Consider the following 225,027-nt stretch of genomic DNA (forward strand, 5'->3'; position numbering starts at 1 on the left):
AGCGCCGGCGGGATCAAGTGATACAGCCGCACCAGGGATATCCGCCGGGACGTTTCCACCCCGCCGGGGCCGGACCGGTACCCGCGCCGGCGACCGGACCGGTACCCGCGCCGGCGACCGGACCGGTGCACAACCCGCCGTACGGCCAGGGGGTCCCGGCTCCCCGCCCCGTCCCGTACGCGGCCCAGGACGTCGCGAACCCCCGTCCGACCGCGGCGATCGAACCGCAGTCCCCGGCTGAGCCGATCCAGGCGGACTCGTTCGACCTGCCGCGCCCGGTCCTGGTTCCGGAGAAGGAGCCCGTCCGCGTCAGCGTGGACAACAACCGCTGCCACATCTACGGGATCTGCCAGCAGGAGGCGCCCGAGGTCTTCCGGATCTCACAGGGCGGTTCGCTCCACTACACCCGCAACGTCCCCGCCGAGTTCGCGGCCAAGGCACGGCAGGCCGTGCGCTGCTGCCCCATGCAGGCCATCGCGATCAACGGCGGCCAGAAAGCCGGCTCCCGCGTCACCGGCGACCGCCGTCCCGCACGTCCGCCGCGCAGCGGAACGGCCACCAGGAAAACCCAGAAGCGCATCGTCGTCGCCGGCGCCGGACTGGCCGGCCTGAGCGCGGCGACCCGGCTCAGGGAACGCGGATTCGACGGAGAACTCGTCCTGGTCGGGGAGGAGTCGCACCGTCCCTACAGCCGCCCCCCGCTGTCCAAGCAGTTCCTCGCCGGCGAGCTGAGCGAGGAACAGCTCACCTTCCGGGCGGACGAGGCACTGGAGGCCCACTGGGTGCTGGACACCGGGATCGTCGGCCTCGACCTTCACCAGTCGAGCCTCCAACTGCGTGGCGGCGAGCGGCTGCCCTTCGACGGGCTGGTCGTGGCCACCGGAGTGGACGCCAAACGCCTCCCCGAAGCGCCGGTCTTCAGCGAACGGGTGCGCACCATCCGCACGCTGCGCGATGCCGTCGCGGTGCAGCGGGCCATGCGCGCGGCCAAGGCCCACCGCGTGGTGATCCTGGGCGGCGGATTCGTCGGCTGTGAACTGGCCTGCACCGCCAGGGAGCACGGCATGGACGTGTCCTTGGTGGTGCACAGCGCGCCGCTGCTGCGCCGGGTCCTCGGCGAGCGTCTCGGTGGTGTGGTCGGCGCCATCCAGCGCCGGGCCGGCGTCGACGTACGGCTCAGTACGAAGATCACCGAGTGGCAGGACCACGGCGACATGCTGAGGCTGCGACTGGATGACGACGACGTGATCGACTGCGACTTCGTCGTCCTGGGCCTGGGCAGCGAGCCGCGCACCGAATGGCTGCGCGGCAGCGGACTGGACGTCTCCGACGGCGTGCTGTGCGGCCCCAGCACCCATGTGATCGACGAGTGGGGCCGCACGATGCCGCACATCGTCGCCGCCGGCGACGTGGCGCGCTGGCCGAACGCGCGCTTCGACTCCAAGCCGCGGCGGGTGGAACACCTCATCCACGCCGTGGAGATGGGCCAGCACGCCGCCGACGCGCTGCTGCGCGGCCCGCACCACGCCCCGCGGTTCGCGCCCGTCCCGCGTTTCTGGTCCGAGCAGCACGGAACCAGGATCCAGGCCGCGGGGATCCCGGCCCTCGGGACCGACGTCGAGATCGTCGAGGGGTCGCTGCGTGCCGAGCGCTTCGTTGCCCGCTATTCCCGCGAGACGCCCTACGGGCCGCAGGTCGTGGCCGCCGTCGCCTTCGACATGCCGCTGGAACTCCTCGAATACCGCGACCAGATAGGCCGGTCCCGTCCGCGTCGCAACGTGAGCAGAAGGAAGAGACGATGAGCCGAGCTGGAGGTCCCCGCCGCCGCCGTACCCGCCACGTGTCCGCCGGCGGACTGGTGCCCTGGGCGCTGAGCCTGCCCGCCCGACTGCACGTGCGCTGGCTGGTGATCCTGCTCGTGACGGTGGCCGTGATGGGTGTCTACGGCAGGGCCCTGGTCACCGCCGAGCCGATGCCGCCCAGCCAGGCACCCGCGGCCGAGCTGGAAAACGGCTCCGAACCGGGCTCCGCCCCCTCGGCGACCGCCAGTCCCACACCCGAGGTCCGCTGAGCCGAGCGCTCTGGCGGGAAAGCCTCGGAGCATTCCTGGGTACCCGGACCGCTCCAGCCGCCCGCAGAAGGGGCGGCGCTCGGAAGGGGCGGCGCTCGGGGCAAGGGCCAGAAGGGACAGCGCCATGGATTCTGACAGCCGGACCAGGACCGCGATCGAGGAGCACTGGCGGGCCTCGGAGCGTGGGGACACCGAGGCCGAGCACGCCGTCTACGCCGCGGACGCGATCCTCGACTACCCGCAATCGGGCGAACGGTTCCGGGGGCGCGCGACGATCTCGGCGCAGCGCGGCGGGCACCCCGCCGACCGGCACTTCACCGTTCACCGGATCGTCGGCGGCGGTGACTTGTGGGTGAGCGAGTGTGTCATCACGTACGACGGGGTGCCCACCCGCTCGGTGAGCATCATGGAGTTCGCCCACGGGCAGGTGGTGCACGAGACGCAGTACTTCGCGGACGCCTTCGGTGCGCCCGACTGGCGGGCGGCGCTCGCGGAGCCGATGCCGGGCAGGGAGATCTCCCGGGCCTGACCCCGCTCCGGACAGGCCCTCAGTGCTCGTCCGTCTCCGTCGGCAGGGCGGGGGCGGGGCCCTCGTCCGGCAGCATGACCAGGCGTACGGCCATGTGGCGGGAGCCGGAGGGCCGGTCGCCCGGTTCCGGCGCGTACTTGTGCAGCAAGGTCCGGTACTCCTCGACGAACGCCGCCGTCTGTTCCTTCGTCAGCCACAGGCCGGAGCGGTAGATCTGGTTCCAGCCCGTCGAAGTGTCGTAACCGGCGTACGCCTTGACGACCAGGTTCAGGTCGTGCGTCATCTTGAGCGCACCGATCTTCACCGCGGCCTCGCGCTCGTCTGCCGTCATCTCCAGCCCCGGGGGCGTGAGGATGTCCGTCATGAGCGACCTCCACCAGCGTTCCCGGCCGCTGGACCGCTCCTCGATCTCGCCGATCAGCTTGAGCTCGGCGAGCTTGCGCAGGTGGTAGCTGGTCGTGCCGGTGCTCTCGCCCAGCGCCTTGGCGACGCTGGTGGAGTTCGCCTCACCGTGCTCGCCGAGGTAGCTCAGGATGTCGCGGCGCACCGGGTTGGACAGTGCCTTGTAGAAGGCCTTGAGGTCCGGGCCGGTGAGAACCCTTGTCTCGGGACGCTCAGCCATGGGGCCACCCTACTGCAAAGGTTCTCTGCAATCATTGCAGAGAACCTTTGCAGAGAAGCTCTGCATTCGTTAGTTTGGGGGCGCGGCGGTCCACGGCGGGCCCGCCCGAACACCGGGGGCGAGATGCAGAGCGAAAAGATCAGGAACATGCCGGACTCACTGAGCGCCCGGATGCGCGACGAGATCGACGACCAGGTCGCCGAGGCCTTCGACGCGTACCTGGAGGACCGCCTCGCCGAGCCGGGCCCCCTGCGCGCCGCACTGGCCACCCGGCGCGGCGCGGGGGTGGTGCTGGGCTCGATCGGCCTCGGCGCGCTCGCCACGGCGGTGGCGCCGAGCGGGGTCACGGCCGTCTGCTGGATCTGGGCCGCGATCACCGCCGTCGACGTGACATGGCTGCTGACGGCCCGCCGCCGCTGACGTGCCGCGAGGTGCCGCCCCGGCCGTGAAGGCCGGGGCGGCCGCTTCGGTCGAGGCGGGGCGGTCAGTTCACGTTGACCGCGCTCCAGGCCGCCGCCACCGCGTTGTACTCGGTGCTGCCGGCGCCGTAGAGGTCCTTGGCGGCGTTCAGGGTCGCCGTCCTCGCGCCCGCGTACTTCGTGGAGGACGTCATGTAGACCGTCAGGGCCCGGTACCAGATCTGCCCGAGCTTGTCCCGGCCGATGCCCGTCACTGAGGAGTTGTTGCAGGTGGGGGAGTCGTAGCCGACGCCGTTGACGGTCCTGGCGCCGCTGCCCTCGGCGAGCAGGTAGGCGAAGTGGTTGGCGACGCCCGAGGAGTAGTGGACGTCGAGGTTGCCCACCGAGCTGCTCCAGCAGTCGGCCGAGCTGCCGTCCTTGGAGGGCTTGTCCATGTAGCGCAGGGCCGTGCCGCCGAAGCCGGAGCGGACGATCTTCTCGCCGATCAGGTAGTCACCGGGGTCGGCGGGGCTGTTCGCGTACCACTCGACCAGCGTGCCGAGGATGTCGGAGGTGGCCTCGTTCAGACCGCCGGACTCGCCCGAGTACGTCAGTGCCGCCGTCTTCGACGTGACGCCGTGGGTCATCTCGTGGCCGGCCACGTCCAGGGCCACCAGCGGACCGAAGGTCGTCCCGTCACCGTCGCCGTACGTCATGCAGAAGCAACTGTCGTCCCAGAAGGCGTTGTTGTAGTTGCTGCCGTAGTGGACGCGGTTGTAGGAGCCCTTGCCGTCGCCCGCGATGCCGTTGCGGCCGTGCACGTTCTTGTAGTAGTCCCAGGTCTCGTTGGTGCCGTACTGCGCGTCGACCGCCGCGGTCGCGCGGTCCGCGGTGGTGCCACTGCCCCAGTGGTTGTCGGCGTCCGTGAACAGCGTGGCGGGGGCGCGCTGGAAGCAGATGCCGAAGATGCACAGGTCGGTCTTGTTCTCCGCGTCGCCGGTGTACGTGTTGCCGCGCGTCGGGTCCTTGAGCTGGTACGTCGAGCCCGAGAGCGTGGTCTCCAGCGGCACCGTGCCGCTGTAGAGCGACTGGCCGTCGCCCGTCGCCGTCTCGATGCTGTCCCAGGCGTCGATCTGCGCGCCCGTGCGGGCGTCGGTCAGCACCGTACGGGCCACCGGGTTGCCGAGCGAGTCCAGCCCCACGGCGTTGGTGCGCCAGGCCAGGCGCGGGGTGCCGTGCAGGGCGTCGACGATCAACTCGGGCTTGGCCTTGACCTGTTGCAGCTTCGTACCCAGATTCCTCGCGCGCAGGGCGTTCACCGCGAGGTCGGCCGCCTTCGGGGCAGAGAGCTCGGGCGTGGTGCTCGGGAGGGACACCGTGCCCTTCGAGGCCCGGTCGGCGCCGCGGTAGGCCCCGTCCGGAGTGAGATGGACGATGAAGTCACCGCCCAGCACGGGCAGTTGGTGGTACGTACGGTCGTAGCGGACGTGCTGTGCGCCGTCCTTGTCGACGATCACGTCCCGTACGGTGGCGGCCTCGGCGGAGGTGAGGCCGAGGGCCGTGGAGTGGTGCGCGAGTGCCGAGGCCGCGTTGTGGATCGCGGTGGTCCGGTCGGGTCTGCCCTCCGCGTGTGCGGCGGGGGAGAGGGCGGCGGCCAGCAGGGTGGCGGTGGTGGCGGCCACACCGGCCGTGGCAAGGCGGGAACCTCGGATGTGCCGTGTCCGACTCATCGGTCTCCTTGAGCGCGGGCGCCCTGGGGCGCGCGGGGGGTGCGCTGATGTCGAACCTAGGATTTAAGTGCTCATGACATGTCATGTCCATAGCGCTGCAGGGTGGTGTGTGAGGCAGGGGCGGGTGAGAGGAGAGAATCGTTTCCGTGACGACTTCGAGCACGCCGACGCCGCCGCCCGCACCGCTTCCGTTCTTCGTCTACGGCACCCTGCGCCCCGGCGAGGGCAACCACGGCGAGTTCCTGCGCGGCCGCACCCGCTCCGAGGAGCCCGCCCGGCTGTCCGGCGCGGTGCTCTACGACGGGCCCGGCTATCCGTACGCCGTGGAGGAGCAGGACGGGCTGGTCCTGGGCGAACTGGTCGCCGCCCGCCCTGAGGACTACGGAGAGGTGCTCGCCGCCCTGGACCGGCTTGAGGGGTACGTGGCCGGCGACCCGCGCAGCCTGTACGAGCGCATCGAGCGCGAGGTGGTCCGCGAGACCGACGGGACGACCGTACGCGCCTGGGTCTACGTCGCCGGACCGTCCGTCACCCGGCACTTGCGCACCGAGGGCAAGCTGATCGAGGGCGGCGACTGGCGGACACGGCACCGCGTCTGACGGGGGGGCGACGCGACGGGGGCGAGGCCGGAGGGCGTCAGCGGGCGGCCGCCAGGGCCCGGGCCACGCCGTGCTCCGTGCGGCCCAGGAACTTCGGGTCCGGCCGGAACGCCGCCTCCAGGGCCGCCTTGCCGGCCGCGAAGACCTCGCGGGTGCCGCCGTAGTACCAGGTGGCGTCGTGCTTGGCGTCGACGCCGACCCCGTAGGAGTCGATGCCCGCCGCGTCGCACAGAGCGACCGCGCGCCGGACATGGAAGCCCTGGGTGACCAGGACCGCCCGGTCCACGCCGAAGATCCTCTTCGCGCGGACGCAGGAGTCCCAGGTGTCGAAGCCGGCGTAGTCGCTCACGATCCGGATGCCGGGCACGCCCCGCCGGGTCAGGTACGTGCGCATCGCGTCCGGCTCGTCGTAGTCCTCGCGGCTGTTGTCGCCGGTCACCAGGAGCACCTTGACCCGGCCCTCGTGGTACAGCTTCGCCGCCGCGTCCAGCCGGTGCGCCAGGTACGGCGACGGCTCCCCGTCCCACAGGCCCGCGCCGAAGACGACGGCCACGTCGGTGCGCGGCGCGTCCGCCGTGGTGCGCAGCCGGTCGCCGGCCGCGACGTACGTCCAGGTCGCCGGGGCCAGCGCCAGTACGCATACGGCCATCACCACCTGCACCAGCAGCCGCCGCCCGGCACGCGTGCGTGGCAGGCGCGGTCGTCCACGCGGCGGTCGGCGCGACGAGCGCGGCGCATGCGTCAGACGCATCGGTCAGTCCCCTCCCCAGGCGGCTCCAAGCCCCCTTGACCACCAAGGACGCGCCGCGCGCCGCCCCGGTTCACCACCGCCCCACTCCAGCGACGGTGATCGCCACACCGTGGCCCGGCAGGACCTGCCTGTGCCCGTGCTCCCCACCGCCCCCTGGGCGCGGTGGGGCGTGCGTACGGGTGGTGCGGGTCGGGGGTGGACGGTGGCAGCCCGATTGTCGGTGGCTGCGCTTACTGTCGAACCATGGAAGGGATCGCATCCGAGGCAGCCCGGTCGCGCGAGCACGCTCCGCAGCCGCCCGAGAACCACGTGCCGCCGGCCGGCTACGAGGACCCGGCCGTCGAGCGGTGGGCCGCCGAGCCGGACAAGCGGCCGGGGCGTACGGCGTTCCAGCGCGACCGCGCGCGCGTGCTGCACTCCGCGGCCCTCAGACGGCTGGCCGGCAAGACCCAGGTGGTCACGCCCGGCGAGCACAGTCAGGTGTGGGACGCCAGCCCCCGCACCCGGCTCACCCACTCGCTCGAATGCGCCCAGGTCGGCCGTGAGCTGGGCGCCGCCCTCGGCTGCGACCCCGACCTGGTGGAGGCGGCCTGCCTCTCCCACGACCTGGGCCACCCGCCCTTCGGGCACAACGGCGAACAGGCGCTGAACGAGTTCGCGCACGACTGCGGCGGCTTCGAGGGCAACGCCCAGTCCCTGCGCCTGCTCACCCGCATCGAACCCAAGCGGTTCGTCGTCGACGCCGAGACGGACGAACTCGTCAGCGTCGGCCTCAACCTCACCCGCGCCGCCCTCGACGCCGCCACCAAGTACCCCTGGCCGCGCGGCGCCCACCCCACCGACCCGGCCTCGCCCAAGTTCGGGGTCTACGAGGACGACCGGCCCGTCTTCGACTGGCTGCGCAAGGACGCGCCCGGCACCCGCACCTGCTTCGAGGCCCAGGTCATGGACTGGGCGGACGACGTGGCGTACTCGGTGCACGACGTCGAGGACGGGCTGCACGCCGGCCACATCGACCCGGGCTGCCTGCACGCCGAACCCGAGCGGCAGGAGGTGTTCGCGGTCGCCGTCGGCCGCTACGTCCCGGCCGGCACCGACCCCGAGGAGCTCGCCGAGGCCCTCGACCGCCTCCTGGACCAGGAGTGGTGGCCGCACGGATACGACGGCTCGGCGGTCGCCCAGGCCCGCCTGAAGGACGCCACCAGCCAGCTCATCGGCCGCTTCTGCCTGGCCGCCGAGGGCGCCACCCGGCAGCGGTGGGGAAGCGGGCGCCTCACGCGCTACAGCGCGGAGCTCGTCGTCCCCCGGACCACCCGAATGGAGTGCGCGGTCCTCAAAGCCGTCGCCGACCGGTACGTCATGCAGCGCGCCGAGCAGGAGCGGCTGCGCGCCGACCAGCGGATCGTGGTCGCCGAGCTGGCCGAGGCGCTGACCGCCCGCGCCCCCTACGGCCTCGACCCCCAGTTCCGCGCCCTGTTCGACCAGGCCGCCGACGACCGTGCGCGCAAGCGCGTGCTCGTCGACCAGATCGCCTCCCTCACCGACGCCTCGGCCCGTTCGCTCCACGCACGGCTGGGAGGGCACACATGACCTCGAGAGAGCACGCATGACATTGACAGCACGTTTGACAGCACGTTTATGGACACCCGTGGTACGGCTGGGACCCGAGTGAACCCAGTGGCCCCGACCGGCACTCCAGGTGACCCTCCGTGGCCTGATCGGGCCACTCCCTCTTCCCGCACCACGCTCCGTGCGGGACGCTCCCATGTGGCGGCACCCTTACGAGGAGGCATCAAGTGGTCGACGCGGATCAGACATTCGTCATCGTCGGAGGAGGCCTGGCCGGCGCGAAGGCGGCCGAGACCCTGCGCGCGGAGGGCTTCAGCGGCCGCGTGATCCTCGTGTGCGACGAGCGCGACCACCCCTACGAGCGGCCGCCGCTCTCCAAGGGCTACCTCCTCGGCAAGGAGGAACGCGACAGCGTCTTCGTGCACGAGCCCGCCTGGTACGCGCAGCACGACATCGAGCTGCACCTCGGACAGACGGTCGTCGCGATCGACCGCGCCGCCAAGACCGTCCACTACGGCGACGACGGCACCCATGTGCGCTACGACAAGCTGCTCCTTGCCACCGGCGCCGAACCGCGCCGCCTGGACATCCCCGGCACCGACCTCGCCGGCGTCCACCACCTGCGCCGCCTCGCCCACGCCGAGCGCCTCAAACACGTCCTGACCCACCTGGGCCGGGACAACGGCCACCTCGTGATCGCGGGCGCCGGCTGGATCGGCCTGGAGGTCGCCGCGGCGGCGCGCGAGTACGGCGCCGAGGTCACCGTCGTCGAACCGGCCCCCACCCCGCTGCACGGCGCGCTCGGCCCCGAGCTCGGCCAGCTCTTCGCCGACCTGCACCGCGAGCACGGCGTCCGCTTCCACTTCGGTGCGCAGCTCACCGAGATCGTCGGGCAGGACGGCATGGTGCTCGCCGTGCGGACCGACGACGGCGAGGAGCACCCCTGCCACGACGTGCTCGCCGCCATCGGCGCCGCCCCGCGCCTCGCCCTGGCGGAGTCGGCGGGCCTGGAGCTGGCCGACCGCGCCCACGGCGGCGGCGTCAAGGTGGACGAGCGGCTGCGCACCTCCGACCCGGACATCCACGCGGCCGGCGACGTGGCCTCCTTCCCGCTCGGGCTGTTCGACACCCGGCTGCGGGTGGAGCACTGGGCCAACGCGCTGAACGGCGGCCCGGCCGCGGCCCGCGCGATGCTCGGCCAGGAGGTCCGCTACGACCGCGTGCCCTACTTCTTCACCGACCAGTACGACCTGGGCATGGAGTACAGCGGCTGGGCGCCCCCCGGCTCGTACGACGAGGTGGTGATCCGCGGGGACGCCGGAAAGCGCGAGTTCATCGCGTTCTGGGTGAAGGAGGGCCGCGTCCTGGCCGGGATGAACGTCAACGTGTGGGACGTCACGGACCCGATCCAGCACCTGATCCGTACGAGGGCACGGGTGGACACGGAGGCGCTCGCGGACCCGCACGTGCCGCTGGAGAGCCTGACCCCGTAGCCGGGCGGGAGCCTCGCCGGACCACCGTAGACTTCTGGCGTGGCTGGACGGATCAACGACGAGGACGTGAAGGCGGTACGGGACGCGGTCCCGATCGACGCCGTGGTGTCCGAGTACCTCCAGCTGCGGAACGCGGGCGGGGGCAACCTCAAGGGCCTGTGCCCGTTCCACGACGAGAAGTCGCCGTCCTTCCAGGTCAGCCCGAGCAAGGGACTCTTTCACTGCTTCGGCTGCCAGGAGGGCGGCGACACCATCGCGTTCGTGATGAAGATCGACCACCTCTCCTTCTCGGAGACGGTCGAGCGACTGGCCGCCCAGGCCGGCATCACCCTGCGCTACGAGGAGGGCGGGTACAACCCCGCCCACCAGCGCGGCGAGCGCATCCGCCTGGTGGAGGCGCACAAGCTGGCCGCCGACTGGTACGCCGAACAGCTCGCGACCTCCGCCGAGGCCGAGACCGGCCGGGTCTTCCTCGCCGACCGCGGCTTCGACCAGTCCGCCGCCGTCCACTTCGGCGTCGGCTACAGCCCCCAGGGCTGGGACCACCTCACCCGCTTCCTGCGCGGCAAGGGCTTCTCCGACAAGGAGCTGGTCCTCTCCGGACTCTCCCAGGAGGGCCGCCGCGGCCCCATCGACCGCTTCCGGGGCCGGCTGATGTGGCCGATCCGCGACATCGGCGGCGAGGTGGTGGGCTTCGGCGCGCGCAAGCTGTACGAGGCGGACAACGGACCGAAGTACCTCAACACCCCCGAGACGGCGATCTACAAGAAGTCCCAGGTGCTGTACGGGATCGACCTGGCGAAGAAGGAGATCGCGAAGACCTCCCGGGCGGTGGTGGTCGAGGGCTACACCGACGTCATGGCCTGCCACCTGGCCGGCGTGCCCACCGCCATCGCCACCTGCGGCACCGCGTTCGGCGGCGACCACATCAGGATCCTGCGCCGGCTGCTGATGGACAACGGCTCGGCTCGCGTGATCTTCACCTTCGACGGCGACGCGGCGGGCCAGAAGGCGGCCCTGCGGGCCTTCGAGGACGACCAGAAGTTCGCCGCCGAGACGTACATCGCGATCGCCCCGGACGGCATGGACCCCTGTGACCTGCGCCTGGCCAAGGGCGACGAGGCGGTCGCCGACCTGGCCGAACCGCGCACCCCGCTGTTCGAGTTCGCGCTGCGCCAGATCGTGGCCCGCTACGACCTCGACACCCCCGCCGGCCGCGCCGGCGCCCTGGACGAGGCCGCGCCGGTTGTCGCCCGGATCAAGAACAGCGGCGCCCAGCACGAGGTCGCGGTGCAGCTCGCCGGGCTGCTCGGCATCCTCGACACCCAGTTCGTGGTCAAGCGGGTGGCCCAGCTGGCCCGCTGGGCACGCGAGCGCGGCGGCCGCGGCCCCGCGCCGGACCAGCGGCAGCGGGGCCCGCAGCAGGACCACGCGCCGACGCGTCCCGCGCCCCGGGGCCCGGCGCTCAACCTGCGCAACCCGGTCTTCGCCACCGAACGCGAACTGCTCAAACTCGCCCTGCAACGTCCGGAGCTGGTCTCGCCGGCCTTCGACGCCTACGGCATGGACGAGTTCACCGCCCCGCCCTACGCGGCCGTACGCCAGGCGATCCTGGACGCGGGCGGCGCCGAGTACGGCGTGGGCGACCCGCAGGAGTACCTGGCCCGCGTCCGCGAGGCCGCCCCGGACGACACGGTCCGCGCGACGGTCACCGAACTGGCGGTGGAGGCGATCCTGCTCCGCCGGGAGGTCGACGAGGCCTACGTGGGCGCCCAGCTGGTGACGGTCCGCCGCCGCGCGGTCGAACGCCGCATCCGCGACCTCCAGAGCACGGTCGCCCGTCTCGGCACCGGCGGCGACCCCGCCCAACTGGCATCCGCCCAGAACGAGTTGTGGATCCTCCAGCAGTACGACCAGGCTCTGCGGGAGCGTGGCGCGGCGGCGCTGTGAGCGCTGGTCCGGCCGGCGGACGGTCTGCGTAACCGGCCGGTCACGGACGGGACGCAAAAAGTCGTCGCACGCCCCTCGTGGCGGTGATGTGTCGTACCCCACACTGGGTCCGGTTGCCTGAGTCCCCGGAGCGCGGCCGCTCCGCCCCCCACGGGTCCCCCCTTCCTGCGGCTGTGCTCCTCGCGTACGGGACGGACGCCGGCGAGACCGCCGACTCCGCCCCCTCTCGTACCGCTGCCGCACGCCTCAGCAGCGATCATCCTGGAGGTCGCCCCCGTGCAGACCCAGACCCTCACCCAGACCGACGTCGCCACCGGCCACCCCGAGGCGGAGGCGGAGGCGGAGGCGCCGCCCGAGCTGCCCGAGCCGGTTCCCGCCCGCGCCGAGAGCGGCGGTCCCTCCTCCGACCTGTTCCGCCAGTACCTGCGGGAGATCGGCCGGATCCCGCTGCTCACCGCCGCCGAGGAGGTCGAACTGGCCCGGCGCGTGGAGGCCGGCCTGTTCGCGGAGGAGAAGCTGGCCGGCACCCCGGACCTGGACAGCCGGCTCGCTCTGGACCTGGACCGGATCGTCGTCCTGGGCCGGATGGCCAAGCGCCGGCTCATCGAGGCCAACCTGCGGCTCGTGGTGTCCGTGGCGAAGCGGTACGTCGGCCGGGGGCTCACCATGCTCGACCTGGTGCAGGAGGGCAACCTCGGGCTCATCCGGGCCGTGGAGAAGTTCGACTACGCCCGCGGCTACAAGTTCTCCACCTACGCCACCTGGTGGATCCGCCAGGCCATGTCCCGCGCCCTGGCCGACCAGGCCCGCACCATCCGGGTGCCCGTGCACGTCGTCGAGCTGATCAACCGGGTCGTACGGGTGCAGCGGCGGATGCTCCAGGAGCGGGGCCACGAGCCGGCCCCCGAGGAGGTCGCCGCCCACCTCGACCTGCCGCCCGAGCGGGTGAGCGAGGTCCTGCGGCTCGCCCAGGAGCCCGTCTCCCTGCACGCCCCGGTCGGCGAGGAGGACGAAGTCGCCCTCGGCGACCTGATCGAGGACGGCGACGCCGCCTCGCCCGTGGAGTCGGCGGCGTTCCTGCTGCTGCGCGAGCACCTGGAGGCGGTGCTGTCCACGCTGGGGGAGCGCGAGCGCAAGGTCGTGCAACTGCGGTACGGGCTCGTCGACGGGCGTCCGCGCACGCTGGAGGAGATAGGCCGCATCTTCGGCGTGACACGGGAGCGGATCCGCCAGATCGAGTCCAAGACCCTCGGCAAGCTGCGCGACCACGCCTTCGCCGACCAGCTCCGCGGCTACCTGGACTGACCCGGGGCCCGTCCGCCGGACAGGCCCCGGGGGCCGCTCACCCCGGGCGAGCGGCCCCCGGTACGAGCACCGCAGGTCAGTCGACCTCGGCGACCGCCTGCGCGAACTGCGCCTTGTACAGGCGCGCGTACGCCCCGTCGGCCTCCAGCAGCTCGTCGTGGGCACCCTGCTCGACGATGGAGCCGTTCTCCATGACGAGGATCGTGTCCGCGTCCCGGATCGTGGAGAGCCGGTGCGCGATGACGAACGACGTCCTGCCGTGCTGGAGTTTGGCCATCGCCTTCTGGATCAGCACCTCGGTACGGGTGTCGACCGAGCTGGTCGCCTCGTCCAGGACCAGGATCACCGGGTCGGACAGGAACGCCCGCGCGATGGTGATGAGCTGCTTCTCACCGGCGCTCACCCCGGAGCCCTCGTCGTCGATCACGGTGTCGTAGCCGTCGGGCAGCGTACGGACGAACCGGTCGGCGTGCGCGGCCCGCGCCGCCTCCTCGATCTCGCCGCGGGTGACCTCGCGGGAGGCGCCGTAGGCGATGTTCTCCGCGATGGTGCCGCCGAACAGCCAGGTGTCCTGGAGCACCATGCCGATCCCGGACCGCAGTTCGTCACGCGACATCTTCGCGATGTCGATGCCGTCGAGCGTGATGCGCCCGCCGGTGACGTCGTAGAACCGCATGAGCAGGTTGACCAGCGTGGTCTTGCCCGCGCCGGTCGGGCCGACGATCGCGACCTTGTGGCCCGGCTCCACCGTCAGCGACAGGTCCTCGATGAGCGGCTTGTCGGGGTCGTAGCGGAACGACACGTGCTCCAGCGCGACCTGCCCGCGCAGTTCCTCGGGCCGCACGCCCGGCACCGGGTCCGCCGTCTGCTCCTCGGCGTCCAGCAGTTCGAAGACGCGCTCGGCCGAGGCGACGCCGGACTGCACCAGGTTCGCCATCGACGCCACCTGGGTCAGCGGCATCGAGAACTGTCGCGAGTACTGGATGAAGGCCTGCACGTCACCGATGGACAGCGTGCCCGACGCGACGCGCAGACCGCCGACGACGGCCACCAGCACGTAGTTGATGTTCGAGACGAACATCATCAGCGGCTGCATGACGCCGCTGTTGAACTGCGCCTTGAACCCGGCCTCGTACAGCGCCTCGTTCTGCTCGGCGAACTGCTTCGCCGACTCCTCCTGCCGCCCGAACACCTTCACCAGGGTGTGCCCGGTGTACATCTCCTCGATGTGCGCGTTGAGCTGGCCCGTCGAGCGCCACTGCTGCACGAAGTGCGGCTGCGACCGCTTGCCCACGCGGGTGGCGACGACGAACGACAGCGGCACGGTCACCAGCGCGACCAGCGCCAGGATCCAGGAGACGTAGAACATCATGACGAGCACGCCGATGATGGTCAGCAGCGAGTTGATCAGCTGGCCCATCGACTGGTTCAGGGTCTGCCCGATGTTGTCGATGTCGTTGGTGGCCCGGGAGAGCACCTCGCCGCGCTGGCGCTTGTCGAAGTACGACAGCGGCAGCCGCGACAGCTTCGTCTGCACGTCCTCGCGCATCCGGAACATGGTCCGGTTCACCGACCGGTTCACCAGCCGGGTCGCCACCGCCATCAGCAGGCCGGCCACCAGGAACGTGCTCAGCGCGAACAGCAGGACCTCGCCGACGGCACCGAAGTCGATGCCCTTGCCGGGGGTGAAGTCGGTGCTCTTCAGCATGTCGGCGACCGAGCCCTCGCCGCGCTCCCGCATGGAGGCGAGGACCTCGTCCCGGGTCGCCCCGGACGGCATCTGCCGGCCGACGATCCCCCCGAAGACCAGGTCGGTGGCCCTGCCGAGGATCTTCGGTCCGATCACGCTCAGCGTGACGCTCACGACCACGCACAGCACCAGGGCGGCGACGGTGACCCGTTCGGGCTTGAACTGGGTGATGAGCCGTTTGCTCGACTCCTTGAAGTTCAGCGAGCGGTTGTCGGGCCCGGATCCGCCCATCATCCGCCCCATCGGCCCGGCCATCAGGCAGCCTCCGCTTCCGTCAGCTGGGAGAGCACGATCTCCCGGTAGGTCTCGTTGTCCGCCATCAGCTCGTGGTGGCGGCCGGTGCCGACGACCCGTCCCTCGTCCAGGACGACGATCCGGTCGGCGTCGCGGATGGTCGACACGCGCTGGGCGACGATGACGACGGTCGCCTCGGCGGTCTCCCGCCCCAGCGCCGCCCGCAGGGCCGCGTCGGTGGCGTAGTCGAGGGCCGAGAAGGAGTCGTCGAAGAGGTAGATCTCCGGGCGCTGCACCAGGGTGCGGGCGATGGCCAGGCGCTGGCGCTGGCCGCCGGAGACGTTGGTGCCGCCCTGGGCGATCGGCGCGTCCAGGCCGCCGTCCAGCCCGCCGACGAAGTCCTCGGCCTGCGCCACCTCCAGCGCGTGCCACAGCTCCTCGTCGGTGGCGTCCGGGTTGCCGTAGCGCAGGTTGGTCGCGACCGTGCCCGCGAACAGGTACGGCTTCTGCGGCACCAGGCCGACCGTCCTCGCGAGCAGGTCCGGGTCCACGGTGCGTACGTCCACGCCGTCGACGAGGACCTCCCCGTCGGTCGCGTCGAACAGCCGGGGCACCAGGCCGAGCAGGGTGGACTTGCCGCTGCCGGTGGAGCCGATGACGGCGGTCACCTCGCCGGGGCGGGCGATCACGTCGATGGCCCGCAGGACGGGCTCCTCGGCTCCCGGATAGCGGAAGCCGGCGCCGCGGATCTCCAGATGGCCGTGGCGGCGCAGCTCGGTCACGGGCGCGACGGGCGGCACGACGCTGGACTCGGTGTCCAGGACCTCCTGGATGCGCTCGGCGCACACCTCCGCGCGCGGCACCATCATGAACATGAAGGTGGCCATCATCACGGACATCACGATCTGCATCAGATAGGCCAGGAACGCGGTCAGGTCGCCGATCTGCATCCCGCCGCTGTCGATGCGGTGGGCGCCGAACCACACCACGGCGATGGACGACAGGTTCACCACCGTCATCACCATCGGGAACATCAGCGCGAGCAGCCGGCCGGTGGCCAGCTGCATCTCGGTCAGGTCCCCGTTGGCCCCGCGGAAGCGGCCCTTCTCGTACTCGTCGCGGACGAAGGCGCGGATCACGCGGTTGCCGGTGATCTGCTCGCGCAGCACCCGGTTCACCGTGTCCAGACGCTTCTGCATGGACCGGAACAGCGGACGCAGCCGGCGCACGATCAGGGTCACGCAGATGCCGAGCACGGGGACGACGGCGACCAGCACCGCGGACAGCGGCACGTCCAGGCCGAGGGCCAGGACGACACCGCCCACACACATGATGGGCGCCGACACCATCAGGGTGAACGTCATCAGGGCCAGCATCTGGATCTGCTGCACGTCGTTCGTCGTCCGCGTGATGAGGGAGGGCGCGCCGAAGCCGCCGACCTCGCGGGCCGAGAAGGACTGCACACGGTCGAACACGGCCGCCCGCACGTCCCGGCCGAGCGCCGAGGCGGTGCGAGCGCCGTAGTAGACGGCACCGATGTTGCAGACGACCTGCACCATGGAGATGCCGATCATCACGGCGCCGAACGTCAGGATGTAACCGGTGTCACCCTTCACCACACCGTTGTCGATGATGTGGGCGTTCAGCGTCGGCAGGTAGAGCGTGGCGCAGGTCTGCAGGAACTGCAGCAGCACCAGGAGGGCTATGGGTTTCTTGTAGGGCCTGAGATAGGTCCGCAGAAGTCGTAGGAGCACGCTGGGTCTCTCGGAGTCGGCGGTGGGGGCGGTCGATGTCCCCTGGCACCTATCGTCGAACACTCCACCCGCGTTACCTCAACCGATTAATCCGACTGCGGGCCAACGGTGGCGGCCCGGTCGGCCCCTGACCCCGCGTCGTCCATTCACCGCACGAGTGAACCGTTATGCCCCAAACACCCCTGTAGGGGTGGCTGTTATGGGTGATACGCGCGACCGGTATATCCTATAAGTCCGAAAATCCCTGTGGGGTGGAAGGACTGGGGGAGGGGCGGTCGTCACCCCCCGAAGGCCCCGGGGTGAACCTGCTCACGTACCGACACGTACTGCTGGCGCACCGCCTGGCCCACCGCCAGGTCCTCGCCGGGCTCCAGGATCTGGGCCACCGCGCCCTGCCAGGCCGGCGGGGTGCGCGGGTCGAGGGTGCCCTGGGAGGCGCCGAGCGCCCAGGCGGCCTGCCGGGCGGCGCCGAGCGCGGCGTAGTCGGCCGGCTGCGGCACGACGACCTGCGCGCCGAACACCGCCGGAGCGACGGCCTGCACGGCGGGCAGCTCGGCGGCGGGGCCGAGCAGGAAGACGCGGCGCACCTCCACGCCCCGGCCGCGCAGCACGTCCAGCGCGTCCGCGAGCCCGCACAGCATGCCCTCGAACGCGGCCCGCGCCACATGCTCCGGCTTCATCGACTCGCGCCGCAGCCCGGCGAGCATCCCGGCGGTGTGCGGCAGGCTGGGCGTCCGCTCGCCCTCCAGGTAGGGCAGCAGCACGAGTCCGTGCGAGCCCGGTGTCGACTTCATCGCCAGGTCCGACAGGTCCTCCAGACCGGGCGCGCCCAGCAGTTCGGCGGTGCCGCGCAGCGCCCGCACCGCGTTCAGCGTGGTCACGACCGGCAGGTGCATGCCGGTGGCGTCGGCGAGCGAGGTGATCATCCCCGTCTGGTCGACGAGCGCCTCGGGGTGAACGGCCATCACCGAACCGGAGGCGCCCAGGGAGACGACCGCGTCGCCCAGGCCCAGCCCCAGTCCGAGGGCGGCGGCCATGGTCTCCCCGGTCCCGGCCGAGATCAGCAGCCCCTCCGGGGTGGTGCCGGCCGCCTCGGCGGGACCGATCACCTCGGGCAGCACGACCTGCCGGCCGAGTGCCAGCTCGACCAGGTCGGGCCGGTAGGCGCCGCTGGCGGCGGACCAGTAGCCGGTGCCGGAGGCGCCGCCGCGGTCGGTGGTGCGGCGCGGCGGCCGGCCCAGCAGCTGCCACACCAGCCAGTCGTGGGCCTGGAGCAGGAGCGCGGTGCGCTGGGCGGCCTCCGGCTCGTTCTTGGCGAACCAGCGCAGCTTGGTCACCGGCAGCGGGGCCTGCGGCACGCAGCCGACCGCCTGTGCCCAGGCCTCGCGGCCGCCGAGCGCGTCGATCAGGTCGGCCGCGGCGACCTGCGCCCGCCGGTCGCCGCCGACCAGCGCAGGCCGCACCGTGGCGCCCTGGGCGTCGATCGGGATCAGCGCGTTCTGCTGCGCGGAGACGCCGATCGCCTGCACGCCCTCCAGGAGCCCACCGCCGGCGGCCTCCCCGAGGGACAGCAGCCAGGCCTGCGGATCGACGTCGGCGGAGCGTCCGCCCCCCTCCGGGGTCTCCACCGGATGTGGCGCATATCCCTGCCTGAGTACGGACCCCGTGTCCGCGTCACAAACGACGATACGAGTGAAATCGGGCGAACTGTCCAGCCCGGCGACTATCCCCATGACCGAAATTCTGCCGTACCGCCGGGCTTGCCCGGGCGGCGGGCGCCTCACGTGTTGCTGGTGCCCCAGTCGTCCTCGCCGCTGCCGTTGGCGTGGGCGCGCAGGGTGCGCACCCGCTGGGCGACCGCCTCGGGAATGCGGTCGCCGACCTTCCCGCTGACCGTGTGGTACGCCTTGTCGGCGAACTGCCGGCCCTGCTGCGCCGCGGTCTCGGCGGTGTTGCGCACGGCGGGGTTCTCGGCGATCCGGAGGGCGGACCTCTTCAGCTGCTCGTAGCGCTCACGCCCGGCCCTGGTGCCCAGTACGTAACCCACGGCGATCCCTGTGATGAACGTGAGCCGGTAACGCATGGCGGCCACCCTTCCCTTGCCTCGAGGTCACAGCAGGCGGGAACCGATTGGCGGAGCACCCCCCTGCTTGCGCTAATGTATGTGTCGCAGCGAGCACGCGCCCCCCGGCGGATACCCGGGTAGGTGCGTTCGATGCAACGAGGCATTCCTCCGTAGCTCAATTGGCAGAGCAGCCGGCTGTTAACCGGCAGGTTACTGGTTCGAGTCCAGTCGGGGGAGCTCGGTCCTCCGTAGCTCAATTGGCAGAGCAGCCGGCTGTTAACCGGCAGGTTACTGGTTCGAGTCCAGTCGGGGGAGCAGCTGAACGAGGACCCTCCGGGGTCCTTTTTCATGCCCGGTTCCATGCCCCGGGGAACCGCCGCGTCGGCGACGCGGTCCTCAAGGTCATGAACAGCCGCGGAAGACGACCACCCGAAGCAGGAGATCGTATGAGCGGCTATGCTGCGGCAGACGGCGCGCACACTTGTACGCGACACGCCGCAACGGGGCGGTAGCTCAGCCGGTTAGAGCAGCGGACTCATAATCCGTCGGCCGTGGGTTCGAGTCCCACCCGCCCCACCAGGCGCTACTCGCGCAGAAGCGATGTGACCAGCGGTGTCGCCGGTCGTTCCCAGCAAGTGTGCGGCCCCCGGAAATGGATCCGGGGGCCATCGGCGCGTGTTGGCCCGTTTTGCACTCGGCCGGAGCAACGGCTCGCGCGGACGGGCCACTCAGGAACGGTCGTCGGCGGGGTCGGCGGTCTCCGGCAGATCGTCGCGGTCGCCCTCGGCCTGGGAAGGGGTCGGGTACGGCGTGTCCGGCGGTCCTGCGGCGCGCTGCGTGTCCTCGTCGTCGCGTTCGCCCTCGGCCTGGGAAGGGGTGTGCTCTCTCATGATGGTGACTCCCGCGCAGTGATGACTCCTGCGGACGGGGCCGGTCCTCGTCCGCCCATCGGGTACCCCGGCAGCCGGGCCCGTCACCGCGCGTCTTGGCGGTGATCGCGGCGGCCACCGTGCGCGGCGGCCCGGTGTCGGACCGCTGGGAGGCGTTCCGGAGGATGCCCCAGGGCGCGGCGCGGCGTCTGGAGCCACGGAGCACCGGCTGGTGCTCCCCGGCGCCTGTCCGCTCCCCGCACGCCTGCACGCGCCCGGGAACGGGCCTTCCCGGGCGTACGGAGGGAGAGGCGCGCGGGAGAGGTCCGGCCCGCCGCGGTCGTCCCGCGTCCCGCGCCCGCATCCGGTGTCCGTGTCCGGTGTCCGTGTCCGGTGTCCGGTGGGAGGGGGCGTGGCCGGCCGGGCTCGAACGCGGCCTACCAGGGCCGCGAGGTCACCGTCCTGTGCCTGTGTTTGTACGACGCCGCCCGCCTCGACGAGCGGGTCCTCGCCGACGCGCACGCCGGCCGCCCCGCGATCGTCCCCGCCGGTGCCACCGGGCCCCGGGGGAGTTCCGCCCACGCCCCCGGCAGGTCGTCGCCCGCTGCGACGAGCCGCTGACGCACGGGTGCCGGCCGCGCTGTCGCTCTCGCATGCGACGCGGACGCCGTCGCAGGTCCGGCGCGGCGCCGTCGCCGAGCTGACCGCCAACAGAGCGGTGCGCGGAGGGGGTTGGGGCGAGCTGAAGGGCCGCCTGAGGGATCCGCCGGTCGGCCGTCGGCCGCCCCCCTCGCGATCAGCGTGGCGGACGCGGTCTGCTGCTGGTCAGCCTTGTCGCCGGCCCGGTCCGGGCGCGTTCGGGCGCGCTCGGGGGCGGAGGGCGCCACCGTCCGCTGCCGGTTCGCCGGCCGACCGTCACCAGGGGCCCGGCGCCCCGGGCGCTCAACACACCTACGCTCCCAGCGGGTTCAGCACCAGCGGCTCGATCTCGCCCTCCAGCATCGCGCCCAGCCCCTGGATCGCGCACACGTCGGGGCGTTCGGCGATGTGCACCGGCATGCCGGTCGCCTCGCGGAGCATCTGGTCCAGGCCCGGCAGCAGCGCGGAACCGCCGACCATCATGATCCCGCGGTCGGCGAGGTCGGCCACCAGATCCGGCGGGCACTCGCGCAGCACCTTGTAGATGCCGTCCAGCACGGCGGTCAGGGGTGTCTGGATGGCCTCCCGCACGGCGGCGGTGTCGATCCGCACGGACCGGGCCAGTCCGGTGGCCACGTCCCGCCCGTGGATCTCGGTGGACACCGGACCGGACGGGGTGATGCCGTTCCCCGACAGGGCGATCTGGAGCGGCCGCAGGGACTGGCTGGGCAGTGTCAACGCGTGTGTGTGGCGCAGGTGTTGCACGATGGCCTGGTCGACGGCCTCCCCGCCGACGGGAATGCGCTCGGCGGTGACGATCGAGCCGAGCGAGAGGACGGCCACCTGGGTGGCCGCGGCCCCGCACACCATGATCATGGTGGCCTCGGCCCGCTCCACGGGCAGCCCGCAGCCGACAGCGGCGGCGATGAGCGTGTCGACGAGTTCCACCCGGCGCGCGCCGAGCCCGACGAGCGTCTCGATCGTGGCCCGTTGGGCGAGCGGATCCGCGTCGTGCGGGGTGCAGGCGGCGGCCCGCAGCCGGGCCGCCTTGCGGCGCAGGGTGCGGCGCATCCCGTCGCCGAGCAGATGGCGCAGCATGCGCTGCGCCATCTCGATGTCGACGACCGTGCCGCCGGAGACCGGGCGGACGACCCGGATGTAGGCGGGGGTACGGCCCGTCATCCGCTCCGCGAACTCGCCGACCGCGATCAGGGCTCCGTTACGGGTGTTCACGGCCGCGACCGAGGGCTGGTCGACGACGAGCCCCGGGCCCTTGACGTAGACACGGGTCCGGGCCGCCCCCAGGTCGACGGCGAAGTGGCAGCGGCGCAACTGCTCCAGACTGGCGGACATGACGGAGCCTCCTGAGAGCGCGGACCGTGGCGGCCGCCGGGCGGCGGCCTCCCTGGCATCGTGCTGGGGTGGCCAGGCGGGCGCCTGTTCAAGGGGGCCGGGCGGGGCGCCGCTGGACGGGTGGAACCCGGCGCACCGCCCTGACGGGTGAGACACGCGGCCGGGCGGACGGCTCCCGCCACCGACCGGGCCGGGGCCTGATCCACTGGCGGGAACCCGCCAGGCGCGAACTCGTTGGCGTTTTCCAACTCCCCTGCCACAGAAGGCTTCTGCCACTCTCTCTTCGCGGCACCGAGGACTCAGCACCGAGGACGCGGCACCGCGGCCGTGCGGCGCGGAGAGGAGAGGCACGATGCGCGCAGGACCTCCCGGACGGAGAGCGGCCCTTGTGTCGGCCGGGCTCGTGCTCGCCCTGCTGCCGGCGGGACCGGCGGCGGCGCGGCAGCCGGCGCAGCCACCCGGTCCCCCGTCGGCGTCCCCGGGCGGCACCGGCACCGTCACCCTCGTCACCGGCGACAAGGTCACCGTCACCGACCTCGGCGGCGGGAGGAGGACCGTCACGGTGAGCCGGCCGCAGGGCGCCACGGGCGCCGTGCGCACGCAGATGGCGGACGGCGCCCTGACCGTCGTACCGGACGAGGCCCTGCCGTATCTGCGGGCGGGCCGGCTGGACCGGCGGCTGTTCGACGTGGACACGTTGTTGCGGCAGGGCCTCGCGGACTCCCGCACCGGCGAGCTGCCGCTGATCGTGACCTACGGCAGGGGCGTCCCGGTGGCGGCACCGCGCGGGACGGAGCGGACACGGAGTCTCGCCAGTGTGCGCGGTGCCGCGGTGGAGGCCGCCAAGGGGCGGGTGTTCTGGCGGGAGTTCACCGGCCGGGGCGCCCTGTCCGGCGGCGTCGACAAGGTGTGGCTCGACGGGCGGGTCACCGCCGACATGGCCGTGAGCAACGCGCAGATCGGCACCGGCGAGGCCTGGGCGTCCGGTCTGACCGGCAAGGGCGTCACCGTGGCCGTCCTCGACACCGGCGTCGACACGTCCCACCCCGACCTCGCCGGACGGGTCGCCGTCACCAGGAACTTCGTCGACGGCGAGGACGGCACCGACCGCAACGGCCACGGCACCCATGTGGCATCCACCCTCGGCGGCAGCGGCGCGGCCTCCGGCGGCGAGGAGAAGGGGGTCGCCCCGGACGCCGTCCTCGCCGTCGGCAAGGTGCTCGGCGACCAGGGGACGGGCAGCGAGTCGCAGATCATCGCCGGCATGGAGTGGGCCGCGCGGGACGTGCGCGCGCGGATCGTCTCCATGAGCCTCGGCTCCAGCGAGCCCAGCGACGGCACCGATCCCATGGCGCAGGCCGTCGACGCGCTCTCCGAGGAGACCGGCGCCCTCTTCGTGGTCGCCGCGGGCAACACCGGCGCCCCCTCCTCCCTCGACTCGCCCGGCGCCGCCGACGACGCCCTCACCGTCGGCGCGGTCGACCCGTCCGACCGGGCCGCCTACTTCACCAGCGCCGGGCCCCGCAGCGGCGACAACGCCCTCAAACCCGACCTCGCGGCACCCGGCGTCGACATCCTCGCCGCCCGCTCCCAGCTCGCCCCCGGCAGCGGCGCGTACACCTCCATGAGCGGCACGTCCATGGCGACGCCCCATGTCGCCGGTGCCGCCGCGCTGCTCGCCCAGGAGCATCCGGACTGGAGCGGGGCCCGGATCAAGGACGCGCTGATGTCGACGTCGAAGCAGCTCGACGAGTCCGCCTACGTGCTGGGGGCGGGCCGGGTGAGCGTCCCGGACGCCGTGCACGCGCGGATCACCGCCACCGGAAGCGCCGACCTTGGGTTCCACCGCTGGCCCCACGGCACGGACAAGCCGGTGACCAGGACGCTCACCTACGCCAACTCTTCCGACACCGACATCGAGTTGAGCCTCGCCGTCCAGGACGCCCCGGACGGCGTTGCCACGCTCGCCGACTCCACGCTCACCGTGCCCGCGCACGGTACCGCCGCCACCACCGTGACCTCGGACGCCGCCAGGGCGCCGGTGGGCCCGACCAGCGGGCGGATCGTGGCCTCGGCGGCCGGCACCCCGGTCGCGCACACCGCGTTCGGGCTGGTCAAGGAGGACGAGCGGTACACGCTCACCGTGCATGTCAAGGACCGCGACGGTGCCCCCGTGCCCGCCGACCTCACCGTGCGGCGGCTCGCCGCGGGCGCCGACCCCACCCCCGCGCACGTCGGCGACTCGGGCACCCTGAGCCTGCGGCTGGAGCCGGGCACGTACAGCCTGACCTCCTTCCTCGACGTACGCGGCGCCCACGGGGCCGACTCCCTCGGACTCGGCTTCCTCGCGGCGCCCGAGGTCACCCTGGACCGGGACCGCGAGGTCACCCTGGACGGGCGCCGGCTGCGGGAGATCAGGGCCGGGACCCGACGGCGGACGGAGGTCCGGCAACTGCTCATGGAGTACGACCGGGCGGCGGACGGCTCCGACCTGTTCGACGCCGTCCAGGTGCCCCTCGGCTACGACAGCGTCTTCGCCGCGCCGACCGAGCCGGTCACGCGGGGCACCTTCGAGTACCGGACCGTGTGGCGGCTGGCCAAGCCGCTGCTGGAGGTCGAGGGGATCGCCGAGGCGCTCGTCCAGCCCGGCGGCACGCTGATCGAGGGCCGCAGCAGGCTGCCGCTCGTCGACGTCGGCGACGGGGACTTCACCGGCAAGGACGTACGCGGCCGGGCGGTCCTGGCCCGGCTCACCGACTCCGCCGAACCGGCCGCGCTGGCCCAGGCGGCCCAGGACGCGGGCGCGAAGGCCCTGTTCGTGACGGACGACGCGCCCGGCCGGCTGAGCGCCTGGTGGGGCACCGACGACAACGCCGACCGCCCCCTCCAGATCGCCACGGTCGACGCGGCCGACGCGGCACGGCTGCGGAGGGCGGGTCGCGTCGACATGACGGGGACGCGGAACACCCCGTACGTCTACGACCTCGCGCAGAGCCATCGCGGAGGGATCCCCGACACGGAGCTGATGTACGCGCCCGGCCCTCGCCAACTGGCCGCGGTGCGCACCAGGTTCCACGCCGTGCGGCCGACCGGAGGCAGTGAGTTCCGGTACGCGGTCACCGACGCCTTCCCCGTCGGCATCGGCTTCCAGGAGCGGATCGACCTCCCGGCGGAGCGCACCGACTACGTCTCCACCGGGCCCGGCCTGCGCTGGCAGGAGTCGGTGACCGTCGGGGACGGCACGCTGGAGCAGCGCGGCGGCCCGGTCCGCTACGAGGGCGGAACGCGCCCCGCGCTCGACTGGTTCAAGCCGGTCTGGCACCCCTGGCTCGGCACCGGCCTCGACTGGGGCCAGCAACGGGCGGGCGACCGGCTCCAGTTCAACGTGCCCGGCTGGGGCGACTCCGGGCCCGACCACACCGGCTTCGGGGACGTGTGGAGCGCGGACAGCGGCATGTCCCAGACGACGGCCGTCTACCTGGACGGGCAGGTGGCCGGCCAGGGCACGGGCGCCACCGCGTACGTCGCGGACGCGCCCGCGGCCGAGCACACGTACCGGCTCGTCACGGACACCGCGCTGGACCCCGGCCGATGGCGGCTCGCCACGCGGGGGCACGCCGAGTGGACGTTCCGCTCGTCGGCCACCCCCGAGGACCACTGGACCACCCTGCCCCTGATCAACCTCGCCTTCGACGTCGGCACCGACCTCGCGGGCGACGTGCGGGGCGGCGTACGGGTGCCGGTCGGCGTGCGCGCGCGGTACGTGGCGGACGCGACCGGCACCGGGACCGTCCGCGACGGCGGCCTGGAGGTGTCCTACGACGAGGGCGTGACCTGGCGGCCGGTCCCGCTGACCGGCGGGCACGGCTCCTGGCGCGGCACCCTGTCGGTGCCGCGCGGCGCCGCCTTCGTCTCCCTGCGGGCCACCGCGGGCGACGACCGGGGCAGTTCGGTACGCCAGGAGGTCGTCCGGGCGGTGGGGGTCCGGGCAGCGGGGTCCGGGGCAGCGGGGGTCGGGCAGGAGGGCCGTCCCCCGGCCTGATCGGGCCGGGGGACGGCGGGCGGGCGCCGTTCAGCCCTGCGCCAGCGCCCGCTTCATGATCTTCCCCATGTCGTTGCGGGGCAGGGCGTCGAGGAGCCGGACGACCCGGGGCCGCTTGTGCGGGGCCAGCCGCCGGGCCACGTGGTCGGACAGCTCCTCGGCGCCCGGCGGGGACTGCGGATCGGCCGGGACGATCCAGGCGACGATCCGCTCACCGAGGTCGGCGTCCGGCTCCCCGGTGACGGCGGCCTCGCGGACCCCCGGGTGTTCCAGGAGCGCGTTCTCGATCTCACCCGCGCCGATCTTGTAACCGCCGCTCTTGATCAGGTCGGTGGCCTTGCGGCTGACGATGCGGACCTGGCCGTCGGGTTCGCGCACCGCCATGTCGCCGGTGCGGAAGAAGCCGTCGGCGGTGAACGCAGCGGCCGTCGCGTCGGGCCGGTTGAGGTACTCGGTGAACAGGTTCGGCCCGCGCACCTGGATCTCGCCGACCGTCGCCCCGTCGTACGCCGGGATCGCCGTACCGTCCTCCTCCACCAGCCGCAGCTCGACGCCCGGCAGCGGCACCCCGACCGTTCCCGGGCGGGCCTCGCCGTCGGCCCGCACGCTGGGCCGGGGGTCCGGGGGTGTCCACCGGGACGAGCACAGCATGAGCGTCTCGGTCATGCCGTACCGCTCGATCACCCGCCGCCCGGTCGCGGCCGTGATCCGCTCGTGGTCGTGCACGGGCAGCGCGGCCGACCCGGAGACCAGCAGCCGCGCCCCGCCGAGGGCCTTCGCCAGCTCCGGGTCGCCGGGCAGCGCCTCCGCGATCCGGTGGTACATGGTCGGGACCCCGAACAGCATGGTCGCCCCGCCGTTCAGCTCGCGCGCCACGCCGTCGGTCGTGAACCGCCCCAGGTGCCGTACCGTCCCGCCGCGCCGCAGCGGCCCGAGGACGCCCAGCACCAGCCCGTGCACATGGAACAGCGGCAGCCCGTGCACCAGCACGTCGTCACCCGTCCACTGCCAGGCGTCGGCCAGCGCGTCCAGGGTGGCGGCGAGCGCCCGGCGGGGGAGGACGGCGCCCTTGGGCGGGCCGGCGGTGCCGGAGGTGTAGACGACGAGCGCCGGGTCGCCGTCGCCGGCCCGGTCCTCGGGCACCGGCCCGGCCTCCCGCACCTCTACCTCCACCCGCTCCAACCCCGCGAGGGCGTCGGGCAGTTCGTCGCCGGGCGCGGCGAGCACCACGGGCGGCGCGCTGTCGGCCAGGATGTGCCCGAGCTCCTTCTCGCCCGACCTCGGGTTGAGCGGCACGGCGGCCGCCCCGGCCAGCAGCGTGCCCACGACCCCCACGGCCGTCTCCAGCCCCTCGGTCGCCCACACCGCGACGCGCGCCCTGCCGCGCACCCGGGCGGCGACGGCCCCGGCGGCCGCCGCGAGTTCCGCGTACGTCGACGACCGGTCGCCGAACCGCAGCGCGAGCCGCTCACCGGGATCCTTCGTCAGGGCGGGGAAGAGGGAGGACACGTGGGGACTCCTTGCGACGCTCGTACGAACCGACCGACCGGCCCGGGCCGGTGACTTCGTTCCTACACCCGGGGCGACCGTACGTGCCGGGGCGGGAGGTTGTTAGCCTGCGAGGCCCGTCACTGTTCGAAGCGTTGTACGAGGTTGTACGAAGAGGGAGTCCCGCCGTGCCCCGCATCGCGCTCGTCACCTACCGACCCGCGTCCGGTATCAGCGAGGACCGGGACCTTCCGGTGCTGATCGAGGCGCTGGAGGCGGCCGGGGCCGAGGCACGGGCCGTGGCCTGGGACGATCCCGGGGTCGACTGGGCCCGGTTCGATCTCGCCGTGATCCGGTCGACCTGGGACTACAGCTGGCGGGTCGGGGAGTTCACGGAGTGGGCCGAGCGGTGCGCGAAGGCCACACGGCTGGCCAATCCCGTCGAGGTCGTGCGGTGGAACGTCGACAAGCGGTACCTCGGGCAGCTCGGGGCGGCCGGTGTGCCCGTGGTGCCGACCCGGTACCTGGCTCCCGGGGACCCGGCCGACCTGCCCGACGACCACGAGTACGTGATCAAGCCGGCGTCCGGGGCCGGGGCGCGCTTCGCCGCCCGGTACACGCCCGACGAGCGCGACACCGCCGTACGGCAGCTCGCGCGGATGCACGCCGAAGGGCTCACGGCCCTGGTGCAGCCGTACATGCGGCGCATCGACGCCGGTGGGGAGCGGGCGCTCCAGTTCTTCGGCGGACGTCTGCTGCACGCCGGCCGCAAGGGTGCCGTCCTCGCCCCCGGCGTCGCCTACGACGCACGCAAGCTCGCCCACCCGGGCATCGCGCCCTGGACTCCGACCCCGGCCGAACTCTCCGTCGCCGAGCGTGCGCTGGCCGCCGTGCCCGGCGCTCCCGAGCTGCTCTGCGCCCGGGTCGACCTGGTGGACGGGGAGGACGGCGAACCCCGCCTCATGGAGCTGGAGCTGGTGGAGCCGAACCTGTTCCTGTGGCTGCATCCGGAGTCGGTGGGGGCCGTGACGGAGGCGATCCTCGCCGCGGCGGGCTGAGCCGCTGCCGCGCCGCCGTCCCCGCGCCGCCGTCCCCGCGCGGCTCCTCAGCCGTGCGGCTGCTCACTCGTCCGGGTCCGTTGCAGCAGGCCCCAGGTGAACTCGGCCACGACCTCCCGGTGGACGCCCTGACCGTCCGGGGCCCGGAACGCCAGGCCCCAGCGGGTCGGGGCGGTGCCCTCCAGGGGACGGACCGGGGCGAAGGCGCGGGCGGCCTCGTCGACCGTGCAGGACCAGGGGGTCAGGTCGGCCGTGGTCCGCAGGTCGGGCCCGGCGGCCCCCGGGGCGCGGACCAGCCACTCGTTCCAGACCCGGCCGTCCGGGCCGGCCAGCACCTCCAGGCGCAGGTCGGGCCAGAGCGGGACGGGCCAGCTGCGGGCCTCGCAGTCCAGGTCGCCGATGCGGCGGGCGGTCGTCGACTCGGGCTCGCCGAGGATGGAACGGATGGGGGCACCTCCCATGCCGCTTAGGCTATGGGGGAGGGAGGCGGCCGAGCGGGCTCGTGGTGAGCGGACCATCGCCTGCCAGCGCTTGTTGGCCTCGCGCATCCGCGCGCGGGAGACGCCCAGCGTACGGCGGGCGTCCTCCACCAGGTCCGGGTTGTGGTCGGCCATGCGGCGCAGCAGCACCAGCTGGAAGTCCAGCGGGGTGAAGGGGCCGGTGGGGCGCTCTCCGGAGGACGTGGTCATGGGATCCATCGTCGCCCACCCGGCCCCGCCCGGTGCTTTCCCGTCCGGCCCCTTCGCCGGGTCAGGTGTTCGTCCGGTCCAGTCCCTCAAGGATCTTGCGTTCGGCCGGGGTCAGCGGCGGCCCTGCCAGCGGCGGGAGCAGCGGGCCGTTGAGGACGTCGAGGAGAGTGTCGGGGCGCAGGAGGCGCTGTGGCCCGGTGCTGAGGCTGGTGACCTCCCAGAGGGCGGCCGCGGCGCGGTAGGAGCCGGTGGCCGCCTTCGTCAGCCGGCGGCTGTAGGAGGTGACCAGACGGTCGGCGGGTCCGGGCCGGGCGCCGCGGCTGTTCGGGTACCAGACGTCCTGACCGACCGCGGCAGCCCAGGCCGCGTCGACCGGACGGGCGGCGCCGCGCTGCACCCGGCGGGCCAGACCGGGCGCGTCCGGGCCGAAGCGGCGCAGCTCCTCGCTCAGCAGCCGGGCGCCGAGCGCGGCGACCGACATGCCCTGCCCGTAGGCCGGGTTGAAGGTGGCCACCGCGTCTCCGAGCGCCACGAAGCCCTCCGGCCACCGCGGCAGCTTCTCCAGGTAGCGGCGCGCGTTGCTGGTGCTGCGGCTGATGTGCACGTCGGTGAGGGGTTCGGCGCCGGAGACGAGCCGGCCGACGACGGGCGACGGCAGATCGAGGGCGTAGCGCAGGAACCCGTCGGGGTCCGCCGGCGGCTCACCGCCCCGCGTGCCGGCGAGGCTGACCATCCAGCGGTCGCCCTCGATCGGCAGCACCATGCCGCTGCGGCCCGGCCGGCCCGCGTACGGGTTCGCCTGCACCATCGTCAGCGGGAACTGCTCGGCCCCGGCGGGCGTGCGGTACACGCGGGTGGCGTTGACCAGCCCGGCGTCCACGCCGCGCTCCCGCACCCCGGAGATCCCGAGTTCCCCGAGCCAGGTCACCACCCGCGACCCGCGCCCGCTCGCGTCGACCACGAAGTCCGCGGCCAGCACCTCCTCCGCGGCGGGGGTGGCGACGCGCACCCCGCGCACGCGCCGCGCGTCGCCCACCAGGCCGACCGCCTGCGCCTTGCGGATCACCGTCCGGGTGTGGGCGAGGACGGTGGAGCGGACCGTGAAGTCCAGCAGGGCGCGGGTGCAGCTGAGCATCCGCGGCCCGTCGTGCCGCCAGCGCCGCAGCCAGCCCTCGGGGGTCAGGGCCACCATGCCGTGGCCCAGGGGTATCTCCCGGGCGTCCGCGGCCAGCAGCCGCCGCCGTATGCTCCCGCCTGGCATCAGCTCCTCCATGGCGGCCAGGCCACCGGCCATGAGCAGATGGGCGTGGCGCCCCTGCGGCAGGCCCCGGCGGTGCTCCGGCCCCTCGGGCAGGTCGTCGCGGTCGACCACGACCACGTCGTCCACGACGTCGGACAGCACCGCCGCGGCCAGCATGCCGGCCAGTCCGGCACCGATGACGACAGCTCTACGGGGCATGGGGCTCCTCGAAGTCGGCCATGGGCTCAGCCATGGGAGGTCCTCACCGTTCCTGCTTGTACGGCGGTTTCGGCGGCCGTGCGGACCAGCGCCTGCGCCAGTTCCACAAGACCGCTGGTTCCGGACACCTCCGTGGCGTGGAGGCGGTATCCGCTCGGCGCCGTGAGCGGCTCCTCGCGGGCGGCGGCGCGGTGCGCGGCGTCGGCGAGCATCGCCGCCTCCGCCGCGATCCGCGCCTCGTGCGCGCCGCGGCCCGCGCGCCGGGCGGCGGCCAGCGCCCGCTCACGGACCTCGTCGTCGAAGTACGGGGCGAGCCCGAGCAGCGCGTCGTGGATGGACACCTCGCGCCACTGAAGGCGCGCCAGCGGCAGCTGCCACCACGGGCTCGGCGGCTTGGGCGCGGTGGACACGAACCGCACCCGCGACCACAGCGGGCCCAGCCGCCGGTGGTCGCGCAGGCCGCGCGCCTGGGCGAGGACCGCGGGGAGCAGCCTGGGCAGCACGAGACCCGCGGAGCACAGCAGCGCGCCGAGCGAGGCCATCGGCGGGGCGACCTTCGTGGACAGCACGTCCAGGTCGTGGCCCGTCCAACGTGCCGTGATCGCCGTGTACTTGGACAGCTGGAAGCCCACCACGTCCAGCACCGAGCCAGCCAGGAACAGCCGCAGCCCGGCCCGCAGCAGTCCGGTGACCTCGCGGCTCCACTTGACGCACAGCGCGCACGCCGCGAGCGTCGCCGCGCTGTGCCCGAGCAGGTAGAGCAGGATCATCTCGCGCAGGTACGGAGTGTTGGCGTAGTAGGTGTCCAGGTCCGTGAGCCGCTCGGTGCGGGCGTCGCCCAGCGCGAACAGCACGACGATGACGACGATCAGCGAGGCGTAGGCGGCGATGCTGCGCAGCACCGTGCGCCGCACCCGCTCGCGCGGGCCGCCGCGCCAGTTGATCAGCAGGATGAGCAGCGAGCAGCTGTACGCGGAGAGCATCCCGTAGGTCAGCGGGGCACCGAAGTTGGGGATGCCGGTGAGCTCGTTGACGGAGGCCAGGGTCAGCGGCGCCGAGCAGACGAAGACCAGCGAGCCGAGGACGATCGCCGCGCAGGTGGACATGGTCAGCGGGTTGTGCACCGCGGTGCGCGGCCGCCGCAGCAGCACGGCGGCGGACAGCCCGAAGATTCCGGCCGCCAGATACACGACGAGACTCACCCCGACCACCTCCCACCGGCGAACCCGCGGCGGACGACTGCCCTCGTGGCCGTCGTGGCGGGCCTGCGGTGCGGGCGGTGTGCTGTGCGTAACGTGGTCATGGTGTGCTCGTGGGGGTCGTACCGCTGGGAACTCGGGCGGCCGTCACGGGGGCCGGTGCGGCCAGCGCGTCCGCCACGCGGACCAGGGCGGCCGGGCCCGGCACCCGGACGGGCAGCCGGCCCGCCTCGCCGGGCAGCGGCCCGCCGCTCTCCTCGCGCACGGCGGCGGCGATGACCGCCGCCCACGCGGCGGCCTCGGCGCGCTCGGCGTCACCGGTCGCCCCCAGCACCGCCTCGCGGGTCCGCTCGTACAGGGACCGGTCGAAGGACGCGTCCAGGTAGCTGAGCGCGTTGTGGATGCTGGTCTGACGCCACATCAGCCGTGTGGTGGGCGTGGCCCAGCGCGGCCGCGGCAGCCGCAGGCAGCGGCGGGTGAGCAGATCGTCCAGCTCGCGCTCCAGCGGTGCCAGCCGCGCGTACGCCCGCCCGGACCGCCGCCACTCGGTGAGGTGGGGCCCGGCCAGCGGCACCAGGATGCCCGCCGACGTCAGCAGGGCGCCCAGCCCGGCCACGGCCGGCGAGACGTCCGTGCTCAGCCCCGACCAGTCCCGCCCGCACCAGCGGGCGACCACGGCGACCAGCTTGGACACGCTGTACCCGGCGCCGCAGAGCGACCCAAGACCAAGGACCAGCAGCCCCGCGCGCAGCCAGCCGTCCACCTCGCGCGCCCACCGCACCGCGGACACCGCGGTGACGCTGACGGCGGCGAGGTGCCCCACCAGGTACAGCACGATCATCTCGGCGACGAACGGCGTCGTCGCGTAGTAGGTGTCCAGGTCGGTACGGCGCTCCACCGGCGTCTCGCCCAGCGCGAACGTGGCGGCGATGCCGACGAGTACCAGCGTGTAGGCCGCCATCCAGCGCCGGGCCACCCGGTGCACGTGCCCGCCGCCCCGCCAGTAGACGACCAGGACCTGGGAGGCCGCGCTGTAGGCGGTGATCGACCCGTACGTCAGCGGCGCGGCGAGGTTCGGCACACCGCTGAGCCGGTTGATCGCGCCGACCGTCGGCGGGGCCCCGAGCAGGAAGCAGAAGCCGCCCAGACCCAGCACCGCGCAGATCGCGCGCAGATAGGGATCGCTCCGGTGGCGGGCCAGTTCGGGGGCCTTCACCGCGAGTCCCAGCCACAGCACGCCGCAGCTGACGTAGTTGATCAGGCCGCTCATCTTCCCCGGTTCCCCCGGTAGTTGAGCGCGGCCCCGATACGTCCCGCGAGGTCCTGGCCGTGGTCGGGGCCGTCGTTGGGCGACGGTTCCGCCGACGCCTCCAGCCAGGTCCGCAGCCGACGGCCCATCAGCATGCCGAAGCGGTCCGCCTCCTGCTCGTCGGCCAGGCTGAAGTCGGTGCGCGCCGCGACCGGCCGGGGCGGGCCCGCGGCGGGAGCGGCGTCCGCGCCGGTCTGCCGCCGGCTCATGTGCCACACCTCGTGGCAGAAGATCACGATCTGGTGCCACACGGCGGCCCGCTGGTCGACGACGACCACGTCCTGGGTCTCGCCCTCCAGCCACAGCCCGCTGGCGGTGTGCGGCGGGAACACCTCCCGCCGGACGACGACCGGGCGGCCCCGCCAGGCGCTGACGGAGTCGACGAGCGCGGCCAGCAGCACCTCGGGGTCGGCGGGGACCGGAACCCGGATGGGGTCGACGAGCGCGTCGGCGAGCCGACGCATCTCCCTTCTCCTACGCACGATGTTCCCCCGTGGATCTCCCAGGCCTGCCCTCATCATCCCCGGGCCACCCGCGGTGGCGGAAGGTCCTTCCCCCCTCACCCGCGTCACTCATGAGCGGGCACGCTCCCGGCCGGTCCGGCGGCCCCGCGCTGAGCCCATCGGCGCACCCCTTCCGGCCCTCCGCCACGGAGGGCCGTCCGAGCCTACGCGGCCCGGGTTGCCCGCGTCATGCGATCCGATGCCCGTGCCACGGCCCCGAACGCGCGGTCACCGCCCCGGCGAGGGCAGCGGCGTCACCGGCACCCCGCCGGCCGCCGCGCCCAGCAGCGTCAGCCGCACCTGCCCCGGGCCGGACAGCGTGGTGAACTCCGACAACACCGCCAGGGCCAGGGTGTTGACGCCCCGGGTGCGCAGGATCCCGTTCGGCAGGACGAACGTGTGCTGCGGACCGACGCCGTTGACGTACTGGCCCAGGTTCCAGCCGTTGAGGAAGATCTGCGCGCGGTAGGAGCGGTACCGGTCGTCGTCCAGGGTGAGCCCGATCGAGGCGTCGACGCCCGGCTCGACGGCCGCCCGGAACGTGGTCCGGTACCAGGTCACCCCCTGCCGCCGCACCGCGCGCGGGAACGTCACCGGCTCCCAGTCGCGGTCCGGGAAGCCCGGCAGGTGCCAGCCCTCCCGCTCCCCGTACAGCCCGCCGTTGTTCAGCGGCCCGCGCACCGGGTCGGGAGCGGCCTCGCCCTGGATCCGCCACCGCACCTTCGGCGCGCCCCCGGCGAAGGTGACCGCCGTCAGGCCGCGCGCCGCCTTGTGGGTGTCGCGCGCCGCGTCGTCCTGGTCGTGCTGCATCCGCCGCACCAGGACCGACAGCACGTGCCGGCCGGGCCCGCGCAACGCTCCGCGCACCGGGAAGACCGCCGTGCCCGACCAGCTTCCCCGCCGCGGAGTGCCGCCGTCGGGCACCGGCAGCCGGTGGGTGCCCAGCGGCTCCCCGTCCAGCCAGGCCATCAGCAGCCCCTGCGTGCCCGCGCTGTAGGCGAGGGAGACCGATGCGATGCCGGTGGCGTCCGTGAACGTGCCGCGGTACCAGACGTCCCCGTAGTGGAAGCCGTAGTCGTCGGCGAACAGCACGGGCCCGCCCTTCGGCACGGGGGTCGTGCTGTGCGAGGACGTCCGGTCGGCGGCCCGCCACGCCGAGTCGTCGAAGGCCGGCCCGGCCTCGGGGTTCTCGGCGCGCATCCGCCAGCCGCCGAGCGCGGGCAGTGTCACCTCGGGCACGCCCGGCAGCGGCACGTCGGCCCGCAGGCTCTTCGAGCCGGTCGCCGACACCGGCACCGCGCGGCCGTTCCACGTCACACCGTCGACGCCGCGCGGGCCCCACACCTCCAGGCCGGTCTCCTCCACGGTGTCGCCGGTGAGGTGCACCGTGGAGTCGCGTACGGTGGCGGTGCGCAGCAGCGCCGGGCCGTGGACCAGCAGGGAGCCCGACGGGGTGTCGTACGGCCACAGGCGCGTCGAGGTCGCCTCGTCGGCGAAGAGCAGCATCAGCGGCCGGCCGTTCCCGTCGCCCTCCACCCGGACCCCGATCAGCCCGCCGGCGCCGAGCGGGACGGTCAGGCGCAGCAGGCCCCGGTCGTAGGCGTACGCGGCCTGCTGGCTCAGCCGGGTGACCCGCGGCTCCTGGGCGGACTCCAGCACCACGCGCGCCAGTTCGCCGTACCGGCCGCAGAACACGACGACGTCCTGCCCCCCGGCGGTGAGGAACAGCATCGGCTGCGCGGTGGCGTACCGCACGGTGCGCCGCCCCAGCGTCAGCCCGGTGACCATCAGCCGGGCGTCCCGGGCCGGCACGGTCACCGGCAGGTTCGCGCCGGCCGTGCGCAGCGTCGAGGAGACCTCCCGGTCGCCGTCGTTGCGCAGGACGTGGACGTGGGTGCCGGTGTCCGGGTTCCTCAGGTGGTACGTCGTCAGCCCGCGCACCTTCACGTCGGCCGCGCGGTCCAGCCTGGCGAAGTCGGGAAAGCGCTGGAGCATGTGCCCGATCTGGTGCATCGGCACCAGCTTGTCGGTGGGCCGGCGGCCCTCGTCGAGGGCCGCCCCGTAGTCGTACGACGTGTAGACGGCCGGCGAGGGCAGCCAGCCCCAGGAGGTGCCGCCGAAGGCCATGTACACGTTGTGGACGGTGATGCCGTTGGCGAGGTGGGTCAGGTAGCAGCGCCGCTCGTACGCCGCGTCCCGGGTGCGCCGCGACTCCGCGTACCCCGTGCCGTTCGACGAGGCACCGCCCCACGGATCGGGCCGGCCGCCGCCGGACTGCGGCATGAACCCGGGCGTGCGGGGACTGGCGCTCGCCCCGCCGGTCCTCCCGCCGGCGCCGAAGTGCCCCCAGTCGGGCGGGGTTCGGGACGGCGAGGGGGACCCGTCGAACCCGTACAGCCAACCTCGCTTCTCGCCACCGGTGTCGAACGACCCGGGCGTCCAGTGGCCGTTCCTGCCCGTGTCGTTGTGGAAGAGGGGGACGTCGATGCCGTCGGCGCGCACCTTCCGGTACAGGTGGGCCATGTAGGCGCGCCCGGTCGGCTCGTCCACGTGGGCGTCGTACTCGTTCTCGATCTGGTACAGCAGCACCGTGCCGGTGCCCCGGGTGAACAGGTGCCGGACGGCGATGGTGTTGACGTGCCCCAACCACTCGTCGACGTGCTTGAGGTAGGCCGGATCGGCGGTCCGCGCGGTGCCCTCGGTGGTGGTCAGCCAGCCGGGGAATCCGCCGCCGTCGACCTCGGCGCCGATGTGGGGGCCGGGGCGCAGGATGACGTACAGGCCGGTCTCGGCGGCCGTGCGCAGGAAGAGGTCCAGGTCGCGCACCCCGGTGAAGTCGTACCGTCCCGGGGCGGGGGAGTGGTAGTTCCAGGCCACGTGGATGCTGACGGCGTTGAAGCCGTACGCGCGCATCTTCTGGAGCACGTCCCGCCACAGGTCGGGGCTCGGCAGCCGGAAGGGGTGCATCTCGCCCGACCACAGCACCAGCCGCCGGCCGTCGACCAGCAGCGAGTAGCGGTCGTAACCGACGTTGTGCCGCCGTCCGTCGGCGCTCGGCGGGGGTGGCGGCGGGCCCGTGGGCGCGGAGCGCGCGGCGTAGGCCGACGGTGCCCCCGGTCCACCGCTGCCGCCCAGGGCCAGTCCGAGCGCGGCGGTGCCCGCGAGGGCGCTGAATGAACGTCTGCTGAGCGCCAAGGGTGTGCCTCCGGGGCGATCTTACGGGGCGCGGGTTCCGCTATTTTGCACGGCGGCCGTCCCGCGCCACGCACGCACACGGAACCGGTACGGGGCGTCCGACACAGCACGGGCGCCGCCGCAGCCCCACGGAGCAGGCGGGCCGCCCCTGGCCCCGCGCTACCCCGTCTGTCCCATGCCCGCCGCGTCCGGCCAGTTCTGGTGGCTGGGCCAGCCGGTCGCCGGGGCCGGGGCCAGGCCGTGGGCGTCCGGGGGCGGGGCGGTCATGCCGCGCACCTGGGCGGCGGTGAGGCCACCGCGGGCGGGGACGCCCGGCGGGGTGAGCGGGGGAGCGGACGCGGGAACGGGAGCGGGTGCCGGCGTGGGAGCCGGGGTGGGGAAGTGGGCCGGCGCCGGTATGGGGGCCGGTGCCGGTGCGGGGGCCTGTTGCGCCGCCGGTGCCAGGGGATGCATCGGGGCCGGTGCGGCGCCCGGCGGAGGGGTGGCCGCCGGCAAGGACGTGCGGGGGTCGGCGGGTTGGAAGGCGAGAGCCGCCGACGCCGCGACGGGGAGTGGCGTCGCGACGCCGACGGCTGGTCCGGGGACCGCGGCGGCCGGGACGGCCGTTCCCGGGATTGCGGCTGCCCCGGGAGCGGCGGCGACCGCGGGCGCGGCCATCCCCGGCAGTGCTGCTGCCGCTGGAGGGGCGGAAGCCGGCGAGGCGGCGACCGCGGGAGCGGCGGCGGCGACCGCGGGAAGGGCGGCGGCGACCGCGGGAGGGGCGGCGGCGATCGCCGGAGCGGCGGTGGCCGCGGCGGTCCGGGCGGTGGCCGCCATCCGCATCCCGCCCCCGTTGGTCTCACTCATCAGCCGGTCCACCGCGGCCGTACCCGAGCTGTAGTTGGTCCCTGTCCCCAGCTCGGGTACGGCCGCTTCCCTTTCGCTCCCGTAGAGCACCTGTTCCAAGGCGGACACGAGACGACGCACGTCGACCTCGGGGCGCACCACGAGCCGCAGGAAGCGGCTGGAGGAGCCGATCTTGTTGCCGCACTCGCGGACCAGGATCCGGTGCTCGGTGAGCAGCCGGTCCCGGACCACGGTGCCCTCGGCGCCCACGGGAAGGCGCACGAAGAGGAAGTTGCCCTGGGACGGGTAGACCGTCAGACCGGGCAGCGCCGAGAGGCGGGAGGCCATCTCCATCCGGTCGCGGCGCACCTGCTGAAGACTCAGCCGGTACTCGGTGCCGTGCTCCTTGAGCATGAACACCACGTGCTCGGCGAAGGAGTTGAGGTTCCACTTCGGCAGCATCGAACGGACCCTGCCCGCCAGCGCCGGGTTGGCGACCAGGTACCCGAAGCGGATGCCGTGCAGGCCGAAGTTCTTGCCCAGGCTGCGCAGCACGACCACGTTCGGGCGCAGCATCGCCTCCCGCACCACGCTCGGCTCGGCCTCGACGTCGGCGAACTCCAGGAACGACTCGTCGATCACCACCAGGTCCAGGTCGGCCAGGGAGTCCATGAACTGCACCAGGGCGTGCTTGGGCACGAAGCCGCCGTCGGGGTTGTTGGGGTTGCAGACCACGGCGACCCTGGTCCCCCGCGCCCGGATGAACTCGGCGTACCGCGCCGGGTCCAGGACGAAGCCGTCGGACTCCTGGAGCGGGAACATGTCGACCCGCTTGCCGGTCTCCATGGGCTGGTCGGTCCAGCGGCCGAAGGTGGGGACGGGAACGGCCAGGGACTCGCGCACCAGCAGGTGGTCGATCCAGGTGATCAGCTCGGTGGAGCCGTTGCCCATCGCCACGCACTGCGGCGGCAGCTGGAGCAGGCTGCACAGCTCGGCCGTGATCGTGTCGGCGCCGGACGGGTAGTACGTGATGATCTCGCGCAACCGCGTCGCCATGTCCTGGAACATGGCGGGCGTGGGGAAGTAGGGGTTGCACGGAATGCAGAAGTCCACCGGCCCGGCCCCGTCGCCGCCCTCCCGTGTCAGCGCCGCCATCGACGGGCTGTGCGCCGCGGCGCCGCGGAACAGCGAGGTGACGTTGTCGGCCATGGAACCTCCGTGTGTGGCGGGCCCGGTGGGGACGACCGGGCCCGTCGACCTGGGGTGGCCCGCGCGGGGGAGCACGGGCCGCCCATGGATACGGAGGCGGAGGCGGCGTTGTTCAACTCATGTGTGGGACGTGTGGTTTTCGGGTAGCCCGAGCCTCGGCGGGCGGAGTGGGTGCCGAAGAGTCCGACAGGCAACGGTTTCGGTGAATCTTTCGACAATTTTTTCGATCCCGCACAGAACCTTCACAGAGGTGCCTAGGAACCGAGCCCATCCGGAACTTACTCTTCCCGCGTCATGAACTACTGCCACCCGTGCCGACGGCACCTCAACGGCGCCCTCGCCTGTCCGGGGTGCGGCACCCCAGTGGAGACGCTCCCCGCGTACGCGGAGGATCCCGGGGTGGGCGCGGAGGCGGTGACCGCCCAGGTCCCGCAGGAGAGCGGGGAGTCGCGCCTCGCCCAGGACCACGGCGACGACGACGGTGGGCTTGACGAGGGCGGCGGCGACACCGAGGACGCGGAGGGCGCAGAGCCCGCGGAGACCGCTGGGCGCCGGGGCGCGAGCCGGCGGGACCGCAAGGCGGCGGCCCACCGCAGGCGCCGCCGCCGGATCCTGCTGATCACCGCCGGCTTCGTCCTGGCGGGCAGCGGTCTGAGCCTGGCCGAACTCGGCGTCGACGCACCGGCCCTGCCGGGCTTCTCCCACCCCGAACCGGCGGCGGTCGGCGACGACGCGGGGGAGGACGAGGCATCCCCCTCGGGCACCGGCGGTACGGCCGCGCCGGCCGGCGGCACGCCGGAGTCCGGCGCGGCAACGGCGGCACCGGACGCCTCGGCGTCGGCCTCGCCCTCCGCCTCCACGAAGGACGGGAAACCGAAACCGGACGCGAGCGACGCGAGCAGCCCCGGGCAGTCGCCCGAGGCGACGGCGCAGGACGGCACGGGCGCAGGCACGGACGGGCCCGGCGCGCCGGCCCCGGCGACCTCGGAGGCACCCCGGCCCGCGGACCCCCCGACGACCGCCCCCGCCCCGCCGGCCCCTCAACCGGACCCGACCCCCACCCCGACCCACAAGTGCGACCGCTTCCTGTGGTGGTGCACGTAGGGCGCGATCCACTGCCGCGGGCGGCGCGGGTGCCGCAGGTGTCGAGCGGCACTCGCCGGCGCTGGGCCGTACAGCCCCGTGACGCCGGCCGCGGTCAGCCCGGTCCCCCTTGGTCCGTCATCCGCCGCAGCAGGTCCCGCAGCGCCAGTCGCTCCTCCTCGGACAGGCCCGCCAGCGGCTCCCGGGCGAAGCGCAGCCCCTCCCGCAGTTCCCGGGCCACCCGCCGCCCCTCCTCCGTCGCCGCCGCCAGCTTCACCCGCCGGTCGCCCGGATCCGGCCGCCGCTCCACCAGTCCCCGTGTCTCCAGCCGGTCCACGATCCCGGTGACGTTCGACGGCTCGCACTTCAGCTTCTGCGCCAGCTTCCGCATCGGCAGCGGTTCCAGCGACAGCAGACTCAGCAGCCGCGCCTGCGCCCCGGTCAGCGCGTGCTCCCCGGCGGCTTCCTCGTAGTCCTCGTAGAACCGGGCCACGACGTCCCCGATCAGTTCGACGACCTCCAGGGTCAGCGCGTCGGGGCGGCGGGTGTTCGGTGCAGCGGCCATGCGACCAGCCTACCCGCTTACTTGACTTCATTAAATATTCAGGCGCATGGTTGTTTCAGGATCTGAAGTAATGGAAAGGCGCTTGTCGTGATCAACCGAGAATGGCACCTGCTCAGCCGCCCGGTCGGCTGGCCGAAGCCCGAGGACTTCGCCCTGGTCGAGACCGAGGTTCCGCGGCCGCGCGAGGGGCAGGTCCTCGTACGCAACGAGTACCTCTCCGTCGACCCTTATATGCGGGGCCGGATGAGTGCGGCCAAGTCGTACGCCGAGCCGTACGAACTGGGCAGGCCCATGCAGGGCGGCGCCGTCGGCGAGGTCGTCGCCTCCGAGGCCGAGGGGATCGCCGTCGGCGACCATGTCCTGCACTTCGGCGGCTGGCGCGAGTACGCCGCCGTGAACGGCCGCAGCGCCGTCAAGGTGGACCCCGCGGCCGCGCCCCTTCCGGCGTACCTCGGCGTCTTGGGCATGACCGGTCTGACCGCCTACGCCGGCCTGCTGCGCGCCGCCTCCTTCACGGCGGGCGACGCCGTCTTCGTCTCCGGGGCGGCCGGTGCGGTCGGCGGGCAGGTCGGGCAGATCGCCAGGCTCAAGGGCGCCTCGCGGGTGATCGGCTCCGCCGGCTCCGACGAGAAGGTCCGGCTGCTGACCGAGGAGTACGGCTTCGACGCCGCCTTCAACTACAAGAACGGTCCGGTGGCCGAGCAGTTGAGGGCCGCGGCCCCGGACGGCGTCGACGTCTACTTCGACAACGTCGGCGGCGAGCACCTGGAAGCCGCCATCGGCTCCCTCAACCTGGGCGGCCGCATCGCCGTCTGCGGGATGATCTCGGTCTACAACGACACCGAGCCCGCCCCCGGCCCGCGGAACCTCGCCCGGCTGATCCAGACCCGGGGCCGCATCCAGGGCTTCCTCGTCGGCGACCACTACGACCTCCAGCCCGAGTTCGTGCGGGAGGTCGGCGCCTGGGTGCGCTCGGGCGAACTGAAGTACCGCGAGACCGTCGTCGAGGGCATCGGGAACACACTCGAGGCCTTCCTCGGCGTGCTGCGCGGCGACAACACCGGAAAGATGATCGTCAGGCTGTGACCGCTCCCCGTGGCCGTTCCCCGGAGTTTCGGTATGCGGTAACTTCTTTCCGAAACCGCCGGGTGCGACCGTGGGCGCGAGTCGCGGCGGACGAAGGAAGGAACGCAACCTCATGTCCAGCCCCGCAATCCGACCCTCCGACGTCCTGTACACCGCCGTCGCCACCGCCGAGAACGGCCGCGACGGCCGGGTCGCCACCGACGACGGCAGGCTCGACGTCGTCGTCAACCCGCCCAAGGAGATGGGCGGCAGCGGCGCCGGCACCAACCCGGAGCAGCTGTTCGCCGCCGGCTACAGCGCCTGCTTCCAGGGTGCCCTCGGCGTCGTCGCCCGCCAGGAGGGCGCCGACATCTCCGGGTCGACCGTCACCGCGAAGGTCGGCATCGGCAAGAACGAGGACGGGTTCGGGATCATCGTGGAGATCTCCGCGGACATCCCGAACGTCGACGCCGCGACGGCCATGAGCCTGGTGGAGAAGGCCCACCAGGTGTGCCCCTACTCGAAGGCGACCCGGGGGAACATCACGGTGACCCTGGGCTGAGCCCGACGGCGCCCGCCCGGCCGGTGTTTGTGAAGGGTTCGTACGGGATCGCGGCGCCGTGCCCGATCACCGGCCGCTTCCTCCCCCCGGCGGTTAACGTCTGGTCCGGGCCGAGTCCGCCCACCTGCAGCCCCGGCCCGGGACCTGACCCCCGGGCCGGGGCTGGTGCGTTCAGCGGGCCGAGAAGCCGTACACCGTCCGCGAGCGGAAGACCTCGCCCGGCCTGAGCACGGTGCTCGGGAAGCCGGGGCGGTTGGGGGAGTCCGGGAAGTGCTGGGTCTCCAGGGCGATCCCGTCGCCGGGAGCGAAGGGCGCGGGAAGGTGGTCGCCGGTGTAGAGCTGGAGGCCCGGTTCGGTCGTCGCCACCGTCAGGACCCGGCCGGACGCCGGATCGTGCAGCTCGGCGACCTCCACCGGCACATCGGTGACGCCCTTGTCGAGGACCAGGTTGTGGTCGTAGCCGGAACCCACCTTGCGCGTCCGTCGGAAGTCGAAGCGGGTGTCCGCCACCTCGTCCAGAACGCCGGTCGGGATCAGCTGGGCGTCCACCGGGGTGTACCGGGAGGCGTCGAGCCGCAGTTCGTGGCCGCCCGCGTCGCCGGCGCCGCCGAGGTTCCAGTACGAGTGGCTGGTGAGGTTGACGACGGTCGGCGCGTCCGTGACCGCCGAGTAGGCGATGTCCAGGGCGCCCGCCTCGTCCAGGGTGTACGTCACCGAGACCTCCAGGCGGCCGGGGAAGCCCTCCTCACCGTGCGGGCTGACCCGGCTGAGCCGTACGCCGTGCCCGACCGGCGTCATCTCCCACATCCGCCGGTCGAAGCCGCCGTCACCGCCGTGCAGCGAGTTGTCGCCCTCGTTCTGCTCCAGCGCGTACGTCCGCCCGTTCAGCGGGAAGCGGCCCCGGGCGATCCGGTTGGCGTACCGCCCGATCAGCGCGCCGAGGAACGGCTCGGGGTGGGCCAGGTAACCGTCCAGGCCGGGGAAGCCCAGCGCCACGTCCGCCGTGCGTCCGTCCCGGTCCGGGACCTCGACGGACTGCACGATCCCGCCGTACGACAGCACCCGTACCCGCACCCCGGCCCGCTCCAGCGTCCAGCGGTGCACCTCGGTGCCGTCGGCCAGCGTGCCGAAGAGTTCGCTCATGGGGAAACCCTAAGTCCTGTCGGCAGGGGGCCGTTCGGGGGTTATTCAGGGGCCGTTCAGGGGATTTTCGCGGTGACGGTCCGGTAGGCGATCTCGGCGAGCCGGGCCTGGCCGTTCCGGCTCGGGTGGAACCAGTCCCAGGGACTCAGCTGCTTGGTGTCGAAGCGGTAGTCGAAGACCGCGTTGTTGTCGAAGCGGCAGCGGAGGTCCTTCGCACAGACCTCCTTCAGCACCTCGTTGTACGCCCGCACCCGGGCCTGCACCGTGTCGCGCCGCTTGGTGGCCGCGGCGTCCAGCGCGTCGGCGTCGCCCAGCATCGACGGGCAGAGGCCGAGCTTCCAGATCTGCTTGCCCAGGGCGTTCGTACGGCCCGCGGACCACAACCGCTTCAGATCCGGCACGCTGGCGACGTACACCTGCGTCTTGGGCAGCGCCTGACGCAGTGTGTTCATCGCGGTCTGGAACCCGGAGCGGAAGTCCGCCACCGTGGTCATCGTGTCCAGGGTGTCCCGGCAGGCGTCGTTGGCGCCCGCCATCACCGTGACCAGTTGCGGCTTCTTCGGCACGGCCTGCTTCATCTGGCCGTTCAGATCGGCCATCCGGGACCCGGTCACCGCGAAGTTCCAGCTGTGCTGGGCCGCCCCGGTCGCCCCGAGCAGCCGCACCGCCAGGCTGTTGACCGACGCGTCACTGCCCGTCGCCCAGGACGCCGCCGGGCAGTCCGTCAGCACCATGCAGGTGTCGAAGCCGCGGGTGATGGAGTCGCCGACCGCGGCGATCGATTCCGGGCTGGTGTTCCAGACGGGCGGCGCCGCCGCGGGCAGGCGGGAGGCACCGGAACCGGCTTCCACTCCGGCGGCGCTGCAGCCCGCGATGGTCAGTACGGCCGCCGCCACGACGGCGCAGGCGGCCCGGGTACGGTGACGTCGTTTCCGCATGCCGTGATCCCCTCGGTCGTCGTGAAGTGCTCCCCTCCATGAGAACGCGCGAGGGTTCCCACCCCCACTTGAGTGGGCGGCTCGCACCCGTACAAGCGTCCCCCTGGGTGAATGGAGGGCGTTTCCTGGCACCGGGACCGACGGTACGTCACACTCCTTGCCCCGTCTCACGGTAGCCTCGCCATCAGCGTGGCCTCACCCGCCACCGCTGTCCGCCCGCCCGCACCATGTCCCGCTCTGCCCGGAGGTCCAGGTGACGACACGTGGAGTTCTGTACGTGCACTCCGCGCCGCGCGCGCTGTGCCCGCACGTCGAGTGGGCCGTCGCCGGGGTGCTCGGTACGCGCGTCAGCCTGGACTGGATCCGGCAGCCCGCCGCGCCCGGCACCTGGCGCTCGGAGTTCTCCTGGCAGGGCCAGCCCGGCACCGCCTCCAAACTCGCCTCCGCGCTGCGCGGCTGGCAGTTGCTGCGCTTCGAGGTCACCTCCGAGCCCTGCCCCACCGCCGAGGGCGAGCGGTACAGCTGCACCCCCGACCTCGGCATCTTCCACGCCGTCACCGGCATCCACGGCGACATCCTCATCCCCGAGGACCGGCTGCGCGCCGCCCTGCTGCGCTCCCAGCGCGGCGAGAGCGACCTGGAGGCCGAACTCGCCAAGCTGCTGGGCAAGCCCTGGGACGACGAACTGGAGCCGTTCCGCTACGCGGGTGAAGGCGCCCCCGTGCGCTGGCTGCACCAGGTGGTCTGACGGCGTCGCCTCCGCGACGACCGCTCGCAGAACCCGACAGCAGAACCCGGAGGGCCCCACCGATCGGTGGGGCCCTCCGGGTTCTGCTGTCGGCGCTGTCCGGGGTGATCAGACCGTCCGGAACGCCAGCACCACGTTGTGCCCGCCGAAGCCGAACGAGTCGTTCAGCGCGGCGATACGGCCCTCGGTGGGCAGCTTGCGCGCCTCGCCGCGGACCACGTCCGCGTTCGCCTCGGCCTCGGGGTCGATGTTCTCGAGGTTGATGGTCGGCGGAGCCACCCGGTGGTACAGCGCCAGCACGGTCGCCACCGACTCCACACCGCCCGCGCCACCGAGCAGGTGGCCGATCATCGACTTGGTCGCGGAGACCGCGATGTGGTCGGCGTGGTCGCCGAAGACCTTGCGCAGCGCCTTCAGCTCGGCGATGTCACCGGCCGGCGTCGAGGTGGCGTGCGCGTTGACGTGCACGATCTCGGCCGGGTCCAGGTCGGTGCTGTCCAGCAGGTGCTGCAGGGCGTGCGAGATGCCGCGGCCCTCCGGCTCCGGCTGCACGATGTCGTGGGAGTCGGCGGAGATGCCCTGGCCGACCGCCTCCGCGTAGACGCGGGCACCGCGCTTGGCGGCGTGCTCGGCGGACTCCAGGACGAGCACACCGGCGCCCTCGCCGAGGACGAAGCCGTCCCGGGCGACGTCGTAGGGGCGCGAGGCGCCCTCGGGGTCCTCGTTGTTCTTGGACATCGCCATCATGTTGCCGAACGCGGCGATGGGCAGCGGGTGGATCGCCGCCTCCGTACCGCCGGCGACGACGACGTCGGCACGGCCGGTGCGAATCATCTCGATGGCGTAGCCGATGGCCTCGGCACCCGAGGCACACGCGGAGACCGGCGTGTGCACGCCCGCGCGGGCGCCCACGAGCAGGCCCACGTTGGCCGAGGGGCCGTTCGGCATCAGCATGGGGACGGTGTGCGGGGAGACGCGGCGGACGCCCTTCTCCTTCAGCACGTCGTACTGGTCCAGCAGGGTGGTCACACCGCCGATGCCGGAGGCGACGACCGTGCCGAGCCGGTCCGGGTCGACGGTGCCGTCCTCGCCGGCCTTGCCGGTGAACCCGGCGTCCTTCCAGGCCTCCTGGGCCGCGATCAGCGCGAACTGCGCGGAACGGTCCAGCCGGCGCGCCTGCGGCCGCGGGATGACCTCGGTCGGCTCCACGGCCACCGGAGCCGCGATACGGACGGCCTGGTCGGCAGCCCACTCCTGAGTCAGGGGCTTGACGCCGGACTTGCCGGCGACCAGGCCCTCCCAGGTGGAGGCCACGTCGCCACCCAGCGGTGTGGTTGCGCCGATACCGGTGACGACCACGGTGCGATTGGTCGAGCTCACGGGAATTCTTTCTCCAACGGAACGAGGATTCGTACGGCGCCACCGCCGGGTGGCGGGGCAGTCAGCCCAAGGCTGTGATCGGTCGATCAGCCCTGGTGCTTGAGGATGTAGCCGGTCGCGTCGCCGACCGTCTTGAGGTTCTTGACGTCCTCGTCGGGGATCTTGACGTCGAAGCGCTCTTCGGCGGCGACGACGACCTCGACCATGGACAGCGAGTCGACGTCCAGGTCGTCGGTGAAGGACTTGTCCAGCTGGACGTCCTCGACCGGGATCCCGGCGATCTCGTTCACGATCTCCGCGAGACCGGCGACGATCTCTTCCTGAGTGGCGGCCATGTCGGCGCTCCTTCGTAGATTTCCAGAGGGTGTGGCGCCCGCCGCGTCAGCGGCAGGGGTGTGCGGTCCCGCACCGGAAGCATGATCCGGCACGGAGTGCCTAGGGGAGGGTAACGACCGTCGCGGCGTACACGAGACCCGCCCCGAAGCCGATGACGAGCGCGGTGTCGCCGCTCTTCGCCTCGCCGGTCGCCAGAAGCCGCTCCATGGCGAGCGGGATCGAGGCGGCCGAGGTGTTGCCGGTGGTGCGGATGTCACGGGCGACCGTGACGTGCTCCGGCAGCTTGAGCGTCTTCACCATCGAGTCGATGATCCGCGCGTTGGCCTGGTGCGGGATGAAGACGTCCAGGTCGTCCGGCGAAAGCCCGGAGGCGTCCAGCGCCTCCTTGGCGACCTTCGCCATCTCGAACACGGCCCAGCGGAACACCGCCTGGCCTTCCTGTGTGATCGCGGGGAACTTGACGTTCCCCTCGCTGTCGACGGGCAGCGAGGACTCGTCACCGCTGTGGAAGCGGTCCCACGACACGGTCTGCTTGATGGTCTCGGACTTGTCGCCCTCCGAGCCCCACACGGTGGGGCCGATCCCGGGCTCCTGGGAGGGGCCGACCACGACCGCGCCGGCGCCGTCGCCGAACAGGAAGGCCGTGGCCCGGTCCTCCAGGTCGGTCAGGTCGGAGAGCCGCTCCACGCCGATGACCAGCACGTACTCCGCCGAGCCCTCGACGACCATGCCCTTGGCCAGGGTGAGGCCGTAGCCGAAGCCGGCGCAGCCCGCCGAGATGTCGAAGGCGGCCGCCTTGTCCGTGCCGAGCCGGTCCGCGATCTCGGTGGCGATGGCCGGGGTCTGGCTGAAGTGCGAGACCGTCGAGACGACCACGGCGCCGATCCGCGAGGCGTCGATCCCGGCGGCAGCGATCGCCTTGCCGGAGGCCTCGATCGACATGGCCGCGACGGTCTCCTCGGGCGACGCCCAGTGCCGGGTCTCGATGCCCGAGCGCGAGCGGATCCACTCGTCGGACGAGTCGATCCGCTCGAGGATCACCTCGTTGGGCACCACACGGGTGGGCCGGTAGCCGCCCACACCGAGGATGCGCGCGTACGGGGCACCCTTGCTCGGCTTGATCTTCGACATGCTCGTCGGCTCCTTAAGGCGTCAGGCGCTCGCGTGCTCGGTGATGAGCTCGCGGGCCGCGTCGAGGTCGTCGGGGGTCTTCAGCGCCAGCGTCTTCACGCCGGGCAGCGCGCGCCGGGCCAGACCGGTCAGGGTGCCGCCGGGACACACCTCGATCAGGGCGGTGGCGCCCAGCTCCTTGAAGGTCTCCATGCACAGGTCCCAGCGGACCGGGTTGGCGACCTGACCGACCAGCCGCTCGACGACCTCGTCGCCGCTGTGCACGGGACGGCCGTCCTTGTTGGAGACGTAGGTGATCTTCGGGTCGGCGGGCGAGAGCGCCTTGGCGGCCTCCGCCAGCTTCTCGACCGCGGGGGCCATGTGGCGCGTGTGGAAGGCGCCGGCCACCTTCAGCGGGATGACCTTGCGCACGCCCTCGGGCATGTCCTCGTTCAGCGCGGCGAGCTGCTCCATGGTGCCGGCGGCCACGATCTGGCCGGCCCCGTTGACGTTCGCCGGGGTCAGGCCCAGCTTGAGCAGGTGCGCCGTGGACACGTCCGGGTCGCCGCCCAGCAGCGCCGACATGCCGGTCTCGGTGATCGCGGCGGCCTCGGCCATGGCCAGGCCCCGCCGGCGGACCAGGGTCAGCGCGGAGAGGTCGTCCAGGACGCCCGCGAACGCGGCGGCGGTGATCTCGCCGACGCTGTGGCCCGCGACCGCGTCCGCGCCGGTGTCACCCAGTGCCGCGGCCGACAGGAGGCCGGCGGCGACCAGCAGCGGCTGCGCCACCGCGGTGTCGCGGATGGCGTCCGCGTCGGCCTGGGTGCCGTAGTGCACGAGGTCCAGGCCGATGGCGTCGGACCAGGCGGCCACGCGGTCGGCGGCACCGGGCAGTTCGAGCCAGGGAGTCAGGAAGCCGGGCGTCTGGGCGCCTTGGCCGGGAGCGACGAGTACGAGCACTCTCACACTCTCTCTTGGGGACGGCCGCGACCGCCCGTGGGGACAGGGACGAAGAACAGGAAGGGGTTTTGTGGACCCCCGACAAAAGCCTAGGCCTGGGTATCTCCATCGGCCAGACGCCCCAGGATCAGTGCGATCCGGAGGGTGAACGCGGATCGTACATCGGAGGGTGACCAACCGGTGACGTCAGTCACACGTCGGAGCCGGTAGCGCACGGTGTTCGGGTGAACGAAGAGCATTCTGGCCGCGCCTTCCAGACTGCTCGCCTGTTCCAGATAGACGCTGAGAGTTTCCAGCAGCGCGGAGCCGGCTTCCTCCAGCGGTCTGTAGATCTCCTCTACCAACTGCTCCCGCGCGCCCGGGTCTCCGGCGATGGCGCGCTCCGGCAGCAGGTCGTCCGCCAGCACCGGCCGCGGTGCGTCCTGCCAGGCGGAACACGCCTTCAGCCCGGCCGCGGCGGCCTGCGCGGACCGGGTCGCGGCCAGCAGGTCCGGCACGACAGGCCCAGCGACGACCGGCCCGGCGGCGTACGGCCCGATCAGCGACTTGGCCACCGCCAGCGGGTTGTCGCTTCCGCCCGCGATCACCACCAGCCGGTCCCCGAGCACCCCGGTGAGCACCTGGAGCTTGGCGTGCCGGGCGGCCCGCCGGATGGCCTCCACGGTCAGTTCCGAGTCCCCGTCGGGCGCGGTCCCGAGCACCACGCACACGTGTTCGGGGGAGTTCCAGCCCAGGGCGGCGGCCCGCGACACGGCCCCCTCGTCGGCCTCCCCGCTGAGCACCGCGTTGACGACCAGGGACTCCAGCCGCGCGTCCCAGGCACCGCGTGCCTCGGCGGCCTGCGCGTAGACCTGGGCGGTGGCGAAGGCGATCTCGCGGGCGTAGACGAGCAGCGCCTCCCGGAGCACGGCCTCGTCCCCCGGCGCCGCCACCTCGTCGATGGCCGACTCCATGACCTCGATCGTGGTGCGCACCATCTCCACGGTCTGCCGCAGCGTGATCGCCCGCGTCAGCTCGCGCGGCGCGGTCCCGAACACGTCGGTGGAGATCGCCTGGGGCGCGTCCGGGTGCCGGAACCATTCGGTGAAGGCGGCGATGCCCGCCTGGGCGACCAGCCCGATCCACGAACGGTTCTCCGGGGGCATCGCCCGGTACCACGGCAGCGTCTCGTCCATCCGCGCGATCGCCTGCGCGGCCAGCGACCCGGAGGACCTCTCCAGTCTCTTCAGGGTCGCGGAGTGCGGATGGAGGGAGTGGGCTGAGGCTTCGGCGGGGCGGGATTCGGGTTCGGGCACGGGGACAAGACTGCCTCATCCGGACGTGCGTGCGTGCCGCCGGGTCGGGGCGGAGACCTCACGGCAGGCGTTTACGGTGGTGTACGTGATCGACGTACGGCGCGCGGCAGAGCGCTACCCCGGCGGCGAGACGGCGGCCGGAATCACCACCCGGCACGCCTTCTCCTTCGGCCCGCACTACGACCCGGACAACCTCCGCTTCGGCGCGATGATCGCCTGTAACGAGGAACACCTGGTCCCCGGCGCCGGTTTCGACGAGCACCGGCACAGTCACACCGAGATCGTCACCTGGGTCGTCGAGGGCGAGCTGACCCACCGCGACTCCACGGGCCACGAGAGCGTGGTCCGCCCCGGCGACGTCCAGCGCCTCAGCTCGGCGGGCGGCGTCCACCACGTGGAACGCAACGCGGGCCCGGACCCGCTGACCTTCGTTCAGACCTGGCTGGCACCCCTGGAACCCGGCGGCACCCCCTGCTACGAACTCGTCCGCGGCATCGCCGACGCCACCCCGTACGCCATTCCGGAGGCCGGCGCCCTGCTCCACGTACGGCGTCTGAGAACGGGGGAGCGGACGGCGGTCCCGGACGCGGCGCACGTGTACGTCCACGTCGTACGCGGCGAGGTGCGGCTGGCCGGAGAGCGGCTGAGCGCGGGGGACGCGGCGCGCATCACGGATGCCGCCGGGGACCTGGAGGCGCTGGCGGCGACGGATGCGGAGCTACTGCTGTGGGAGATGGGAAACGGCGGATGATCGAGCGCTCCTGACCGCGGTCCACCCTGTATCCGTACCAGCGCCTGTTGCGACGTCAAGTCCGCCTCCAGACGCCCGGAGTGGACCCTGCGTCGCATTCGTCAGGGTCCCATCGGGGCGTCAGGCCGTGAGGGCTGCGGTGGTGGCGCGGGCGAAGGCCTCCGGGTTGTCCAGCGTGATGTTGTGCCCGTAGTCCGGGACCGGGACGACGGATACGCCGGATGCGGTGAGGGCCTCCGCGCCGTCGAGCGGCCCGTCGGATTCGGGAAGCAGGAAAGCGCGCGGGATGCGCAGGTGGAGAAGGAGTGCGCGCATCGTGGGGGTGGTGCCGCGGGTGAGGTGGACCGCGCTGCGGTGCAGGGCCACCCGACCGGCCAGGCGCATCGTGGACCACCAGTGCGCGCCGGCCGCGTCGCGGACGCGTTCCCAGCCGCCGTCCAGGAACTCGGACTCGGAGTAGGCGGCGATACCGCTGCTGCCGGGGGCGCCGGGGGAGGGCGTGACCGGATCCAGGTTGGCGTCGACCAGGACCAGCCGGGAGACCAGGTGGGGGTGGCGGCTCGCCAGAACGATGGCGACGGAACCGCCCATGCTGTGCGCGACCAGTTCCGCCCCCGCCACCCCTGCTGCGGTCAGAGCGGTGGCCAGTGCGTCGGCATGGGATTCCAGGGTGTAGTCGAAGTCCGTCGGCCGGTCGCTGATGCCGTGGCCCAGCAGGTCGACGAGCAGGGAGCGGTGCCCGGCGAGCAGAGGGTGGACGGCGACCTCGGTGAAGTAAGCGGGCGTGGTGGCGCCGAGGCCGTGCACATAGACGCGTGCCGCGTCCCGTCCCGGCAGCTCGACCCAACGGATCCGGTCGCCCCCGGGTGTCACGACGGCGTCACGCATTCTCTGGCGGCTCTACCTCGCCGGTTCCGGACTGGACGGTGTGGCCGGTGTCGCCGAGCCGGCGTTCACGGAGCTCGTCGCCAACGTCGTACGGCACGTGCCGGGCCGGCGCTGTCGTATCTGCTTCCTGCTCCAGTGCGGCGGGGTGCGGGTGGAGGTCGCCGATGGCTGCCCGGAACTGCCCGTGCGAGCGGTCGGCCATCCGCTCGCGGACGGTGGGCGCGGGCTGGTACTCGTGGCGGCCGTCACCGACAGGTGGGGTGTGACGGTCCGCCCTGACGGGCGGGGTAAGACGGTCTGGTTCGAGTGCCTGGCGGGCGGCGAGGGCGCAGCCGCGCCGACATCCCGTCCGTGAACGGTGACGACGCCTCGGGCCTCCTATCCCGTCGATGTCCGGTCGACGTGCTCGTCGTCCCACCGTGGGAGCGTGACGCGCCCGCTCAGCCAGTCGCGGCGCAGGATCGCGTAGCCGACCGCGTCGTGGAATGTTCCGTCCTGGGACGGCCAGGCGTCCCGGTAGTGCGCTTCCTTGGCGTAGCCGCAGTGCTGGAAGACGTGGCGCATCGGGCGGTTGTCCTGGCGGGTGTTTCCCTCGATGCGGTGCATGTGCGGGAACTCCTCGAACAGGTACCGCGTCAGCCAGGTCACGGCCGCGCGGCCGATGCCGAGGCCCCGGTGCCCGGCCCGTATCCGGAGGTCGAACAGGGGCGTGCCGTCCGTGAGGTCCATGAGCCGGACCAGGCCGACGGGGTGTTCGTCCTCGTCGGCGAAGATCCAGAAGCTCCTGTTCTCCTCACTCTCGAAGCGTCCCTCGGCGATCCACCGGCGCACCGTGTCGAGGTCCACCTCGCTGACGCCGTGGAACGGCCAGCTTTCGCCGGTCAGGAAGTGGATCAGCGGTTCGGGGTGCGACGGGGCGAGGCGCCGGAAAGTGATGTCCACGGTCGGCACTCTAGGGTGCAGGGCACAGCGACCGCGCCCGCTTTTCCGGTGGATCCGTGGGATGCCCTCAGGCGGCGCGCAGTTCCGCCAGCACCCCGTCCGTGAACGGCGGCCACGCCTCGATGGCCCAGGGGCCGAAGGCGCGGTCGGTCAGGGCGACGCAGGCCGCGCCCGCGGCCGGGTCGATCCACAGGAACGTGCCGGACTGGCCGAAGTGGCCGAAGGTGCGCGGGGAGGAGGAAGCGCCCGTCCAGTGGGGGGACTTGGCGTCGCGGATCTCGAAGCCGAGGCCCCAGTCGTTGGGGTTCTGGTGGCCGTAGCCCGGCAGGACGCCCTTCGTGCCCGGGTACTGGACGGTCATCGCCTCGGCGACCGTGCGCGGGTCCAGCAGGCGCGGTGCCTGGATCTCGGCGGCGAAGCGGAGCAGGTCGTCGACCGTCGAGACCGCGTCCTTGGCCGGAGAGCCGTCCAGGGTCGTCCGCGTCATGCCCAGCGGCTCCAGGACCGCCTGGCGCAGGTACTCGCCGAACGGGATGTCCGTGGCCTTGGTGACGTGGTCGCCGAGCTGCTCGAAGCCGGCGTTGGAGTACAGCCGCCGTTCGCCGGGACGGGAGGTCACCCGGTGTTCGTCGAAGGCCAGCCCCGAGGTGTGGGCGAGCAGGTGGCGGACGGTCGCGCCGGGCGGGCCGGCCGGCTCGTCCAGCTCGATCGCGCCCTCCTCGTAGGCGACCAGCGCGGCGTAGGCCGCCAGCGGCTTGGTGACCGAGGCCAGCGGGAAGGGCCGCGCGGCCGGGCCGTGCGTGCCCAGGACCGTGCCGTCCGCGCGGACCACGCCCGCCGCGGCGGTGGGGACCGGCCAGTTCTCGATCGACGCCAGGGAGTTCAACGACATGCCATCGAGCCTATGCGGCTCACAGACGCAGCCGCATCGAGGGGTCCGGCTTGCGCACGAAGCCCAGCTCGGCGTAGAGCGGCTCGGCCTCGGCGGACGCGGTGAGGTCGACCTGTGCCGCGCCCCGCTCACGGAACCAGTCCAGCAGCGCCTCCATGCACGCGCGCGCGTACCCGCGGCGCCGGGCGTCCGGATCGGTTGCCACGCTGAAGACGTATCCGACCCGTCCGTGCGGGTTGTCCGCCCGTCCGATCCGGTACTCCAGCGTCCCGGCCACCAGCGCGGCCAGGGCCCCCGGCCGCTCCGGGTGGTCCACGACGAACGCCGCGAAGTCCCCGTCCGGGTCGGCCAGCTTCGCGTGCACGGTGGGCAGGGACTGCGCGTGCCAGTCGGTGGAGGGGTCGGTGCCGTGGACCGAGTCGATCATCACCTGGCGCAGTCGCAGCACTTCCGCGGCGTCCTCGGGCTCGGCACGTCGTACGAGACTCATGCCCGGCACGCTAGCCATCGCGTCCGGCCCGCGTCGTGTGCTTTTCTCGCCGCCTTACCGGGTTCCGCTTGCTTGGAGCACACTCGAAGGCCATAGCGTTGGGGGCATGACGGTGACGCAGACCACGGCCGTGACCATCGAGGAGACCGAGGAAGCCCCCACCGGCGCCGACCTCTGCTCCGCCGCCCCCCGGCGGCACCCGCGCCCCGACGGACAGGACGGCTACACGATCAGCGAGGTCGTCGCCTTCACGGGGCTGACGGCCCACACCCTGCGCTGGTACGAGCGGATCGGCCTGATGCCGCACGTCGACCGCTCGCACACCGGCCAGCGCCGGTACACCAACCGCGACCTGGACTGGCTCGACCTGGTCGGCAAGCTCCGGCTGACCGGCATGCCGGTCGCCGACATGGTCAGGTATGCGGAGCTGGTGCGCGCGGGCGAGAGCACCTACGGCGACCGGCACGCGCTGCTGGAGGCGACCCGCCGGGACGTCCTGGCCCGGATCGCCGAACTCCGGGACACGCTCGCGGTACTGGACCGCAAGATCAGTTTCTACGCGGACGCCGGACGCCACTGAGCGGTCACTGAGTGGCCTCTGAGCGCCGGACGCCCCTGACCGGCGGACGCCGCCGAGAAGCCGGCCGCACGAGCGCCCCCGGCGGCGCCGCTAAAGCTCGGCCAGGAGTTCGGCCTTCTTCGAGGTGAACTCCTCGTCCGTCACCAGCCCCGCCTGGTGCAGCTCCCCGAGGTGGCGGATCCGCTCGGCGATGTCCGCGGGGTCGCGGCGCGGGGCCGGCACCGGCACCGGCGCCGCCGGGCCCGCCGCCCGCACCGCGGCCAGTACCGCCGCGGCGAACGGCAGCGACTCGTGCACCGGCCCGTACCCGAGCCCGAACACCACCGCGGCCGGATCCTGGTCCGGCTGCGGCGGCTGGGCGGCGGCGCCCGGATCGCGCGGCAGCAGCCGCAGATGCCCCTCGAGCACCTCGGGCGAGCGCCACTCCACCCCGCCCATGTCGGCGACGGGGAAGCTCTGGTCGCCGGCCTTCCACTTGGCCGAGGAGGCTCCCGTCCACGACCACCGGAACCGCACCGCCTTGCCGTCGAAGGACGCCTTCCCGTCGTACGCCTTGAACTGCCGGGGGGCCCGCGGCGCCGCCACCAGGTAACGGTCGGCCGGTCCGCTCGCGGGGAGCCGGGCGCGCACCTGCTCGGCGAAGTGCTCGGCCAGTGTCTCCCGCTCGGCGGGCAGCACGAGGCGATACGGGTCGCAGCCCTCCTTGAGCTGCCCGTCGGCCGCGTCCATCAGCGGATCGGCGCCCGGTCTGGGCTCGGCGCGCAGGACCACGGTGCCGCGCCGGCCCGCGGCGAGCGTCACGCCCGCGAGTGCCGCCAGCGGGATCCGGCGGACACCGAGGGCCTGGAAGAGTTTGGGTGTTCGAATCCCCCGTTCGTAGCGGATGAGCACGGAATCGGACTCGAACTCCCAGGCAGCATGAAATCCGGCCAGTACGTCACCCATGCGGCTCATCGTAGGGGGCCGGGGCGCCTTCGTCGCTCCCCGGGCGGACCGCAGTTCCTGCTGTCTCTACGCGCGTCCGGCCGGAGTCGCGCCGGACAAATCCGCCCGGCAACCGTTGTCGTCATGTGCGCACCGCACCGACTCGTACGCGCCGACCCCGATCTCGGCGAAGTTCGCCAGGCTGTCGGTGCCCGGCTCGAAGTAGCCGGCGTGGCCCTTGGCACCCTGTGCCGACAGCACCCGTGCCCCGAACGCCGGGGAGACCGGGTCGGCGCCGTGGCCGAGGCCGCCGAGTTCGAGGTAGGGCACGTCCTGGATCCAGTCGGTGGCGTCCCGCATCGCCCACACCCGGGCGGAGGTGTGCAGGTGGGAGGCGCTCGGCACGCGCATGCCGGGGCTGGCGGCCACCGCTATGTCGGACACCCGCGGCGGCAGGTCGCGCGCGGCGATGCCGCACACCACCGACCCGTAGCTGTGGCAGAACAGCGCGACCGACGCGTGGCCCGGCAGTCCCCGCAGCAGCCTGTTCAGCCGCACCGCGCCCTCCTCGGCGCGCATCGCCGTGGCGGCGTCCACGCCGAGCCCGCTGGGCGCGGTGTAGTCGGCCCAGGCGATCACGGCCGTACGGGTCGAGGGGTCCGCCCGGCGCTCGGCCTTGTACAGCGACTTCGCCATGCCGTACGGCGCGGAGTACGGGCGGTAGCTCTTGCGGAAGGTGATCAGGTCGGTGTCCACGCCGGGGACGACGACGGAGACCCGCTCGGCGGTGCGCAGATCGCCGAAGACCTCGGCGACCCGGCCCGTGCCCTCGGGATCGAAGGCCAGGATCTGCCGGCCCTTCGCCATGAGCGAGGTGTAGCGCTGCATGCGGTGGCCCGCGTCCTGCTGCCCGGCCGGGGAGAGCCGGCTGTCGTGCGTGCGGGCCAGCTCGGCCTTGCACGCCTGCTGGAGCGCGATGCGGTTGGCCTGGTAGCGCAGCCGGACCGGGGCGCCGTCCATGTTGCCGACGGCGAGCGGGAAGCGATGGACGAGCCGGTTGCGGTCCTGCGCGCCGAGCGAGGCGAAGAAGCGCCGCAGCAGGGTGGGGGAGGCGTCCGCGTCCGGCAGCCGGTGCCCGTGCAGGCGACCGTGGTCCCAGGCGGTCAGCGACGCCTGGAGGGCGGTGGTGCCGCGATGGCCGCGCACCGCGGTCCAGCCGGTGGTGGCCAGCATCACGAAGACCACGGCCAGCGCGAGCAGTGCGCGCCAGACGTTGAGTTGTGGGGAGGTGTCGAAGGAAGTCACTGGAAGGACACACTAGGAGAACGGGGCGGTCTCGCGTTAACCGAGTGACAGGTATCACGTTTCAGGCGGTGTGACGGTGACCTCAGTTCGCGAGTGTGTCCAAGATCGGTCAGGCGTACGGCAGTTCAGGACGGGTGGAATGTCCGGGCTCAAGCCCGGCGGCTCGTACGCCAGTTCCCGGTGAGCGCGGGTCCCACCTGGTCGAGGTACGCGGCGGTGAGTTCCCGCATGGCCTGCGGGCCGGCGCCCTCGCGCGTGCTCCACTGACGGCTCGTCACCCGCATCACCGCGCCGAACACGGCGACCGCCAGCCGCGGCCGCGGATCGGCGTCCACGTCGAGGCCCTCACGCTCGGCGAGCAGCCGCGCGATCTGCTCCTCGGTCTCCGCCGAGCGGCGCAGATGCTCGGCGAGCAGGGCCGGTGTCGACTCGATCACCCGGAACATGCGCAGGTACAGCTCCACGGGCACGACGCTGCCCACGGCGTCGCTGATCGTGTCCCAGCCTTCCAGCACCGCCCGGCGCAGCGCCTCCAGCGGGGCCTCCCCGGGCGGGCGGGCGCGCAGCGAGTCGACGAAGTGCGCCTCCACCATCTCCTGCACGGCGAAGGCGGCCTCCTCCTTGCCCGGGAAGTAGCGGAAGAAGGTGCGCTGGGAGACGTCGACGGCCTCGGCGATCTCGTCGACCGTCGTCCGTTCGTACCCCTGGGTGGTGAAGAGTTCCAGCGCCGCCCGCAGCAGCGCGCCGCGGGTGCGCCGCTTCTTGCGTTCGCGCAGTCCCGGCCGTGCCGCCGTCCGCGATTCCGGCCGCGACTCCGTCCGTGGCGCCGTCTCGGCGGCCCCCGCCGTCTTCATGGACCTCTCCGGATCTCTTTCCCGCACCCTGCCTCGAACGCGAACTGTTTCCCCTGTTCAGACTATAGGAGGGCGACATGTCAGTGACCGACTTGTGAATTGGTTTGTCGTTTGTCAGTGACTGTCATTAGCCTCGAACGTATGACTAGTCAGACCACCATCGACACGACGGGGCCGGGGGACAAAGCCCCAGCGGGCCCGCCGGACGCCACGCCGGCCAAGGGGCTGCGCGGGCACCCGTGGGTCACCCTGATCACCGTCGCCGTAGGGGTCATGATGGTGGCCCTCGACGGCACCATCGTGGCCATCGCCAACCCCGCCATCCGGGACGATCTGCACGCCACCCTCGCCGATGTGCAGTGGATCACCAACGCCTACTTCCTCGCCCTCGCGGTCTCCCTGATCACCGCGGGCAAGCTCGGTGACCGCTTCGGGCACCGGCAGACCTTCCTCATCGGTGTGACCGGCTTCGCCGCCGCCTCCGGGGCCATCGGGCTGTCTCACACCATCGCCATGGTCGTCACCTTCCGGGTTCTGCAGGGTCTGTTCGGCGCGCTGCTGATGCCGGCCGCGCTCGGCCTGCTGCGGGCCACCTTCCCGGCCGAGAAGCTGAACATGGCCATCGGCATCTGGGGCATGGTCATCGGCGCCTCCACCGCCGGCGGCCCGATCCTCGGCGGTGTGCTCGTCGAGCACGTCAACTGGCAGTCGGTGTTCTTCATCAACGTGCCCGTCGGCGCCCTCGCGCTGGTCCTGGGCCTGCTGATCCTGCTCGACCACCGCGCCGAGAACGCGCCGCGCTCCTTCGACATCCTCGGCATCGTCCTGCTCTCCGGCGCGATGTTCTGCCTGGTGTGGGCCCTGATCAAGGCCCCGGTCTGGGGCTGGGGCGACGGTACGACGTGGACGTTCATCGCCGTCTCCGTGGTCGGCTTCGCCGCCTTCGCCTTCTGGGAGACGAAGGTGAAGGAGCCGCTGATCCCGCTGGCGCTGTTCCGCTCGGTCCCGCTGTCCGCCGGCGTGGTCCTCATGGTGCTGATGGCCATCGCGTTCATGGGCGGCCTGTTCTTCGTCACCTTCTACCTCCAGAACGTGCACGGGATGAGCCCGATCGAGGCGGGTACGCACCTCCTCCCGCTCACCGGCATGATGATCGTCGGCTCCCCGCTCGCGGGCTTCCTGATCACCAAGGTGGGCCCGCGCATCCCGCTGGCGGGCGGCATGGCCGCCACCGCGCTCGCCATGTACGGCATGTCCACGCTCGAGACGGGCACCAGCGGCCTCACCATGTCGCTCTGGTTCGCCCTGCTCGGCCTCGGCCTCGCCCCCGTCATGGTCGGCGCCACCGAGGTCATCGTCGGCAACGCGCCCCTGGAGCTGTCCGGTGTGGCCGGCGGTCTCCAGCAGTCCGCCATGCAGATCGGCGGCAGCCTCGGTACGGCCGTGCTGGGCGCCGTGATGGCCTCCAAGGTCAACAGCGACCTGGCCGGCAACTGGAAGGACGCGGGGCTCCCGCCGCTCACCCCCGCCCAGCTGGGCCAGGCCTCCGAGGCGGTCCAGGTCGGCGTGCCGCCGGTGCAGGAGGGCACACCCGAGGCGATCGCCACGAAGATCACCTCCGTCGCGCACGAGACGTTCATCTCCGGGATGAGCCTCGCCTCCCTCGTGGCCGCCGGAATCGCGGCCGTCGCGGTCCTTGTGGCGCTGCTCACCAAGCGCGGGCAGAACGCGGAGGCGGGCGCGGGCGTCGGCCACATCTGAGGACGCCGGCCACGACGCGGCCTGCCCCGGCAGCGCGAAGGGGCGGGTGGCGGGGCACACGGCCCCGCCACCCGCCCCTTTTCGTCGCCCGTTGCCCGCTCTAGGCGTCGCCGCCCGCCGTGCCCGGGTCCGCCGCCGGTACCTCCAGGAGCCGGTAGCGGTCCAGGGCCTGCTTCAGCACCGACCGGTCGACCCTGCCCGCGCGGGCCAGCTCCGTCAGCACCGCCAGCACGATCGACTGGGCGTCGATGTGGAAGAACCGCCGGGCCGCCCCGCGGGTGTCGGCGAAGCCGAAGCCGTCGGCGCCCAGCGACTGGTACGGCCCCGGCACCCACCGCGCGATCTGGTCCGGCACCGAGCGCATCCAGTCGGAGACGGCCACGAACGGCCCCTCGGCCGCGCTCAGCCTCCGCGTCAGCCACGGCACCCGCTGCTCCTCCTCCGGGTGCAGCAGGTTGTACTCCTCGCACGCCACGGCCTCGCGCCGCAGCTCGTTCCAGGAGGTCGCCGACCAGACACCGGCCCGGACGTTCCACTCCTCGGCGAGGATCCGCTGCGCCTGAAGGGCCCAGGGGACCGCCACACCCGACGCCATGATCTGCGCCGGGATGTCGCCCGCCGTGCCCTTGTCGAGCCGGTGCAGGCCCTTGAGGATGCCCTCCACGTCCACGTCCGCGGGCTCGGCCGGCTGCTGGATCGGCTCGTTGTAGACGGTGAGGTAATAGAAGACGTCCTCGCCGTGCGGATGCCGCTCGTCGCCGCCGTACATGCGGCGCAGGCCGTCCTGCACGATGTGCGCGATCTCGTACCCGTAGGCCGGGTCGTAGGCCACGCACGCCGGGTTGGTGGAGGCCAGCAGCTGGGAGTGGCCGTCGGCGTGCTGGAGACCCTCACCGGTCAGGGTCGTGCGGCCGGCGGTCGCGCCCAGGACGAAACCGCGCGCCAACTGGTCGGCCATCTGCCAGAACTGGTCGCCGGTGCGCTGGAAACCGAACATCGAGTAGAAGACGTACACCGGGATCAGCGGCTCGCCGTGCGTGGCGTACGCCGAGCCCGCCGCGATCGCCGAGGCCGTGCAGCCCGCCTCGGAGATGCCGTCGTGCAGCATCTGCCCGGTCGGCGACTCCTTGTAGGCGAGCAGCAGGTCGCGGTCGACGGACTCGTACTGCTGGCCCAGCGGGTTGTAGATCTTCGCGCTCGGGAAGAACGAGTCCATGCCGAACGTGCGGTACTCGTCCGGCGCGATCAGCACGAACCGCCTGCCGATCTCGTTGTCCCGCATGAGGTCCTTCAGCAGCCGGACGAAGGCCATGGTGGTCGCGATGGACTGCTGGCCCGAGCCCTTCTTCACGGACGCGTACGTCCTGTCGCCCGGCAGCCGGAGCGGCTCGGAGCGCACGATCCGGGTCGGCACGTAGCCGCCGCAGCCCTTGCGGCGGTCGTGCATGTACTGGATCTCCTCGGTGTCCCGGCCCGGGTGGTAGTACGGCGGCGGGCCGGACTCCAGCTCCCGGTCGGAGATCGGCAGGTGCAGGCGGTCGCGGAAGTGCTTGAGGTCGTCGACCGTCAGCTTCTTCATCTGGTGGGTGGCGTTGCGGCCCTCGAAGTTCGGGCCCAGGGTCCAGCCCTTGACCGTCTTGGCCAGGATGACCGTCGGCTGGCCCTTGTGCTCCAGCGCCGCCTTGTACGCCGCGTAGATCTTGCGGTGGTCGTGACCGCCGCGGCCCAGGTGCAGGATCTGCTGGTCGGTCATGTTCTCGACCATCTTGCGCAGCCGGTGGTCGTCGCCGAAGAAGTGCTCGCGGATGTACGCGCCGGACTCGGTGGCGTAGGTCTGGAACTGGCCGTCCGGCGTGGTGTTCATCTTGTTGACCAGCACGCCGTCGCGGTCCTGCGCCAGCAGCGGGTCCCAGGTGCGGTCCCAGATGAGCTTGATCACGTTCCAGCCGGCGCCGCGGAAGACCGACTCCAGCTCCTGGATGATCTTGCCGTTGCCCCGCACCGGGCCGTCCAGGCGCTGGAGGTTGCAGTTGACCACGAAGGTCAGGTTGTCCAGCCCCTCACGGGCGGCGATGGACAACTGGCCGAGCGACTCCGGCTCGTCCATCTCGCCGTCGCCCAGGAAGGCCCACACGTGCGAGTCGGAGGTGTCCGCGATCCCGCGCGCGTGCATGTACCGGTTCATCCGGGCCTGGAAGATCGCGCCGATCGGGCCGAGGCCCATGGAGACCGTCGGGAACTCCCAGAAGTCCGGCATCGAGCGCGGGTGCGGATAGCTGGACAGGCCGTACGGCGCCTTGGACTTCTCCTGGCGGAAGCCGTCCAGGTGCTGTTCGGTGAGCCGGTCCAGCAGGTACGCGCGCGCGTAGATGCCCGGCGAGGCGTGCCCCTGGAAGAAGACCTGGTCACCGCCCCTCCCGTCGTCCTTGCCGCGGAAGAAGTGGTTGAAGCCGACGTCGTAGAGCGAGGCGGAGGAGGCGAAGGTGGCGATGTGGCCGCCGACGCCGATGCCCGGCCGCTGGGCGCGGGAGACCATCACCGCGGCGTTCCAGCGCGTGGCGTTGAGGATCCTGCGCTCGATCTCCTCGTTGCCGGGGAAGAACGGCTCGCTCTTGGTGGGGATCGTGTTGACGTAGTCCGTGCTGCGCATCTCGGGCACGGCCACGCGCCTCTCGCGGGCGCGCTCGATCAGGCGGAGCATGAGGTAGCGGGCCCGCTCCCGGCCTCGCTCGTCGACCGCCGCGTCGAGCGAGTCGAGCCACTCCTGGGTCTCCTCGGGATCGAAGTCAGGAACCTGACTCGGGAGGCCGCCAATGATGATCGGGTTTCGATCGGATCCGGAAGCCACGCTGTTCCTTACCTGTCAGAGGACTGACATATCTGGGACGTGTCTGGGTTCGTTCTGCTGGATTCCAGGGTTCCTGTAGGTTTGTCTGCCTGTGCCTGCACCGTTCCCCATCGTGTACCTCGCGCAAGCCGCACGTCATCTCTACCGCGGGGTAACCCTGGGGTCCTGTGGGCATCCCCTGCCCGGACGCGTGCCCCCAAACACGCGAACCGGGCGGACCAGACAGAACGGTGTGGTGTGTGTCACCCCTGATCGCGATACCGTGTCAGGAGTTGCGGCGACACAGCCGGGATCGTCACCGTTTCGGCGGTCTGGACCGCCGGGTACTTGCGCGATCCGGCCCGCCCGTGTGGACTACGGCCAATGCTTCGCGCACGCGCGTGGCTGAAGACCTAAATCGCAACATCATCAGGAGGCAACCCGTGAGCGCGACCGCGGACCACGCGGAGGAGCGGACTAACCCGGCCGCCAGGCTGGGATTCCAGCCCGGGCAGGTGGTCCAGGAGATCGGCTACGACGACGACGTCGACCAGGACCTCCGCGAGGCCATCGAGGAAGCGACCGGCAGCGAACTCGTGGACGAGGAGTACGACGACGTGGCCGACGCCGTGGTGCTGTGGTTCCGCGACGACGACGGCGACCTGACGGATTCGCTGGTGGACGCCACCACGTACATCGAAGAGGGTGGCGCGATCCTGCTCCTCACGCCGAAGACGGGCCGTTCCGGCTACGTGGAGCCGAGCGACATCTCGGAAGCCGCGACCACGGCGGGTCTGTCGGCGAGCAAGAGCGTCAGCGTCGGCAAGGACTGGAGCGGCAGCCGGCTCGCGACCCCCAAGGCGGCCAAGTCCAAGAAGTAGCTCCACCTCGTCCCCGGACGACGGACGGGCCGACTCGTGTCGGCCCGTCCGTCGGCCTGCGGTGATCACTGCGTAGGGTGGTATCACCCGAACAGTCCCACCGAAGGGAAGCACGACGATGGCGATCCAGGTCGGCGACAAGGCCCCCGACTTCGAGCTCAAGGACAACCACGGCCGGACCGTGAAGCTGTCCGACTTCCGCGGCGAGAAGAACGTGGTGCTGCTCTTCTACCCGTTCGCCTTCACCGGCGTGTGCACCGGCGAGCTGTGCGCCCTGCGCGACAACCTGCCGAAGTTCGTCAACGACGACACCCAGCTGCTCGCCGTCTCCAACGACTCCATCCACACCCTGCGCGTCTTCGCCGAGCAGGAGGACCTGGAGTACCCGCTGCTGAGCGATTTCTGGCCGCACGGCAACACTTCGCGCGCCTACGGCGTCTTCGACGAGGGGAAGGGCTGCGCGGTGCGCGGCACCTTCATCATCGACAAGGAGGGCGTCGTGCGCTGGACCGTGGTCAACGGCCTGCCGGACGCGCGCGACCTGAACGACTACGTGAAGGCGCTCGACACCCTGTGATCCGGTGCCCCCGACACCGGTGATTCTTCGGCTCCAGGGCCTGCGTGGCGCGGGAACCCGTCACTAGGATCGAGTCGTTGATCCCATATCCGATGCACGACGGGGCTCCCCGCCCCCGGAAACCAATGGAGGACTCGTGGGAGTCAGCCTCAGCAAGGGCGGCAACGTATCGCTGACGAAGGAGGCCCCGGGCCTGACCGCGGTCCTCGTCGGCCTGGGCTGGGACGCCCGCACCACGACCGGCAGCGACTTCGACCTCGACGCCAGCGCGCTGCTGCTGAACAACTCCGGCAAGGTGGCCAGCGACCAGCACTTCGTCTTCTTCAACAACCTCAAGAGCCCGGACGGCTCGGTGGAGCACACCGGTGACAACCTCACCGGTGAGGGCGAGGGCGACGACGAGACGATCAAGGTCAACCTCGCCGGTGTCCCGGGCGACGTCGACAAGATCGTCTTCCCGGTCTCGATCTACGACGCCGAGAACCGCCAGCAGTCCTTCGGGCAGGTGCGCAACGCGTACATCCGCGTGGTGAACCAGGCCGGCGGCCAGGAGATCGCGCGGTACGACCTGAGCGAGGACGCCTCCACCGAGACGGCCATGGTCTTCGGCGAGCTGTACCGCAACGGCGCGGAGTGGAAGTTCCGCGCCATCGGCCAGGGCTACGCCTCGGGCCTGCGCGGCATCGCGCAGGACTTCGGCGTGAACGTCTGAGCCCGGGCCCGCACGGCTCAACACCCATCCCGACCGTCCGGCGTCGCGCGTTTCAGCGCGGCGCCGGACGCGCAGGACAACCACACAGGCACCACCTCGGGGAGGACCAGCATCATGGGCGTCACGCTCGCCAAGGGAGGCAACGTCTCCCTCTCCAAGGCCGCACCGAACCTGACCAACGTCATGGTCGGACTCGGCTGGGAGGAACGCTCCACCACCGGAGCGCCCTTCGACCTCGACGCCAGCGCGCTGCTGTGCACCGGCGCCAACCGGGTGCTGGGCGACGAGTGGTTCGTGTTCTACAACCAGCTCACGAGCCCGGACGGCTCGGTGGAGCACACCGGCGACAACCTCACCGGTGAGGGCGAGGGCGACGACGAGACGATCCTGGTGGACCTCACCAAGGTGCCGCCGCAGTGCGAGAAGATCGTCTTCCCGGTCTCCATCCACATGGCCGACGAGCGCGGCCAGACCTTCGGCCAGGTCTCGGACGCCTTCATCCGCGTCGTCAACCAGGCCGACGGCACCGAACTCGCCCGCTACGACCTGAGCGAGGACGCCAGCACCGAAACCGCCATGATCTTCGGTGAGCTCTACCGCTACCAGGGCGAATGGAAGTTCCGTGCCGTGGGTCAGGGGTACGCGTCGGGGCTGCGCGGAATCGCCCTAGACTTCGGGGTCAACGTTTCGTAAAGCCACGTGCGGCACGGGGGAGACCCGTACCGGATACGGATGGGGTAGCCAGTGCTCGTGAAAACCTTCGGCTGGTCGTTCGCGGTGACCGCGGTCGGCCTGGCCGCGGCGGTCTTGTACGGGGGGTGGACCGCCTTCGGGATCGTGGCGATCCTGTCCATCCTCGAGATCTCGCTGTCCTTCGACAACGCGGTCGTCAACGCCGGAATCCTGAAGAAGATGAACGCCTTCTGGCAGAAGATCTTCCTCACGGTCGGCGTGCTCATCGCGGTCTTCGGCATGCGACTGCTCTTCCCGGTCGTGATCGTCGCGATCAGCGCCAAGATGGGCCCGGTCGAGGCCGTCGACCTCGCGCTCAACAACAAGGACCGGTACCAGCAACTGGTCACGGACGCCCACCCGGCGATCGCCGCGTTCGGTGGCATGTTCCTGCTGATGATCTTCCTGGACTTCATCTTCGAGGACCGGGACATCAAGTGGCTGCAATGGATCGAGCGGCCGCTCGCCAAGCTCGGCAGGATCGACATGCTGTCGGTCTGCATCGCCCTGGTCGTGCTGCTCATCACCTCCTTCACCTTCGCCACCCACGCCCACCAGCACGGCGGCGCGCACGTCGACAAGGCGCAGACGGTGCTGATCGCCGGCATCGCCGGTCTGATCACGTACATGGTCGTCGGCGGCCTGTCCGGCTACTTCGAGGACAAGCTGGAGGCAGAGGAGGAACACGAGCACGAGGAGGAGGAAGAGGCCGCGCGCACCGGCAGGAAGCGCTCGGCGATCGTCCTGGCCGGCAAGGCCGCGTTCTTCATGTTCCTCTACCTCGAGGTGCTCGACGCGTCCTTCTCCTTCGACGGCGTGATCGGCGCCTTCGCCATCACCAACGACATCGTCCTGATGGCCCTCGGCCTCGGCATCGGCGCCATGTACGTCCGCTCGCTCACGGTCTACCTGGTCCGCCAGGGCACCCTCGACGACTACGTCTACCTGGAGCACGGCGCGCACTACGCGATCGGCGCGCTGGCCGTGATCCTCATGGTCACCATCCGGTACCAGATCAACGAGGTGATCACCGGCCTGGTCGGCGTGGTCCTGATCGCCGCCTCCTTCTGGTCCTCGGTGCGCCGCAACCGCGCCCTGGCGGCGGCCGAGACGAACGCCGCGGGGACGGACGCGCAGAGCGAGGTCTCCTCAGGGGTGTGACACCCCTGAGGGTGAGGGAACGCTCTTGTGCGGGGCGGCCCACGAGGACCGGGTCGAATCGGTCCTTAGGGGCCGCCCCGACGCGTGGGTCCGGTGGGTGAACTGGGGGCGGAAAGGAACATGGGCTTCTTCGACGGTCTGCGGGGAGGACGCGCGGCCGACTTCGACTCGGGCAGCGCCTCGACCAACGCGATCGAGCTGACCAAACGGCACCACCATGTGTCGCTGACCAAGCAGGGCGCGGCCACCGGGCATCTGCGCATCAACCTGACCTGGCGGATGCGCACCTCGGACTTCGGCGGTCCGCGCCGGCAGAGCCTGCTGCGGCACCCCTTCAAGGCGCTCAAGCCGCCGGAGGTGCTCGGGCACAGCCAGAGCATGGTCAACGTCGACCTCGACCTCGGCTGCATGTACGAGCTGTCCGACGGCACCAAGGGCGTCGTACAGCCCCTCGGCGGCTTCCTCGGCGACGTGAACGCGCCGCCGTACGTCAAACTCAGCGGCGACGACCGGTTCGGCTCAGGGTCCGGCGAGACCATGTACATCAACCTCGACCACCGGGACGAGATCAAACGGCTGCTGGTCTTCGTCTACATCTACGACCAGACACCCGCCTTCGACCGCACCCACGCGATCGTCACGATGTACCCGAGCAACGGCCCGCGCATCGAGATCGGTCTCGACGAACGCCATCCGCAGGCGCGTTCGTGCGCGGTGGTCCTGATCGAGAACGTCAAGGGCGAACTGGTCGTCCGCCGCGAGGTCAAGTTCGTCTACGGCTTCCAGTCCGAACTGGACCGCCTGTACGGCTGGGGCCTCCAGTGGGGCAGGGGCTACAAGTCCAAGGCGGACCGGTAGCGCGAGCCGCCCCTCGGCCGGCTCCCTCCGCCGTACCGCCGCTCGGCCCTGTCCGCCGTACCGCCCTACCGCCCGATGAACTGCGGTCCCTGCGGCGGCAGCCGGAACTCCGGGTCGGGCGCGGCCGCCACCGGCTGGGGGTAGCCGTACCCCGACGCGGCCGGGGCCGCCACCTGCTGCTGCGGGTAGCCGTACGCCGGCTGCGGATACCCGTACGCCGGCTGGGCCGCCGAAGGCACCGCGACGGGCTGCTCCGGCGGCAGCGGCTGCGCGGCCGGAGCGGCGCCCTGCACGGCCTGCGCCTCCTCCGACTCGTCCACCGAGATGCCGAAGTCCGTGGCGAGGCCCTTCAGACCGTTCGAATAGCCCTCACCGAGCGCGCGGAACTTCCAGCCCTCGCCGCGCCGGTACAGCTCACCGCAGATCAGCGCCGTCTCCTGGCCGGTCTCCGGGGTGATGTCGAAGTAGGCCAACGGTTCCTCACCGGCGGCCGTCGCGTCGTACAGCAGGATGCGCAGCCCCTGTACGACGTCGAAGGCGACGCCGTCCGCCGAGGCGACCAGCAGGATCCGGGTCACATCCGGTTCGAGCCCGGCCAGGTCCGTCTGGACCGTGTCCGCCAGACCGTCGGCGACCCGCTTCTTGCCCAGCCGCCAGACCTTCCCGGACGGATGCCGCGGCTGGTTGTAGAAGACGAAGTCCTCGTCGGAGCGCACACGGCCGCCGGGACCCAGGATCAGCGCCGAGGCGTCGACGTCCGGGATCCCCTGCCCGGGAGTCCAACGCACCACCGCCCGCACCGTGGTGGCGTCCAGCGGGACGTTCGACCCCTTCAGCATCGCGTGCGTCATGCGGCCATCCTGCCTTCTCCGTCCTGGTCACGACAACGCGGGGCGTGGCCACGGCCACCGGACACGGGGCGTGGACACAGCCGGGTCACCTGAAATTCATGCCCCGCGGGAACCTCGGACATGGATTCGTACGTACTATTACCGGCCACCTTTTACCAGTCTTCGCAGGCCGCTCGACGCGCCACGGGGGGAGCTTCATGCGTCATTTCGGGCACCTCGCCGCCGAGGCACGGCAGCGTCTCTTCCACCGGGAGCCGGGCGAGTTCACCGCCGACTCCCCGGCCCGGACGCTCTCCGCGGCCCTGGGCGCCACCCTCTACAGCCCGGCCACCCGGCCGCGGCTCGCCGGCGACATCGTCAAGCAGGCGGCCCGTGGCGTGGTCTCGATGGTGCTGTGCCTGGAGGACTCGATCGACGACGCCGAGGTGGAACACGGCGAGGAGAACCTCGTCGCGCAGTTCGCCGAACTGGCAGCGCTCCCGCAGGCACCCGGCTCCGCGGAGCTTCCGCTGCTGTTCATCCGGGTCCGCACCCCCGAGCAGATCCCCGACCTGGTACGGCGTCTGGGGCCCGCCGTGCGGCTGCTGTCCGGGTTCGTGCTGCCGAAGTTCACCGCGGAGCGGGGCATCCCGTTCCTGGAGGCGGTCGAGACCGCCGAGACGGCCGGCGGACGACGGCTGTTCGCCATGCCGGTCCTCGAATCGCCCGAACTGCTCTACCGGGAGTCACGGGTGGAGACCCTGGAGGGGATCTTCCGCGCCGTCGACAAGCACCGCGACCGGGTACTCGCGCTGCGCCTCGGGGTGACGGACTTCTGCTCCTCCTACGGGCTGCGCAGGGCCCCCGACATGACGGCCTACGACCTCCAGGTCGTCGCCTCCGTGATCGCCGACGTGGTGAACATGCTGGGCCGGGCCGACGGCACCGGGTTCACGGTGACCGGGCCGGTCTGGGAGTACTTCCGGATGCAGGAGCGCATGTTCAAACCGCAGCTGCGGCAGAGCCCCTTCATGGAGGTGCAGGCGGTCGAGCTGCGCGAGAAGCTGATCGAGCACGCGATGGACGGGCTGCTGCGGGAGATCTCCCTGGACCACGCCAACGGGCTGCTCGGCAAGACCTGCATCCACCCCTCCCACGTCCTGCCCGTGCACGCGCTGTCGGTGGTCAGCCACGAGGAGTTCAGCGACGCGGCGGACATCCTGCGGCCCGAGCGCGGCGGCGGGGGCGTGCTGAGGTCGACGTACACGAACAAGATGAACGAGGTGAAGCCACACCGCGCCTGGGCCCAGCGGACCCTGCTGCGCGCCGAGGTCTTCGGCGTCGCGCGGGAGGACGTCGGCTTCGTGGAACTGTTGGCCGCCGCGGTCCTCGACTGACCGCACCACATCACCGCCGAAGGCACACAAGGAAGGCATGAACAAGCCAGTGAACGACGGGCTCTGGTCCGGCACCTGGGTCGCCGAGCGACTCGGCGTCGAACTCGTCGGCGACGACGGGCTGACGGACCTGCTGGGGCTCGCGCTGCGGCGCAACCCCAAGCGGGCGCACCTGCTCGTGTCCAACGTGCTCGGCAAGCACGTGCCGCAGTCCCCCTCGGTGGTGTACGGCCACGGGTTCGCCCTGGGCCGCCGGGTACGGGACCAACTGGGCGCGGAGCGGTCCGGCCGCGCGGTCGTCCTCGGCTACGCGGAGACCGCGACGGGCCTCGGCCACGCGGTCGCGGACGGCTTGGGCACCGCACCGTACCTGCACTCCACGCGCCGCCCGGTCCCCGGCATCGCCACGGCCGGCGGCTTCGAGGAGTCCCACTCGCACGCCACCTCCCACCTCCTGCTGCCCGAGGACCCCGCCCTGCTGGCCTCCGACGGCCCGCTGGTCCTGGTGGACGACGAGTTCTCCACCGGCAACACGGTCCTGAACACCCTTCAGGCCCTGCACGCCCGCTACCCGCGCAAGCGGTACGTCGTGGTCGCGCTGGTCGACATGCGGGCCCCGTCCGACGCGGACCGCCTGCGGCGGTTCGCCGACCGGATCGACGCCGAGGTGTCCCTGGTGACCACCGCCTCCGGCACGGTCCGCCTCCCCGCGGACGTCCTGGCCAGGGGCCAGGAACTCGTCGCCCGCCACGAAGCAGCCCAGCAGACGGAGCCGAAGCCGGAATCGGTCGCGTGCGGCGACCCGGAGGGGGCGATCCCGCCCGCGTCGGCGGAGTGCGGGCCGGAGCCTTCCCGGTCGGACTCGGTGGGTGTGCCCGACGGGTCGGAGTCGGTGGCCGGTGCGGGGGCCTCGGCCGCCTCCGCGGAGCCCTGCGGGGTCACGGCCGGGCGCGGGGCGGTGGGGGCCGTGTACCGCGGGGCGTCCGTCGTGCCGGGCCAGCGGGGTTCGGGGCGGGTCCGGCGGGTCGAGTTGCGGTGGCCGCGAGGGGTTCCCGACGGGGGGCGGCACGGATTCACGCCGGTGCACCGGAACCGGCTGGAGCGGGCGCTGCCCGCCATGGCCGCCCGGATCGCCGAGGCGCTGCCCCGGGGCGCGCGGCGGGTACTGGTCCTCGGCTGCGAGGAGCTGATGTACGCGCCGCTGCGACTGGCCCGGGAGGTGGAGCAGGTCGTGGAGGCCGAGGTGCGGTACTCCACCACCACCCGCTCGCCCGTCCTGGCCGTGGACGACCCCGGGTACGCGATCCGCACCCGGCTCGTCTTCCCGGCGCACGACGACCCGGCCGACGGCCCCGGCGAGCGCTACGCCTACAACGTGGCGGGCGGCGGCTTCGACGCCGTGGTCGCCGTCGTCGACTCCGCCGCCGACACCCCCGAACTGCACGCGCCCACCGGCCTGCTGGCCCGGCTCGCCGCGCACACCCCGCACGTCCTGCTCGCGGTCGTGCCCTCGCACCTCCCCGTGCCCCCGCACGCCCCCGAAAGGCCCCCGATGCTGCCCGAGCCACTGCGCGGCCCCGCCTTCTCCTCGTACGCGCCCGACGAGGTCGGCTGGCTGCTCCAGGACCTCTCGGACGCGACGCTGGAGGCACCCACGGAGGAGCGCGAGGAGGCGATCCAGAGCGGCGGCGCGCACTACGCCGAGTCGCTGCCGGTGGAGTACCAGCCCAGCGAGCAGTACCAGGAGCTGTTCCACGCCGCCCTGACGGCCTCCGCCGCGCGCATCGCCCAGGCCGTCGGCGTGGTCACCGAGACGATCCTCGCCGAACTCCCCCTGCGCCGGAGGAACCCCGCCGGGCCGGAGGACAACCCCGGCCCCGGCTCCGGCCCCGTGCTCGTCTCACTCGCCCGCGCCGGCAGCCCCGTCGGCGTACTGATGCGCCGCTGGGCCCGGTTCCGGCACGGCCGGGACCTGCCGCACTACGCCGTGTCCATCGTGCGCGGCCGCGGCATCGACACCAACGCGCTGCGCTGGCTCGCCGCCCACCACGACCCCCGCGACGTCGTCTTCGTCGACGGCTGGACCGGCAAGGGCGCCATCACCCGCGAACTGGCCCAGGCGGTCAGGACGTTCGAGGAGCGCGAAGGCGTCACCGGGTTCGACCCGGAGATCGCGGTGCTGGCCGACCCCGGCTCGTGCGTACGGACGTACGGCACCCGGGAGGACTTCCTCATACCCTCCGCCTGCCTCAACTCCACCGTGTCCGGGCTGATCTCGCGAACCGTGCTGCGCGCGGACCTGGTCGGCCCGCACGACTTCCACGGCGCGAAGTTCTACCGCGAACTGGCCGGCGCCGACGTGTCGAACGTCTTCCTCGACGCCGTCTCCCAGTACTTCCCCGAGGTCGCGGACCGCGTCGACTTGGCCGCCAAGGAACTCCTGTCCACCGAGCGCACCCCCACCTGGGAGGGCTGGGCGGCCGTCGAGCGCATCAGCGAGGAGTACGGCATCCACGACGTCAACCTGGTCAAGCCCGGCGTCGGCGAGACCACCCGCGTGCTGCTGCGCCGGGTGCCGTGGAGGATCCTGGCGCGGGCCGGCGCCGGCGCCGACCTGGACCACGTACGGCTGCTGGCCGAACAGCGCGGGGTCCCCGTCGAGGAGATCGACGAACTGCCGTACAGCTGCGTGGGGTTGATCCACCCCCGGTACACGCGCGGCGCGACTGGCGCCGACGGCAGGGCGGTGACCCACTGATGCCGGTCCTGGTGGCGAGCGATCTCGACCGTACGCTCATCTACTCCTCCGCCGCCCTGGCACTGACCATGCCCGACGTGCGGGCGCCCAGGCTGCTGTGCGTGGAGGTGTACGAGAGCAGGCCGTTGTCGTACCTGACCGAGACGGCCGCCCACCTGCTCACCGAACTCGCCGGCACCGCACTGTTCGTGCCCGCCACGACCCGCACCCGCGAGCAGTACCTGCGCGTCAACCTGCCGGGCCCGGCCCCGACGTACGCCGTCTGCGCGAACGGCGGCCACCTGCTGGTGGACGGCCTGCCGGACGACGACTGGCACCGGCACGTGGTCGGGCGGCTGGCCGACGAGTGCGCGCCGCTCGCGGAGATCCAGGAGCACCTGCTGCGCACCGCCGACCCGGCCTGGGTGCACAAGCACCGCGCCGCCGAGGACCTGTTCGCCTACCTCGTGGTGGAGCGCGCACTGCTGCCCGAGGGCTGGGTCGAGGAGCTGGCCGCGTGGGCGGCCGACCGCGGCTGGACGGTCTCCCTCCAGGGCCGCAAGCTCTACGCCGTACCCAAGCCGCTGACCAAGAGCGCCGCCGTCCGCGAGGTCGCCCGCCGCACCGGCGCCGACCTCGTCCTCGGCGCCGGCGACTCGCTGCTGGACGCCGACCTGCTGCACGCCGTGGACCGCGGCTGGCGGCCCGGACACGGTGAACTGGCCGACACCGGCTGGACGGCACCCGGTGTCGCCGCCCTGCCCGAGCGCGGGGTGCTCGCCGGGGAGCGAATCGTGCGGGAGTTCCTCGAGGCGGCCCGGGCGCCCCGGTAGGAACGTCAGCCGCAGCAGCCTCCGCCGCAGCACCCGCCGCCGCCCGAACCGGATCGCGGCGCGGGTGCCGGGGCGGCCGCCGAGCCGCCCACCGCGACCGTGGACAGCAGCTTGACCGTGTCGTCGTGGCCGGCGGGGCAGCTCGCCGGGGCGGACGACTCCGCCATCGGACGACTCAGTTCGAAGGTGTCGCCGCAGCTCCGGCAGCGGTATTCGTAGCGAGGCATACGCTCAGACTAACGGGCGTGACCGGACACACGACCCCTCGTGTTTCCCATGTCCCGGACTTCTGCCCGGTCCCTGCGCGGGGGCACCGCTTTTGCGCCGAGGCACCGCTCTCGCGCGGGGCACCGCACAACAGGTCGGTGCCCCCGGCGAGCGGGCAGCGGGCCGTCAGCGGCCGGCTCCCCGCTCCTCGCGGATCCCGGCCACCACCGCGGCCACCGCCTGCCGGACCGCCTCGGTCTCCGTCAGGAAGTGCCAGTAGTCGGGGTGGCGGCCCTCCAGCGTGGCCACCGCCCGCTCCAGCCGGCCCACCGAGTCGTCCAGCGGGCGGGCGTGCCGCGGATCCGGTGTCGTACGGCCCGACATCGCCAGCCGCTGCGCGTCCCGGATCGCGAACCGGGTCCGCTCGATCTCCGCCTGCGGGTCCTTCTGCACCTCGTTCAGCCGCCGCAGCCGGTCCCCGGCGGCCGACACCGCCTCGTCGGTGGTGTTCAGCAGCGCCCGCACCGTCGACAGCAGCGCGGTCGCCTCCGGCCAGCGCTGGGCGTCCCGCGCGGCCCGAGCCTCCCGGAGCTTCGCCTCCGCCTCCCGCACATTCCCGGCGGCCTGATCCGGCACCTGCTGCAGATCCTGCCAGCAGGCGGCCGTGAACCGCCGCCGCAGCTCGCTGAGCACCGGCTCCACCTGTCCGGCGCGCGTACTCAACGCCTGCGCCCGGGTGCGCAGCGACACCAGCCGATGATCGATCTCGGCGGCCTGTTCCGGCAGCCGCACCGCCTCCGCCCGGATCGCCTCCGCCTCCCGCGCCACCCGCTCGGCGCGCTCCAGCGTCGGCTGCACGCCGTGCTGCCCCGCGCCCTGGTTGAGCCTGGTCAGCTCGGGGGAGAGCGCCGCGAGCCGGGCGGCCAGGTCGTCCGCCCGGAGCCCGGAGCCGCGGGCGTCGTCCAGCGCGCCGGCGGCGGCGCTCAGGGCCTGCCGGGCGCGCTCCACCGCGGGCGCCACACGGGCCAGTTGGGTCTCGGCCTTCCCGAGCAACGGCCCCAGGCCACTGCCGAAACGGTCCAGCTCCCGTTTGACGTTGAGCAGTTCGTCCTTGGCGGAGGTCAGGTCCACGCGCGCCCGGGAGGCGACCGAGGCCTCCAGGTCGTCGCGGTCCAGGTCCTGGGCGTCGACGGCCTGGATGTAACGCTGACTGACCTCGTCGATACGCCGGCCGAGCGCCTCGAACTCGCCGATCGCGCGGCGGGCGTCGGGAGAGTCGTCGACGGCCGTGATCGTCTCGATCGAGATCCGCAGGTCCCGCTGAGCGGTGTCCAGCTCGTAGAAGGCGGCCGCGGCGGCGTCCTTGGCGGCCTGCGCCTCGGCCCGCTGGGTCTCGGCCCGACCGCCGAACCAGCGCCGGGTGCCGCCGCCCGCGAAGGCGGCCGGCAGCGCGAGCAGGGCGAGCACCGGCAGGCCCATCAGGACGAGCACGTCACGGACGTCACGCGCGGGCGCGCTGCGCGCCGGGCCCGGACAGGCGCTCCGAGGCCGGGGCCGTGCATACGGCGAATGCGGCTGTGCGGGGGTCGCCGGTGTCGCCGTCACGTCCCTCTCCCGTGCTGTGGTCCGCCATGCGTGCGGTCATTCTCCCATTCGCGGCGGACGAACACACGGGCCGGTCAGTCAACCGTACGAACTGTGATCCTTCCGTCGCCGGTGGTCGCGGACACCACGTGGGAGCTGGCGTCGTTCCGGGGCACGGAGACGTCCACCGAGCCGTCGTCGGTCTTCGTCGTCACCCGGTACGCGGCGCGCGGCAGCACCATGCTGATGGAGCCGTCCCCGGAGCCGGCCTCCACCCGGTCCGGCACGGCGTCCAACTCGAGGCGGACCGAGCCGTCGCCGGTGGTGGCCCGCACCCGGCGCGAGGAGACCTCCGCCCGTACGGACCCGTCGCCGGAGCGCAGCTCCAGGGGCCCGGTCGAGTCGGTGACGTGCACGGACCCGTCGCCGGTACGGATGCTGAGCGCGTCCTGGAACCCGCGCGCCCGCACGCTGCCGTCGCGGTCCTCGACCTTCACGGCGATCCCGCGCGGCACCTCGATCCGGTGCTTCGCCGAGCAGTCGGCGACGAACCCCGAGCACTTCATCCGCAGGACCAGCCGGTCGTCCTTCATGGACCAGGTCACCCTCGGATCGTCCCCGATCAGCACGGACCCCTGGAACCAGCGGGTGACCTCCACGGTCCCCGCCTTCGCCGAATCGGCCGCGACGATCTCCAGCGCCGAGTCGTCCGAGTCGACGGTCAGGGTGCTTCCGTGCAGGGCGAAGGAGCGCCGCTCGGGGCTGGTGTCGTCCTCGGCGGAGCCCCCGCAGGCCGTGGCCGTGGCGACCAGAGCCACGACGACACCGGCGACTGCGGCGACACGAGCGGACGCGGAACGGGACATGACGATCTCCCCCTGACAACGGACGACGAGCCCCCACGGCTCTGTAAGAACCGTAGAAAGAACCACCACCGCGGAGAATCCGGTGCGCCACCGGACCCGGGGTAGGGCTAGCACCCGTCGGTGTCCGGATGCTGACCTCCGGAGAGGTCAGGAGTTCTCGTGTCGAACAGGGTGACCTTTGCGGTCGGTGCTCGTTGAGTGCGAGGAAGGAGACTTCGGGACCGGCGGGGGTGGTGAGGTGGATGGACGGCGGAAGGCGACACCGCCGTTCGTGGTACCCGGGCCGGCCGGTGTGGCAATCCGGTCACGACTGCGGCTGTCGCCGACAGATGCCTTGGTACTGACCGAGGTGGGCATGTTTCTCGGCTCGCTGGCGTCGCGGGATCTCGCGGCGCGATCCCGGCAGGGGCTGAGCCACGACGCCTCCTCTTGGGCGGTGCGGAAACGAGGGCTGCCCCAGTCCTCGTCGGCGCGTTGGGCGGGGAGCATCACCAAGGCGACCCACGATCAGTGGGCGTTGGCGCGGCGCGGTCAGGCCGCCGAGATGGCATGGCTGCGGGGGCAGATCACACGGATCGAGGCCAGACTGGCCCGCCCGCTGGGCGCGAAGGCAGAGAAACGGACCGGAGCGGTGCGGGGCTATGCCACCCGAGCGGAGTGGCATGCCAAGTCCCGCCGTCTGCGTGTCCTCCAGGACCGGCTCACCGCTCTGCAGACGGAATGGTCGGCGGGCCGGGTGCACGTAGTGCGCGGCGGCAAGAGGCTCGCGCGGCTTCGCCACCATCTGGACGAGGCGGGGCTGAAGCACCAAGCCTGGCAGGAGCGATGGCGGACTGCCCGGATGTTCCTTGCCGCAGACGGGGAGTCCGGCAAGCGCTGCGGCAACGAGACCATCCGTGTCACCGAAAGCGGAGAAGTCTCGATCAGGCTCCCGGCCGACCTGGCCCACCTGGCGAATGCCCCGCACGGCCGGTACGTGCTCGATGTGGCAGTGGCGTTCACCCACCGGGCCGGGGAATGGCGGGACCGGATCGTTGCGGACCGGGCGGTGGCCTACCGCATTCACCTCGATGTCCTGCGCGGCCGCTGGTACGTGACGGCTTCCTGGCAGCGTGCCACGGCTCCGGTGGTGCCGTTGCAGGCTGCTCTGGCTCGCGGCGTGGTTGTGGTGGACATGAACAACGACCATCTTGCCGCCTGGCGCCTCGACGTGCACGGAAACCCGGTCGGCGCGCCCCGGCGGTTCTTCTACGACCTGTCGGGCAGCGCCCAGCACCGGGATGCCCAGATTCGGCATGCGTTGACGCGGCTGCTGCACCACACCCGGCGCACCGGGGCCTCCTCGATCGCGATCGAGGATCTCGACTTCACCGACGGCAGGACGCGAGAGAAGCACGGTCGCAACAAGCCGTTCCGTCGCCTCATTTCCCGCTTCCCTACTGCCAGGCTCAGGGCTCGACTGGTGTTGATGGCAGCGGAGTGGAACGTCGGCGTCGTCGCGGTGGACCCTGCCTACACCTCGCAGTGGGGTGCCCAGCACTGGCGGCAGCCGCTGACGACTCCGGCTCGCCAGGTGACTCGCCACGACGCGGCAGCCGTGGCGATCGGACGGCGCGCCCTCGGGTATCCGATCCGGCGACGGGCGGCACCGCCCCCGCACGACCAGGGAGATCGTGCGGGGCATCGGACCGTCCAGGCCGGACCGGAGACTCGTCGGCGTGAGGAGACCCGCCCCCGCTTTCCCGGACCACGGACACGATCCGTGCCGCCCGGGCGCGGAGCGAAAGCGGGCGACCAGCGTGCTCAACACCGCTCGGGGCACGCGGCTGGGCATACGCCCTGGCAACAGGACGTACTCCCGCCCAGTCTCCAGGAATGATGGCTGACCTCCTGTCTGTCCGTGTTACGGATTTGGAGGGGGACGCCCCGGACAATGTAGGCTGTCGACGGTCCCGGGTGCGTAGCTCAGCGGTAGAGCGCCTGCCTTACAAGCAGGATGTCGGCGGTTCGAAACCGTCCGCGCCCACCGGTTGGTTGATGTGAGCAGGGCCCAGGTCGGCGGGTTGGAACCCGGAGACCTGGGCCCTTGCCTTTTGTGGCTCGCTAGGCCTCGTCCTCGTCGTCCGGGGGCTTGTGGGCGTGTTTCAGGTGGCTGCGGGCGGTGATGCCGTCCGGGCCGGGAAGATCCGACCAGTAGCGGTGGGTGGTGACGAACACCGCGAGTTCGTGTTCGCGGCGGCGGAGCTTTTCGACGGCGGCCTGCTCGTCGGGCGTCCAACCCGGTGAGGCCGGCCGTTCCACCTTGCGCCAGCCGCTGTCGTCGCTGAACCCGTCCAGCGGCACGACCGACCAGGGCAGCCGCTTGAGCAGGGCCGCCAGCTCGGCCCGGACCTGGTGCAGCTCCTCCTGACCGGCGAGGAGGTCACTCGGGAAGTCATAGGGCGTAGCCACGAGGCAATGCTACGCCTGTTCGATTTTAGGGGGCGACCGCAATGTGGGGGGTTCATGTGTTCGAGTTCGCTCTGGGGGCGGGGGCGGCTTTGGAGCAGGGCTCTTGAGGAGCAACGGCGGATGCCGGGGTCGGGGCACGGTCCGTGCCGGGGGGACCGTCGGCGGCATGCCGCCTCCGCGCGGTGGCGTGCGGGTCGCCGCGATCGGGCGCCGTACCGTCTCAGGGCGGTACGGCGGGGCGCTTGCGCGGCGGGTGCGGGGCGTGCTGACACTGGGGGCATGTGCCGGAGCATCAAGACACTGCGCCCGCCCGTGCTGCCCGAGGAGGCGTCCGAGGAGGAGATCAGGGCGGCCGCGTTGCAGTTCGTGCGGAAGGTCTCGGGGTTCCGGGCGCCGGCCGCGCACAACCAGGAGGTCTTCGACCGGGCGGTCGACGTGATCGCGCAGGCCACGCAGGAGTTGCTGGCGGGGCTGGAAGTGCGGGGGCAGGCGGCGCGCAGGACCGGGTGACGGCCCGGCGGCGACTGGGGGACTGGGCGGCGGGGGAAGGGCGGCCGGGTGACTGGGCGGCGCCCGGGTGGCTGGGCTGCGGGGGGAAGGTGAGCGGCGGCTGTGGTGTCTGCCGGCGGGCTCTCCTACGACGCCTCCGCCGGCTTCGGTGGCCGCCGCATCAGGTACGCCGCTCCCGCGCCCGCCGCGAAGAGCGCCGCCACCGACACGCAGGTCGCCAGCCAGGCGGCGCCCAGCCAGCGGGTGCCGAAGTAGCCGAGGGCCACGCTGTAGGTGGCCCAGGACAGGCCGGCCAGCGCGGACCAGGGCAGGAACTCGCGGACCCGGCGGTGGGTCGCGCCGGCGCTGAAGGAGACCACCGAGCGGCCGGCCGGGGCGAAGCGGGCGAGGACCACCAGCGCGCCGCCTCCGCCGCGGGACAGGGCCGCGCCGAGCCGTTCCTGCGCCTTGCTCAGCCGCCGGGAGCGGGAGATCGCGCGGTCCAGGCGCTCGCCGCCGTGCCGGGCCAGACGGTAGGCGACGAGGTCGCCCAGTACGGACGCCGTCGCCGCGCACAGGGTCAGGGCCAGGATGTCGGGCACGTTCTGCGGGACGCGCCCGGCCGCCGCGCCGGTGCCCGCGGCCGCCGCCGTGGCGGCCGTCACTATCAGCACGCCGCTGGGCAGCACGGGCAGGAACACGTCCAGCAACACGGACGCGGCCACCATGACGTAGATCCATGGAGTGCCGGTGAGTGTCCCCACCCTCGCCACACTCTCCAGCACCGAGAACTCCCCCCGTCACCCCCGTGGACCGCGGACCGTGCCGCGGTGTCGCGCGGGAGCGGCAGGAGCGGCCTGTGCACAGCCATACAGCGTACGCCGGAAGTGTGACAGAAGTTTCATCGGGGGCTCATGCGGTTGCCGAGGCCCGTGTCGGTCCGGTCGTCCTCAGCCGCCCCGTACGGGGCGTACGGGGCGGCTGAGGACGGTGGGAAGGGCCCGGGGGATCAGCAGGCGGCGAGGTAGTTCTGGAGCGCGGTCTTCTCGGCCGTGTCGACGGAGAGGTTGTAGTAGTACTTCACCTGCACCCAGGCGCGGACGTAGGTGCAGCGGTACGACGTCTGGGTCGGCATCCACTGCGCCGGGTCCTTGTCGCCCTTGGACCGGTTGGAGCTGGCCGACACCGCGATCAGCTGGGGGCGGGTCAGGTCGTTGGCGAACGCCTGGCGCTGGGCGGTGGTCCACTTGCTCGCGCCGGAGTCCCAGGCCTCGGAGAGCGGGACGAGGTGGTCGATGTCGAAGCTGGAGGAGTTGGTGGTGGTGGCGCCGTCGTACGCGGAGGTCCAGTTGCCGCTGGTGGCGGCGCAGTTGGCGTCGGTGACGACGTTCGAGCCGTCCCGCTTGAGGACCGTCTCACGGGTGTCGCACTTGCCGCTGATGGTGATCCAGTGCGGGAAGAGGTTGCGGTCGTAGCCGGTGTGGTTCGGCGTCGCGACGGTGAGCGAGGCGAGGTAGGTGCGCGCGGTGGCGGCGGTGACCGGGGTGGGGAGGGCCGCGGAGGCGGTCGGGCCGTTCAACAGGCCTATGGCGGCGATGAGTCCGGTGATCGCCGCGACTATGCTGAGTCGTTGACGCGCGTAGAGCTTGAACCTGCGGGACATGCGAACTCCCTTGGGGGGTGTGGGGCGTTGGGGGTGAGTGGGGGGAGGCGAGGGAATGCTCGCCGCGCAGCGTTGCGAGCAGGTGAGTGTGCGGTGAGAAGTTAGTGACGTGTGCATGACAGGGCAAGAGGTGCGACGGGACTCGCTGCTCGCTGTGATGTGGATCTCGGCGCCGGCCGGGTCGCGCCGGCGGTCGCGTACGATGGGCGGCGCGGAAGGGGAGTAGCTCTTCGCCGGACCGTCGACATACTGCTCAGCTCGGCTGAGCCGGCGCCCGGAGGCGGGCCTCGTGAGCGAGGCCGGCCAGCGAGACCTTCGGTGAGCAGTGCACGCCCGTGCCCTACGGCAGGGGTGAACCCGTGTGCTGCCCTGCCGAGGCGTCTTGTCGCACCAGTCGCAGCACTCTCGGCGGGGTGGCCCCGACCGATTGAGGAACAGTGATCACCTTCAGCGTCCTGGCGCTCGTCTTCGGCGTCGTCTTCCTCGCGGAGCTGCCGGACAAGACGGCGCTCGCGGGGCTCGTCCTCGGTACGCGTTACCGGGCCTCGTACGTCTTCGCCGGCGTCGCCGCCGCGTTTCTGCTGCACGTCGTGCTGGCCGTGGCGGCCGGCAGCGTGCTGACACTTCTGCCGCAGCGGATCGTGCACGCGCTGACGGGCGTGCTGTTCCTCGGTGGCGCGGCCATGCTGCTGCTGAAGAAGGGCGACGGCGAGGAAGAGGTCCGGCGGCCCGAGGACCAGTCCTTCTGGAAGGTCGCGGGGACGGGGTTCATGCTCATCCTGGTCGCGGAGTTCGGTGACCTCACGCAGATCATGACGGCGAACCTCGCCGCCCGTTACGACGATCCGCTGTCGGTGGGGCTGGGGGCGGTGCTGGCGCTCTGGGCGGTGGCGGGGCTCGGGATCGTGGGGGGCAAGGCGTTGATGCGGCGGGTGCCGCTGGCGTTGATCACGAAGGTGGCGGCGTTGTTGATGGCGGGCCTGGGGGCGTGGAGCCTGTGGGAGGCGGTGGCGTAGCGCGCGGCGCCCCTGCGTTTCCTACTCGCCTGCCTGCCTGCCTGCCCGCCCGCCCGTCTCGGTGACGGAGGTGTGGTGGCGGGATGCCGAGATGTTTTGTACCGTGGGGGAACAAAGTGGCTCCCGTCCGCTTTCCCTGACCGGTGGACGGGGCCGCCTTGTTTCTTCGGGGAGGCGTGGTCCCACGCCCCCCTTCGCCGTGTCTTGGAGTCATCGATGACGGCCACCGCCGTGTTCACCGCCCGCGCCCTCCTGCTGGACATGGACGGCACCCTCGTCAATTCCGACGCCGTGGTCGAGCGGATCTGGCGTCGCTGGGCCGACCGCCACGGGCTGGACGGTGACGAGGTGATGAAGGTCGTTCACGGTCGTCAGGGGCACGCCTCGATGGCGCTGCTGCTGCCGGACCGGCCCGTGGAGCGCAACCTCGCCGAGAACGCGCGCATGCTCGCCGAGGAGACCTCGGACATGGACGGCGTGATCCCGGTCCCCGGGGCGGCGGAGTTCCTCGCGGGGCTGCGCGAGGTGCCGCACGCGCTCGTGACCTCGGCCGACGTGGCCCTGTCCACGGCCCGGATGGCCGCCGCCGGCCTGCCCCTGCCCGACGTGCGCGTCACCGCCGAGTCCGTCGGGGCGAGCAAGCCCGACCCCGAGGGCTTTCTGAAGGGTGCCGCCGAACTGGGCGTCGCGCCCGCCGACTGCGTCGTCTTCGAGGACTCCGGAGCGGGGATCGCGGCGGGCCGCGCCGCGGGCATGCGGGTGGTCGGCGTCGGCCCGCGGGCCGGGTTCCACCAGCCGGACGCGGTCGTGCCCGACCTGACCCGGGTGCGGGTCGAGGTCGTGGGCGACGGGAGCGTCCGGCTGCACATGGGGTAGCGGCCGGGCCGGGACGCTCCCCGGCTCAGGGCGCCGTCGTCTCCGACTCCAGACTCGCCCTCGTCGCCGGTCCGTACACCCCGGGTTCGTCGGCGCGGATGCCGCGGGCCCACTGGTACGCGCGCACGGACTTCTCCAGCCGGCGGTTGAAGTCGCCGTTCGCCCTCCCCGGGAAGAGGGACAACTGGCCGAGCCGCAGCTGGAGTTCGGTCACCTCGGAGCCCTGGTCGCCGATGCGCAGTACCGGGGCGGGGGCCGCCGGTGCGCCGGTGCGCATGGTCGTCGCGGTCTTCGTCGGACCGGGCGGCGCCGAACTCGGGCCGGGGGCGTTCCCCGCCTGCGATCCGGACGTCGACGGCTCCGCGGTCTCCGAGGCCGAGGCCGACGCGGACGGCGAGGTGTTCGCGTCGGGCGACGGCGACTCGCTCGCCGTCGCCGGGGCCGACGACGCGTACGACGGTGCGGCGTCCGTCGGCGCGGACGCCGTGGGTGTCTCCACCCGCGTGTCCGGCACGCTCTCCCGTACTTGACGGGAGGCATGGTCCCGTTCCGGCGACTGGTAGGAGAACAGCCCGCTCGCGAACCCGGCCCCCACCACGATCGTGACCACGACCGCGCACGCGGCGAGCAGGACGACGGGGCGGGCCCGCCTGCCGCGGTGCCGGCCGCCCGCCGGGCCCTCGGGGCGCCCGGGACCTCCGGCGCCGGCGGCCGACCCGGGGGCGGTAGCCGGGTCCGGCTCCGTCGCCGCGTCGAACAGGCTCACGTCGGCCGCGCTCGGTTCACCCGACGGCGGCGCGAACAGGCCGGGTGGGGTGGTGCGGGTCGGCGGCTGTGCGGGGATGGCGCGCAGCGCCATCGTGGACTCGGCGGGGGTGACGTCTCGTGCCGGCGGGGGCTGGGTGGGGATGCCGTGCTGCGTCTGCGTGGACTCGGCGGGGGTGTCCTGCCGTTCCGTCGAGGACTCGGCGGGGGCGCCCCGTAGCGACGACGTGGCCTCCGGTGGGAGCGCCCGCAGTGCCATCGTGGACTCCGCGGGGGAGGGGGGTCGTAGCTCCTCCCCGCCGGTTGTGGTGGTTCCGGTGGCCGGTGCGGTCGGGGTGGCTGCGGGAGGCACGCCGCCGGCGGTCGCTCCGGCGGCCGCGGTGCCGGGGGTCCCGCTGGTCGCGGTGGTTCCGCCGGCCCCGGCGGCTCCGGGGGCCTGGGTGGCTCCGTGGGTTCCGCCGACGTTGGTGGCCGTGGCGGCTCCGGCTGCCCCAGTGGCTGCTGCGGCCCGGGCGGCTTCGGCGGCACCGTTGACTCCAGAGGCTGCGCCGGCGGCCTCAGCGGCTTCGTTCATCCCGGCGACCTCGCCGGTCCCCGCGACTCCACCGTCCTGCGCCGGAACGCCGTCCCCTGCCGGGCTGCCTCCCGACGGGGCGCCGCCCGCCGGGGCACTCCCTACCGAGGTGCCCCCTGCCGCCGCGCCCCCGGGCGCCGGCGTCTCCCCGATGTCCACGTACGGCCGTATCCGCAGTGGAGTGAAGTCCTCCGCCGCCGCGGCCTCGGCCGTTCGGGCGTCGCGGAGAGCGTCGGACGCCCGGCTTCCGCAGGCGCAGGACGGGGTGTTGTCCGTGCCCCCGGGCACCCCGCATTCGGGGCAGACGTGCCCCTTCCGCTCTTCCACGCGTCGGTCCCCTCCCATGGCGAACTCCAAGGATTATGCAGATCCTCCACACAGCTTCTCCCTGAAGGGCCCCCGGAATGGCGGCGTCCGGAAGGACTCAACAGGCCATAACCGGACACACCGATGACGATGGGAGATGTCACGAGAGCGTCGGGAGGACTCCATGGCCGGCGATGGGCACGGCAGGACCGGCATGACCGGGACGACGGGCGACGTCCCGGACGACGTCCCGGTCGACGACCGGCCGTCGTCGGCCATGCCTGCGTCCCCGGAGCCCGTGCAGCCCTCGCAGCCGCCGCAGCCCGAGCAGTCGTCGCGGCCCGAGCGGCCCCAGCAACCCCCGCGGCCTCCGCAACCTCCGCGGCCCCCGCAACGCCCGCAGACCTCGCAGTCCTCCCAGACCTCGCCGCAGCCGCCGAGGCCCCCACAGCCCCCGCCCGGCGACCCGGGCGCTCCGCCCGTGCCGGTGCAGGGCAACGTTCTCGTCTCGATCGGGGCGCTGCTCCTCGGCATGCTGCTGGCCGCGCTCGACCAGACCATCGTGGCGACCGCGCTGCCCACCATCGTCAGCGACCTCGGCGGCCTGGAGCACCTGTCCTGGGTGGTCACGGCGTATCTGCTGGCGTCGACCGCCGCGACTCCGCTGTGGGGCAAGCTCGGCGACCAGTACGGGCGCAAGAAGCTCTTCCAGACCGCGATCGTGATCTTCCTGGTCGGTTCCGCGCTGTGCGGCATGGCGCGGAACATGCCCGAGCTGATCGGCTTCCGGGCCTTGCAGGGCCTGGGCGGCGGCGGGCTGATGGTGTTGTCGACGGCGATCGTCGGCGATGTCGTCGCACCCCGCGAACGCGGCCGCTACCAGGGCCTGTTCGGCGCGGTGTTCGGCACGACCAGCGTGCTCGGGCCGCTGCTCGGCGGGCTGTTCACCCAGCACCTGAGCTGGCGCTGGGTGTTCTACGTCAACCTGCCCCTCGGCGTGGTCGCCCTCGCCGTGATCGCGGCCGCCCTGCGCACCCCGCACCGGTCGCAGCGGCACGTCATCGACTACCTCGGCACCTTCCTCATCGCCTCGGTCGCCACCTGCCTGGTGCTGGTTGCCTCGCTCGGCGGCACCACCTGGGGCTGGGGTTCGCCGCAGATCGTCGGCCTGGCGGTGGTGGGCGTCGGGCTCGTCCTCGTCTTCCTGGCCGTGGAGCGCAGGGCGGCCGAGCCGGTGCTGCCGCTGAAGCTGTTCCGCATCCGCACGTTCTCCCTCTCGGCGGTCATCAGCTTCATCGTCGGCTTCGCCATGTTCGGCGCCATGACCTACCTGCCGACGTTCCTCCAGGTCGTGCGGGGCATCTCGCCGACGCTGTCCGGTGTGCACATGCTGCCGATGGTGGTGGGCATGCTGTCGGCCTCCACCGGTTCCGGGCAGATCGTCAGCCGCACCGGCCGCTGGAAGGTGTTCCCCGTCGTGGGCACCGGCGTCACCGCCATCGGCCTGCTCCTGCTGCACCAGCTCGACGAGTACAGCTCGACGGCCATGATGAGCGTCTGCTTCCTCGTCTTCGGCGTGGGACTCGGCCTGGTCATGCAGGTGCTCGTCCTGATCGTGCAGAACGCCGTCAGCTACGCGGACCTGGGCGTCGCCACCTCCGGCGCCACCTTCTTCCGCTCCATCGGCGCCTCCTTCGGCGTGGCCATCTTCGGCACGGTCTTCGCCGGCCGCCTCGGCGAGAAACTGGCCGCCGCCTTCACCGGCGTGCCACTGCCGCCAGGAGTGTCGGCGAGCACGCTGAAGTCCGATCCGCGCGGCATCGCGGCCCTGCCGGCCGCGCTGCGCCCGGGGGCCCTGCACGCGTACGCGTCCGCGATCACCGACGTCTTCCTCTACGCCGCTCCCGTCGCCCTCCTCGGCTTCGTGCTGGCCTGGTTCCTGAAGGAGGACCGGCTGCGCGGCTCGGTCACGGCCCCCGACGTCTCGGAGACGTACGCGACGAACCCCGTCGAGCGGTCCTCCTATGACGAGGTGTGCCGGGCGCTGTCCGTGCTGGGCACCCGGGAGGGGCGGCGCGAGATCTACCGGGAGATCACCGTGCGGGCGGGCTACGACCTCGACCCCGCGGCGAGCTGGCTGGTGCTGCGGACGAGGAAGTACGGCTGGGCGGAGCCCGCCCTGCTGGCCGAGCGCAGCAGCGTCCCGCTGGGCGTGATCATCGGGGCCACCCGCCAGGTCGAGGAGCGGCATCTGGGTGAGCGCCGCGGCGTGGACCTCGTGCTGACCGAGGCGGGCCTGGAGGCCGCCGAGCGTCTGGCGCACGCCCGGGAGGAGTCGCTCGCCGGGCTGCTCGGCGACTGGTGGGGGCCGGACAGGCCGACGGACCTCGGACAACTCGTGAAGGAGTTGACGGGGGAGCTGTGCGGGTCCGACTCCGAACGGCCGCACGACGGGCGCTCGGTGCCCCGTCTGCCGTGAACGACCCGTCTGTCCTGAGCAGCCCGTCTCTCCTGAGCGACCCGTCTGCCGCGGTCCTCAGGCGAGGGTTTTGCCGAACCAGTGCTCCGCGTACGGGTCGTCGTTGTGCCGGTCGGTCTCCCGGTAGCCGAGCCGGGCGTACAGGGCGCGGGCCTCCACGAGGTCGCTGCGGGTGTCCAGGATCATCCGCCGGGCGCCGAGCGCGCGGGCGGCGTCCTCGGCCGCGGTGACCAGGCGGGCGGCGCCGCCCTTGCCCCGCATCCCCTCGCGCAGGAACACCCGGGTGAGTTCGGCCCGCTCCGCGTCCAGCAGCCGTACGCCCGCGGTGCCGGCCGGGGTGCCGTCGTACCGGGCGAGCAGCAACTGTCCCGTGGGCGGGGCGAGTTCGGCGCCGGTGCGGGCGGCGATCTCCCGCTCCAGCTCGTCGGGGTCGGTGCGGTGCCCCTCGTACAGCAGGTACCAGCGGTCGCTGACCTCCGTGTAGTACGCGCGCCACAGCTGGGCGGCCGCGGGGGAGTCGAAGGGTTCCGGGGCGATGGTCCACGTCACAACCGACATTGTGGGGACGCGGAGGGCGCCGGGCGCAACCGGTTAAGGCGCGTACCGGTCGGCACTGCCAGTGCCGCGGCGGGGCAAACGAGAGGCCCTAGGCCGTCTCCCGCCGCCTGTGCCACTCCTGGAGGACCTCCTCGACGTCGTACCGCTTCAGGCCCAGCGGGGGTCCGGGCGGCGGCTTCAGCATCATGTCGAGGATCTTGGTGTTGATGTCCGCGATGACGGCGCGGACGACCCGTTCCGAGGGGGCGGCGAGGGCCGCCGCGAGCGCGTCCTCGGCCTGCTTGCGCAGGGCGAGCGACGGCGGCAGGTAGGACAGGCCCTCGCGGGCCATCTTCCGCCTGACCCACCACAGCTCGTCGTACGTCATGTCGTCCGGCAGCGGCTTGCCCGCGCCCGGCAGATGGTCGAACTCTCCGCGTCCCTGCGCGTCGCGGATCTGCTTGTCGACCCAGGACTCGAACGGAACCCCGGGTGGCTTGCGCTCGGTCATGGGTCCATTGTGCGGGACGCGGCCGGGCCGGGCGTTTTATCATGCGGCGGCGGCTCGGCAATCCGGCCACCGCGCGAAGGACGCCACAGGGGGAACCCACGTGCTCGAACTGACCATGGCCTCCGTCTCCGGGACGGACGCGGGCGCCACGGCCGGGATGGTCATGGCCGACGCTCCCAGCGAGCCGGGTGCCGCGCTGCGGGTGGGCCGGGACCCGGCCGTGTGCCGCCTGGTGACGCCGGACGACTGGCTGTTCGTCTCCCGGGTCCACCTGGAGTTCGAGTGCGGGGCCGACGGCACCTGGCAGGTCACCTGGCGGCCCGGCTCCCAGCCGGAGCCGTCCTCCGAGGTCCGGCTGACCGTCGGTGAGCACACCCAGCCGCTCGCCTACGGCGGTACCGCCGCGCTGCCCCGGGGCGGCTCCGGCGAGATCGTCGTGCAGGACCGTACGAGTCCGCGCAGTGTCAACGTCGGGTTCTTCCACGAGGTGTGAGCACCGCCCGGGTGACGGCGGCGCAGGGGCGGCCCCGGACGGTCACTCCAGGACCCGCACCAACGCGAAGCCGTCGTGGCCCTTGCTGCCGACCGTCTGGATCGCCGTGCCCTCCAGCCTGGGGTGCTCGGCGATGAGTTCCAGCGCGGCCCGGGTGCCGAGCACGCTCGGGTCGGTGCTGGTGGGGTCGGTGACGTGGCCGCCGCGTACGACGTTGTCCAGGACGATCAGGCTGCCGGCGCGGGTCAGGCGCAGGGCCCACTCCACGTAGTGCCGGTTGTTGGCCTTGTCGGCGTCGATGAAGACCAGGTCGAAGGGCGGCGGGTTCTCGTCGGCGAGCTGGGGCAGCGACTCCAGGGCCGGACCCACCCGCACCTCTGCGACCCGGTCCAGACCGGCGCGCGCGATGTTGCGGCGGGCCACGTCGGCGTGGTGCGCCGCGTACTCGAGGGAGATCAGCCGTCCGTCGGCGGGCAGCGCGCGGGCCAGCCAGATGGTGCTGTAGCCGCCGAGGGTGCCGATCTCCAGGATGGCGCGGGCGCCCTGGACCTGGGCGAGGAGGTGCAGCAGCTTGCCCTGGTTCGCGGTGACGTTGATGTGCGGCAGCCCCTCCGCGTCGCTGTCGCGCACCGCGGCCTGAAGGGGTTCGTCCTCCGGGGAGAGCAGAGTGGTGAAGTAGGAGTCCACGTCGTCCCACAGCTGCGAGTCGCTCATGCACCAGGCCTTTCGTATGTCTAGTTAGATTCTCTAACTAGCCGGGCTAACGAATATAGCCGGGTGCGATGGTGCTGTCAGGCAATGTCAGTCGTTCGGGGGCGGCCCGTTGGCCCGGGATCGGGCTCACGCCTCCACCGACGGGGCCGAGCCCGGTAGCGGCCGGCCCGCCGACTCCGCCATGAACCAGACCGCCGCGCCGCCGATCAGCGAGGCCGCCATCATGTAGTAGGCGGGCATCATCAGGTTGCCGGTCGCGCCGATCAGGGCGGTGACCACCAGCGGGGTCGTCCCGCCGAACAGCGACACGGAGATGTTGAAGCCGATCGACAGCGAGCCGTAGCGGACCCGGGTCGGGAACAGCGCCGGCAGCGCGGACGGCATCGCGGCCGTGAAGCAGACCAGGAGCAGTCCCAGCGCGGCCATGCCCAGGCCCACCGCCGCCAGGCTGCCCTGGCGGATCAGCAGCAGCGCCGGGACGGACAGGAACAGGAAGCCCGCGCAGCCGGCGGCGATCACCGGACGGCGGCCGACGCGGTCGGTCAGGGCGCCCGCGAACGGCTGGACGATCATCATCAGGGCCATCACGGCCAGCACGACGAGCAGGCCGTGCGTCTCGTCGTACTTGAGCACGCTGGTCAGGTAGCTCGGCATGTACGACAGCAGCATGTAGTCGGTGACGTTGAAGACCAGCACCAGGCCCACGCACAGCAGCAGCGCCTTCCACTGACCCGCGATCATCTCGCGCAGCGGCACCTTGCGGCGGGTCGACTCGGCCTTCTCGCACTCCGCCGCGAACGCCGGGGTCTCCTCCAGGCGCATCCGCAGGTACAGGCCGATGATGCCCATCGGGCCCGCGACCAGGAACGGGATCCGCCAGCCCCAGGAGGTCATCTGGTCCGAGGACAGCAGAGCCGTCATCAGGGTGACCAGGCCCGCGCCGCCGACGTAACCGGCCAGCGTGCCGAACTCCAGCCAGCTGCCGAGGAAGCCGCGCCGCTTGTCCGGGGCGAACTCGGCGATGAAGGTGGACGCGCCCGCGTACTCGCCGCCGGTGGAGAAGCCCTGCACCAGCCGGGCCACGAGCAGCAGCAGCGGCGCCCCGACGCCGATCGTCGCGTAGGACGGGATCAGGCCGATCGCGAAGGTGCCCACGGCCATCATGATCATGGTGAAGGCCAGCACCTTCTGGCGGCCGATGCGGTCGCCGAGCGGACCGAAGACCATGCCGCCGAGCGGGCGGACGAGGAAGGCCGCGGCGAAGGCGCCGAACGTGGACAGCAGCTGCGCCGTCGGGTTGCCGGAGGGGAAGAAGACCTTGCCCAGCGTCACCGCGATGTAGCTGTAGACACCGAAGTCGAACCACTCCATGGCGTTGCCCAGCGCGGCGGCCTTCACGGCGCGCCGGACGAGTGCCGGGTCGGTGACGGTGGTGTGGCGGCTCTTGGTGAGGGAGACGGCCCGGGGCGCGGTGACGGTGACAGCTGACAAGGCTTCGCTCGCCTGCCTTTCGACGGGGACAGGAACCCGGCCCGGGCGGCGGCGCTGACGCGAGGGCCGAAAGCGGCCCACCGGGGCAGGCCGAAAATCGACCATACGGCCGCCGGTGTCCCTTACGCACCGTACGCACGTCGATGCGTACTGCACCTAAATGTTCGCTGTGCAGGCACTTAGTCCCTGCACGGACCGTGATTTCCGGCTCCACGCTGTGATCCTTCTCGCGCCCCGGCTGGGGAACCGAACCGTTCGCGCACTATCGTCATCCTGACAAAAGGTGAGCGGACGACAGGTGAATCGGGGGTTGCCGCGTCCCTCTCCGGGGGAGGTGTGAAGCCTCCCCGAGCCGGCGAAGGGGTTCCCGGCGCGGGACGAGCGCGGGACGTACGGGGTGGGAGGCCGAGGGGGCGTGGCGAATGCGGAGCGCGGTGGGGGACCGGCGGCGGCGTTCGGAGCGGCGGCGGATCCGGCCACGGCGCGTCTGCACGCGACCCGCCTGGGCCTGTGGCTGATCGCCGGGATCCTCGCGGTACGGCAGGTGGCCGCCGTCCTCACCACCCCGCGCGACAGCCGGCTCACCGACCTCGAGACCTGGGTGGGGCCGAACGGCGTCCTGCACGTCAAGGGGTCGCTGTACGAGTCGACGCAGTTCACCGGCACCCCGTTCGCCGGCCTCGTGCTCAAGCCGCTGACCAGGGCCGCCGAGCAGGCCCTCGGCTGGGGATGGACCTTCGGCACGCTGCTGCTGGTGGTCGCCCTCGGGCTGGTCGCCGCCCGCGCCCTGCCCGAGCCGGTCGGCCGCCGCACCTCCCTGCTGGCCGCGCCCGTCGCGATCAGCCTGCTCATGCTGTCGCTGCCGGTACGCAACACGCTCTGGCTCGGTCAGACCAGCGTCATCCCGGTCCTGCTCGTCCTGCTCGGCTGCTTCGTCGTGCGCGGGCAGCGGGCCGGCGGCGCGCTGATCGGCCTCGCGGCCGCGCTCCAGCCCACGGTGCTCCTCTTCGCGCCCCTGCTGTGGTTCACCCGGCGCCGGCAGGCCGCCGTCTCCACCGCCGTCACGTTCGCCGGGTGCACCGCGCTCGCCTGGGCCGCGATGCCGCACGACTCCTTCACCTACTGGGTGCACCACATGGCGGGCGTGGGTCTCGGCGGACCCGCCGACGCCCTCGCCAACCAGTCCCTGCACGGCGCCCTGCTCCGGTTCGGCCTGACCGGCCCGCCGGAGACAGGCCTGTTCCTGCTGCTGGGCGCGGCGGTCGCCGTGCTCGGGCTGCGCCGGGCGGTGCGCTACGCCCGCGACGGCCAGCTCCTGCTCGCCGTCGCGATCACCGGCTGCGCCGCGACAGCCGTGTCGCCCACCACCTGGCAGCACCAGCTGCTGTGGGTGCTCCTCGCCGTCGTCGGCCGGGTCGGCCGCCGCGCCTCCGACCGGTACGTCTGGCCGGTCGCCGTCATCCTCGTCATGACCCTGCCGACGAAGATGCTGCTGCCGAACATGGCGTCCCTGGACCCGCTGCGCGACAACACCGTCCTGCTGGCCGCGCTCGCCGCCGCGACGGCCGTGCCGTTCCTGTCCCGCGGCTCGGAGCACTACGCCTCGCCCGTCCCCATCCGGTACGCGCCGCCGGTCCCGGCCCGCTTCCGCAGGGTCCCCCTGCTCCCCTTCGCGCGCCGGGTCCTCACCCGCCCGAACCTGCTCCTCGAACTGCTCCTCATACGCGTCACCTACGCCGCCTACCAGCAGGTCCGCCTCGCGGCGACGGGCGGCACCATCTCCGGCGGCCGGGCCCGCGCCGAGCAGCACGGCCACGAGATCCTCTCCCTCGAGCGCTTCCTGCACATCGACATCGAGCACGCGGTCAACCACGCCGTGGTGAAGATCGACTGGCTGCGGAACTTCTTCGACTTCTACTACGAGTCCTTCCACTTCGTCGTCCCGCTGACCGTCCTCGGCGTCCTGTACTGGCGCCGCCCGGTCGACTACCGCTGGGCCCGCTCGGCCCTCGGCTTCGCCACCCTCCTCGCCCTCGTCGGCTTCTGGCTCTACCCCCTGGCCCCGCCCCGCCTGATGCCGACCCTCGGCATCATCGACACGGTCCACGGCGTCCAGGACTTCTCCCAGCCGGACTACGGCACCCTGACGGCGCTGACCAACCAGTACGCCGCGATGCCGTCCCTGCACTTCGGCTGGTCGCTGTGGTGCGGCGTGGTCATCGCGGTCGTCGCCCCGAAGTGGTGGATGAAGGCCCTGGGCGTCCTCCACCCCCTGTTCACGGTCTCGGCCATCGTCGCCACCGGCAACCACTGGGTGCTGGACGCGGTGGGCGGCGCGGTGGTCGTCGGCACGGGTTTCGCGCTGACGTATGCGCTGCAGGGCCCCCGGGCGCGGGTGACGACGGCCGTCGCGGTCGCCGGTGAGCCGGCGCTCGGCGAGAAGGAGCGGGTGCCGAGCTGACGTCGCGGGACGGCCGGACGCCCGGCGTGCCGGCACCGGCCCGGCGGGGGCTCGTGCCCCGGACATCGGCCGTGGACCGCCTTCGTTGTCAGTGGCCCGGTCTAGGGTGAGCGCGGACAGTACCGGAATGCGCTAGGGGGAACGATGACCACGCTTCAGGACCGGCCCAGCACCGCGCTTCTCGTCGTCGACGTGCAGAAGGACGTCGTCCACAAGGCCCACGAGCGCGACGTGGTCGTCGCGAACATCGCCGCCCTGGTCGAGCGGGCCAGGCGGGAGGAGGTCCCCGTCGTATGGGTCCAGCACGCCGACGAGGAGCTGGTGAGGGACAGCGACGGCTGGCGGATCGTCCCCGAGCTGACGCCGCGTGAGGGCGAACCGCTCGTCCACAAGAACTACGGCGACTCCTTCGAGGACACCACCCTCGAGACCGTGCTGTCGGATCTCGGGGTCGGCCGGCTCGTCGTGACCGGGGCGTCGACCGACGCGTGCGTCCGCTCGACACTGCACGGCGCGCTCGTCCGGGGATACGACACGATCCTGGTCGGCGACGCCCACACCACGACGGACACGACGGCCTGGGGCGCCCCGCCGCCGGACCAGGTCATCGCCCACACCAACCTGTACTGGGGCTACCAGACGGCACCGGGACGCACCGCCGGGACCGTCGAGACCGAGGACGTCGACTTCGTCGGCGCCGGTCGGTCCTGAGGGCGCAGGCGTCACTTCCGGGGATCAGCGCGGGCGTCGCTGCCGAAGATCGCGCGGTGGTTCGGCGCCCTCATGGCGTCCTCACGCCGAGGCCAGGAAGCGCAGTACCGCCAGCACCCGGCGGTGGTCGCCGTCGGCCGGGGGCAGGTCGAGCTTGGTGAGGATGCTGTTGATGTGCTTGGCGACCGCGCTGTCGCTGACCACCAGGGCCTCGGCGATGCCCGCGTTGGAGCGGCCCTCCGCCATCAGACCGAGGACCTCGCGCTCCCTGGGCGTGAGCCGGTCGAGCGGATCGCTGCGGCGGCGCAGCAGAAGCTGGGAGACCACCTCCGGGTCGAGCGCGGTGCCCCCGGCGGCCACCCGGCGCAGCGCCGCGACGAACTCCTCGACGTCGGAGACCCGCTCCTTGAGCAGGTAGCCGATCCCCCGGTTGTGGGCGGCGAGCAGGTCCGCCGCGTAGCGTTCCTCCACGTACTGGGAGAGCAGCAGCACCGACACGTCGGGCCACTGCTGACGGATCATCAGCGCCGCCCGCACCCCTTCGTCGGTGAAGCCGGGCGGCATGCGGACGTCGACCACCACCGTGTCGGGCCGGTGCTCCTCCACCGCCGCCAGCAGCGCCTCGGCGTCGCCCACCGCCGCCGCCACCTCGAAGCCGGCCGCCTCCACCACCTTGACCAGGCCGATCCGGAGCAGGACCGAGTCCTCGGCGATCACGGCGCGCACGGCAACTCCACGGTGATGGTGGTGGGCCCCCCGACGGGGCTGTCGACCGAGAAGGTACCGTCCACCGACCCGGCCCGCTTGGCCAGCCCGCTCAGACCCGTGCCCTGCCCGGGGTCGGCGCCGCCGGGACCGTCGTCCCCGACGACGACCCGCAGCACGTCGCCCCGCCGGTGGACGCGGACCTCGGCCCCGGTGGCGCCCTCGGCGTGCTTGGCGACATTGGCCAGCGCCTCCGAGACGACGAAGTAGGCCACCGCCTCCACGGTCGGCGAGGGACGCTCGGGCAGGTCGACCGCGAGCCGCACCGGCACCGGGGAGCGGGCCGCGATGCCCGAGAGCGCGGCGTCGAGACCGCGGTCCTCCAGGACCGCCGGGTGCAGTCCGCGGACCAGGGTGCGCAGCTCGGAGATGGCCTCCTTGGCCTCCCGGTGGGCCTCGTCGATGACCTGGCGGGCCTCCTCGGGCAGGTCGGTGAGAGTGGCCCGGGCCAGGCCCAGGTTGAGGGCGAGGGAGACCAGCCGCTGCTGAGCGCCGTCGTGCAGATCGCGCTCGATGCGGCGGCGCTCGGTGTCGGCGGCGTCCACCACCCCGGCGCGCTTCTCGGTGAGGTCGTCGACCCGCAGCTGCAGCCGTTCGGCGCGGCTGGGGCCGAGCAACCGCAGCGCGGCCCGTGTGTCCGTGCGGACGACGGCCCCGGTGAGCCAGTAGGCGAGGAGCAGCAGCACCACGCCCACGAGGGAGAAGAGGGCGATTTGGAACATGGTGCCCCCCTTGATGCGGTTCTCCGGCGGCACCAGCCATATCCACAGCAGGACGGTGCTCAGCTCAGTGCCCACGGCCCAGCAGAGCAGGGCCAGCACGGTGCCCGCGGAGGCCCAGGGACCCACCAGCACGTGGTAGCCGACCTGCCGCCACGTCGCCGCGGACCGCAGCCAGGCCACGACCGCCTGCGGACTGCGGCGCCGCACGGCGGGCAGGGCGGGGATCCCCACCCCCAGTCGCGACCGGAACCTCTTGTGCTGCGCCCTGGTCAGCACGCTGCTCATCAGCGCCACCACGAGGACGGGGATGAAGAAGGCGGCCTGGATCTCGGCCAGGCTGACCGGCACGAACAGCAGCCACGGCTCCGCCAGCACCAGCAGGCCGACGAGGTGCAGCGGTATCCCGGCCAGGGCGAACACGGTGTTCGCCCGCAGGTCGGCCATCCGCCGCGCGAGGGCGGCCCGGCCGGGCGAGGGCGGCGGTGCGGCGGTGAGAGGCATGGCCACACGGTAGGCGGCCGGTGGCTCCGGCGGCCATGGAGCTTGGGGGAGGGCCGGGGGTGTAGCTGGCTTCACCCCCGGTTCGGACAGGGACGCTACCGACGGCGGTGCCTGGAGCGGACAGGGTTGGTCGCGGGATCCGGCGCCGGGCCGGAGCGGAGAGGGGAACGGACGGTGGCCTCCATGGAACTGCGCGGCGGGGTGGACCACGGGCCGGCGGAGGCCGGTCGGCGGCAGCGGTGGGCGAGCGCGGCCCTGGTGGTGGCGGGCCTGGCGCTGCTCCCGTGGCTCCTGGTGCTGGCGGGGTGTGTGCCCGGCGGTTCCGGGCCGGTGCGGTGGACGACGGCATGGGTGGGGCTGGACGCGCTGGAGTCGCTGGGGCTGGTGGTGACGGGGCTGCTGCTGGCCCGGGGGGACGCCCGCCGCTGCGTCACCGCCGCGGCCACCGCGACCCTGCTGGTGGCGGACGCCTGGTTCGACACGACCACGGCATCGGCGGGCGAGGCGGGGGCCGCCCTGGCGATGGCCTTCTGCGCGGAGCTGCCGCTGGCGGCGGTGTGCGCGCTGGTGGCCTGCCGCGCCCTGCCCGGCCGGGGGCGGTGAACTCCAGCGGTACGGTGCGCCGCCTTCACCACGTTCGTGTCGTGGGCGACTGTGGACGCCGGGTGATCGTCACCCGGTGGCCGGTGGGACCGCTCCGCCCCACTGATGGTGCTGCTGCTCCTCTTCCACCGCCGAGTAGATGAGGCTCTGCAGCCCCTCCGGGTCCGGCACGTGCTTCAGTTCGAGCGTCCCGTGCTCCGACCCCGACTGGATGGTCAGCGTCCCTCCGCGCAGGATGCGCTGCCACAGCGTGGCGTTGAACTCCACGTCGTTGACGCGGGTCAGCGGGATGCTGTGCCCCGTCTTCGTCAGGAAGCCCTTGCGCACGGAGATCCGCTTGGTCGTGACGATGTACACCGTGCTGCGCCATATCATCAGCGGCAGCAGCCAGAACCACAGCGAGGCGACCACCGCCAGCCCCAGCACCACGTACCGGGCCACGGTGCCCCAGTCCTTGTCCGACGGACTCACCCACAACAGAGCTGTCGCCACGGCCCAGACGACCGCGAGGACGACGAACGCGCCCACGATCTGGGTCCACTGCTGACGGGTGGCGTGCACCAGCTCCTCGTCATCTGCCAGATGACGGCTCACGTTGACCATGGGCGGAATCCTGGCACATCAAGTGCCGTATGAGTACGGCCCCCTCCTGTGGCCTCAACGCGCGCGCTCGTCGATGAGAGTGGCCAGGCCGTCCAGGATGCGCTGGAGGCCGAACTCCCAGGCCTGATCCTGCTCGCCGGACCGGGCTGCTGACGCGAGCGCCCCGGTGAGCGCGGGAAATTTCTCGCCGTGGGACTGCATCAAGTGACCCAGGACGGTGCCCAGTTGTGCCTCGGGGTCGCCTGTGGGGCCTGCCGCACGGGCCTGTTGGGTGATACCGCGTACGTGACCCACCAGCAGGACGGCCGCGTCCATCCGCTCGGCGCCGCCCAGCCTCGTAGCCTCCAGGGCCGAGACGGCGTGCTCCAGCCAGGACAGCTCCGCGGGCCCGGGATCCGCGGCCCGACGGTGGCGTCCAGTGATGCGGCTGTCGGCGAGGTCCTGGGGTGGGGCGGCTCAGTCGCGTCCCGATGCCACCGCGGCCAGGATGCCCGAGGCCACCGCCGCGATCAGCAGGGGGGTGCCCAGGCCCTGATGCATCACCAGCCAGGAGCCGAAGGCGGCGCCGGCCAGCATGGCGATCACGGAGGCCGTGCGGCGTGGGGAGCGGCGTCCGGTGCCGCCGCCGGCCCGGGAGTCGGCGGCGAGGCCCGTCAACGTCCGGGTGAGGACGGTGGTCGTCAGGTCGGGCACGCCCAGCTTGATGACCGTCGCGTTGCGCAGGCCCATCGCGAAGGCGGTCAGGGCGATGGCGGTGTACGTCATGCCGGCGGTGCCCGGCGCGGTGAACGCCACCACCGCCGACACCCCGACCAGGAGGGCCTCGACGGCGAGGGTCACCTGGGTCAAGGTGCGGCGTGAGCCGCCGCAATAGCGGGCCGTGACCCGGCCACCGCCCAGCGCGCCCGCCAGGAAGCAGGCCACGGACGTGGCGGTGTGCCGCACGGAGAAGCCCGGCGCCCCGGCGGCGGCGAAGCCGAGCACGACCACGTTGCCGGTCATGTTCGCGGTGAAGACGTGCCCGAGCCCGAGGTAGCTGACCGCGTCGATCAGGCCGCTGACCACGGTCAGCCCCAGGAGCACCGCCACCAGACGCAGGCCGCGTGCCTCGGTGTCCTTCGGCGGTGGCTCCTCCGGCGGTGGGTCCCCCGATGGTGGGTCCGTCGTCATGGGGTCAGGAAAGCATCAGCCGCGGGTCCGTGGCAGCCGGACACGGCGGACGCGGCGGAGGCGGCGGGCCGGGGTCACCTGCGGGTGAGGACGGCTCAGTACCAGCCGTGGGCCCGCCAGAACTTCCAGGCGGCGGCCGGGCTGCCGTAGCGGGACTTCATGTAGTGCAGGCCCCACTTGATCTGGGTCCTGGGGTTGGTCCTCCAGTCGGCGCCGGCCGAGGACATCTTGGACGCGGGCAGCGCCTGGACCAGGCCGTAGGCGCCGGAGGAGGCGTTGGTGGCGTGCGGGTTCCAGCCGCTCTCCCGCTCGACGATCTTGCTGAACGCGTGGAACTGCACGGCGTCCGGGATCATCTTTCGTGCGATCGCCTTCGCGTTGCCGCCCGCGTGCAGGGGGGCCGCGTCGGCGGGGGCCGAGGCGAGGGCCAGGCCGGCGGTGGCGGCGGCCACGGCGGCGGTGGTGAGGGCCTTCTTCGGGACGGCGACGGCGCGGATGCAGGAGACGGACACGGAGAACCTCTTACGTCGGGGACGGGGGAATCGCGGGCTGCCGTGCACCACGGGGTGGGTGGCGGGGCGTGCCCTGGGAACCGCCACCCGGTGGGGGCCGGCGCCCGGCGACGCGTACAGACAAGCAGGCGGGAGATCCGTCCGCAAACACCCCCTTTTGCTCGTTGCTGTCGCATTTGTGATGCTCGCTTCGGGTGAGATCCGGATCTCGATGCGCAGGTCAGCCCCGGTGAAAGCGCGTACACCCCAGGCAGGGCGGCCTACGGGCCGACCTCGTAGCTGAGCGGGCTCACGTGGGTGCCCCCACCGGGCGTGTCACGGTCGGCGTGCGGGGCTCACCGACCGGTCACGGCGTCGGCGCGTCGAAGGTGACCGGCGCCTCGAAGGCGGCCCGGCGGGTGGCCCGGCGCAGCGCCCGCAGGACGGCGTGGCCGAGGACGAGCGTCAGGAGCACGGTGACCGCGGCCCGGCCCAGGTCCCAGCCGAGCGAGGTGGCCAGGCAGTACGCCACGAACCGGGCCAGGTTGGCGGGGACGCCCGCGTGCGGGTCGAAGGCGATGGAGGAGGCGAGGGTGCCCATGAAGGGCCAGCCCGCGAGGTTCATGACGGTGCCGTAGGCGAAGGCGGCCAGGAAGCCGTAGAGCGCGAGCAGCAGCAGTTCCGCGCGGCCGCGCAGCCGGTCGGGGCCCGGCAGCAGACCCGCGCCCATGGTGAACCACCCCATGGCCAGCATCTGGAACGGCATCCACGGCCCCACCCCGCCGGTGAGCAGCGCGGAGGCGAACATCGTCACCGAGCCCAGGACGAACCCGAAGCCCGGCCCGAGCACCCGCCCGCTCAGCACCATCAGGAAGAACATGGGCTCGATACCGGCCGTCCCGGCCCCGATCGGGCGCAGCGCGGCCCCCGTCGCGGCCAGCACACCCAGCATGGCGACGGCCTTCGGGCCGAGGCCGGACTCGGAGATCGTCGCGGTGACGACGGCGACGAGCAGGACGAGCAGGCCCGCGAACAGCCAGGGCGCGTCCTGCGCATGCGCGCTGAGCTGCGAGGCGGGCGGGGCGAGGAACGGCCAGCCGAACGCCGCCACCCCGACCGCGCTGACCAGGGCGAGCGCGGCGAGGGACCGGGGGCCGAGGCGGACGGCCCGCACCCGGGCGCCGGCACGGCGCACCCTCGTGTCGGCGGGACGGGTCTTCTCGCCCCCGTGGGCAGGACGGGTCGTCGCGTCGGCGGGGCGGGCCGTCATGCCAGCGCCTCGCGGACCTGGGTGGCGGTGAGCCACCGCTGCGGGGCCAGGATCTTGGTGACCTGCGGGGCGAAGGACGGGGAGGACACCACCACGTCGGCCGTCGGACCGTCGGCGATCACCTCGCCCTCGGCCAGCAGCACGACCCGGTGGGCGAGTTCGGCGGCCAGTTCGACGTCGTGCGTGGCGAGCACGATGGCGTGTCCCTCGGCGGCGAGCGCCCGCAGCAGGGCGACCAGGCGGGTCTTCGCGCCGTAGTCGAGGCCGCGGGTCGGCTCGTCGAGCAGCAGCATGGGCGGGCGGGCGGCGAGCACGACGGCGAGCGCGAGCGCGAGGCGCTGGCCCTCCGACAGGTCGCGGGGGTGGGTGGCGTCGCCGACGCCGGGCAGCAGTGCGCGGACCAGGTCCCGGCAGGTGCCGGGCGCGGCCTGCGCGTCCTGGTCGGCGGCGGCGCACTCGGCGGCGACCGTGTCGGCGTACAGCAGGTCGCGCGGCTCCTGCGGGACCAGCCCCACCCGGCGCACCAGTTCGCGGGGCGTCGTGCGGTGCGGGACCGCGCCGCCGACCCGGACCTGCCCGGCGGACGGCTGGACCAGCCCCACGAGCGAGCCGAGCAGCGTGGACTTCCCGGCGCCGTTGCGGCCCATGAGGGCGACGGTCTCGCCCGGGGCGAAGGCCAGGTCGACGTTCCGCAGCGCCTGGACACCGGCGCGCCGGACACCGAGGGCGTGGACCTCGGCCACGGGCGCGCTCGCCGGGACGGGTTCGGGGGCGGGGCCGCGGCGCAGCCGCCACCGGGGCGTGGGCCGGGGGGACGGGCGGGGCGCCGGGACCGAGGGCGCGGCCGGTGCCGTACCGGAGTACACGGGCTCCCGTCCGTCCAGCCGCTGCCGCAGATCCGCGGCCCGGCGGCGGGCGTCCCGCACCGTCAGCGGCAGCGGGGACCAGCCCGCGAGCCGGCCCAGGTCCACCACCGGCGGGTACACCGGGGAGACGGCCATGACGTCCGCCGGGGCCCCCGACTGCGGGGCGGCGCCCGCGGCGGGCAGCAGGACGACCTGGTCGGCGTACTGGACGACCCGTTCCAGGCGGTGCTCGGCCATGAGGACCGTCGTCCCCAGGTCGTGCACGAGCCGCTGGAGGACGGCGAGGACCTCCTCGGCGGCGGCCGGGTCGAGCGCCGAGGTCGGCTCGTCCAGGACGAGGACCTTCGGGTGCGGGGTGAGGACCGAGCCGATCGCGACCCGCTGCTGCTGGCCGCCGGACAGGGTGGCGATGGGGCGGTCGCGCAGGTCGGCCAGGCCCAGCAGGTCCAGGGTCTCCTCCACGCGCCGCCGCATCACGTCCGGGGCCAGGCCCAGCGACTCCATGCCGTAGGCGAGTTCGTCCTCCACGGTGTCCGTGACGAAGTGCGACAGCGGATCCTGGCCGACGGTGCCGACGACGTCGGCGAGTTCGCGTGGCTTGTGGGTGCGGGTGTCCCGGCCGGCCACGGTGACCCGGCCGCGCAGGGTGCCGCCGGTGAAGTGCGGCACCAGACCGCTGACCGCGCCCAGCACGGTGGACTTGCCGACGCCGGACGGACCGACGAGGAGGACGAGTTCACCCTCGGGCACCTCGAAGTCGACGCCGCGGACGGCGGGTTCCACCGCTCCGTCGTAGGTGACGGAGACATCCTCGAAGCGGATCACGACGGCTCCTTGGGGGCGGGACTGGCGGGTGCGGCGAACGCGGGGGCCAGACCGAGGAGTACGGCGCCGGCGGGCCACAGGGGAAGAGTGGGCGCGACGAGCGGGACCACGCCGGGGTGCAGGGCCTGGGGGTCGCGGGCGGCGGCGAGCGCCAGCAGGGCCGCGACCAGCGCGCCCGACCCGGCGACCAGGAAGGAGCGCGGGTTCCAGGCGTCCGGGCGGTAGCGGGTGCGCGGGGAGCGGCGCCCGCCGAGCCACAGCCCGGCCAGGGCGGCGGCGACCCCGGCGAGCAGCACCGGCAGGCCGTAGGTGCCGCCCTCGGCGGTGAGCAGTCCGTACGTTCCCGCGCAGACGCCCAGCAGACCGCCGAGCGTGAGGGCGGCGGTGGTCCGGCGGACGGCGGGCGCGACCTCGGCGGTACGGCCGTAGCCGCGGGCGTCCATCGCGGCGGCGAGCGCGACGGAACGCTCCAACGCGCCCTCCAGGACCGGCAGTCCGACCTGTACCAGGCCGCGCACGCCCCGGTCGGGGCGGCCCCGCAGCCGGCGGGCGGCCCGCAGGCGCCGACCGTCGGCGACCAGGTGCGGGGCGAAGGTGAGCGCGACGACGACGGCGACCCCGGTCTCGTACAGGGCGCCGGGCAGGGACTTCAGCAGCCGGGCGGGCGCGGCGAGGGCGTTCGCGGCGCCGACGCACACCAGCAGCGTGGCCAGCTTCAGCCCGTCGTACAGGGCGAAGACGACCGCCTCGGCCGTGACCCGGCCGCCCAGGCGGATGCCCTGCGCCCAGTGCGGCAGGGGGACTTCGGGCAGGGAGACGAGCACGTGCGAGCCGGGAATGGGCGAGCCGAGCACGACGGCGAAGACCAGGCGGATGACGAGTACGGCGAGGGCGAGCCGGACGAAGGCGGTGTAGGACCGCGCGGACGGCGTGTTGGGGCGGCAGCTCACCACGACGTAGCCGGAGACCGCCAACAGCAGGCCGAGCAGCAGGGGATTGGTGGTGCGGGTGGCCGCGGTGCCCAGGGCCAGCGCCCACAGCCACCAGGCACCCGCGTGGACACCGGCGGAGCCGCGGGCGGGGGCGCCGCCGGCGCGGCCCGCCCGCCCGCGGTCCCGCACGGCGTCACGCATCCCTGCGCCGCCGCGCCTGCCAGACCGCGGCCGCGGCCACCACGACCACCGCGGCACCCCCCGCGAGGAGACCCACGGACGGCCCCTTGCTCGGCTCGTCCCCGGCCGGCTGCGCGCCGGCGCCCGTGCCCGCGGCCACCTGCTCGCCGCAGCCCTTGCGCGGATAGCCGGCGATGGCGCACAGCAGGGCGTTGGTGTCGTACCGCAGCGGTTTCGCCACCGCGGCCAGGGCCTCGGCCGTGGTCGCGTCGGACGGCACCCGGGCGCACTCCGTGCGCGGCTTCGGCGGGGTCTCACCGGTCGGGGCGTCCGCCTGGACGCCGAAGTCGAGGACGAGCGCCACCCGCTTGCTGTCCTTCCGAGCGGGCGTCTTCGCGCAGATGGCCTCGAAGTCGGCCGTCCCGCGCGGCTTGCTCGCGTCCTGGGAGTCCTCGCTCACGGCGAAGCGCAGGCCCTGTACGTCGCCGTCCGAGGGACGCGCGGTCGACGGGCCCTCGGTGGCGTACACCCACTTCCCGCCGTCGCGGTCCCAGAAGGACCAGTACCGGTAGCCGGTGGCCTGCGCCTGGCCGGCGCCGGCCACCAGCAGCAGCGCGGCGGCGAGCAGCGGTGCGCCGAGCGCCCGGAGCCGGCGGGTCACGGCTGCCCCTGCTTCTTCCGGCCGCTCAGCAGGAAGCCGATGCCGGCGCCCGCGACGAGGAAGACACCGACGGTCCACCAGACGCCGAAGGGGGAGTCGCTCTTCGCGGTGTCCTTGCTGCTCTTGGCGTCCTCGGCATTCTTGGCGTCCTTGCCGGCGGCCTCGGGAGCCGGGCCGGTCGCGTTGAGCCGCTCGACCAGGTCGACACCGCTGAAGTGACGCGGGTCGGCGCCGGCCGCGCGGGCCGCGAAGACCAGCTGGGCGTAGGCGGCGGGGCCGCTCTGCTTCGCCCATGCCTCGGAGTTCTTCTCCAGCCACTTCAGCGGCTTCTGCGCCTGTGCGGGCCCGCTCTGCGCGGCCAGGGCGACGACCGTGTCGGCGGTGTTGCCGACGTCGGGCTGGTCGGAGGCACCGGGAAGGGCGGAGGTGAGGTGACCGTCCTTGGCGACGGCCTGCGCGAGGTAGGAGGCGCCGTTGGCCGCGGCCCGGTCGGGGCCGGGCTTGCCCGCGTCCTCGCAACGGGCCTCGCCGCCCGCGTCCTTGCCCTTGCCGGCCTCGGGGGCCATGCCCTGCCCGAGCGCGGCGACCACGGCGGCCGCGGTGGCGTCCGCGTTGGCGGTGAGCTTGCCCTTCTTGTCGGGCTGGTAGGCGAAGGCGCCGGCCCCGTCACCGGAGCACGGCAGCGCGAAGGCGAGCAGGGCGTCGTAGGGGGACTTGCCGTCCTTGACGACGCTCTCCGGCTTCTGGCCGACGGCGGCGAGCGCGCCGATCACGACCGAGGTCGAGTTGGTGTCGCTGGGCCCGCCGGGCATGTACCCCCAGCCGCCGTCCTTGTTCTGCACGGACTTCAGCCAGGTCACCGCCTTGCCGGTGACCGCGTCGCGGCCGCCGAGCGCGGCGAGGGCCTGTACGGCCGCGGCGGTGCTGTTGGTGTCGACCATCACCTTGGCGTCGCAGGCCCGGCCCGGCTCGGCGCGGAAGGCCGCGAAGGAGCCGTCGGCGCACTGCTGTCCGGCCAGCCAGTCCACGGCCTGGGCGGCGGGCCGCACACCCACGGTGTGCTGCGCGAGCAGCGCCAGGGACTGTCGCCAGACGCCGTCGTACTGGGGGTCGTTGCTGCCGTAGAGCCCCGCCGGGAGGGCCGGCGAGGACGGGGACGGGCCGGCGGACGCGTCAGCGACGGCGGGGGCCGCGCTGCCGATCACGGCGACGGCGGCGGCCAGGGCCGCGGCGCTGCGGCGGAAGTTCATGATCGACGGGTGCCTCTCCCTGCGGGGAGCCGGACAGCACGGGACACCCCGGCGGCTCGGCTCCGTATACCTCGACGGTGCGATGCGCGGGCGGACCTGCCGACGCGCATGAGCCGGTCACGTCCGCTCGGGGCATTCCGGCTCGCCGCCTTCACGGGGCGGCTCACGGCTGCGGGTCAGCGCCGGATTTCCACCGGCTTCCCCCCGAACGGGTGTGATGACGACCCGGTCACTCTACCGGCCTATCGGAAGGGCCCTGAGGGGCGGCCGCGCACGCCGGGGTCCGCCCCTCCTACGCCCGGGGCGTGGGGCCGCCGAAGGGCAGGTGCAGGGTCCGGGACGCCAGCAGCCACCGGCCGTCGGCCCGGCGGAACGTGTCCGTGTAGTGGCCGACCTGGACCGGCGGGCCGGGGGACACCATGCCGCCGTCGTAGCCGTCGACCCGGTAGGTCGTGAAGTACGACGTGGCCTCGGCCGTGTCCGCCGTCGTCGGCGTGACGAGGACGTTGGACATGACGCGGCGCGAGAGCCGGTCCGTGGGACGGGAGGCGAAGTACGCGCGCAGGGCCTCCCGCCCCGCGAAGCGGCGACCGTCGCCCGGCGGCGGCCACTGCCAGACGCCGTCCTCGGTGAACAGGTCGGCCACGGAGGAGGGATCGCCGAGGTCGAGGCGGTGCACGAAGTCGATGATCAGTCGCTCGCAGGCGCGTTCGGCGAGGAAGCGTTCCGAGAGGTCCATGGGCGCTGTCTATCAGCGGCGTCGCGCCGGGGACGATCGAATAAAAAATCTTCCGGTTTGGGGGTTCCATCCGGCTCTGGGGGATTTATTCTGTTAGTGGCCTACGAGGCGAGTGAGGGAGTTCAACCGGAGTAGCCGACTTTGGCGTGACGCTACGGCATCCGCTGAGGCCGACGTCGACGGTAGGGCTGAGAGGCCGGAAGGTAGCAGTCGGACCCGAAGGCGACCTCCATTACCTGATCCGGGTAATACCGGCGAAGGGAACCCGTCTCGTAGGTCCAGCGCGTTCATGGGTCCTACGCGTCCGTCTCGTAGGACCTATGCACGCGCCTTCGGCGGCGCGGTCAGGTCCATCAGCCGGCACGCCGTCTCTATGTCGGCCTTCGCCTGGGCGAGGGAGGCGCGGCCCGAGAGCCAGGTGATCAGGGCCGAGAGCCAGGTGTGCTCGATCACGCGGACCGCGGACAGCTGCTCGGCCGTGGGCTCCTCCAGGCCCGTGGCGTCCAGGATGATCGCGGTGGTCCGGCGGGAGACCTGGTCGACCTCCGGGCTCACGCTGCGGTCCGCGAAGGTCAGCGCGCGGACCATCGCGTCCGCGAGGTGGGGGTCGCGCTGGAGGGCGCCGAAGGCGCGCATCAGGGTCTGGGCCACCCGCTCGGCGGCGCTCTCCCCGGTCGGCGGGTTCTTGCGCAACGTGCCGTGCAGGCGCTCCAGTTGGTCCTGCATCGTGGCGACGAGCAGATGGACCTTGGACGGGAAGTACCGGTAGAGCGTGCCCAGCGCCACCTGCGAGGACTCCGCGACCTCCCGCATCTGCACGGCGTCGAACCCGCCCCGGGCGGCCAGTTGCGCGCTCGCGCGCAGGATGCGGCGGCGGCGGGCCTCCTGCCGCTCGGTGAGGGGCGGTGAGGCCGGCCGGGAGGTACTGGCTCGCGCAGGCATGGGTCCCGTTCCGTGACAGTCGGTGAGGCGGGGACCGGCAGGGGGACCGGACCGCGGGCGGTCGCGCGGGCCGTGGCGCGAATCACCCGATCCCCTGCTCACAGCGTGGCTACCTGCCGGTAGATTCGGAGCCTCCTGAACGATCAAGTCTGAAACTTGTTCTAGATTAGCGTCCCGGCGTAATGTCGCGGGACAGTGCAGTCAGAAGGGGGCCCGGAGTGACCGCTGAGCCCAGTCAGGCGGGGTCCCCGGCGGACCCGGCCGCGGACGGCGAGCGACCGCTCGGCATAGCGCTCCTCACCTACAAGGGGAACCCGTTCTGCGGCGGCCAGGGCGTCTACGTACGCCACCTCTCGCGCGAACTGGTCCGCCTCGGCCACCGGGTCGAGGTGATCGCCGCCCAGCCGTACCCCGTCCTCGACACCCTCGACTTCCCCGACGCCCACGACTCCCTCGGCGGCACCGCCGGCGACGGCCACGACGACCGGCTGCGCCTGACCGAACTGCCGAGCCTGGACCTCTACCGGCAGCCGGACCCCTTCCGCACCCCCGGGCGCGACGAGTACCGCGACTGGATCGATGCGCTGGAGGTCGCCACCATGTGGGCCGGCGGCTTCCCCGAGCCGCTGACCTTCTCGCTGCGTGCCCGCCGCCATCTGCGCGCCCGGCGCGGGGACTTCGACATCGTCCACGACAACCAGACCCTGGGATACGGGCTGCTGGGGGACGTCGGCGCGCCGCTGGTCACCACCATCCACCACCCCATCACCGTGGACCGGAAGTTGGAGCTGGACACCGCCGAGGGATGGCAGCGGCGCTGGTCCGTACGGCGCTGGTACGCCTTCACCCGCATGCAGAAGCGCGTCGCCCGCCGGCTGCCCTCCGTGCTCACCGTCTCCGGCACCTCCCGCCAGGAGATCGTCGACCACCTCGGGGTGCGCCGGGACCGCGTCCACGTCGTGCACATCGGCGCCGACACCGACCTGTTCTCACCCGACCCGGCCGTGCCGCGGGTGCCCGGCCGGATCGTGACCACCTCCAGCGCGGACGTGCCGCTCAAGGGGCTGGTGTTCCTCGTCGAGGCGCTGGCGAAGGTGCGCGCCGAGCACCCCGCGGCCCACCTCGTCGTCGTCGGCAAGCGGCCCGAGCAGGGCCCGGTCGCGCAGGCGGTCGAACGCTACGGCCTCGAAGGCGCCGTCGAGTTCGTCAAGGGGATCTCGGACGACGAACTGGTCGACCTGGTCCGCTCGGCCGAGGTCGCGTGCGTGCCGTCGCTGTACGAGGGCTTCTCCCTGCCCGCCGCCGAGGCCATGGCCGCGGGCACCCCGCTGGTCGCCACGACCGGGGGCGCCGTCCCCGAGGTCGCGGGACGCGACGGCGAGACCTGCCTGGCCGTACCGCCGGGCGACGCCGGGGCGCTGGCCGCGGCGCTCAGCCGGATGCTGGCCGACCCGGACCTGCGGACGCGGCTGGGCCGGGCCGGGCGCGAGCGGGTCCTGCGGCACTTCACCTGGGCCCGCGCCGCCGAGGGGACCGTGGCCCGGTACCGCGAGGCCCTCGCCCGCTCCCGCGCGGGCACCCCCGCCACGGCCCCCGGCCGGCGCGCGGGCACCCCGGGCGCCACCCCCGCGACCGACGCCGATCTCAACCGCGAAAGCAGGGCCACGTGCTGACCGTCGACTTCTCCCGGTTCCCGCTCGCCCCGGGCGACCGGGTCCTGGACCTCGGGTGCGGTGCCGGCCGGCACGCGTTCGAGTGCTACCGGCGCGGAGCCCGGGTCGTGGCGCTGGACCGCAACGGCGAGGAGATCCGCGAGGTCGCCCAGTGGTTCGCCGCGATGAAGGAGGCCGGGGAGGCTCCGGAAGGCGCGACCGCGACCGCCATGGAGGGCGACGCGCTGGCGCTGCCCTTCCCCGACGAGTCCTTCGACGTCGTCATCATCTCCGAGGTGATGGAGCACATCCCCGACGACAAGGGCGTCCTCGCCGAGATGGTCCGGGTGCTGCGGCCCGGCGGGCGGATCGCGGTCACCGTGCCGCGCTACGGCCCCGAGAAGGTCTGCTGGGCCCTGTCCGACGCCTACCACGAGGTGGAGGGCGGCCACATCCGCATCTACAAGGCCGGCGAACTCCTCGCCAGGATGCGCGAGGCGGGCCTGAAGCCCTACGGCACCCACCACGCGCACGCGCTGCACTCGCCGTACTGGTGGCTGAAGTGCGCGTTCGGCGTCGACAACGACCAGGTGCTGCCGGTGCGCGCGTACCACAAGCTGCTGGTCTGGGACATCATGAAGAAGCCGCTGGCCACCCGGGTGGCCGAGCAGGCGCTGAACCCGCTGATCGGCAAGAGCTTCGTCGCGTACGCGACCAAGCCGCACCTGCCCGCCGCGGCCGGGCACGCCGAGGCGGCCGCCACATGACCACTCCCCGGACAGAACACCTCGTCCTGCCCGGGGTCCTCACCGCGGGGCAGGCCGCCGCGACCGTGCGCGGCATACTCGCCGCCCAGCGGGAGGACGGCGCGATCCCGTGGTTCCGCGGCCACCACCTCGACCCGTGGGACCACGTCGAGGCGGCGATGGCGCTGGACGCGGCCGGCGAGCACGAAGCCGCCGAGCGGGCCTACGCGTGGCTGGCCCGCCACCAACTCGACGACGGCTCCTGGTACGCCGCCTACACCGACGGGGCGCACGACGACGTCGCCGACCGCCGCCGGGAGACCAACTTCGTCGCCTACACGGCCGTAGGGGTCTGGCACCACTACCTCTCCACCGGCGACGACACCTTCCTGGACCGCATGTGGCCCGTCGTGTACGCGGCGATCGAGTTCGTGCTGCGCCTCCAGCAGCCCGGCGGGCAGATCGGCTGGAAGCGGGAGGACGACGGCACGGACACCGCGGACGCGCTGCTGACCGGGTGCTCCTCGGTCCACCACGCGCTGTGCTGTGCCCTCGCCATCGCGGAGCAGCGTGAAGAGCCGCAACCGGACTGGGAGTTGGCCGTCGGTACACTCCGGCACGCGATCCGCGCGCACCCCGAGCGGTTCCTGGACAAGGACCGCTACTCCATGGACTGGTACTACCCGGTGCTCGGCGGCGCGCTGACCGGCGCGGAGGCCAAGGCGCGCATAGCGGAGGGCTGGGACCGCTTCGTGGTGCCCGGACTCGGGGTGCGCTGCGTCGTCCCCAACCCGTGGGTGACGGGCGGGGAGTCGGCCGAACTCGCCCTGACCCTCTGGGCGGTGGGCGAGTCCGACCACGCCCTGGCCGTGCTCCAGTCCATCCAGCACCTGCGCGATGCGGACAGCGGCCTGTACTGGACGGGCTACGTCTTCGAGGACGACGCCGTGTGGCCCCGCGAACTGACCACGTGGACCGCCGGCTCCCTCCTCCTCGCCGTGGCCGCGCTCGGCGGCCACGAGGCCACCTGCACGGTCTTCGCGGCGGGCGAACGCCTGCCGCGGGGCCTGGAGACGGACTGCTGCGCCTGACGCCTCACCGGCGTCCGGCCCGCCGGCTTTGCCCACGGCCCGGAATCACGCCGCACACCCGGACCGCGTACGGGGAGTGACCCGGAGGGTACCTCCGGTGCACTGTTTCGGCGCGGCCACCCTGGATCACCCGGACCTCCCAAGTACCCGGAGCTACATGTTCGGGAGGACATCGTGCCCGTACCGATACGGCGCCTCGCACTGGCGCTGACGCTCTGCTGCGCCCTGCTCGCCGGTTCCACCGGGTGGGCCGTGGGCCAGAGCACTCCGCAACACAGTCCGACGGTCGCCGTGGCGGCGGCCACGCCCCACCCCACCACGCCGGCGCAGAGGCAGCACTTCGCCAAGACCCGGTTCGTGGCGAACGCGGCCCTCGCGGCCGGGGCCACCTACGAGTGGATCGTGAAGCCGTACAAGCAGGGCAAGTTCAAGAGGGGCGCTCCGCACCGCAGGGGCACCCTCATCAAGGCGGCACTCGCGGGCGCCTTCACGTACAACCGGCTCAGGGCCGCCGTGCGCAACGCCCAGGGAGACCCCCTGCTGTCGAAGGCACTCGCCCCGCTCAACAAGGCCATCCACGACCTGCGGGCCCTGCCCAACAAGCTCCGCCACGGTGACACCTCGGCGGTCGGCAACTACAACGACATCATCAACAAGGTGAAGGGCGCCGGGAGCAGCGCGGGCGCGCCGGTCCACAACAAGGTGCCGACCCACTCGCAGCTCATCCACGGCTCCTAGGAGCCGTCCCGGGCTGTTCACCGACGGCCTGCCGGGTCCAGACCTCGCGTGCGGCACGGCAACGGCCCCCCGCCCGTGAGGGCGAGGGGCCGCGAGGCCGGTCCGGCCGGCCGGATCAGCCGCGCTGGATGTTGGAGGCGTCCTGGAGGACACCGCGGCGGCCGTCCTGCATCTCCGCCAGCAGGCCCTGACCGCGCTGCTCCACCGCCAGGTACCAGACGCCCGGTGCCAGTTCCGCGATCGGCGCGGGGGAGCCGTCCTCCGCGAACAGCGGACGCGGCGCCGGCACGGCGAACCAGAACGGCGAGAAGGCGGCGCCACCGGCCGCGGGCTGCTGCCCCTGCGGGGCGGCCTGCTGCGGCTGACCGCCGCCGAACGGCTGGTTCTGCTGCGGCTGCCCGGCGAACGGCTGCTGCGCGCCCGGGTAGCCGTACCCGCCCTGCGGCTGCGCGCCGTAGGGCTGCGGCGCGGCGGCCGGTGCGGGGGCGGGCATCAGGGCGGCCTGGAGGGCCGGGACCAGCGGAGTCGCGACGGCGCCCGCGGCCAGGACGAGGGCCGCGATGAAGCCGAGGATCAGGCCGGAGCCGGCGCCGACCTGGGGGGCGTCCACCAGGTTCCAGAACATGATCCATGCCACCAGGACCGTGAACGCCACTCCCGCCGCGCCCAGGTCCAGGCCCGCGACCTTGCGGGGCTGCGGCAGGCACCGGTTGACGACGACCAGTACGGCGCCGATCACTCCGCCCATGTAGACGCCGAGTCCCAGACCGAGCGAGTCCCAGGCGTTGCTGGCGAGGTAGCTCGAGTAGGTGTGGAGGAACGACGCGATGAACAGCAACACCGCTGCTCCGATCACCACGCCGTCGCCCCGAGTGAGGGAGCGGATATTCACGTCAGGTCCTTCGTAGGTCGTCGTCTCGTCGTCGGAGGAGGCGTCGCTGTCACCACTCGCCGTCGGGCCGTGATGCGAAGCGCGGGGGTGGCGCCTCATCATACGGATGACACTATCGTCCGTACGGCCGGGATGTCCGCCGGGATGAGTGCGCTGATCACGACCCGCGCAGGAAACTCACGATTCCCTCAGAGATCCCCTCGGCCGCCTTCTGCCGCCAGTCAGCGCTGGTGAGCGATGCCGCGTCCTTGCTGTCGCGCATGTTGCCGCACTCGATGAAGACCTTGGGAACCGTTGACAGATTGAGACCACCCAGGTCCTTCCGTGTGACGAGACCGGTTCCGCCGCCGAGGTAGTTGGACGGCGCCTCACCCGTGACCCGCACGAAGTTGCCGGCGATGCGCTCGCCCAGATCGCGGGAGGCGGCGACGATCGGGCGGGTGTCGGCGGTGCCGGCGTGCACGGCCCCCGGGAGGATGACGTGGAAGCCGCGGTCGCCGGGCGCCGCGCCGTCGGCGTGGATCGACACGACGGCGTCCGCGTGCGCGTCGTTGCCGATCCGGGCGCGCTCGTCGACGCAGGGTCCCCAGGCCGGTGAGTCGCCGTCGTGGGTCAGTTTCACCGTGGCGCCCTCCGCCTCGAGCAGCGCGCGCAGCCGGTGGGCCACGTCCAGCGTGAACCGGGCCTCGGCGTATCCGGCGTTGGTGGACGTGCCGGTGGTGTCGCACTCCTTGCGGTTGGTGCCTATGTCGACCGGGCGGTTGATCTCGGCCGTGTGCCGGAAGTTGCCCGGGTTGTGGCCCGGGTCGATGACGACGACCTTGCCCTTGAGCGGGCCGGAGGCGGCAGGCGCGGAGGCGGAGGGCGTCCGTGCGGGGGACCGGCCGGCTCCCTTGCCGGCCTGGCCGGGGTGGGAGGGCAGGGCCGGCTCCTCGGACGCCGAGGGGGATCCGGTCGCCGACGGCGGGGCCGCCGTGTCCGGACCGCCGCCCGGCTCGCCCACCGCCTCGTACACCAGCCAGCCCAGCAGCGCACCGGGCACCAGCGCCGCGAGGGAGACGGTCAGCAGCCCCCGCCGGAAACGACGGGGGCGCTCGGACTGCGGGACATCGAAACCGGGGCCTTGGTACGACACGCCTGCCACCCTAGCGGCCGCCCATGGAGTCCATAGGGCCCCTGGCGGGCCGGTGGGAGCCACCGGCGCGGTGGACGCCGGTCGTGGCCGGCCGGCGCCGTCCGTCGATTCCGCTGATCTCCCCATCGACCTGCACCCACAGTGCGGAGGCAGCAGCTGGGTGTGATCCGCACCTCGCCCTCGACGGACACCCAGGTAGTACTCCCTACTTCGGTGCCTGGAAGCCGCCGATCTTCTGCTCGAGCAGTTCGGCCAGCCGCAGCGGGGTGCGGTCCTCGAACATCGGACCGATGAGCTGCACTCCCACCGGCAGACCCTCGGGCGACCGGCCCGCTGGTACAGCGGTGGCGGGGAGACCGGGCATGGTGGCCAGACCGGCCCAGACGAGCTGGTCGAAGTACGGGTACTCGACGCCGTCGATGTCGATCCGACGTTCCATCAGGTCGGGGTTGTGGTCGTGCGGGAACGCGGGAGTGGGTGTGATGGGACACACCACGGCGTCGAACTCGGTGAAGAACTGCCGCCAGCCATGGCGGTGGCGCTCGTGAAGGCTGTTCGCCTCGATCCAGTCGCGGTGGCTGAGCACCATGCCGCGCAGCCGCGCCGCATCGAGACTCTGGTCGTCCGCCCTCAGTCCGGCGGCGCGGGCCTGCAGCTGCTCGTAGGCTTCGACGGGAAAACGTGCGACGGAGCCCGAAAACAGGAACTTCGTGTAGAGCACCGCGGCTTCGGCCAGATCGGGCAGCAGCGGACTGTCCCGCTCGACGCGAGCACCGGCGTCGACAAGCGCGTCGGCCACCCGGCCCACGCCCGCCCGCACGGCGGACCCGGTCGGAAGGAGCGGATGCTCGTCGAGGACCAGGACCCGGAAGTCGCGGAGCCGTTCGTGGCGCGCGGGCGGCAGCGTCAGGTGGTACGCCACACCGAGCGTCAGCGGATCCGGTCCGGCCATGACGTCGAGCAGGAGCGTGAGGTCGCGAGCGGTGCGCGCCATCGGACCGACGACGGCGAGGTCGTGCTCGACCGGCAGGGCCGGCCCGGGCGGCGGGACCATGCCGCGGCTCGCCGCCAGCCCGAGTGTCGGCTTGTGCGCGTAAATGCCGCAGAAATGCGCGGGGGTGCGCAACGAACCGGCGAGGTCGGAGCCGATGGACAGCGCGCCGAATCCGGACGCCAGGGCCGCCGCCGAGCCGCCGGAGGAGCCGCCCGACGTACGACGGTGGTCCCACGGGTTGTTGGTGGTGCCGTAGATCTCGTTGAAGGTCTGTATGTCCTGCAGCCCCACGGGCACATTGGTCTTGCCGAGCACCACCGCGCCGGCGGCCTTGAGCCGCGACACCTGCACCGCGTCCTTTGCCGGCACGAAGTTCCGGTGCGGCGGCATACCCCAGGTCGTGGGCAGCCCCGCAATGTCGTACGACTCCTTGACCGTCACCGGAATGCCCAGCAGCGGCCGGTCCTCACCGCGGGCACGCGCCCGGTCGGCATCGCGCGCGGCGGCCCGTGCACGGTCGAAGTCCGGCACACAGATCGCGTTGATCGCCTCGTCGTCCCGTTCCATACGGGCGATCGCCTCGTCGGTCAGTTCCGCCGAGGTCACTTCACCGGCACGCAAGGCAGCCGCGAGTTGTTCGGCCGTCGGAAAATTCCACTCCATGAATGCGACCGTATGGGCCTGCGGAAATGGGCACGAAATGCCATTTCGCACAACGGTGTGGATCTCCCCCTACTCATCTGCCTGGCGGTCCTCGACCCGATCGTCGTAGTGCACCGCGCGCGGCGTCTGGAGCAGCCGTTGGTCTAGGAGTGGTGTCCGTGCAGCCAAGCGGGCAGGGGCTCTGTGCGGTTGCGCCAGGGGGCGGGGATGCCCTCGGTGCCGACGCGGGAGGCGACGATGCCGCCGACGATCGCGCAGGTGGTGTCGACGTCTCCACCGGCTGAGGCAGTGGCCCACAGGGCAGTCGCGTAATCGGTCGGATTCCGGGCGGCGCACCAGAGAGTGAAGGGGACCGTGTCGACGGCGCTGACCTGGCGTCCGTTGCCGAGATGATGGGCGGCGAGCTCGACGTAAGGCTGGTCCAGGAGTGTACGGGCCTCGACGATGCCGTCGCGTACCCGGCTGGGCGGGACAAGGTCCAAAACGGTGGTGAGCAGGTCCGTGCCGGTCACGGGTTCGGTGCGGCGGTGCGCGGCGCGGCTGGCGGCGACGGCGACCGCGACGGCCCCGGCGACGGCCTCGGAGTGGGTGTGGGTCACCTCGGCGGACAGGGCAGCCTGCCGGGCCGCGTGTTCCGGGTCGCCCGGGTAGCGGGCGCCGAGAGGGGCGACGCGCATCGCTGCCCCGTTGCCCCAGGAGCCCTGCCCGTCGAACAGTCCGGCCGCGAGTTCGCGCCAGTTGCCGCCCTGGCGGACCAGGCGCAGCAGGCGGTTCATCCCGGGACCGTAGCCGCGGTCGAAGTCGTGCCGTTCGGCGAAGGAACGGGCGAGTTCATCCTGGTCCACCTCGCCTCGCCGCACGACGAGTTGGTGGACGGAGCAGGCCATCTCCGTGTCGTCGGTCCACGGCCAGGGCGCGTCAGGCAGTTGCCGGGCACGCAGAGCGGGGAGGTTGTCGGGGACGAAGAACTGGGCTCCGAAGGCGTCGCCGACGGCCAGGCCGTTCAAGGCGTCGCGGGCGGTGGCGATGGGATCGATCGGAGAACTGTCGAAGGAGTCGGAGTGGGAGGTCATTGCCGGACATCCTGCCAATCCCGGCCCATGCCGGCCACTGGTTTCATCGCGTGGAGAACGACACCTGCGGGACCGCCGGTCGCGTCGGGGACGGTGGAAGCCACGGAGGGACCGTGTCGAGGCGCGCACATCGCCGTCGCCCCTGTCGGCCCCCCCGGCTGATCAGGTCGTGACCGATGGCTGCCGGTCCAGGAGGTGGTGCATCACGTGCTCCGGGATGGCCGGGTTGGCGGCCGCGGACATGGCGGTGGTGGCGTCGTGGAGCAGGCTGGTCAGCGTGCGTGTGGTCAAGCGCGGGTCGCGCGCTGCCGCTTCTCTGATGGTCCAGTCGGGGTCGTCGAGGAGACGGATCACCGAGGCCGGCGTGAGGCGCGGGTCGCGAAGGGCCCGCCGGCGCACACCGCGGTCGGGGTCACGGCTGAACCTCTCGACGAGGTCCGCCGTGGCGCCGGGGTCTTCGAGGGCGAGTCGGCGCATGCCGGCAACGGGGTTGTCGGCGTACTGCAGGGTGCTCTTACGAGGGAAGTTGGGGTGTTCCGGGAAGCGGGCGGCTGAGTAGCCGTCCCACGTCCGGCACATCTCGAGCAGAACCTCGGCGGGTGCCTGGGCGCAGTTCTCGGCGAGGAACAGGCGCACGAGCCAGTCCTCGTCGCGTGCCAGGCGTTCGACGACGTCGGGCGGGAGGTTCTTCGCGCAGGCGACGCTGCGGCGGACGAGCAGGTGGGACGAGGAGGCGCAGCGCCGCATGGCCTCTTCGTCGTCCTGCAGAGCCCGCACCCACGGGAGCGGACTGCACCGTGCCTTCGGGTCGATCTCCACGGGGACGCGCGCACGTTCCTCCTCGGTGAGGTCCGGGCGCACCGACACCGTCCCCCGGACGGCCGGGTCCAGGTCCTGACCGAGTTCAGCGACCAGGTGCGGCGCGAGGTCCGGGTTTTCGGCGGCCGCGCGGCGCAACTCCCGGTCCGGGCTGTGCGCGAGAGCGTGGCCCAGTTCGTCGGAGAGCAGGCATTCCCGTGCGGCGCGGCGGCGTTGCTCGTCGTCCGGCAGAGCCGCGAACACCGAGACCGGCATTGGCGCGGTGGTGTGGGCAAGCAGGATCGCTTCGGTCCGCACCTCGGGGTCCGGGTCAGCCATCAGCGACGTGCGGGTGTCCGGTTCCAGGTGCGGCCAGGCTCGCGGGCAGGCGGCGCGGCGTACGGCGGGTTCTTGGTCAGCCGCGAGCGTCACCAGGTGCCGGGCGGGCAGGTCGCGGTGGAGTGCGACCTCGGCTCTCACCTTCGCGCTGGGATCGGCAACGAGTTGCGCGAACGTGGCCTCGGTCAGCGGCGAGCTTCCGTCCACCGCACAGGTGGTGAAGATCCATCGCAACCCGGGTTCTTCTTCAGTGAAGAGCCGTTCTCGCTGCTCGGCCGTGAGCGTCCAGCGCTCTGCGAGCTGCTTGCGGATGCGTGGCTCGGGATGGGAGATCCACGCGTCGACGACTTCGTCAGGCAGTTCACGGGTGATCAGCCAACCGGCGCCGTGGAGTGGTTCGCCTGCTGCGACATCGAGCAGCCGCAGCAGTACCGAGGCGGGTGCGGCCGGGTTGCGGGCCAGCCCGTCTCGCCATGGCGACCGGAGGCGTTGTGACGCGGTCTTCCAACGCAGTACGGCACCCCACCCGGACTCGCGCTCCTGCGGGGTCTCCTGGGCGCGGGACCGGGCACAGGACTCGACCCACGCGTGGAAGCGGTCGACGGCGATCAGCCAGACCTCGTACTCCTCACTGGTCGCGCCCAGCACGCTCTCGCCGTCCAACGACATGGCGACGAACTCAGGTTGCCCCCGGCGCGGACCGAGCACCCCGGTCAGGTCCCACTGCTCGGCCAGGCGTACGCGCGTCCAGTAATTGCGCCAGGGGGACTGGCAGCCGTGCCCGGCGACGTTGATCAGGAACTCACCGTTGCCGTCGATCACGCTGTGTTCGACGGCCAGGCGATGCCACTGCCGGTTCAGTTCGGCCACCTGATCCGGCCGGTCGTCCCGCACGGCCACCGTCGGTACCGCGTTCCCGGAGATCACCGGACGCCAGGCCACCGCTGCGGGGCGTGCGTCGTTCACCCTTCCGTGCCCGACCACTTCGAGCCCCGCTCGCTCCAGCAGCTCGCGCAGTTCACTGCCCCCGCCCGTCATGAGCGCCATCCTCCTGGCCGCCCTCGCGGCAGTCCACCGAGATTAGCGATCACGGTCCGACGGCAGTGGTCTGCGTGCACAAAGGTGGCCGCGCGGGACGGACGAGTCCGCCGCAATTGGTGCGGCGTCCGCACTGCGCGCGACTTTAAAGGCGGTTGCGGGCGGGTGCGTCCGTTCGGCGCAGGACGCGTAGTGATCCGGTCGACGGCAGTTCGGTGAACTCGCCCGATTCCAGGGCCCGGAGGTAGACGCGGTACGGGGCCTGTCCGGTGAACTCGTCCACCGGGTCGGGGAACACGTCGTGGATGACCAGCAGCCCGCCCTCGGCCAGGTGCGGTGCCCATCCCTCGTAGTCGGCGCCGGCGTGTTCGTCGGTGTGGCCGCCGTCGACGAAGACGAGGCCGAGCGGGGTGTTCCACAGGGCGGCGATCTGCGGCGAGCGGCCGACGAGTGCCACGACGTGGTCCTCAAGACCCGCCCGGTGCAGGGTCCTGCGGAACGTGGGGAGCGTGTCCATCAGCCCGATCTCGGGGTCGACCGTCTCCGGGTCGTGGTACTCCCAGCCGGGCTGCTGCTCCTCGCTGCCGCGGTGGTGGTCCACGGTGAGGGCGGTGACCCCGGCCCGCCGGGCCGCGTCGGCGAGCAGGATCGTCGAGCGCCCGCAGTACGTGCCGACCTCCAGCAGCGGCAGCCCGAGCTGCCCGGCCGTCACGGCCGCCGCGTACAGCGCCAGCCCCTCGTCGGTGGGCATGAACCCCTTCGCTGCCTCGAACGCGGCGAGGATCTCTGGCTCGGGTGCCGCGGGCATGGGGGTCCTTCCGGTCGTGCGTCTCGGTCGTGCGTCCGTTCAGGCCGCCATGGTGCCGCACCCCCGGTCGCGGGGCGACAGGGGGTGCGGTGGCGTGCGTGTCAGGCGTACGTCGCGCGGAGGTCAGGCGGTGACCGACTCGCCCGGCAGGGACAGGTCCAGGTCGACCGGGCGGTCCTCGCCGTGGTGGGCCGCCGCGCTGGCGTGCGGGCCGTGTCCGGCGGCGCGGGCGGCCAGGACGTACGGGCCCTGGGAGGGGACCGTGAGGGCGTAGCTGCCGTCCTCGGCGGAGAGCGTGGCGCCCGCCTGGCGGCCGTGCCGGTCGATCAGCGTGACCTTGGCGCGGGCGACCGGGGCGCCGCCGGCGTCCAGGACCCGGCCGCGGAAACCGCGCAGGACCGCCTCGGCCCTCGCCAGGTTGGCGTCCTCCTCGCTGCTCGCGCGCAGCCGCAGTCCCGTCGGGGGGTTCGGCCGGGGCAGGCACAGGGCCAGCACCAGGCCCACGACGACGGCGGCCGTGGCGATCAGGAAGGAGACGCGGAAACCGTGCATGGTGGGTACCGCGACGCCGCCGCTGTGGTGCGCGGTGTTGGCGAGCACCATGCCGATCACGGCGCTGGACACCGAGGTGCCGATGGACCGCATCAGGGTGTTGAGACCGTTGGCCGCGCCCGTCTCGGACGCCGGGACCGCGCCGACGATCAGCGCGGGCAGCGAGGAGTACGCCAGTCCGATGCCCGCGCCCAGGACCACCGAGACGACGACGGTCTGCCAGGCCGCGTTCATCAGGCCGAGGCCGGCGGCGTACCCGACCGCGATGACCAGCAGGCCGATGATCAGGGTGACCTTCGGGCCGTAGCGGGCGGACAGACGGGCGTAGACCGGCGCGGTGAACATCATGGTCAGGCCCAGCGGGGCCACGCACAGACCGGCGACGACCATCGACTGCCCGAGCCCGTAACCGGTGGCGGTGGGCAGCTGGAGCAGCTGGGGCAGGACGAGGGAGACGACGTAGAAGCTGACGCCGACCATGATCGAGGCCAGGTTGGTCAGCAGCACCTCGCGGCGGGCGGTGGTGCGCAGGTCGACCAGCGGGGCCGCGATCCGCAGCTCCATCAGGCCCCACAGCAGCAGGACGGCGACGGCCGACGCGAACAGGCCGAGCGTGGTGGGCGACGACCAGCCCCAGTCGCTGCCCTTGGTGACGGGCAGCAGGAGCAGGACCAGGCCGCCGGACAGGCCCAGCGCGCCCGGCAGGTCGAAGGAGCCCTGGGCGCGCGTCGGGGACTCCGGCACGACGAGGAGGGTGAGGCCGATGGCGAGGGCGCCGAGGCCGGCGGCGCCGTAGAAGAGGGTGTGCCAGTCGGTGTGCTGGGCGACCATGGCCGCGGCGGGCAGGGCGAGACCGCCGCCGACGCCGATCGAGGAACTCATCAGCGCCATGGCGGAGCCGAGCCGCTCGCGCGGCAGCATGTCCCGCATCAGGCCGATGCCGAGCGGGATCGCGCCCATCGCGAAGCCCTGGAGCGTGCGGCCCACGATCATGGGCACAAGGGCGGAGGTGAACGCGCTGACCAGCGCGCCGACCACCATCACGGCCAGGCTGGCGATCAGCATGCGGCGCTTGCCGTACAGGTCGCCGAGGCGGCCCATGATCGGCGTGGCCACCGCGCCGGACAGGAGGGTTGAGGTCAGAACCCAGGTGGCGTCGCTGGGCGAGGTGTCCAGCAGTTGCGGCAGGTCCTTGATGACCGGGACGAGCAGGGTCTGCATCACCGCGACTGCGATCCCCGCGAAGGCGAGCACCGGGACGACGGTCCCGCTCGCGCTCCGTTCGGGCCGTCCGGTCGTCGTGAGCGTCATCGAGTGGGGCCTCCGGGCCGTGAGGGGTGGAGCAGGCGGTCATCCGTGCGGAACGGGCGCCGGGTGAACCCCGTAGACCCAGGCAACTATTCCGATGCTTTGGCGTACTAACGAATTCTTGACCGTTCCGTGAGGATCTGAACGGCTGTCAGAACGCATGCGGACCTGGAGGGTGGGGGTGGCGGTGGTCCGGCGGTCGTGGCTGTCCGGTGGTCGCGGTCGTGCCGGCGGCCGCGGTCGGCCCGGCGGTTACAGCCAGCCCTGGTGGCGGGCCTCCCGTACGGCCTCCGTGCGGTTGCGGGTGCCGGTCTTGCCGATCGCGGCGGACAGGTAGTTGCGGACGGTGGACTCCGACAGGTGCAGCTTCGCGGCGACGTCGGCGACCGTCGCTCCGTCGGCGGAGGCCCTCAGCACGTCGCACTCGCGGGCGGTGAGCGGACTGGGGCCCGCGCTGAGGGCGGCCGCGGCGAGCACCGGATCGACCACCGTCTCCCCGGTGAGCACCCGGCGGATCGCGGCCGCCAGTTCCTCCACCGGCCCGTCCTTGACCAGGAAGCCCCCGGCCCCGGCCTCCATCGCGCGGCGCAGATAACCGGGCCGGCCGAAGGTGGTCAGGATCAGCACCCGGCAGTCGGGAACCTGCTCGCGCAACTCGGCGGCGGCGTCCAGACCGCTCATCCCCGGCAGTTCGATGTCCAGCAGCGCCACGTCGGGGCGGTGGGTCAGCGCGGCGTCCACGACGGCGTCGCCCGCCGCGACCTGGGCGACGACCTCCATGTCGTCCTCCATGCCGAGCAGCAGGGCGAGCGCGCCCCGCATCATCTGCTGGTCCTCCGCGAGCAGGAGGCGGATGGGCTTGGCGGGCCGGCGGTCCCCAGGCGTCTCGTTCACGGACCAAGGGTATGGACTCGCGCCCCGCGGGCGCGGGCACTCGGGGCGGTTACCGCGAAGCCGAGCCGAGCCGGGCACGGCCGCTGTCCACCGGCTTCTCGGTCTCCGCCGACTTCCCGGTCTCCACCGGCTTCTGGCTGTCCAGCGGCTTCCCGCTGGTCACGGGTTCCCCGTTGTTCATGGGCTCCTCAGTGTCCACAGGGACTTCGGCGGTCACCGTGAAACCGCCGCGGGGCGAGGGCTCGGCCCGCAGCGAGCCGCCCGCCGCCGCGAGGCGTTCGGTCAGCCCCTTCAGGCCGGTGCCGCCCACCGCGGCCGGCGCCGGGCCCTCGGCCCACTCCGGGTCCCCGGCCCGCCCCGGGGCCCCGACCCCGGTCCGCCCCGTGGAGGTGCCGTCCCCGTCGTCGACGACCGTCAGACGTGCCCGTCCGGCCGTGCCGGTGACGGTGATCTCGCAGCGGCTCGCGCCGCTGTGCCGTACGGCGTTGGTGACCGCCTCGCGCACCACCCAGCCCAGCAGCGCCTCCGCGCCCGGCGTCAGCGGAGGGCCCGAGCGGCGCACCACGGGCTCGATGCCTGCGGCGGTCAGCGCCGAGCGGGCCCGGTCCAGTTCCGCGCCGAGGCCGCCCTCGCGGTAGCCGGTGACCGCCTCGCGGATCTCGGTGAGCGCCTGCCGCCCGACGGACTCGATGTCGGTGATCTGCGTCAGCGCCGCCCCCATGTCGCGGGCCGCCAGCCGCCGGGCCGCCTCCGACTTCACCACGATCACCGACAGCGTGTGGCCGAGCAGGTCGTGCAGGTCCCGGGAGAAGCGCAGCCGCTCCTCCTCCACCGCCCGGCGGGCCAGCTCCTCACGGGCGGCGCGCAGTTCCCGTACGGCGTCGGACAGGCTGAGGATCACCGCCGTGACCACCGTCGACAGGAACGTGCCGTAGCCGATGTTGATCCCGTTCCAGCCCTCGTGCAGCCCGGCGACGATCCCCGCGAACAGGCCCAGCCCGACGCCGATCCGGCCGAGCGACGGCCCGCGCAGGGACGCGCCCGCCGCCAGGCCGAACAGCGGCAGGAACAGCAGCCAGGTGCCGCCGTACCCGACGGCCAGACCGCATGTCACCAGGAACAGCAGCAGCAGCGCGAGGCGGGTGGAGCGGGCCGTGCGCACGCGCTTGTCGAAGGCGCGGAACACGACGTAGACGTAGAGCGAGTTGAAGGCCAGCAGGCCCAGGCCGCCGATCCACGGGTTGGGGGTCTCGCCCTGGAAGAGGTTGGAGAAGGCGCCCATCCCCATCATCAGCCACGGCAGCAGGGCGAAGCCGGTGGGCGGCGGGCCGAGGTGCTCGGGCATCTGCCCGGCCTTCCGCGCCGCCTTGTGCTCGGCCTTGAGCCGCTCCTTGTTCTCCTTCCAGTACCGCTGCGCCTCGCGCCCCTCCCGGACCGCTGCCTGCCACGACTCCACGTGGCAGGAGATCCTGTGTGACCAGCTCATGTTCCGTTCCCCCGATCAGGCCTCGCCGGCATGGCGGCGGTAGGACAGCACAGCGTACGAACCGAACAGCGACAGCCAGGCCGCCAGTACGAGGATGGCACCCGCCGCCGGGGCGGTCCCCTCGGTGACCGAGATTCCGAGTTCGGCGATCCCGCGCGTGGGCGTGTACCCGGACAGGGCGCGCAGCCAGCGCGGGAACAGCTCCACGGGGAACCACAGGCCGCCGAGCACCGCGAACCCCAGATTGCACACCATGTTGACCACGCCGGTGGTCTGCGCGGTCAGCTTGTAGCCGTTGCCCAGGCCGAGCAGGGTGAACGGGATCGAGCCGAGCCACAGCAGCAGCGCCGTCGACACCCACTGCCACGCCGCCAGTCGTATGCCGTTGAGCAGTCCGCCCGCCAGCAGTACCGCGCAGATCGCGGGCAGCACGGTCACCGAGGCGGTCAGCGCCCGCCCGGCCACGACCTGGCGCGGCGTCATCGGGGTCACCCTCAGCTGCCGCAGCCAGCCGACCGTACGGTCCTCGGCGACCCCGCCGCCGGTGTTGAGGGCCGAGCCGACCGCGCCGTAGGCGGCCATGCCGACCATGGAGGCGGTCCGCCAGCCCCGGTCGGCGCCGTCGCCGAGGTTGGTGAACAGCAGGTACATCATCACCGGCATCGCGACCCCGCCGATCACGAAGCCCGTGTCGCGCAGGGTGCGGCGCACCTCGAGGCGCAGGTAGTCGAGTACGTCGCTCATCACGCCGCCTCCCGCTCCCGCTCGGTGGCCGCACGCGCGCCCGTCAGGGCCAGGAACGCGTCGTCCAGCGACGCCGGTGCGACCTCCAGCCCGCGCACGGCACCCAGTCGGGCCAGGGCGATCACGGTCGCGTCCGGGTCGTCGGTGCGCAGCCGCGCCCGGTCCCCGCGCACCTCGAGGGAGCGCACGCCGGGCAGGAGGTCCAGGCCCTCGGCGCCCTGCCCGGCCAGGTCGAAGGCGACCAGGCCGCCGCCCGCCGCGCGCCGCAGCTCCTCGCCGGTGCCGTCGGCGACGAGCCGGCCGTGGTCCAGGACGAGGATCCGGTCGGCGTGGGCGTCGGCCTCCTCCAGGTAGTGCGTGGAGAACAGCACCGTGCGACCGCCGCGCGCGTAGGTCCCCATCGCGTCCCAGAAGGCGTGGCGCGCCTCCACGTCCAGGGCCGCCGTCGGTTCGTCCAGCACCAGCAGCCCGGGGTTGCCGGCCACCGCCACCGCGAACCGGACCCGCTGCGTCTGGCCGCCGGAGAGCCGGTCCACCCGCCGCCCGGCCAGGTGGGCGATCCCGGCCAGTTCCAGCGCGCGGGCGACGGACAGCGGCGCCGGGTAGCGACCGGCCACGAAGGCCACCAGCTCGCGGACGGTGACCCGGGGCACCGCCCGCGCCTCCTGGAGCATGGCCCCGACCAGGCCCGCGCGCACCGCCCGCTCCGGCGGCCCGCCGAACAGTTCGACCCTGCCCGCGTCGGGCGCGTGCAGGCCGAGCAGCAGCGAGATCGCCGTCGACTTGCCGGCGCCGTTCAGGCCGAGCAGGGCCACCGTCTCGCCCCGCTCGATGGTCAGGTCGACGCCGTCGACGGCGCGAACGGCGCCGAAGGCCTTGACCGCCCGTGTGAAGGACACGGCACGTTCCGTGTGTGTCATGTCTACGACCTGTGTCATGTCTACGACGCTACGAACTCCCCTGCCGGGCAGGGCAGATGCGCTTGTACGGACTCCGGCAGGACAAATGTCACGGTCGGCGGATGAGCCTCGCGTCTCGTGCCTCGTGCCGGAGTGTTGGATTCCTTCACAGGCGAAGGGCGCTGGGCTATACAGGGGAGCGCCAGGAGATTCTGATTCCGGAGACCCATGCCCATCGACGCAGCCCAGGCCCTCGCGGCCGCACCCCGTACCGGTGAGATCTCCTGGAGCCACGGGGACGTCCTGCTCTACCACCTCGGCATCGGCGCGGGCCTGCCCGCCACCGACCCCGGTGAACTGCGCTACACCCTGGAGACCCGGCTGCACGTCCTGCCGAGCTTCGCCACCGTCGCCGGCGGCGGCCCGCCCGGTGTGATCAGAGGCCTGTCCATGCCCGGCGTCGACGTCGACCTCGCCCGTGTCCTGCACGGCGGCCAGTCACTGACCGTGCATCGCCCCCTCCCAGCGGCGGGTACCGCGACCGCCACCAGCCGTATCGCCGCCGTGTACGACAAGGGCACGGCGGCCGTCCTGGTCCTGCGCACCCAGGTCGCCGACGGCGACGGCCCGCTGTGGACCGACGAGGCGGAGATCTTCGTCCGGGGTGAGGGCGGCTGGGGCGGCGCCCGCGGTCCCTCCGCCCGCCCCGTGGCGCCGGCCGGCGAGCCGGACCGGGTCGTCGAGCGGACGGTCCGCGAGGACCAGGCCCTGCTCTACCGCCTGAGCGGCGACCGCAACCCGCTGCACGCCGACCCGGAGTTCGCCGAGCGCGCCGGCTTCGACCGGCCCATCCTGCACGGGCTGTGCACCTACGGCATGACGCTCAAGGCGGTCGTCGACACGCTGCTCGGCGGTGACGTGGCCCGCGTACGGTCCTACGGCACGCGCTTCGCCGGGGTGGTGTACCCGGGGGAGACCCTGCGCATCCGCATGTGGCGGGGGGACGGCGGGGTCCTGGTGACGGTGAGCGCCATCGAGCGGGGGGACGCGCCGGTGCTGACCGGCACGGTCGTCGACCACGCCGGACACGGAACGGCCCCGCCCGTCAGCTGACGGGCGGGGCCGCGGCGTTCGACGTGCCGTCAGGCCGCCGATTCGTTCTGCTCCGCGGGCCTGCGGTGGCGGCCGCTGGGTGCGGCCTCACCGTCGCCGTTCGAAACCGGACCCCGGTGCTTGCCATGAGCCGCGGACTCTTCGACGTCGGCCGCGGACGGCTGGTTCGTGCTGGCGTCGCTCATCGGAAGAAATTCACCCCGTCAACAATGATCTTTCGTGCAGCCGGGCGAGTCTAACCGGCACACCTCGGGTCGAATCCAGGCGGCCACGCCAACTGGCACTACTTCGTTACAAGCCGCCCCAGGGGTTGTGAGCTGCCGCGAGCACGCGCAGGAGTTCGGCGCGGCGGTCGGTGCCGAGCACGTAGCGCTTGCCGTTGGACACCGTGATCTCCACGGCGTCGTGTCCACGCATGACCAACCCGAGCGCTCCGTCCGTGGTCATACGAAGTCCCAGGCCCCGCATGTCGCGCGCCTGAATCCGGCGGGGCTGGACGGCGACCACGTCGGTGACCTCGATGGCTTTCCTCCACACCGGAAACAGGGACAGGACGATCTCCTCGTCGTCGATCCGGAGCGCGCTGTGCATCGACAGCATCAGCACAGGCCCGAGGCCCATGCAGGTCACGACCAGGAGGCGGGGAACGATCTGCGCCGACTGGGCCCACAGAAACGGGGTGCTTGCCGCGCAGGCAGCCAGGAACACGGACAGAGGGATGTCGACAGGGCGAGGCAGACGCCTCCGTTCACAGAAGAGCAACGTGCCGGTCCGCCTCTTCTCCGTCACACCGCCACCTCCCGAGGGCCCGGTCCAGCCGTGGCCTCTCGGCTGCCCATGGAGGGGGCGGAGGTGCCATTTCGGGTGAGTCTCCACGGTAGTCAGGCCCGGGGCCAGCCAACTGGAGGCTCCGAAGGCCGGATCCGAGGATCACCAGCCTCCTTACTTCCGCTCCGTTCGTAGGAACGGTGCCTGTTGGAGCGGAACGGGACGGGGAGTGGGGCGGGGACCGAGCGGGGGCGGAGAACCGGGTTCCGGTGCGGAGCCGGGGGGTGTTGCGGCTTCGGCTTCGCGAGGGGCTTGGGGGCCGGTGTGGGGCGCGGGGTCGGGCTCGGTGGGGGGTACGGCCGGGGGTGCGGGATGCGGTCCGGCGTCGGCTCGTGGTCCGGATACGGCGGGTGGTTGGGGCTCGGATCGCGGCGTGGATGCGGCGGGTGGTCCGGGGCGTGGGGCGGGGGTCGGGGGCAGGTTCGGCGTGTCGGGTGGGGCGGGGGGCGGGATGCGTGCACCCGCCGGTCCCGGCGCCGGGGGCGACTGCCTCGTGGGAGACGTCCACCGCGCCACACCGCACGACACCGCGCTCGTGGCGTAGGGCAGACGGAGTACGCCGTCGTCGGTCCACAGTCCGGACCCGGCCAGCCACCCCTCGGGTGCCCGAAGATGACGTACCTGACGCTCGGCGGGCTGCCACACAGCCACCCAGCTGCCGGACGCGCCGTCGCACCGCAGCGCCACCCCGCACTGCTCGGGGGTGAGTACCTGCCCCGGCTGGATCGCGAACGGCGTCACCACGCAGTCCGGCAGCCGCAGGCACTCCGGGAAGCGCACCGGCTGCGTGCTGCCCAGCACGCCCCAGCCCAGCCGCTGCCGCCCGGGCGAGGGGGCGTCCGAGCGGATCAGCAGCAGTCCGCTGTCGAGGTCGGCGAGCAGCAGCCGGTCGTCGCTTCCGGCGGCGATCTGGAGCAGCGGCGACGTCTCGCCGCCGCCCTCCAGGTCCACCACGACCGCCTTGGTGCGCCCGCCCGTCTCCTGGTCCAGGGCCAGCATCCGCCCGGCGCGGTCCAGCCAGACCCCGCCCGAGCAGCGACCCGGCACCTCGGCCAGGTGCTCGGGCCCGAAGGCGCCGCCCACCACCAGCCACACCGCCGAGGACCGCTGGCCCACGGCGAGCGCGTAGGCCCGCTCGCCGCCGGGCGCCGGGGGCAGCAGCCGAAGCCCGGTGCCTTCCGGGCACTCGAGGGCGCCGAGCGGCAGCTCACCGGTGCCCGGGCCGGTCGGGTACAGCAGCGAGAAGGTGTGCCGGCCGGCCACCAGCCGCCGGATCAGCACCCGGCCGTCGCCCATCGGCAGCACCTCCGTGCCGGGCTCCTCGGGCTGGTTGCCGGGCAGCGGCACCGCGTACGGCTCGGGGCCGTCCAGCGTCCAGCGCTCCGGGTACCAGGAGTCGCCGCCGCGTGCGAGCCGGGCGGCGTAGGCGCCGTCCACCGTGATCGTGCAGCCCGCCCGCGGGGTGCCGTCGTCCTCGCCGGCCGCCGAAGTCTCGACAATGCAGGCTGTCATTCTTCGGTCACCTCCTGCCAGGACGGTAGTTTTCCTCCCCACACAGGACGGACCGGCGGGCGGCTGCTTCACACATACGGGTGGCCCAAAAACGATTCGCCTGAAGAAACCGAGACCGGTGTGCTGAGCGGAGCGGTCCGTACGGAGGCGACGGGACCGGTTCAGCCGCGGCGAACACCCAGGTAGCCTTGCACCCGTGCCCCGTCTGTCTGAAGTCATCGCCGCGCTGGAGAACCTGTGGCCCGCCGAGCGGGCCGAGTCCTGGGACGCGGTCGGCACCGTCGTGGGCGACCCCGAGCAGGAGGTCGGCCGGGTCCTGTTCGCCGTCGACCCGGTCCAGGAGATCGCCGACGAGGCGGTGGAGCTCGGCGCGGACCTGCTGGTCACCCATCACCCGCTCTACCTGCGCGGTACGACGACCGTGGCGGCCTCCACCTTCAAGGGCCGCGTGGTGCACACTCTGATCAAGAACGACATCGCCCTGCACGTGGCCCACACCAACGCGGACACCGCCGACCCGGGCGTCTCCGACGCGCTGGCCGGGGCGCTGGACCTCAGGGTCGTACGCCCCCTGGTGCCGGACACCACCGACCCGGAGGGCCGCCGGGGCCTCGGCCGGGTCTGCGAACTGGACCACCCGCTGACCGTGCGCGAACTCGCGGCCCGCGCCGCCGAGCGGCTGCCCGCCACCGCGCAGGGCATCCGCGTGGCCGGCGACCCGGAGGCGGTCGTCCGCACGGTCGCCGTCAGCGGCGGCTCCGGCGACAGCCTCTTCGACGACGTACGGGCCGCGGGCGTGGACGCCTTCCTCACCGCGGACCTGCGCCACCACCCGGCCTCCGAGTTCATCGCGGCCGGCGCCCGCAGTCCCCTCGCGCTGCTCGACGCGGCGCACTGGGCCACCGAGTGGCCCTGGTGCGAACTGGCCGCCGCCCAGCTCGACGGGATCTCCGACCGGTGCGGATGGGGCCTGCGCGTCCACGTCTCCAAGACGGTCACCGACCCCTGGACCGCCCACGCGGCGTCCGCCGCCACCCTTCCGACGAGCGCTTCGCGCGCCCCTTCCTCTACTAGCTAACGGGAGCCCCCAACTGAACGCCGCGCCCGCCGACCAGATCCGACTCCTCGACGTCCAGGCCCTCGACGTCCGCCTCCAGCAGCTGGTCCACAAGCGGAAGTCCCTGCCCGAGCACGCCGAGATCGAGTCGCTGAACCAGGACCTCACGCAGCTGCGCGACCTCCTGGTGGCCGCGCAGACCGAGGAGAGCGACTGCGCACGCGAGCAGACCAAGGCCGAGCAGGACGTGGACCAGGTGCGCAAGCGCGCCGCCCGTGACCAGCAGCGCCTGGACTCCGGCGCGATCACCTCGCCCAAGGACCTGTCGAACCTCCAGAACGAGATCGTGTCCCTCGCCAAGCGGCAGGGCGACCTGGAGGACGTGGTCCTGGAGGTCATGGAACGCCGCGAGTCCGCGCAGGAGCGGGTCACCGAGCTGACCGGGCGCGTCGCCTCCGTCCAGGCGAAGGCCGATGACGCGACCGCGCGCCGGGACGCGGCCTTCGAGGAGATCGACGGCGAGGTCGCGTCCGTGACGAAGGAGCGCGAGGTCATCGCCGGTGCCGTACCCGCTGACCTGCTGAAGCTCTACGACAAGCTGCGCGGGCAGCAGGGCGGCATCGGCGCGGCCAAGCTGTACCAGCGCACCTGCCAGGGCTGCCGGCAGGAACTCGCCATCACCGAGCTGAGCGAGATCCGCAAGGCCGCCCCCGACACGGTCGTACGCTGCGAGAACTGCCGCCGCATCCTGGTGCGCACCGCCGAGTCCGGTCTGTAGTCGGGTTCGTAGTCGGGTCTGTAGTCGGGTCTGCAAGGAGCGAGCGGCGTGCGGGAGTTCATCGTCGAGGCCGACGGCGGGTCGCGGGGCAATCCGGGGCCCGCGGGCTACGGGGCGGTGGTGCTGGACGCGGCGACGGGGGAGACCCTGGCGGAGCACGCGGAGTACCTCGGCGTGGCCACGAACAACGTGGCCGAGTACCGGGGCCTGCTGGCCGGCCTGCGCGCCGCGCACGCCCTGGACCCCTCGGCGGCCGTGCACGTCCGCATGGACTCCAAGCTCGTCGTCGAGCAGATGTCGGGCCGCTGGAAGATCAAGCACCCCGATCTGAAGCCGCTCGCGACGGCGGCGGCGCGGGAGTTCCCGGCCGACCGGGTCACCTACGAGTGGATCCCCCGCGAGCGCAACAAGCACGCCGACCGGCTGGCCAACGAGGCGATGGACGCGGGCGGCCGCGGCGAACAGTGGTCCGGCCCGTCCGCGGACACGCGGGTCGGCCCGGCCACCGACCGACTCCCCGGCACGGACCTCATTTCCGGCAGCGGCGCGGGCACTGAACAGCTCCCCGGCACCGGCGCGCGCGCCGACGTGCGGGCGGCGCGCGCCACCGCCGCGGGTGGCCCGGAGGCTTCCGCTGCCGGTGCGGGGCCGGACAGGGCCGCCACGCCCGGCTGGGCACCCGCCGACCTCGGTACCCCCGCCACCCTCGTTCTGCTGCGGCACGGCGAGACGCCGCTGACGCCGCAGAAGCGTTTCTCGGGCAGTGGCGGCACCGATCCGTCGCTGTCCGGCGTGGGCCGGGAGCAGGCCGAGAAGGTCGCGGCGGCGCTCGCCCGGCGCGGTACCGTCCAGGCCGTCGTGTCCTCGCCGCTCGCCCGCACCCGCGAGACGGCCGGTGTCGTCGCCGCCCGCCTCGGCCTCGACGTGACCGTGGAGGAGGGGCTGCGCGAGACCGACTTCGGCGCCTGGGAGGGGCTCACCTTCGGCGAGGTGCGCGAGCGTTACCCGGACGACCTGAACGCCTGGCTGGCCTCCCCGGAGGCCCAACCCACCGGTGGCGGCGAGAGTTTCGCGGACACCGCGGTCCGGATCGCCGCCGCCCGGGACAAGCTGGTCGCCGCCCACGCGGGCCGCACGGTGCTGCTCGTCACCCACGTCACCCCGATCAAGACGTTCGTCCAACTGGCCCTCGGCGCCCCGCCGGAGTCCCTGTTCCGCATGGAGCTGTCGGCGGCGTCCCTGTCGGCGGTGGCGTACTACGCGGACGGCAACGCGAGCGTCCGCCTGTTCAACGACACGTCCCACCTGCGCTGAACGCCACCGCCACGCGGGGGAGCGGATGCCCACGTGGGCCGCGTGGGTGGGTCCCCGCGCGGGCGGATCCCCGCGTCAGTGGATCTCCGTCACCACCACGTCCAGCGCCCACGGCCGCCCCGCCTTCCCCGGCGGCTCCGCCTCCACCACGTACCCGAGGTCCCGCAGCGCCTCCACCAGCTCCGCCGGGTCCTTCGGAGCGGCACCCTCGGTCAGCAGGGCGCGTACGATCCGGCCCTTCGTGGCCTTGTTGAAGTGGCTGACCACGGACCGCTTCTCCACCCCGTCCACGACCTGGGAGTGCAGCACCCGCACGGTGGCCGTCCGGCCGGCGACCTCCCCCTTCGGCCTCCACGCCGCCGCGTACGCCGAGGACCGCAGGTCGAGCACCAGCCCGTCACCGGCCGTCTCGGGCAGCACCGAGGCCATCGGCGTGCGCCAGTACGCGGCCAGCGCGCCCAGTCCGGGCAGCTTCACGCCCATCGAGCAGCGGTAGGACGGGATCCGGTCGGTCACCCGCACCGCGCCCCACAGCCCCGAGAAGACCAGCAGCGAGCGCGCGGCGCGCCGCTTGGCCGCCGGGTCGAGGGAGGCCAGGTCCAGGGCGTCGTAGAGCACCCCGGTGTAGATCTCCCCGGCGGGACGCGTCCCCGCCGTGCGCAGCGCGGCGTTCTTGGCGACCTCGCCGCGCAGACCCTCGCTCAGCCCCAGCACCTCGCGGGCCTTCTCCTCGTCCCCGGCGCACAGCTCCACCAGTTCCGTCAGCACCGTCTCACGGGCGGCGGCCAGCCCCGGCAGCGAGAGCGACTCGGGCCTCAGCGAGGCGCCGCGGCCGGCGGCGGCCTTGCCTTCGGACGGGGGCAGCAGGACAAGCACGGGGTTGCTCCTTCGGGTAGCGCTCCGCGACAGCGTACGGCGTGCCGCCCGCGCGCCTCCGCCCTACGCTCGCTGTATGCCCCGCCGCCCGCTCCGCGTGACCGGCGCCCCCGAAGGACCCCTGCGGGCCGCCCTCGCCGCACTGCGCACCACGCTCGGTGTGCCCGGAGGCTTCCCGCCCGCGGTGCTCGCCGAGGCGGAACGGGCCGCGCGGGACCCCGCGCTCCCCCTGCACGACGCCACCGACATCCCGTTCTTCACCCTCGACCCGCCCGGCTCCGCCGGTCGTGACCGGGCCGGACTCGACGGGGCCGGTCGCGAAGGGCCCGGACTCGACCGGGCGATGCACCTGTCCCGCCGGGGCAGCGGCTACCGCGTCCGCTGCGCCGTCGCCGACGTGGCCGCCTTCGTCGTGCCGGCGGGCACCGTGGACACCGAGGCGCACCGGCGGGCGGTCACCCTGTACCTCCCCGACGGCGGAGTCCCGCTGCACCCGGCCGTCCTGGGCGAGGGCGCCGCGAGCCTGCTGCCCGGGCAGACCCGGCCCGCCGTGCTGTGGACGGTCGACCTGGACGCGGAGGGCCGCACGCGGTCCGTCGACGTCCGCCGCGCCCTGGTCCGCAGCCGGGCACAGCTGGACCGCACCGGCGTGCAGAAGGAGATCGACGGCGGGACCGCCGACGAACCGGTCGCGCTGCTGCGGGACGTGGGACGGCTGCGGGAGCGGCTGGAGGCCGAGCGCGGCGGCATCTCGCTCGTGGTGCCCGAGCAGGAGGTCGTGGAGCACCCGGCAGACGTGCCCGGGGGTCGCGCCTACGAGCCGGCGTACCGCGCCCCGCTCCCGGCCGACCGCTGGAACGCCCAGCTCTCCCTGCTCACCGGCATGGCCGCCGCGGAACTGATGCTGGCCCACGGCACCGGCGTACTGCGCACCCTGCCGCCCGCGCCCGACGGCGCGGTCGGCCGCCTGCGGCGCAGCGCGCACGCCCTGGGCGTCGACTGGCCGCACCACGTGTCGTACACCGCCCTCCTGCGCACCCTCGACGCGGACCGGCCGCGGCACGCGGCCTTCCTGCGGGAGTGCGCGTCCCTGCTGAGCGGCGCCGGCTACACCGTCTTCCGGGACGGCGGTCTCCCGGCGATCACCACGCACGCCGCCGTCGCCGCGCCCTACGCGCACTGCACGGCCCCGTTGGGTCGCCTCGCCGACCGGTACGCCACCGAGATCTGCCTGGCCGCCGTGGCCGGTCAGGACGTGCCCGAGTGGGTGCTCACCGGGCTGGACGCGCTGCCGGAACGGATGGCCGAGGGCACCCGGCGCGCGGCCGCCGTGGAGCGGGAGTGCCTGGACGTGGTGGAGGCCGCGCTGCTGAAGGACCGGGTCGGCGAGCTCTTCGACGGCTGGGTGATCGACGTCGACGCACACGGCCCCACGGCCGGCACCGTCCACGTGGAGTCCCCGCCCGTCGTCGCCCGCGTCGAGTCCGGCACCGCAGTCGGCACCGTCCCCCTGCCCCTGGGCGAACGGCTCCGCGTACGCCTCACCCGGGCCGACCCGTCCGCCCCACCACCCGCGAGGGTGCGCTTCACCCCCGCGTGAGCACCCGCACGAGCCCACCGGCGTCCTCGGCGTGGAACCGCACGAGCCGCACCCGCCTGCGCCTGCCGAGGAGGGTGACGTGCTCGACCGGCGCGGTCAGTTCGAGGGTGACGGAGGTCTGCGAGCCGACGGGCACGTCCAGTGCGCCCTCGGCCCGCTCGTGCGCCGTGCGCGTCTCGCGGCGCGCGGACGCGATCGTCCGGCGGCTGACCCGGGTGGTGTTCCTGTGCCACGATCGAGGGAAGGTTCCCGATCTCTTGAAAAGGTGATCTTGGAATGTCCCAGTCTGGTGAGCGACCGAAGGAGGGGCGTGACATGACTGCCGTGGCTCATGAGCCCACCACGCCGGCTGAGGGCCTGCTGGAGATCTTCCTGTCCCTCGACACCCCGGAGGGCTTCCGGGCCGAACTGATCGAGGGGGAGATCGTCGTGACGCCGCCGCCGGACGGGGAGCACGAGAAGTACATCAGCCGGATCGTGAGGCAAGTGATCAAGCGGTCCAGGATCGACATGGACTTCTCGGGGAACAAGGGACTGAGGCTGGCGAAGGGCGGCGGGTGCCCGAAGAACTACGCGGTCCCGGACGTCACGTTCGCCGCCCTGAATCTTGATCTCTTCGGGGGCGCCGACTGCTGGATGCCCTGCGACGGGGTTGCCATGGTGCTGGAGGTGACGTCCACCAAGCCGGAGGCCGACCGCGAGGCCAAGCGCCGCTGCTACGCCCGAGAGGGCATTCCCCTCTACCTGCTCGTCGATCGCGAAGCTTCCATGGTCACGCTGTTCAGCGAGCCGGAGAACGACGACTATCTACGGCTGCTCAAGCGCTCGTTCGGCGACGCTCTGTCCCTTCCCGAGCCCTTCGCCTTCGACCTGGACACCGCGGACCTCCTCTGACCCGGCCGGAAGCGGGGCCGGTCGGTGTGACCGGTACCATGGTGCGTACGGCAGACGAGCCGGGCGGACGGCCGCGTGGAGCCCTCAGGGGCTTCCCGAGGAACGTCCGGGCTCCACAGGGCAGGGTGGTGGCTAACGGCCACCCGGGGTGACCCGCGGGACAGTGCCACAGAAAGCAGACCGCCGGGGATCTCGGTCCTCGGTAAGGGTGAAACGGTGGTGTAAGAGACCACCAGTGCCCAGGGTGACCTGGGCAGCTCGGTAAACCCCACCCGGAGCAAGGTCAAAAGGGGCCGCCGCAAGGCGGCTCTGCGCGGACGTTCGAGGGCTGCCCGCCCGAGTCCGCGGGTGGACCGCACGAGGCCGGCGGCAACGCCGGTCCTAGATGGATGGCCGTCGCCCCGGGCTCCGCGAGGAACCCGGGGAACAGAACCCGGCGTACAGCCCGACTCGTCTGCCGCTTAATGGTCTGCGCCGTAAGTCCTTCGGGGGTTGACTTCGATGCTGCTTGTAGGCGTGCTCGCGCTCAGCTGTTGAGGGCGGTGAGGTGGAGGTGGCAGGCGGTGTCGAGGGCGTCCTCGGGGGTGCCGCTGTGGCTGCCGGTGGGCAGGAGGGTGTCCTGGTAGCGGTCGTCGGCGGGGTCGTGGAGGGCGAAGCCCCACCGGCTCGCGGTGCCGGTGTAGCGCAGACGCATCAGCTTGAGGCGCCCGCCATCGGCCAGTTCGCCTTGAACGTAGGCGTACTGGCCCTGGTGGCGGACATGCAGGCCGGCCAGCTGCGGCCAGGCCGCTTCGGCGCGTATCTGCAGGTACAGCTCGAGCTGGAGCCGGGTGTGTTCCGAGGGCGTGGGCACAGCCGACATCCTGCCGCAGGACTGGGCGGCCGTGTGCGGCAGGATGCCGTCTGTCGTGATCCACTTCTCGTGATCGGCGTGCCTGCCTTGCCCGTTGCCTCCGCCCGCCCGATAGTCCTGACCGCCTCGGAACGCGAGCGGCTCAAGAAGATGGCCTACGGCCACAAGACCGAGTACCGGCTCCGTCAGCGTGCCCAGGTTGTCCTGCACGCGGCCCGGAATCGCTCCAACGCCCGGATCGCCCGGGAGACCGGGCTGCATCTGGCACCGTCCGCACCTGGCGCGGCCGTTTCGCCGCTCACCGGCTGCCGGCCCTGGGCGACCGCAAGCGCTCCGGACGCCCAGCCACCTTCACACCGTTATAGAGCGCCCAGGTCAAGGCCCTGGCCTGTCAGCTGCCCGCGGAGAGCGGCACCCCGCTCTCGCGCTGCTCGGCCCCGACGGCCCCAAGGTGATCGGCTTCGGCCTCGCGGTGCTCGCGGAACGCCGTACGACACTGACCGCGACGGGTGTCGTGGTCGGCAGCGTCCTGTGCATGCCGCCCGAGCAGGCGGAGGGCACTCACCAACTGACCCCGGCGGCGGACGTGTACGCCCTCGGCGTGGTGCTGCTCTTCGCCGCCACCGGCCACTACCCGTACGACGGTGGCAACTGGCTCGCGGTTGCGGTCCGGATCGGCTGGTCTCCGCCGTCCACCTGACCGGGATAATCGGCAACGACCCCTACACCAAGACGGCCTGGTGCGAAGTCGCCTTGCGATGACTGTCAGTGGCGTCTGCGACGCTGCCGTGCATGACGTGGACGGCATTCAAGGAGCTTTCCTTCTACTGGACTTCCTGGACCTTGTTCGAGGTTCTGTGGATCGGACTGCTGTGGACTTCACGCAGCCGCGTACCGGGGCGGGCCGTGTACTGGATCCGACCGGCGAGACGCGTCCGGCGGCGGGCGTGCGAGGGGCGTATCGAGACGCTTCTGGGCAAGCTGGAGCACCGGCGGGTGCCGGCGGAGGACCGGCCGGACAAGGAGCAGCTCGTCGACCGGTGGCACAGGATCGTCGCCGGCCGATGTGCCTCCGTCCCCTTCCAGGTGGTTCCTGTCCTCATCGCCGTCGGGCCCATGCTGCCGCTGAGGCCGGGACCCGACGGGGGCTCGGTCGCCTCGCTGTGGATGTTCGCCGGCATCGCGGTGTACGGCACCGTGTCCATCGCTCTCATGGCCGCCGACGAACGGGCCGCGGCCGTCTCCGACCCGGCGGGGCTGGTGACGGTGCGGGCGGCGCTGTTCCTTGAGGGGCTGTTGGAGGAGCCGGAGGCGAGGCGGCCCCAGGAGTCGGCTCTCGACACCCACGGCAAGGCCTTCCGCCGACTGTGCCGGGCCCTGCGCACCCAGGCCCGTTACCTGCCACGCGAGTTGCCGTCCGCCGCGCGGGAGCGCGTCCGCCAGGACACGGAACGGCTGATCGCAGCGCTCACGCAGGAGAACGAACGCTACCTGTTCTCCGAGGGATCGGACCGGGAAACAGCCGTGGACGAACTGGCACGGCTGGTGTCCGGCGCCCTGCGCCACAGCAGTCGTCCCCGCGACAGCCGCGACAGTCCTGTGGTCATCGGTGCGCACCTGCTGTCGGGCGCCCCCACCCCGGACGGCACGGTCGGCGTCACGGAGGAGCCACTGTGGAGCCGTCTGCGACGCTGGGTCGGGTGGCTCGTGGCGGCTGCGGCACTGTTCGCGGGGGCGGTGGTCCTGCCTGGCGGAGGAGCCGCCACGGAGGTGCTCGTCCTCGCGGGCCTGTTCAGCGTCGCGGCCGTCTTCCCGCCTCTGCGGGCGGTCCTGGGGCGGGCCGTCGCGGGCCTGTCCCGCACGGCCCAGGACCGCGACGTGGAACCGGCGACGGACGACCGGTCGGCACAGCGTCCGGAACTGTCATCCGCACGCGCCGCATGCCCCAACTGCGCCGACGGATCAGGCGTCACCGGGGGATCACGGACGGTAGGGTGAAGGTCGATCGAGGCGGACACGATGATCCCGCATGGCATGAGGGGGAGGGCGACGAGACGACATGGCCGCGCTGGAGGAGAGTCAGGGGCGTACCCGGGACCAACGGTCGGTGTTCGAGCGGTATCAGGACGCGGCTGCCGAGGCGGGGGAGCCTGATGCCCCGGTATTCGCCGTGGAAGTCACCGCCGACGGTCGGCCGACCGACATCGAGCGCGAGGAGGGCGAGGAAGCCGCTTTCGAGGAGATCACCTCTCCCTTCGACCCCGAGCACATCGACATCGACACCCGGACGACCACCGTCGATCTGCTGCTCTCCCGGCTGCGCAACGAGATGATCGACCTCGCCCCCGACTTCCAGCGCAAGGCGGGCATCTGGACCGACGGCAAGCAGAGCCGTCTCATCGAGTCGCTGCTTCTGCGCATCCCCATCCCGTCGTTCTATGCCGCCGAGAACAAGGACGGCAGTTGGGCCATCGTCGACGGCATCCAGCGCCTCACGTCGATCGCCCGTTTCCTCGAGCCCCAGGCGGTCGGCGCCGACCCGCTGAAGCTGACGGGCCTGGAGTATCTGCGCAACTTCGAAGGCGCGAGTTTCACGGACCTGTCCGGAAAGCTCCAGATCCGGCTGCGCGAGACGGAGGTCGTCGTCCACGTCATCCGGCGCGGTACACCCGAGCCGGTGATGTTCAACGTCTTCGCGCGTATCAACACCGGAGGCGAGCCCCTCACCCGGCAGGAGATCCGGCACGCGCTTATCCCCGGGCGGGCCCGTACCCTCCTCGCGGAACTCGCGGTGACCTCGGAGTTCCGGCAGGCCACCGGCTACAGCGTCGTCGGCGACCGGATGGCCGACCGGGAGATGGTGCTCCGCTTCCTGGCCTTCCGGATGACCTCCCCGCACGCGTATCGGCCCGGTGATTTCGACGCGTTCCTCGCCGAGGCGATGCACCAGGTGAACCGTCTCGACAGCGCGGACGAGGAGCGGCTGCGGAACGAGTTCCTCACCGCGATGCTCGCGGCCGAGGAGATCTTCGGTCCCCATGCGTTCCGGAAGTACCGCCACAACCAGCAGCGCAAGTCACCCATCAACAAGGCCCTTTTCGAGGCCGTCGCCGTCAACCTGGCGAGCCTGGGCCCCGACGAGCGTGAGGCGCTGCGGCAGATCGACGTCCTCGACGCCTTCGCCGATCTTGTGGAGGACGCGGACTTCGAGCGCGCCATCTCCGTGGGAACGGGTGACGCCAGAAAGGTGCGGAAGCGGTTCGACGCGGTCAAGGAGCTCTTCGAGAACGCACTCCGCGCGGAAGGCGGAGGGGCCGAGCAGTGATCAACCGTGTCACGCTGATCAACTTCAAGGCTTTCCGGCGTCTGGAGCTCCCCCTCGGCCCGCTGACCCTCCTCACCGGTCTCAACTCTTCGGGCAAGAGCAGTGTCCTGCAGTCGCTGGGGTTGCTCCGGCAGTCGTACGAGAGCCAGATGCTCGTCCGGACCAGACGTGCCGGGGGTGGACTGCTACTGAACGGCGATCTCGTTGCCCTGGGCACGGCACAGGACGTCCTGCACGAGGACTTCGGACCCGTGGAGGAACTCCCCGCAGTCGACGAGCCACTCGTCGGCTTCGTCATCGAGGAGGACGGCGAGGAGCGCACGTGGGCCGCCGCGTATGACATCCGCCATCCCGATCAGGACGTCATGCCCCTGGCAGAGGGATCGGTCCGCGCGCACCTGGCCGAGCAGCCCTTTCAGTACCTGCACGCCGACCGCATCACCCCGGCGGTCACCTACCCCCGTTCCCACCAGATCGCGGTGGCCCGCGGGTTCCTCGGTGTCCGTGGTGAACACACCGTCAACTACCTGCGTCACCACACGGCTCTGGAAGTACCCACGGAGGTGCCCGAAGGCCCGCTCCGCCACCGCGGCGCCACATCTCCCCAGCTCCTGGACCAGACGATCGCGTGGATGCAGGAGCTGTGTCCCGGTGTCAACATCGAGACAGATCCCATCGAAGGCACCGACTCAGTCCGCCTCTCCTACGGCTTCGGCGGCACCGCCGGCATCAACGCGACGCGGCGCCGCCGCCCCACCAACGTCGGCTTCGGGCTCACCTACGCGTTGCCCATCGTCGTCGCCTGCCTCACCGCGACACCCGAGAGCCTGATACTGCTGGAGAACCCCGAGGCCCACCTGCACCCGAAGGGGCAGAGCCGGATGGCCGCACTGCTCTCAGCGGCCGCCGCCACCGGTGCCCAGCTGATCGTCGAGACGCACAGCGACCACGTGCTGAACGGCGTCCGCATCGCTGTGAAACAAGGTGTCCTGCAGCCGGAGGACACGGTAGTGCACTACTTCCAGGGCAACGGGGCCGGCACCGAGGTCGTCACCCCCCGCATCGACAAGGACGGCATGCTCCAACAGTGGCCCGAGGGCTTCTTCGACGAGTGGGAGAACTCGCTCGACCAGCTGCTGGACTGACGGTACGGGCCGACACAGGGGGAGCAAAACGTGCCACTGCTGTTTCTGAACGAGAAGTCCTGGGGGACGGCCTGCGACCCGGCGCGGGCCGAACGGGCCATGGCCGACTTCGTGAACGCTGTGCGCGCCGCCGCGAGCGCGGGTGGGTCGGACACGGCCCTGGTGAGCGAGGTGGACGTCAAGGCACTTGAGATCGCTGAGGGTTACCCGGTCAACAAGTGGATCGGCGCCAGCCCGCGCAACCGCGCCCTCTGGCAGCGCCTCCGTGGCTTACAGGGAAGATCTCCCGTGCGCAGCGTCTTCCCGGCGCGGGACGCCGCCGATCACCTCGAATACCGCCATGACGGTGAGGTCGTCCTGGGACTGGGCGCCGCGCACTTCATGGACGGCATCTCGGTCAGTCTCGCGGTGGCCCGGCAGTGGCAGGCCGACCACGTGAGCCTGGAGCGGAGTGAACTGGTCGAAGACGACGACGGCACACTGGAGATGCGGCAGGACACCGTCGACGTCCGGCATCTGGCCGCTGAGCTGCACCTCGACGGGCACCTGGACTGGATCCGCAAGACGCGCCAGGAAGGCGTCACCACCGGCCTGCGCATCTGGGACAGCCGGGCCGACCTCTACCCCCACCTCATGTTCCTGCCACGTGTCGAGGACCAGCTCAGCGACCTGAACCCGCACTGGGTCGTGCCCGTACGGCGCTGCCTGGAGAAACTTGAGGCGGCGGCCGCCGCATGGGACCCGGCCACCATGGCCGAACCGGAATGGCAGACCAAGGTGACTCCGGAGGGCGAAACCCGTAAGCGAGTGTGTCAGTTCGAGGACCTGGACGGGAAGGTGGAGACCTTCCACCTTCACGCCCGCTTCACCCCGGGAGCCGGCCGCATCCACTTTCGCCTGGTCGGTGAGGAGGCCGGGCTCCGCATCGCGCACATCGGCGGCAAGATCCACCCCGATCTCTGACGGGCCTCAGACCAGTGTCTTCTGCCCTTCCGGAACGCGCGCCCGCTTGAACCTGGACGCCGGCGCGGGGAACTCCGCGACAGGTGTGGGCACGGGAGGCTGCGGCGCCTCCTCCCGCGCGGGCGGCTTGCGCTTGCGTCCCCGCTTTCCCCGAGGTTCGGGCACCCTGCCTTCCAGCACCTCCTTCAACCGGTCCCGCGCCCGCGTTTCCAGCTGCCGGATGCGCTCGCGGGTGACGCCGTGCTCCTTGCCGATGTCGTCCAGCGTCTCCCGCTCGCCGCCCACCAGCCCGCAGCGCCGCCGCATCACGTCCGCCTCGCGCTCCGTGAGGCCGGCGCGGGCCAGCAGCTCCTCCACCCGCTGCCGGGAGTACTTCGGCGCCAGCACCTCCTCCGGCGTGGGTGCCAGGTGCAGCTTCGCGATCAGTTCGCCCAGGTGCGTGCCGTCGCCGATCTCGCGGTCCAGGGAGTCGGTCGGCCGGCTGATCCGGCGGACCGCGTCGACCTCGGCCACCGTGAGGTTCGTCGCGACGGCCACCGCGGCCGCGGAGAGGGACCTCCCCTCGGCGGCCAGCCGTGACGCGACCATCGCGACCTTGCGCACCTTCTCGTGCATGTGCACCGGGATACGGATCAGTCGGCTTTCGTTGCCCAGCGCCCGCTCCAGTGCCTGCCGGGCCCACCAGGTCGCGTACGTCGCGAACGGCAGAGTGCCGGGACGCACCCCTCTCCGGGCACGTCCCGGCACCGGTCAGCCTCAGATACTGAACCGTTCCTTGGCCAGCAGCGGTCGTACCCGTGTGCGGAAGCCCCCGGTGCGGAAGGGTGCCTGCAGCAGGCCGGGGGAGAGACGCTGGGCCAGGGCGGCGATGATCATGCCCTGGTCGAGGGCGAGGACGAAGTCGCTGACGCGCCCGGTGATGATGTCGACGGAGTCGCGGAAGCCGTAGCGGTCGTCGTAGGCACCGAAGTCGCGGGCGAGCGCGGTGAGGTTGGTGAGTGCTTCCGACGGGGCCTGCGGCAGGGCGAGGAAGGACGCGTGGGGCGTGGCCACGCCAAGGGAGTAGTAGCCGTCCTCCTGCATGCCGATCCCGTCCACGCCGTACTCCCGGTAGCCGCCTTCGGGGATACTGGCCGGAGAGAAGCCCCAGTAGCCGTACTTCTCCTCGATGAGGCCGTGTTCGATCTGGCTGCGGACGTACCGGCGGTGCGTGGTGCCCCAGGAGCGCGGCGACCATTCCGGCTCGGGGACGAACAGGGGGACCATCAGAGCCTCGAACATCGAGCCGCCCCACGTGGGGACGAGTTTGCGGCCGCGGTAGGTGTAGTGGCCCTCCCAGACGCGGACACCGTCGATGGTGACGTAGCCGCCCTGCGGTTCCTGCTCCTGTCCCAGGCCGGGCAGCAGGGTGCGGAACAGATGCCAGTAATGCTCGCCCGGCAGCGAGCCGTCGGCGATGCCGAGGTAACTCGCCATGCGGGGCTCGGTGTTGAGGGCTCCGTAGTGGTGGCCGGTGGGCTCGCCCTTGCCGGGCTTGTCGGGCCAGAATCCGCCGCGCAGCTGTCCGGGCCCGGCGACCGGGTCGGCCGGGTCGAACGGCGTGTAGTAGTAGGCCCAGTCCGCGTCGGCCAGCAGGGCGGCAACGCGCGGGCGAAGGGCCGGGTCGGCGTGGGCGGCGATCAGCAGACCGGTGACCAGCCAGGCGTTGTCGACCGTGGAGAGGAAGGGACGGACCGCGTCGCCGGTCTCCGGCCATGTCGTCAGCAGCGAACCGTCGTGTGCGTCGTACCAGTTGAACCAGAAGCCGTGTGCGCGCTCCAGCCGCTCCACCGCGGCGACCGTGCGCGTCAGCCGCTGGTGCATGGCGGAGTGGGAGATCACGCCGAGTCCGGCCGCGGCGACGGTCGACCACAGGCCGCAGCCGATGTTCGTCGGTGAGGTCTGCGCGGAGAGCACCGGCCGGCCGTCGCCGCTCACGTCGATCTTGTCGGCGGTCAGGCCGAAGTCGGTCGTCATGGCCGTGATCGAGCGGTATGTCGCGGTGAACCAGGTTCGCAGGAGGGCTGCCTCCCGGTCGGGGCGAGTGGGGGTGGCGGCGTGGGCGGTGGGTGCGGTGACACAGGTTGCCGCGGCGGCGGTGCCTGCGGCGGTGAGGAAACGACGACGGTTCATGCGGGTCCGACTCCTGGGCAGGTGGGACGGGCGTGTGTCGTGGAGCGGTGTGTGCGGTCGCTGGTACGACCAGCGGTGGGGGGCGGGAGCCGACGGGGGTCAGGTCCCCGCCGACTCCCGGGATCGGGGCCGACCGGCGGTGTCAGGCGGCCGTGCGCGGCAGTTCGCGGCTGCGGCCGAGGCCCCCGAGCCAGACGGCGGACGGCTTGGCGGTGCGCTCGAAGGTGACCGGGTGCACCGCGATCAGGCCGAAGGTGGGCTTGTAGGAGCCCCACTCGTAGTTGTCGAGGGCGCTCCAGGCCAGATAGCCCTGGACGTCGAGGCCGTCCTCGAGCGCGGACGCGACTTCGCCGAGGGCACCGGTGTAGTAGTCGACGCGGCGGGTGTCGTCCGCGGTGGCGATGCCGTTCTCGGTGACGATCAGGGGCATGGCGCGGCCGATGACGTCGGCGGTGTGGCGCAGGGCGTGGCCGACGGCCGCCGGGTAGTACTCCCACTGGGTCAGGGTGCGCTCGGCGTCGTCGGGGGCCGGTAGGGGGCCGTCGGGGCCGATCTTGGTGCGGGTGTAGGACTGCACGCCGATCCAGTCGTCGTCGCGGGCGGCCTCGATGAAGACGTCCTCGCGGGGGCGGCGGTAGGCGGCCGTGACGTCCTCGGCGCCGGGCAGTGCCTGGTAGACCTGGTTCGCGATGGTCCAGCCGACCTGGATGTCGGGGTTGATCGAGCGGACCGCCTCGACCGCCGCGTGGTGAGCGGCGATCACCGCGTGGGTGGTCTCCTCGTCCGGCGTGGGCAGACCGGCGGGCGGGAAGCCCTGGTCGCCGGCCTTGGCCGCGCCCGCCATCACGGCGATCATGTTCGGCTCGTTGATGGTGCACACGTGCCGGACGCCGTCGGCGATGATCGGGGCGCACTCCTTCACGTAGCGGGCGAACAGCTCCACGGCTCCGTCGGCGGTCCAGCCGCCGAAGTCCTCGAACCACTGGGGGACGGTGAAGTGGTGCAGGGTGACCATGGGACGCAGGCCGCGGGCCAGGGCGCCTTCGACCATGCGGCGGTAGTGGGCGATCTCGGCACGGGAGAAGGTGCCGCGCACCGGTTCGATGCGGGCCCATTCGACACTGAAGCGGTAGTCGGTGAAGCCGAGTTCGGCGAGCAGGTCCATGTCCTGCTCCCAGCGGTGGTAGCTGTCGCAGGCGTCCAGGCTGGGTTCGGCGATCTTCGCCGCGGGGTCGTGCTCCTTGCGCCACCAGTCGCTGTTGACGTTGTTCCCCTCGATCTGGTGGGCGGCGGTGGAGGCGCCCCACAGGAAGCCGTCGGGGAAGCGGGTCGAGGTGTGCGTCATCGTCCGTTCTGTCTTTCTGGTGGGTGGGGGGCAAGTCCGCGCACGGGCACGAGCACGGGCCCGTGCCGGGCGTCGTCCGGTGCTGCGGCTTTGGGCTACTTGAGTCCGGCAGTCGCGATGCCCTGGGTGAAGTGCCGCTGCAGGACGGCGAAGACGACCAGGACGGGCAGGACGACCAGCAGCGAGCCGGCCATGAGCATGCCGTTGCCGCCGCCGACCGTGCGGTTGGGATCGTTGGCGAAGGTCGCGAGCGCGACGGGCAGCGTGTACTTGTCGGGGTCGTTGGTGGCGATCAGCGGCCAGATGAAGTTGTTCCAGGACCCGAGGAACGTGAAGATCGTCAGGGTGGCCAGGGCGGGCTTGACCAGGGGCAGCACAATCCGCCAGAAGATGTACCACTCGCCGGCGCCGTCGATGCGGGCGGCTTCGAGCAGCTCGTCCGGGACGGACTGCATGAACTGCCGCATCAGGAACACCCCGAACGCACCGGCCGCGAAGGGCAGGACGAGTCCGGCGTAGGAGTCGATGAGCCCCAACCCGTTCATCAGTACGTACAGCGGCAGGATCATGAGGTTGCCCGGCACCATCAGGGCGGCCAGGACGATCCCGAAGACCTGGGAGCGGCCGGTGAAGTCCAGCTTCGCCAGGGCGTAGCCGAGCATCGAGCAGAACAGCAGGTTGCAGACGGTCACGAGCATGGCCACGAGCAGCGAGTTCATGAAGTACCGCGGCATGTCGAGCTGGTCGAGCAGCTCGCTGAAGTTGCTCAGCGTCCACTCGGAGGGGATCCACACCGGCGGGCTGGCTGTGAGGTCCTTCTTCGTCTTGAACGCCGACAGCGCCATCCACAGGAAGGGCGCGGCCATCAGCAGCAGGCCGACGGAGGCGATCGTGTACAGCAGCGGGGTGCGCACGCGGCCCGCGGGCCGGCGGCGCTCGGGCGCGGTTGCCGTCGGGGCGGTCATCGGGTGTTGTCCTTCAGCAATCGGAGCTGGAGCACCGTGATGCCCATGATCACGACGAACAGGACATAGGCCATGGCGCTCGCATAACCCATGTGGAAGAAGTTGAAGCCCTCGCGGTACATGTCGAGCGAGACCGTCAGCGTCGCGTCGGACGGACCGCCCTGAGTCATCACGAACGGTTCCTCGAAGACGTTCAGGTAGCCGATGGTGGTGATGACGGTGGCGTAGAGCATGGTGGGGCGCAGCAACGGGACGGTGATGCGGCACAGTTCCTGCCAGGCGCCGACGCCGTCGAGGCGCGCGGCCTCACGCACCTCGGTGGGGATCGCCTGCAGGCCGGCGATGAACAGCACCATGACGGTGCCGAGGTTGCGCCACACCGCCATCGCGATCAGGGACGGCATCGCCCAGGCCTGCGAACCGAGGAAGTCCGGTACCGTCGCGCCCAGTTCGGAGGCGATCCCGGCGACCAGACCGTCGGAGGGATCGAGCACGAAGCGCCAGACGACGGCGACCGCGACGATGGTGGTGACCACCGGGGCGTAGAACCCGACGCGGAAGAAGGTGCGGGCGCGGTCGATGCCCTGGTTGAGCAGGACGGCGACCAGCAGACCGAGCACGATGGTCAGCGGGACGCCCACGACCACGAAGTAGGCAGTGTTGAACAGGGCGGTGAGGAACTTGTCGTCCCCGAAGAGGCGGGTGTAGTTGTCGAGCCCGACGAACTGCGCCTCCAGCGGCCGGGTGACGTTGCGGACCCCGAAGTCGGTGAAGCTCATCAGGAGCGTCGCGACGATGGGGAAGAGCATGAAGACGCCGAACAGCACGAGGAACGGCGTGGAGAACAGCCATCCGTACAGATTGTGACGGCTCAGGGAGCGCCGACGGCCCGCCCGGGGCTGCCTGCCTCCCGCCGGGCCCCGGGGCTTCGTCACGGCCATGTCCGGGGTGGCCGGTCCTGTCGTGAGGGACATGACGGTTACCTGACGAGTCCGTCGATCTCGGACTGGGCCTCGTCCAGCGCGGCCTTCGCGGTGGACTTGCCCTGGGTGACCGACTCGATGGCGATGTCGACCTTGGAGGTGATCTCGGTCAGCTTGGGCTGAACCGGAATACTCTTGGCGGTCTCCATCTGGCTGCGCCACACCTTGAGGTCGGGGTCGGAGGCTAGGTCGCCGGACTTCCACGCGGCTATGTTGGCGGGCAGGTCCCTGGTCCGATCGAACCAGTCGGCCTGACCCTTGGCGGTGGTGAGGTACCGGATGAACTCCTTGGCGGCGGCCTTGTGGTCGCTGTCCGCGGAGATCGCCAGGCTCGATCCGCCGGCCATCGACACCGATGCCTTGTCGGCGGGGACGGCGGCTACGGCCCACTTGCCCTTGAGGTCGGGGTAGTTCTCGTCCAGCAGGTTCATGATCCAGGGGCCACCGAAGAACATGGGGACCGCGCCGGTGTTGAAGTCCTTGGTGACGTCGTAGCCGGGCGGTACGGACTTCCTGCTCAGGCCCTTGTCGAAGTAGCCGCCGTAGTTCTCGAGGGCCTGGACGGCCTCGGCGGAGTTGACGACCGCCTTGCCGTCGTCGGTGAGGACGGCTCCGCCGGCCGAGTACAGGAACGGGTAGAAGCTCTGGACGGTGTCCAGCCCGCTGCCCTGGATGTACAGGCCCCACTTGGTTCCGGCCTTCGCCTTGTAGGCCTCGGCGGCCTTCCGCAGATCGGCCATGGTGGCCGGGGCGCCCTTGAGGCCGGCCTTCTCGGCGAGGTCGGTGCGGTAGTAGAGGACGCGGGTGTCGACGTACCACGGGACACCGTAGGTCTTGCCGTCGTAGGAACCCTGCTGCCAGGCGGCGGGGAAGAAGTCGCCCTTGTCGAAGGTCTTGGTGTCGACCGGCTCCAGCGCTCCCATGTCGGCGAACTCACCGAGGTAGGTGTCGCCCATCTGCACCACGTCGGGCAGCTTTCCCGCGGCGGCCGCGGCGACCAGCTTCTGGTGAGCGACGTCCCAGCCCACCGGCGTGACCTTGACGGTGATGTGGGAGTGGGCCTTCTCGTACTCCTTGGCGACATCGCCGAGCTTCTCGCCCTCGGCGCCCATGGCCCAGACGGTCACCGTCTGTTCGGCATCGGCGGCCACGCCCGCGCCACCCGAGCCGCCACAGGCGGTGAGGGTGAAGGCAGACGCCAGGGTGAGGGCGATCGAACCGGTTGCGGCGGCGCGGTTCATGGGCGGCTTCTCCTTGGGTGCTCCGAATGTATGCGCTGCCTGTAAGCGCATACATCACTCTCTTGCAGCGGTTCCCGACCTGACAAGAGGGGCTTGGTCACACTCCCGTAACGGCTGGGACATCCCTCGTCGATCTCCGCGCACCGCCATACGCGGCCAAGCCCGTACAGGGCGGCCACGGGCCACGGGCCACGGACGCGTACGGCGCATGAGCCGCCCGCAGACTGCGAGGCCGAGCAGGGGCAGGCATGAGCAGGACAGGCGTGAACAGGGCAGGCACGCACGGACAGTGTGGCTGTCAGCCGTGTCAGCCGTGTCAGCCCTGTCGGCCCTGTCGGCCGGAAAGCGCGGAAGTGGACGGCAGCATCACGAAGAGCCCGGCACGACCGAGTCCCCCGACGCGTGACCGCAACCGCAGCTCGCCCTGCGGGCCACGCTGACAGGGAGCATCAGCGAGACCGGATCGCCCGACCGTTCTCCGCTCAGCCGCTGCACCAGGAGTCCGGTGGCCTCCTCGCCCATCCGCACCATCGGCTGGCACACCGTGGTGAGTGCGGGGCGCACCAGGCGACTGAGAGGGATACCGTCGAATCCGGTCACGACCACGTCGTCCGGCACCGTCAGACCGCGGCGTTCGAGCGCGTGCAGGGCGCCGACGGCCATCTGGTCGTTGGCGAAGACGAAGGCCTCGGGGCGTTCGCCCGGCCGGTCGCACAGTAGGTCGGCGGCGCGTGCGCCCTCGGCCTGAGTCATCATTCCGACGAGCAGAGTGGGTTCGTCGGCCGCCTCGACACCCGCTTCGCGGCATGCCCGGCGAAAGCCTCGGAAGCGGGCCGCGACGTCCGGGGACTCCTCCGCCGTGCCCACGTAGGCCAGCCGGCGCAGCCCGTGGTCCTCGATGAGATGCCGGGTCAACTCCCGCTGGCCGTCCTCGTTGGCGACCTCGATGTGGTCGAGGTGGTCCAGGGGGTCGCTGCCCTCCCGCGGTCCCGCGAGCATCACCACAGGACGGCGCCGGGAGATGGCATCCAGTTCTTCGGTCGACACCGTACGGGCCATCACGGCGAAGCCGTCGACACGGCCGGCCACTTTGGCGACCAGGCTCTCGGGACCTCCCTGGAGCGAGGCCGCGATGAGCAGGGCGTAGCCGTGCCGGCGGGCGGCCCGTTCCATGCCGCGGATGATCTGGTCCGAGTAGAGCATCGCGTCCGCTTCGTCGTCGGCGGCGGCGTCGGGGTCGGAGTAGTCGGGGAAGCAGAGGCCGAGGACCCCGGTGGAACGGCTGGCGAGTCCGCGGGCGCTGCCGCTCGGGACATACCCGAGTTCCTTGGCCACGGCGAGTACCCGCTCGCGAGTGGCTGCCCGCACCGAGTCGGGATTGCGGTAGACGCGCGAGACCGTGGCGATGGAGACGCTGGATCGTTCGGCGACGTCGTACACCGTGGGAGGGGCGTTCACGATGCCGTGTCGTTCATGGTTCGGACCCCGTACTGTCAGAGTGCATGCGCACGAATGAAAGCGCATTCATCCTATTTGGTGTGCATGCGGTGAGGCAACCCGGCTCCGGCCGGCCAGGGCGTGTTCCCAAGGCGCTGGTGTGCAGTCCCGGAATCCGCAGGCCGCCCGACGCCGCCGCGGCGGCGCAGCACCTCGTTGACTGTCTGCGACGCCATGAGAGGCCGGACGAGCTCACCCGGGTGAAGCCGGCCTTTGTCTCAGTGGCGCAGGAGTGCTGCCGAGCCCGGCGACTGTCCGCGATCGTCTCAGCCGTCGCCGTCCTCGTCGGATGCCCCAACGGCCGCGGAGAGTGAATGTTCGGCTTCAGCTTGCCCGTGGTTGGCTGGAAAGTGGTTGGTGATGTTCGGAGTTGACGCGTGAGGGGCGTTCGTTTTTACAAGTTTGACACTTCGTCAACACATTTGGCAGCCTGTCCCCGTGCGCCGATCGGGCTGAGGGTGCGTCATCTCCCTTATCACGAGCGGGTGTTCAGGCGGCTGGTTCACGACGAAGTTGGGTCACTGGCGGACTGTGCGGCTGGTCAGATCTTCTTGCGCGGCAGTGTGGCTAGCATGATCAGGAACCCGGTCGGAAGATCGTCATCCACTTGGCGACCTCCTTTCCGACCCGCGGCCGCCGTGAGTCGGCTGCCCCGTTTCTTCTGATCTCCTGGACCGAGGGACCGCGGAATGTCAGTGCCTGCACCGCCCAGTCAGCACCGGCCGGCGAAGGCGCCGCACACCTCGCCGACCACGCCCCTGGTCGTGCTGGTGGTGGGCGCCACGGCCGGCGGTGTGGCCGTCACCCTGGCGCCGTCCGGCGTCCACATCTGGGCGCTGACCGTGGCGGCGGTCGCCTGGGTGTGCCTGGCCGTGACCGTCCTCGCCAGCCATCGGCTCGTCCAGCGGGCCCGGCGCACGGCCGCCGCGCAGACCTCCGAGACCGGCCGTCTCAGGGCGCAGTCGGCGCAGCTGTCGGCGGAGACCGCGCACCTGGTCAACGTGGTGCTGCCCGACCTGGCCAAGCGGCTGCGGGACGGCGCGAGCGCGACCGACGCGCTGGGCAGCGTGCCGCCGCCGTCCGACCCGCAGCTGGGCCGGATCGCGCACACCTTCGCCGCCGCCGTCGAGGAAGGCGTGCGGCACGCGGCAGCCCTGGACGGCGAGCGCCGGCAGGCCCAGCGGGAGCTGAACGAGGCGTCCGACGCGCTGGAGCGGCTGGTGCAGGAGACCCTGCCCGCCGCGGTCGCCCGGTTGCGTGAGGGCCAGTCCGCCGACACGGTGCTCGCCGAACTCGACCTGCCGCGGCTGCCCATGGTCCGCACCCCGACCGAGTCGTTCGTCCGCGAACTCGCCCACAGCGAGCGGCGCGCCGCCGCGGCACAGGCCGCCTCCGCCAAGGCACTCAGCCGCGTCCAGGCCAAGTCCGTCAGCATGCTCGCCGACCTGCGGGACATGCAGGAACGACACGGCGAGGAGGTCTTCGGCGACCTGCTGAAGCTGGACCACGGCACCTCCCAGCTCGGACTGATGACCGACCGGCTGGCGCTGCTCATGGGCGGCCGGTCCAGCCGCGCCTGGAACAAGCCGATCGTGATGGAGAGCATCCTGCGCGGTGCCGTCGGCCGTATCGCCGCCTACCAGCGGGTGCGCCTGCACTGCTCCACCACCGCCGCGATCTCCGGCTTCGCCGCCGAGGGCGTCATGCATCTGCTCGCCGAGCTGATGGACAACGCCGCGAACTTCTCCCCGCCCATCGACGAGGTGCACGTCTACGTCGAGGACCGCAGCGCCGGCATGGTCGTCACCATCGAGGACAGCGGCCTGAAGATGCCCGACGCGGCGATGCGCCGCGCCGAGGAGGCGGTGTCCGGTCACATGACCGACCTCGCCTCGCTCCAGGGCACCCGGCTCGGCCTCGCCGTGGTCGGACGGCTCGCGGTGAAGTACGGCATCAGCGTCAACTACCGCCCCTCGTCGCGCGGCGGCACCGGCGTCGTCGTCCTGCTGCCCCCGCAACTGCTCGCCCAGCAGCGCGAGCCGGTGTCGCGCGAGGTGGCCGGCCGCCCCGCCGCGGGCACCGCGCCCACGCCGGGCCCCGCCCCCGCCGCCTCGCCCGCCCCGGCGCCCGAGCCCACCTCGCGCCCCGGCGCCGGCGCCCCGGAGCGGCCCGCCGCCCGGCCGGAGCTGCCCGAACAGGGCCTGCCCCGGCGCGCCACCGGCGCCACGCCGAACGGCCTGCCCGTCCGCGCCCCCGGCCGCACGATGGCCGAGGCGGAGCGGGAGCGCGAGCAGCGCCGGTCGGCGTCCGAGGCGGCGTCCGGGACGGCGACCGGCTCGGCATCCGGGGGCGCGTCAGAGGCGGCGGACGGAGCCCGCCCGGAGCCGCGTTCGGCACGCGACGCCGGCGCACGGTTCGGTGCCTTCCACCGCGGGCGCCGGTCCGCGGGCGGCACCGCTGGACCGGACGCCGGATCGGATGCCGGGCCGGACGCCGGACCGGACGCAGGGCCGGATGCCGGGTCCGAGTCCGAGCCGCCGGCGGCCCCGTAGCCGCCGACCCCTTTCCCGTACGGCGCCCGGGGCGTCGGCGCCCACTTCCCGCTTCAGTTCCTGAGATTGGAGGAACGGGCCGGTGACCGGTCAACCGGGCACCACCGTCCCATCACCCATCATGCAGACCACCGACAACAGCCTCACCTGGCTTCTGAAGAGCCTCCTGGAGCGCACCCCCGGAACCCGGCACGCTCTCGCCCTGTCCCGGGACGGCCTGAAGCTCTGCTGGACCGAACATCTGACGCTCGACCAGGCCGATCAGCTGGCCGCGATCTGCTCCGGCATCCAGGCCCTCGCCCAAGGCGCGTCCGTGGAGTTCGGCGACGGCAGCGGCGGCGTCCGGCAGTCCATGACCGAGTTCCACGGCGGCCTGCTGTTCATCGTGGAGGCCGGCGAGGGAGCGCATCTGGCCGTCCTCGCCGAGGAGGACGCCGACCCCGGCGTGGTGGGCCACCAGATGTCGGAGCTGGTGGAGCAGATCGGCGAGCACCTGCGCGCCGAGCCCCGGGATTCCGTTCCGGGCAGTGCCGCCTCGTGATGCGCAAGCCCGTGGACACCGGTGACCCCGACCGGCTCTACACGGTCACGGCCGGCCGGAGCCGCGCCGGCGAATCCTTCGACCTGGTCACCCTCATCGTCAGTGAGTGCCGGCCCACCGCGGGAATGCAGTCGGAGCACGCCCGGATCCTGGAGCTGTGCCAACACCCCACGGCCGTCGTCGAGATCGCCGCGGAGCTGAAGCTGCCCATCACCGTGGTGCGGATCCTGCTCGGCGACCTGCTCGACACGGGCCGCATCACCGCCCGCCACCCGCGCGCGGCGCGCTCCGTCGCCTCGCTCCCCGATTCCGCCCTTCTCAAGGAGGTGCTCCATGGGCTCCGCAACCTCTGAGCCGCCCTCCCACCGCACGCCACTGGCCGACGCGGCGGAGACCGGCCTGAAGATCGTCATCGTGGGCGGTTTCGGCGTCGGCAAGACGACCCTGGTCCGCTCGGTGAGCGAGATCCGGCCGCTGAACACCGAGGAGGTGATGACGCAGGCCGGCGTCGGCGTCGACGAGACCAGCGCGGTCGCGACGAAGACGACCACGACGGTGGCGTTCGACTTCGGGCGGATCAGCCTCAACGAACGCATGGTGCTGTACCTGTTCGGCGCGCCGGGCCAGGAACGCTTCTGGTTCCTGTGGGACAGGCTGTTCTCCGGAACCCTGGGTGCCGTGGTGCTCGTGGACACGCGCCGGATGAACGACTCCTGGTACGCGATCGACCGGCTGGAGCACCACAGGACGCCGTTCGTGGTGGCCGTCAACCGGTTCGACGACGACACCAACCGGTACTCCCTGGAGGAGATACGCCAGGCGCTCGCGCTGCCCGAGCACGTGCCGATGCTCGACTGCGACGCGCGGGTCCGGGAGTCCGGCAAGGACGTGCTGGTCACTCTCGTGGACCACCTGTACGAACTGGCGACGGCCCAGGAGGCGACACCATGACCGACCCCTCTTCCGCGCAACCGGCTCCGCCGGGCTGCCCCGCCCACACCGACGCGGTGCGCCTGGGAGGGCTCGAGTACCAGCAGACGCCGTCGCAGCTGTACCGCGCGCTGCGCCGCGAGCACGGCGCGGTCGCGCCGGTGCTGCTCGACGGGGACATCCCGGCCTGGCTGGTGCTCGGCTATTCCGAGGTCACCTACGTGACCGGTCACGACGAGCTGTTCGCGCGGGACTCCCGGCGCTGGAACCAGTGGGAGAACATCCCGGCGGACTGGCCGCTGCTGCCGTACGTCGGCTACCAGCCGTCGGTGCTGTTCACCGAGGGCGACGAGCACCGGCGGCGGGCCGGAGTGATCACTCAGGCACTGGAGGGCGTCGACCAGTTCGAGCTGGCGCGCAACTGCCAGCTGATCGCCGACCGGCTCATCGCCGACTTCGCGGGCAGCGGCCAGGCGGAGCTGATGACCGGATACGCGCACGCCCTGCCGATGCGGGCCGTGGTCCAGATGTGCGGGATGCCGACCTCGGGCGAGGACACCCAGCAGCTCGTCGAGGACCTGCGGATCTCGCTGGACGCCGCGGAGGGCGACGACCCGGTGGCCGCGTACGGGCGTGTGGGCGACCGGCTGCAGCAGCTGGTGAAGGACAAGCGGGCCACCCCCGGTCCTGACGTCACCTCGCGCATGCTGCTGCATCCGGCGGGGCTGACGGACGAGGAGATCGTGCAGGACCTGATCTCGGTGATCGCCGCGGCGCAGCAGCCGACGGCGAACTGGATCTGCAACACGCTGCGGCTGCTGCTGACGGACGAGCGGTTCGCGGTGAACGTGTCGGGCGGGCGGCTCAGTGTGGGCGAGGCGCTCAACGAGGCCCTGTGGCTGGACACGCCGACGCAGAACTTCATCGGGCGCTGGGCCGTTCGGGACACCCAGCTGGGCGGGCGGCAGATCCGGGCGGGCGACTGCCTGGTGCTGGGGCTGGCCGCGGCCAACACCGATCCGCAGATCTGGCCCGATGCGCACGTGGGCGCGGAGAACGCCGCGCACCTGTCGTTCAGCAACGGCGAGCACCGCTGCCCCTATCCGGCACCGCTGCTCGCGGACGTGATGGCGCGGACGGCGGTCGAGACGCTGCTGGAGCGGCTGCCCGACCTGGTGCTGTCGGTGGAGCCGGAGACGCTGACCTGGCGCCCGTCGATCTGGATGCGGGGGCTGACGGCGCTGCCGGTGCGGTTCACGCCGGTGGTGCAGTAGGGCGGGCGCGCTGACTCGGTAGGGCGGGCGCCCCGGTCGTGCGGCGGCGCGGTCCACCCGGTGGTGCGGCGGCGCGGGCACAGCGCCGGTGCGGGTGGGTCCATGGGCCCCTGGCGGGGCCCATGACCTCGGTGGTGGTGTCGGCCGGGCGGTCAGGCGTCCGTCACGGGCGTGAACCGCACCGGCAGGCGCTGCGGTCCGCGGGTGAAGACGCCCTCCTCGACCGGGTCGAAGCCGTCGGCGAGGCGTATGTCGGGCATGGCGTCCAGCAGCTGGCTGACGCCGATCTCGACCTCCGCCTTGGCGAGCAGCGCGCCGACGCAGAAGTGCCGGCCGAGCGCGAAGGCGAGGTGGTCGGCGGCGGCGGAGAAGGCGGTCGTGGTGGTCAGGTCGTCGCGGAAGATGTCGAACCGGTCGGGGTCGCGGTAGCGGCTCTCGTCGCGGTTGGCGGCGCCGATCAGGCAGGTGACGGTGGCGCCGGCGGGTACGGTGCCGCCGCTGAGCTCCACCTCGGTCGCGGACTGCCGCATGATCATGTGGACGGGCGGGGTGTACCGCAGGGTCTCGGCGAAGGCCCGCGGGATCAGGTCGCGGTCGGCGCGGACGGCGGCGAGCTGGTCGGGGTGGAGCAGCAGGTTCGCGAAGATGCTGGCGATCGCCTTGTCGGTGGTCTCGCCGCCGGCGGCGAGCAGCAGGCTGCAGAACGCCTTGATGTCCTCGTCGCTCATCCGCACGCCGTCGACCTCCGCGGCGCACAGCGTGGACAGCAGGTCGTCGCCCAGGTTCTCGCGGCGTTCCCGGATGATCGGCAGCATGTACTCGGCGAACTCGACACGGGTCCGCTCGCCCGCCGCGGCCACCTCGAGGTCGCCGGAGAGGTTGCCGAGGAAGGCGATGACGGACGTGTACCAGCGGTGGAAGCGGGGGTGGTCGGCCTTGTCGAGGCCCAGCATGTCGGCGATCACGTTGACCGGGAAGCGGGTCGCGTAGTCGTTGACCAGGTCGGCGGAGCCGGAGTTACGGAAGGCGTCGATCAGTTCGCGCGAGTTGCGCTCGATGACGGGGAGGAACTTCTCCTGGAGGTCGGCGCCGCGGAAGGCGGGGGCGACGAGGGCGCGGCGTACGGCGTGCTCACGGCCGCTGAGCTGGAGGATCGTCTTGCCGTGCACGGGCTCGATCTGCCAGTCGTAGTTGTCGGTGGTGAACTCGCCGTTCTTGTCCTTGAAGACGCGCTCGACGTCCTCGTAGCGCGAGATGATGTAACTCTGCGTGGCCTCGTGCCAGATGAGGGGCGCGGTGTCGCGCATCAGACGGTACGCCGGGTAGGGGTCCGCGGCGAACTCGGGCGAGAGGATGTCGGGCACCTGCTGCGCGGTGGACATGGGGCTCCCTCAAGATCAGTGACTCGCTTTCCACACAAGGTAATTGATCAATGGTCAAGCAAGACAGCCCCCACTGGCCCCCGGCTGCCCTACCGGCGACCACTGACTGAAAAGCATCCTCCGGGCTTGGCCGAAACGGTCATTCCGCAGCTCAACTGCCCGATGCTGTCCGGCTTTCGCGCAGGTGCCCTCCGGCCGGTCCGCCAAGTCCCGCTTGGTGCACGTCTTGCTGCCCGCCTGGGTGTTCGGCTCGGTGTGTAGTGCAGTCGTTCGGTGGGTCGGTCAGGCCCCGGTCGAGGTGTCGGCGCAGGGTGAGGGCGTCGTCGGCCAGGGCGGTGAGCAGGGTGGCGGTGGGGGAGAGGCGCAGGACGGCCGCGTCCGCTTCGACGGGCGGGGGCTCGGGTTCGGGTGCGGACGGCTGGTCGGGGTCGACGACCAGCAGCGTGCCCAGCGCTCGGTGACCGCCGGTGACGGCCGGGCCGTGCCAGCCAGGGACGTCCGGGCCGACGGCGAATTCCTGGTCGTGGAGGGGGCGGCCGGCGAGGGTCACCCGCAGGTGCTGGCGGACCGCGCCCGGGGCTTCGCCGCGGCGGCCCAGGAGCAGTTCCTCGCGGGCGAGCAGGCGGGCGCCCGGCGCCAGGTCGACGCGTGTCGTGGCGTGGTGGTCGCAGCGCCCGGCGGCGATGACCGGTTCGGGCAGCCAGACCAGGGTGCCGCCCGGCGCGACCCGCAGGTGGGTCTCCGTGTGCGAGGGACGGCCGTGCGGCCCCGGCAGCACCAGGGTCGCCGCCACGGTGCGCACGACGAGCGCCGCGTCCGCCGCGACCTCGACGTCCAGCCGCAGGACGTCCCCGCCGATCGGGCCCGCGGCCGCGGCGGCCAGCGCGACGTGGGCGGCGCCCCGCGGGTTCCACCGGCCTGTCGGCTCCGCCGCGACGGTGGGGCGCAGCACCAGCGGCGCGTCGGAACGGAGCCGGCTGATCCGGGTCCTGGCCCTGCCGGACCGGTCCCGGTCGGCGGTCACCTCGAGGCAGGCGTGCGCACGCATCACCGGGCGGGGACGCCGAGGCGCTGCCGCACCCACGCGGCGACGTCGGCCGCGGTGGGGTCCTGGACCAGTGAGGTGAACAGCACGGGCAGGTCACCGCGCTTGGCGCGGGCGTCGCGGTCCATCACGGCGAGGTCCGCGCCGACCTGCGGCGCCAGATCGGTCTTGTTGATGACCAGCAGGTCGGCCGAGGTGACACCGGGGCCGCCCTTGCGGGGGACCTTGTCCCCGCCGGCGACGTCGATGACGAAGATCTGGTGGTGGACCAGCCCGCGGCTGAACGTGGCGGTGAGGTTGTCCCCGCCGCTCTCCAGCAGGACGAGGTCGAGCGGCGGCAGGGTCGCCTCCAACTCCTCCACGGCTTCGAGGTTGGCGGAGATGTCGTCCCGGATCGCGGTGTGGGGGCACGCCCCGGTCTCGACCGCCCGGACCCGTTCGGCGGCCAGTACGCCGTTGCGCAGCAGGAAGTCGGCGTCCTCGGTGGTGTAGATGTCGTTGGTGACCACGGCCAGGGAGAGCTCCGGGGCCAGGGTGCGGCACAGTGCCGCGACCAGTGCGGTCTTGCCGGAGCCGACCGGGCCGCCGATGCCGATGCGCAACGCCCGGCCGGGGCGGCGGGGCAGGGCTCCGGCCCCCTGCGCGCCGACGTCCGAGTGGTCGTGCGCGCCGACGTCCAAGTGGTCGTGCGCGTGGCCGTGCGAGTCGTCGGGCGCGTGGTCGTGCGTGTGTGAACGGGGGTGGTCGGGGCGCGGGGTGGGGTCGGGGCGCAAGGGGTCAGGACGCAAAGAGACGCACCTCCCAGGCGGCGTGGTGTTCGGCACGGATGTCGAGGAGAGGGCCCGCGCGGGACGGGAGCGCCGCGGGCGCGGTGTGCGCGTGGTCCGCCGCCTCGGCGGCGACGGCGGCGATCCGCGGGCCCAGCCGGGCGACCGCCGCGTGGACCGCGAACGGGTCGAGACCGAGCAGCCGTACGGCAGCCGTCGCCGGGGTGAGCACCGCGTCGTGGGCGGCGGCCAGCGCCGCGGCGTCCGGCCCCAGGCCCGCCGCCGCGGCCACCGCGCCCAGGGCCACCGGCTGATGGGGGCCGTGCCGGGGCGCCGCGCTCAGCTCGTCCAGGCGGGGGTGGGGCCAGATCGTACGGGCCGCCCGCAGCAGTTGCCGTCCCAGGCGGCGGGAGGCGGTCCGCAGCGCCGGTGACGGGGTCCTCGCGGCGAACTCGTGGTCCAGCGTCTCCAGTGTCTCCAACGCTTCCAGGGCCGCGTCGGTGTCAGGCCCCCGGCGGTCCGTACCGCCGAAGGCGGCACACGCCGCCGCTGTGAACGCGGCGGTCACCACGCCGGTCGTCGCCAGGCGCCCGCGCAGGAACTCCTCCAGCGCGGCCAGATCGCGTACGCCGTCCAGGGCCGCCGCCGCTTCCAGACCGCCGGAGTGGGCGTGCCCGCCGGAGGGGAAGCGGCCGTCGGCGAGCAGCAGCAGCGCCGGCAGCGTCGTCTGCGGCTGCCGGTCCTCGGGTTCCCGGGTGTTCCGGGTGTCCTGGGCGTTCTGGGCGTTCATCGAAGCGCGGTGGTGTCGGGGTCAGAAGAGGAAGTAGCGCTGAGCCATCGGCAGCTCGGCCGCGGGCTCGTGCTCGATCAGCTCGCCGTCGACCCGCACGCTGTACGTGTCGGCGTCGACCTCGATGCGCGGAGTGGCGGTGTTCTCCGGAAGGTCGCGCTTGCCGCGCCCACGGACGTTCTCCACGGCCACGAGCGGCCGCCGGATCGCCAGGCGCTCGGCGAGCCCGTCCTCCAGGGCGGCCGGCGAGACGAAGGCGACGCTGCTCGCGGCGGCGGCCGGGTTGCCCACGTTGAAGCCCAGCCGGTTCAGCACCGGCTGGGGGGTGGGGATTGACGCGTTCGGGTCGCCGAGGGCGGCGCTCGCGGCCATGCCGGCCTTGAACACGACCGTGGGCCGCACACCGAACAGGGCGGGCTGCCACAGCACCAGGTCGGCCAGCTTGCCGGGCTCGACGGAACCGATCTCGCGTTCGAGGCCGTGGGCCACCGCCGGGCAGATCGTGTACTTGGCGACGTAGCGGCGGGCCCGGTGGTTGTCGGCCCCGCTGTCGCCGGGCAGGGAGCCGCGCAGCTTCTTCATCTGGTGGGCGGTCTGCCACGTCCGGGTCACGACCTCCCCGATCCGGCCCATCGCCTGCGCGTCCGACGACATGATCGACAGCGCTCCCAGGTCGTGCAGCACGTCCTCCGCGGCGATGGTCGTGGGACGCACCCGGCTCTCGGCGAACGCCAGGTCGTTGCGCACCTGGGGGTTGAGGTGGTGGGCCACCATCACCATGTCCAGCGCCTCGGCCACCGTGTTGACGGTGAACGGGCGGGTCGGGTTGGTCGAGGCGGGCAGCACGTTCGGCTCGCCGGCGATCCGGATGATGTCCGGTGCGTGGCCGCCGCCCGCGCCCTCGGTGTGGAACGCGTGGAAGGTCCGGCCGCCCACGGCGGCGAGCAGATCCTCCACGAAGCCCGCCTCGTTGAGGGTGTCACTGTGGATCGCGACCTGCACTCCGGCCTCGTCGGCGACGGTCAGTGCGGCGTCGACCGCGGCCGGGGTGGCCCCCCAGTCCTCGTGCACCTTGAACCCGCCGGCGCCGCCGCGCAGCTGCTCCCACAGCGCCTCGGGGGACACGCTGTTGCCGCGGGCCAGGAACAGCACGTTGAGCGGCCAGGGCTCGCAGGCCTCCAGCATCCGCCGCAGCCACCAGGCGCCCGGTGTGGCCAGGGTCGCCTTCGACCCCTCGCTCGGCCCCGTGCCACCGCCGACGAACGTGGTGGTGCCCGCCGCGAGGGCTTCCTCGAACATGTTCGGGCCGACGAAGTGCACATGGGTGTCGACCGTGCCCGCCGTGAGGATCAGGCCGTTGCCGGCCGCGATCTCCGTGGACGGGCCGATGACGAGGTCGGGGTGGACCCCGTCCATGGTGTCGGGGTTGCCGGCCTTGCCCAGCGCCACGATCCGGCCGTCACGGACGCCCACGTCGGCCTTCACCACGCCCCAGTGGTCCAGGACCACCGCGCCGGTGATGACCAGGTCCGGGGTGCCCTCGCCACGGGTGGCCCGGGACTGGCCCATGGACTCCCGAATGGACTTCCCGCCACCGAAGACGGCCTCGTCACCGCCGCCGCAGAGGTCCTGTTCGACCTCGATGAACAGGTCGGTGTCGGCCAGGCGGATCCGGTCCCCGGCGGTCGGGCCGAACGACGCGCCGTACTCGCGCCGGCTGACCTCAGCCATCGAGTCCACCTCCGCACAGACCCCGCAGGCCGGCCACGATCCGCCGGCCCCCGATCGGGACCAGCTCCACTTCCTCCACGGCGCCGGGCTCGAAACGCACCGAGCCGCCCGAGAGCACGTTGAGCCGCAGCCCCCACGCGGCCTCGCGGTCGAACTCCAGCGCGGCGTTGACCTCCGCGAAGTGGAAGTGCGAACCGACCTGGATCGGGCGGTCGCCGGTGTTCTCCACCCGCAGCCTGACGACCTCCCTGCCGGCGTTGATCACGACCGGTTCGTCGCCGTAGAGCACCTCACCCGGGATCAGCGGCCGGTCGGTCTCCGGTTGATCGCCCGTGTAGTACCGCCGGGCCGCCTGCCGCGCCCCGGTCCCGCCCCGGCGCGGCGGGCTGGGGCTGCCGACGCCGCTGGCGGGGTGGAGCACCGAGCCGTGCTGGTCCGGCCTGCCCGGGTCGTCGCTGGGATGTCGGCCGCCTTTCATGATCATGAGATGGGTCCCGTCACCGTGATCAGGTTCGTGCCGTCGGGGAAGGTCGCTTCGACCTGCAACTGCCCCAGCATCTCCGGCACCCCCTCCATCACGTCGTCGCGCGTGAGCACCGTGCGGCCGGCCTCCATGAGTTCGGTGACGGTCCGGCCGTCCCGAGCCCCCTCCAGCAGGAACGACGTGATCACCGCGGTCGCCTCCGGCAGGTTCAGCAGCAGGCCCCGCTCCCTGCGCTCCAGGGCCAGCTTCGCCGCCGTGTAGATCATCAGGCGCTCACGCTCGTGCAACGTCAGAAGCATCGGCCGCCTCCACGGGCTCAGAGGTAGAACCAGGCACTTGCAGTTAATCCCAAACGTGCTCCCGTCGCAGAGCGAGATCCCACCCCGGGTGACGATCAGCGGGGCCCTCCGCATCCGGGTTCGTCCGTCTCCGGAAGCGCATCACCGCCGCAGCGGTGGCAGGTCATCCCTCCGTCGCGGCGCGGTCCCGCAGTCCCGGGGCGATCAGGGCGACGCAGGCGAGGGTGAGCAGGACGGCGAGCGCGACGAGAGCGACCAGCGCTCCCGGCACATCGTCGGCGAAGAACGCCGGTACGGCGCTGAGCGCCGACAGCAACCGGGTGACGATCACGGCCACCGCTCCGGCGCGGCTGCCGCGCCAGGCCAGGACGACGCCGACCAGAGTGATCAGTCCGATGACGGCGCCCGCCACGGCGACCGCGAACGGGGGGTGTTCACCGTCCCCGAACGGCATCGAGACCACGTCGACGAGACCGAGCAGGCCGGCCAGGACCAGCCCGGTGACAAGAACACGGGAGCGCTTCACGGGATCCTCCTCCACAGGGGGCGACATACCGACGTCCGGAGTCTGGGGCCGCGTACCGGGCCTGCGGATCGGGGCCGGCCCGGGACCGTGTCTCCGTGCTGACACGTATTCACTCCTGGTGACCGCCCGAACTACCCTGAGTTCGTGGCAACTCGGCGTCTGTCCGCGACCGCCGCCGCAGTCCTGACGTGCCTGCTGGCGGTCGCCGGAGTGGTGCTCGCCGTGCTCACCGGCGACGCCGGCGCGGCCGCGGCGTTCGCGATCGGTGCGGCCTTCGGGCTGCCGTCCGTCGTGCTCGGCATGCTCGTCGCCGTCCGCCGGCCGGACAGCGCTGTCGGTCTGCTGCTGGTCCTGGTCGGCGCGACGACCGTGTGGCTCACGGTCAGCGACCTCTCCGCGCTGGCTCTCGCCCGGCGGCCGGGCCTGGCGGTCTCCTCCTGGTACGCGGCGCTGTCGCAGGGCGACTGGATGTTCCTCTACGTGCCCGCCGCGCTGCTCATGCTGGTCTTCCCCGACGGGCGGCTGCCGGGCCGGCGCTGGCGCTGGGCGGTCGCCGGGCTGCTGGTCGTGCCGACGCTGTTCACGCTGATCGCGGCGGTGGACCCCGGACCGTTCCGGCAGCCCCTCGAGTCGATCCCGCGTCCCTTGCGGCTCTCCGAGCCCTACGTACCGGTGCTGGGTGCGGTGGCGCTGTTCCTGCTGCCGGTCTTCCTCGGGCTGCTGACCGCCTCCGCGGCGGCGGTGGTGGTCCGCTACCGGCGGGCCACCGACGAGGTGCGGCGGGCACAGCTCAAGTGGTTCGCGCTCGGTGCCGCCTTCCTGCCGCTGACCCTGCTGCTGTGCTGGGCCGGCTACCTGCTGCTCGGCGGGCCGGAACTGGCCGTCGTCGGCCTGGCGGCGACGGCCCTGGCGATCCCGGTGGCGACCACGATCGCGGTGCTGCGGCACGACCTCTACGACATCGACCGGGCGATCAGCACCGCGGTCAGCTACGGCCTGGTGACCACGGTCCTGCTGGGCTTCTACACGGCGGCCTCGTTCGTGGCCGGCCTCGGCGCCGGACGGACCTCACCGGCGGTGGCCGCGGCGGCCACCGCCGTCTGTGCCGCCGCTCTGTCCCCGCTGCGCTCCCGGCTCCAGCGACGGGTCGACGGACGGTTCTACCCGGCGCGGCAGGCCGCGTTGACCGCCATCGAAGGCCTGCGCGTCCGCACCCACGCCGGCCAGGACCGGCCCGAGCAGCTGGAGCAGGCGCTGCGCGAGGCCCTGCGTGATCCGCTGCTCAGGGTCGGCTACCGGCTGCCCGGTGCGTCCGGGCTGGTCGACGCGGCGGGCGCGGCGTTGGATCCGGGGGAGGCGTACGTGGCTCCGGTGCGGCTCGGCGGCCATGACATCGGTGCGATCGTCCGCGGTGGCACCGGCAGTCGGGAACTGCTGCGCGAGGTCGCGTCCGCCTGCGCCCTGCTCGTCGAGGTGGTCCGGCTGCGGATCGAGGTCAGCCGGGCACTCGACGAGGCCGAGGCCAGCCGCACACGGCTGCTGCACGCCGGATACGAGGAGCGGCGGCGCCTCGAACGCGACCTGCACGACGGGGCGCAGCAGCGCCTGGTCTCCTTGGGCATGGCGATCCGCCTGGCACAGCGCCACCTTGCCGACGGCACGGTCGACGTCGACGACCTGCTCGACCGCTCGGTGCGCCAACTTGCGTCAGCCGTAGCAGAGTTGCGGCAGATCGCGCACGGTCTGCGGCCGAGCAGCCTCGATGACGGGCTCGGCAACGCGCTGGCCGTACTGGCCGGCCGGGCACCGGTGCCGGTGCGGCTCGAGGCTGCCGTCGACGACCTTCCCGAGGATGTGGCCATGACCGCCTACTACGTGGTGAGCGAGGCGATGACCAACGCGGTCAAGCACGCGGGCCAGGCCGCCATCGCGGTCCGTGTCCACCGGGTCGCCGGCCGGGTCACCGTGCGGATCGGCGACGACGGGCCGGGCGGGGCCACCCTGCGCCCGGGTGCCGGCCTGGCGGGGCTGGCGGACCGGGTCGAGGCGGCCGGCGGCACACTACGGCTGACCAGCCCGGCGGGTGGCGGCACCGTGGTGGAGGCGGTGCTGCCGTGCGCGTGGTGATCGGTGAGGACTCGGCGTTGTTCCGGGAGGGCCTGGCACGTCTGCTGGCCGACTCGGGGTACGAGGTGGTGGCCAAGGCGCAGGACGCACCCGAGTTGGTCTCGGCGGTCGCGGCCACGCGCCCCGATCTGGCGATCATCGACATCCGGATGCCGCCCGACCTCACCGACGACGGCGTCCGGGCGGCCCGGCGGATCCGCGACACCCACCCGGAGATCGGGATCGTCCTGCTTTCCCAGCACGTCGAGACCCGGCACTCCGTCGACCTGGTGTCCCGGGGGAGGTTCGGCTACCTGCTCAAGGACCGGGTGTTCGACGTCGACGACTTCCTGGACGCGCTGCGCCGGGTGGCGGCCGGGGGCTCCGCCCTCGACCCCGAGGTGGTGTCGCGACTGATCGGGGCGCATCGGACCGCCGATTCGCTGGAGTCCCTGACCGCCCGGGAGCGCGAGGTGCTGGCGCTGATGGCGGAGGGCCGCACCAACGTCGGCATCGCGCGCCGGCTGTGGCTCACCCACCGGACGGTGGAGACCCACGTCAGCTCCATCCTCACCAAGCTCGGCCTGGCCCACTCCGCGGAGGACCATCGCCGTGTGCTGGCGGTGCTCCTCTATCTCAACCGGGCCTGACCGAGCTCAACCGGACCTGATCGCTCGTCACCATCCCGACCCAGTGCACCCGGCTCCGGGGTTTCCGGCTCCGGGGGCCCCGACCCCAGGGACCGCTGCCTGACCCGGCCCAGATGCCGGGCGAAGACCTCCCGGGCCTGCGGGGTCAGGGTGCGCAGGGCCACCAGAGCGGTGATCGCCACGTCGCACAGTTCCGCCTCGACGTCGTCCCAGGTGTGGGTGACGCCCTTGCGCGGGTTCTGGCCGGTCGCGCCGATCACCGCCTGGGCGACCTCCCCGACCTCCTCCGACAGCTTCAGGACCCGCGGCAGCACCGCCGCCTCCCGGCCCTCGTCGCGGGGGTCATGCCCGTCCAGCCAGGCCCACAGGTCGTCGACGGCGGACCAGAGGTCCTCGGGCGGTGCCGGCGCGGCGCCGGGCTGCTGATCGCTCATGCGGCGCAGCCTGCCACGACCACCGCGTCCTACTCCTCACTCCTCCCCACCACGCCCCGAAAAGCGTCTACTCCTCGAACAGCGTCTCCTGCTCCCCTTCCTTCTCCCTGCGCAGTTGCCGTACGCGCGCGCCCAGGACCACGCACGTCGCCGCGGCCACCGTCGCGAACGCCGCCGGGACCATCCAGCCGCGGTCGACGGTGTGCCCGAGGGCGTGGTCCATGGAGATCCGGCCGGGGCCCGCGATGGCCAGGCCCGCGGAGGTCAGGCCCAGCGAGGCGGCGTACTCGTAGCCGCCGCCCTGCGCGAAGAAGCCGCTGGGGGCGTGCACCGCCGCCGCCCCCGCCATCGCACCGGCCGCCGCCGCGCCCGCCGCCGGGGTCGCCAGGCCCACGGCCAGCAGCAGACCGCCGCCGGCCTCGGCCAGGCCGGCCGCCATCGCGCTCGCCTTCCCCGGCCGGTAGCCCACGGACTCCATGAACCGGCCGGTCCCCTCGATCCCGCCCCCGCCGAACCAGCCCAGCAGCTTCTGCGCGCCGTGCGCGGCCAGCACGCCGCCGGTACCCAGCCGGAGCAGCAGCAGGCCCAGATCGCGGCGGTCGTAACAGGTCACGGTGACTCCCCAGGCAGACGGCGGAGGAACGGCGGCAACGAGCCCTTTCCGGCCCCTTTCCGGATGTCCACCGTCGCACCGCCCACACCCGGCGGGCCCGTCGTGGGGGCCGTTCGGGTGGCGGGGTCCGGGGGCGATGTGACGCTCCCGACGTGACACGAGTCCCCGCACGGTCCCTTGTCCTCGTGTGCGCTCGAACTCGTAGCGTTCCCGGGCATGGAGACCACCACCTTCACAAGGACACTGGGACGCGGCGGGACGGAGGTCAGCGCGCTCGGCTTCGGGTGCTGGGCGATCGGCGGGGAGTGGCAGTCCGCGGACGGGCAGCCGCTCGGCTGGGGCGCGGTGGACGACGAGGAGTCCGTACGGGCGATCAGGCGCGCCCTCGACCTCGGCGTCACTTTCTTCGACACAGCAGACGTCTACGGGTGCGGGCACAGTGAGCGGCTGCTCGGGCGGGCCCTCGGCAAGCGCCGGGACGAGGTCGTCGTCGCCACCAAGTGGGGCAACCTGTTCGACGAGCGCACCCGCACGGCCGACGGGCAGGACGCCACGCCCGAGCACGCCCGCCGTGCCCTCACCGCGTCCCTCGCCCGCCTCGGCACCGACCATGTGGACCTGTACCAGCTGCACCTCTCCCACGCACGGCCCGACGAAGCGGCCGCCCTTCGGGACGCCTGCGAGGAGTTCGTGGCCGAGGGACTGATCCGGTCCTATGCCTGGAGCACGGACGACCCCGCCCGCGCGGTCGTCTTCGCCGAGGGTGAGCACTGCACGGCCGTGCAGCACGCGCTGAACGTGCTCCAGGACGCGCCCGGGATGCTCGCGCTCTGCGAGGAGAGGGGCCTTGCGAGCGTCGACCGCAGCCCCCTGGCCATGGGACTGCTCACGGGCAAGTACGCCGGGCGCGCGCCCCTGGAGGCCGGGGACATCCGCAGCCGGCCGCCCGCCTGGCTGAAGGGCTTCGGCGACGGCTCCGGTGCCGACCCGGAGTGGCTGGTCCGTGTCGAGGCGCTGCGCGAGGTCCTGACCAGCGGCGGCCGTACGCTCGCGCAGGGGGCCCTGGCCTGGTTGTGGGCGCGCAGCACGCGGACCGTTCCCATTCCCGGCTTCCGCTCGGTCGCCCAGGCCGAGGAGAACGCGGGCGCGCTCGCCAAGGGCCCGCTCACCCCCGCCCAGCTGGCCGAGACCGACCGCATCCTGGGGCGGTGAGGCGGGCAGGGAGCCGGGCGGGGTGCGGGTCGGGAGCGGGTCGGGAACGTGATCCGGCAGGGCATCCGGTGACTCGCCCTTTGATGATCTTTTAGTCAGGTTTTGAGCGCATCCCGTGCACGGGCTCGGGATCGCTTTGTACGGTCCCGGGGTGCGTCATTCCTCTCGGTCCCCCCACTCCCCGTCCCCCCACCCCCTGACCAGGCGTTCCCTGCTCGCCCTCGCCACGGCCGCACCGCTGACCGCCCTGACCGGCACCGGCCCGGCCGCGGCCGCCACCCCCGCCCGCGCCGCCACCGTGGTCGGCGGCGAGCGGCTGGCGCGTGCGGGGGTGCAGGTGAGCGGCGCCACCGGTCTTCCCGGCCGCCTCACCGCCCGTGCCTGGCTCCTCGCCGACTGGGAGACGGGACACGTGCTCGCCGCCCACCGCGCGCACCAGCGCCTCGCGCCCGCCTCCACGCTGAAGATGCTGTTCGCGGACACGGTGCTGAGGAAGTTCCACCGTGCCGAGCGGCACACCGTCACCGACGCCGACCTGGCAGACATCCCCATGGGCTCCAGCCTCGTCGGGATCCAGGCCGGGACCACCTACACGGTGGAGCAGCTGTGGCAGGGCGTGTTCCTGCGCTCGGGCAACGACGCCGTGCACGTGCTCGCCCACATGAACGGCGGAGTGGCGAAGACGGTCGCCGAGATGCAGGCCAGGGCGGAGGACCTCCAGGCCCTGGACACGCACGTGGTCAGCCCCGACGGCTTCGACCACCCCGGTCAGCTGTCCTCGGCGTACGACCTGACGCTGATCGCCCGGCACGGGCTGCGCGACGCCGACTTCCGCGGCTACTGCGGCACGCGCGACGCCGACTTCCCGGCCGGCCGCAAGAAGAGCTTCCAGATCCAGAACACCGACCGCCTGCTGACCGGCGCGTGGGGCCTGAAGGCGTACCAGGGCCTGATCGGGGTGAAGAACGGCTACACCAGCGATGCCGGCAACACCTTCACCGGCGCGGCCGTACGCGGTGGCCGCACCCTGCTGGTCACGGTGCTGAACCCCGCGGCCGGCAGCAACGCCGTCTACGAGGAGACCGCCGCCCTGCTCGACTGGGGCTTCGGGCAGGGGCGTTCCGCGCAGCCCGTCGGCACGCTGGTCGAGCCGCTGAGCGAGGGCGGGGCGAAGGCGGACGCGGGTCCCCCGCCCGAGAAGCAGGCCGCACCGGCCGCGGCCGGGCCGCCGGGCGCCGCGGCGGAGAGCCACCCCTCGGCCTGGCGGCTGCTGGAAGGGGCGGGCGGGACGGTCGCGCTGCTCGCCGGCGGCGTGTGGGCACTGCGCCGGCGCCGGGGCGCGGTCGCCGCGGACTCCGGGGGCCGCCACCGGCGCTGAGCCGACAGTGCGGCAGCCGTTCCACGCGCCGGCGCGTACCCCGCGGTCCCGCCGCGGGGTTCACCCCCTGCCGGTGCGGTGGAACGGCTGCCGCCTCCCCCCGGGAATGTGGCTCTGGGCCCGGCCGACGGAAGCGCGCTGCTCCAACTGTGAAGCTTTGGTGGAGGAGATGTCGAGCATAGGGGGCCAACCGGCTTTGGCGGTACGAACGTTGGGATTCCGCTTGTGCAGATCACCGTCGGTGGCCCGTCCCGTACCGCACGCGGTCCGTCACGTGGTCCCTCATCCGGTCCGTCCCGTGCCGCTCAGCCCCGCCCCACGTACGGCATCGTCGTCGCCAGCACCGTCGCGAACTGCACGTTCGCCTCCAGCGGCAGCTCCGCCATGTGCCGCACGGTGCGTGCCACGTCGGCGACGTCCATCACGGGTTCCGGTACGACCTCCCCGTTGGCCTGGAGGGCGCCCGTCTCCATCCGGGCCGTCATGTCGGTGGCCGCGTTGCCGATGTCGATCTGCCCGACCGCGATCCGGTACGGCCGCCCGTCCAGGGAGAGCGCCTTGGTCAGGCCGGTCAGGGCGTGCTTGGTGGCGGTGTAGGGCGCGGAGTGGGGCCGGGGCGTGTGCGCCGAGATCGAGCCGTTGTTGATGATCCGGCCGCCCTGAGGGTCCTGCTCCTTCATCCGCCGGTACGCCGCCTGCGCGCACAGGAAGGCCCCGTTGAGGTTGGTGTCCACCACGTGCCGCCACGCCTCGTAGGACAGGTCCTCCACCGGCACGCCGCCCGGCCCGAACGTGCCGGCGTTGTTGAACAGCAGGTCGACGCGCCCGAACCGTTCGACGGTGGCGGCGAACAGCGCGGCCACGTCGTCCGGCCGGGCCACGTCGGTGCGCACGGCGAGGGAGGCGGACCCCGGTGCGAGCGCCGCCGTCTCCTCGAGGGTCTCGGGGCGCCGCCCCGCCAGGGCCACGCACCAGCCCGCGCGCAGCAGTTCCACGGCGACGGCCCGCCCGATGCCCGAGCCGGCTCCGGTCACCACCGCGATCTTCGATTGCCTGTCGGTCATGGCATCGGAGCGTACGAGGACGGTCCGCCACGCGGAATCCACTGTCCGCCATACGGATGCCCGCCGAGGCCGCGGGTCTCGGGCGGGGCTCAGGCGAGCGCGGCCTCCCGGGCCTGGCCGGCGTCCGGTCCGGCCGCCTCCCCCGGATACCGCACGCCGATCCGCTCCCGCACCGCGTCCAGCGTCCGCATCACCGCCAGGGTGCCGTCCAGGGGCACGAGAGGCGACTGCTTCTCGCCGGCGCGCAGGGCCCGCATCACCTCCCGCGCCTCGTGCCGCAGGCTGGTGCGCGGACCGTCGGCCGGGTCCGCGGTGAACTCCTCCGGCTCACGGCCGTGCCGGCGCAGCACGAAGCTCTCCGGGTGGAAGAAGCCGGAGGGCACGTCGATCCGGCCCTCGGAGCCGGTGACCGAGGCGCAGGTCGCCGTGGAGCCCGTGATGGAGCAGTGCAGCTGGGCCAGCGCGCCGCCGTCCCAGGAGAGCAGCACGCCGGTCTGGAGGTCGACGCCCTCCGCGGAGAGCGCCGCCCTGGCCGTCACGTCCGACGGCTCGCCGAGCAGCAACTGGGCGAACGACACCGGGTAGACGCCGAGGTCGAGCAGCGCCCCGCCGCCCAACTGCGGGTCGCGCAGCCGGTGCGAGGCGGGGAAGGGGCCGGCGAGCCCGAAGTCGGCCTGGACGGTGCGCACTTCGCCGACCGCGCCGTCGTCGACCAGTGCCTTGATCCGCCGCGTCAGTGGATTGCAGTACATCCACATGGCCTCCATCAGGAACCGGTCGTGCTCCCGGGCGAGGGCGACGAGTTCCTCGGCCTGCCGCAGGTTCAGCGTGAACGGCTTCTCGCACAGCACGTTCCGCCCGGCCTCCAGGCACAGGCCGGCGGCCGCCCGGTGGGCCGTGTGCGGGGCGGCGACGTAGACGACGTCGATGTCGCCGTCCTCGGCGAGCGACTGCCAGTCGCCGTAGGCCCGCGGGATCCCGAACCGTTCCGCGAACGCCTTCGCCGGACCCTCGGCGCGCGAGGCCACCGCCACGACCTCGGCGTCCGGCAGGTCCACCAGGTCCGCGGTGAACGCGGCCGCCATCTGGCCGGTCGCCAGAATTCCCCAGCGCACCGTCTGTTCCGCCACCCCGGACACTTCCGACATCCCGGACCCCACCCTCGCTCGCGCGTTCCTCGGCACGGTGTACGAGCTGAGAGCATAGGCGGCGGATCAGCCGCAGAGGGCCCAAGGGCCGCAGAGGGCCCGGCAAGCGCCGGGTGAGGAAGGACACACATGTCGGAGGGTGGGGCGCCGGCACCGTACGCGCCGCGAACGGCCGTACCGGAGCGGGGACCCGCCGGCCCGCCGGCGCGCGCGGCCCGCCGCGCCGGACTGCTGGTGACCCTGATCCTCGGCGGGCTGACCGCGACGCCCCCGCTCGCGATGGACATGTACCTCCCCTCCCTGCCGGAGGTCACCCGGTCCCTGCACGCCCCGGCCGCGACCGTCCAGCTCACGCTCACCGCGTGCCTGGCCGGCATGGCGCTCGGGCAGCTGGTGGTCGGCCCGATGAGCGACCGGTGGGGGCGCCGCCGTCCGCTGCTGGCGGGGCTCGCCGTCTACGTCCTCGCCACCGCGCTGTGCGCGTTCGCCCCGAACGTCGAGACGCTGGTCGCCTTCCGGCTGGCCCAGGGCCTGTCCGGCGCGGCCGGCATCGTGATCGCCCGCGCGGTCGTCCGGGACCTGTACGACGGCGTGGCCATGGCCCGCTTCTTCTCCACCCTGATGCTGATATCCGGGGTCGCCCCGATCGTGGCGCCGCTGATCGGCGGGCAGATCCTGCGGGTGACGGACTGGCGGGGCGTGTTCGTCGTCCTCACGGTGGTCGGGGCGCTGCTGGCCGCGGTCGTCTGGGCCCGGCTCCCGGAGACCCTGCCGCCCGCGGGCCGGCACGGCGGCGGGGTGGGCGAGACGCTGGGCTCGATGCGCGGGCTGCTCGCCGACCGCGCCTTCACCGGGTACCTGCTCGCGGGCGGCTTCGCCTTCGCCGCGCTGTTCGCGTACATCGCCGCCTCGCCGTTCGTGATCCAGGAGATCTACGGCGCCTCCCCGCAGACGTACAGCCTGCTGTTCGGGCTCAACTCGGTCGGACTGGTCATCGTGGGCCAGGTCAACGGCCGGGTGCTGGTCGGCCGGGTCCGCCTGGACCGGGTGCTGGCCGTCGGCCTCGTCGTGGTCATCCTGGCCGCGACCGGTCTGCTGCTGATGGCCGCCGGTGTCTTCGGGGACGTGGGCCTGGTGCCCGTGGCCGCCGGGCTGTTCGTGCTCATGTCCGCGATGGGCGTCACCCTGCCCAACGCCCAGGCGCTCGCCCTGATGCGGACCCGGCAGCACGCCGGCTCCGCGTCCGCCCTGCTCGGTACGTCCTCCTTCCTCATCGGCGCGGTCGCCTCCCCGCTCGTCGGGATCGCCGGGGAGCACACCGCCGTGCCGATGGCGCTGGTCCAACTGGCGGCCGCGCTGGTGGCGCTGGCCTGCTTCATGGGAATGTGCCGTCCCTGGAGGCCACATGCGGCCGAGAGCGTGCAGGAGGAGAGCTGAGCGCACCGAGACTGCGCGGGGACACACCGGAGAAGGCCGGACTTGACCCCGCCGAGCTGCGTCACCTCGTCCGCGAGGTCCACGACCTCACCGCCGGGGAGCACCCCTGGGCGGCCGGCGCCGTCGTGATCGCCGGACGCGGCCCGGTGATCGCCGTGGCCGAGGCGGCGGGCTGGGCGGTGCGGTACGCGTCCTACGACCCGGCCACCGACCGGGGCGTCGAACTGCCGCCCGACCAGCGGGTGCCGATGACCGTGGACACGCCGTTCGACCTGGCCTCCCTCACCAAACTGTTCACCGCGGTCGCCGCCGTGCAGCAGATCGAACGGGGCACGCTGGGCATCGACGCGCGGGTGGGGGCGTACCTGCCGGAGTTCCGGGCGGCCGCCGCGCACGGCGTCACCGTACGGCAGCTGCTCACCCACACCTCCGGGCTGCGGCCCGAACTCCCGCTGTACGACTGCCCCGACGACGCCTCCCGGTCGGCGCTGCTGCGCGCGGAGGCCCCGGTGGGCGTGCCCGGCACGTACACCTACTCGGACCTCAACCCGCTGCTGCTCCAGCGCGTCCTGGAACGGGTCACCGGCCGACCCCTGGACGTCCTGGTCCGCGACGGGATCACCCGACCGCTGGGCATGGCCTCGACCCGCTTCGGCCCGTGCCCCGACGCGGCGGCGACCGAGGACCAGCGGCGGCCGTGGGCCAAGGCGGACCGGGGGATGCTGCGCGGGGAGGTCCACGACGAGAACGCCTGGGCGCTGGGCGGCGTGGCCGGTCACGCGGGCCTGTTCTCGACGGGCCCCGACCTCGCGGTCTTCTGCCGCGCGCTGCTCGCGGGCGGCTCCTACGGCCCCGCCCGGATCCTCGGCCCCGACCTCGTCGACCTGCTGCTCGCCCCGCCGGGGCTGGGCTTCGCCGTGGACCAGCCGTGGTTCATGGGCGAGCTGGCGGGCCACGGAGCGGTGGGCCACACGGGCTTCACCGGCACGTCCCTGGTCCTCGACCCCGCCACGGACACCTTCCTGGTCCTCCTGGCCACCACGGTCCACCCCTGCCGCCGCCCACCCGCGAGCGGCCCACGCGCGACGGCGGCGACACGGCTGGCACGGGCGGTCCGGGGCGCCCGCCGGACCTGAGGGGGCGAGTACCCCGGGCCCCCGCCGGGTTCGACGGGCCGGGGCGGCCTGCCGGGCCCGAGAGCCGCGAGACCCCTGCGCGCCGCGGTGACCCGGCGGCGCGGGTGGTCGGGTTCGAGAGGCGTCGGGGGCGGTTCCGGGGGTCCGCCGGACCTGAGAGAATCGCACGGTGAACGACGTCGTACCCCCGTCGGAGACCCTCCGTGCCGCGCTCTCCGGGCTGCTCGACGGGCTGCCGCCCCGGCAGGCCGCGGGCGCCGTGGAGCGGCTGATCGCCAACTACCGGGGGAGTACCCCGACCGACGCGCCGATCCTGCGCGACCGCGCGGACGTCGTCGCGTACGCCGCGTACCGGATGCCGGCCACCTTCGAGGCGGTGCGCTCGGCGCTGGCGGCCCTCGCCGAGGCCGCGCCGCAGTGGACGCCCGGCAGCCACACCGACGTCGGCGGCGGCACCGGCGCCGCCGCCTGGGCCGTCGGCGCCACCTGGGACGGGATCCGGCCGGTCACCGTACTGGACTGGGCCGAGCCCGCGCTCGCCCTCGGCCGGGAGATAGCCGAGGCCGACCCGGCCCTGCGGGACGCCCGCTGGCAGCGCGCCCGGATCGGCGCGGCGCTCACCCTCGACGACACCGACCTCGTCACCGTCTCCTACGTCCTGGGCGAGCTGACCGAGGCCGACCGCGCCGCCGTCGTGGACGCCGCCGCGGCCGCCGCCCGTGCCGTCGTGGTCGTCGAGCCCGGCACACCCGGTGGCTACGCCCGCGTCATCGAGGCCCGGGACCGGCTGATCGCGGCCGGCTTCCAGGTCGCCGCGCCCTGCCCGCACAGCGCCGCCTGCCCGATCGTGCCCGGAACGGACTGGTGCCACTTCTCGGCCCGGGTCAGCCGGTCCTCCCTGCACCGGCAGGTCAAGGGCGGCTCCCTCGCCTACGAGGACGAGAAGTTCAGCTACGTCGCCGCCACCCGCTTCCCGGCCACCCCGGCCCCCGCGCGCGTCGTCCGCCGCCCCCAGATCCGCAAGGGCCAGGTCCTGCTGAACCTCTGCGCGCCCGACGAGGGCCTGCGCCGGGAGACGGTCACCAAGCGCCACGGCGACCTGTACAAGGCGGCCCGCGACACGGACTGGGGCGCCCCCTGGCCGCCCCCCGACCCGACGCGCTGACCACCGGCACCGCGGCGGGTGGCGGACCCGCACGGTTCGGCGGGAGCGGCGAGACGCGCCGTCTCACGTCCCTGCTACCGTCGGCGCATGGCCGACAAGCCCGCCCCCGACGCCAGCCGCCGCAGTGAGAAGTCCCGCCGCGCGATCTACGCGGCCGCCCTCGCGCTCGTCGCCGAGACCGGGTATCCGAAGACCACCATCGAGTCGATCGCGGCGCGGGCCGGGGTGGGCAAGCAGACGATCTACCGCTGGTGGCCCTCGAAGGCGGAGGTGCTCATGGAGGCGTTCCTCGACCTCGGCGAGCAGGCGGCGGCCCGGCAGGGGGACGAGCAGGGGGACGGGCCGGGAGAGGGGCCGCCGGACGGGATCCCCGACACCGGTGACCTCGCCGCCGACCTCAAGGCCGTCCTGCGCGCCACCGTCGACGAACTCCTCGACCCGGCGTTCGAGGCGCCCGCCCGGGCCCTGGCCGCCGAGGGCGTGGTGAACGAGCGGCTCGGCCGGCAGTTCGTGGCCAAGCTGCTCGAGCCGCAGCTGGAGCTGTACGTCCGCAGGCTGCGCTCGGCCCAGGACGCCGGCGCCGTACGCCCCGGCGTCGACCCGAGGATCGCCCTGGAGCTCTTCGTCTCCCCGCTCGCCCAGCGCTGGCTCCAGCGCACGGCGCCGATCTCCTACGCGTACACCGACACCCTCGTCGACTACGCGCTGTACGGGCTCGCGCCGCGCTGAGCGTCGCCGCCACCACCCCGGTTGCCGGCTCCGGTCCCGCGGGGCGGAGGATGGTGGGACCATGGGACATGCTGTCCACACCAGCGAGGTCAGGGGATAGATGAGCGCGGAGTTCGGCGACCGCACCGGCCGGCAGGGCAAACTCACCAGGTGGCTGCGGGGACGCCGCCCCAAGGAGACCGCCGGGGACGGCGGTCGCGAGGCACTGCTGCTCGCCGCCGCGGCCGCGGGACTGCCCCTCGCGCCCGCCGCGCACCCGGGCACCGGATACGGCTGCTCCTGCGACCGCGTCGGCTGTCCCACGCCCGCCCGGCACCCGGTGTCGTTCGCCTGGCAGACGCAGTCGACCACCGACCGCGCCCAGATCGAGCGCTGGGCCCGGCACCAGCCGCGGGCCAACTTCATCACCGCGACCGGAATGGTGCACGACGTCCTCGACGTGCCCCTGGAGGCCGGCCGCCAGGCCCTGGAGCGGCTGCTCGCCGAGGGCGTCGACGTCGGCCCGGTCGCCGAGAGCGACGACGGCCGCATGTTGTTCTTCGCCCTCACCCGCGGCACGCCCGAGGACGAGGACGAGTGGTGGCCCTGCGAGCTGGACTGCCACCCGGAGACCATGGACGAGCACCCGGGCCTGCGCTGGCACTGCCGCGGCTCCTACGTCCTGGTACCGCCGGCCCGCCTGCCCGGCGACGACGACCAGCAGGTGCGCTGGCTGCGCGGCCCCGAGCACGCCCTCCCGGACCCCCTGAGCCTCCTGGAACCCCTCACCGACGCCTGCGCCCGCCACGCCGCCCAGGAGCCGGACCTCCCCACCACGACCTGGCCCCTGCGCCACTGACCCCCGACGGCCGAACCCCGGTGGCCGGACACCGTAACCGAGGTCCCGGCCCTGCGGCCCAGGCGCCTACACGCCTTGGGTCCTACTCGCCCTGGGCCGAGGTGAGGCCCTGGACGCGGGCCAGTATCGACACCTTGCCCCCGGCCGCGCCCGCGCCCTTCGCCGGGTCGACGGCCGCCTCGTTGGAGATGAACTCCATCGTCAGGGACTGCTTGACCTCGCCCGTGGTGAGCGCCTGGACGTCCTTGTTCGGGGTGGGGACGGAGGCACCCTCGGCGGCGGTCTGCTTCTCGTAGTGGCGGGTGGTGAAGAACACCAGCGCGCCGCCGTCCGCGGTGCGCAGCGCCAGCGGGGCGTAGGCGCCGTCCGTCATGGGCTGGTCGATGTACTGCCGCGCCAGCCCCGGCCGGCTCGCGGCCTTGGCGCGCAGCCCGCGCCAGCCGGTGGTGTGGGTGCCGTCGGCGAAGGCGTCCCCGCCGCTGCTCAGATACGTCGCGTAGGCCTTGCTCAGGTCGCCGGGCGCGACCGCCAGTTGGGGGCTGTCCACGGGCAGGGTCTCGGCCAGGCCGTCCGCGTCCTTCCGGAACTCCGGCACGCCCCCCGCCGGCGCCAGCGTCAGATACGCCACCCGCCACTTCTCGGTGGCGCCGTAGCGCAGGAACACCAGCAGCCAGCGCTGGTCGCCGCCCTTGTTCCCCTTGGCGTCGGCGAGGAACCAGCGTGGCCAGCCCGCCTTCTTGGGGATCGTGAACCTGGCGTCCGTCAGTGTCAGCGGGGTGTGCGCCGAGTTGCCGCCCGGGTTGTTGGTGTGCCCGGCCTTCAGCCGCGCCCCGTCGATGGCGCCGAGCGCGCCGGTCACGACGTCCGCGTCCAGGGAAGGGTCGTAGGCCTTGTCGGCCGCGTTGTAGGCGTCGGTGAACCGGGTCAGCGCCTTGGCCGCCTCGGCGGGGGTGGTGGCCGGAAGCACCTCACGCTCCCCGTGCACCACCACGCACCCGCTCGCCGTCAGTGTCAGCGCGGCCGCCGTGACGGCTGCCGTCGCCCAACGCTCAAGCCTGCGAAGCCTGTGAGGGCCGCGAACCCTGCTCATCAGCCACCGTCACCTTCCTCTTCCCGGAGGCGAACCCTACCGGGGCGAAGAAGAGGGTGAGCGTCGGGACCAAGTAGAGCAGCCACACCGTGACCTGGAGGACCGTCGGGTCGGGCTGGAAGTTGAACACGCCCTTCAGCAGCGTGCCGTACCAGCTGTCCGGCGGGACGGCCCCGCTGATGTCGAAGGCCAGATCGCCCAACCCCGGCACCCAGCCGGCCTCCTGGAGGTCGTGGAGGCCGTACGCCAGCACGCCCGCCGCGACGACGACCAGCATGGCGCCGGTCCAGGTGAAGAACTTGGAGAGGTTGATCCGCAGCGCGCCCCGGTAGAACAGCCAGCCCAGGAGGACCGCCGTGGCCAGGCCCAGCGCGACGCCGATCAGCGGGCGCGGGGTGCCGTCGGAGGCTGCGTGGACGGACGCCCACACGAACAGCGCGGTCTCCAGGCCCTCACGGCCCACGGCCAGGAACGCCGTGGCGACCAGCGCGCCCGTGCCCAGGGCCAGCGCCTGGTCCAGCTTGCCGTGCAGTTCGGACTTCAGATGCCGGGCGGTGCGCCGCATCCAGAAGACCATCCACGTCACCAGGCCCACCGCGAGGATCGACAGCGAGCCGCCGAGCGCCTCCTGCGCCTGGAACGTCAGCTCCTGGGAGCCGAATTCGAGGACGCAGCCGAAGCCCATGGCGATGGCGACCGCGATGCCGATGCCGGTCCAGATCGGCTTCAGGGCGTCCCTGCGGCCGGTCTTGACCAGGTAGGCGATGAGGATGCACACGACGAGGCTGGCTTCCAGCCCCTCGCGCAGGCCGATCAGGTAGTTGGAGAACAAGGGTCACGCCTCCTCGGACAGCAGGGTGCGTCCCCACCAGTCGTGCGTGTCACGCACGCCGGGCGGGATCGCGAAGACCGCCGAACCCACGTGCTGGATGTACTCGTTGAGCGCGTCGTGCGCGGCCAGCTTGCGCTGGAGCGGGATGAACCCGTTGCGCGGGTCGCGCTGGTAGGCCAGGAAGAACAGCCCGGCGTCCAGGCGGCCGAGGCCGTCGGTTCCGTCGGTGAAGGAGTAGCCCCGGCGCAGGATCGTGATGCCGTTGTTGGCGTCGGGGTGCGACAGCCGTACGTGCGCGTCGGGCTTCATCGCCTTCAGGAACGGCTCGTCGTGCTCCTTGGGCCTGCCGACCGGCGCGCCCTCGCCCTTGTCCCGGCCGAAGATGTCCTCCTGCTCCTGGAGCGGAGTCCGGTCCCAGGTCTCGATGTTCATCCGGATGCGCCGGGCGACGAGGTACGAACCCCCGTTCATCCAGGCGTCGTTCGCACCGTCGTCCCCGTCGCCGACCCAGACGAACTTCTTCAGCCGGCCGGTCTCGGTGCCCGCGATGTTGCGGGTGCCGTCCTTGAACCCGAAGAGGTTGCGCGGGGTGTGGGCGTCCGGGGTGGTCGAGGAGGTCTTGCCGAAGCCGAGCTGGGACCAGCGGACGGCGACCTTGCCGAAGCCGATGCGGGCCAGGTTGCGGATCGCGTGCACGGCGACCTGCGGGTCGTCCGCGCAGGCCTGGACGCACAGGTCGCCGCCGGTGCGGGAGCGGTCCAGGTTGTCGCCGGGGAACCTGGGCAGGTCCACCAGGGCGGCCGGCCGCCTGTCCTGCAGCCCGAACCTGTCGAACAGGGAAGGCCCGAAGCCGATGGTCAGCGTCAGCCGCGAGGGGTTGAGGCCCAGCGCCTCGCCGGTGTCGTCGGGCGGCGCCTCGGGGAGTCCGCCGTACGCGCCCTCACCGACCTCCTTGCCGGCGGTCATCCGGCGCGCGGCGGCCGTCCAGTCCTTCAGCATCCGCACGAACTCGTCGCGGTCGTCGGTCTTCACGTCGAACGCGGCGAAGTGCAGCCGGTCCTGCACGGGTGTGGCGATGCCGGCCTGGTGGGCGCCGTGGAACTCCACCGCGCCGCCCGCGTCCGCGCCGACCGGGTCCAGGTCGGAGCCGGTCCTGGTCATGGCCACCGCGCCGCCGGCCGCGACGGCGCCGAGCGCGACCCCCGCCCCGCCCCAGCCGATCACGGCGCGGCGGGACGGAGCGCTGCCCTGGGTCTCGGTCATCTCGCGCCCCCTACTTCGCGACGGCCGCGGCGAGCTTGGACAGCGGCTCGGCGAGCGCGTTCACCGCGTCCGAGAGCTCCTTGCGGTCGTCCTTGCCGACCTTGTCGTAGGAGACGAACTCGTACGACGTCTTGTCCGTGCGGTACTTGTCGAGAAGCGCCTCGAGCGCGGTGAACTGCTTGTCGAGCTCCTTGGCCAGCGCCGGGTCGTTCTTCGAGGCGACCGGCCTGAGGAGTTCGTACGCCTTCTGCGCGCCCTCGACGTTGCCCTTGAAGTCGACCAGGTCGGTGTGGGCGTAGCGGTCCTCCTCGCCGGTGACCTTGCCGGTGGCGACCTCGTCGAGGAGTTCCTTGGCGCCGTTGGCCATGGAGGTCGGGGTGATCTCGGCGGTGCCGACGCGCTTCTGCCAGTCCTTCAGGTCGACGAGCAGCTGGTCGGCGAGCGCCTTCTCCTCCGCACCGATCCTGCCGTCCTGCCACAGCGCCTTCTCCAGGCGGTGCCAGCCGGTCCACTTCTGGCCGTCCTCCAGGCCGTCCTCGCGGACGTCGACCTTGGGGTCGATGTCGCCGAAGGACTCCGCGACCGGCTCGGTGCGCTCCCAGCCGAGGCGGGAGATCGCGTACGCCTTCTTGGCGGCCGGCAGGTCGCCGGCCTTGATCGCCTTCACGAACGCCTCGACGCGGGGCAGGGTCTCGTCGGCCTGGTCCTGGGCGTACTGGCGGTAGTCGGCGACGGCCGCGTCCAGCTTCGGGTCGCGCTTGGCGACCGTGCCGCCGGTCACCTTGACCTCCTGGCGGATGCCCTTGCCCTTCATGCCCGGCTTGCAGGCGATCAGGTACTCGCCGGCCTTCACCTCCGCGGTGACCTTCTGCTTGATGCCGGGGCCGATGTTCTCGCGCTCGGCGACGATCCGGTCGTCCGGGAAGAGGAGGTAGACCTCGGTGACCTTCGAGCCCTTGTTCTCGATGGCGAGTTCGACGTGCCCGGCCGGGAACTCCTTCTTCGAGACCTCGCAGGAGTCGTCCTTCGCGGTCACCTCGACCACACGGTCGCCGTCCTGCGCGCCGCTCTTCTGCGTGCAGGCCGTCACGGCGGTCAGAGCGACCGCGGCGGCGGCGGTGATGACGGAGAGGCGGGCGGCGCGCATGCAGACTCCAGAAGAAAAGGTTTGGTGAGGCTCGCCTAACTTACCCTAGGCTTATCTAAGTCATTCCCGGACGGGTCTGTGATGCAGCTCGCACAACTGGCCGAGGTCGACGATTCCCCACCAGGTGCGGCCGGACGACGCCGAGTTGGCGAAAGGTCCCGGGGGGACCGCTCGGGGGTTAACCCCATGGCCGGGTGACGGCCCACGGCATAGCTTCGAGGGGTGTCGGGCCCGAACCGTTCGAGCCGGCACCTGGCAGAAGTCCACCACGGGGGGAAACATGCGTCAGCGGGTCCGCGCTCTCGGGATCCTGGCGGCGACTGTCGTCGCGGCCGGTCAACTGGCCGCGTGCGGCTTGGTGCAGGGGAAGACCTTCGAGGACGACAGCACCTTGTCCGGGAAGATCACCTCGGTACGCCTGGAGAACAGGTCGGGCAGTGTCACGGTGAACGGCACCAAGGGCGACGGCGGACTGTCGCTCCACCGCAAGGTCACCTACCGGGGTGACAAGCCCCACGGCGCCACCCACCGGATCGAGGACGGAGTCCTGGTCCTCGGCGGCTGCAGCCGCTGTTCGGTCAGCTACACGGTGGACGTGCCCGCCGGTGTCCCGGTGAGCGGCGGGACCTCGAACGGCTCCGTCCACCTGACGCACGTGGGCGCGGTGAAGCTGAGCACCAGCTCCGGCACGATCGAGCTGAACGGGGTGTCCGGCCCCGTCGAGGCGCGGACCTCCAACGGCCGGATCAGCGGGCACGGCATCACGGGCCCCCGGATCCAGGCACGGACCTCCAACGGCTCGATCGACCTCACCCTCGACACCGCCCAGGACGTGCGGGCCAGGACGTCCAACGGGCACATCTCCCTGACCGTGCCCGAGGCCCGCTACAAGGTGACCGCCAAGGCCGGCAACGGCGCCAGGAACATCGATGTGACCGACGATCCGTCGGGCGCGCACCGACTCGACCTCACCACCAGCAACGGGGCCATCACCGTCAAACACTCCTGATGAGCGGCGTGCGCCACCGGAATCAGGTCGCACAGGCGCCGCCCCGCGACGGGCTCCGTCTCGGGGTCACCAGAACCGCGCCCGTGCGCGGGTGGGGCAGGACCTCGACCGGCTGGTCGTAGACCCGCGACAGGAGCTTCTCCGAGAAGACCTCGGCGGGCGGGCCGTCGGCCGCGACACGGCCGGCGCACAGGATCGCCACCCGGTGCGCGTACGCGGCGGCCAGTCCCAGGTCGTGCAGCACCACGACGACCGCGTCCCCGGCGTGCGCCCTTTCCCGGCACAGCCGCAGCACCATCTCCTGGTGCTTCAGGTCGAGCGCGGCGGTCGGCTCGTCGAGCAGCAGCAGCGGCGCCTGCTGGGCCAGCACCCGGGCGAGCGCCACCCGGGCCCGCTCGCCGCCGCTGAGCGCGGAGAACGGGCGCGCGGCGAACGCGGTCACCTCGGTGGCGGCCATCGCCTCGGCCACGATCCGCTCGTCCTCGGCCGGGGAGGACGAGGACGCGTGCGGGGCCCGTCCCATCCGTACGACCTCCTCGACCGGGAAGGGAAAGGAGAGCGCCGCCGACTGCGGCAGCACGGCGCGGCGCAGGGCGAGTTCGGGCGCGGACCACTCGGCGGCCGGGCGGCCGTCGATCCGCACCACGCCCCGCGTGGGCGGGAGATCGGCGGCGAGCACGCCCAACAGGGTCGACTTCCCCGCGCCGTTGGGGCCCACCAGGGCCAGCACCTCGCCGGCGCGGACCGAGACGTCGACGCCGTCGAGCACCTCGCGCGCTCCCAGCCGCACATGCAGCGCCTCCGCCTCGGCGAGCACGTCCCCGGCCCGGGCCGGGGCGGGGGGAACCGGCCGTGTCCTCAAACCCGGCAGTCTCATGCCCAGCCTCCTTGCCTGCGACGGGTGCGGCGCAGCAGCCAGAAGAAGAACGGGCTGCCGACCAGTGCGGTCAGTACGCCGAGCGGAAGCTCGGCGGGTGCGGCGAGGGTACGGGCGGCCAGATCCGCGCCGAGCAGGACGAGCGCGCCGAGCAGGGCACTGCCCGGTACCAGGAAGCGGTGCCCGGGCCCTGCCACCATGCGCAGCAGATGCGGGACGACCAGGCCGACGAAGCCGATGATCCCGGAGACGCTCACCGCGGCCGCGGTCAGCAGCGCGATGACCAGCACCAGCACGATCCGCAGCCGCTCCACGTCCACGCCCAGGTGCCGGGCCGGACCCTCGCCGAGCGAGAGCAGGTCCAGGCGGCGCGCGTACAGCGGGGCGATGCCCAGCCCGAGCGCCGCGCACGGCAGGACGGCCATGACCTTCGGCCAGGTCGCCTGGGAGAGCGAGCCGAGCTGCCAGAAGGTGATCTGGCTGACCGCGGCGGAGTCCGCGAAGAACAGGAACAGCCCGATCAGCGCGCCCGCGAAGGCGTTCACCGCGATCCCGGTGAGGATCAGCGTCACGACCTCCGTACGGCCGCCCGAGCGCGCCATGGCGTACACCAGCAGGACCGTGCCCAGACCCGCGGCGAAGGCGGCCACCGGGACCGTCCAGGTGCCGAGGAAGTCCAGACCGAGAGCGATCGCGGCGACCGCGCCGACCGCCGCCCCGGAGGAGACCCCGATGACGCCCGGCTCGGCCAGCGGGTTGCCGAACACGCCCTGCATCAGCGCGCCCGCGCAGCCCAGCGAGGCGCCGACGAGCAGGGCCAGCACGATGCGCGGGAAGCGCACGTTCCACAGCACCGACTCCGGGACCCGGTCGAGACCGCCGCCACCGAGCCCGATCCGGTGCAGCACGGACGAGAGCACCTCACCGGTCGGGATCGGGTACGCGCCGGTCCCGGCGGCGACCGGCACCAGGACGAGCAGGCCGAGTACCAGACCACCCGTCAGCAACCAGGGCGTGCCGCGCCGCTTCCGCTCGGCGGGCGCGGGCGGCGCCTGGAGCGGGCGTACGGGCTTGTCGTCCAGCGCCGTCACCGGGCACCGCCCGCGTACAACTGGTCGACGATCGAGCGCAGCACCTGGTCCGTGCGCGGCCCGTAGTTGAGCAGCACGCCGTCCTCCACCGAGACGACCCGGCGCTCCATGCCGGCCGGTGTCTGGGCGACGCCCGGGATCTTCACCAGCCCGTCGAGGCCACCGACGGATTCGAGCCCCTTGCTCATCACGAGGATCGCGTCCGGCGCGGCCTTCGCCAGCGCCTCGGCGGTGATGGCGGTGAAGTCCTTCGACAGCCCCGAGTCGGCGCCCGCGTCGATCCCGCCGGCCGCCTCGATCAGCGAGGTCGCACCGGACTTGGCGCCGCCGATGAGATAGACGGAGGCCGAACCGCGCAGGTACAGGAAGGCGACGCGGGGGTGGTCGGCGTGCGCCGGGATCGCCTCGCGCACGGCGTCGATCCGGTCCTGGGAGTGCTCGGTCAGCTCCTTGCCCGCGGCCGGGACGCCGAGCGCGTCGGCGACCGCCCGGATGCGCGCTCCCACGTCGGCCAGGCCCGTCGCCGGCTTCACCACGAGCACCGGGACGCCCGCGGCGCGGATCTGGTCCATGGCCTCCTGCGGCCCGGTCGTGGTCTCCGCGAGCACCAGGTCGGGGGCGAGGGACAGGACGCTCTCCGCGGACACGTCGTGATTGCGGGTCACCACCGGCAGTTTCGCCGCCTGCTGGAAGGTGGCGGTGATGTCGCGGGCGACGACCCGGTCGCCGAGTCCCAGCGTGAACACGATCTCGCTGAGGCTTCCGGACAGCGGGACGATCCGCCGCGCCTTCGTGACGGTCACCTTCCTGCCGTCGGCCGACTCGACCGTGACGGGGAGCCGGGGCGCGGGTGGGGAGGCGAGGGGTTCGACTCGGTTGTCCACGGCACCCGACGTCGTCGTGGTCCTGGTGGGGGAGGCCTCGGTTCCCCCTTGGCACCCGGTCGCGGTCAGGGCGAGGGCGAGCACCGACACCAGGGCTGTCGCCAGTCGGGTGCGCAAGCGTGGCACGGTCCGGTCCGTTCTCTCGTCGGCGGTGCCGATCTTTCGGCGGCCATAGCTTAGGTTAGCCTTACCTTGGTTTGCTACTGGCTCCGGATCCGGAGGACTTCCATGCCTGCGCGCGCTCGCGCCCTGGTCACCGCGTGGTGCACCGCACTCGCCGTACTCGCGGCGGCCCTGCTGACGACCCTCCTCCCGGCCACCCCCGCGTACGCCGAGAGCCGTACCGTCCAGGGCGGTCGACTGGACTGGGGCATCAAGTCCTCCTTCCAGAGCTATGTCACCGGGCCCACAGCCAAGGGGAGTTTCTTCCTGACCGGCGGTGCCGCGACCGTCGGCGGCAGCGCCTTCCGCTTCCACTCGGCGACCGGCGGCTACGACGGCGCCACGGGCGCGTTCCGGGCCGCCTTCTTCGGCGGGGTCCGCTTCGTCGGCCACCAGGAGGCGGGCGGCGCATACCAGTTGGACCTCACGCTCAGCCGTCCCACCGTGAGCATCTCCGGCTCCACCGGCACCCTCTACCTGGACGTCGTCAGCAAGGCGAGGGACACCGGGAGGGTCACCACCTCCACACAGGTGCCCTTCGCCACCCTCTCCCTCGGCGGCATCGACATGAAGGGCGGCGGCGACGCGGTCGTCCTCAACAACCTGCCCGCCACCCTCACCGCGCAGGGCGCCCGGTCCTTCGCCGGCTACTACACGGCCGGAACCCCGCTGGACCCGGTGAGCCTCGCGGCGGACGTACGCCCGGCCGCGAAGGCGGCGGCCCCGTCGCCCACGCCCACCCCATCCAAGTCGGCGAAGAAGAAGACGACTTCGCACCAGGCGCTCGTGAACGGCGCCGTCGACTGGGGCGTGCGCCGCACCTTCCGCGAGTACGTCACCGGCGACATCGCCCGCGGCAAGTGGACCCTGACCGACGGGGCTCAGGACGGCGGCGCCCTCTTCCGCTTCCCCTCCGGCCGGGGCACGTACGACAAGGGTGCGCTCGACGCCACCTTCAAGGGCACCGTGCGCTTCACCGGCGCGCACGGCCTCGACCTGGAACTGGGCGCCGTCCGCGTCACCGTCGCCAAGGGCACGGGCACGCTCTACGCCGACGTGACGAGCCCCGGCCTGACCGCCGCGAAGGTGCCGCTGGTCACCTTCGCGGCCAAGGACCTGACCGCCCGCGACGGCCTGGCCAAGGTGACCGAGGCACCGGCCGAGCTGACCGCCCGAGGCGCCAAGGCGTTCGGCGGGATGTACCCGGCGGGCACCGCGATGGACCCGGTGTCCCTGGCCGTCGCCCTCACCGAGGACGCCAAGCTGCCCGCCCTGCCCGACCTGGGCAGCGCGGTCACGGACACCACCGCCACGCCCGCACCCACGACGGCCGCCCCCGCCGCCTCCGCCGCCGCGGCCGAGCCGGTCGCGGCCACCGGCGTCGACGGCGCGCCGGTCCTGCCGATCGCCCTCGGCACGGGAGGCGCGCTGGTGGCCGCGCTCGGCGCGACGGCGCTCCTCCGCCGCAGAAACCGCACGGCGTCCGCCGCGACCGCCACGGGTTCCGACAGCTCCGCGAACTCCGGTGCCGCAGGCTCCGCTTCCTCGGGCTCCGGTTTCTCGGACTCTGCTTCCTCGGACTCCGGTTCTGGTGCCGGCGAGGAGCGGTCCGCCGGGTCGTGACCCTTCCCGACTTCCCGTCCCACCCCCACTTTCCCTCCCACCCCCACGTCCTGATCCCCTCCGCCGCCCCACCGGCGGACCCCGTCACGAGGAGAACCGTCATGCCCGCCACCGCCACCGCCACCCGCGCCCGCAGACGGCCGGTGATGTTCGCCGCCGCCGTGGCCACGGCCACCGCGCTGAGCGCCGCCGCCCTGGCCGCGGCCCCCGGTGCCGCCGCGGCCTCCGTGCCCCTGACCGGCTACGAACTGAGCTGGGGCATCAAGGAGACGTACCGGAACTACGTCACCGGCCCCTACACCAAGGGCACCTTCACCGTCACCGACGGCGCCTCCCAGGCCGACGGCAACGGCGTCTTCACCTTCACCGGCGGCCAGGGCACCTACGACAGCACCAACCACACGCTGCACCTGGCCTTCAAGGGCACCATCGTGGCCGAGTCGCCGGTGCACGGGTTCAAGCGGGTGCTCAGCGACTTCCAGTACGACAGCGCCACGGGCGTCCTCACGGCCGACCTGACCGCCGACGACGGCCCGACCCAGCAGGACGTGCCGATCGCGGACGTCGCGGCGCCCGCGAGCTCGGACATGAGCAACCTGGCCACCACCCTCGCCGCCGAGGCCGGCACCTTCCTCGGCAGCGCCTCCTACGCGGGCGCGGCCGGCGACCCGCTGTCCGTGGTGAAGAAGCAGGACACGACCTCGCCGAGCCCGTCGCCCAGCGAGTCGGAGACCACCTCGCCCGAGCCGACCTCCTCGCCCACCTCGTCGGCCTCGCCGAGCGAGTCGGAGACCGGCACCCCGTCGTCCCCGAAGCCCAGCGACTCCGCTTCCCAGAGCGCCAAGCCCACGGCGTCCACCTCCCCGTCCGCGTCCACCGCGCCCGCCCCGGCCAAGGGCGACATCGCCGACGGCAGGCTGACCTGGGGGGTGAAGGACTCCTTCCGCAGCTATGTCGTCGGCCCGGTGGCCAAGGGCCGGATCACGGCGTCGGACGGCGCCTCCCAGGCGTCCGGCAACGGCGCCTTCACCTTCGCCGACGCCACCGGCACCTACGACACCGACGCCGGCACCCTCTCCGCCGCGTTCAAGGGCGCGGTGAACTTCAAGGGCCACCAGGGCGAGGGCGACGGCGGCGGCTACGGGCTCGACCTCACCCTCAACAACGTCAGGGCCGCTCTCGCCGGCGGGTCCGGCCAGCTGACCGCCGATGTCACCAGCCTCGGCGAGAAGTCACCGAACGTGGTCCTGGCCGACCTGAAGGCCGCCTCCACCAAGTTCACCGCGAAGAGTGACGTCATCACCGTGAACGGGGTGACGGCGACGCTGACCGAGGCCGGCGCCCGGGCGTTCGGCGGCTTCTACGCCAAGGGCACCGCGCTCGACCCGGTGAACCTGTCCGTCGCCCTCAGCCAGGGCGCCGAACTCCCCTCCGGCGACGGCACGTCGGGCGGCGGCTCCGGCGCGGGCGGCACCGGCACCGCCGGCGGCACGGGCGGCGTCGGCGGTACGGGCTCGACGACCGGGGGCATCGGCTCCACCACCGGCGGCATCGGCGGCAGTATGGCCGCCACCGGCGCGGGCGTTCCGGTGGGCGCCCTGGGCGCGGCCGCCGCGGCGACCGTGGCGGCGGGCGCGGGTGTGCTCTACGCGCTGCGCAGGCGGCGCGAGACGCAGGCCTGATCCGCGTCGGCGGCGGTGCCGTCCCGGTCCGGACGGCACCGCCGCCGCGATGCTTCAATGCCCGGGTGACTGATGACGACGTGCTGCGCGTCTTCTGCGGGCCCCGCGGCGGCTACCGGGATTCATTCGCAGTGCACCGGCGTTCACGCCGGTGGTGAGCCGAATCCGGGGGGTTGCGACGCGGAGCGTCGCCGGATCGTTCCAGCGGAGCCGGATTCGGCTGATCCGCCCCGGACTGTCGGTGACCGGTGCTAGCGTCCGGATCGTGCAGCTTCGGTACGCCTTTCGACTCGACCCGACGCTGTGTCAGCGCATCGCGCTGGACCGGGCGTTCGGGTGTGCGCGGGTGGTGTACAACGACGCGGTCGCGGCGCGGGAGCGGGCCCGGGCGGCCGGGGAGGCGTTTCCCACCGCGGCGGTGTTGTCCAGAGTGCTGATCACCGAGGCGAAGAAGACCCGTGAGCGGCATTGGCTGGGCGAGGTCTCCGCGGTGGTGCTGCAGCAGGCGCTGCGGGATGCCGAGGCCGCCTACCGCAACTTCTTCGCCTCCCTCACGGGAAAGCGCCAGGGCCCGAGACTGGGGGTGCCGCGGTTCAGGTCGCGCAAGGATGCCAGGCAGGCGGTCCGGTTCACCGCGAATGCCCGCTGGTCGATCACCTCCACGGGGCGGCTGTGCCTGCCGAAGATCGGTGAGGTGCGGGTCCGGTGGTCGCGTGCCCTGCCCTCGGTCCCGTCCTCGGTGACCGTGATCAAGGATGCTGCCGGGCGGTACTTCGCCTCTTTCGTCATCGACACCGACCCGGCCGCGGATCTGGAGCGGATGCCCGCGAGTGATCAGGCGGTGGGCATCGATCTGGGGCTGACGCACTTCGCGGTCCTGTCCGACGGCACGAAGATCGACTCCCCGCGGTTTCTGCGCCGGGCGGAGAAGAAACTGAAGAAGGCGCAGCGGGAGCTGTCCCGTAAGCAGAAGGGCTCGAAGAACCGGGCCAAGGCCCGCGTGAAGGTGGCCCGCGCGCACGCGCGGGTGGCCGACGCGCGCCGCGAGTTCCACCACCAGCTCTCCACCGAGCTGATCTGCGAGAATCAAGCGGTCGCGGTGGAGGACCTGGCGGTGGGCGGCCTGGCGCGCACCCGGCTGGCCAAGAGCATCCACGACGCGGGCTGGTCCCAGTTCGTGCACATGCTCGCCTACAAGGCCGCCCGGTACGGGCGCATCTTCGTCAAGGTCGGCCGGTTCGAGCCCACCAGCCAGGTGTGCTCCGCCTGCGGACACCGCGACGGGCCCAAACCCCTGCATGTGCGGGAATGGACCTGCACCGTCTGCGGCACCACCCACGACCGGGACCACAACGCCGCCATCAACATCAAGGCCGCCGGACTGGCGGTGACAGCCTGTGGAGCGCGGGTAAGACCGGAACGTGTTCCGGCACAGCGCGGTGAAGCAGGAAGCCACGGAATCCGCACCGGAGCCCGTGCCGCGTAGCGGCACAGCATCCGGCCGGAAGGCCAGAATCCTCGGGGTTCAGCCCGAGGAGCAAGTCAAGGCAACGAACTCGGTGTCGTCCGCGACGGCTCGTGCGTCCCCGACCAGGACGACCGCCAGGAGCTGGCCGCCAAACTCGGCTTCAGCGAGACGGTGTTCGTCGACGACCCCGAGCGCGGCGTCATCGACATCTTCACCCCCACCCTGCGCCTGCCCTTCGCGGGCTACCCCTGCGTGGGAGTGGCCTGGCTCCTGGACGTGCCGGAACTGGTTACCCCCGCCGGCACGGTGGGGACCCGCCTGGACGGCGAGTTCACCTGGATCGAGGCCCGCCCGGAGTGGGCCCCGCCCCGCACCCTGCGCCAGTACGCCACGGCCGACGAGGTGGACGACCTGCCCGTCCCACCGCCAGGCGACTGGCTCTACGCCTGGTCCTGGGAGGACGAGGCCGCCGGCCGCGTCCGAGCCCGCGCCTTCCCCGGCCGAATCGATGAGCGCGGCGGCAGCCGCTCCAGTGGAGCCGGGGCTTGCACCGGGGGCATAGAGGAGGACGAGGCGACAGGCGCGGCGGCCCTGCTCCTCACGGCCCACCTGGGCCGAGCCCTCAACATCACCCAGGGCGCGGGCTCCCAGATCCTCACGGCCCCCCAACCGGCCGGCTGGGTCGAGGTCGGCGGCCGGGTGGCGCTGGAACGCTGACGCGTACCCGCCGTCCCCATGGGGCTTCGTGGCCCCCGCCCAGGGTCACGCCGACAGGGGGAACTCCTCGGCCAGGGCCTGGAAGACCGCCGTGTTCAGGGAGAACGCCTTCTTGCACTCGGTCACGATGCGCTGCTTCTCCAGGTCGTCGGCTTGGACGGTGTCCAGGAGCTCGCGGTAACTCCGCTTGAAGGCAGCCGGGTTGGGGATCTCCTCGAAGACGTAGAAGCGGACTCCGTCGCCCTTCTTCGTGAAGCCCCACGTCTTCTCCGCCTTGTCGCGGATGATCTGGCCGCCGGAGAGGTCGCCGAGGTAGCGGGTGTAGTGGTGGGCGATGTAGCCCGCCGGCCACTGCTCGGCGCACTCGCGCACCCGTGCCGCGTACGCCTCGGTCGCGGGCAGCACGCTCACCTCCGACCGCCAGGAGGAGCCCCGCAGATGGGCCAGGTCCCGCTCGAGCTCGGCCAGGCGGAACAGCTCGGGCCGGATGAAGGGGCCCGCCACCGGATCCGACGCCAGCCGTTCGGCCTCGTCCTCCAGCGCCTCGTACACGAACCAGAGTTGCTCGGTGTACCGCGCGTACGCGTCCACGCTGAGCCGGCCGCCGAGCAGGTCGCTCATGAAGGTGGAGGTCTCCGCCTCCGTGTGCTGCTCGTGGGAGGCGGTGCGGATGAGTGTCGAGAAGGAATCCATGAGGCCATCCTCTAAGGTAAGGCTTGCCTAAGTCAACGGGTTGCCGACACCTTGTCGGGAAAACCTTACCCCGGATTCCGGCCAAACGGGCGTGGGTGGGCATAAGGGGATAGGGGCGTGAGGGTGTGACGGCACAAGGGTGTGAGGGCACAGGGAAAGGCCCGCCCCCTGAAGGGAGCGGGCCACGGCGGACGGGCGCGGTCTACGGCAGCGTCAGGATCTCCGCCCCCGTGTCCGTCACCACCAGCGTGTGCTCGAACTGGGCGGTGCGCCTGCGGTCCTTGGTGACGACCGTCCAGCCGTCTTCCCAGACGTCGTACTCGTAGCTGCCGAGCGTCAGCATCGGCTCGATCGTGAAGGTCATCCCGGGCTGCATGACCGTCGTGGCGTGCGGGCTGTCGTAGTGCGGGACGATCAGGCCGGAGTGGAACGACGTGCTGATGCCGTGGCCGGTGAAGTCCCGGACCACGCCGTAGCCGAACCGCTTGGCGTACGACTCGATGACCCGGCCGATGATGTTGATCTGCCGCCCGGGGCGGACTGCCTTGATCGCGCGGTTGAGGGCCTCGCGGGTGCGCTCCACCAGCAGGCGGCTCTCCTCGTCCACGTCACCCACGAGGTACGTCGCGTTGTTGTCCCCGTGCACCCCGCCGATGTACGCGGTCACGTCCAGGTTGACGATGTCGCCGTCCCGGAGCACCGTCGAGTCCGGGATGCCGTGGCAGATGACCTCGTTGACCGAGGAGCACAGCGACTTGGGGAAGCCGCGGTAGCCGAGCGTGGAGGGGTAGGCGCCGTGGTCGCACATGAACTCGTGCGCCACCCGGTCCAACTCGTCCGTGGTGACGCCCGGAGTGATGTGCCGTGCCGCCTCCTCCATCGCCTGCGCGGCGATCCGCCCGGCGGTCCGCATCGCCTCGACGGTCTCCGGCGTCTGCACCTCCGGCCCGGTGTACGGCTTCGGTGCGGGCCTGCCGACGTACTCGGGGCGGCGGATGTTTCCGGGCACGGAACGGGTCGGGGACAGCTCCCCGGGGACGAGCAGTGACTGGCCAGACATGTCGGGGAGTCTATCCGGGGGTGATGGGGGAACATGTCCGTGGCGAGAGGAGCTGGTCATGGCCCTGTTCAAGAAGCGGACCGCCGGTAAGCCGGGCGAGTGGTACTACTGCCTGGAGCACAAGAAGGTCGAGGAGGGGCCCGAGTGCCCCGCCAAGGACCGGTTCGGCCCGTACACCTCCCGCGAGGAGGCCCAGCACGCGATGGACACCGCCCGCGAACGCAACCTCCAGTGGGAGAACGACCCGCGCTGGCACGACGCGCCGGCGGGCGGCACCGAGGAGGACAGCGGGGGTAGCGGGGGCTGAGCAGGTCCGGCAGCGGGGGGAGCAGGCCTGAAGGAAGAGGCCGATCGCACCGCTCGCGCCGATCACGCGGCCGCGCGCACGGTGGCGGCCGCGCGGTCCTCCCGCAGCCGCACCGCGTGCTCGTTCGTGCGGGCGTCGTACCGCATCAGTCCCGGCAGGCACAGCGCCAGCAGCCCCACCGCGCCCGCGCACAGCAGCCCGCCCGACCACACCGACGCCCGTACGCCCCACCACGCGGCGAAGGAGCCCGACCGGACCTGCCCGAGTTGGGGACCCGCCGAGTAGGACAGCAGCTCGATCCCGGCGAGCCGGCCGCGCAGCGCGTCCGGGATCGTCTGGTTCCACATGGCGCCCCGGAAGACCCCGCTGACCATGTCGCAGCCGCCGGCCACGGTCAGGAACAGCAGCACCAGCCACAGATTGCCCACGAGACCGGCGGCGGCGATCGCGAGACCCCACAGCAGCGCCGCCAGCACCACCATCCGCCCGTGCCGGTGCACCCGGGAGGTCCAGCCGCTGGTCAGGCTCACCAGCAGCGAGCCCAGCGGCACGGCCGCGTACATCAGACCCAGCGCCCACCGCGCGTCCAGCTCGTCCGCGAGGAAGGGCAGCACGGCCAGCGGCATCGCCAGGAACATCGCGGCCAGGTCGACCACGTACGTCCCCAGGAGTTCCTTGCGACCCCAGGCGTACCGGGCGCCCTCGGCGATGGCCCGCAGGGACGGCTTCGCGGCCTCGTGGGTGGCCGGCTGGGCGGCGATGCGCACGACCAGGACGACCGAGACCGCGAACGTCACCGCGTCCGCGGCGTACGCCCAGGAAAGGCCCGCGTACGCCACCACCACGCCCGCCGCGGCCGGGCCCGCCACCCCGCCGACGGTCCAGCGCAGGGAGTTGAGCGCGGTCGCCGCCGTGAGGTGCTCGTGGGCCACGATCCGCGGCCACAGCGAGTCCAGCGCGGGCCGCTGCACGGAGGTCAGCGCGGCACAGAGGGCGGCGATCACGTACAGCGGCCAGACGGCCGGGTGCGGCAGCAGCGCCCCGGCCAGCAGCGCCACGCTGAGCAGCCCCTGCCCGACCTCGGTCCACAGGATGAGCCGGCGCTTGTCCAGCGCGTCCGCGAGAGCCCCGCCGTACAGCCCGAACACGATCAGCGGGACCAGCTCCGCGGCCCCGAGCGCGCCCACCGCCGCGGCCGAACCGGTCAGCTCCTTCATCTGCACCGGCAGCGCGACGAAGGTGAGGAAGCTGCCGAAGTTCGAGATCAGGCCCGACACCCACAGCCGCCGGAAGTCGCGTGAGGCGTGCCAGGGGGCGAGGTCGGGGAGCACGGCCCGCAGGCCGGAGGCACCGGGGGCACCGGGAGCGCCGGAGGCATCGGAAGCTCCGGGGGCATCAGTGGCACCGGAAGCGCCGGAGGCACCAGAGACGTCGGTGGGAGGGGCGGGGCAGTCGTCGGTCACGAGGGGCCATCGTCGGCAGGCGGAGGGCCACCGGCAACCGGTTTTCCTCGCGCCCCGCTACCAGCGCGGCGGCGGAGGCGCCGTCAGGAGGTCCGCCAGCCGCGACAGACGGTCCCGGAAGCGGCCGCGACCACGCGGGGCCGGCAGCACGTTCTCCCCGGCCGCCGCGCTCACCAGGTGCTGCACGGTGTCCAGGTCCAGCTCGGCCCCCGGCGGCACCGCCAGCGTCTCGTGCGCCATCGCCTCCAGCTCGCCCCCGCCGCACCCCAGGGCCAGCACCGTCGCTCCGGCCCGCCGGGCCTCGTGCACGCGCTCCAGGAGCGGGGCGGGCTCCTCGGGAGCCACCACGAGCAGGGTCTCGCCGCGCCGGGCCGCCGCCAGCCGCCCCAGGCCCACGGCCAGATGCGCCCGGTCCGCGGGGCGCGGGGCGTGCCGTACGAGGGTCGGGGCCAGCTCCGGGGTGCCCGACCAGGCGGCCTCGTCCACCAGGTGGGCCGCCAGGTGCCAGGGCTCGTCCTCCGGCGTGCCCACCAGCAGCAGCCCGCCCCCGTGCGACACCACGGCCCCCCGCAGCACCCCCGCGAACCGCCGGGTGGCCCCCAGCCACTCGGTCCCGGCGAGCACCTCGCGCAGCAGCGTGACCCGTACGGCGTCCATACGCGCGCATCTTGTCGCAAACAGGCACGGGCGGGGCGGACTTCGGTTCGCGTTCGTCCTCCCGGGGGACCCGGCGACAGCGGGGGTCGCGGACGTAGAGTCGGCGCATGACCTCTAGCGACAGTGCACACAAGGCCCCCGCCAAGGATCCCTGGGACCTCCCCGACGTCTCCGGGCTGGTCGTGGGCGTGCTCGGGGGAACCGGTCCGCAGGGCAAGGGCCTGGCCTACCGGCTCGCCCGCGCCGGGCAGAAGGTGATCATCGGCTCGCGTGCCGCCGAACGGGCCCGGGCGGCGGCCGAGGAGACCGGGCACGGCGTCGAGGGCGCCGACAACGCCGAGACCGCGCGCCGCAGCGACATCGTGATCGTCGCCGTGCCGTGGGAGGGCCACGGCAAGACCCTCGAGGCCCTGCGCGAGGAACTGGCCGGCAAGCTCGTCGTGGACTGCGTCAACCCGCTCGGCTTCGACAAGAAGGGCGCCTACGCGCTGAGGCCGGAGGAGGGCAGCGCCGCCGAGCAGGCCGCGGCCCTGCTGCCGGACTCACGGGTGGCGGCGGCCTTCCACCACCTGTCGGCGGTCCTCCTCCAGGACCGTGCGATCGAGCGGATCGACACCGACGTGATGGTCCTCGGCGAGGAGCGCGCCGACGTGGAGACCGTCCAGGCGCTGGCCGGCCGCATCCCCGGCATGCGGGGCGTCTTCGCCGGGCGGCTGCGCAACGCCCACCAGGTGGAGTCGCTGGTCGCGAACCTGATCTCGGTCAACCGCCGCTACAAGGCGCACGCCGGGCTCCGGATCACGGACGTATGAGTCCATGGGGGACACTGGTGGCCGTAGCAGTGTCCCCCGACAGGAGCCGACCACCATGCAGTCATCGCCCCCGCCCCACCCGGCCCGGCGACTCGCCCTCTACGCCCTGATCGTCTGCCTGCTCACCGCGGCCGCGGCCGTCGTCTCCTTCGTCCAGGGCATCTGGCTGGTGGGGGTTGTGTGGGTGCTGCTGGCGGGCCTGTCGTCCAACATGACCTGGTACTACGCCCGCCGCGGCCGGGCGGGGCAGGACGGCTCCGTCACCGGCTGACCGGGCAGAGTCCGCTGCCGCCCTGCCAGAAGCGGTACAGCTCGTGACCGCAGTACTGGTCGAGGGGGCCGACTCCGAGGTGGTGCAGCAGCGTGTGGATCACGTCGAAGAACGCGATGTTGAGCGAGGGCACCCACAGCAGCGCGAAGACGAAGATCAGACCGAACGGGGCGAACGGCTCCACCTGGCGCTTGACGCCGTGCGACAGCCAGGGTTCGACCACGCCGTAGCCGTCCAGGCCCGGGACCGGCAGGAAGTTCAGGATCGCGGCCGTGACCTGGAGCAGCGCGAGGAAGGCCAGGGCGTACCGGAACCCGTCGGGCACGCCGTCCAGCGCGTGCAGCCAGAACGGGGCCGTGCACACCGCCGCGAACAGTACGTTCGTCAGCGGTCCGGCCGCCGAGACCAGGCTGTGCCGCCAGCGGCCCCGGATCCGGCCGCGCTCGATGAACACCGCGCCGCCGGGCAGCCCGATCCCGCCCATGACCAGGAACAGCAGCGGAAGCAGGATGCTCAGCACGGCATGCGTGTACTTCAGCGGGTTCAGTGTCAGATAGCCCTTGGCGCCGACGGTGAAGTCGCCGCTGTGCAGCGCGGTGCGCGCGTGCGCGTACTCGTGCAGGCACAGCGAGACGACCCAGGCCGCGGTCACGAACAGGAACACCGCCAGACCCGGCCGGCCCGGAATCGGGGCGAAACCGGTCCAGGCGGCCCAGCCCCCGACCGCGGTGACGGCCAGGATGCCGAGGAAGACGGGGCTGATCCGGCGGTCGCCGCGGCGGGTGGTGGCGGACGTCATGGGGGACGGCTCCTGTGCTCGTACGGTTCGTGCGGCGAGCCCGACCGTACCGGGCACACGGGCGGAACGTCCCGCCCGGGGCCACGGGTTCCCGGCCGCTCGTGCGCCGCGCCGCCGAAATCCCGTGACTGTCCGTGAGACCACCGGAGACAATGGACCTCGTGCGCTATCGCATCCTCGGCACCACCCAGGCACTCCGTCCCGACGGCACCGCCGTTCCGCTCGGCGGGGCGCGGCTGCGCGCCCTGCTGACCGTGCTCGCCCTGCGCCCCGGCCATACGGTCCCGGTGCGCGCCCTCGTCGACGAGGTGTGGGACGGCGAGCCGCCCGCCGACGCCACGGGCGCGCTCCAGGCCCTGGTCGGGCGGCTGCGCCGGACGCTCGGCGCGGACGCGGTGGCTTCCGCGGAGGGCGGCTACCGGCTGGTCGCCACGGCCGACGACGTCGACCTGCACCGCTTCGAACGGCTGGCCGGGGAGGGCGTGCGGGCGCTGGGCGACGGCGACCCCGCGAAGGCGGCCGTCGTCCTCGACGACGCCCTCGCGCTGTGGCACGGCCCCGCCCTCGCCGACCTGCCCGACCGCACCGCCGAGGCGGCCCGCTGGGACACCCGCCACCTGGATGTGCGCCGCGCCCGCCTCACCGCCGCCCTCGCCCTCGGGCACGCCGAGCGGAGCCTGCCCGAGCTGACCGCCCTGTGCGACACCCACCCCCTGGACGAACCCCTCCAGACCCTCCGCCTGCGCGCCCTGCGCGACGCGGGCCGCACCGCGGAGGCCCTGGCCGCCTACGAGGACGTACGCCGCCTGCTGGCCGACCGCCTCGGCTCCGACCCCGGCCCGGAACTGCGCGCGCTGCACGGGGAACTGCTGCGGCCCACCGGCCGGGCGTGGCCGGCGCCCGGCCCGGCCGCGGGCGCGGGGGCCCGGACCGCCGTCCCCGACCCCGACACGGCCCCCGCGCCGCGCACCGCCGCTGAGACCGCCGCCTCCGCTCCGGCACCCTCCGAGGACGGTCCGACGGCGCCCGCACCCGCCGGGCCGGGCGTCGTCGCCCCGGCAGGTACCGGCGCCCTGGCAGGCACCGATGTACCGGCAGGCAGTGTGGCCCCGGCAGTCACTGGTGTCCCGAGCGGCACTGTCGCCCCGGGAGGCGCCGTCGCCCCGGCAGGCATCCCCGCTCCGGCAGGTACCGACGCTGCGGCAGGCACCGGCGTCCCGGCGGCCACCGGCGTTCCGGAAGGCACGGACGCTGAGGCAGGCACCGGCGCCCCGGCAGGCACTGCGGTCCCGCCTGCCACCGGTGTCCCGAGCGGCACTGGCACGGTCGCCCCGGCAGGCACCCGTGTCCCGGCGGCCACCGGCGTTCCGGGAGACACGGACGCTTCGGGAGGCACCAGTGTCCCGGTCGACGCCTACGCCCCGGCAGGCACCGACGCTGCGGCAGGCACCGGTGTCCCAGCAGGCACCGGCGCTGCGGCAGGTTCCGGCGTCCCGGCGGCCACCGGCGTTCAGGGAGTCACGGGCACTGCGGCAGGTACCGACGCCGCGGCGGGCACCGACGCCCCGGTGGCCGCCCGGGGCGAGCAGCCGCCTCCCGCCGTGCCCGCCACCCGCCCCCCGAGCAACCTCCGTGCCCGGATCACCTCCTTCGTGGGCCGCGAGGCCGACATCGAGACGATCGGAGCCGACCTCGGGGCCGCGCGTCTGGTGACGCTGCTCGGGCCGGGCGGGGCCGGGAAGACCCGGCTGTCGCAGGAGGCGGCCGAGGCCGTGCGGCCGGTGCCGCGGGACGGCGTGTGGCTGGCCGAACTTGCCCCCGTCGACGACGCCGAGGCCGTGCCCGAGGCCGTGCTCACGGCCGTCGGCGCCCGCGAGACCGTGCTGTACGGCGCCGGTGCCGAGGAGATGCGGGCCGCGGTCGCCGACCGGCACGACGACCCCGTCGAGCGGCTGGTCGAGCACTGCGCCCGGCGCCGCATGCTGCTCCTGCTCGACAACTGCGAGCACGTCGTCGACGCGGCGGCCCGCCTCGTCGAGGAACTGCTCGCCCGCTGCCCGCACCTCACCGTCCTCGCCACCAGCCGGGAACCCCTCGGCATACCCGGCGAGGTGCTGCGGCCGGTCGAGCCGCTGCCCGAGCCGGTGGCGCTGCGGCTGTTCGCCGACCGCGGGGCCGCCGTCCGGCCCGGTTTCCGCACCGATGCCGACCAGGACACCGCGGACGCCTGCGCCGAGATCTGCCGGCGCCTGGACGGGCTGCCGCTGGCCATCGAACTCGCCGCCGCCCGGCTGCGGATGCTGGCCCCACGGCAGATCGCCGACCGGCTCGACAACCGCTTCCGCCTGCTCACCTCCGGCAGCCGTACCGTGCTGCCCCGCCAGCAGACCCTGCGGGCCGTCGTCGACTGGTCCTGGGACCTGCTCGACGCCGAGGAGCGGGACGTCCTGAGCCGGCTGTCCGTCTTCGCCGGCGGCTGCGACCTCGCCGCCGCCGAGGCCGTGTGCGGACCCGCCGCCTTCGACGCGCTCGCCTCCCTCGTCGACAAGTCCCTCGTGGTGGCGGCCCCCGCCGCCGACGGCGAGATGCGCTACCGGCTCCTGGAGACCGTCGCCGAGTACGCCGGGGAACGGCTCGACGAGGCCGGCGGCCGTACGGAGACCGAGCGCGCCCACCTGACGTACTACCGCGAACTGGCCCGCACTACCGACCCGTTGCTGCGCGGCCCCGGCCAGCGCGCCGCCATCGCACGGTTGGAGCTGGAGTACGAGAACCTGCGCACCGCCCTGCGCCACGCCGTCGCCGCACGCGATGAACAGGAGGGCCTGTGCATGATCCTCTCGCTCACCTGTTACTGGCAGATGCGCGACGTGCGCATCGAGGCCCGCAACTGGTGCAGCGAGGTCATGGAGCTCGGCCCCGACCCCTTCACCGAGCCGGTCCGGCGCGCCGCATCCGTCTGGCAACGGTGCACGGACGCCCCGCCCCCGATGACGGGCGAGGTCCTCGCCGAGGCCCGCCGGGGCCTGCATCTCGTCCATCTCGCCTGTATGGACACCGAGTTGGAAGCCTGGGAGTCGCCCGAGGCGAAACAGAAGCTGCGGCTCATCGCCGAGGTCTACCAGCCCGGTCAGCCGCAGACGTGCCGCAGCCCCGGCGTGCTGTGGGTCTTCGCGGTGATGCTGAGCGGCGACGTGGAGCGTCTGCACGAGGTCACCGACGCCGCCGTACGCACCTGCCGCGAAACCCCGGGATTCGAGTGGGAGCTGGCCCACGCCCTCCAGTGGCGCGCCAACCTGCTGGCCAACCGCATCGAGCGGGCCGGGGACGCGGGCCGGGACGCCGACGAGGCGCTGGAGATCTTCCAGCGCCTCGGGGACGCCTGGGGCACTGCCGAGGCGCTTTCCGCGCGCGCGGAGACCCGCGAACGCACCGGCGCCTACCTGTCGGCCGCCGCCGACTACCGGGCGGCCATCGAGCTCGCCGAACGCCTCGGCGCCCCCGCCCAGGTCGCGGTCCTCAACGCCCGCCTGGGCAGTGTGCTGATGGAGGCGGGCGAGGGCGAACGAGGCGAACGGCTGCTGCGCGAGGTCATCGAACAGAGCCGCAACGGCCACAACGACGCCATGCCCGCCGCCCGGCTCTTCCTCGCCGGCCGGCTGGGCATGACCGGCCGCGTCTCCGAGGCGCGCGATCAACTGCGGTTGCTGCGTGATGAGTTCGGCATCTCGCACTTCGTCGTCTTCGACGCCTTCATCCTCGGTGCCGAGGCATGGCTGGACGCGGTCGACGGCCTCTACGAGGACGCCCTGGACAAGTCCCGCCGGGCCCTCAGGCGCTCCCAGGACCCCCTGTCCGAGGCCATCGCGCCCCATATGCGCTCGGCGTACCTGATCATTGGTGCCCGGGCCCTGGTCGGCGTGGACGGCGGACGTCGGGCCCGGGACGCCGCCCGCTGCATCGCCGCCGCCGACGCCCTGCTGCCGCCCCGCCACGTGCCCTCCTCCCTGGAACGCCATGCCCGCGACGAGGCTGTCGCGCGCACGCGGGCCACCCTCGGCGAGGAGGCGTACCAGGCCGCGTACGCGGAGGGCGGCGGCCTGTCCCGGGAGGAGGCCGCCGCCCTGCTCTGAGCCGGCGCGACGCCGCGCGGTCAGCTCTTGGTGCGGAACTTGTGGATGGCGACCGGAGCCATCACCGCGGTGATCGCCAGCGACCAGCCCAGGGTGATCCACAGGTCGTGGGCGACCGGGCCGCCCACCATCAGCCCGCGCGCGGCGTCGGCGAGCGTGGACAGCGGGTTGTAGTTGGTGAAGGTCTGGAGCCAGCCCGGCATCGACTGCGTCGGCGCGAAGATCGACGAGCCGAACTGGAGCGGGAACAGCACCAGGAAGCCCATCGCCTGCACGGACTGCGCGTTCTTCAGGACCACGCCCAGGGTGAGGAACACCCACATGATGGACGAGGCGAACGCGGCGGACAGGGCGACGGCCGCGAACAGGCCGCCCCAGTGGTGGATGCGGAACCCGACCAGGACGGCGACGAGCATCAGCACGGCGGTCGCGAACAGCATCCGCGCCAGTTCCACCGAGATCTTCGCGAACAGCACCGAGCCGCGCCCGATCGGCAGCGACCGGAACCGGTCCATGACACCGGAGTTGAAGTCCTGGCTGAACCCGGTGCCGACGCCCTGGGACAGCGTCATGCTCATCATCGCGATCATGCCGGGGATGACGTACTGCACGTACCCGTCCTGCCCGCCGCCGAGGGCCTGCCCGATCGAGCCGCCGAAGACGTACACGAACAGCAGGGTGAAGACGATGGGCATCAGCAGGGCGTCGAACATCGACTCCGGGTCCTGCCGGATCCACAGCAGGTTGCGGCGGATCAGCGCGCCGGTGTGCCGCAGATGGGCACGCAGCGGGATCCGGGCGTCGGCCTGGGAGCCGGGGGAGCCCAGCGGGGTCGTGGTATCCAAGGGGGCGGCGCGGAGCGTCTCGTTCAGGGTGGTGGTGGGCGACGGGCGGGCGCTCATACGGCGACCTCTTCGCGGGTGTCGGCGGGCACGGTGTCCTGCGGGGCACTGGCGCGGTGGCCGGTGAGGGACAGGAACACCTCGTCCAGGCTGGGCAGTTCGGTGGTGATGGAGGTGATCGTGATGCCGCGCGCGGTGACCGCGCCGATCACGGCGGTCAGCTGCTCGTCGCTGAGGACCGGTACGAGCAGGCAGCCGGCCTCGGCGTCGATGGTCGTCGTGGCCATCCCGGTGATGCCCAGCTCGTCGAGCATGGCGGCCAGCGGGCCCAGTTCGAGCGCGTCGGCCGGCTTCACGCGCAGGGTGCGCCCGCCGACCTTCGCCTTCAGTTCCTCGATGCGGCCGTTCGCGATGACCTTGCCGCGGTCGACGACGGTCAGTTCGGAGGCGAGCTGCTCGGCCTCCTCCATGTACTGGGTGGTCAGCAGCACGGTGACCCCGTCGCCGACCATCGTCTTGACCTCGTCCCACACCTCGTTGCGGGTACGGGGGTCGAGGCCCGTGGTGGGCTCGTCCAGGAAGAGGACGGCGGGCCGGCCGATCATCGAGGCGGCGAGGTCGAGCCGCCGCCGCATGCCGCCCGAGTACGTGCGCGCCGGCCGCCGCGCGGCCTCGGTGAGCGAGAACCGCTCCAGCAGTTCGTCGGCGCGGGCGCGGGCCTCCTTGCGGGGCAGGTCGAGCAGCCGGCCGATCAGGTACAGGTTCTCCCAGCCGGGGAGCTTCTCGTCGACGGAGGCGTACTGCCCGGTCAGGCCGATGACCCGGCGCAGCTGCCGGGGCTGCCGTACGACGTCGTAGCCGGCCACGGTGGCCTGCCCCGCGTCCGGGACGAGCAGGGTGGACAGGATGCGTACGAGGGTGGTCTTGCCGGCGCCGTTCGGCCCGAGCACGCCCATCACGGTGCCCTCGCGCACGTCCAGGTCCACGCCGTCCAGTGCCTTGGTCTCGCCGTAGTGCTTGACCAGCCCCCGCACGGTCACGGCGTTCGGCACGCCGCCGGGGTTGTCGTCGATTCGCGTCATGCCCTGAACGGTGCCAGCCCCCACCGACAAACCACCGACAGCCCACCGACAGACGGCACCGGGCGCCGACATATCCCCGACGAGCACCGCAACCGTCGGTGGAGGAACCGCAAAAGAGTTGGCCCCGCCGACGGGGGAAGATCGGCGGGGCCAACTGTTTCTACCGCGATGGCTCAAGGGGAGGTCAGTGCACCGAGTGCTCCTCCAGCGGGAACGTCCCGCCCACCACGTCCTCGGCGAAGGCCTTCGCCGCGTCGCCCATGACCTCGCGCAGGTCGGCGTACTTCTTGACGAACTTCGGCACGCGTCCGCCGGTCAGCCCGAGCATGTCGGTCCACACCAGCACCTGCGCGTCCGTCTCGGAACCGGCGCCGATACCGACGGTCGGGATGTGCAGCACCCGCGTCACCTCGGCGGCCAGTTCGGCCGGCACCAGCTCCAGGACCACCGCGAACGCGCCCGCGTCCTGCACGGCCTTGGCGTCGCGCAGCAGTTGCTGCGCCGCCTCCTCGCCGCGGCCCTGCACGCGGTATCCCATGGCGTTGACGGACTGCGGGGTCAGGCCGATGTGGGCCATGACCGGGATGCCGGACTCCACCAGGAGCCGGATCTGCTCGTGCGACCGCTCGCCGCCCTCCAGCTTCACCGCGCCGACGCCCGCCTCCTTCACCAGCCGGGTCGCCGAGCGCAGCGCCTGCACCGGGCCCTCCTGGTAGGAGCCGAAGGGGAGGTCGCCGACGATCAGGGCGCGCTGGGTGCCGCGGACGACCGCGGCCGCCAGCATGGTCATCTCGTCGAGTGTGACGGGAACGGTCGTCTCGTAGCCGAGGTGGCAGTTGCCCGCGGAGTCACCGACGAGCATCACCGGGATGCCGGCCTCGTCGAAGACGGACGCGGTCATCGCGTCGTAGGCGGTGAGCATGGGCCATTTCTCGCCGCGTTCCTTGGCGAGGGAGATGTCGCGAACAGTGATGCGGCGAGTGCCCTTTCCCCCGTACAGCGCCTTGCTGCCGTCGGAGGGCTTGTTGCGGGCAGCCGAAAGCTGCGTCATGACAACGGCTCCTTCAGTCATCTCGGGGCACCCTGACGGCGTCCCCGGATCCCTCCCATGGTGGCACCTCGTGCCGGAGGCGGCCAGAGGAGCCCCGTGTGCGCAAGATCTCGCACGAAAGTCGTAAGATCTGGGTAAAGGATTTCCGATACGAGACGGTCTCGTATCGGAAGGGGCCTAGGCTCGGCGCCATGACTACTCCTGCCGACCGTGCCGCCCCCGGCTCCCGGGTTCCGGAGGCGGTGCACCGCCGACGCTGGGCGATTCTCGGCGCGTTGATGCTGAGCCTGCTGATCGTGGTGCTCGACAACTCGATCCTGAACGTCGCGATCAAGACCATCTCGACCCCCGCGCCGATCGGCCTCGGCGCCACGCAGAGCGAGTTGGAGTGGGCGATCAACGCCTACACCCTCGTCTTCGCGGGCCTGCTGTTCACCGCGGGCCTCGTCGGCGACCGCATCGGGCGCAAGAAGGTCCTGATCGGCGGCCTGATCGTGTTCGGGGCCGGTTCCGCGCTGGCCGCCGAGTCCGGCTCGCCCGGCCAACTCATCGCCTTCCGCGCCCTGATGGCCCTCGGCGCCGCCTTCGTCATGCCGGCCACCCTGGCCGTCCTGATGAACGTCTTCGAGCGCGAGGAGCAGCCCAAGGCCATCGGCATCTGGGCCGGCGGCGTCGGTCTGGCCATCGCCATCGGCCCGATCACCGGCGGTCTGCTCCTGGACCACTTCTGGTGGGGCTCGGTCTTCCTGATCAACGTGCCCATCGTCGTCATCGCGGTCGCGCTGATGCTGTGGCTGGTGCCCGACTCCCGCGACCCGCGGCCCGGCCGCCTCGACCCGGTCGGCGTCGTGCTGTCCGTCGTCGGCCTGGTCCTGCTCGTCTACGGCATCATCAAGGGCGGCGAACTCGCGGACTTCACGGACCCGACCGTGCTGGCGTCGATCGTGGCGGGCCTGGTCGTCCTCGCGGCCTTCGTGGTGTTCGAGAAGCGCAGCGACCACCCCTCCCTGGACGTCACCTACTTCAAGAACAAGGTCTTCTCGGCCGCCATGACCGCCATCGCGCTGGTCTTCTTCGCGCTGATGGGCGTGACGTTCTTCGGTGTCTTCTACACCCAGAGCGTGCGCGGCTACTCGCCGCTGGAATCCGGTGTGCTGATGCTGCCGCTCGCCGTCGCGCAGCTGATCTTCGCGCCGCGGGCCCGGCTGGTCGTCGACCGCTTCGGCAACAAGGCCACCACCACGGCCGGTCTGCTCCTGCTCGCCGGCATGCTGGCCGCCTTCGCCGGCTTCGAGGCCGACACGCCGATCTGGCTGCTGGAGGTCGTCTTCTTCCTCATGGGCACCGGCATGGCGCACATCATGACGCCGACCAGCGTCGTCATCATGCAGGCCCTGCCCCGCGAGAAGGCCGGCTCGGCCTCCGCGCTCAGCAACACCTTCCGCCAGGTCGGCGGCGCCCTCGGCATCGCCGTCCTCGGCTCGGTGCTCTCGACGGCGTACCGCAACGACATCGAGGGCAAGCTCGGACTGCTCCCGGCCGGACTGCGCGACAAGGCCGGCGAGTCCATCGAGGCCACCCTCGGCATCGCGGCCAAGCTCGGCCCGCAGGGCAAGGACCTGATCGGCCCGGCCAACGACGCCTTCCTGCACGCCATGCACGTCACCGCGTTGTGCGGCACCGTGGTCGCGCTCGTCGGCGCGGCGGTGGTGGCCGTGTTCCTGCCGGGCAGGCAGGCTGTACCGCAGAAGGGCGAGGAGGAAGAGGAACTGGTGGCAGCGGTGGAGTAGTGGGGCACGACGGGCCATGCGGCGACGGGGGACTGCGGCGGTCGTCGGTGGGGTGGACCCACCGGCGGCTGCCCGATAGGACAATCTCCTGTGCAACGAAAGGACGGCCCACGTGAGCCTTGCCGACAGCCACGCCGCTGCCGACGCCCCCGTGCGGGGACGCCCCCGCAGTGAGGCGGTGGAACGCGCCATCGTCGAGGGCGTGATGAAGCTGCTGGAGGACGGCGTGCCGCTGGCCGAACTCTCCATCGAACGCATCGCCCGCACCGCGGGTGTCGGCAAGGCCACCATCTACCGGCGCTGGAGCGGCAAGGAGGAGCTGTTCGTCGACGTCGTACGCGCCGCCGAGCCCCCCGACCCCGAACTGCCGGGCACGTCCATGCGCGACGACCTCGTGGCCATCCTCGAACAGCTGCGCCACCGCGGCCTGATGAGCCGCACCTCGCTCATCCTGCACAACGTCTACGCCCAGATGAAGAGCAGCCCGAAGATCTGGTGCGCCTACCACGCGACCGTCGTCGAGCCGCGGCGCAAGCTCCAGATCGAGGTCCTGCGCCGTGGGCAGCGCGACGGCGAACTGCGCCCGGACATCGACGTCGATCTGCTCGGCGACATCTTCGTCGGCCCCATGCTGGTGCGCAGCGTGATGCGCCCCGACGCCGACCTGCCCGAGGGCCTGTCGGAGCAGATCGTGGACTCGGTGCTCGAAGGGCTACGCGCTGTCAGTTCCCCGCTGTGATGTGCACGTTTCGTCACAGACCGGTCCCTGTGCGGTGCAACCGGAACTCCGCGCACCGCCTTCTTCGTCCTCCTGCCCGTACGGCCGTCAAGGACGGCGGGAGCGGTGCCGATCATCCCCTAGGGTCGTAGACCACGGGGGTGGACGGCGTGCACGGCAGGCAGTGAGGCGACGGTATGGCGCGACAGGCGTACGTGACGGAGACGGCGGGCGGCTCGGGGTACGGGCGCCGCGGAGACCGGCTCCGGCGCCTGGTGCGCGGCGGGCCCCACGGCGGGCCCGGCGACGGGCGGATGTGGCGCCGGGGCCTCCTCCTCGCCGCGTTCGCGGTCGTCCTCGCCCTGGTGATGCTGATGCACGCGCAGATCCCCAACCGGATCGGCAACCTCGGCAGCCTCACCGAGACCTTCCTGCCGTGGGCAGGCCTGTGCGTACCGGTGCTGCTGGTCCTGGCCCTGGTGCGCAGGTCGGCGACCGCGGTGGTCGCCGTGCTGCTGCCCGTGATCGTCTGGCTCCACCAGTTCGGCGGCCTGCTCACCGACAAGACGGGCACCGGCGGCGACCTGATGGTCGCCACGCACAACGTCAACGCCGAGAACCCCGACCCGTCCGGCACCGCCCGGGACCTGGCCGCCTCCGAGGCCCAGGTGCTCGCCCTCGAGGAGCTGAAGGCCTCCGCCCTCCCGGTCTACGAGCGGACGCTCGCCCCGGCGTACCGGTACCACACGGTGCAGGGCACGGTCGGGCTGTGGAGCAAGTACCCGATCAGCGGCGTCCGCGCCGTCGACATCAAGCTGGGCTGGACGCGCGCCCTGCGCGCCACCGTGGCAACGCCCGAGGGGCCCGTCGCGGTGTACGTGGCCCACATGCCCTCGGTGCGGGTGAAGCTGAACGCCGGGTTCACCGCCGCGCAGCGCGACGAGAGCGCGGACGCGCTGGGCGAGGCGATCGCCGGTGAGCAGTTGCCCCGGGTGATCCTGCTCGGCGACCTGAACGGCACCATGAACGACCGCTCGCTCAACGCCGTCACCTCCCAGCTGCGCTCCACCCAGGGCGCCGCGGGCAGCGGCTTCGGGTTCAGCTGGCCGGCGTCGTTCCCGATGGCGCGGATCGACCAGATCATGGTCAGGGGAGTGGACCCGGTGAGCTCCTGGACCTTGCCGCGCACCGGCAGCGACCACCTGCCGGTCGCCGCGCGTGTGAAGGTCAACCCCTAGTAACCAGGTCTTCAACCGCCGGAATACCAGGCCTGAGAGACTTTGTTCCGTACTCGAACTTACTCGTGGCATCCCGGTGCCGCCCCGTACGGAACCTCCCTCAGAAAGGCCCCTCCATGCCCCTGGCCCTGCTCGCCCTCGCCGTGGGCGCCTTCGGCATCGGTACGACCGAGTTCGTCATCATGGGGCTGCTCCCCGACGTCGCGGACGACCTGCACATCTCGATCCCCGCCGCCGGGCACCTGGTCTCGGCGTACGCGCTGGGCGTGGTCATCGGCGCCCCGCTGCTGGCCGCCGTCACCGCGCGGCTGCCCCGCCGGCACGTCCTGATCGGCCTCATGGTCCTGTTCGTCGCCGGCAACGCGCTGTCCGCCCTCGCCCCCGGCTACCACTCCCTGCTCGCGGCCCGCTTCCTGAGCGGTCTGCCGCACGGCGCCTTCTTCGGCGTGGGCGCCGTCGTCGCGACGAACCTGGTGGCGCCGGACCGAAAGGCCCGTGCGGTGTCCCTGATGATGCTCGGCCTGACCTCGGCGAACGTCGTCGGCGTCCCGGCCGCCACCCTCATGGGCCAGCACCTCGGCTGGCGGCTGACCTTCCTCGCGGTCAGCGCGATCGGGGTCGCGGCGATAGCGTCCCTCGCCCTGCTGATCCCGCACGACCGCACCCACGCCGCCACGGCCGGCCTGCGCGGCGAACTGGCCGCCCTGCGCTCGCTCCCGGTGTGGCTCGCCCTGTCCACGACGGTGGCCGGCTTCGGCGCCCTCTTCGCCGCCTACAGCTATGTCGCGCCGATGCTCACCGGCGCCGCCGGGTACGCCGAGGCCGGGGTGACGCTGCTGCTCGGCCTGTTCGGCGTGGGCGCGACCGCCGGCAACCTGCTGGGCGGCCGCCTGGCCGACCGCTCGACGCGGGGCACGCTGTTCGGCGGGCTCACCGCGCTGGTGGTCGTCCTGACGCTGTTCCCGCTGCTCATGCGCGCCGAGTGGAGTGCGGCCCTCGCGCTGGTCCTGCTGGGCCTGACCGCGTTCATCGCCGGCTCCCCGCTCCAGCTCATGGTCATGGAGAGGGCGTCGACGGCCCCGTCCCTGGCCTCCGCGGCCAACCAGGCCGCGTTCAACCTGGCGAACGCGGGCGGCGCCTGGATCGGCGGCCTGGCCCTCGCCGCGGGCTTCGGCGTGACGTCTCCGGCCCTCGCGGGGGCCGCCCTCGCGGTGCTGGGTCTCGCAGTGGCCGGGGCGGCCCAGCGCGTGGACCTGCGGCGGACGGGTGCCGTGCGGGGCAGGGAGCGCGTGGTCGCCTCGCACCTGCCGACCGCGGCCCGCCCGGGGACCTCGCCCCGCGCGACGAGCACGGGGGACCTCCTGGACGAGGCCGTTCGGACCGAGGGCACGGCGGGCAGCCCGGGTGTCTAGCCCCGGGGCCGCCCGTGTGCCCGTGCTCCCGTAAAGGCCCGGCGCCTACGCCGACTCCCGCCAGCCGTTGGTGATCGGTAGGCGCCGGTCCTTGCCGAAGCCCTTCGCGGAGATCTTCGTGCCCGGCGGGTACTGGCGCCGCTTGTACTCGGCCGTGTCGACCATCCGGAGCGTCTTCGCGACCAGCTCGCGGTCGTAGCCCGCCGCGATGATCTCGTCGGCACCCTTGTCGTGGTCGACGTAGAGCTCCAGGATCGCGTCCAGCACCGGGTAGTCCGGCAGCGAGTCGGTGTCGACCTGGCCGGGGCGCAGCTCCGCGCTCGGCGGCTTGGTGAGGGAGTTCTCCGGGATCGGCGGGGTCTCGCCGCGCTCGGCCGCGGCCCGGTTGCGCCACTCGGCCAGCCGGAAGACCGACGTCTTGTACACGTCCTTGATCGGGCCGTACGCGCCCACCGAGTCGCCGTACAGCGTCGAGTAGCCCACCGCCAGCTCCGACTTGTTGCCGGGCGCGAGGACGATGTGGCCCTCCTGGTTGGAGACCGCCATCAGCAGCGTGCCGCGCAGCCGGGACTGGAGGTTCTCCTCCGCCAGGCCCGTCAGGCCCAGGGAGCCCATGTACGCGTCGAACATCGGCGCGATCGGGACGGTGCGGAAGTTCAGGCCGGTGCGCCGTGCCAGCTCCGCGGCGTCGTCCTTGGAGTGCTCCGAGGAGTACTTGGAGGGCATGGACACGCCGTACACGTTCTCCGCGCCCACCGCGTCGCAGGCGATCGCCGCGACCAGCGCGGAGTCGATGCCGCCGGACAGGCCGATCAGCACCGAGCGGAAGCCGTTCTTGCGCACGTACGCGCGCAGGCCCACGACCAGCGCCGTGTAGACCTCCTCGTCGTCGTCCATGCGCGCGGCGCACTCGCCGGTCGCCTCCGGCGCGTAGGCCGGTACGGGTTCCTCGGACAGCACCGTCCGGTCGATGCGCAGACCGTCGTCGACCACGCCTGCCGGGGCGTCTGCCGAGGCGGCCGGCAGGTCCAGGTCCAGCACCATGAGGTCCTCGGCGAACTGCGGCGCCCGCGCGATCACCTCGCCGTCGGGGGCGACCACGATCGAGTCGCCGTCGAAGACCAGCTCGTCCTGCCCGCCGGTCATGGCGAGGTAGGCGAGGGTGCAGCCGGCCTCCTGGGCCCGCTTGCGGACCAGGTCGAGGCGGGTGTCGTCCTTCAGGCGCTCGTAGGGCGAGGCGTTGATCGAGACCAGCAGCCCCGCGCCCGCGCTGCGCGCGGCCGGCACCCGGCCGCCGTCCTGCCACAGGTCCTCGCAGACGGCGAGCGCGACGTCGACGCCGTGCACCCGCAGGACCGGCATGGTGTCGCCGGGGACGAAGTAGCGGAACTCGTCGAAGACGCCGTAGTTCGGCAGGTGGTGCTTGGCGAAGCTCAGCACCACCTCGCCGCGGTGCAGCACCGCCGCCGCGTTCTGCGGCGCGCCGGCCGGCATGCCGTACTTCGGCTGGGCGGTCTCACCGCGGTCGAGGTAGCCGACGAGTACCGGCAGCTCCCCGAGGCCCTCCGCGGCGAGCCGGGCGGCGAGGTCGCGCAGCGCGGCGCGGGACGCCTCCACGAACGACGACCTCAGGGCCAGGTCCTCGACGGGGTACCCGGTCAACGCCATCTCCGGGAACACCGCGAGATGCGCTCCGCGCTCCGCGGACTTTCGGGCCCGGCGGACGATCGCCTCGGAGTTCCCGGCGAGGTCTCCGACGCGCGAGTCGATCTGGTTCAGGGCGAGACGTAGTTGAGGCACGCGCCCAGTGTAATCGTCAGAGCGACGCGATCACCGGGCCCCTGTCTGTGGCCCGCCCCACGTCGTCCCCGCGTCCCCGACGGCACCTCCGGCCCGCCGCGACGCGGGCGAGCGACCTCGCGCGGGCCCGCCATGAGCGCGTCAGGCGTGCCGCGGGTGGAGGCGGACCGGTCCACGCGCCCGTCCCGGTCGTGGTCGAGCCGGGCCTCGATGCCCCAGCCGTCCGCCGACGCGTCTGAGGAACCGGGCGCACCGTGACCCGGCGTCCGGCGTCGTGCCGCGCACACGCGTGCGCCCGCCCCTCTCTGAGGAGGGGCGGGCGCACCGCCGTTGACGTGGTGTCAGCGGCGGTAGGACTCCAGGTAACCGTCCGCGGGCGAGCCCACGCCGGTGACCGTGTCGTAGCCCTTGACGGCCTTCAGCGAGCTGTCCTTGCCGAGGCTGCGGACGGAGACGATCAGACCGTCGGCGGCGTCGAAGGCGTTGGCGTAGTCCACGCGCGCGACCGCGAGTTCCTTGCCGTTCGGCTGGTCCACCACGTCGTGGTAGACCTTCGTGCCGTACTTCGAGTAGATCGCCGGGTTGGCGAAGCCGATCGCCCTGCCGCCCGCGGCCTGCTGGGCGAGCGCCTGGACGCCCGCGATGACCGGCGCGGCCAGCGAGGTGCCGCCGATGCGGTACTCGCTGTACTGCTGCGACCCGTCCGGGAAGGTCTGCGTCTGGCCCACCAGGAAGCCGGTGTTCGGGTCGGCGACCGCCGCGATGTCCGGGACGACGCGGTTACCGGTGGAGTGGTACGCCGCGGCCAGCGCCTGCGGTACGACGCCCTGCTGGTAGTACGGCTGCGGCACGGTCCGGCTGGTGCCGCCGCCCGCGCCCGAGGTGAAGGCGCCCGGGAAGCCGGTCCAGCTCTTGCCGTCCGCGGACAACGCGGCCCGCTCGGTGCCCCAGCCGGTCTCCCACAGGTACTTCTGGCCCTTGCCGACGGCCAGCGAGGTACCGCCGACCGCGGTCACCCAGGCCGAGTTGGCCGGGGTGTCGACCTGCTTCCTGCCGGTGTTGGCGACCTCGTCGCCGTCGTCACCGGAGGAGAAGTAGAAGCCGATGCCCTCGACGGCGCCGAACTGGAAGACCTGGTCGTAGGCGGCCGCGACGTCCGGCGTCTCGTTGGCCTCGATGTCGCCCCAGGAGTTGGAGACGATGTCGGCCAGGTGCTCGTCGACGATCTTGCTCAGCGAGTCGAGCAGGTCGTCGTCGTAGCAGGAGGCGGCGCCCACGTAGACGACGTCCGCGTCGGGCGCGACCGCGTGCACGGCCTCGACGTCGAGGGTCTCCTCGCCGTACCAGCCGGCCGCCCCGCACTCCTCGGTCTTGGTGTACTTGGCCGGGAGCACCTGGCGCAGCTGACTGGTCTTCCAGGGCTTGTCGCCGTTCTTCTTGGCGTAGGTGGCCGCGTCGAAGGCGATGGTCGGCGAGGCGAACGCGTCGGTGATGGCGACCCGGACGCCCTTGCCGGTGTACTTGTTGCTGTTGGCGCCGTAGGCGGCCCGCAGCTCCTTGCCCGTGTAGCCCCTGACGGCGTACGGGATCTTCTGGCCGTACGCGGTCGGCAGCGTGCTCGCGACGTTCGAGCCGTGGTACGTGGAGAACGGCCCGGCGTTCCTGAACACGTCGTCCGGCGGCGGCAGCTGGTCCTTGTGCTGCGCCTTGTGCGGGGCGCTGTCCAGGCCGGTGACGGTCAGGACCGCGCCGTTCAGCGACGCCGGCACCGAGGCCGTCTGCGCCGGAGCGCGGTAGGTCCTGGAGCCCTTGGCGTAGTTGTGCAGCTGGGTGCCGAACGCCTTCTCGGTGGCGGCGACGTCACCGCTGACGGCGATGTAGTGCGGGGTGACTGCGGTGACCTTCAGACCCGCCGACGCCAGCCAGGACTTGACCGCGTCGACCTGGGCCTCGGTCGCGCCGAAGCGCGCCTGTGCCTGCTGGGCCGTCAGGTACGTGCCGTACCGGGCCGAGGACGGGTCGGAGACCTCCTTGGCGTACTGGGCGAGGCCGGCGGCGTCCCGCCCGGCCAGGTAGACCCGGGCGGTGACCTGGGCGCTCCTGGACGCGGCCCCCTTGTCCGCGTTGGCCGTCGCCCAGGCGGGCCTGGTGCCCGCGAGCGTGTGCCGGCCCGGGTTGTCCGCGGCGTTCGCCGCGGGTGTGCCGAACGCCAGTGCGCCGGCGAGCAACGGCAGCGCCGCTGCCATGCTCAGTCCGGCTCGCGCTGTGGCGCGGTTGGATCTCATAGAACCCCCTGCGATGCGGTTCGCATGTGACGCAATGAGTGGTGTGTCCTCGCGTGATCTGTGTGGAGCCCGCGGCGGTACGGCCCGTCAGTGGATCACTCGTAGGGGGCCACTCTTCCCGATGATCCGTTCATGTCAGGGGAATGTGGAGGCCAAGAGAATCCCAAGTAAACGTCAGGTGGGGTGAATTGCGGCTTTCGCCCGCTGGTCGGTGAACGGAAAGAGGTGTCCGGATCACGAACGGGGCGCCGCGCCACGCTCCTTGAGCATGCCGGCCATCAACCGCATCTCCGAGCGCTGCGAGGCGACCATGCCCCGCGCGAGCCGCTTCTCCACCCCGACCGTGCACCGGGCGACACAGCCCTCGGCCATGTGGACGCCGCCCTTGTGATGGTCCGTCATCAGTTGGAGGTAGAACACCTCGGCCTGCCTGCCGCTGAGTTCGCCGAGCTTGCGCATCTCCGTGTTGGTCGCCATGCCGGGCATCAGCGCGCCGTCCTCGCCGGCGGGCATCTCGCCCATGCCCATCCACGTCATCGGCGGGTCCGCCGACACCTTCGGCAGCTCCCACAGGTCGAGCCAGCCCAACAGCATGCCCCGCTGGTTGGCCTGCGTCTGCGCGATGTCGTAGGCGAGGCGGCGCACTTCGGTGTCCGTGGTGCGGTCGCGCACGACGAACGACATCTCGACGGCCTGCTGGTGGTGGACCGCCATGTCCCGGGCGAAGCCGGCGTCCGCGGAGTCGGCGGCGGGCGCCTTCGCGGCGTGGCGCGCCCCGCCGCTGTCCTCGGCGACCGCGTACGTGATCGCCCCCGTCGCCACCAGCGCGGCCGCCGCGGCCCCGGCGATCAGTCCGACGTGCCTCACCGGTCCAGTCCGCCCGTGCAGGTGGCGCCCGGCTCCGGCGTCTGCGGGCCCTGGACGAACTCGGCGAGGAACCTGTCCACCTGCGGGTCCGCTGCGCTCGTCACCGTGCGCTGGTGCGCCCAGGCCGACAGCATGAGCGGGTCCTTCTGGTCCTCGACCGGACTCATCAGCGTGTACGGCGTCTTCCGCACCTTCGCCGCGAGCGCGGCCACGTCGGCCTGGGAGGCCTTGCTGGTGTACGTCACCCAGACGGCGCCGTGCTCCAGCGCGTGCACGGCGGCTTCGTTCTTCACCGGTTCGCTGTACACATCGCCGTTGCAGTTCTGCCAGACAGGGTTGTGGTCGCCGCCGACCGGGGGCTCCATCGGATAGGTCACCGGGGCGGTGGTGTGGTTGCGCTCCAGCGTGCCCTTCCAGGTCCGTACCCCGTCCGCCCGGGTGACGAAGTGCCCTCCGCCGCCCTTCCCGTCGCTCGCCGCGGCCGGCGCGGCGTCCGAGGACCCCGAGTGCAGGAGCACCACACCGCCGGTGACCAGCCCGGCCACCACGACCACGCTCGCGGCCACCGTGAGCCACCGCGTGCGCCGCTCGCGGACGCGCTGCGCCCGGCGCATCTCCTCCGTACGGGCCTTGTGCGGTGCGCTACCGGTCGGGTGCGGGGAGTCCATGGCGGGGTCCTTCGTGGGGGAAGGGGCGGGCGGGTGTGGCGATGCGGTGGCTGTGCGTGCCCGAGGGGCCCGCTGATCGTAGTGGGACGCACGCGCCCGCAGGGAGACCGCCAAAAAGTTGAATGACAGATTCGTATTATCTACGCTGGCCTCCATGCGGCTGCTGCGTTCCACCGACATGGCGCTGCGTGTCCTGATGAGGCTCGCGGTCGCCGGTGAGTCCAGTCCCACGACCCGTGAGGTCGCGGACGACATGGCCGTGCCGTACACGCACACCGCGAAGGTGGTCGCCGAGCTCCAGCGCCGCGGCCTGCTCGCGGCCCGCCGCGGCCGCGGCGGCGGGCTGACGCTCACCGAAGCGGGGCGCAACGCCTCGGTCGGGGCCCTCGTGCGCGAGCTGGAGGGCGAGGGCGACGTCGCCGACTGCGAGGGCAGCACTCCCTGCCCGCTCAGCTCCGACTGCCGTCTGCGCGGCGCCCTGCGCCGGGCCCAGGAGGCCTTCTATGTCGCGCTCGACCCCTACACGGTCGCCGACATGGTCGCGGCCCCGACGGGACCGCTGCTGCTGGGCCTGCCCGCCATGCGGCCGCCGACCTGACCGCCGCGGCGCGCGACCGGACCCGGCGAGACCCGGAAGGGCAAAGCACGCCGAAAGGCCGGCCGAGGCGGTTCGCACCTTCTCGGCCGGCCTTCGGGGCCCCTAGGGCCTCTCGTTTGGGTCAGGCCGGGCTCGCGGGGTCTGGCACCGCACCTCGCCGCGTTGTCGTCGGTTGGCAGGGCTCCGCCCTGCCGCCCTCCTCCGCCTTGCGATGCACGGCACCAGACCCCGCTCCCTGATCCGGCCTGACCCAAACGAAAGACCCTAGGCCGGACCGGTCAGGCGGCCGACTGGGCCAGCCACAGGTCGGGGCCGAAGACCTCGTAGTGGATGTCGGCCGGGGAGACACCCTTGCCGAGCAGCTGCTCGCGCACCGCCCGCATGAAGGGCAGCGGGCCGCACAGGTACGCACGCGTGCCGGCCGGGACGTCGACGTCACCGAGGTCGACCAGGCCGGGCCGTCCGACGCCTGCCGCGTCCTCGGCGTCCCGCTCGTAGAAGAAGACCGGCCGCGCGTCCGGCAGCTTGGCCGCGTACGCCTGGTGGTCGGAGCGCAGGGCGTGCGCGCCGGGGGAGCGGTCGGCGTGGACCACGGTCACCGGGGCGTGGTGACCGGTGTCGGCGAGCTGCTCCAGCATGGCGATCATCGGGGTGACGCCGATGCCCGCGGAGGCGAGCAGCAGCGGAGCACCGGTCTCCTCCAGGACGAGGTCGCCGTACGGGGCGGACAGCTGGAGGACGTCGCCCACGTGCACGTGCGCGTGCAGGTGGTTGGAGACCTCGCCGTCGGGCGTCGTGGCGTCGCCGGTCACCCGCTTGACGGCGAACTGCCGCACCGGCGAACCGGGGGCCGCGGTCAGGCTGTACTGGCGGATCTGGCGGGCCCCGTCCGGGAGCTCGACGCCGACCGAGACGTACTGGCCGGCGCGGTAGCCGGGCACCGGGGCGTCGTCGACGGGGCGCAGCTTGAAGGTGGCCACGTCCGCGGTCTCCTCGATCCGCTCGACGACCTCCCACTCGCGCCAGCCCTGCTGCTCGCTCTGCTCGTACAGGCGCTTCTCGATCGCGATGAGGGCGTTGGCCATCAGCCAGTAGACCTCGGTCCAGGCGGCGGCGACCTCGGGGGTCACCGCCTCGCCGAGCACCTCGGCGATGGCCGCGAACAGGTGCTCGTGGACGACCGGGTACTGCTCCGGGGTCACCCCGAGGGAGGCATGCTTGTGGGCGATGCGCTGGAGCATCAGGTCGGGCCGCTGGTCCGGGTTGTCCACGAGGTACGTGGCGAAGGCGGCGATGGAGCCGGCCAGGGCCTGCCTCTGCGTGCCGGCGGCCTGGTTGCCGCGGTTGAACAGGTCGCGCAGAAGTTCCGGGTGGGCGTCGAACAGCCTGGCGTAGAAGCGCTCGGTGATGTCGCCGATGGCAGCGCCGACGGCGGGGAGGGTGGCTCGGACGGTGGCTGCTGACTGCTCGGACAGCATGGTGACTCCTCGATGGCTCGATCGGACGGGCTCGATCGCTCGACTGATCGAAACGATATGAAAACTTGCATTTGAGATGCAAATTTAACGGGCGTGGTGTCGGTCACGCGGGTGACGGCTCGGCCGTTACGGATGGCGGTGCGAGCGGGCAAGATGGGCGGCAGAGCGGTACACCTGCCGTACGCGGGGCGAGCGCCTCGGTGACGGCCGGACTGCCGGGCTCTTCGGCAACATGTGCGAAACGCGGCCGTGGTGTGATGCTCGGGTGCCCGACGGTCTCCCGTGACAGCGAACACAGGCGGCCTGGCCAGCAAGGATGGGGAAGCGGAAGATGGACAAGCAGCAGGAGTTCGTGCTCCGGACGTTGGAGGAGCGCGACATCCGGTTCGTACGCCTGTGGTTCACGGACGTGCTCGGCTTCCTCAAGTCCGTGGCCGTCGCCCCCGCCGAGCTGGAACAGGCCTTCGACGAGGGCATCGGCTTCGACGGCTCCGCCATCGAGGGCTTCGCCCGGGTCTACGAGTCCGACATGATCGCCAAGCCCGACCCGTCCACCTTCCAGATCCTGCCCTGGCGCGCCGAGGGCCCCGGCACCGCCCGCATGTTCTGCGACATCCTCATGCCGGACGGCTCCCCCTCCTTCGCCGACCCGAGGTACGTGCTGAAGCGGGCCCTGGCCCGCACCTCCGACCTCGGCTTCACCTTCTACACCCACCCCGAGATCGAGTTCTTCCTGCTCAAGGACCGCCCGCTGGACGGCTCCCGGCCCACGCCCGCGGACAACTCCGGCTACTTCGACCACACTCCGCAGGCCATCGGCATGGACTTCCGCCGCCAGGCGATCACCATGCTGGAGTCGATGGGCATCTCGGTGGAGTTCTCCCACCACGAGGGCGCCCCGGGGCAGCAGGAGATCGACCTGCGCTACGCCGACGCCCTGTCCACCGCGGACAACATCATGACGTTCCGGCTGGTCATGAAGCAGGTCGCGCTGGAGCAGGGCCTCCAGGCCACGTTCATGCCCAAGCCCTTCTCGGAGTTCCCCGGCTCCGGCATGCACTCGCACCTGTCGTTGTTCGAGGGCGACCGGAACGCGTTCTACGAGTCCGGCGCGGAATACCAGCTCTCGAAGGTGGGCCGCTCCTTCATCGCGGGCCTCCTGCGCCACGCCGCCGAGATCTCCGCGGTCACCAACCAGTGGGTCAACTCCTACAAGCGCATCTGGGGCGGCTCCGAGCGCACCGCGGGCGCCGGCGGCGAGGCACCCTCGTACATCTGCTGGGGCCACAACAACCGCTCGGCCCTGGTCCGCGTCCCGATGTACAAGCCCGGCAAGACCGGCTCCGCCCGCGTGGAGGTCCGCTCCCTCGACTCCGGCGCGAACCCCTACCTGGCCTACGCCGTCCTGCTGGCCGCCGGCCTGAAGGGCATCGAGGAGGGCTACGAGCTCCCGCCGGGCGCCGAGGACGACGTCTGGGCCCTGTCCAACGCCGAACGCCGCGCGATGGGCATCGAACCGCTCCCGCAGAACCTCGGCGAGGCCCTGACCCTGATGGAGAACAGCGACCTGGTCGCCGACACCCTCGGCGAACACGTCTTCGATTTCTTCCTCCGCAACAAGCGCGCCGAATGGCACGAGTACCGCTCGGAGGTCACGGCCTTCGAACTGAAGAAGCACCTTCCGGTGCTGTAGCGCTCGGCTGGATGGGCGATGCCTGTTCAGCGCGGTGCCCCGGTCGCGCGGCCCTGACGAGGCAAGGGAAGCCGGGGCGCGGGGGCGCTACAGGTCTTCGGGCAGCAACCGGAACGCCTTGTGTCCGGTCAGTGGGCGGATCATGCGGAAGTGCAGGTCAGAGGTGAACATCACCTCGGTGCGGTGGGCTGCGGCCAGTGCGACGTTCATCGCGTCCGTCAGCCCGATGCCCTTGCCTCCGTCCGCGTCCTTGTATCCCTCCGCGACGGCGACCGCGGCACTTAGGTGGTCGCTCACGGGCGGCACCTCGAACCGGCGGGTGGCCACATTGCGTTCCACGAACCGCGCGGCCACCACGGCGTTCCCCGCTCCGGCCCTGGTGGCGACGAGGTGGTCCAGCTCGGCCAGGACCATGGGGGAGATGACGAGGTGGCTGATGGAGGCCAGGGCTTTCCTGTGGGCTTCGTGTCCGGTCAGCTTCGGGTCCAGCAGCCGGTACAGCGCGTTGGTGTCGGCGATGGCGATGAGACTCAAGAGCCCATCCCCCTGAGGGCGTCCTCGATCTCGTCGTTGTCGAGGTCGGGCAGCCCCAGGTCGGGGAGGTCGAGTTCGCCCATCGGATCCGTGGGATAGGCGGGAATGTCATCCGCGGTTATCGGCACGACACGCGCCACGGCGACGCCGTTCTTCGTCACCGTGACGGTCTCCCCGCGCGCAGCCGCGGCGAGGATCTGGGAGGATTTCTGATTGAACTCGCGAGCAGTGGCCTCCATGTACTACATGGTACTACCTGCCCCCTCGGCGAGACGAGGTCGGTCTACGCGGGCTGGGGTTCGAAGGGGCGCAGGATGTCCGAATCCGGGCGAACGGCGCCGTAGCTGCCCTCCGGAACCTCGTTCCAGGCGCCGGCGAGGCTGCTGAGGGGCTCCGACACGATCAGGCGGGACTCCTCCGACAGCCCCCGCGGGAACCTGACGTCGGGGTGGAGCACCCGCAGGGCGTCGAAGCGGGTGCTGTAGAAGAGGCTCCGCGAGGCACCTTCGCTGGAGTAGCGGAAGGCCCAGGTCCGGTCGCCGTCGGAGACCGCGACCGTCATCTGGAGCGGGTGCCGCACGCCCTGCTCGCGGCCCGTCCGCTCGACGAACCCCGCCATGCGTGCCACCGCGCCCGGCGGATCGTCGTCGAGGCCGAAGGTGAGGGCCAGGAAGAACATCACCTCGGAGTCCGTCGATCCCTCGATGCGGGAGAAGAGCCCCGGGTCGACGGCCAGGCAGAGTTCCCTCCTGAGCCTGTTGAACTCGTTGATCGCGCCGTTGTGCATCCACATCCACCGGCCGTGGCGGAAGGGATGGCAGTTGGTCTGCTGCACCGCCGTGCCGGTCGAGGCCCGGATGTGGGCGAAGAACAGCGGTGACCGGACGTGCTGCGCTATCTCCCGCAGGTTGCGGTTGTTCCATGCCGGGCCGGTGTCCCGCACGACCGCCGGGCTGTCGGCCTCCGGCGTGTACCAGCCGATGCCGAACCCGTCGCCGTTGGTCGTCTCCACGCCCATCCGCGAGTGCAGGCTCTGGTCGATCAGCGAGTGGTCCGGCTGGTACAGGACGTCATCGAGCAGGACGGGTGTCCCCGCATAGGCAAGCCAACGGCACATGGACGACGCACCTCCACTGTCCGCCCGCACGGCCTCCCGCCTCCGGCAGGTACAAGAACCAGCGTGCGCCGCGGCCCCACCCGCCGCATGCCGACAGGGAAGGGCCCGCGCCTTTCGGCGCGGGCCCTTCCCTGTCCGGTGCCGGCCCAGGCGTCCGGCACGCGCGTCACGCGGGGCGGACGACGCTGTGGATCGGCATGTAGTAGATCGACTCCTCGCGGACGTTCGCGCCCGAGTGCGGGGCGTGGATCATCATGCCGTCGCCGATGTAGATCCCGACGTGGCTGATGTCGTCGTAGAAGAAGACCAGGTCGCCGGGCTGGGCTTCGGAGACGGGGACGGTCGTGCCGACCCCCACCTGGTCCCAGGTGGTGCGCGGCAGCGAGATCCCGGCGGACTTCCAGGCGGCCTGCGTGAGCCCGGAGCAGTCGTACGAGTCGGGGCCGGAGGCGCCCCACACGTACGGCTTGCCCATCTGGGCCCTCGCGAAGTCGATGACCTTGGCGGCCTTGGCGGCATAGCCGGTGCTCGAGCCGGCGCTCGTGCCCGTGCCCGTGCTCGTGCTCGATCCGGCGCTCGTGTCCGCGCCCGTCCCGCTGCTCGTCTGCGCGTCGGAGCTCTTCGCCGCCTGCTCCTGTTGGCGCTTCTTCGCCGCCGCCGCCTCCTCCGCCGCCTGCCGGCGGGCCAGCTCCGCGGCCTTCTGCCGGGCGACCTCCTGCTTCTTCTTCTCGATCGCCGCCAGCCGCGCCTTCTCCTCGGCGGTCAGCGTCGACAGCAGCCGGCGTGCCTCGGCGAGCTTCTGCTGGACGTCCTGCTTGCTGGTCCTCAGCTCGTTCTGCGAGGTGGTCAGCGACTCCAGGATCTTCGCCGCCTCGGTGCGCTTCTTCGCCGTCGCGAGCTGCGCGGTCTGGTAGTCGTCCACGGCCTTCTTCTGCCGCTCGGTGAGCTGGCTCATCAGATGGTCCTGGGCGAAGTACTGCTGGGGGTCCTTCGCGAGCAGCAGCGTCGCGGTGCCGGAGATTCCGCCCGTGCGGTACTGGGCGGCGGCGAACGAGCCGAGCTCGTTCCGCGCCTCGTTCAGCTTCTCGGCACGCTTCGCCACGTCGTCGAGGAGGCCGTTCACGCGCTGGCGCTGCGTGGCGGTTCTCTCCTTCGACGCGTTGTACTTCTCGGTGGCCACTTCGGCCTGGTGGAAGAGGTCGTCGACCCTCTTCTGCACCTCTTCGAGGCTGGGTTTGCCGGGCTGCGCGGGCGCGGCGTTCGCCGTCTGGGACAGCAGGGCCACGGAGGTGAGGGCCGCGGTCGTCAGACCGAGGGCCGGGGACGTGCGCAGTCCGGCGATGCGGGTCGCCGTGGGCCGGGCTTTGCGGTGCGACGCCAAGGGTGGCGACTCCTTCCACGGACCGCCTACCGGGTTAGCTGTCGGGTTCGGGCGGGTGGTCGGAAGGGCTGCCCTACCGTCCCGTGCACGCTGTGGGGGGCGCGTGTACGGGACCGATTCACCCCAGGGATGAGTTGGGTCCCCGGCTCCGGCTGCCGTGAAGCGCACCGGACTCGGCGCAGGCCACCCGTCCCGGCGTTGTTCGCCGGCGGGGGTACGGGGTGCCCGCCGGGCACGCTAGCCAACGCGTGTGACTGCTGTGAAGGTTGGTGCGTGATATGTCCGCTACGTTTTCGTGACTTTCACGGTACGTGTGCGGGTGGCTGCACTCCGGTGGCCACCGGCGTCGGCCTGGAGAAGCACCTGTCGGTTGCCGTCCGGTCTCGGCCGGCGCGGAAGGCGGGTCCGCCGTCAGGGCCCCGGGCCGGGAGTGCGGATAGGCTCTGGCCAGGACGGGCTTGATCCGACGGGAGGCCGGGATGACGGCGCCGGGACGCAGGAGCAGTACCTTCACGCGGCTGCTGCGGCACGGCTTCATCCATGCCTCGGACGCCGAGCGGCTGCTGGAGGGCCCGGACCTCGCCCCGCTCCGGGACGACCCGGTGCTGCTGGAGGCGCTGGGCGCCACCGCCGACCCGGACCTCGCGCTGGGCGGTCTGGTCCGGCTGCTGGAGGCGCAGCCGGAGTCCAAGGCCCGCCGCGAGCTGCTCGACACGCTGATAGCGGCCAAGCCGCTGCGCGACCGGCTGCTCGGCGTGCTCGGCGCCTCCGCCGCGCTCGGCGACCATCTCGCCCGGCACGCCGGCGACTGGCGGGCGCTGGTCACCTACGAGCCGCGCGACCTGCACCCGGGCGTGGAGGAGTTCGAGCAGGGGCTCGCCGAGGCCGGCGACCCGGTCGCGCTGCGCGTCGCCTACCGGCGCTGCCTGCTGTCCATCGCCGCCCGCGACGTGTGCGGCACCACCGATGTCGCCGAGACCGCCGCCGAACTCGCCGACCTCGCCACCGCCACCCTGCGCGCCGCGCTCCGGCTCGCGCGGGCCGCCGCGCCCGAGGACGACGCGCTGTGCCGGCTCGCGGTGATCGCGATGGGCAAGTGCGGCGGCCACGAACTCAACTACGTCTCCGACGTCGACGTGATCTTCGTCGGCGAGGCCGCGGACGGCGCCGACGAGGTCAAGGCCCTGCGCGCCGCGACCGCGCTCGCCTCGCACATGATGCGGATCTGCTCCGAGACGACCGTGGAGGGCTCGATCTGGCCGGTCGACGCCAACCTGCGGCCCGAGGGCCGCAACGGGCCGCTGGTGCGCACCCTCAGCAGCCACGTCGCCTACTACCAGCGGTGGGCCAAGACCTGGGAGTTCCAAGCGCTGCTCAAGGCCCGCCCGGTGGCCGGCGACCTGGAGCTGGGCGGCCAGTACATCGCCGCACTCGACCCGCTGGTCTGGCAGGCCGCCGAGCGCGAGAACTTCGTCGCCGACGTGCAGAAGATGCGCCGCCGCGTCGTCGAGACCATCCCCGTGGCCGAGGTCGAGCGTGAGCTGAAGCTCGGTCCCGGCGGCCTGCGCGACGTCGAATTCGCCGTGCAGCTGCTTCAGTTGGTGCACGGGCGCACCGACCGCTCGCTGCGCAGCGGCTCCACCCTGGACGCGTTGCAGGCGCTGGCCGCCGGCGGGTACGTCGGCCGCGTGGACGCCGTGCAACTCGACGACGCCTACCGGTTCCTGCGCTCCCTGGAGCACCGCATCCAGCTGTTCCGGCTGCGGCGCACCCACCTCGTCCCCGAGGACGAGGCCGATCTGCGCCGGCTCGGACGGTCGCTCGGCCTGCGCAGCGACCCGATCACCGAGCTCACCCGCGAGTGGAAACGGCACACCAGTGTCGTGCGCCGGCTGCACGAGAAGCTGTTCTACCGGCCGCTGCTCGACGCCGTCGCTCAACTCGCTCCCGGAGAGGCCAGGTTGCGGCCGGAGGCCGCGCGGGAGCGGCTGGTCGCGCTCGGGTACGCCGATCCGGCCGCGGCCCTGCGGCACCTGGAGGCGCTGGCCTCCGGCGTCACCAGGAAGGCGGCCATCCAGCGGACCCTGCTGCCCGTGCTGCTGGGGTGGTTCGCGGACTCCGCCGATCCGGACGCCGGGCTGCTGAACTTCCGCAAGGTGTCGGACGCGCTCGGCAAGACCCCCTGGTATCTGCGGCTGCTGCGCGACGAGGGGGCCGCCGCCGAGAACCTCGCCCGGGTGCTGTCGGCCGGGCGGCTCGCCCCCGACCTGCTGATGCGGGCACCGGAGGCCGTGGCCCTGCTGGGGAACGGTGACGCGGGCGGCCTCGAACCGCGCGGGCGCGCCCAGCTGGAGCAGGAGGTCCTCGCCGCCGTCCGCCGTGCCGAGACCGCCGAGCAGGGCGTCACGGCGGCGCGCGGTGTACGGCGGCGGGAGCTGTTCCGTACCGCCGCCGCCGACATCGTCGGCACCTACGGCACCGAGGCCCAGCCCGCCGAGGCGGACCAGGGCGCGCTCGTGGACCGGGTGGGCGGCGCGGTGTCCGACCTGACGGCGGCGACGCTGGCCGGCACCCTGCGGGCGGTCGTGCGCAAGGAGTGGGGGGACACCCTGCCGACCCGGTTCGCGATCATCGGCATGGGACGGTTCGGCGGGCACGAGCTGGGCTACGGCTCGGACGCGGACGTGCTGTTCGTGCACGAGCCGTGGGAGGGCGCTGACGAGCGGGAGGCCGCCGAGGCCGCGTCCCGGGTGGTCGCCGAGCTGCGGCGGCTGCTCCAGGTCCCGAGCGCGGATCCGCCGCTGCTGGTCGACGCGGACCTGCGTCCCGAGGGGAAGTCCGGCCCGCTGGTGCGGACGCTCAGGTCGTACGAGGCGTACTACCGGCGGTGGTCGCTGGTGTGGGAGTCGCAGGCGCTGCTGCGGGCCGAACCGGTGGCAGGGGACGAGGAGCTGGGGCGGCGGTTCGTCGAGCTGGTCGACCCGCTGCGGTATCCGCGCGGCGGGCTGCGCGAGGAGGCGGTGCGGGAGATCCGGCGGCTGAAGGCCCGGATGGAGTCCGAGCGGCTGCCGCGCGGCGCCGATCCCAAGCTGCACACCAAACTGGGACCGGGCGGGCTGTCCGACGTGGAGTGGACGGTGCAGCTGCTCCAGATGCGGCACGCGGCCAAAGTGGCGTCGCTGCGGACCACGCGCACGCGTGAGGCGCTGGCGGCGGCCCGGGAGGCGGGACTGGTGTCCCCGGAGGACGCCTCGACCCTCGACGAGGCGTGGGTGCTGGCCACACGGGTGCGCAACGCGGTGATGCTGGTCCGGGGGCGGGCGGGGGACACGTTCCCCACCGAGCCGCGGGAGCTGGCCGCGGTGGGCCGGTACCTGGGGTACGGGCCGGGGCACGCGGGCGACATGCTTGACGCGTACCGGCGAACGACCCGCCGGGCCCGGGCGGTCATGGAGGAGCTGTTCTACGGCGCGTGAGAGGTGGGGGGGGGGCTGAGGCAGGTCCCCGCCGGTGCCTGGGCCTCCGCCTACGCCTGCGCCGGCCGCAGGGCAGGCGTCCGCCGCGGCAGGGCGTGCGGCAGCGCCCCGTACCAGAGGCGGGCCACCGTGAAGCCGAAGGAGAGGCACAGGACGCCGCCGACCGCGTCGAGCCAGAAGTGGTTGGCGGTGGCGACGATGACGACCAGGGTGGCCACGGGGTAGAGCAAGCCGAGGAGGCGCAGCCACGGGACCGTGCACAGGGCGAAGAGGGTCAGCCCGCACCACAGGGACCAGCCGATGTGCATGGACGGCATCGCGGCGTACTGGTTGGACATGTTCTTCAGGTCGCCGGAGGCCATGGAACCCCAGGTGTGGTGGACCTGGACCGTGTCGACGAAGTGGCCGCCGGTCATCAGGCGCGGGGGCGCCAGCGGGTACAGGTAGTAGCCGAGCAGGGCCACGCCCGTCGTCACGAAGAGGGTGAGCCGGGCCGCCGCGTAGCGGCCGGGGTGCGTGCGGTAGAGCCACACCAGGACGCCGATGGTGACCACGAAGTGCAGTGTCGCGTAGTAGTAGTTCATGCCGATGATCAGCCAAGTCACCGAGTCGACGGCATGGTTGACCGAGTGTTCGACGGCGATGCCGAGCCGGTGCTCGGCGCTCCAGACCCAGTCCGCGTTGCGCAGCGCCTTGGCCTTCTGCTCCGGGACCGCGTTGCGGATCAGCGAGTACGTCCAGTAACTCACCCCGATCAGCAGGATCTCGAACCAGAGCCGCGGGCGACGGGGAGTGCGCAGCCGCTCCAGGACGGTGGGGGCCTGCTCGTCCGTGGCGAGGTGGGGAACGGTCTCTTCCCGGCCTTCCCGGCCATCCCGGCGTGTCACGGTCGAGTCACCCATAGGCACAGAGTCTGCCAGAAAACCGTTCGCCCGCCGGTCATCCCCCGGTCGGGTTCCCGTCGCATGTCCTCCGTCTCAAGGACGACGGCGGTCCCCGGGGGCCGAGGCGGTCGAACCGCGCACCACCAGTTCCGGCATGAACACGAACTCGCTGTGCGGCGCGGGCGTCCCGCCGATCTCCTCGAGCAGCGTGCGCACCGCCGCCTGGCCCATCGCCGGCACCGGCTTGCGGATCGTCGTCAGGGGCGGGTCGGTGAACGCGATCAGGGGGGAGTCGTCGAAGCCCACCACGGAGACGTCCCTGGGGACCTCGAGGCCGCGCTGCCGGGCCGCTCGTATCGCGCCGAGCGCCATCATGTCGCTGGCGCAGACGATCGCCGTGCAGTCGCGTTCGATGAGCGCGGTGGCCGCGGCCTGGCCGCCCTCCAGGGTGTAGAGGGAGTGCTGGATCAGCTGCGACTCGATGACGTCCGCGGCCAGGCCCAGCTGGTCCCGCACGGCGCGGACGAAGCCCTCGATCTTGCGCTGGACCGGGACGAAGCGCTTCGGGCCGAGGGCCAGGCCGATGCGGGTGTGCCCCAGGGAGGCGAGGTGGGTGACCGCCAGGGTCATTGCGGCCCGGTCGTCGGGGGAGATGAACGGCGCCTGCACCTTGGGGGAGAAGCCGTCCACGAGGACGTAGGGCACGCCCTGCGCGCGCAGGCGCTCGTAGCGCTCCATGTCGGCCGTGGTGTCCGCGTGCAGACCGGAGACGTAGATGATCCCGGCGACCCCGCGGTCCACCAGCATCTCGGTCAGCTCGTCCTCCGTGGATCCGCCGGGCGTCTGGGTGGCGAGCACCGGGGTGTAGCCCTGCCGGGTCAGCGCCTGGCCGATGACCTGCGCCAGCGCCGGGAAGATCGGGTTCTCCAGCTCCGGGGTGATCAGCCCCACCAGGCCCTCGCTGCGCTGCCGCAGCCGGACGGGACGCTCGTAGCCGAGGACGTCGAGGGCGGCGAGCACGGACTGGCGGGTGGTGGCGGCGACGCCCGGCTTTCCGTTCAGGACGCGGCTGACGGTCGCTTCGCTCACTCCCGCCTGGGCGGCGATGTCGGCAAGCCGTGTGGTCACATGACCGGACTGTACCGGCCTGCCCCCGCCCTGCACACCGACGGGGCGCCTGGTGCGAGCCGTTGAACGGCCCGCTGCGGGCTGCTGCGTCATCGCGATCCCTCGTGTTCGGTCGGCGGCCGGTCGGCGTCCGGGTCTCGGCGTCCGGTCCGCAACGGGATGATTCCTCCCCCGCCACGGTCTGGCAAGGGCTTGCAGAGTCTTGCACAAGTGTCCGACGGGCCGCCTGCCCGCGTGAAATCAGGGCCGTGGGGCCCGTCCCCAGAGGTCACGAAGTGGTAACCCGCCCGACTTCTTGCACTTTTTTTCTGCAAGGTCTTTCGCGAAGCTTGCAACGCTGTTACGTTCTCGGTCGCCCGGGCGGCGGCAATGGCGCGGCCGGAAGGCGCAGGGCGGCGGACGGGGCCGTTCCCTGTTCACGGGCTTAACCCTCAAGGAGAACTCATGCGGCGTGGCATAGCGGCCACCGCCCTGGTGGCGTCTTTCGCCCTCGCGGCGACGGCGTGCGGCGGGAGCGACAGCGACAAGTCGGACGGCCCGGTGACCATCACCTGGTGGGACACGTCCAACGCCACCAACGAGGCACCGACGTACCAGGCCCTGGCCAAGCAGTTCGAAGCGGCCAACAAGGGCATCAAGGTCAAGTACGTCAACGTCCAGTTCGACCAGGCGCAGAACAAGTTCGACACGGCCGCCGGCTCCAAGGGCGCCCCGGACGTGCTGCGCTCCGAGGTCGGCTGGACCCCGGCCTTCGCCAAGAAGGGCTACTTCGTGCCGCTGGACGGCACCGAGGCCCTCGCCGACCAGGACAAGTTCCAGCCCAACCTGATCAAGCAGGCCCAGTACGAGGGCAAGACCTACGGTGTCCCGTTCGTCACCGACACCCTGGCCCTGGTCTACAACAAGGCCCTGTTC

At 72.5% G+C, this 225,027-nt stretch carries 203 protein-coding genes, 4 tRNA genes, 1 other RNA gene, 1 pseudogene and 3 riboswitches (2 of these 212 cut by a window edge); of the genes and pseudogenes, 90 read left to right on the forward strand and 119 right to left on the reverse strand.

Annotated features, from left to right (window positions below):
- The 4 genes from ACIHCX_RS00985 to ACIHCX_RS01000 all read left to right on the forward strand — a co-directional run.
- Window positions 1-21 carry the 3' portion of a ferric reductase-like transmembrane domain-containing protein gene (locus ACIHCX_RS00985; protein WP_400025349.1) on the forward strand. It extends 726 nt beyond the left edge of the window, so only the last 21 of its 747 coding nucleotides appear in the window; its start codon lies off the left edge, out of view; the stop codon is at window positions 19-21.
- A gap of 104 nt (window positions 22-125) precedes the next feature.
- On the forward strand, window positions 126-1,802 hold the full coding sequence (locus ACIHCX_RS00990; protein ID WP_400025352.1) for an FAD-dependent oxidoreductase: 1,677 nt from the start codon (window positions 126-128) through the stop codon (window positions 1,800-1,802).
- Window positions 1,799-2,071: a hypothetical protein gene (locus ACIHCX_RS00995; RefSeq protein ID WP_400025354.1), complete on the forward strand. Its 273-nt coding sequence runs from the start codon at window positions 1,799-1,801 to the stop codon at window positions 2,069-2,071. Before ACIHCX_RS00990 ends, ACIHCX_RS00995 begins: the two co-directional genes overlap by 4 nt.
- A gap of 124 nt (window positions 2,072-2,195) precedes the next feature.
- Window positions 2,196-2,600: a nuclear transport factor 2 family protein gene (locus ACIHCX_RS01000; RefSeq protein ID WP_400025356.1), complete on the forward strand. Its 405-nt coding sequence runs from the start codon at window positions 2,196-2,198 to the stop codon at window positions 2,598-2,600.
- A 19-nt stretch (window positions 2,601-2,619) separates the two neighbouring features.
- Here the strand turns inward: ACIHCX_RS01000 and ACIHCX_RS01005 are convergent, their stop codons facing one another.
- Complete coding sequence (locus ACIHCX_RS01005; protein WP_400025358.1) at window positions 2,620-3,222, reverse strand: ArsR/SmtB family transcription factor; 603 nt, start codon at window positions 3,220-3,222, stop codon at window positions 2,620-2,622.
- Window positions 3,223-3,369: 147 nt separating this feature from the next.
- Here ACIHCX_RS01005 and ACIHCX_RS01010 point away from each other — a divergent pair, with 147 nt between their 5' ends.
- Window positions 3,370-3,642: a hypothetical protein gene (locus ACIHCX_RS01010; protein ID WP_400025360.1), complete on the forward strand. Its 273-nt coding sequence runs from the start codon at window positions 3,370-3,372 to the stop codon at window positions 3,640-3,642.
- Window positions 3,643-3,706: 64 nt separating this feature from the next.
- On the opposite strand, the gene ACIHCX_RS01015 is transcribed toward ACIHCX_RS01010, so the two are convergent.
- Window positions 3,707-5,350: a M4 family metallopeptidase gene (locus ACIHCX_RS01015; RefSeq protein WP_400025362.1), complete on the reverse strand. Its 1,644-nt coding sequence runs from the start codon at window positions 5,348-5,350 to the stop codon at window positions 3,707-3,709.
- Window positions 5,351-5,496: 146 nt separating this feature from the next.
- On the opposite strand from ACIHCX_RS01015, the gene ACIHCX_RS01020 reads away from it, so the two are divergent.
- The gene (locus ACIHCX_RS01020; RefSeq protein WP_400025364.1) at window positions 5,497-5,949 is read left to right on the forward strand and encodes a gamma-glutamylcyclotransferase family protein; all 453 of its coding nucleotides are present in this window, start codon (window positions 5,497-5,499) and stop codon (window positions 5,947-5,949) included.
- A 37-nt stretch (window positions 5,950-5,986) separates the two neighbouring features.
- Here ACIHCX_RS01020 and ACIHCX_RS01025 read toward each other — a convergent pair whose 3' ends face one another.
- Window positions 5,987-6,700: a vancomycin high temperature exclusion protein gene (locus ACIHCX_RS01025; RefSeq protein ID WP_400025366.1), complete on the reverse strand. Its 714-nt coding sequence runs from the start codon at window positions 6,698-6,700 to the stop codon at window positions 5,987-5,989.
- 243 nt (window positions 6,701-6,943) lie between these two features.
- On the opposite strand from ACIHCX_RS01025, the gene ACIHCX_RS01030 reads away from it, so the two are divergent.
- The 4 genes and pseudogenes from ACIHCX_RS01030 (at window position 6,944) to ACIHCX_RS01045 (ending at window position 13,017) form a co-directional block, all read left to right on the forward strand.
- Window positions 6,944-8,290: a deoxyguanosinetriphosphate triphosphohydrolase gene (locus tag ACIHCX_RS01030; protein WP_400025369.1), complete on the forward strand. Its 1,347-nt coding sequence runs from the start codon at window positions 6,944-6,946 to the stop codon at window positions 8,288-8,290.
- A 206-nt stretch (window positions 8,291-8,496) separates the two neighbouring features.
- Window positions 8,497-9,762: an NAD(P)/FAD-dependent oxidoreductase gene (locus ACIHCX_RS01035; protein ID WP_400025371.1), complete on the forward strand. Its 1,266-nt coding sequence runs from the start codon at window positions 8,497-8,499 to the stop codon at window positions 9,760-9,762.
- A gap of 39 nt (window positions 9,763-9,801) precedes the next feature.
- On the forward strand, window positions 9,802-11,712 hold the full coding sequence (gene dnaG / locus ACIHCX_RS01040) for a DNA primase (protein ID WP_400025373.1): 1,911 nt from the start codon (window positions 9,802-9,804) through the stop codon (window positions 11,710-11,712).
- Between the two features lie 113 nt (window positions 11,713-11,825).
- Window positions 11,826-13,017: pseudogene (locus ACIHCX_RS01045) on the forward strand (RNA polymerase sigma factor).
- 76 nt (window positions 13,018-13,093) lie between these two features.
- On the opposite strand, the gene ACIHCX_RS01050 reads toward ACIHCX_RS01045, so the two are convergent.
- From ACIHCX_RS01050 to ACIHCX_RS01065, 4 genes are all read right to left on the reverse strand, one after another.
- Complete coding sequence (locus ACIHCX_RS01050; protein WP_400025375.1) at window positions 13,094-15,022, reverse strand: ABC transporter ATP-binding protein; 1,929 nt, start codon at window positions 15,020-15,022, stop codon at window positions 13,094-13,096.
- The gene (locus ACIHCX_RS01055; protein WP_400025377.1) at window positions 15,022-16,755 is read right to left on the reverse strand and encodes an ABC transporter ATP-binding protein; all 1,734 of its coding nucleotides are present in this window, start codon (window positions 16,753-16,755) and stop codon (window positions 15,022-15,024) included. The genes ACIHCX_RS01050 and ACIHCX_RS01055 overlap by 1 nt, the downstream gene beginning before the upstream one ends.
- Window positions 16,756-17,033: 278 nt before the next feature.
- The gene (locus ACIHCX_RS01060; RefSeq protein WP_400025379.1) at window positions 17,034-18,488 is read right to left on the reverse strand and encodes an FGGY family carbohydrate kinase; all 1,455 of its coding nucleotides are present in this window, start codon (window positions 18,486-18,488) and stop codon (window positions 17,034-17,036) included.
- Window positions 18,489-18,535: 47 nt separating this feature from the next.
- A complete protein-coding gene (locus ACIHCX_RS01065; RefSeq protein WP_400025381.1) occupies window positions 18,536-18,838 on the reverse strand; it encodes a YtxH domain-containing protein in 303 nt (100 codons plus the stop codon).
- Window positions 18,839-18,984: 146 nt separating this feature from the next.
- On the opposite strand from ACIHCX_RS01065, the gene ACIHCX_RS01070 reads away from it, so the two are divergent.
- From ACIHCX_RS01070 to ACIHCX_RS01080, 3 genes are all read left to right on the forward strand, one after another.
- A tRNA-Asn gene (locus tag ACIHCX_RS01070) sits at window positions 18,985-19,057 on the forward strand.
- 5 nt (window positions 19,058-19,062) lie between these two features.
- Window positions 19,063-19,135: transfer RNA gene (locus ACIHCX_RS01075), tRNA-Asn, on the forward strand.
- Window positions 19,136-19,322: 187 nt separating this feature from the next.
- Window positions 19,323-19,399 (forward strand) — tRNA-Ile (locus ACIHCX_RS01080).
- 149 nt (window positions 19,400-19,548) lie between these two features.
- Here ACIHCX_RS01080 and ACIHCX_RS01085 read toward each other — a convergent pair.
- Window positions 19,549-19,710: a hypothetical protein gene (locus ACIHCX_RS01085; protein WP_172632976.1), complete on the reverse strand. Its 162-nt coding sequence runs from the start codon at window positions 19,708-19,710 to the stop codon at window positions 19,549-19,551.
- A gap of 372 nt (window positions 19,711-20,082) precedes the next feature.
- Between ACIHCX_RS01085 and ACIHCX_RS01090 the strand changes: the two genes are divergently transcribed.
- Window positions 20,083-20,310: a hypothetical protein gene (locus ACIHCX_RS01090; RefSeq protein WP_400025383.1), complete on the forward strand. Its 228-nt coding sequence runs from the start codon at window positions 20,083-20,085 to the stop codon at window positions 20,308-20,310.
- A gap of 330 nt (window positions 20,311-20,640) precedes the next feature.
- Here the strand turns inward: ACIHCX_RS01090 and ACIHCX_RS01095 are convergent, their stop codons facing one another.
- A complete protein-coding gene (locus ACIHCX_RS01095) occupies window positions 20,641-21,681 on the reverse strand; it encodes a rod shape-determining protein (protein WP_400025385.1) in 1,041 nt (346 codons plus the stop codon).
- A 352-nt stretch (window positions 21,682-22,033) separates the two neighbouring features.
- On the opposite strand from ACIHCX_RS01095, the gene ACIHCX_RS01100 reads away from it, so the two are divergent.
- The gene (locus tag ACIHCX_RS01100; protein WP_400025387.1) at window positions 22,034-25,723 is read left to right on the forward strand and encodes a S8 family serine peptidase; all 3,690 of its coding nucleotides are present in this window, start codon (window positions 22,034-22,036) and stop codon (window positions 25,721-25,723) included.
- 30 nt (window positions 25,724-25,753) lie between these two features.
- On the opposite strand, the gene ACIHCX_RS01105 is transcribed toward ACIHCX_RS01100, so the two are convergent.
- A complete protein-coding gene (locus tag ACIHCX_RS01105; RefSeq protein ID WP_400025389.1) occupies window positions 25,754-27,232 on the reverse strand; it encodes an acyl-CoA synthetase in 1,479 nt (492 codons plus the stop codon).
- A 167-nt stretch (window positions 27,233-27,399) separates the two neighbouring features.
- Between ACIHCX_RS01105 and ACIHCX_RS01110 the strand changes: the two genes are divergently transcribed.
- Window positions 27,400-28,269, forward strand: coding sequence for a RimK family alpha-L-glutamate ligase (locus ACIHCX_RS01110; RefSeq protein ID WP_400025391.1), 870 nt, complete (start codon window positions 27,400-27,402; stop codon window positions 28,267-28,269).
- Window positions 28,270-28,316: 47 nt separating this feature from the next.
- On the opposite strand, the gene ACIHCX_RS01115 is transcribed toward ACIHCX_RS01110, so the two are convergent.
- The 7 genes from ACIHCX_RS01115 to ACIHCX_RS01145 all read right to left on the reverse strand — a co-directional run bounded on the left by ACIHCX_RS01115 (window position 28,317) and on the right by ACIHCX_RS01145 (window position 38,657).
- Window positions 28,317-28,967 carry a hypothetical protein gene (locus tag ACIHCX_RS01115; protein ID WP_400025393.1) on the reverse strand — a complete coding sequence of 217 codons (651 nt, stop codon included), beginning with the start codon at window positions 28,965-28,967 and terminating at the stop codon, window positions 28,317-28,319.
- A gap of 52 nt (window positions 28,968-29,019) precedes the next feature.
- Window positions 29,020-30,417 carry an FAD-dependent monooxygenase gene (locus ACIHCX_RS01120; protein WP_400025395.1) on the reverse strand — a complete coding sequence of 466 codons (1,398 nt, stop codon included), beginning with the start codon at window positions 30,415-30,417 and terminating at the stop codon, window positions 29,020-29,022.
- A gap of 26 nt (window positions 30,418-30,443) precedes the next feature.
- Window positions 30,444-31,619, reverse strand: a complete 1,176-nt coding sequence (locus ACIHCX_RS01125) for an MAB_1171c family putative transporter (protein WP_400025397.1) — start codon at window positions 31,617-31,619, stop codon at window positions 30,444-30,446.
- A gap of 97 nt (window positions 31,620-31,716) precedes the next feature.
- Window positions 31,717-32,886 carry an MAB_1171c family putative transporter gene (locus ACIHCX_RS01130; protein WP_400025399.1) on the reverse strand — a complete coding sequence of 390 codons (1,170 nt, stop codon included), beginning with the start codon at window positions 32,884-32,886 and terminating at the stop codon, window positions 31,717-31,719.
- On the reverse strand, window positions 32,883-33,389 hold the full coding sequence (locus ACIHCX_RS01135) for a toxin (protein WP_400025401.1): 507 nt from the start codon (window positions 33,387-33,389) through the stop codon (window positions 32,883-32,885). Before ACIHCX_RS01135 ends, ACIHCX_RS01130 begins: the two co-directional genes overlap by 4 nt.
- Before the next feature lie 267 nt (window positions 33,390-33,656).
- Complete coding sequence (locus ACIHCX_RS01140) at window positions 33,657-36,623, reverse strand: beta-galactosidase (protein WP_400025403.1); 2,967 nt, start codon at window positions 36,621-36,623, stop codon at window positions 33,657-33,659.
- Window positions 36,624-36,782: 159 nt separating this feature from the next.
- Complete coding sequence (locus tag ACIHCX_RS01145; protein ID WP_400025405.1) at window positions 36,783-38,657, reverse strand: pyridoxal phosphate-dependent aminotransferase; 1,875 nt, start codon at window positions 38,655-38,657, stop codon at window positions 36,783-36,785.
- A gap of 294 nt (window positions 38,658-38,951) precedes the next feature.
- Here ACIHCX_RS01145 and ACIHCX_RS01150 point away from each other — a divergent pair, with 294 nt between their 5' ends.
- On the forward strand, window positions 38,952-39,761 hold the full coding sequence (locus ACIHCX_RS01150) for a hypothetical protein (protein ID WP_400025407.1): 810 nt from the start codon (window positions 38,952-38,954) through the stop codon (window positions 39,759-39,761).
- 94 nt (window positions 39,762-39,855) lie between these two features.
- On the opposite strand, the gene ACIHCX_RS01155 is transcribed toward ACIHCX_RS01150, so the two are convergent.
- Entirely contained in the window at window positions 39,856-40,305 is a 450-nt protein-coding gene (locus tag ACIHCX_RS01155) for a MarR family winged helix-turn-helix transcriptional regulator (protein WP_400025409.1), read from the reverse strand.
- A gap of 87 nt (window positions 40,306-40,392) precedes the next feature.
- Here ACIHCX_RS01155 and ACIHCX_RS01160 point away from each other — a divergent pair, with 87 nt between their 5' ends.
- Window positions 40,393-41,391, forward strand: coding sequence for an NADP-dependent oxidoreductase (locus tag ACIHCX_RS01160; protein WP_400025411.1), 999 nt, complete (start codon window positions 40,393-40,395; stop codon window positions 41,389-41,391).
- Between the two features lie 112 nt (window positions 41,392-41,503).
- On the forward strand, window positions 41,504-41,932 hold the full coding sequence (locus tag ACIHCX_RS01165; RefSeq protein WP_400025413.1) for an organic hydroperoxide resistance protein: 429 nt from the start codon (window positions 41,504-41,506) through the stop codon (window positions 41,930-41,932).
- 171 nt (window positions 41,933-42,103) lie between these two features.
- Here ACIHCX_RS01165 and ACIHCX_RS01170 read toward each other — a convergent pair whose 3' ends face one another.
- Together ACIHCX_RS01170 and ACIHCX_RS01175 are read right to left on the reverse strand one after the other, a co-directional pair.
- Entirely contained in the window at window positions 42,104-43,075 is a 972-nt protein-coding gene (locus ACIHCX_RS01170) for an aldose epimerase family protein (RefSeq protein ID WP_400025415.1), read from the reverse strand.
- A gap of 56 nt (window positions 43,076-43,131) precedes the next feature.
- Complete coding sequence (locus ACIHCX_RS01175; RefSeq protein WP_400025417.1) at window positions 43,132-44,013, reverse strand: SGNH/GDSL hydrolase family protein; 882 nt, start codon at window positions 44,011-44,013, stop codon at window positions 43,132-43,134.
- A 253-nt stretch (window positions 44,014-44,266) separates the two neighbouring features.
- On the opposite strand from ACIHCX_RS01175, the gene ACIHCX_RS01180 reads away from it, so the two are divergent.
- Window positions 44,267-44,761, forward strand: coding sequence for a DUF3145 domain-containing protein (locus tag ACIHCX_RS01180; protein ID WP_400025419.1), 495 nt, complete (start codon window positions 44,267-44,269; stop codon window positions 44,759-44,761).
- A 108-nt stretch (window positions 44,762-44,869) separates the two neighbouring features.
- Here the strand turns inward: ACIHCX_RS01180 and fabF are convergent, their stop codons facing one another.
- The 5 genes from fabF to fasR form a co-directional block, all read right to left on the reverse strand.
- The gene (gene fabF / locus ACIHCX_RS01185) at window positions 44,870-46,141 is read right to left on the reverse strand and encodes a beta-ketoacyl-ACP synthase II (protein ID WP_400025421.1); all 1,272 of its coding nucleotides are present in this window, start codon (window positions 46,139-46,141) and stop codon (window positions 44,870-44,872) included.
- An 86-nt stretch (window positions 46,142-46,227) separates the two neighbouring features.
- Entirely contained in the window at window positions 46,228-46,476 is a 249-nt protein-coding gene (locus ACIHCX_RS01190) for an acyl carrier protein (RefSeq protein ID WP_102908939.1), read from the reverse strand.
- A gap of 100 nt (window positions 46,477-46,576) precedes the next feature.
- A complete protein-coding gene (locus ACIHCX_RS01195) occupies window positions 46,577-47,608 on the reverse strand; it encodes a ketoacyl-ACP synthase III (RefSeq protein ID WP_400025423.1) in 1,032 nt (343 codons plus the stop codon).
- 21 nt (window positions 47,609-47,629) lie between these two features.
- The gene (locus ACIHCX_RS01200; RefSeq protein ID WP_400025425.1) at window positions 47,630-48,547 is read right to left on the reverse strand and encodes an ACP S-malonyltransferase; all 918 of its coding nucleotides are present in this window, start codon (window positions 48,545-48,547) and stop codon (window positions 47,630-47,632) included.
- Between the two features lie 89 nt (window positions 48,548-48,636).
- The gene (gene fasR, locus ACIHCX_RS01205; RefSeq protein ID WP_400025427.1) at window positions 48,637-49,842 is read right to left on the reverse strand and encodes a fatty acid biosynthesis transcriptional regulator FasR; all 1,206 of its coding nucleotides are present in this window, start codon (window positions 49,840-49,842) and stop codon (window positions 48,637-48,639) included.
- 88 nt (window positions 49,843-49,930) lie between these two features.
- Between fasR and ACIHCX_RS01210 the strand changes: the two genes are divergently transcribed.
- A complete protein-coding gene (locus ACIHCX_RS01210) occupies window positions 49,931-50,593 on the forward strand; it encodes a pirin family protein (RefSeq protein ID WP_400026560.1) in 663 nt (220 codons plus the stop codon).
- A 120-nt stretch (window positions 50,594-50,713) separates the two neighbouring features.
- Here the strand turns inward: ACIHCX_RS01210 and ACIHCX_RS01215 are convergent, their stop codons facing one another.
- Window positions 50,714-51,481 carry an alpha/beta fold hydrolase gene (locus ACIHCX_RS01215; RefSeq protein WP_400025429.1) on the reverse strand — a complete coding sequence of 256 codons (768 nt, stop codon included), beginning with the start codon at window positions 51,479-51,481 and terminating at the stop codon, window positions 50,714-50,716.
- Between the two features lie 40 nt (window positions 51,482-51,521).
- Here ACIHCX_RS01215 and ACIHCX_RS01220 point away from each other — a divergent pair, with 40 nt between their 5' ends.
- The gene (locus ACIHCX_RS01220; RefSeq protein ID WP_400025431.1) at window positions 51,522-51,836 is read left to right on the forward strand and encodes an ATP-binding protein; all 315 of its coding nucleotides are present in this window, start codon (window positions 51,522-51,524) and stop codon (window positions 51,834-51,836) included.
- Between the two features lie 23 nt (window positions 51,837-51,859).
- Here the strand turns inward: ACIHCX_RS01220 and ACIHCX_RS01225 are convergent, their stop codons facing one another.
- The 3 genes from ACIHCX_RS01225 to ACIHCX_RS01235 form a co-directional block, all read right to left on the reverse strand.
- Window positions 51,860-52,423 (reverse strand): GNAT family N-acetyltransferase, encoded by a 564-nt coding sequence (locus tag ACIHCX_RS01225; RefSeq protein WP_400025433.1) that lies wholly within the window; start codon window positions 52,421-52,423, stop codon window positions 51,860-51,862.
- A gap of 67 nt (window positions 52,424-52,490) precedes the next feature.
- Window positions 52,491-53,315, reverse strand: a complete 825-nt coding sequence (locus tag ACIHCX_RS01230) for a serine hydrolase domain-containing protein (RefSeq protein WP_400025435.1) — start codon at window positions 53,313-53,315, stop codon at window positions 52,491-52,493.
- Between the two features lie 19 nt (window positions 53,316-53,334).
- Window positions 53,335-53,805: a GNAT family N-acetyltransferase gene (locus tag ACIHCX_RS01235; protein ID WP_400025437.1), complete on the reverse strand. Its 471-nt coding sequence runs from the start codon at window positions 53,803-53,805 to the stop codon at window positions 53,335-53,337.
- Window positions 53,806-53,911: 106 nt separating this feature from the next.
- Here ACIHCX_RS01235 and ACIHCX_RS01240 point away from each other — a divergent pair, with 106 nt between their 5' ends.
- Window positions 53,912-54,385, forward strand: a complete 474-nt coding sequence (locus ACIHCX_RS01240) for a MerR family transcriptional regulator (RefSeq protein WP_400025439.1) — start codon at window positions 53,912-53,914, stop codon at window positions 54,383-54,385.
- A gap of 90 nt (window positions 54,386-54,475) precedes the next feature.
- Here the strand turns inward: ACIHCX_RS01240 and ACIHCX_RS01245 are convergent, their stop codons facing one another.
- The 3 genes from ACIHCX_RS01245 to ACIHCX_RS01255 all read right to left on the reverse strand — a co-directional run bounded on the left by ACIHCX_RS01245 (window position 54,476) and on the right by ACIHCX_RS01255 (window position 57,468).
- Window positions 54,476-55,330 carry a DUF4429 domain-containing protein gene (locus tag ACIHCX_RS01245; RefSeq protein ID WP_400025441.1) on the reverse strand — a complete coding sequence of 285 codons (855 nt, stop codon included), beginning with the start codon at window positions 55,328-55,330 and terminating at the stop codon, window positions 54,476-54,478.
- Window positions 55,331-55,396: 66 nt separating this feature from the next.
- Complete coding sequence (locus ACIHCX_RS01250) at window positions 55,397-56,614, reverse strand: alpha/beta hydrolase (RefSeq protein ID WP_400025443.1); 1,218 nt, start codon at window positions 56,612-56,614, stop codon at window positions 55,397-55,399.
- A 149-nt stretch (window positions 56,615-56,763) separates the two neighbouring features.
- Window positions 56,764-57,468 carry a TetR family transcriptional regulator gene (locus ACIHCX_RS01255; RefSeq protein ID WP_400025444.1) on the reverse strand — a complete coding sequence of 235 codons (705 nt, stop codon included), beginning with the start codon at window positions 57,466-57,468 and terminating at the stop codon, window positions 56,764-56,766.
- A gap of 141 nt (window positions 57,469-57,609) precedes the next feature.
- Between ACIHCX_RS01255 and ACIHCX_RS01260 the strand changes: the two genes are divergently transcribed.
- Window positions 57,610-59,229, forward strand: coding sequence for an MFS transporter (locus ACIHCX_RS01260; RefSeq protein WP_400025446.1), 1,620 nt, complete (start codon window positions 57,610-57,612; stop codon window positions 59,227-59,229).
- A 100-nt stretch (window positions 59,230-59,329) separates the two neighbouring features.
- On the opposite strand, the gene aceE is transcribed toward ACIHCX_RS01260, so the two are convergent.
- A complete protein-coding gene (gene aceE, locus ACIHCX_RS01265; RefSeq protein WP_400025448.1) occupies window positions 59,330-62,077 on the reverse strand; it encodes a pyruvate dehydrogenase (acetyl-transferring), homodimeric type in 2,748 nt (915 codons plus the stop codon).
- Window positions 62,078-62,499: 422 nt separating this feature from the next.
- Here aceE and ACIHCX_RS01270 point away from each other — a divergent pair, with 422 nt between their 5' ends.
- The 6 genes from ACIHCX_RS01270 (at window position 62,500) to ACIHCX_RS01295 (ending at window position 66,977) form a co-directional block, all read left to right on the forward strand.
- The gene (locus tag ACIHCX_RS01270) at window positions 62,500-62,937 is read left to right on the forward strand and encodes a DUF3052 domain-containing protein (protein WP_400025450.1); all 438 of its coding nucleotides are present in this window, start codon (window positions 62,500-62,502) and stop codon (window positions 62,935-62,937) included.
- 118 nt (window positions 62,938-63,055) lie between these two features.
- Window positions 63,056-63,514 (forward strand): peroxiredoxin, encoded by a 459-nt coding sequence (locus ACIHCX_RS01275; RefSeq protein ID WP_400025452.1) that lies wholly within the window; start codon window positions 63,056-63,058, stop codon window positions 63,512-63,514.
- A gap of 136 nt (window positions 63,515-63,650) precedes the next feature.
- Window positions 63,651-64,226, forward strand: a complete 576-nt coding sequence (locus tag ACIHCX_RS01280; protein ID WP_400025454.1) for a TerD family protein — start codon at window positions 63,651-63,653, stop codon at window positions 64,224-64,226.
- Between the two features lie 114 nt (window positions 64,227-64,340).
- On the forward strand, window positions 64,341-64,919 hold the full coding sequence (locus ACIHCX_RS01285; protein WP_400025456.1) for a TerD family protein: 579 nt from the start codon (window positions 64,341-64,343) through the stop codon (window positions 64,917-64,919).
- Window positions 64,920-64,970: 51 nt separating this feature from the next.
- On the forward strand, window positions 64,971-66,119 hold the full coding sequence (locus ACIHCX_RS01290; RefSeq protein ID WP_400025457.1) for a DUF475 domain-containing protein: 1,149 nt from the start codon (window positions 64,971-64,973) through the stop codon (window positions 66,117-66,119).
- Between the two features lie 120 nt (window positions 66,120-66,239).
- Entirely contained in the window at window positions 66,240-66,977 is a 738-nt protein-coding gene (locus ACIHCX_RS01295) for a Tellurium resistance (protein WP_400025458.1), read from the forward strand.
- A 65-nt stretch (window positions 66,978-67,042) separates the two neighbouring features.
- Here the strand turns inward: ACIHCX_RS01295 and ACIHCX_RS01300 are convergent, their stop codons facing one another.
- On the reverse strand, window positions 67,043-67,828 hold the full coding sequence (locus ACIHCX_RS01300; protein WP_400025460.1) for a TerD family protein: 786 nt from the start codon (window positions 67,826-67,828) through the stop codon (window positions 67,043-67,045).
- 197 nt (window positions 67,829-68,025) lie between these two features.
- Between ACIHCX_RS01300 and ACIHCX_RS01305 the strand changes: the two genes are divergently transcribed.
- The 3 genes from ACIHCX_RS01305 to ACIHCX_RS01315 are packed head-to-tail and all read left to right on the forward strand — an operon-like array spanning window position 68,026 to window position 72,774.
- Window positions 68,026-69,204 (forward strand): HpcH/HpaI aldolase/citrate lyase family protein, encoded by a 1,179-nt coding sequence (locus ACIHCX_RS01305; protein ID WP_400025462.1) that lies wholly within the window; start codon window positions 68,026-68,028, stop codon window positions 69,202-69,204.
- Between the two features lie 37 nt (window positions 69,205-69,241).
- Window positions 69,242-71,962: a phosphoribosyltransferase gene (locus ACIHCX_RS01310; RefSeq protein WP_400025464.1), complete on the forward strand. Its 2,721-nt coding sequence runs from the start codon at window positions 69,242-69,244 to the stop codon at window positions 71,960-71,962.
- On the forward strand, window positions 71,962-72,774 hold the full coding sequence (locus tag ACIHCX_RS01315) for an HAD family hydrolase (RefSeq protein WP_400025466.1): 813 nt from the start codon (window positions 71,962-71,964) through the stop codon (window positions 72,772-72,774). Before ACIHCX_RS01310 ends, ACIHCX_RS01315 begins: the two co-directional genes overlap by 1 nt.
- 5 nt (window positions 72,775-72,779) lie before the next feature.
- Here ACIHCX_RS01315 and ACIHCX_RS01320 read toward each other — a convergent pair whose 3' ends face one another.
- From ACIHCX_RS01320 to ACIHCX_RS01330, 3 genes are all read right to left on the reverse strand, one after another.
- On the reverse strand, window positions 72,780-73,001 hold the full coding sequence (locus tag ACIHCX_RS01320; protein WP_100567009.1) for a zinc ribbon domain-containing protein: 222 nt from the start codon (window positions 72,999-73,001) through the stop codon (window positions 72,780-72,782).
- Window positions 73,002-73,167: 166 nt separating this feature from the next.
- A complete protein-coding gene (locus ACIHCX_RS01325) occupies window positions 73,168-74,586 on the reverse strand; it encodes a hypothetical protein (RefSeq protein WP_400025468.1) in 1,419 nt (472 codons plus the stop codon).
- 74 nt (window positions 74,587-74,660) lie between these two features.
- Window positions 74,661-75,431 carry a DUF4097 family beta strand repeat-containing protein gene (locus ACIHCX_RS01330; protein ID WP_400025470.1) on the reverse strand — a complete coding sequence of 257 codons (771 nt, stop codon included), beginning with the start codon at window positions 75,429-75,431 and terminating at the stop codon, window positions 74,661-74,663.
- A 355-nt stretch (window positions 75,432-75,786) separates the two neighbouring features.
- Here ACIHCX_RS01330 and ACIHCX_RS01335 point away from each other — a divergent pair, with 355 nt between their 5' ends.
- Window positions 75,787-77,310 carry an IS200/IS605 family accessory protein TnpB-related protein gene (locus ACIHCX_RS01335; protein ID WP_400026562.1) on the forward strand — a complete coding sequence of 508 codons (1,524 nt, stop codon included), beginning with the start codon at window positions 75,787-75,789 and terminating at the stop codon, window positions 77,308-77,310.
- A 75-nt stretch (window positions 77,311-77,385) separates the two neighbouring features.
- Window positions 77,386-77,457: transfer RNA gene (locus ACIHCX_RS01340), tRNA-Val, on the forward strand.
- A 77-nt stretch (window positions 77,458-77,534) separates the two neighbouring features.
- Here the strand turns inward: ACIHCX_RS01340 and ACIHCX_RS01345 are convergent.
- Window positions 77,535-77,882: a hypothetical protein gene (locus tag ACIHCX_RS01345; protein ID WP_400025472.1), complete on the reverse strand. Its 348-nt coding sequence runs from the start codon at window positions 77,880-77,882 to the stop codon at window positions 77,535-77,537.
- Between the two features lie 279 nt (window positions 77,883-78,161).
- Between ACIHCX_RS01345 and ACIHCX_RS01350 the strand changes: the two genes are divergently transcribed.
- On the forward strand, window positions 78,162-78,392 hold the full coding sequence (locus tag ACIHCX_RS01350; RefSeq protein WP_400025474.1) for a DUF2277 domain-containing protein: 231 nt from the start codon (window positions 78,162-78,164) through the stop codon (window positions 78,390-78,392).
- A 125-nt stretch (window positions 78,393-78,517) separates the two neighbouring features.
- Here ACIHCX_RS01350 and ACIHCX_RS01355 read toward each other — a convergent pair whose 3' ends face one another.
- Together ACIHCX_RS01355 and ACIHCX_RS01360 are read right to left on the reverse strand one after the other, a co-directional pair.
- Window positions 78,518-79,099, reverse strand: coding sequence for a DedA family protein (locus ACIHCX_RS01355; protein ID WP_400026564.1), 582 nt, complete (start codon window positions 79,097-79,099; stop codon window positions 78,518-78,520).
- A gap of 281 nt (window positions 79,100-79,380) precedes the next feature.
- Entirely contained in the window at window positions 79,381-80,034 is a 654-nt protein-coding gene (locus tag ACIHCX_RS01360; RefSeq protein ID WP_400025476.1) for an HNH endonuclease family protein, read from the reverse strand.
- Between the two features lie 437 nt (window positions 80,035-80,471).
- Here ACIHCX_RS01360 and ACIHCX_RS01365 point away from each other — a divergent pair, with 437 nt between their 5' ends.
- Together ACIHCX_RS01365 and ACIHCX_RS01370 are read left to right on the forward strand one after the other, a co-directional pair.
- On the forward strand, window positions 80,472-81,050 hold the full coding sequence (locus tag ACIHCX_RS01365) for a TMEM165/GDT1 family protein (protein WP_400025478.1): 579 nt from the start codon (window positions 80,472-80,474) through the stop codon (window positions 81,048-81,050).
- A 216-nt stretch (window positions 81,051-81,266) separates the two neighbouring features.
- Window positions 81,267-81,926, forward strand: coding sequence for an HAD-IA family hydrolase (locus tag ACIHCX_RS01370; protein ID WP_400025480.1), 660 nt, complete (start codon window positions 81,267-81,269; stop codon window positions 81,924-81,926).
- 25 nt (window positions 81,927-81,951) lie between these two features.
- Here ACIHCX_RS01370 and ACIHCX_RS01375 read toward each other — a convergent pair whose 3' ends face one another.
- Window positions 81,952-83,265, reverse strand: coding sequence for a peptidoglycan-binding protein (locus ACIHCX_RS01375; protein WP_400025482.1), 1,314 nt, complete (start codon window positions 83,263-83,265; stop codon window positions 81,952-81,954).
- Between the two features lie 490 nt (window positions 83,266-83,755).
- Here ACIHCX_RS01375 and ACIHCX_RS01380 point away from each other — a divergent pair, with 490 nt between their 5' ends.
- Window positions 83,756-86,050 (forward strand): DHA2 family efflux MFS transporter permease subunit, encoded by a 2,295-nt coding sequence (locus tag ACIHCX_RS01380; RefSeq protein ID WP_400025484.1) that lies wholly within the window; start codon window positions 83,756-83,758, stop codon window positions 86,048-86,050.
- Window positions 86,051-86,107: 57 nt separating this feature from the next.
- Here ACIHCX_RS01380 and ACIHCX_RS01385 read toward each other — a convergent pair whose 3' ends face one another.
- Together ACIHCX_RS01385 and ACIHCX_RS01390 are read right to left on the reverse strand one after the other, a co-directional pair.
- Window positions 86,108-86,608, reverse strand: coding sequence for a GNAT family N-acetyltransferase (locus ACIHCX_RS01385; RefSeq protein WP_400025486.1), 501 nt, complete (start codon window positions 86,606-86,608; stop codon window positions 86,108-86,110).
- 88 nt (window positions 86,609-86,696) lie between these two features.
- On the reverse strand, window positions 86,697-87,098 hold the full coding sequence (locus ACIHCX_RS01390; protein ID WP_400025488.1) for a DUF1992 domain-containing protein: 402 nt from the start codon (window positions 87,096-87,098) through the stop codon (window positions 86,697-86,699).
- Window positions 87,099-87,198: 100 nt separating this feature from the next.
- Between ACIHCX_RS01390 and ACIHCX_RS01395 the strand changes: the two genes are divergently transcribed.
- Complete coding sequence (locus tag ACIHCX_RS01395) at window positions 87,199-87,591, forward strand: hypothetical protein (protein ID WP_400025489.1); 393 nt, start codon at window positions 87,199-87,201, stop codon at window positions 87,589-87,591.
- A gap of 42 nt (window positions 87,592-87,633) precedes the next feature.
- On the opposite strand, the gene ACIHCX_RS01400 is transcribed toward ACIHCX_RS01395, so the two are convergent.
- Both ACIHCX_RS01400 and proP read right to left on the reverse strand, forming a co-directional pair.
- On the reverse strand, window positions 87,634-88,305 hold the full coding sequence (locus tag ACIHCX_RS01400) for an O-methyltransferase (protein ID WP_400025491.1): 672 nt from the start codon (window positions 88,303-88,305) through the stop codon (window positions 87,634-87,636).
- A gap of 126 nt (window positions 88,306-88,431) precedes the next feature.
- A complete protein-coding gene (gene proP / locus ACIHCX_RS01405; protein ID WP_400025493.1) occupies window positions 88,432-89,796 on the reverse strand; it encodes a glycine betaine/L-proline transporter ProP in 1,365 nt (454 codons plus the stop codon).
- Window positions 89,797-90,211: 415 nt separating this feature from the next.
- Between proP and ACIHCX_RS01410 the strand changes: the two genes are divergently transcribed.
- Window positions 90,212-92,257 (forward strand): bifunctional glycosyltransferase 87/phosphatase PAP2 family protein, encoded by a 2,046-nt coding sequence (locus tag ACIHCX_RS01410; protein ID WP_400025494.1) that lies wholly within the window; start codon window positions 90,212-90,214, stop codon window positions 92,255-92,257.
- Between the two features lie 144 nt (window positions 92,258-92,401).
- Entirely contained in the window at window positions 92,402-92,968 is a 567-nt protein-coding gene (locus ACIHCX_RS01415; RefSeq protein WP_400025496.1) for a cysteine hydrolase family protein, read from the forward strand.
- An 81-nt stretch (window positions 92,969-93,049) separates the two neighbouring features.
- Here ACIHCX_RS01415 and ACIHCX_RS01420 read toward each other — a convergent pair whose 3' ends face one another.
- The gene (locus tag ACIHCX_RS01420) at window positions 93,050-93,694 is read right to left on the reverse strand and encodes a response regulator (protein ID WP_400025497.1); all 645 of its coding nucleotides are present in this window, start codon (window positions 93,692-93,694) and stop codon (window positions 93,050-93,052) included.
- The gene (locus ACIHCX_RS01425) at window positions 93,682-94,956 is read right to left on the reverse strand and encodes a histidine kinase (RefSeq protein WP_400025499.1); all 1,275 of its coding nucleotides are present in this window, start codon (window positions 94,954-94,956) and stop codon (window positions 93,682-93,684) included. The genes ACIHCX_RS01420 and ACIHCX_RS01425 overlap by 13 nt, the downstream gene beginning before the upstream one ends.
- A gap of 183 nt (window positions 94,957-95,139) precedes the next feature.
- Between ACIHCX_RS01425 and ACIHCX_RS01430 the strand changes: the two genes are divergently transcribed.
- Complete coding sequence (locus ACIHCX_RS01430; RefSeq protein ID WP_400026566.1) at window positions 95,140-95,559, forward strand: hypothetical protein; 420 nt, start codon at window positions 95,140-95,142, stop codon at window positions 95,557-95,559.
- A 69-nt stretch (window positions 95,560-95,628) separates the two neighbouring features.
- Here the strand turns inward: ACIHCX_RS01430 and ACIHCX_RS01435 are convergent, their stop codons facing one another.
- The 11 genes from ACIHCX_RS01435 to ACIHCX_RS01485 form a co-directional block, all read right to left on the reverse strand.
- Window positions 95,629-96,162 carry a PH domain-containing protein gene (locus ACIHCX_RS01435; RefSeq protein WP_400025501.1) on the reverse strand — a complete coding sequence of 178 codons (534 nt, stop codon included), beginning with the start codon at window positions 96,160-96,162 and terminating at the stop codon, window positions 95,629-95,631.
- Between the two features lie 54 nt (window positions 96,163-96,216).
- Entirely contained in the window at window positions 96,217-96,585 is a 369-nt protein-coding gene (locus ACIHCX_RS01440; protein WP_400026569.1) for a TetR/AcrR family transcriptional regulator C-terminal domain-containing protein, read from the reverse strand.
- 33 nt (window positions 96,586-96,618) lie between these two features.
- On the reverse strand, window positions 96,619-97,332 hold the full coding sequence (locus ACIHCX_RS01445) for a YoaK family protein (protein ID WP_400025503.1): 714 nt from the start codon (window positions 97,330-97,332) through the stop codon (window positions 96,619-96,621).
- A gap of 95 nt (window positions 97,333-97,427) precedes the next feature.
- Window positions 97,428-97,844, reverse strand: coding sequence for a transglycosylase SLT domain-containing protein (locus ACIHCX_RS01450; RefSeq protein ID WP_400025505.1), 417 nt, complete (start codon window positions 97,842-97,844; stop codon window positions 97,428-97,430).
- A gap of 346 nt (window positions 97,845-98,190) precedes the next feature.
- Entirely contained in the window at window positions 98,191-99,093 is a 903-nt protein-coding gene (locus ACIHCX_RS01455; RefSeq protein WP_400025507.1) for an ECF transporter S component, read from the reverse strand.
- Entirely contained in the window at window positions 99,090-100,784 is a 1,695-nt protein-coding gene (locus ACIHCX_RS01460; protein ID WP_400025508.1) for an ABC transporter ATP-binding protein, read from the reverse strand. The genes ACIHCX_RS01455 and ACIHCX_RS01460 overlap by 4 nt, the downstream gene beginning before the upstream one ends.
- Window positions 100,781-101,917, reverse strand: a complete 1,137-nt coding sequence (locus tag ACIHCX_RS01465; protein WP_400025510.1) for a CbiQ family ECF transporter T component — start codon at window positions 101,915-101,917, stop codon at window positions 100,781-100,783. The genes ACIHCX_RS01460 and ACIHCX_RS01465 overlap by 4 nt, the downstream gene beginning before the upstream one ends.
- Window positions 101,910-102,557 (reverse strand): SCO2322 family protein, encoded by a 648-nt coding sequence (locus tag ACIHCX_RS01470; RefSeq protein ID WP_400025512.1) that lies wholly within the window; start codon window positions 102,555-102,557, stop codon window positions 101,910-101,912. Before ACIHCX_RS01470 ends, ACIHCX_RS01465 begins: the two co-directional genes overlap by 8 nt.
- A complete protein-coding gene (locus ACIHCX_RS01475) occupies window positions 102,554-103,807 on the reverse strand; it encodes a prenyltransferase/squalene oxidase repeat-containing protein (RefSeq protein WP_400025513.1) in 1,254 nt (417 codons plus the stop codon). Before ACIHCX_RS01475 ends, ACIHCX_RS01470 begins: the two co-directional genes overlap by 4 nt.
- 130 nt (window positions 103,808-103,937) lie before the next feature.
- Window positions 103,938-104,011: riboswitch (cobalamin riboswitch) on the reverse strand.
- Between the two features lie 88 nt (window positions 104,012-104,099).
- Window positions 104,100-104,546 (reverse strand): nuclear transport factor 2 family protein, encoded by a 447-nt coding sequence (locus ACIHCX_RS01480; protein WP_400025515.1) that lies wholly within the window; start codon window positions 104,544-104,546, stop codon window positions 104,100-104,102.
- Window positions 104,547-104,650: 104 nt separating this feature from the next.
- Window positions 104,651-104,826: riboswitch (TPP riboswitch) on the forward strand.
- A 38-nt stretch (window positions 104,827-104,864) separates the two neighbouring features.
- Window positions 104,865-105,488, reverse strand: coding sequence for a TetR family transcriptional regulator (locus ACIHCX_RS01485; RefSeq protein ID WP_400025516.1), 624 nt, complete (start codon window positions 105,486-105,488; stop codon window positions 104,865-104,867).
- A gap of 218 nt (window positions 105,489-105,706) precedes the next feature.
- Between ACIHCX_RS01485 and ACIHCX_RS01490 the strand changes: the two genes are divergently transcribed.
- From ACIHCX_RS01490 to ACIHCX_RS01505, 4 genes are all read left to right on the forward strand, one after another.
- Entirely contained in the window at window positions 105,707-107,161 is a 1,455-nt protein-coding gene (locus ACIHCX_RS01490) for a glycosyltransferase family 4 protein (RefSeq protein ID WP_400025518.1), read from the forward strand.
- Window positions 107,155-107,907 (forward strand): class I SAM-dependent methyltransferase, encoded by a 753-nt coding sequence (locus ACIHCX_RS01495; protein WP_400025520.1) that lies wholly within the window; start codon window positions 107,155-107,157, stop codon window positions 107,905-107,907. Before ACIHCX_RS01490 ends, ACIHCX_RS01495 begins: the two co-directional genes overlap by 7 nt.
- Window positions 107,904-108,977 (forward strand): prenyltransferase/squalene oxidase repeat-containing protein, encoded by a 1,074-nt coding sequence (locus ACIHCX_RS01500; RefSeq protein WP_400025522.1) that lies wholly within the window; start codon window positions 107,904-107,906, stop codon window positions 108,975-108,977. Before ACIHCX_RS01495 ends, ACIHCX_RS01500 begins: the two co-directional genes overlap by 4 nt.
- Window positions 108,978-109,151: 174 nt before the next feature.
- Window positions 109,152-109,715, forward strand: a complete 564-nt coding sequence (locus ACIHCX_RS01505; protein ID WP_400025524.1) for a hypothetical protein — start codon at window positions 109,152-109,154, stop codon at window positions 109,713-109,715.
- Window positions 109,716-109,830: 115 nt separating this feature from the next.
- On the opposite strand, the gene ACIHCX_RS01510 is transcribed toward ACIHCX_RS01505, so the two are convergent.
- The 11 genes from ACIHCX_RS01510 to ACIHCX_RS01560 form a co-directional block, all read right to left on the reverse strand.
- On the reverse strand, window positions 109,831-110,607 hold the full coding sequence (locus tag ACIHCX_RS01510) for a hypothetical protein (protein WP_400025525.1): 777 nt from the start codon (window positions 110,605-110,607) through the stop codon (window positions 109,831-109,833).
- 157 nt (window positions 110,608-110,764) lie between these two features.
- Entirely contained in the window at window positions 110,765-111,742 is a 978-nt protein-coding gene (locus ACIHCX_RS01515) for an N-acetylmuramoyl-L-alanine amidase (RefSeq protein ID WP_400025527.1), read from the reverse strand.
- Window positions 111,743-111,947: 205 nt separating this feature from the next.
- Window positions 111,948-113,399 carry an amidase gene (locus tag ACIHCX_RS01520; RefSeq protein WP_400026571.1) on the reverse strand — a complete coding sequence of 484 codons (1,452 nt, stop codon included), beginning with the start codon at window positions 113,397-113,399 and terminating at the stop codon, window positions 111,948-111,950.
- A 143-nt stretch (window positions 113,400-113,542) separates the two neighbouring features.
- Window positions 113,543-114,472, reverse strand: coding sequence for an ADP-ribosylglycohydrolase family protein (locus tag ACIHCX_RS01525; RefSeq protein ID WP_400025529.1), 930 nt, complete (start codon window positions 114,470-114,472; stop codon window positions 113,543-113,545).
- Between the two features lie 162 nt (window positions 114,473-114,634).
- Window positions 114,635-116,647, reverse strand: a complete 2,013-nt coding sequence (locus ACIHCX_RS01530; RefSeq protein WP_400025530.1) for a HEAT repeat domain-containing protein — start codon at window positions 116,645-116,647, stop codon at window positions 114,635-114,637.
- Window positions 116,648-116,792: 145 nt separating this feature from the next.
- Window positions 116,793-117,455, reverse strand: a complete 663-nt coding sequence (locus tag ACIHCX_RS01535) for a class I SAM-dependent methyltransferase (RefSeq protein WP_400025532.1) — start codon at window positions 117,453-117,455, stop codon at window positions 116,793-116,795.
- A gap of 123 nt (window positions 117,456-117,578) precedes the next feature.
- Window positions 117,579-119,318 (reverse strand): MFS transporter, encoded by a 1,740-nt coding sequence (locus ACIHCX_RS01540; RefSeq protein ID WP_400025534.1) that lies wholly within the window; start codon window positions 119,316-119,318, stop codon window positions 117,579-117,581.
- A 249-nt stretch (window positions 119,319-119,567) separates the two neighbouring features.
- The gene (locus tag ACIHCX_RS01545) at window positions 119,568-120,209 is read right to left on the reverse strand and encodes a response regulator (RefSeq protein WP_400025537.1); all 642 of its coding nucleotides are present in this window, start codon (window positions 120,207-120,209) and stop codon (window positions 119,568-119,570) included.
- 49 nt (window positions 120,210-120,258) lie between these two features.
- On the reverse strand, window positions 120,259-121,695 hold the full coding sequence (locus tag ACIHCX_RS01550) for a sensor histidine kinase (protein ID WP_400025539.1): 1,437 nt from the start codon (window positions 121,693-121,695) through the stop codon (window positions 120,259-120,261).
- Between the two features lie 15 nt (window positions 121,696-121,710).
- Window positions 121,711-122,439, reverse strand: a complete 729-nt coding sequence (locus ACIHCX_RS01555) for an ABC transporter permease (protein ID WP_400025541.1) — start codon at window positions 122,437-122,439, stop codon at window positions 121,711-121,713.
- Entirely contained in the window at window positions 122,439-123,377 is a 939-nt protein-coding gene (locus ACIHCX_RS01560) for an ABC transporter ATP-binding protein (protein ID WP_400025543.1), read from the reverse strand. Before ACIHCX_RS01560 ends, ACIHCX_RS01555 begins: the two co-directional genes overlap by 1 nt.
- A gap of 189 nt (window positions 123,378-123,566) precedes the next feature.
- Between ACIHCX_RS01560 and ACIHCX_RS01565 the strand changes: the two genes are divergently transcribed.
- The gene (locus tag ACIHCX_RS01565) at window positions 123,567-124,451 is read left to right on the forward strand and encodes a MaoC/PaaZ C-terminal domain-containing protein (protein ID WP_400025545.1); all 885 of its coding nucleotides are present in this window, start codon (window positions 123,567-123,569) and stop codon (window positions 124,449-124,451) included.
- Window positions 124,452-124,742: 291 nt separating this feature from the next.
- On the opposite strand, the gene ACIHCX_RS01570 is transcribed toward ACIHCX_RS01565, so the two are convergent.
- Entirely contained in the window at window positions 124,743-125,159 is a 417-nt protein-coding gene (locus ACIHCX_RS01570; RefSeq protein WP_400025546.1) for a hypothetical protein, read from the reverse strand.
- A 234-nt stretch (window positions 125,160-125,393) separates the two neighbouring features.
- Window positions 125,394-126,791, reverse strand: a complete 1,398-nt coding sequence (locus ACIHCX_RS01575) for a hypothetical protein (protein WP_400025548.1) — start codon at window positions 126,789-126,791, stop codon at window positions 125,394-125,396.
- Window positions 126,792-126,987: 196 nt separating this feature from the next.
- On the opposite strand from ACIHCX_RS01575, the gene ACIHCX_RS01580 reads away from it, so the two are divergent.
- From ACIHCX_RS01580 to ACIHCX_RS01590, 3 genes are read left to right on the forward strand one after another with little or no spacing between them, the layout of a single operon-like run.
- Entirely contained in the window at window positions 126,988-127,869 is an 882-nt protein-coding gene (locus ACIHCX_RS01580) for a Nif3-like dinuclear metal center hexameric protein (RefSeq protein ID WP_400025549.1), read from the forward strand.
- A 13-nt stretch (window positions 127,870-127,882) separates the two neighbouring features.
- Window positions 127,883-128,626: a zinc ribbon domain-containing protein gene (locus ACIHCX_RS01585; RefSeq protein WP_400026573.1), complete on the forward strand. Its 744-nt coding sequence runs from the start codon at window positions 127,883-127,885 to the stop codon at window positions 128,624-128,626.
- A 48-nt stretch (window positions 128,627-128,674) separates the two neighbouring features.
- Window positions 128,675-129,940: a bifunctional RNase H/acid phosphatase gene (locus ACIHCX_RS01590; RefSeq protein ID WP_400025551.1), complete on the forward strand. Its 1,266-nt coding sequence runs from the start codon at window positions 128,675-128,677 to the stop codon at window positions 129,938-129,940.
- 75 nt (window positions 129,941-130,015) lie between these two features.
- Here ACIHCX_RS01590 and yaaA read toward each other — a convergent pair whose 3' ends face one another.
- A complete protein-coding gene (yaaA, locus tag ACIHCX_RS01595; RefSeq protein WP_400025553.1) occupies window positions 130,016-130,816 on the reverse strand; it encodes a peroxide stress protein YaaA in 801 nt (266 codons plus the stop codon).
- A 76-nt stretch (window positions 130,817-130,892) separates the two neighbouring features.
- Between yaaA and ACIHCX_RS01600 the strand changes: the two genes are divergently transcribed.
- Complete coding sequence (locus ACIHCX_RS01600) at window positions 130,893-132,416, forward strand: RNB domain-containing ribonuclease (RefSeq protein WP_400025555.1); 1,524 nt, start codon at window positions 130,893-130,895, stop codon at window positions 132,414-132,416.
- On the opposite strand, the gene ACIHCX_RS01605 is transcribed toward ACIHCX_RS01600, so the two are convergent.
- Window positions 132,403-132,552, reverse strand: a complete 150-nt coding sequence (locus tag ACIHCX_RS01605; protein WP_400025557.1) for a hypothetical protein — start codon at window positions 132,550-132,552, stop codon at window positions 132,403-132,405. The genes ACIHCX_RS01600 and ACIHCX_RS01605 overlap by 14 nt on opposite strands.
- Before the next feature lie 179 nt (window positions 132,553-132,731).
- Here ACIHCX_RS01605 and ACIHCX_RS01610 point away from each other — a divergent pair, with 179 nt between their 5' ends.
- Together ACIHCX_RS01610 and rnpB are read left to right on the forward strand one after the other, a co-directional pair.
- Window positions 132,732-133,310: a Uma2 family endonuclease gene (locus ACIHCX_RS01610; RefSeq protein ID WP_400025559.1), complete on the forward strand. Its 579-nt coding sequence runs from the start codon at window positions 132,732-132,734 to the stop codon at window positions 133,308-133,310.
- Between the two features lie 55 nt (window positions 133,311-133,365).
- An RNA gene (rnpB, locus tag ACIHCX_RS01615) (RNase P RNA component class A) lies at window positions 133,366-133,767 on the forward strand.
- Between the two features lie 69 nt (window positions 133,768-133,836).
- Here the strand turns inward: rnpB and ACIHCX_RS01620 are convergent.
- Window positions 133,837-134,163, reverse strand: a complete 327-nt coding sequence (locus ACIHCX_RS01620; protein ID WP_400025561.1) for a hypothetical protein — start codon at window positions 134,161-134,163, stop codon at window positions 133,837-133,839.
- 451 nt (window positions 134,164-134,614) lie between these two features.
- Here ACIHCX_RS01620 and ACIHCX_RS01625 point away from each other — a divergent pair, with 451 nt between their 5' ends.
- The 5 genes from ACIHCX_RS01625 to ACIHCX_RS01645 all read left to right on the forward strand — a co-directional run bounded on the left by ACIHCX_RS01625 (window position 134,615) and on the right by ACIHCX_RS01645 (window position 139,596).
- Complete coding sequence (locus tag ACIHCX_RS01625; protein ID WP_400025562.1) at window positions 134,615-134,863, forward strand: hypothetical protein; 249 nt, start codon at window positions 134,615-134,617, stop codon at window positions 134,861-134,863.
- Between the two features lie 92 nt (window positions 134,864-134,955).
- A complete protein-coding gene (locus ACIHCX_RS01630) occupies window positions 134,956-136,161 on the forward strand; it encodes a hypothetical protein (RefSeq protein WP_400025564.1) in 1,206 nt (401 codons plus the stop codon).
- A gap of 61 nt (window positions 136,162-136,222) precedes the next feature.
- Entirely contained in the window at window positions 136,223-137,488 is a 1,266-nt protein-coding gene (locus tag ACIHCX_RS01635; protein WP_400025566.1) for a DUF262 domain-containing protein, read from the forward strand.
- Window positions 137,485-138,633 carry a DUF3696 domain-containing protein gene (locus tag ACIHCX_RS01640; RefSeq protein WP_400025567.1) on the forward strand — a complete coding sequence of 383 codons (1,149 nt, stop codon included), beginning with the start codon at window positions 137,485-137,487 and terminating at the stop codon, window positions 138,631-138,633. Before ACIHCX_RS01635 ends, ACIHCX_RS01640 begins: the two co-directional genes overlap by 4 nt.
- Window positions 138,634-138,663: 30 nt before the next feature.
- Window positions 138,664-139,596, forward strand: a complete 933-nt coding sequence (locus ACIHCX_RS01645) for a hypothetical protein (RefSeq protein ID WP_400025569.1) — start codon at window positions 138,664-138,666, stop codon at window positions 139,594-139,596.
- Between the two features lie 6 nt (window positions 139,597-139,602).
- On the opposite strand, the gene ACIHCX_RS01650 is transcribed toward ACIHCX_RS01645, so the two are convergent.
- From ACIHCX_RS01650 to ACIHCX_RS01680, 7 genes are all read right to left on the reverse strand, one after another.
- On the reverse strand, window positions 139,603-140,319 hold the full coding sequence (locus ACIHCX_RS01650; RefSeq protein ID WP_400025571.1) for a sigma-70 family RNA polymerase sigma factor: 717 nt from the start codon (window positions 140,317-140,319) through the stop codon (window positions 139,603-139,605).
- 33 nt (window positions 140,320-140,352) lie between these two features.
- The gene (locus tag ACIHCX_RS01655) at window positions 140,353-141,768 is read right to left on the reverse strand and encodes a glucoamylase family protein (protein WP_400025573.1); all 1,416 of its coding nucleotides are present in this window, start codon (window positions 141,766-141,768) and stop codon (window positions 140,353-140,355) included.
- A 142-nt stretch (window positions 141,769-141,910) separates the two neighbouring features.
- Complete coding sequence (locus tag ACIHCX_RS01660; protein WP_400025575.1) at window positions 141,911-143,113, reverse strand: glycoside hydrolase family 1 protein; 1,203 nt, start codon at window positions 143,111-143,113, stop codon at window positions 141,911-141,913.
- 95 nt (window positions 143,114-143,208) lie between these two features.
- Complete coding sequence (locus tag ACIHCX_RS01665) at window positions 143,209-144,078, reverse strand: carbohydrate ABC transporter permease (RefSeq protein ID WP_400025577.1); 870 nt, start codon at window positions 144,076-144,078, stop codon at window positions 143,209-143,211.
- On the reverse strand, window positions 144,075-145,052 hold the full coding sequence (locus ACIHCX_RS01670) for a carbohydrate ABC transporter permease (RefSeq protein WP_400025579.1): 978 nt from the start codon (window positions 145,050-145,052) through the stop codon (window positions 144,075-144,077). Before ACIHCX_RS01670 ends, ACIHCX_RS01665 begins: the two co-directional genes overlap by 4 nt.
- A 5-nt stretch (window positions 145,053-145,057) precedes the next feature.
- The gene (locus ACIHCX_RS01675; RefSeq protein ID WP_400025581.1) at window positions 145,058-146,302 is read right to left on the reverse strand and encodes a sugar ABC transporter substrate-binding protein; all 1,245 of its coding nucleotides are present in this window, start codon (window positions 146,300-146,302) and stop codon (window positions 145,058-145,060) included.
- Between the two features lie 366 nt (window positions 146,303-146,668).
- Window positions 146,669-147,760 carry a LacI family DNA-binding transcriptional regulator gene (locus ACIHCX_RS01680; RefSeq protein WP_400025583.1) on the reverse strand — a complete coding sequence of 364 codons (1,092 nt, stop codon included), beginning with the start codon at window positions 147,758-147,760 and terminating at the stop codon, window positions 146,669-146,671.
- A gap of 728 nt (window positions 147,761-148,488) precedes the next feature.
- Between ACIHCX_RS01680 and ACIHCX_RS01685 the strand changes: the two genes are divergently transcribed.
- The 5 genes from ACIHCX_RS01685 to ACIHCX_RS01705 all read left to right on the forward strand — a co-directional run bounded on the left by ACIHCX_RS01685 (window position 148,489) and on the right by ACIHCX_RS01705 (window position 153,096).
- Window positions 148,489-150,351, forward strand: a complete 1,863-nt coding sequence (locus ACIHCX_RS01685; RefSeq protein WP_400025585.1) for an ATP-binding protein — start codon at window positions 148,489-148,491, stop codon at window positions 150,349-150,351.
- A gap of 121 nt (window positions 150,352-150,472) precedes the next feature.
- The gene (locus ACIHCX_RS01690; protein WP_400025587.1) at window positions 150,473-150,892 is read left to right on the forward strand and encodes a roadblock/LC7 domain-containing protein; all 420 of its coding nucleotides are present in this window, start codon (window positions 150,473-150,475) and stop codon (window positions 150,890-150,892) included.
- Window positions 150,889-151,245, forward strand: coding sequence for a DUF742 domain-containing protein (locus ACIHCX_RS01695; RefSeq protein ID WP_400025589.1), 357 nt, complete (start codon window positions 150,889-150,891; stop codon window positions 151,243-151,245). Before ACIHCX_RS01690 ends, ACIHCX_RS01695 begins: the two co-directional genes overlap by 4 nt.
- Window positions 151,226-151,843, forward strand: coding sequence for a GTP-binding protein (locus ACIHCX_RS01700; RefSeq protein WP_400025590.1), 618 nt, complete (start codon window positions 151,226-151,228; stop codon window positions 151,841-151,843). Before ACIHCX_RS01695 ends, ACIHCX_RS01700 begins: the two co-directional genes overlap by 20 nt.
- The gene (locus tag ACIHCX_RS01705; protein WP_400025591.1) at window positions 151,840-153,096 is read left to right on the forward strand and encodes a cytochrome P450; all 1,257 of its coding nucleotides are present in this window, start codon (window positions 151,840-151,842) and stop codon (window positions 153,094-153,096) included. The genes ACIHCX_RS01700 and ACIHCX_RS01705 overlap by 4 nt, the downstream gene beginning before the upstream one ends.
- 152 nt (window positions 153,097-153,248) lie before the next feature.
- Here the strand turns inward: ACIHCX_RS01705 and ACIHCX_RS01710 are convergent, their stop codons facing one another.
- The 8 genes from ACIHCX_RS01710 to ACIHCX_RS01745 all read right to left on the reverse strand — a co-directional run bounded on the left by ACIHCX_RS01710 (window position 153,249) and on the right by ACIHCX_RS01745 (window position 160,120).
- Complete coding sequence (locus ACIHCX_RS01710; protein WP_400025593.1) at window positions 153,249-154,478, reverse strand: cytochrome P450; 1,230 nt, start codon at window positions 154,476-154,478, stop codon at window positions 153,249-153,251.
- Between the two features lie 151 nt (window positions 154,479-154,629).
- The gene (locus tag ACIHCX_RS01715; protein WP_400025595.1) at window positions 154,630-155,526 is read right to left on the reverse strand and encodes an urease accessory protein UreD; all 897 of its coding nucleotides are present in this window, start codon (window positions 155,524-155,526) and stop codon (window positions 154,630-154,632) included.
- Window positions 155,526-156,203, reverse strand: coding sequence for an urease accessory protein UreG (gene ureG / locus ACIHCX_RS01720; RefSeq protein ID WP_400026575.1), 678 nt, complete (start codon window positions 156,201-156,203; stop codon window positions 155,526-155,528). Before ureG ends, ACIHCX_RS01715 begins: the two co-directional genes overlap by 1 nt.
- A 97-nt stretch (window positions 156,204-156,300) precedes the next feature.
- A complete protein-coding gene (locus ACIHCX_RS01725) occupies window positions 156,301-157,080 on the reverse strand; it encodes an urease accessory protein UreF (protein ID WP_400025596.1) in 780 nt (259 codons plus the stop codon).
- Between the two features lie 21 nt (window positions 157,081-157,101).
- Window positions 157,102-158,811 (reverse strand): urease subunit alpha, encoded by a 1,710-nt coding sequence (locus tag ACIHCX_RS01730; protein ID WP_400025598.1) that lies wholly within the window; start codon window positions 158,809-158,811, stop codon window positions 157,102-157,104.
- Window positions 158,804-159,115 (reverse strand): urease subunit beta, encoded by a 312-nt coding sequence (locus ACIHCX_RS01735; protein ID WP_400026577.1) that lies wholly within the window; start codon window positions 159,113-159,115, stop codon window positions 158,804-158,806. Before ACIHCX_RS01735 ends, ACIHCX_RS01730 begins: the two co-directional genes overlap by 8 nt.
- A gap of 176 nt (window positions 159,116-159,291) precedes the next feature.
- Entirely contained in the window at window positions 159,292-159,594 is a 303-nt protein-coding gene (locus tag ACIHCX_RS01740; RefSeq protein ID WP_400025599.1) for an urease subunit gamma, read from the reverse strand.
- Between the two features lie 163 nt (window positions 159,595-159,757).
- Window positions 159,758-160,120, reverse strand: coding sequence for a hypothetical protein (locus tag ACIHCX_RS01745; RefSeq protein ID WP_400025600.1), 363 nt, complete (start codon window positions 160,118-160,120; stop codon window positions 159,758-159,760).
- 144 nt (window positions 160,121-160,264) lie between these two features.
- Between ACIHCX_RS01745 and ACIHCX_RS01750 the strand changes: the two genes are divergently transcribed.
- Together ACIHCX_RS01750 and ACIHCX_RS01755 are read left to right on the forward strand one after the other, a co-directional pair.
- Window positions 160,265-162,247, forward strand: a complete 1,983-nt coding sequence (locus tag ACIHCX_RS01750) for a histidine kinase (RefSeq protein ID WP_400025601.1) — start codon at window positions 160,265-160,267, stop codon at window positions 162,245-162,247.
- On the forward strand, window positions 162,235-162,876 hold the full coding sequence (locus ACIHCX_RS01755) for a response regulator (protein WP_400025603.1): 642 nt from the start codon (window positions 162,235-162,237) through the stop codon (window positions 162,874-162,876). Before ACIHCX_RS01750 ends, ACIHCX_RS01755 begins: the two co-directional genes overlap by 13 nt.
- Here the strand turns inward: ACIHCX_RS01755 and ACIHCX_RS01760 are convergent.
- Together ACIHCX_RS01760 and ACIHCX_RS01765 are read right to left on the reverse strand one after the other, a co-directional pair.
- Window positions 162,858-163,310 (reverse strand): MazG-like family protein, encoded by a 453-nt coding sequence (locus ACIHCX_RS01760; RefSeq protein ID WP_400025605.1) that lies wholly within the window; start codon window positions 163,308-163,310, stop codon window positions 162,858-162,860. The genes ACIHCX_RS01755 and ACIHCX_RS01760 overlap by 19 nt on opposite strands.
- Window positions 163,311-163,377: 67 nt before the next feature.
- Window positions 163,378-163,923 (reverse strand): DoxX family membrane protein, encoded by a 546-nt coding sequence (locus tag ACIHCX_RS01765; protein WP_400025607.1) that lies wholly within the window; start codon window positions 163,921-163,923, stop codon window positions 163,378-163,380.
- Between the two features lie 216 nt (window positions 163,924-164,139).
- Here ACIHCX_RS01765 and ACIHCX_RS01770 point away from each other — a divergent pair, with 216 nt between their 5' ends.
- Both ACIHCX_RS01770 and ACIHCX_RS01775 read left to right on the forward strand, forming a co-directional pair.
- Window positions 164,140-165,135 carry an aldo/keto reductase gene (locus tag ACIHCX_RS01770; protein ID WP_400025609.1) on the forward strand — a complete coding sequence of 332 codons (996 nt, stop codon included), beginning with the start codon at window positions 164,140-164,142 and terminating at the stop codon, window positions 165,133-165,135.
- A 151-nt stretch (window positions 165,136-165,286) separates the two neighbouring features.
- Entirely contained in the window at window positions 165,287-166,513 is a 1,227-nt protein-coding gene (locus ACIHCX_RS01775) for a D-alanyl-D-alanine carboxypeptidase family protein (protein ID WP_400025611.1), read from the forward strand.
- Between the two features lie 305 nt (window positions 166,514-166,818).
- On the opposite strand, the gene ACIHCX_RS01780 is transcribed toward ACIHCX_RS01775, so the two are convergent.
- Together ACIHCX_RS01780 and ACIHCX_RS01785 are read right to left on the reverse strand one after the other, a co-directional pair.
- Window positions 166,819-167,577: an SDR family oxidoreductase gene (locus ACIHCX_RS01780; RefSeq protein WP_400025612.1), complete on the reverse strand. Its 759-nt coding sequence runs from the start codon at window positions 167,575-167,577 to the stop codon at window positions 166,819-166,821.
- An 89-nt stretch (window positions 167,578-167,666) separates the two neighbouring features.
- Entirely contained in the window at window positions 167,667-168,725 is a 1,059-nt protein-coding gene (locus tag ACIHCX_RS01785) for a Gfo/Idh/MocA family protein (protein ID WP_400025614.1), read from the reverse strand.
- 129 nt (window positions 168,726-168,854) lie between these two features.
- Between ACIHCX_RS01785 and ACIHCX_RS01790 the strand changes: the two genes are divergently transcribed.
- From ACIHCX_RS01790 to ACIHCX_RS01810, 5 genes are all read left to right on the forward strand, one after another.
- Complete coding sequence (locus ACIHCX_RS01790) at window positions 168,855-170,162, forward strand: multidrug effflux MFS transporter (protein WP_400025615.1); 1,308 nt, start codon at window positions 168,855-168,857, stop codon at window positions 170,160-170,162.
- A complete protein-coding gene (locus ACIHCX_RS01795; RefSeq protein ID WP_400025617.1) occupies window positions 170,111-171,298 on the forward strand; it encodes a serine hydrolase domain-containing protein in 1,188 nt (395 codons plus the stop codon). The genes ACIHCX_RS01790 and ACIHCX_RS01795 overlap by 52 nt, the downstream gene beginning before the upstream one ends.
- A gap of 169 nt (window positions 171,299-171,467) precedes the next feature.
- Entirely contained in the window at window positions 171,468-172,463 is a 996-nt protein-coding gene (locus ACIHCX_RS01800; RefSeq protein ID WP_400025619.1) for a small ribosomal subunit Rsm22 family protein, read from the forward strand.
- Window positions 172,464-172,550: 87 nt separating this feature from the next.
- Complete coding sequence (locus tag ACIHCX_RS01805) at window positions 172,551-173,192, forward strand: TetR/AcrR family transcriptional regulator (RefSeq protein WP_400025621.1); 642 nt, start codon at window positions 172,551-172,553, stop codon at window positions 173,190-173,192.
- Window positions 173,193-173,292: 100 nt separating this feature from the next.
- Window positions 173,293-174,030, forward strand: a complete 738-nt coding sequence (locus ACIHCX_RS01810) for a bifunctional DNA primase/polymerase (protein WP_400025623.1) — start codon at window positions 173,293-173,295, stop codon at window positions 174,028-174,030.
- An 82-nt stretch (window positions 174,031-174,112) separates the two neighbouring features.
- Here the strand turns inward: ACIHCX_RS01810 and ACIHCX_RS01815 are convergent, their stop codons facing one another.
- From ACIHCX_RS01815 to efeO, 4 genes are read right to left on the reverse strand one after another with little or no spacing between them, the layout of a single operon-like run.
- Window positions 174,113-175,120, reverse strand: a complete 1,008-nt coding sequence (locus tag ACIHCX_RS01815; RefSeq protein WP_400025624.1) for a hypothetical protein — start codon at window positions 175,118-175,120, stop codon at window positions 174,113-174,115.
- The gene (efeU, locus tag ACIHCX_RS01820; protein WP_400025625.1) at window positions 175,080-175,952 is read right to left on the reverse strand and encodes an iron uptake transporter permease EfeU; all 873 of its coding nucleotides are present in this window, start codon (window positions 175,950-175,952) and stop codon (window positions 175,080-175,082) included. The genes ACIHCX_RS01815 and efeU overlap by 41 nt, the downstream gene beginning before the upstream one ends.
- A gap of 3 nt (window positions 175,953-175,955) precedes the next feature.
- Window positions 175,956-177,215: an iron uptake transporter deferrochelatase/peroxidase subunit gene (gene efeB, locus ACIHCX_RS01825; RefSeq protein ID WP_400025627.1), complete on the reverse strand. Its 1,260-nt coding sequence runs from the start codon at window positions 177,213-177,215 to the stop codon at window positions 175,956-175,958.
- Between the two features lie 10 nt (window positions 177,216-177,225).
- Entirely contained in the window at window positions 177,226-178,362 is a 1,137-nt protein-coding gene (gene efeO, locus ACIHCX_RS01830) for an iron uptake system protein EfeO (protein WP_400025629.1), read from the reverse strand.
- Window positions 178,363-178,642: 280 nt separating this feature from the next.
- On the opposite strand from efeO, the gene ACIHCX_RS01835 reads away from it, so the two are divergent.
- On the forward strand, window positions 178,643-179,371 hold the full coding sequence (locus tag ACIHCX_RS01835) for a DUF4097 family beta strand repeat-containing protein (protein ID WP_400025630.1): 729 nt from the start codon (window positions 178,643-178,645) through the stop codon (window positions 179,369-179,371).
- A 22-nt stretch (window positions 179,372-179,393) separates the two neighbouring features.
- Here the strand turns inward: ACIHCX_RS01835 and ACIHCX_RS01840 are convergent, their stop codons facing one another.
- From ACIHCX_RS01840 to ACIHCX_RS01850, 3 genes are read right to left on the reverse strand one after another with little or no spacing between them, the layout of a single operon-like run.
- Window positions 179,394-180,248 carry a heme ABC transporter ATP-binding protein gene (locus ACIHCX_RS01840; protein ID WP_400025632.1) on the reverse strand — a complete coding sequence of 285 codons (855 nt, stop codon included), beginning with the start codon at window positions 180,246-180,248 and terminating at the stop codon, window positions 179,394-179,396.
- Window positions 180,245-181,330 (reverse strand): FecCD family ABC transporter permease, encoded by a 1,086-nt coding sequence (locus ACIHCX_RS01845; protein WP_400026579.1) that lies wholly within the window; start codon window positions 181,328-181,330, stop codon window positions 180,245-180,247. The genes ACIHCX_RS01840 and ACIHCX_RS01845 overlap by 4 nt, the downstream gene beginning before the upstream one ends.
- A 5-nt stretch (window positions 181,331-181,335) precedes the next feature.
- The gene (locus ACIHCX_RS01850) at window positions 181,336-182,340 is read right to left on the reverse strand and encodes a hemin ABC transporter substrate-binding protein (protein WP_400025634.1); all 1,005 of its coding nucleotides are present in this window, start codon (window positions 182,338-182,340) and stop codon (window positions 181,336-181,338) included.
- A 111-nt stretch (window positions 182,341-182,451) separates the two neighbouring features.
- Here ACIHCX_RS01850 and ACIHCX_RS01855 point away from each other — a divergent pair, with 111 nt between their 5' ends.
- The 4 genes from ACIHCX_RS01855 (at window position 182,452) to ACIHCX_RS01870 (ending at window position 187,875) form a co-directional block, all read left to right on the forward strand.
- Window positions 182,452-184,008, forward strand: coding sequence for an HtaA domain-containing protein (locus ACIHCX_RS01855; protein WP_400025636.1), 1,557 nt, complete (start codon window positions 182,452-182,454; stop codon window positions 184,006-184,008).
- Between the two features lie 101 nt (window positions 184,009-184,109).
- A complete protein-coding gene (locus tag ACIHCX_RS01860; RefSeq protein ID WP_400025638.1) occupies window positions 184,110-185,690 on the forward strand; it encodes an HtaA domain-containing protein in 1,581 nt (526 codons plus the stop codon).
- A 265-nt stretch (window positions 185,691-185,955) separates the two neighbouring features.
- Window positions 185,956-187,176 carry an RNA-guided endonuclease InsQ/TnpB family protein gene (locus tag ACIHCX_RS01865; protein ID WP_400025640.1) on the forward strand — a complete coding sequence of 407 codons (1,221 nt, stop codon included), beginning with the start codon at window positions 185,956-185,958 and terminating at the stop codon, window positions 187,174-187,176.
- Window positions 187,177-187,185: 9 nt separating this feature from the next.
- Window positions 187,186-187,875: a PhzF family phenazine biosynthesis protein gene (locus tag ACIHCX_RS01870; protein WP_400026581.1), complete on the forward strand. Its 690-nt coding sequence runs from the start codon at window positions 187,186-187,188 to the stop codon at window positions 187,873-187,875.
- A gap of 45 nt (window positions 187,876-187,920) precedes the next feature.
- Here ACIHCX_RS01870 and ACIHCX_RS01875 read toward each other — a convergent pair whose 3' ends face one another.
- Together ACIHCX_RS01875 and map are read right to left on the reverse strand one after the other, a co-directional pair.
- Window positions 187,921-188,568, reverse strand: coding sequence for a heme oxygenase (biliverdin-producing) (locus ACIHCX_RS01875; RefSeq protein WP_400025641.1), 648 nt, complete (start codon window positions 188,566-188,568; stop codon window positions 187,921-187,923).
- A gap of 202 nt (window positions 188,569-188,770) precedes the next feature.
- On the reverse strand, window positions 188,771-189,628 hold the full coding sequence (gene map / locus ACIHCX_RS01880) for a type I methionyl aminopeptidase (RefSeq protein ID WP_400025643.1): 858 nt from the start codon (window positions 189,626-189,628) through the stop codon (window positions 188,771-188,773).
- 58 nt (window positions 189,629-189,686) lie between these two features.
- Between map and ACIHCX_RS01885 the strand changes: the two genes are divergently transcribed.
- A complete protein-coding gene (locus ACIHCX_RS01885) occupies window positions 189,687-189,935 on the forward strand; it encodes a hypothetical protein (protein ID WP_400025645.1) in 249 nt (82 codons plus the stop codon).
- A 62-nt stretch (window positions 189,936-189,997) separates the two neighbouring features.
- Here ACIHCX_RS01885 and ACIHCX_RS01890 read toward each other — a convergent pair whose 3' ends face one another.
- Window positions 189,998-191,275, reverse strand: a complete 1,278-nt coding sequence (locus ACIHCX_RS01890) for an MFS transporter (protein WP_400026583.1) — start codon at window positions 191,273-191,275, stop codon at window positions 189,998-190,000.
- 180 nt (window positions 191,276-191,455) lie between these two features.
- Window positions 191,456-192,055: a hypothetical protein gene (locus ACIHCX_RS01895; RefSeq protein ID WP_400025646.1), complete on the reverse strand. Its 600-nt coding sequence runs from the start codon at window positions 192,053-192,055 to the stop codon at window positions 191,456-191,458.
- A gap of 107 nt (window positions 192,056-192,162) precedes the next feature.
- On the opposite strand from ACIHCX_RS01895, the gene npdG reads away from it, so the two are divergent.
- Window positions 192,163-192,867 carry an NADPH-dependent F420 reductase gene (gene npdG, locus ACIHCX_RS01900; RefSeq protein WP_400025648.1) on the forward strand — a complete coding sequence of 235 codons (705 nt, stop codon included), beginning with the start codon at window positions 192,163-192,165 and terminating at the stop codon, window positions 192,865-192,867.
- A 4-nt stretch (window positions 192,868-192,871) separates the two neighbouring features.
- Window positions 192,872-193,138, forward strand: a complete 267-nt coding sequence (locus tag ACIHCX_RS01905) for a hypothetical protein (RefSeq protein ID WP_400025650.1) — start codon at window positions 192,872-192,874, stop codon at window positions 193,136-193,138.
- Here the strand turns inward: ACIHCX_RS01905 and ACIHCX_RS01910 are convergent.
- Window positions 193,128-193,937: a site-2 protease family protein gene (locus ACIHCX_RS01910; RefSeq protein ID WP_400025652.1), complete on the reverse strand. Its 810-nt coding sequence runs from the start codon at window positions 193,935-193,937 to the stop codon at window positions 193,128-193,130. The two genes, ACIHCX_RS01905 and ACIHCX_RS01910, sit on opposite strands and share 11 nt — an antisense overlap.
- A gap of 152 nt (window positions 193,938-194,089) precedes the next feature.
- Between ACIHCX_RS01910 and ACIHCX_RS01915 the strand changes: the two genes are divergently transcribed.
- Entirely contained in the window at window positions 194,090-198,070 is a 3,981-nt protein-coding gene (locus tag ACIHCX_RS01915; RefSeq protein WP_400026585.1) for a BTAD domain-containing putative transcriptional regulator, read from the forward strand.
- Between the two features lie 20 nt (window positions 198,071-198,090).
- On the opposite strand, the gene ACIHCX_RS01920 is transcribed toward ACIHCX_RS01915, so the two are convergent.
- From ACIHCX_RS01920 to panB, 3 genes are all read right to left on the reverse strand, one after another.
- Window positions 198,091-198,972, reverse strand: a complete 882-nt coding sequence (locus ACIHCX_RS01920) for an ABC transporter permease (protein ID WP_400025654.1) — start codon at window positions 198,970-198,972, stop codon at window positions 198,091-198,093.
- Window positions 198,969-199,994 carry an ATP-binding cassette domain-containing protein gene (locus ACIHCX_RS01925; RefSeq protein ID WP_400025656.1) on the reverse strand — a complete coding sequence of 342 codons (1,026 nt, stop codon included), beginning with the start codon at window positions 199,992-199,994 and terminating at the stop codon, window positions 198,969-198,971. The genes ACIHCX_RS01920 and ACIHCX_RS01925 overlap by 4 nt, the downstream gene beginning before the upstream one ends.
- Before the next feature lie 184 nt (window positions 199,995-200,178).
- Window positions 200,179-201,045 (reverse strand): 3-methyl-2-oxobutanoate hydroxymethyltransferase, encoded by an 867-nt coding sequence (gene panB, locus ACIHCX_RS01930; protein WP_400025658.1) that lies wholly within the window; start codon window positions 201,043-201,045, stop codon window positions 200,179-200,181.
- Between the two features lie 191 nt (window positions 201,046-201,236).
- On the opposite strand from panB, the gene ACIHCX_RS01935 reads away from it, so the two are divergent.
- The 4 genes from ACIHCX_RS01935 to ACIHCX_RS01950 all read left to right on the forward strand — a co-directional run bounded on the left by ACIHCX_RS01935 (window position 201,237) and on the right by ACIHCX_RS01950 (window position 206,203).
- Window positions 201,237-202,835, forward strand: a complete 1,599-nt coding sequence (locus ACIHCX_RS01935; protein ID WP_400025659.1) for an MFS transporter — start codon at window positions 201,237-201,239, stop codon at window positions 202,833-202,835.
- A 112-nt stretch (window positions 202,836-202,947) separates the two neighbouring features.
- Window positions 202,948-203,574 (forward strand): TetR/AcrR family transcriptional regulator, encoded by a 627-nt coding sequence (locus tag ACIHCX_RS01940; RefSeq protein ID WP_400025661.1) that lies wholly within the window; start codon window positions 202,948-202,950, stop codon window positions 203,572-203,574.
- A 293-nt stretch (window positions 203,575-203,867) separates the two neighbouring features.
- Window positions 203,868-204,791: an endonuclease/exonuclease/phosphatase family protein gene (locus tag ACIHCX_RS01945; RefSeq protein ID WP_400026587.1), complete on the forward strand. Its 924-nt coding sequence runs from the start codon at window positions 203,868-203,870 to the stop codon at window positions 204,789-204,791.
- Between the two features lie 116 nt (window positions 204,792-204,907).
- Complete coding sequence (locus tag ACIHCX_RS01950; RefSeq protein WP_400025663.1) at window positions 204,908-206,203, forward strand: MFS transporter; 1,296 nt, start codon at window positions 204,908-204,910, stop codon at window positions 206,201-206,203.
- A gap of 45 nt (window positions 206,204-206,248) precedes the next feature.
- On the opposite strand, the gene ACIHCX_RS01955 is transcribed toward ACIHCX_RS01950, so the two are convergent.
- The 4 genes from ACIHCX_RS01955 to ACIHCX_RS01970 form a co-directional block, all read right to left on the reverse strand.
- The gene (locus ACIHCX_RS01955) at window positions 206,249-208,003 is read right to left on the reverse strand and encodes an NAD+ synthase (protein WP_400025665.1); all 1,755 of its coding nucleotides are present in this window, start codon (window positions 208,001-208,003) and stop codon (window positions 206,249-206,251) included.
- 341 nt (window positions 208,004-208,344) lie between these two features.
- Window positions 208,345-210,288: a protease pro-enzyme activation domain-containing protein gene (locus ACIHCX_RS01960; protein ID WP_400025667.1), complete on the reverse strand. Its 1,944-nt coding sequence runs from the start codon at window positions 210,286-210,288 to the stop codon at window positions 208,345-208,347.
- Between the two features lie 234 nt (window positions 210,289-210,522).
- Window positions 210,523-211,155, reverse strand: coding sequence for a DUF305 domain-containing protein (locus ACIHCX_RS01965; RefSeq protein WP_400025669.1), 633 nt, complete (start codon window positions 211,153-211,155; stop codon window positions 210,523-210,525).
- Window positions 211,152-211,823 carry a DUF3105 domain-containing protein gene (locus tag ACIHCX_RS01970; protein WP_400025671.1) on the reverse strand — a complete coding sequence of 224 codons (672 nt, stop codon included), beginning with the start codon at window positions 211,821-211,823 and terminating at the stop codon, window positions 211,152-211,154. The genes ACIHCX_RS01965 and ACIHCX_RS01970 overlap by 4 nt, the downstream gene beginning before the upstream one ends.
- 154 nt (window positions 211,824-211,977) lie before the next feature.
- Here ACIHCX_RS01970 and ACIHCX_RS01975 point away from each other — a divergent pair, with 154 nt between their 5' ends.
- The gene (locus tag ACIHCX_RS01975) at window positions 211,978-212,421 is read left to right on the forward strand and encodes an RrF2 family transcriptional regulator (RefSeq protein ID WP_400025673.1); all 444 of its coding nucleotides are present in this window, start codon (window positions 211,978-211,980) and stop codon (window positions 212,419-212,421) included.
- Window positions 212,422-212,699: 278 nt separating this feature from the next.
- Here ACIHCX_RS01975 and ACIHCX_RS01980 read toward each other — a convergent pair whose 3' ends face one another.
- Complete coding sequence (locus ACIHCX_RS01980; RefSeq protein WP_400025675.1) at window positions 212,700-213,899, reverse strand: globin domain-containing protein; 1,200 nt, start codon at window positions 213,897-213,899, stop codon at window positions 212,700-212,702.
- Window positions 213,900-214,230: 331 nt separating this feature from the next.
- On the opposite strand from ACIHCX_RS01980, the gene ACIHCX_RS01985 reads away from it, so the two are divergent.
- A complete protein-coding gene (locus ACIHCX_RS01985; RefSeq protein WP_400025677.1) occupies window positions 214,231-215,592 on the forward strand; it encodes a glutamine synthetase family protein in 1,362 nt (453 codons plus the stop codon).
- 87 nt (window positions 215,593-215,679) lie between these two features.
- On the opposite strand, the gene ACIHCX_RS01990 is transcribed toward ACIHCX_RS01985, so the two are convergent.
- From ACIHCX_RS01990 to ACIHCX_RS02005, 4 genes are all read right to left on the reverse strand, one after another.
- Window positions 215,680-216,126: a PIN domain-containing protein gene (locus ACIHCX_RS01990; protein ID WP_400025679.1), complete on the reverse strand. Its 447-nt coding sequence runs from the start codon at window positions 216,124-216,126 to the stop codon at window positions 215,680-215,682.
- A complete protein-coding gene (locus ACIHCX_RS01995) occupies window positions 216,123-216,365 on the reverse strand; it encodes a type II toxin-antitoxin system Phd/YefM family antitoxin (protein ID WP_400025681.1) in 243 nt (80 codons plus the stop codon). Before ACIHCX_RS01995 ends, ACIHCX_RS01990 begins: the two co-directional genes overlap by 4 nt.
- 44 nt (window positions 216,366-216,409) lie before the next feature.
- On the reverse strand, window positions 216,410-217,243 hold the full coding sequence (locus tag ACIHCX_RS02000) for a class II glutamine amidotransferase (RefSeq protein WP_400025682.1): 834 nt from the start codon (window positions 217,241-217,243) through the stop codon (window positions 216,410-216,412).
- A 166-nt stretch (window positions 217,244-217,409) separates the two neighbouring features.
- On the reverse strand, window positions 217,410-218,624 hold the full coding sequence (locus ACIHCX_RS02005) for an NlpC/P60 family protein (protein ID WP_400025684.1): 1,215 nt from the start codon (window positions 218,622-218,624) through the stop codon (window positions 217,410-217,412).
- A 7-nt stretch (window positions 218,625-218,631) separates the two neighbouring features.
- Window positions 218,632-218,813: riboswitch (cyclic di-AMP (ydaO/yuaA leader) on the reverse strand.
- Window positions 218,814-219,103: 290 nt separating this feature from the next.
- Between ACIHCX_RS02005 and ACIHCX_RS02010 the strand changes: the two genes are divergently transcribed.
- Window positions 219,104-222,100, forward strand: a complete 2,997-nt coding sequence (locus tag ACIHCX_RS02010; RefSeq protein ID WP_400025685.1) for a bifunctional [glutamine synthetase] adenylyltransferase/[glutamine synthetase]-adenylyl-L-tyrosine phosphorylase — start codon at window positions 219,104-219,106, stop codon at window positions 222,098-222,100.
- Between the two features lie 50 nt (window positions 222,101-222,150).
- Here the strand turns inward: ACIHCX_RS02010 and ACIHCX_RS02015 are convergent, their stop codons facing one another.
- Window positions 222,151-223,002 (reverse strand): phosphatase PAP2 family protein, encoded by an 852-nt coding sequence (locus ACIHCX_RS02015; protein ID WP_400025686.1) that lies wholly within the window; start codon window positions 223,000-223,002, stop codon window positions 222,151-222,153.
- 75 nt (window positions 223,003-223,077) lie between these two features.
- Window positions 223,078-224,112, reverse strand: coding sequence for a LacI family DNA-binding transcriptional regulator (locus ACIHCX_RS02020; RefSeq protein WP_400025688.1), 1,035 nt, complete (start codon window positions 224,110-224,112; stop codon window positions 223,078-223,080).
- 444 nt (window positions 224,113-224,556) lie between these two features.
- On the opposite strand from ACIHCX_RS02020, the gene ACIHCX_RS02025 reads away from it, so the two are divergent.
- Window positions 224,557-225,027: the 5' end (the start) of an extracellular solute-binding protein gene (locus ACIHCX_RS02025; RefSeq protein WP_400025690.1), read on the forward strand. It continues 798 nt past the right edge of the window; the window shows 471 of its 1,269 coding nt (coding positions 1-471); it begins with the start codon at window positions 224,557-224,559; its stop codon lies off the right edge, out of view.

It is taken from the genome of Streptomyces sp. NPDC052043 (assembly GCF_044548235.1).
Taxonomy (GTDB): domain Bacteria; phylum Actinomycetota; class Actinomycetes; order Streptomycetales; family Streptomycetaceae; genus Streptomyces.

Coding starts and splice junctions, on each gene's coding strand:
- ACIHCX_RS01390 (WP_400025488.1), bottom strand. CDS start 87,098: ATGACCGAGCGCAAGCCACCCGGGGTTCCGTTCGAGTCCTGGGTCGAC.
- ACIHCX_RS01600 (WP_400025555.1), top strand. CDS start 130,893: ATGCCCCGCCGCCCGCTCCGCGTGACCGGCGCCCCCGAAGGACCCCTG.
- ACIHCX_RS01875 (WP_400025641.1), bottom strand. CDS start 188,568: ATGGATTCCTTCTCGACACTCATCCGCACCGCCTCCCACGAGCAGCAC.
- ACIHCX_RS01975 (WP_400025673.1), top strand. CDS start 211,978: ATGCGGCTGCTGCGTTCCACCGACATGGCGCTGCGTGTCCTGATGAGG.
- ACIHCX_RS01810 (WP_400025623.1), top strand. CDS start 173,293: ATGAGCGCGGAGTTCGGCGACCGCACCGGCCGGCAGGGCAAACTCACC.
- ACIHCX_RS01610 (WP_400025559.1), top strand. CDS start 132,732: ATGACTGCCGTGGCTCATGAGCCCACCACGCCGGCTGAGGGCCTGCTG.
- ACIHCX_RS01315 (WP_400025466.1), top strand. CDS start 71,962: ATGCCGGTCCTGGTGGCGAGCGATCTCGACCGTACGCTCATCTACTCC.
- ACIHCX_RS01135 (WP_400025401.1), bottom strand. CDS start 33,389: ATGCGTCGGCTCGCCGACGCGCTCGTCGACCCCATCCGGGTTCCGGTC.
- ACIHCX_RS01190 (WP_102908939.1), bottom strand. CDS start 46,476: ATGGCCGCCACTCAGGAAGAGATCGTCGCCGGTCTCGCGGAGATCGTG.
- ACIHCX_RS01895 (WP_400025646.1), bottom strand. CDS start 192,055: ATGGACGCCGTACGGGTCACGCTGCTGCGCGAGGTGCTCGCCGGGACC.
- ACIHCX_RS01060 (WP_400025379.1), bottom strand. CDS start 18,488: ATGGGGATAGTCGCCGGGCTGGACAGTTCGCCCGATTTCACTCGTATC.
- ACIHCX_RS01310 (WP_400025464.1), top strand. CDS start 69,242: ATGAACAAGCCAGTGAACGACGGGCTCTGGTCCGGCACCTGGGTCGCC.
- ACIHCX_RS01995 (WP_400025681.1), bottom strand. CDS start 216,365: ATGGAGGCCACTGCTCGCGAGTTCAATCAGAAATCCTCCCAGATCCTC.
- ACIHCX_RS01710 (WP_400025593.1), bottom strand. CDS start 154,478: ATGTCCACCGCGCAGCAGGTGCCCGACATCCTCTCGCCCGAGTTCGCC.
- ACIHCX_RS01910 (WP_400025652.1), bottom strand. CDS start 193,937: ATGACGTCCGCCACCACCCGCCGCGGCGACCGCCGGATCAGCCCCGTC.
- panB (WP_400025658.1), bottom strand. CDS start 201,045: ATGACGCAGCTTTCGGCTGCCCGCAACAAGCCCTCCGACGGCAGCAAG.
- ACIHCX_RS01235 (WP_400025437.1), bottom strand. CDS start 53,805: ATGAGTCTCGTACGACGTGCCGAGCCCGAGGACGCCGCGGAAGTGCTG.
- ACIHCX_RS01560 (WP_400025543.1), bottom strand. CDS start 123,377: ATGACACAGGTCGTAGACATGACACACACGGAACGTGCCGTGTCCTTC.
- ACIHCX_RS01195 (WP_400025423.1), bottom strand. CDS start 47,608: ATGTCGAAGATCAAGCCGAGCAAGGGTGCCCCGTACGCGCGCATCCTC.
- ACIHCX_RS01005 (WP_400025358.1), bottom strand. CDS start 3,222: ATGGCTGAGCGTCCCGAGACAAGGGTTCTCACCGGCCCGGACCTCAAG.
- ACIHCX_RS01815 (WP_400025624.1), bottom strand. CDS start 175,120: ATGAGCAGGGTTCGCGGCCCTCACAGGCTTCGCAGGCTTGAGCGTTGG.
- ACIHCX_RS01085 (WP_172632976.1), bottom strand. CDS start 19,710: ATGAGAGAGCACACCCCTTCCCAGGCCGAGGGCGAACGCGACGACGAG.
- efeO (WP_400025629.1), bottom strand. CDS start 178,362: ATGCGCGCCGCCCGCCTCTCCGTCATCACCGCCGCCGCCGCGGTCGCT.
- ACIHCX_RS01705 (WP_400025591.1), top strand. CDS start 151,840: ATGACCGACCCCTCTTCCGCGCAACCGGCTCCGCCGGGCTGCCCCGCC.
- ACIHCX_RS01860 (WP_400025638.1), top strand. CDS start 184,110: ATGCCCGCCACCGCCACCGCCACCCGCGCCCGCAGACGGCCGGTGATG.
- ACIHCX_RS01835 (WP_400025630.1), top strand. CDS start 178,643: ATGCGTCAGCGGGTCCGCGCTCTCGGGATCCTGGCGGCGACTGTCGTC.
- ACIHCX_RS01935 (WP_400025659.1), top strand. CDS start 201,237: ATGACTACTCCTGCCGACCGTGCCGCCCCCGGCTCCCGGGTTCCGGAG.
- ACIHCX_RS01665 (WP_400025577.1), bottom strand. CDS start 144,078: ATGACCGCCCCGACGGCAACCGCGCCCGAGCGCCGCCGGCCCGCGGGC.
- ACIHCX_RS01385 (WP_400025486.1), bottom strand. CDS start 86,608: ATGTCGGTTGTGACGTGGACCATCGCCCCGGAACCCTTCGACTCCCCC.
- ACIHCX_RS01855 (WP_400025636.1), top strand. CDS start 182,452: ATGCCTGCGCGCGCTCGCGCCCTGGTCACCGCGTGGTGCACCGCACTC.
- ACIHCX_RS01375 (WP_400025482.1), bottom strand. CDS start 83,265: ATGAACGAAGCCGCTGAGGCCGCCGGCGCAGCCTCTGGAGTCAACGGT.
- ACIHCX_RS01300 (WP_400025460.1), bottom strand. CDS start 67,828: ATGACGCACGCGATGCTGAAGGGGTCGAACGTCCCGCTGGACGCCACC.
- ACIHCX_RS01715 (WP_400025595.1), bottom strand. CDS start 155,526: ATGCGTGCGCACGCCTGCCTCGAGGTGACCGCCGACCGGGACCGGTCC.
- ACIHCX_RS01335 (WP_400026562.1), top strand. CDS start 75,787: ATGTTTCTCGGCTCGCTGGCGTCGCGGGATCTCGCGGCGCGATCCCGG.
- ACIHCX_RS01700 (WP_400025590.1), top strand. CDS start 151,226: ATGGGCTCCGCAACCTCTGAGCCGCCCTCCCACCGCACGCCACTGGCC.
- ACIHCX_RS02015 (WP_400025686.1), bottom strand. CDS start 223,002: ATGGGTGACTCGACCGTGACACGCCGGGATGGCCGGGAAGGCCGGGAA.
- ACIHCX_RS01430 (WP_400026566.1), top strand. CDS start 95,140: ATGGAACTGCGCGGCGGGGTGGACCACGGGCCGGCGGAGGCCGGTCGG.
- ACIHCX_RS01480 (WP_400025515.1), bottom strand. CDS start 104,546: ATGGACCTCTCGGAACGCTTCCTCGCCGAACGCGCCTGCGAGCGACTG.
- ACIHCX_RS01025 (WP_400025366.1), bottom strand. CDS start 6,700: ATGCGTCTGACGCATGCGCCGCGCTCGTCGCGCCGACCGCCGCGTGGA.
- ACIHCX_RS01000 (WP_400025356.1), top strand. CDS start 2,196: ATGGATTCTGACAGCCGGACCAGGACCGCGATCGAGGAGCACTGGCGG.
- ACIHCX_RS01500 (WP_400025522.1), top strand. CDS start 107,904: ATGACCACTCCCCGGACAGAACACCTCGTCCTGCCCGGGGTCCTCACC.
- ACIHCX_RS01730 (WP_400025598.1), bottom strand. CDS start 158,811: ATGGCTGAGGTCAGCCGGCGCGAGTACGGCGCGTCGTTCGGCCCGACC.
- ACIHCX_RS01565 (WP_400025545.1), top strand. CDS start 123,567: ATGCCCATCGACGCAGCCCAGGCCCTCGCGGCCGCACCCCGTACCGGT.
- ACIHCX_RS01635 (WP_400025566.1), top strand. CDS start 136,223: ATGGCCGCGCTGGAGGAGAGTCAGGGGCGTACCCGGGACCAACGGTCG.
- ACIHCX_RS01885 (WP_400025645.1), top strand. CDS start 189,687: ATGGCCCTGTTCAAGAAGCGGACCGCCGGTAAGCCGGGCGAGTGGTAC.
- ACIHCX_RS01285 (WP_400025456.1), top strand. CDS start 64,341: ATGGGCGTCACGCTCGCCAAGGGAGGCAACGTCTCCCTCTCCAAGGCC.
- ACIHCX_RS01740 (WP_400025599.1), bottom strand. CDS start 159,594: ATGCTTCTGACGTTGCACGAGCGTGAGCGCCTGATGATCTACACGGCG.
- ACIHCX_RS01655 (WP_400025573.1), bottom strand. CDS start 141,768: ATGAACCGTCGTCGTTTCCTCACCGCCGCAGGCACCGCCGCCGCGGCA.
- ACIHCX_RS01980 (WP_400025675.1), bottom strand. CDS start 213,899: ATGCTGTCCGAGCAGTCAGCAGCCACCGTCCGAGCCACCCTCCCCGCC.
- ACIHCX_RS01010 (WP_400025360.1), top strand. CDS start 3,370: ATGCCGGACTCACTGAGCGCCCGGATGCGCGACGAGATCGACGACCAG.
- ACIHCX_RS01690 (WP_400025587.1), top strand. CDS start 150,473: ATGCAGACCACCGACAACAGCCTCACCTGGCTTCTGAAGAGCCTCCTG.
- ACIHCX_RS01215 (WP_400025429.1), bottom strand. CDS start 51,481: ATGCGTGACGCCGTCGTGACACCCGGGGGCGACCGGATCCGTTGGGTC.
- ACIHCX_RS01150 (WP_400025407.1), top strand. CDS start 38,952: ATGAACTACTGCCACCCGTGCCGACGGCACCTCAACGGCGCCCTCGCC.
- ACIHCX_RS01530 (WP_400025530.1), bottom strand. CDS start 116,647: ATGACGGGCGGGGGCAGTGAACTGCGCGAGCTGCTGGAGCGAGCGGGG.
- ACIHCX_RS01120 (WP_400025395.1), bottom strand. CDS start 30,417: ATGCCCCGTAGAGCTGTCGTCATCGGTGCCGGACTGGCCGGCATGCTG.
- ACIHCX_RS01805 (WP_400025621.1), top strand. CDS start 172,551: ATGGCCGACAAGCCCGCCCCCGACGCCAGCCGCCGCAGTGAGAAGTCC.
- ACIHCX_RS01170 (WP_400025415.1), bottom strand. CDS start 43,075: ATGAGCGAACTCTTCGGCACGCTGGCCGACGGCACCGAGGTGCACCGC.
- ACIHCX_RS00995 (WP_400025354.1), top strand. CDS start 1,799: ATGAGCCGAGCTGGAGGTCCCCGCCGCCGCCGTACCCGCCACGTGTCC.
- ACIHCX_RS01165 (WP_400025413.1), top strand. CDS start 41,504: ATGTCCAGCCCCGCAATCCGACCCTCCGACGTCCTGTACACCGCCGTC.
- ACIHCX_RS01305 (WP_400025462.1), top strand. CDS start 68,026: ATGCGTCATTTCGGGCACCTCGCCGCCGAGGCACGGCAGCGTCTCTTC.
- ACIHCX_RS01065 (WP_400025381.1), bottom strand. CDS start 18,838: ATGCGTTACCGGCTCACGTTCATCACAGGGATCGCCGTGGGTTACGTA.
- ACIHCX_RS01255 (WP_400025444.1), bottom strand. CDS start 57,468: ATGAAGACGGCGGGGGCCGCCGAGACGGCGCCACGGACGGAGTCGCGG.
- ACIHCX_RS01360 (WP_400025476.1), bottom strand. CDS start 80,034: ATGTCCCGCAGGTTCAAGCTCTACGCGCGTCAACGACTCAGCATAGTC.
- ACIHCX_RS01685 (WP_400025585.1), top strand. CDS start 148,489: ATGTCAGTGCCTGCACCGCCCAGTCAGCACCGGCCGGCGAAGGCGCCG.
- ACIHCX_RS01970 (WP_400025671.1), bottom strand. CDS start 211,823: ATGGACTCCCCGCACCCGACCGGTAGCGCACCGCACAAGGCCCGTACG.
- npdG (WP_400025648.1), top strand. CDS start 192,163: ATGACCTCTAGCGACAGTGCACACAAGGCCCCCGCCAAGGATCCCTGG.
- ACIHCX_RS01725 (WP_400025596.1), bottom strand. CDS start 157,080: ATGAACGCCCAGAACGCCCAGGACACCCGGAACACCCGGGAACCCGAG.
- ACIHCX_RS01330 (WP_400025470.1), bottom strand. CDS start 75,431: ATGTCCCGTTCCGCGTCCGCTCGTGTCGCCGCAGTCGCCGGTGTCGTC.
- ACIHCX_RS01295 (WP_400025458.1), top strand. CDS start 66,240: ATGGGCTTCTTCGACGGTCTGCGGGGAGGACGCGCGGCCGACTTCGAC.
- ACIHCX_RS02010 (WP_400025685.1), top strand. CDS start 219,104: ATGACGGCGCCGGGACGCAGGAGCAGTACCTTCACGCGGCTGCTGCGG.
- ACIHCX_RS01445 (WP_400025503.1), bottom strand. CDS start 97,332: ATGACGACGGACCCACCATCGGGGGACCCACCGCCGGAGGAGCCACCG.
- ACIHCX_RS01485 (WP_400025516.1), bottom strand. CDS start 105,488: ATGCCTGCGCGAGCCAGTACCTCCCGGCCGGCCTCACCGCCCCTCACC.
- ACIHCX_RS01245 (WP_400025441.1), bottom strand. CDS start 55,330: ATGGGTGACGTACTGGCCGGATTTCATGCTGCCTGGGAGTTCGAGTCC.
- ACIHCX_RS01320 (WP_100567009.1), bottom strand. CDS start 73,001: ATGCCTCGCTACGAATACCGCTGCCGGAGCTGCGGCGACACCTTCGAA.
- ACIHCX_RS01915 (WP_400026585.1), top strand. CDS start 194,090: ATGGACCTCGTGCGCTATCGCATCCTCGGCACCACCCAGGCACTCCGT.
- ACIHCX_RS01275 (WP_400025452.1), top strand. CDS start 63,056: ATGGCGATCCAGGTCGGCGACAAGGCCCCCGACTTCGAGCTCAAGGAC.
- ACIHCX_RS01920 (WP_400025654.1), bottom strand. CDS start 198,972: ATGAGCGCCCGCCCGTCGCCCACCACCACCCTGAACGAGACGCTCCGC.
- ACIHCX_RS01630 (WP_400025564.1), top strand. CDS start 134,956: ATGACGTGGACGGCATTCAAGGAGCTTTCCTTCTACTGGACTTCCTGG.
- ACIHCX_RS01840 (WP_400025632.1), bottom strand. CDS start 180,248: ATGAGACTGCCGGGTTTGAGGACACGGCCGGTTCCCCCCGCCCCGGCC.
- ACIHCX_RS01370 (WP_400025480.1), top strand. CDS start 81,267: ATGACGGCCACCGCCGTGTTCACCGCCCGCGCCCTCCTGCTGGACATG.
- ACIHCX_RS01985 (WP_400025677.1), top strand. CDS start 214,231: ATGGACAAGCAGCAGGAGTTCGTGCTCCGGACGTTGGAGGAGCGCGAC.
- ACIHCX_RS01015 (WP_400025362.1), bottom strand. CDS start 5,350: ATGAGTCGGACACGGCACATCCGAGGTTCCCGCCTTGCCACGGCCGGT.
- ACIHCX_RS01540 (WP_400025534.1), bottom strand. CDS start 119,318: ATGACGCTCACGACGACCGGACGGCCCGAACGGAGCGCGAGCGGGACC.
- ACIHCX_RS01455 (WP_400025507.1), bottom strand. CDS start 99,093: ATGACGGCCCGCCCCGCCGACGCGACGACCCGTCCTGCCCACGGGGGC.
- ACIHCX_RS01660 (WP_400025575.1), bottom strand. CDS start 143,113: ATGACGCACACCTCGACCCGCTTCCCCGACGGCTTCCTGTGGGGCGCC.
- ACIHCX_RS01145 (WP_400025405.1), bottom strand. CDS start 38,657: ATGGCCGACAACGTCACCTCGCTGTTCCGCGGCGCCGCGGCGCACAGC.
- ACIHCX_RS01095 (WP_400025385.1), bottom strand. CDS start 21,681: ATGTCCGCCAGTCTGGAGCAGTTGCGCCGCTGCCACTTCGCCGTCGAC.
- ACIHCX_RS01525 (WP_400025529.1), bottom strand. CDS start 114,472: ATGACCTCCCACTCCGACTCCTTCGACAGTTCTCCGATCGATCCCATC.
- ACIHCX_RS01475 (WP_400025513.1), bottom strand. CDS start 103,807: ATGAACTTCCGCCGCAGCGCCGCGGCCCTGGCCGCCGCCGTCGCCGTG.
- ACIHCX_RS01675 (WP_400025581.1), bottom strand. CDS start 146,302: ATGAACCGCGCCGCCGCAACCGGTTCGATCGCCCTCACCCTGGCGTCT.
- ACIHCX_RS01380 (WP_400025484.1), top strand. CDS start 83,756: ATGGCCGGCGATGGGCACGGCAGGACCGGCATGACCGGGACGACGGGC.
- ACIHCX_RS01520 (WP_400026571.1), bottom strand. CDS start 113,399: ATGGAGTGGAATTTTCCGACGGCCGAACAACTCGCGGCTGCCTTGCGT.
- ACIHCX_RS01130 (WP_400025399.1), bottom strand. CDS start 32,886: ATGAGCGGCCTGATCAACTACGTCAGCTGCGGCGTGCTGTGGCTGGGA.
- ACIHCX_RS01670 (WP_400025579.1), bottom strand. CDS start 145,052: ATGTCCCTCACGACAGGACCGGCCACCCCGGACATGGCCGTGACGAAG.
- ACIHCX_RS01155 (WP_400025409.1), bottom strand. CDS start 40,305: ATGGCCGCTGCACCGAACACCCGCCGCCCCGACGCGCTGACCCTGGAG.
- ACIHCX_RS01575 (WP_400025548.1), bottom strand. CDS start 126,791: ATGACAGCCTGCATTGTCGAGACTTCGGCGGCCGGCGAGGACGACGGC.
- ACIHCX_RS01355 (WP_400026564.1), bottom strand. CDS start 79,099: ATGGTGGCCGCGTCCGTGTTGCTGGACGTGTTCCTGCCCGTGCTGCCC.
- ACIHCX_RS01465 (WP_400025510.1), bottom strand. CDS start 101,917: ATGCGTGACGCCGTGCGGGACCGCGGGCGGGCGGGCCGCGCCGGCGGC.
- efeB (WP_400025627.1), bottom strand. CDS start 177,215: ATGACCGAGACCCAGGGCAGCGCTCCGTCCCGCCGCGCCGTGATCGGC.
- ACIHCX_RS01030 (WP_400025369.1), top strand. CDS start 6,944: ATGGAAGGGATCGCATCCGAGGCAGCCCGGTCGCGCGAGCACGCTCCG.
- ACIHCX_RS01535 (WP_400025532.1), bottom strand. CDS start 117,455: ATGCCCGCGGCACCCGAGCCAGAGATCCTCGCCGCGTTCGAGGCAGCG.
- ACIHCX_RS01785 (WP_400025614.1), bottom strand. CDS start 168,725: ATGTCGGAAGTGTCCGGGGTGGCGGAACAGACGGTGCGCTGGGGAATT.
- ACIHCX_RS01350 (WP_400025474.1), top strand. CDS start 78,162: ATGTGCCGGAGCATCAAGACACTGCGCCCGCCCGTGCTGCCCGAGGAG.
- ACIHCX_RS01555 (WP_400025541.1), bottom strand. CDS start 122,439: ATGAGCGACGTACTCGACTACCTGCGCCTCGAGGTGCGCCGCACCCTG.
- ACIHCX_RS01945 (WP_400026587.1), top strand. CDS start 203,868: ATGTGGCGCCGGGGCCTCCTCCTCGCCGCGTTCGCGGTCGTCCTCGCC.
- ACIHCX_RS01790 (WP_400025615.1), top strand. CDS start 168,855: ATGTCGGAGGGTGGGGCGCCGGCACCGTACGCGCCGCGAACGGCCGTA.
- ACIHCX_RS01175 (WP_400025417.1), bottom strand. CDS start 44,013: ATGCGGAAACGACGTCACCGTACCCGGGCCGCCTGCGCCGTCGTGGCG.
- map (WP_400025643.1), bottom strand. CDS start 189,628: ATGTCTGGCCAGTCACTGCTCGTCCCCGGGGAGCTGTCCCCGACCCGT.
- ACIHCX_RS01400 (WP_400025491.1), bottom strand. CDS start 88,305: ATGAGCGACTCGCAGCTGTGGGACGACGTGGACTCCTACTTCACCACT.
- ACIHCX_RS01100 (WP_400025387.1), top strand. CDS start 22,034: ATGCGCGCAGGACCTCCCGGACGGAGAGCGGCCCTTGTGTCGGCCGGG.
- ACIHCX_RS02000 (WP_400025682.1), bottom strand. CDS start 217,243: ATGTGCCGTTGGCTTGCCTATGCGGGGACACCCGTCCTGCTCGATGAC.
- ACIHCX_RS01770 (WP_400025609.1), top strand. CDS start 164,140: ATGGAGACCACCACCTTCACAAGGACACTGGGACGCGGCGGGACGGAG.
- ACIHCX_RS01115 (WP_400025393.1), bottom strand. CDS start 28,967: ATGGATCCCATGACCACGTCCTCCGGAGAGCGCCCCACCGGCCCCTTC.
- ACIHCX_RS01925 (WP_400025656.1), bottom strand. CDS start 199,994: ATGACGCGAATCGACGACAACCCCGGCGGCGTGCCGAACGCCGTGACC.
- ACIHCX_RS01425 (WP_400025499.1), bottom strand. CDS start 94,956: ATGCCTCTCACCGCCGCACCGCCGCCCTCGCCCGGCCGGGCCGCCCTC.
- ACIHCX_RS01780 (WP_400025612.1), bottom strand. CDS start 167,577: ATGACCGACAGGCAATCGAAGATCGCGGTGGTGACCGGAGCCGGCTCG.
- ACIHCX_RS01435 (WP_400025501.1), bottom strand. CDS start 96,162: ATGGTCAACGTGAGCCGTCATCTGGCAGATGACGAGGAGCTGGTGCAC.
- ACIHCX_RS01550 (WP_400025539.1), bottom strand. CDS start 121,695: ATGAGCTGGTCACACAGGATCTCCTGCCACGTGGAGTCGTGGCAGGCA.
- ACIHCX_RS01415 (WP_400025496.1), top strand. CDS start 92,402: ATGACCACGCTTCAGGACCGGCCCAGCACCGCGCTTCTCGTCGTCGAC.
- ACIHCX_RS01905 (WP_400025650.1), top strand. CDS start 192,872: ATGGGGGACACTGGTGGCCGTAGCAGTGTCCCCCGACAGGAGCCGACC.
- ACIHCX_RS01950 (WP_400025663.1), top strand. CDS start 204,908: ATGCCCCTGGCCCTGCTCGCCCTCGCCGTGGGCGCCTTCGGCATCGGT.
- ACIHCX_RS01760 (WP_400025605.1), bottom strand. CDS start 163,310: ATGAGCGATCAGCAGCCCGGCGCCGCGCCGGCACCGCCCGAGGACCTC.
- ACIHCX_RS01240 (WP_400025439.1), top strand. CDS start 53,912: ATGACGGTGACGCAGACCACGGCCGTGACCATCGAGGAGACCGAGGAA.
- ACIHCX_RS01230 (WP_400025435.1), bottom strand. CDS start 53,315: ATGTCGTTGAACTCCCTGGCGTCGATCGAGAACTGGCCGGTCCCCACC.
- ACIHCX_RS01260 (WP_400025446.1), top strand. CDS start 57,610: ATGACTAGTCAGACCACCATCGACACGACGGGGCCGGGGGACAAAGCC.
- ACIHCX_RS01960 (WP_400025667.1), bottom strand. CDS start 210,288: ATGAGATCCAACCGCGCCACAGCGCGAGCCGGACTGAGCATGGCAGCG.
- ACIHCX_RS01050 (WP_400025375.1), bottom strand. CDS start 15,022: ATGGCCGGGCCGATGGGGCGGATGATGGGCGGATCCGGGCCCGACAAC.